Origin of the sequence: Mycolicibacterium cosmeticum (assembly GCF_000613185.1) — a bacterium.
Taxonomy (GTDB): domain Bacteria; phylum Actinomycetota; class Actinomycetes; order Mycobacteriales; family Mycobacteriaceae; genus Mycobacterium; species Mycobacterium cosmeticum.
Genome location: NZ_CCBB010000001.1, coordinates 2,451,377 through 2,680,585, shown reverse-complemented (window position 1 = coordinate 2,680,585; position 229,209 = coordinate 2,451,377). Strand labels below are relative to the sequence as shown.

The 229,209-nt window shown below is 68.9% G+C and carries 220 protein-coding genes, 7 tRNA genes, 1 other RNA gene and 2 pseudogenes (1 of these 230 running past the window's edge); 110 read left to right on the top strand and 120 right to left on the bottom strand.

All coding sequences use genetic code 11. The features are described from left to right. The first annotated feature begins 56 nt into the window (after positions 1-56). The 10 genes from pks13 (at position 57) to BN977_RS12910 (ending at position 14,713) form a co-directional block, all read left to right on the top strand. A complete protein-coding gene (gene pks13 / locus BN977_RS12950; RefSeq protein ID WP_036397832.1) occupies positions 57-5,429 on the top strand; it encodes a polyketide synthase Pks13 in 5,373 nt (1,790 codons plus the stop codon). Continuing rightward, positions 5,426-7,000, top strand: a complete 1,575-nt coding sequence (locus BN977_RS12945) for an acyl-CoA carboxylase subunit beta (protein ID WP_024452564.1) — start codon at positions 5,426-5,428, stop codon at positions 6,998-7,000. The genes pks13 and BN977_RS12945 overlap by 4 nt, the downstream gene beginning before the upstream one ends. Positions 7,001-7,003: 3 nt before the next feature. Next, positions 7,004-8,419: a phytoene desaturase family protein gene (locus tag BN977_RS12940; RefSeq protein ID WP_024452563.1), complete on the top strand. Its 1,416-nt coding sequence runs from the start codon at positions 7,004-7,006 to the stop codon at positions 8,417-8,419. Between the two features lie 99 nt (positions 8,420-8,518). After that, positions 8,519-9,883: a serine/threonine-protein kinase gene (locus BN977_RS12935; protein ID WP_036397831.1), complete on the top strand. Its 1,365-nt coding sequence runs from the start codon at positions 8,519-8,521 to the stop codon at positions 9,881-9,883. Further along, positions 9,883-10,320, top strand: a complete 438-nt coding sequence (locus tag BN977_RS12930; protein WP_036397830.1) for a hypothetical protein — start codon at positions 9,883-9,885, stop codon at positions 10,318-10,320. The genes BN977_RS12935 and BN977_RS12930 overlap by 1 nt, the downstream gene beginning before the upstream one ends. A 40-nt stretch (positions 10,321-10,360) precedes the next feature. Further along, on the top strand, positions 10,361-10,786 hold the full coding sequence (locus tag BN977_RS12925; RefSeq protein WP_024452560.1) for an RDD family protein: 426 nt from the start codon (positions 10,361-10,363) through the stop codon (positions 10,784-10,786). A gap of 44 nt (positions 10,787-10,830) precedes the next feature. Further along, a complete protein-coding gene (locus tag BN977_RS12920) occupies positions 10,831-11,832 on the top strand; it encodes a DUF4331 family protein (RefSeq protein WP_036397829.1) in 1,002 nt (333 codons plus the stop codon). Positions 11,833-11,917: 85 nt separating this feature from the next. Continuing rightward, positions 11,918-12,214 carry a WhiB family transcriptional regulator gene (locus BN977_RS31845; RefSeq protein WP_306372233.1) on the top strand — a complete coding sequence of 99 codons (297 nt, stop codon included), beginning with the start codon at positions 11,918-11,920 and terminating at the stop codon, positions 12,212-12,214. A gap of 38 nt (positions 12,215-12,252) precedes the next feature. Further along, positions 12,253-12,531 (top strand): DUF1490 family protein, encoded by a 279-nt coding sequence (locus BN977_RS12915; protein WP_024452558.1) that lies wholly within the window; start codon positions 12,253-12,255, stop codon positions 12,529-12,531. A 10-nt stretch (positions 12,532-12,541) separates the two neighbouring features. Then, entirely contained in the window at positions 12,542-14,713 is a 2,172-nt protein-coding gene (locus tag BN977_RS12910; protein WP_036397828.1) for a heavy metal translocating P-type ATPase, read from the top strand. On the opposite strand, the gene BN977_RS12905 is transcribed toward BN977_RS12910, so the two are convergent. Continuing rightward, positions 14,676-15,506 (bottom strand): MBL fold metallo-hydrolase, encoded by an 831-nt coding sequence (locus BN977_RS12905; RefSeq protein WP_051561532.1) that lies wholly within the window; start codon positions 15,504-15,506, stop codon positions 14,676-14,678. The genes BN977_RS12910 and BN977_RS12905 overlap by 38 nt on opposite strands. A 269-nt stretch (positions 15,507-15,775) precedes the next feature. Here BN977_RS12905 and BN977_RS12900 point away from each other — a divergent pair, with 269 nt between their 5' ends. Then, a complete protein-coding gene (locus BN977_RS12900; protein WP_036397827.1) occupies positions 15,776-16,969 on the top strand; it encodes an ankyrin repeat domain-containing protein in 1,194 nt (397 codons plus the stop codon). Positions 16,970-17,044: 75 nt separating this feature from the next. Here BN977_RS12900 and BN977_RS12895 read toward each other — a convergent pair whose 3' ends face one another. The 3 genes from BN977_RS12895 to BN977_RS12885 form a co-directional block, all read right to left on the bottom strand. Then, positions 17,045-20,230, bottom strand: coding sequence for an arabinosyltransferase domain-containing protein (locus BN977_RS12895; protein ID WP_407661195.1), 3,186 nt, complete (start codon positions 20,228-20,230; stop codon positions 17,045-17,047). A 17-nt stretch (positions 20,231-20,247) separates the two neighbouring features. Next, positions 20,248-23,490, bottom strand: coding sequence for an arabinosyltransferase domain-containing protein (locus tag BN977_RS12890; RefSeq protein ID WP_036397826.1), 3,243 nt, complete (start codon positions 23,488-23,490; stop codon positions 20,248-20,250). 74 nt (positions 23,491-23,564) lie between these two features. Next, positions 23,565-24,638, bottom strand: coding sequence for an alkane 1-monooxygenase (locus tag BN977_RS12885; protein WP_407661181.1), 1,074 nt, complete (start codon positions 24,636-24,638; stop codon positions 23,565-23,567). A gap of 331 nt (positions 24,639-24,969) precedes the next feature. Between BN977_RS12885 and BN977_RS12880 the strand changes: the two genes are divergently transcribed. Further along, a complete protein-coding gene (locus tag BN977_RS12880; protein WP_227456244.1) occupies positions 24,970-26,460 on the top strand; it encodes a GMC oxidoreductase in 1,491 nt (496 codons plus the stop codon). Here the strand turns inward: BN977_RS12880 and BN977_RS32865 are convergent. The 6 genes from BN977_RS32865 to BN977_RS12850 form a co-directional block, all read right to left on the bottom strand. Then, positions 26,457-28,124 carry a DUF7159 family protein gene (locus tag BN977_RS32865; protein ID WP_036397824.1) on the bottom strand — a complete coding sequence of 556 codons (1,668 nt, stop codon included), beginning with the start codon at positions 28,122-28,124 and terminating at the stop codon, positions 26,457-26,459. The two genes, BN977_RS12880 and BN977_RS32865, sit on opposite strands and share 4 nt — an antisense overlap. 173 nt (positions 28,125-28,297) lie before the next feature. Next, complete coding sequence (locus BN977_RS12870; RefSeq protein WP_272913604.1) at positions 28,298-31,480, bottom strand: arabinosyltransferase domain-containing protein; 3,183 nt, start codon at positions 31,478-31,480, stop codon at positions 28,298-28,300. A 100-nt stretch (positions 31,481-31,580) separates the two neighbouring features. Then, positions 31,581-33,443 (bottom strand): galactan 5-O-arabinofuranosyltransferase, encoded by a 1,863-nt coding sequence (locus BN977_RS12865; RefSeq protein WP_084172484.1) that lies wholly within the window; start codon positions 33,441-33,443, stop codon positions 31,581-31,583. A 58-nt stretch (positions 33,444-33,501) separates the two neighbouring features. Further along, positions 33,502-34,281: a decaprenylphospho-beta-D-erythro-pentofuranosid-2-ulose 2-reductase gene (locus BN977_RS12860; RefSeq protein WP_024454023.1), complete on the bottom strand. Its 780-nt coding sequence runs from the start codon at positions 34,279-34,281 to the stop codon at positions 33,502-33,504. Positions 34,282-34,300: 19 nt separating this feature from the next. Beyond that, the gene (locus BN977_RS12855; protein WP_024454024.1) at positions 34,301-35,701 is read right to left on the bottom strand and encodes a decaprenylphosphoryl-beta-D-ribose oxidase; all 1,401 of its coding nucleotides are present in this window, start codon (positions 35,699-35,701) and stop codon (positions 34,301-34,303) included. 40 nt (positions 35,702-35,741) lie between these two features. Further along, positions 35,742-36,143, bottom strand: coding sequence for a GtrA family protein (locus BN977_RS12850; RefSeq protein ID WP_024454025.1), 402 nt, complete (start codon positions 36,141-36,143; stop codon positions 35,742-35,744). Positions 36,144-36,186: 43 nt separating this feature from the next. Between BN977_RS12850 and BN977_RS12845 the strand changes: the two genes are divergently transcribed. Continuing rightward, positions 36,187-36,819 (top strand): HD domain-containing protein, encoded by a 633-nt coding sequence (locus tag BN977_RS12845; RefSeq protein ID WP_084172563.1) that lies wholly within the window; start codon positions 36,187-36,189, stop codon positions 36,817-36,819. On the opposite strand, the gene pdxR is transcribed toward BN977_RS12845, so the two are convergent. After that, positions 36,809-38,227, bottom strand: coding sequence for a MocR-like pyridoxine biosynthesis transcription factor PdxR (gene pdxR / locus BN977_RS12840; protein WP_036397820.1), 1,419 nt, complete (start codon positions 38,225-38,227; stop codon positions 36,809-36,811). The two genes, BN977_RS12845 and pdxR, sit on opposite strands and share 11 nt — an antisense overlap. 49 nt (positions 38,228-38,276) lie before the next feature. On the opposite strand from pdxR, the gene BN977_RS12835 reads away from it, so the two are divergent. Both BN977_RS12835 and BN977_RS12830 read left to right on the top strand, forming a co-directional pair. Continuing rightward, positions 38,277-38,747 carry a carboxymuconolactone decarboxylase family protein gene (locus BN977_RS12835; protein WP_024454028.1) on the top strand — a complete coding sequence of 157 codons (471 nt, stop codon included), beginning with the start codon at positions 38,277-38,279 and terminating at the stop codon, positions 38,745-38,747. Then, positions 38,699-39,382, top strand: coding sequence for a phosphotransferase (locus BN977_RS12830; RefSeq protein ID WP_046873290.1), 684 nt, complete (start codon positions 38,699-38,701; stop codon positions 39,380-39,382). The genes BN977_RS12835 and BN977_RS12830 overlap by 49 nt, the downstream gene beginning before the upstream one ends. Here the strand turns inward: BN977_RS12830 and BN977_RS12825 are convergent. From BN977_RS12825 to BN977_RS12795, 7 genes are all read right to left on the bottom strand, one after another. Then, positions 39,379-39,648 (bottom strand): TFIIB-type zinc ribbon-containing protein, encoded by a 270-nt coding sequence (locus BN977_RS12825; protein WP_227456322.1) that lies wholly within the window; start codon positions 39,646-39,648, stop codon positions 39,379-39,381. The genes BN977_RS12830 and BN977_RS12825 overlap by 4 nt on opposite strands. A 152-nt stretch (positions 39,649-39,800) precedes the next feature. Next, the gene (locus BN977_RS12820) at positions 39,801-40,406 is read right to left on the bottom strand and encodes a hypothetical protein (protein ID WP_036397819.1); all 606 of its coding nucleotides are present in this window, start codon (positions 40,404-40,406) and stop codon (positions 39,801-39,803) included. 95 nt (positions 40,407-40,501) lie between these two features. After that, a complete protein-coding gene (wzm, locus tag BN977_RS12815; RefSeq protein WP_036397818.1) occupies positions 40,502-41,332 on the bottom strand; it encodes a galactan export ABC transporter permease subunit Wzm/RfbD in 831 nt (276 codons plus the stop codon). Further along, complete coding sequence (gene glfT1, locus BN977_RS12810) at positions 41,329-42,273, bottom strand: galactofuranosyltransferase GlfT1 (RefSeq protein ID WP_036397817.1); 945 nt, start codon at positions 42,271-42,273, stop codon at positions 41,329-41,331. Before glfT1 ends, wzm begins: the two co-directional genes overlap by 4 nt. Continuing rightward, positions 42,254-43,054 (bottom strand): galactan export ABC transporter ATP-binding subunit Wzt/RfbE, encoded by an 801-nt coding sequence (gene wzt, locus BN977_RS12805; RefSeq protein WP_024454034.1) that lies wholly within the window; start codon positions 43,052-43,054, stop codon positions 42,254-42,256. The genes glfT1 and wzt overlap by 20 nt, the downstream gene beginning before the upstream one ends. Before the next feature lie 9 nt (positions 43,055-43,063). Continuing rightward, on the bottom strand, positions 43,064-43,558 hold the full coding sequence (locus BN977_RS12800) for a bacterial proteasome activator family protein (protein WP_024454035.1): 495 nt from the start codon (positions 43,556-43,558) through the stop codon (positions 43,064-43,066). 21 nt (positions 43,559-43,579) lie between these two features. Next, a complete protein-coding gene (locus tag BN977_RS12795) occupies positions 43,580-45,547 on the bottom strand; it encodes a DUF6541 family protein (protein ID WP_036397816.1) in 1,968 nt (655 codons plus the stop codon). Positions 45,548-45,658: 111 nt separating this feature from the next. Here BN977_RS12795 and BN977_RS12790 point away from each other — a divergent pair, with 111 nt between their 5' ends. Next, complete coding sequence (locus BN977_RS12790) at positions 45,659-46,855, top strand: cysteine desulfurase-like protein (RefSeq protein WP_036397815.1); 1,197 nt, start codon at positions 45,659-45,661, stop codon at positions 46,853-46,855. A gap of 3 nt (positions 46,856-46,858) precedes the next feature. On the opposite strand, the gene BN977_RS12785 is transcribed toward BN977_RS12790, so the two are convergent. Continuing rightward, the gene (locus BN977_RS12785) at positions 46,859-47,830 is read right to left on the bottom strand and encodes an NAD(P)H-quinone oxidoreductase (protein ID WP_036397814.1); all 972 of its coding nucleotides are present in this window, start codon (positions 47,828-47,830) and stop codon (positions 46,859-46,861) included. Positions 47,831-47,871: 41 nt separating this feature from the next. On the opposite strand from BN977_RS12785, the gene BN977_RS12780 reads away from it, so the two are divergent. Both BN977_RS12780 and BN977_RS12775 read left to right on the top strand, forming a co-directional pair. Continuing rightward, complete coding sequence (locus BN977_RS12780; RefSeq protein WP_036397813.1) at positions 47,872-48,384, top strand: MarR family winged helix-turn-helix transcriptional regulator; 513 nt, start codon at positions 47,872-47,874, stop codon at positions 48,382-48,384. Positions 48,385-48,403: 19 nt separating this feature from the next. Then, a tRNA-Ser gene (locus BN977_RS12775) sits at positions 48,404-48,493 on the top strand. A 12-nt stretch (positions 48,494-48,505) separates the two neighbouring features. Here the strand turns inward: BN977_RS12775 and BN977_RS12770 are convergent. Beyond that, positions 48,506-49,648 carry a hypothetical protein gene (locus tag BN977_RS12770; protein ID WP_131590097.1) on the bottom strand — a complete coding sequence of 381 codons (1,143 nt, stop codon included), beginning with the start codon at positions 49,646-49,648 and terminating at the stop codon, positions 48,506-48,508. A gap of 170 nt (positions 49,649-49,818) precedes the next feature. Next, positions 49,819-50,187: a VOC family protein gene (locus BN977_RS12765; protein ID WP_036397811.1), complete on the bottom strand. Its 369-nt coding sequence runs from the start codon at positions 50,185-50,187 to the stop codon at positions 49,819-49,821. A 59-nt stretch (positions 50,188-50,246) separates the two neighbouring features. Between BN977_RS12765 and BN977_RS12760 the strand changes: the two genes are divergently transcribed. Continuing rightward, positions 50,247-50,699 carry a MarR family winged helix-turn-helix transcriptional regulator gene (locus tag BN977_RS12760; protein WP_036397810.1) on the top strand — a complete coding sequence of 151 codons (453 nt, stop codon included), beginning with the start codon at positions 50,247-50,249 and terminating at the stop codon, positions 50,697-50,699. Positions 50,700-50,974: 275 nt separating this feature from the next. Continuing rightward, entirely contained in the window at positions 50,975-52,882 is a 1,908-nt protein-coding gene (locus tag BN977_RS12755; RefSeq protein WP_407661180.1) for a potassium transporter Kup, read from the top strand. Positions 52,883-52,889: 7 nt separating this feature from the next. On the opposite strand, the gene BN977_RS12750 is transcribed toward BN977_RS12755, so the two are convergent. The 5 genes from BN977_RS12750 to hisC all read right to left on the bottom strand — a co-directional run bounded on the left by BN977_RS12750 (position 52,890) and on the right by hisC (position 57,182). Then, a complete protein-coding gene (locus BN977_RS12750) occupies positions 52,890-54,275 on the bottom strand; it encodes a glycoside hydrolase family 183 protein (protein ID WP_036397809.1) in 1,386 nt (461 codons plus the stop codon). Positions 54,276-54,427: 152 nt separating this feature from the next. Continuing rightward, on the bottom strand, positions 54,428-55,237 hold the full coding sequence (locus BN977_RS12745) for a crotonase/enoyl-CoA hydratase family protein (protein ID WP_024454046.1): 810 nt from the start codon (positions 55,235-55,237) through the stop codon (positions 54,428-54,430). An 18-nt stretch (positions 55,238-55,255) separates the two neighbouring features. Continuing rightward, complete coding sequence (locus BN977_RS12740; protein ID WP_051561529.1) at positions 55,256-55,621, bottom strand: hypothetical protein; 366 nt, start codon at positions 55,619-55,621, stop codon at positions 55,256-55,258. A 38-nt stretch (positions 55,622-55,659) separates the two neighbouring features. Continuing rightward, positions 55,660-56,118 carry a DUF4334 domain-containing protein gene (locus BN977_RS12735; protein ID WP_036397807.1) on the bottom strand — a complete coding sequence of 153 codons (459 nt, stop codon included), beginning with the start codon at positions 56,116-56,118 and terminating at the stop codon, positions 55,660-55,662. Beyond that, positions 56,115-57,182: a histidinol-phosphate transaminase gene (gene hisC, locus BN977_RS12730; protein WP_036397806.1), complete on the bottom strand. Its 1,068-nt coding sequence runs from the start codon at positions 57,180-57,182 to the stop codon at positions 56,115-56,117. Before hisC ends, BN977_RS12735 begins: the two co-directional genes overlap by 4 nt. A 118-nt stretch (positions 57,183-57,300) precedes the next feature. Here hisC and BN977_RS12725 point away from each other — a divergent pair. From BN977_RS12725 to BN977_RS12715, 3 genes are all read left to right on the top strand, one after another. Continuing rightward, positions 57,301-57,389 (top strand) — tRNA-Ser (locus BN977_RS12725). A 35-nt stretch (positions 57,390-57,424) separates the two neighbouring features. Then, a tRNA-Arg gene (locus BN977_RS12720) sits at positions 57,425-57,497 on the top strand. Positions 57,498-57,534: 37 nt separating this feature from the next. Beyond that, positions 57,535-58,026, top strand: a complete 492-nt coding sequence (locus BN977_RS12715; protein WP_036399008.1) for a metallophosphoesterase family protein — start codon at positions 57,535-57,537, stop codon at positions 58,024-58,026. 3 nt (positions 58,027-58,029) lie between these two features. Here BN977_RS12715 and BN977_RS12710 read toward each other — a convergent pair whose 3' ends face one another. Then, positions 58,030-58,368, bottom strand: a complete 339-nt coding sequence (locus BN977_RS12710) for a winged helix-turn-helix transcriptional regulator (protein WP_036397805.1) — start codon at positions 58,366-58,368, stop codon at positions 58,030-58,032. A gap of 104 nt (positions 58,369-58,472) precedes the next feature. Between BN977_RS12710 and BN977_RS12705 the strand changes: the two genes are divergently transcribed. From BN977_RS12705 to BN977_RS12695, 3 genes are read left to right on the top strand one after another with little or no spacing between them, the layout of a single operon-like run. After that, complete coding sequence (locus BN977_RS12705) at positions 58,473-59,345, top strand: NAD(P)-dependent oxidoreductase (protein WP_084172483.1); 873 nt, start codon at positions 58,473-58,475, stop codon at positions 59,343-59,345. Further along, on the top strand, positions 59,342-60,184 hold the full coding sequence (locus BN977_RS12700; protein WP_036397804.1) for an NAD(P)-dependent oxidoreductase: 843 nt from the start codon (positions 59,342-59,344) through the stop codon (positions 60,182-60,184). Before BN977_RS12705 ends, BN977_RS12700 begins: the two co-directional genes overlap by 4 nt. 40 nt (positions 60,185-60,224) lie before the next feature. Then, complete coding sequence (locus BN977_RS12695; RefSeq protein ID WP_036399003.1) at positions 60,225-62,132, top strand: alkyl/aryl-sulfatase; 1,908 nt, start codon at positions 60,225-60,227, stop codon at positions 62,130-62,132. Here BN977_RS12695 and BN977_RS12690 read toward each other — a convergent pair whose 3' ends face one another. Beyond that, entirely contained in the window at positions 62,133-62,891 is a 759-nt protein-coding gene (locus BN977_RS12690) for an SDR family NAD(P)-dependent oxidoreductase (RefSeq protein ID WP_036397803.1), read from the bottom strand. Between the two features lie 38 nt (positions 62,892-62,929). Between BN977_RS12690 and BN977_RS12685 the strand changes: the two genes are divergently transcribed. Together BN977_RS12685 and BN977_RS12680 are read left to right on the top strand one after the other, a co-directional pair. Then, positions 62,930-63,538, top strand: coding sequence for a histidine phosphatase family protein (locus BN977_RS12685; protein ID WP_036397802.1), 609 nt, complete (start codon positions 62,930-62,932; stop codon positions 63,536-63,538). 9 nt (positions 63,539-63,547) lie between these two features. Then, positions 63,548-64,558 (top strand): phosphotransferase family protein, encoded by a 1,011-nt coding sequence (locus BN977_RS12680; RefSeq protein ID WP_036397801.1) that lies wholly within the window; start codon positions 63,548-63,550, stop codon positions 64,556-64,558. On the opposite strand, the gene BN977_RS12675 is transcribed toward BN977_RS12680, so the two are convergent. Beyond that, entirely contained in the window at positions 64,555-64,899 is a 345-nt protein-coding gene (locus BN977_RS12675; protein ID WP_024452267.1) for a LapA family protein, read from the bottom strand. The genes BN977_RS12680 and BN977_RS12675 overlap by 4 nt on opposite strands. A 133-nt stretch (positions 64,900-65,032) precedes the next feature. Here BN977_RS12675 and BN977_RS12670 point away from each other — a divergent pair, with 133 nt between their 5' ends. From BN977_RS12670 to BN977_RS12650, 5 genes are read left to right on the top strand one after another with little or no spacing between them, the layout of a single operon-like run. Then, positions 65,033-65,983: an ABC transporter substrate-binding protein gene (locus tag BN977_RS12670; RefSeq protein WP_036397800.1), complete on the top strand. Its 951-nt coding sequence runs from the start codon at positions 65,033-65,035 to the stop codon at positions 65,981-65,983. A gap of 7 nt (positions 65,984-65,990) precedes the next feature. After that, entirely contained in the window at positions 65,991-67,100 is a 1,110-nt protein-coding gene (locus tag BN977_RS12665; protein ID WP_036397799.1) for an ABC transporter ATP-binding protein, read from the top strand. Further along, the gene (locus BN977_RS12660) at positions 67,100-67,747 is read left to right on the top strand and encodes an ABC transporter permease (RefSeq protein ID WP_024452264.1); all 648 of its coding nucleotides are present in this window, start codon (positions 67,100-67,102) and stop codon (positions 67,745-67,747) included. The genes BN977_RS12665 and BN977_RS12660 overlap by 1 nt, the downstream gene beginning before the upstream one ends. After that, complete coding sequence (locus BN977_RS12655; RefSeq protein WP_036397798.1) at positions 67,744-68,529, top strand: ABC transporter permease; 786 nt, start codon at positions 67,744-67,746, stop codon at positions 68,527-68,529. Before BN977_RS12660 ends, BN977_RS12655 begins: the two co-directional genes overlap by 4 nt. After that, positions 68,526-69,137, top strand: coding sequence for a putative glycolipid-binding domain-containing protein (locus tag BN977_RS12650; protein WP_051561320.1), 612 nt, complete (start codon positions 68,526-68,528; stop codon positions 69,135-69,137). The genes BN977_RS12655 and BN977_RS12650 overlap by 4 nt, the downstream gene beginning before the upstream one ends. Here BN977_RS12650 and BN977_RS12645 read toward each other — a convergent pair. Continuing rightward, on the bottom strand, positions 69,100-70,044 hold the full coding sequence (locus BN977_RS12645; RefSeq protein ID WP_036399001.1) for a prephenate dehydrogenase: 945 nt from the start codon (positions 70,042-70,044) through the stop codon (positions 69,100-69,102). The genes BN977_RS12650 and BN977_RS12645 overlap by 38 nt on opposite strands. A 93-nt stretch (positions 70,045-70,137) precedes the next feature. Between BN977_RS12645 and BN977_RS12640 the strand changes: the two genes are divergently transcribed. From BN977_RS12640 to BN977_RS32360, 5 genes are all read left to right on the top strand, one after another. Further along, entirely contained in the window at positions 70,138-70,656 is a 519-nt protein-coding gene (locus tag BN977_RS12640; RefSeq protein ID WP_024452260.1) for a tRNA adenosine deaminase-associated protein, read from the top strand. Further along, positions 70,653-71,102 (top strand): nucleoside deaminase, encoded by a 450-nt coding sequence (locus BN977_RS12635; protein ID WP_024452259.1) that lies wholly within the window; start codon positions 70,653-70,655, stop codon positions 71,100-71,102. The genes BN977_RS12640 and BN977_RS12635 overlap by 4 nt, the downstream gene beginning before the upstream one ends. A 105-nt stretch (positions 71,103-71,207) precedes the next feature. Beyond that, positions 71,208-71,298: transfer RNA gene (locus BN977_RS12630), tRNA-Ser, on the top strand. A 265-nt stretch (positions 71,299-71,563) separates the two neighbouring features. Next, positions 71,564-72,271: a DUF433 domain-containing protein gene (locus BN977_RS12625; protein ID WP_024452258.1), complete on the top strand. Its 708-nt coding sequence runs from the start codon at positions 71,564-71,566 to the stop codon at positions 72,269-72,271. Positions 72,272-72,283: 12 nt separating this feature from the next. Next, on the top strand, positions 72,284-72,712 hold the full coding sequence (locus BN977_RS32360) for a PIN-like domain-containing protein (protein WP_024452257.1): 429 nt from the start codon (positions 72,284-72,286) through the stop codon (positions 72,710-72,712). 199 nt (positions 72,713-72,911) lie between these two features. Here BN977_RS32360 and BN977_RS12615 read toward each other — a convergent pair whose 3' ends face one another. The 3 genes from BN977_RS12615 to BN977_RS12605 all read right to left on the bottom strand — a co-directional run bounded on the left by BN977_RS12615 (position 72,912) and on the right by BN977_RS12605 (position 76,374). Beyond that, on the bottom strand, positions 72,912-73,499 hold the full coding sequence (locus BN977_RS12615; RefSeq protein ID WP_407661194.1) for an Rv1078 family RDD domain-containing protein: 588 nt from the start codon (positions 73,497-73,499) through the stop codon (positions 72,912-72,914). Between the two features lie 22 nt (positions 73,500-73,521). Next, positions 73,522-75,054: an alpha/beta hydrolase family protein gene (locus BN977_RS12610; protein ID WP_131590095.1), complete on the bottom strand. Its 1,533-nt coding sequence runs from the start codon at positions 75,052-75,054 to the stop codon at positions 73,522-73,524. 69 nt (positions 75,055-75,123) lie between these two features. After that, a complete protein-coding gene (locus BN977_RS12605; RefSeq protein ID WP_084172482.1) occupies positions 75,124-76,374 on the bottom strand; it encodes a PE-PPE domain-containing protein in 1,251 nt (416 codons plus the stop codon). 393 nt (positions 76,375-76,767) lie between these two features. Between BN977_RS12605 and BN977_RS12600 the strand changes: the two genes are divergently transcribed. Then, positions 76,768-77,127, top strand: a complete 360-nt coding sequence (locus tag BN977_RS12600) for a DUF732 domain-containing protein (RefSeq protein WP_024452253.1) — start codon at positions 76,768-76,770, stop codon at positions 77,125-77,127. Between the two features lie 66 nt (positions 77,128-77,193). Here BN977_RS12600 and BN977_RS12595 read toward each other — a convergent pair whose 3' ends face one another. Together BN977_RS12595 and BN977_RS12590 are read right to left on the bottom strand one after the other, a co-directional pair. Next, positions 77,194-77,700 (bottom strand): lipoprotein LpqH, encoded by a 507-nt coding sequence (locus BN977_RS12595; RefSeq protein WP_024452252.1) that lies wholly within the window; start codon positions 77,698-77,700, stop codon positions 77,194-77,196. 135 nt (positions 77,701-77,835) lie between these two features. Beyond that, positions 77,836-78,285 (bottom strand): lipoprotein LpqH, encoded by a 450-nt coding sequence (locus BN977_RS12590; RefSeq protein WP_036397794.1) that lies wholly within the window; start codon positions 78,283-78,285, stop codon positions 77,836-77,838. Positions 78,286-78,348: 63 nt separating this feature from the next. On the opposite strand from BN977_RS12590, the gene tgt reads away from it, so the two are divergent. Together tgt and BN977_RS12580 are read left to right on the top strand one after the other, a co-directional pair. Next, positions 78,349-79,599: a tRNA guanosine(34) transglycosylase Tgt gene (tgt, locus tag BN977_RS12585; protein ID WP_036397792.1), complete on the top strand. Its 1,251-nt coding sequence runs from the start codon at positions 78,349-78,351 to the stop codon at positions 79,597-79,599. Between the two features lie 19 nt (positions 79,600-79,618). Continuing rightward, complete coding sequence (locus tag BN977_RS12580; protein WP_036397790.1) at positions 79,619-80,857, top strand: cytochrome P450; 1,239 nt, start codon at positions 79,619-79,621, stop codon at positions 80,855-80,857. On the opposite strand, the gene BN977_RS12575 is transcribed toward BN977_RS12580, so the two are convergent. The 6 genes from BN977_RS12575 to BN977_RS12540 form a co-directional block, all read right to left on the bottom strand. Next, positions 80,854-81,090, bottom strand: coding sequence for a hypothetical protein (locus tag BN977_RS12575; protein ID WP_024452248.1), 237 nt, complete (start codon positions 81,088-81,090; stop codon positions 80,854-80,856). The two genes, BN977_RS12580 and BN977_RS12575, sit on opposite strands and share 4 nt — an antisense overlap. Before the next feature lie 189 nt (positions 81,091-81,279). Continuing rightward, positions 81,280-81,576 carry a WhiB family transcriptional regulator gene (locus tag BN977_RS12570; RefSeq protein WP_024452247.1) on the bottom strand — a complete coding sequence of 99 codons (297 nt, stop codon included), beginning with the start codon at positions 81,574-81,576 and terminating at the stop codon, positions 81,280-81,282. 158 nt (positions 81,577-81,734) lie between these two features. After that, a complete protein-coding gene (locus tag BN977_RS12565; RefSeq protein ID WP_024452246.1) occupies positions 81,735-82,490 on the bottom strand; it encodes an amino acid ABC transporter ATP-binding protein in 756 nt (251 codons plus the stop codon). 8 nt (positions 82,491-82,498) lie between these two features. Next, positions 82,499-84,712, bottom strand: coding sequence for an ABC transporter permease subunit (locus tag BN977_RS31835; RefSeq protein WP_234709545.1), 2,214 nt, complete (start codon positions 84,710-84,712; stop codon positions 82,499-82,501). 44 nt (positions 84,713-84,756) lie between these two features. Further along, positions 84,757-85,617 (bottom strand): tRNA glutamyl-Q(34) synthetase GluQRS, encoded by an 861-nt coding sequence (gene gluQRS / locus BN977_RS12545; RefSeq protein WP_036397789.1) that lies wholly within the window; start codon positions 85,615-85,617, stop codon positions 84,757-84,759. A gap of 24 nt (positions 85,618-85,641) precedes the next feature. Beyond that, the gene (locus BN977_RS12540) at positions 85,642-86,286 is read right to left on the bottom strand and encodes an MBL fold metallo-hydrolase (protein WP_024452244.1); all 645 of its coding nucleotides are present in this window, start codon (positions 86,284-86,286) and stop codon (positions 85,642-85,644) included. Between the two features lie 125 nt (positions 86,287-86,411). Between BN977_RS12540 and BN977_RS12535 the strand changes: the two genes are divergently transcribed. Next, entirely contained in the window at positions 86,412-87,488 is a 1,077-nt protein-coding gene (locus BN977_RS12535; protein ID WP_036397788.1) for an ATP-dependent DNA ligase, read from the top strand. Here the strand turns inward: BN977_RS12535 and BN977_RS12530 are convergent. Then, positions 87,485-88,144: a TetR/AcrR family transcriptional regulator gene (locus BN977_RS12530; RefSeq protein ID WP_051561315.1), complete on the bottom strand. Its 660-nt coding sequence runs from the start codon at positions 88,142-88,144 to the stop codon at positions 87,485-87,487. The genes BN977_RS12535 and BN977_RS12530 overlap by 4 nt on opposite strands. Before the next feature lie 135 nt (positions 88,145-88,279). On the opposite strand from BN977_RS12530, the gene BN977_RS12525 reads away from it, so the two are divergent. The 4 genes from BN977_RS12525 to ligD all read left to right on the top strand — a co-directional run bounded on the left by BN977_RS12525 (position 88,280) and on the right by ligD (position 93,789). Further along, positions 88,280-88,702 (top strand): MmpS family transport accessory protein, encoded by a 423-nt coding sequence (locus tag BN977_RS12525; RefSeq protein WP_024452241.1) that lies wholly within the window; start codon positions 88,280-88,282, stop codon positions 88,700-88,702. Next, a complete protein-coding gene (locus BN977_RS12520) occupies positions 88,699-91,599 on the top strand; it encodes an MMPL/RND family transporter (RefSeq protein ID WP_036397785.1) in 2,901 nt (966 codons plus the stop codon). Before BN977_RS12525 ends, BN977_RS12520 begins: the two co-directional genes overlap by 4 nt. A 79-nt stretch (positions 91,600-91,678) precedes the next feature. Continuing rightward, a complete protein-coding gene (locus BN977_RS12515) occupies positions 91,679-92,746 on the top strand; it encodes an ATP-dependent DNA ligase (protein ID WP_036397784.1) in 1,068 nt (355 codons plus the stop codon). Between the two features lie 2 nt (positions 92,747-92,748). Next, a complete protein-coding gene (gene ligD / locus BN977_RS12510; RefSeq protein ID WP_024452238.1) occupies positions 92,749-93,789 on the top strand; it encodes a non-homologous end-joining DNA ligase in 1,041 nt (346 codons plus the stop codon). Between the two features lie 6 nt (positions 93,790-93,795). Here ligD and BN977_RS12505 read toward each other — a convergent pair whose 3' ends face one another. The 4 genes from BN977_RS12505 to BN977_RS12490 all read right to left on the bottom strand — a co-directional run bounded on the left by BN977_RS12505 (position 93,796) and on the right by BN977_RS12490 (position 97,059). Beyond that, positions 93,796-94,068 carry a hypothetical protein gene (locus BN977_RS12505; protein ID WP_131590093.1) on the bottom strand — a complete coding sequence of 91 codons (273 nt, stop codon included), beginning with the start codon at positions 94,066-94,068 and terminating at the stop codon, positions 93,796-93,798. 973 nt (positions 94,069-95,041) lie between these two features. Beyond that, positions 95,042-96,067, bottom strand: a complete 1,026-nt coding sequence (locus tag BN977_RS12500; RefSeq protein WP_036397782.1) for a S1C family serine protease — start codon at positions 96,065-96,067, stop codon at positions 95,042-95,044. Positions 96,068-96,150: 83 nt separating this feature from the next. Beyond that, entirely contained in the window at positions 96,151-96,891 is a 741-nt protein-coding gene (locus BN977_RS12495) for a lipid uptake coordinator LucA (protein ID WP_036397781.1), read from the bottom strand. Between the two features lie 82 nt (positions 96,892-96,973). After that, positions 96,974-97,059: transfer RNA gene (locus tag BN977_RS12490), tRNA-Ser, on the bottom strand. Positions 97,060-97,162: 103 nt separating this feature from the next. Here BN977_RS12490 and ffs point away from each other — a divergent pair. The 3 genes from ffs to BN977_RS12480 all read left to right on the top strand — a co-directional run bounded on the left by ffs (position 97,163) and on the right by BN977_RS12480 (position 100,508). Next, positions 97,163-97,257, top strand: an RNA gene (gene ffs, locus BN977_RS31830) — signal recognition particle sRNA small type. A 35-nt stretch (positions 97,258-97,292) separates the two neighbouring features. After that, entirely contained in the window at positions 97,293-98,579 is a 1,287-nt protein-coding gene (locus BN977_RS12485) for an aspartate aminotransferase type Ic (protein ID WP_024452234.1), read from the top strand. A gap of 27 nt (positions 98,580-98,606) precedes the next feature. Continuing rightward, entirely contained in the window at positions 98,607-100,508 is a 1,902-nt protein-coding gene (locus BN977_RS12480; RefSeq protein WP_036397780.1) for a DNA polymerase III subunits gamma/tau, read from the top strand. A gap of 3 nt (positions 100,509-100,511) precedes the next feature. Here BN977_RS12480 and BN977_RS12475 read toward each other — a convergent pair whose 3' ends face one another. Next, a complete protein-coding gene (locus tag BN977_RS12475; protein ID WP_036397778.1) occupies positions 100,512-101,822 on the bottom strand; it encodes a class I SAM-dependent methyltransferase in 1,311 nt (436 codons plus the stop codon). Continuing rightward, the gene (locus tag BN977_RS12470) at positions 101,819-103,198 is read right to left on the bottom strand and encodes an FAD-binding oxidoreductase (RefSeq protein WP_036397777.1); all 1,380 of its coding nucleotides are present in this window, start codon (positions 103,196-103,198) and stop codon (positions 101,819-101,821) included. Before BN977_RS12470 ends, BN977_RS12475 begins: the two co-directional genes overlap by 4 nt. Positions 103,199-103,270: 72 nt before the next feature. Here BN977_RS12470 and BN977_RS12465 point away from each other — a divergent pair, with 72 nt between their 5' ends. Beyond that, positions 103,271-103,708, top strand: coding sequence for an SRPBCC family protein (locus tag BN977_RS12465; protein ID WP_036397776.1), 438 nt, complete (start codon positions 103,271-103,273; stop codon positions 103,706-103,708). Positions 103,709-103,711: 3 nt separating this feature from the next. On the opposite strand, the gene BN977_RS12460 is transcribed toward BN977_RS12465, so the two are convergent. Beyond that, complete coding sequence (locus BN977_RS12460; protein ID WP_407661193.1) at positions 103,712-104,443, bottom strand: Rv3717 family N-acetylmuramoyl-L-alanine amidase; 732 nt, start codon at positions 104,441-104,443, stop codon at positions 103,712-103,714. Positions 104,444-104,583: 140 nt separating this feature from the next. Here BN977_RS12460 and BN977_RS12455 point away from each other — a divergent pair, with 140 nt between their 5' ends. Next, entirely contained in the window at positions 104,584-104,916 is a 333-nt protein-coding gene (locus BN977_RS12455) for a YbaB/EbfC family nucleoid-associated protein (RefSeq protein ID WP_024452228.1), read from the top strand. A 10-nt stretch (positions 104,917-104,926) separates the two neighbouring features. Next, entirely contained in the window at positions 104,927-105,538 is a 612-nt protein-coding gene (recR, locus tag BN977_RS12450; protein WP_024452227.1) for a recombination mediator RecR, read from the top strand. Positions 105,539-105,545: 7 nt separating this feature from the next. Here recR and BN977_RS12445 read toward each other — a convergent pair whose 3' ends face one another. Genes BN977_RS12445 through BN977_RS12415 form a run of 7 tightly spaced genes read right to left on the bottom strand, consistent with a single transcriptional unit; the run spans position 105,546 to position 110,468 of the window. Further along, the gene (locus BN977_RS12445) at positions 105,546-105,854 is read right to left on the bottom strand and encodes a hypothetical protein (protein ID WP_051561314.1); all 309 of its coding nucleotides are present in this window, start codon (positions 105,852-105,854) and stop codon (positions 105,546-105,548) included. Between the two features lie 10 nt (positions 105,855-105,864). Further along, positions 105,865-106,908, bottom strand: coding sequence for an LLM class flavin-dependent oxidoreductase (locus tag BN977_RS12440; protein WP_036397774.1), 1,044 nt, complete (start codon positions 106,906-106,908; stop codon positions 105,865-105,867). Then, the gene (locus BN977_RS12435) at positions 106,905-107,108 is read right to left on the bottom strand and encodes a tautomerase family protein (RefSeq protein WP_036397773.1); all 204 of its coding nucleotides are present in this window, start codon (positions 107,106-107,108) and stop codon (positions 106,905-106,907) included. The genes BN977_RS12440 and BN977_RS12435 overlap by 4 nt, the downstream gene beginning before the upstream one ends. A 1-nt stretch (position 107,109) precedes the next feature. Continuing rightward, positions 107,110-108,591, bottom strand: coding sequence for an aldehyde dehydrogenase (locus BN977_RS12430; RefSeq protein ID WP_036397772.1), 1,482 nt, complete (start codon positions 108,589-108,591; stop codon positions 107,110-107,112). After that, a complete protein-coding gene (locus BN977_RS12425) occupies positions 108,584-109,321 on the bottom strand; it encodes an alpha/beta fold hydrolase (RefSeq protein WP_036397771.1) in 738 nt (245 codons plus the stop codon). Before BN977_RS12425 ends, BN977_RS12430 begins: the two co-directional genes overlap by 8 nt. After that, on the bottom strand, positions 109,318-109,869 hold the full coding sequence (locus BN977_RS12420; protein ID WP_036397769.1) for an amino acid synthesis family protein: 552 nt from the start codon (positions 109,867-109,869) through the stop codon (positions 109,318-109,320). The genes BN977_RS12425 and BN977_RS12420 overlap by 4 nt, the downstream gene beginning before the upstream one ends. Further along, complete coding sequence (locus tag BN977_RS12415) at positions 109,866-110,468, bottom strand: amino acid synthesis family protein (RefSeq protein ID WP_036397767.1); 603 nt, start codon at positions 110,466-110,468, stop codon at positions 109,866-109,868. Before BN977_RS12415 ends, BN977_RS12420 begins: the two co-directional genes overlap by 4 nt. A gap of 180 nt (positions 110,469-110,648) precedes the next feature. Between BN977_RS12415 and BN977_RS12410 the strand changes: the two genes are divergently transcribed. Genes BN977_RS12410 through BN977_RS12395 form a run of 4 tightly spaced genes read left to right on the top strand, consistent with a single transcriptional unit; the run spans position 110,649 to position 113,811 of the window. Next, on the top strand, positions 110,649-112,226 hold the full coding sequence (locus BN977_RS12410) for a BCCT family transporter (protein ID WP_036397766.1): 1,578 nt from the start codon (positions 110,649-110,651) through the stop codon (positions 112,224-112,226). 8 nt (positions 112,227-112,234) lie between these two features. Beyond that, positions 112,235-112,663: an ester cyclase gene (locus tag BN977_RS12405; protein WP_036397765.1), complete on the top strand. Its 429-nt coding sequence runs from the start codon at positions 112,235-112,237 to the stop codon at positions 112,661-112,663. After that, positions 112,660-113,145 carry a flavin reductase family protein gene (locus tag BN977_RS12400; protein WP_036397764.1) on the top strand — a complete coding sequence of 162 codons (486 nt, stop codon included), beginning with the start codon at positions 112,660-112,662 and terminating at the stop codon, positions 113,143-113,145. The genes BN977_RS12405 and BN977_RS12400 overlap by 4 nt, the downstream gene beginning before the upstream one ends. A 9-nt stretch (positions 113,146-113,154) precedes the next feature. Next, positions 113,155-113,811 carry a GntR family transcriptional regulator gene (locus BN977_RS12395; protein WP_234709544.1) on the top strand — a complete coding sequence of 219 codons (657 nt, stop codon included), beginning with the start codon at positions 113,155-113,157 and terminating at the stop codon, positions 113,809-113,811. Here the strand turns inward: BN977_RS12395 and BN977_RS12390 are convergent. Continuing rightward, entirely contained in the window at positions 113,808-114,692 is an 885-nt protein-coding gene (locus BN977_RS12390) for a helix-turn-helix transcriptional regulator (RefSeq protein ID WP_084172481.1), read from the bottom strand. The two genes, BN977_RS12395 and BN977_RS12390, sit on opposite strands and share 4 nt — an antisense overlap. 255 nt (positions 114,693-114,947) lie before the next feature. On the opposite strand from BN977_RS12390, the gene BN977_RS12385 reads away from it, so the two are divergent. Beyond that, positions 114,948-115,352, top strand: coding sequence for a nitroreductase/quinone reductase family protein (locus BN977_RS12385; protein WP_036398982.1), 405 nt, complete (start codon positions 114,948-114,950; stop codon positions 115,350-115,352). Between the two features lie 5 nt (positions 115,353-115,357). Here BN977_RS12385 and BN977_RS12380 read toward each other — a convergent pair whose 3' ends face one another. Continuing rightward, complete coding sequence (locus BN977_RS12380) at positions 115,358-116,074, bottom strand: type 1 glutamine amidotransferase (RefSeq protein WP_036397762.1); 717 nt, start codon at positions 116,072-116,074, stop codon at positions 115,358-115,360. Positions 116,075-116,123: 49 nt separating this feature from the next. Further along, positions 116,124-117,350, bottom strand: coding sequence for a Mur ligase family protein (locus BN977_RS12375; RefSeq protein ID WP_036397761.1), 1,227 nt, complete (start codon positions 117,348-117,350; stop codon positions 116,124-116,126). 74 nt (positions 117,351-117,424) lie between these two features. Here BN977_RS12375 and BN977_RS12370 point away from each other — a divergent pair, with 74 nt between their 5' ends. Continuing rightward, positions 117,425-118,414: a DEDDh family exonuclease gene (locus BN977_RS12370; RefSeq protein WP_036397760.1), complete on the top strand. Its 990-nt coding sequence runs from the start codon at positions 117,425-117,427 to the stop codon at positions 118,412-118,414. Here BN977_RS12370 and BN977_RS12365 read toward each other — a convergent pair. The 3 genes from BN977_RS12365 to BN977_RS12355 all read right to left on the bottom strand — a co-directional run bounded on the left by BN977_RS12365 (position 118,411) and on the right by BN977_RS12355 (position 122,948). Next, a complete protein-coding gene (locus BN977_RS12365) occupies positions 118,411-119,316 on the bottom strand; it encodes a class I SAM-dependent methyltransferase (RefSeq protein ID WP_234709543.1) in 906 nt (301 codons plus the stop codon). The genes BN977_RS12370 and BN977_RS12365 overlap by 4 nt on opposite strands. 25 nt (positions 119,317-119,341) lie before the next feature. Further along, positions 119,342-120,646, bottom strand: a complete 1,305-nt coding sequence (locus BN977_RS12360) for an AurF N-oxygenase family protein (protein WP_024452221.1) — start codon at positions 120,644-120,646, stop codon at positions 119,342-119,344. Between the two features lie 277 nt (positions 120,647-120,923). Next, positions 120,924-122,948, bottom strand: coding sequence for an amidase (locus tag BN977_RS12355; protein ID WP_036397759.1), 2,025 nt, complete (start codon positions 122,946-122,948; stop codon positions 120,924-120,926). A gap of 169 nt (positions 122,949-123,117) precedes the next feature. On the opposite strand from BN977_RS12355, the gene BN977_RS12350 reads away from it, so the two are divergent. Then, positions 123,118-123,738 carry a TetR/AcrR family transcriptional regulator C-terminal domain-containing protein gene (locus BN977_RS12350; RefSeq protein WP_036397758.1) on the top strand — a complete coding sequence of 207 codons (621 nt, stop codon included), beginning with the start codon at positions 123,118-123,120 and terminating at the stop codon, positions 123,736-123,738. Positions 123,739-123,751: 13 nt separating this feature from the next. On the opposite strand, the gene leuA is transcribed toward BN977_RS12350, so the two are convergent. Next, a complete protein-coding gene (gene leuA / locus BN977_RS12345) occupies positions 123,752-125,557 on the bottom strand; it encodes a 2-isopropylmalate synthase (protein WP_024452218.1) in 1,806 nt (601 codons plus the stop codon). Positions 125,558-125,760: 203 nt separating this feature from the next. On the opposite strand from leuA, the gene BN977_RS12340 reads away from it, so the two are divergent. Next, positions 125,761-126,681, top strand: coding sequence for a hypothetical protein (locus tag BN977_RS12340; protein WP_131590089.1), 921 nt, complete (start codon positions 125,761-125,763; stop codon positions 126,679-126,681). 121 nt (positions 126,682-126,802) lie between these two features. Continuing rightward, positions 126,803-126,946 carry a hypothetical protein gene (locus BN977_RS32860; RefSeq protein WP_165576314.1) on the top strand — a complete coding sequence of 48 codons (144 nt, stop codon included), beginning with the start codon at positions 126,803-126,805 and terminating at the stop codon, positions 126,944-126,946. 1 nt (position 126,947) lies between these two features. On the opposite strand, the gene BN977_RS12335 is transcribed toward BN977_RS32860, so the two are convergent. From BN977_RS12335 to BN977_RS12305, 7 genes are all read right to left on the bottom strand, one after another. Next, positions 126,948-127,592, bottom strand: coding sequence for a type II toxin-antitoxin system RelB family anti-toxin (locus BN977_RS12335; protein ID WP_024452216.1), 645 nt, complete (start codon positions 127,590-127,592; stop codon positions 126,948-126,950). Positions 127,593-127,610: 18 nt separating this feature from the next. Next, positions 127,611-128,798, bottom strand: a complete 1,188-nt coding sequence (locus tag BN977_RS12330) for an NAD(P)/FAD-dependent oxidoreductase (protein WP_036397756.1) — start codon at positions 128,796-128,798, stop codon at positions 127,611-127,613. Further along, the gene (locus tag BN977_RS12325; protein WP_024452214.1) at positions 128,788-130,086 is read right to left on the bottom strand and encodes an FMN-binding glutamate synthase family protein; all 1,299 of its coding nucleotides are present in this window, start codon (positions 130,084-130,086) and stop codon (positions 128,788-128,790) included. Before BN977_RS12325 ends, BN977_RS12330 begins: the two co-directional genes overlap by 11 nt. Then, complete coding sequence (locus tag BN977_RS12320) at positions 130,086-130,769, bottom strand: GltB/FmdC/FwdC-like GXGXG domain-containing protein (protein ID WP_024452213.1); 684 nt, start codon at positions 130,767-130,769, stop codon at positions 130,086-130,088. Before BN977_RS12320 ends, BN977_RS12325 begins: the two co-directional genes overlap by 1 nt. After that, positions 130,757-131,626: a class II glutamine amidotransferase domain-containing protein gene (locus BN977_RS12315; RefSeq protein ID WP_036397754.1), complete on the bottom strand. Its 870-nt coding sequence runs from the start codon at positions 131,624-131,626 to the stop codon at positions 130,757-130,759. Before BN977_RS12315 ends, BN977_RS12320 begins: the two co-directional genes overlap by 13 nt. An 11-nt stretch (positions 131,627-131,637) precedes the next feature. Continuing rightward, positions 131,638-132,942, bottom strand: coding sequence for a type III glutamate--ammonia ligase (gene glnT / locus BN977_RS12310; protein WP_024452211.1), 1,305 nt, complete (start codon positions 132,940-132,942; stop codon positions 131,638-131,640). A 138-nt stretch (positions 132,943-133,080) separates the two neighbouring features. Next, positions 133,081-134,340, bottom strand: a complete 1,260-nt coding sequence (locus BN977_RS12305; RefSeq protein ID WP_036398977.1) for an ammonium transporter — start codon at positions 134,338-134,340, stop codon at positions 133,081-133,083. Between the two features lie 335 nt (positions 134,341-134,675). Here BN977_RS12305 and BN977_RS12300 point away from each other — a divergent pair, with 335 nt between their 5' ends. Beyond that, the gene (locus BN977_RS12300) at positions 134,676-136,412 is read left to right on the top strand and encodes a purine-cytosine permease family protein (protein WP_051561310.1); all 1,737 of its coding nucleotides are present in this window, start codon (positions 134,676-134,678) and stop codon (positions 136,410-136,412) included. 58 nt (positions 136,413-136,470) lie between these two features. On the opposite strand, the gene BN977_RS12295 is transcribed toward BN977_RS12300, so the two are convergent. Continuing rightward, a complete protein-coding gene (locus tag BN977_RS12295; protein ID WP_036397753.1) occupies positions 136,471-137,535 on the bottom strand; it encodes a substrate-binding domain-containing protein in 1,065 nt (354 codons plus the stop codon). 161 nt (positions 137,536-137,696) lie between these two features. On the opposite strand from BN977_RS12295, the gene BN977_RS12290 reads away from it, so the two are divergent. Continuing rightward, a complete protein-coding gene (locus BN977_RS12290; RefSeq protein ID WP_036397751.1) occupies positions 137,697-138,155 on the top strand; it encodes a MarR family winged helix-turn-helix transcriptional regulator in 459 nt (152 codons plus the stop codon). A 36-nt stretch (positions 138,156-138,191) separates the two neighbouring features. Here BN977_RS12290 and fmdA read toward each other — a convergent pair whose 3' ends face one another. Beyond that, positions 138,192-139,445, bottom strand: a complete 1,254-nt coding sequence (gene fmdA, locus BN977_RS12285) for a formamidase (protein ID WP_036398973.1) — start codon at positions 139,443-139,445, stop codon at positions 138,192-138,194. Between the two features lie 134 nt (positions 139,446-139,579). Here fmdA and BN977_RS12280 point away from each other — a divergent pair, with 134 nt between their 5' ends. After that, on the top strand, positions 139,580-139,867 hold the full coding sequence (locus tag BN977_RS12280; RefSeq protein WP_036398972.1) for an FmdB family zinc ribbon protein: 288 nt from the start codon (positions 139,580-139,582) through the stop codon (positions 139,865-139,867). On the opposite strand, the gene BN977_RS12275 is transcribed toward BN977_RS12280, so the two are convergent. Continuing rightward, entirely contained in the window at positions 139,853-140,452 is a 600-nt protein-coding gene (locus BN977_RS12275; RefSeq protein ID WP_036397750.1) for a nitroreductase family protein, read from the bottom strand. The genes BN977_RS12280 and BN977_RS12275 overlap by 15 nt on opposite strands. Positions 140,453-140,546: 94 nt before the next feature. Here BN977_RS12275 and BN977_RS12270 point away from each other — a divergent pair, with 94 nt between their 5' ends. The 13 genes from BN977_RS12270 (at position 140,547) to BN977_RS12210 (ending at position 154,721) form a co-directional block, all read left to right on the top strand. Beyond that, entirely contained in the window at positions 140,547-141,812 is a 1,266-nt protein-coding gene (locus BN977_RS12270) for an aspartate kinase (RefSeq protein WP_024454649.1), read from the top strand. Between the two features lie 32 nt (positions 141,813-141,844). Beyond that, a complete protein-coding gene (locus BN977_RS12265) occupies positions 141,845-142,876 on the top strand; it encodes an aspartate-semialdehyde dehydrogenase (RefSeq protein ID WP_024454648.1) in 1,032 nt (343 codons plus the stop codon). Positions 142,877-142,916: 40 nt separating this feature from the next. After that, positions 142,917-143,996 carry a glycoside hydrolase family 183 protein gene (locus BN977_RS12260; protein ID WP_024454647.1) on the top strand — a complete coding sequence of 360 codons (1,080 nt, stop codon included), beginning with the start codon at positions 142,917-142,919 and terminating at the stop codon, positions 143,994-143,996. Positions 143,997-144,131: 135 nt separating this feature from the next. Then, a complete protein-coding gene (gene treS, locus BN977_RS12255) occupies positions 144,132-146,435 on the top strand; it encodes a maltose alpha-D-glucosyltransferase (protein WP_036397749.1) in 2,304 nt (767 codons plus the stop codon). Positions 146,436-146,488: 53 nt separating this feature from the next. Then, positions 146,489-146,890, top strand: coding sequence for a hypothetical protein (locus BN977_RS12250; RefSeq protein ID WP_036397748.1), 402 nt, complete (start codon positions 146,489-146,491; stop codon positions 146,888-146,890). 85 nt (positions 146,891-146,975) lie between these two features. Next, positions 146,976-147,500, top strand: coding sequence for a hypothetical protein (locus BN977_RS12245; protein ID WP_024454644.1), 525 nt, complete (start codon positions 146,976-146,978; stop codon positions 147,498-147,500). Between the two features lie 30 nt (positions 147,501-147,530). Then, positions 147,531-148,178: a sensor domain-containing protein gene (locus BN977_RS12240; protein ID WP_407661179.1), complete on the top strand. Its 648-nt coding sequence runs from the start codon at positions 147,531-147,533 to the stop codon at positions 148,176-148,178. Positions 148,179-148,285: 107 nt separating this feature from the next. After that, a complete protein-coding gene (egtA, locus tag BN977_RS12235) occupies positions 148,286-149,539 on the top strand; it encodes an ergothioneine biosynthesis glutamate--cysteine ligase EgtA (protein ID WP_084172560.1) in 1,254 nt (417 codons plus the stop codon). Next, positions 149,536-150,837, top strand: a complete 1,302-nt coding sequence (gene egtB / locus BN977_RS12230; protein WP_036397745.1) for an ergothioneine biosynthesis protein EgtB — start codon at positions 149,536-149,538, stop codon at positions 150,835-150,837. Before egtA ends, egtB begins: the two co-directional genes overlap by 4 nt. Beyond that, a complete protein-coding gene (gene egtC, locus BN977_RS12225; RefSeq protein WP_036397744.1) occupies positions 150,830-151,522 on the top strand; it encodes an ergothioneine biosynthesis protein EgtC in 693 nt (230 codons plus the stop codon). The genes egtB and egtC overlap by 8 nt, the downstream gene beginning before the upstream one ends. Beyond that, complete coding sequence (gene egtD, locus BN977_RS12220) at positions 151,519-152,469, top strand: L-histidine N(alpha)-methyltransferase (protein ID WP_036397743.1); 951 nt, start codon at positions 151,519-151,521, stop codon at positions 152,467-152,469. The genes egtC and egtD overlap by 4 nt, the downstream gene beginning before the upstream one ends. Next, positions 152,466-153,545 carry an ergothioneine biosynthesis PLP-dependent enzyme EgtE gene (egtE, locus tag BN977_RS12215; protein WP_036397742.1) on the top strand — a complete coding sequence of 360 codons (1,080 nt, stop codon included), beginning with the start codon at positions 152,466-152,468 and terminating at the stop codon, positions 153,543-153,545. Before egtD ends, egtE begins: the two co-directional genes overlap by 4 nt. Positions 153,546-153,554: 9 nt before the next feature. Next, positions 153,555-154,721, top strand: coding sequence for an acyl-CoA dehydrogenase family protein (locus BN977_RS12210; RefSeq protein ID WP_036397741.1), 1,167 nt, complete (start codon positions 153,555-153,557; stop codon positions 154,719-154,721). Positions 154,722-154,724: 3 nt separating this feature from the next. Here BN977_RS12210 and BN977_RS12205 read toward each other — a convergent pair whose 3' ends face one another. The 7 genes and pseudogenes from BN977_RS12205 to BN977_RS12175 all read right to left on the bottom strand — a co-directional run bounded on the left by BN977_RS12205 (position 154,725) and on the right by BN977_RS12175 (position 160,305). Further along, a complete protein-coding gene (locus BN977_RS12205; RefSeq protein WP_036398970.1) occupies positions 154,725-155,396 on the bottom strand; it encodes a class I SAM-dependent methyltransferase in 672 nt (223 codons plus the stop codon). 20 nt (positions 155,397-155,416) lie between these two features. Next, entirely contained in the window at positions 155,417-156,910 is a 1,494-nt protein-coding gene (locus BN977_RS12200; RefSeq protein WP_024454635.1) for a glutamate-cysteine ligase family protein, read from the bottom strand. A 9-nt stretch (positions 156,911-156,919) separates the two neighbouring features. Further along, positions 156,920-157,675, bottom strand: coding sequence for a class I SAM-dependent methyltransferase (locus tag BN977_RS12195; RefSeq protein ID WP_036397740.1), 756 nt, complete (start codon positions 157,673-157,675; stop codon positions 156,920-156,922). A gap of 5 nt (positions 157,676-157,680) precedes the next feature. Then, positions 157,681-158,358: a hypothetical protein gene (locus tag BN977_RS12190; protein WP_036397739.1), complete on the bottom strand. Its 678-nt coding sequence runs from the start codon at positions 158,356-158,358 to the stop codon at positions 157,681-157,683. A 96-nt stretch (positions 158,359-158,454) separates the two neighbouring features. Then, positions 158,455-159,162, bottom strand: coding sequence for a PadR family transcriptional regulator (locus tag BN977_RS12185; protein ID WP_036397737.1), 708 nt, complete (start codon positions 159,160-159,162; stop codon positions 158,455-158,457). Between the two features lie 86 nt (positions 159,163-159,248). Further along, positions 159,249-159,767: pseudogene (locus BN977_RS12180) on the bottom strand (MBL fold metallo-hydrolase); the annotation flags it as partial. Between the two features lie 10 nt (positions 159,768-159,777). Further along, a complete protein-coding gene (locus BN977_RS12175; RefSeq protein WP_036398967.1) occupies positions 159,778-160,305 on the bottom strand; it encodes a PadR family transcriptional regulator in 528 nt (175 codons plus the stop codon). Positions 160,306-160,363: 58 nt separating this feature from the next. Between BN977_RS12175 and BN977_RS12170 the strand changes: the two genes are divergently transcribed. From BN977_RS12170 to BN977_RS12160, 3 genes are read left to right on the top strand one after another with little or no spacing between them, the layout of a single operon-like run. Further along, positions 160,364-161,680 (top strand): carotenoid oxygenase family protein, encoded by a 1,317-nt coding sequence (locus tag BN977_RS12170; RefSeq protein WP_036397736.1) that lies wholly within the window; start codon positions 160,364-160,366, stop codon positions 161,678-161,680. Positions 161,681-161,722: 42 nt separating this feature from the next. Beyond that, on the top strand, positions 161,723-162,100 hold the full coding sequence (locus BN977_RS12165) for a hypothetical protein (protein WP_024454628.1): 378 nt from the start codon (positions 161,723-161,725) through the stop codon (positions 162,098-162,100). 13 nt (positions 162,101-162,113) lie between these two features. Then, on the top strand, positions 162,114-163,268 hold the full coding sequence (locus BN977_RS12160; RefSeq protein WP_036397735.1) for a cation:proton antiporter: 1,155 nt from the start codon (positions 162,114-162,116) through the stop codon (positions 163,266-163,268). Here the strand turns inward: BN977_RS12160 and BN977_RS12155 are convergent. Continuing rightward, positions 163,241-164,197: an AraC family transcriptional regulator gene (locus tag BN977_RS12155; RefSeq protein ID WP_051561308.1), complete on the bottom strand. Its 957-nt coding sequence runs from the start codon at positions 164,195-164,197 to the stop codon at positions 163,241-163,243. The genes BN977_RS12160 and BN977_RS12155 overlap by 28 nt on opposite strands. Positions 164,198-164,698: 501 nt before the next feature. On the opposite strand from BN977_RS12155, the gene BN977_RS31430 reads away from it, so the two are divergent. Continuing rightward, the gene (locus BN977_RS31430; RefSeq protein WP_131590087.1) at positions 164,699-166,129 is read left to right on the top strand and encodes a hypothetical protein; all 1,431 of its coding nucleotides are present in this window, start codon (positions 164,699-164,701) and stop codon (positions 166,127-166,129) included. Positions 166,130-166,248: 119 nt separating this feature from the next. Further along, positions 166,249-166,710 carry an anthrone oxygenase family protein gene (locus tag BN977_RS12145; protein ID WP_036397733.1) on the top strand — a complete coding sequence of 154 codons (462 nt, stop codon included), beginning with the start codon at positions 166,249-166,251 and terminating at the stop codon, positions 166,708-166,710. On the opposite strand, the gene lfrA is transcribed toward BN977_RS12145, so the two are convergent. From lfrA to BN977_RS12130, 3 genes are read right to left on the bottom strand one after another with little or no spacing between them, the layout of a single operon-like run. Continuing rightward, positions 166,682-168,205, bottom strand: a complete 1,524-nt coding sequence (lfrA, locus tag BN977_RS12140; RefSeq protein WP_036397732.1) for an efflux MFS transporter LfrA — start codon at positions 168,203-168,205, stop codon at positions 166,682-166,684. The two genes, BN977_RS12145 and lfrA, sit on opposite strands and share 29 nt — an antisense overlap. 9 nt (positions 168,206-168,214) lie before the next feature. Continuing rightward, entirely contained in the window at positions 168,215-168,802 is a 588-nt protein-coding gene (locus BN977_RS12135; RefSeq protein ID WP_024454622.1) for a TetR/AcrR family transcriptional regulator, read from the bottom strand. A gap of 53 nt (positions 168,803-168,855) precedes the next feature. Next, positions 168,856-169,710, bottom strand: coding sequence for an RDD family protein (locus BN977_RS12130; protein WP_036397731.1), 855 nt, complete (start codon positions 169,708-169,710; stop codon positions 168,856-168,858). Positions 169,711-169,800: 90 nt separating this feature from the next. On the opposite strand from BN977_RS12130, the gene BN977_RS12125 reads away from it, so the two are divergent. Beyond that, a complete protein-coding gene (locus BN977_RS12125; protein ID WP_024454620.1) occupies positions 169,801-170,793 on the top strand; it encodes a stage II sporulation protein M in 993 nt (330 codons plus the stop codon). Here BN977_RS12125 and BN977_RS12120 read toward each other — a convergent pair. From BN977_RS12120 to BN977_RS12100, 5 genes are read right to left on the bottom strand one after another with little or no spacing between them, the layout of a single operon-like run. Beyond that, positions 170,790-172,112: a DUF58 domain-containing protein gene (locus tag BN977_RS12120; RefSeq protein WP_036397730.1), complete on the bottom strand. Its 1,323-nt coding sequence runs from the start codon at positions 172,110-172,112 to the stop codon at positions 170,790-170,792. The genes BN977_RS12125 and BN977_RS12120 overlap by 4 nt on opposite strands. Further along, positions 172,112-173,074 carry an AAA family ATPase gene (locus BN977_RS12115; RefSeq protein ID WP_036397729.1) on the bottom strand — a complete coding sequence of 321 codons (963 nt, stop codon included), beginning with the start codon at positions 173,072-173,074 and terminating at the stop codon, positions 172,112-172,114. Before BN977_RS12115 ends, BN977_RS12120 begins: the two co-directional genes overlap by 1 nt. Further along, on the bottom strand, positions 173,071-174,210 hold the full coding sequence (locus BN977_RS12110; protein WP_051561304.1) for a DUF4350 domain-containing protein: 1,140 nt from the start codon (positions 174,208-174,210) through the stop codon (positions 173,071-173,073). Before BN977_RS12110 ends, BN977_RS12115 begins: the two co-directional genes overlap by 4 nt. Continuing rightward, the gene (locus BN977_RS12105; RefSeq protein ID WP_036397727.1) at positions 174,207-174,854 is read right to left on the bottom strand and encodes a DUF4129 domain-containing protein; all 648 of its coding nucleotides are present in this window, start codon (positions 174,852-174,854) and stop codon (positions 174,207-174,209) included. Before BN977_RS12105 ends, BN977_RS12110 begins: the two co-directional genes overlap by 4 nt. Position 174,855: 1 nt before the next feature. Beyond that, positions 174,856-175,986 carry a DUF7847 domain-containing protein gene (locus BN977_RS12100; RefSeq protein ID WP_036397726.1) on the bottom strand — a complete coding sequence of 377 codons (1,131 nt, stop codon included), beginning with the start codon at positions 175,984-175,986 and terminating at the stop codon, positions 174,856-174,858. Between the two features lie 68 nt (positions 175,987-176,054). On the opposite strand from BN977_RS12100, the gene BN977_RS12095 reads away from it, so the two are divergent. Next, entirely contained in the window at positions 176,055-176,519 is a 465-nt protein-coding gene (locus tag BN977_RS12095) for a GatB/YqeY domain-containing protein (RefSeq protein ID WP_036397725.1), read from the top strand. Here the strand turns inward: BN977_RS12095 and BN977_RS12090 are convergent. The 12 genes from BN977_RS12090 to ponA2 all read right to left on the bottom strand — a co-directional run bounded on the left by BN977_RS12090 (position 176,503) and on the right by ponA2 (position 187,701). Continuing rightward, complete coding sequence (locus BN977_RS12090) at positions 176,503-176,712, bottom strand: three-helix bundle dimerization domain-containing protein (RefSeq protein ID WP_051561302.1); 210 nt, start codon at positions 176,710-176,712, stop codon at positions 176,503-176,505. The genes BN977_RS12095 and BN977_RS12090 overlap by 17 nt on opposite strands. A gap of 110 nt (positions 176,713-176,822) precedes the next feature. Next, positions 176,823-178,304 (bottom strand): amino acid permease, encoded by a 1,482-nt coding sequence (locus tag BN977_RS12085; protein WP_024454612.1) that lies wholly within the window; start codon positions 178,302-178,304, stop codon positions 176,823-176,825. A gap of 122 nt (positions 178,305-178,426) precedes the next feature. Further along, positions 178,427-179,287, bottom strand: a complete 861-nt coding sequence (locus BN977_RS12080) for a serine/threonine-protein kinase (protein ID WP_024454611.1) — start codon at positions 179,285-179,287, stop codon at positions 178,427-178,429. An 18-nt stretch (positions 179,288-179,305) separates the two neighbouring features. Then, positions 179,306-179,461 carry a hypothetical protein gene (locus BN977_RS32855; protein ID WP_165576313.1) on the bottom strand — a complete coding sequence of 52 codons (156 nt, stop codon included), beginning with the start codon at positions 179,459-179,461 and terminating at the stop codon, positions 179,306-179,308. Positions 179,462-179,506: 45 nt separating this feature from the next. Next, complete coding sequence (locus BN977_RS12075) at positions 179,507-180,457, bottom strand: GGDEF domain-containing protein (protein WP_036397723.1); 951 nt, start codon at positions 180,455-180,457, stop codon at positions 179,507-179,509. Positions 180,458-180,636: 179 nt separating this feature from the next. After that, a tRNA-Pro gene (locus BN977_RS12070) sits at positions 180,637-180,710 on the bottom strand. A gap of 71 nt (positions 180,711-180,781) precedes the next feature. Beyond that, entirely contained in the window at positions 180,782-181,045 is a 264-nt protein-coding gene (locus BN977_RS12065; protein ID WP_201029569.1) for an SHOCT domain-containing protein, read from the bottom strand. Positions 181,046-181,124: 79 nt separating this feature from the next. Next, positions 181,125-181,787, bottom strand: coding sequence for a response regulator transcription factor (locus BN977_RS12060; RefSeq protein WP_036397720.1), 663 nt, complete (start codon positions 181,785-181,787; stop codon positions 181,125-181,127). After that, complete coding sequence (locus BN977_RS12055) at positions 181,784-182,896, bottom strand: sensor histidine kinase (protein WP_036397719.1); 1,113 nt, start codon at positions 182,894-182,896, stop codon at positions 181,784-181,786. The genes BN977_RS12060 and BN977_RS12055 overlap by 4 nt, the downstream gene beginning before the upstream one ends. 256 nt (positions 182,897-183,152) lie before the next feature. Further along, positions 183,153-184,256: an L-cysteine desulfhydrase Cds1 gene (gene cds1 / locus BN977_RS12050; RefSeq protein ID WP_036397717.1), complete on the bottom strand. Its 1,104-nt coding sequence runs from the start codon at positions 184,254-184,256 to the stop codon at positions 183,153-183,155. Further along, complete coding sequence (locus BN977_RS12045; RefSeq protein ID WP_036397716.1) at positions 184,253-185,200, bottom strand: metallophosphoesterase; 948 nt, start codon at positions 185,198-185,200, stop codon at positions 184,253-184,255. The genes cds1 and BN977_RS12045 overlap by 4 nt, the downstream gene beginning before the upstream one ends. Before the next feature lie 50 nt (positions 185,201-185,250). Continuing rightward, on the bottom strand, positions 185,251-187,701 hold the full coding sequence (gene ponA2, locus BN977_RS12040; RefSeq protein ID WP_024454604.1) for a transglycosylase/D,D-transpeptidase PonA2: 2,451 nt from the start codon (positions 187,699-187,701) through the stop codon (positions 185,251-185,253). 225 nt (positions 187,702-187,926) lie between these two features. On the opposite strand from ponA2, the gene BN977_RS12035 reads away from it, so the two are divergent. Beyond that, positions 187,927-188,283 (top strand): WhiB family transcriptional regulator, encoded by a 357-nt coding sequence (locus tag BN977_RS12035; RefSeq protein ID WP_024454603.1) that lies wholly within the window; start codon positions 187,927-187,929, stop codon positions 188,281-188,283. A 53-nt stretch (positions 188,284-188,336) separates the two neighbouring features. Here BN977_RS12035 and BN977_RS12030 read toward each other — a convergent pair whose 3' ends face one another. Then, on the bottom strand, positions 188,337-189,467 hold the full coding sequence (locus tag BN977_RS12030) for an ATPase BagB (protein ID WP_036397715.1): 1,131 nt from the start codon (positions 189,465-189,467) through the stop codon (positions 188,337-188,339). Positions 189,468-189,472: 5 nt separating this feature from the next. Beyond that, on the bottom strand, positions 189,473-190,483 hold the full coding sequence (locus BN977_RS12025) for an ATPase BagA (RefSeq protein ID WP_036397714.1): 1,011 nt from the start codon (positions 190,481-190,483) through the stop codon (positions 189,473-189,475). A gap of 48 nt (positions 190,484-190,531) precedes the next feature. Between BN977_RS12025 and BN977_RS32355 the strand changes: the two genes are divergently transcribed. Genes BN977_RS32355 through BN977_RS12015 form a run of 3 tightly spaced genes read left to right on the top strand, consistent with a single transcriptional unit; the run spans position 190,532 to position 191,974 of the window. Beyond that, entirely contained in the window at positions 190,532-190,693 is a 162-nt protein-coding gene (locus BN977_RS32355; protein WP_109790110.1) for a Sp36 family protein, read from the top strand. Continuing rightward, positions 190,690-191,148, top strand: coding sequence for a RidA family protein (locus BN977_RS12020; protein WP_036397713.1), 459 nt, complete (start codon positions 190,690-190,692; stop codon positions 191,146-191,148). The genes BN977_RS32355 and BN977_RS12020 overlap by 4 nt, the downstream gene beginning before the upstream one ends. Positions 191,149-191,185: 37 nt before the next feature. Then, on the top strand, positions 191,186-191,974 hold the full coding sequence (locus tag BN977_RS12015; protein WP_024454599.1) for an MBL fold metallo-hydrolase: 789 nt from the start codon (positions 191,186-191,188) through the stop codon (positions 191,972-191,974). A 51-nt stretch (positions 191,975-192,025) separates the two neighbouring features. Here the strand turns inward: BN977_RS12015 and crp are convergent, their stop codons facing one another. Next, positions 192,026-192,700 carry a cAMP-activated global transcriptional regulator CRP gene (gene crp / locus BN977_RS12010; protein WP_019510750.1) on the bottom strand — a complete coding sequence of 225 codons (675 nt, stop codon included), beginning with the start codon at positions 192,698-192,700 and terminating at the stop codon, positions 192,026-192,028. Positions 192,701-192,802: 102 nt separating this feature from the next. Then, entirely contained in the window at positions 192,803-193,045 is a 243-nt protein-coding gene (locus BN977_RS12005; RefSeq protein WP_024454598.1) for a hypothetical protein, read from the bottom strand. Between the two features lie 126 nt (positions 193,046-193,171). On the opposite strand from BN977_RS12005, the gene nth reads away from it, so the two are divergent. The 4 genes from nth to marP are packed head-to-tail and all read left to right on the top strand — an operon-like array spanning position 193,172 to position 196,549. Further along, positions 193,172-193,936, top strand: coding sequence for an endonuclease III (nth, locus tag BN977_RS12000; protein ID WP_084172558.1), 765 nt, complete (start codon positions 193,172-193,174; stop codon positions 193,934-193,936). Beyond that, a complete protein-coding gene (locus tag BN977_RS11995; protein WP_024454596.1) occupies positions 193,933-194,580 on the top strand; it encodes a TlpA disulfide reductase family protein in 648 nt (215 codons plus the stop codon). Before nth ends, BN977_RS11995 begins: the two co-directional genes overlap by 4 nt. Continuing rightward, positions 194,577-195,362 (top strand): NUDIX hydrolase, encoded by a 786-nt coding sequence (locus BN977_RS11990; protein WP_024454595.1) that lies wholly within the window; start codon positions 194,577-194,579, stop codon positions 195,360-195,362. The genes BN977_RS11995 and BN977_RS11990 overlap by 4 nt, the downstream gene beginning before the upstream one ends. After that, the gene (marP, locus tag BN977_RS11985; RefSeq protein WP_024454594.1) at positions 195,362-196,549 is read left to right on the top strand and encodes an acid resistance serine protease MarP; all 1,188 of its coding nucleotides are present in this window, start codon (positions 195,362-195,364) and stop codon (positions 196,547-196,549) included. The genes BN977_RS11990 and marP overlap by 1 nt, the downstream gene beginning before the upstream one ends. On the opposite strand, the gene BN977_RS11980 is transcribed toward marP, so the two are convergent. After that, positions 196,546-197,493 (bottom strand): alpha/beta fold hydrolase, encoded by a 948-nt coding sequence (locus tag BN977_RS11980; RefSeq protein ID WP_036397712.1) that lies wholly within the window; start codon positions 197,491-197,493, stop codon positions 196,546-196,548. The genes marP and BN977_RS11980 overlap by 4 nt on opposite strands. Then, entirely contained in the window at positions 197,494-197,994 is a 501-nt protein-coding gene (locus tag BN977_RS11975) for a phage holin family protein (protein ID WP_024454592.1), read from the bottom strand. A gap of 52 nt (positions 197,995-198,046) precedes the next feature. Between BN977_RS11975 and BN977_RS11970 the strand changes: the two genes are divergently transcribed. Continuing rightward, on the top strand, positions 198,047-198,787 hold the full coding sequence (locus BN977_RS11970; protein ID WP_046872627.1) for a S1 family peptidase: 741 nt from the start codon (positions 198,047-198,049) through the stop codon (positions 198,785-198,787). Between the two features lie 40 nt (positions 198,788-198,827). Here the strand turns inward: BN977_RS11970 and acs are convergent, their stop codons facing one another. Then, the gene (acs, locus tag BN977_RS11965; RefSeq protein ID WP_036397711.1) at positions 198,828-200,789 is read right to left on the bottom strand and encodes an acetate--CoA ligase; all 1,962 of its coding nucleotides are present in this window, start codon (positions 200,787-200,789) and stop codon (positions 198,828-198,830) included. A 124-nt stretch (positions 200,790-200,913) separates the two neighbouring features. On the opposite strand from acs, the gene BN977_RS11960 reads away from it, so the two are divergent. After that, entirely contained in the window at positions 200,914-201,657 is a 744-nt protein-coding gene (locus tag BN977_RS11960; protein WP_036397710.1) for a Fic family protein, read from the top strand. A gap of 429 nt (positions 201,658-202,086) precedes the next feature. Here BN977_RS11960 and BN977_RS11955 read toward each other — a convergent pair whose 3' ends face one another. After that, complete coding sequence (locus tag BN977_RS11955; RefSeq protein ID WP_024454588.1) at positions 202,087-202,953, bottom strand: HAD-IB family hydrolase; 867 nt, start codon at positions 202,951-202,953, stop codon at positions 202,087-202,089. A gap of 417 nt (positions 202,954-203,370) precedes the next feature. On the opposite strand from BN977_RS11955, the gene ssd reads away from it, so the two are divergent. From ssd to BN977_RS33560, 7 genes and pseudogenes are all read left to right on the top strand, one after another. Then, on the top strand, positions 203,371-204,453 hold the full coding sequence (gene ssd, locus BN977_RS11950) for a septum site-determining protein Ssd (RefSeq protein WP_051561516.1): 1,083 nt from the start codon (positions 203,371-203,373) through the stop codon (positions 204,451-204,453). After that, positions 204,450-205,610 carry a TadA family conjugal transfer-associated ATPase gene (locus tag BN977_RS11945; protein WP_036397708.1) on the top strand — a complete coding sequence of 387 codons (1,161 nt, stop codon included), beginning with the start codon at positions 204,450-204,452 and terminating at the stop codon, positions 205,608-205,610. Before ssd ends, BN977_RS11945 begins: the two co-directional genes overlap by 4 nt. Next, complete coding sequence (locus tag BN977_RS11940) at positions 205,607-206,383, top strand: type II secretion system F family protein (protein WP_036397707.1); 777 nt, start codon at positions 205,607-205,609, stop codon at positions 206,381-206,383. Before BN977_RS11945 ends, BN977_RS11940 begins: the two co-directional genes overlap by 4 nt. After that, the gene (locus BN977_RS11935; RefSeq protein WP_036397706.1) at positions 206,380-206,937 is read left to right on the top strand and encodes a type II secretion system F family protein; all 558 of its coding nucleotides are present in this window, start codon (positions 206,380-206,382) and stop codon (positions 206,935-206,937) included. The genes BN977_RS11940 and BN977_RS11935 overlap by 4 nt, the downstream gene beginning before the upstream one ends. 24 nt (positions 206,938-206,961) lie before the next feature. Continuing rightward, positions 206,962-207,165 carry a DUF4244 domain-containing protein gene (locus BN977_RS11930; RefSeq protein WP_036397705.1) on the top strand — a complete coding sequence of 68 codons (204 nt, stop codon included), beginning with the start codon at positions 206,962-206,964 and terminating at the stop codon, positions 207,163-207,165. A 23-nt stretch (positions 207,166-207,188) separates the two neighbouring features. After that, positions 207,189-207,485: a TadE family type IV pilus minor pilin gene (locus BN977_RS11925; protein WP_036397704.1), complete on the top strand. Its 297-nt coding sequence runs from the start codon at positions 207,189-207,191 to the stop codon at positions 207,483-207,485. Beyond that, positions 207,385-207,744: pseudogene (locus BN977_RS33560) on the top strand (Rv3654c family TadE-like protein); the annotation flags it as partial. The gene BN977_RS11925 and the pseudogene BN977_RS33560, both read left to right, overlap by 101 nt. A gap of 65 nt (positions 207,745-207,809) precedes the next feature. Here the strand turns inward: BN977_RS33560 and BN977_RS11920 are convergent. Together BN977_RS11920 and BN977_RS11915 are read right to left on the bottom strand one after the other, a co-directional pair. Then, positions 207,810-208,928 (bottom strand): PAS domain-containing protein, encoded by a 1,119-nt coding sequence (locus tag BN977_RS11920; protein ID WP_036397703.1) that lies wholly within the window; start codon positions 208,926-208,928, stop codon positions 207,810-207,812. 284 nt (positions 208,929-209,212) lie between these two features. Next, positions 209,213-211,567 carry a DNA 3'-5' helicase SftH gene (locus BN977_RS11915; RefSeq protein ID WP_407661178.1) on the bottom strand — a complete coding sequence of 785 codons (2,355 nt, stop codon included), beginning with the start codon at positions 211,565-211,567 and terminating at the stop codon, positions 209,213-209,215. Between the two features lie 317 nt (positions 211,568-211,884). Here BN977_RS11915 and BN977_RS11910 point away from each other — a divergent pair, with 317 nt between their 5' ends. The 3 genes from BN977_RS11910 (at position 211,885) to topA (ending at position 215,756) form a co-directional block, all read left to right on the top strand. Continuing rightward, complete coding sequence (locus tag BN977_RS11910) at positions 211,885-212,088, top strand: cold-shock protein (RefSeq protein ID WP_006243848.1); 204 nt, start codon at positions 211,885-211,887, stop codon at positions 212,086-212,088. A 111-nt stretch (positions 212,089-212,199) separates the two neighbouring features. Then, on the top strand, positions 212,200-212,778 hold the full coding sequence (locus BN977_RS11905) for a hypothetical protein (RefSeq protein WP_024455845.1): 579 nt from the start codon (positions 212,200-212,202) through the stop codon (positions 212,776-212,778). 152 nt (positions 212,779-212,930) lie between these two features. Beyond that, entirely contained in the window at positions 212,931-215,756 is a 2,826-nt protein-coding gene (gene topA / locus BN977_RS11900) for a type I DNA topoisomerase (RefSeq protein ID WP_036397702.1), read from the top strand. Between the two features lie 26 nt (positions 215,757-215,782). Here the strand turns inward: topA and BN977_RS11895 are convergent, their stop codons facing one another. Next, positions 215,783-217,390, bottom strand: a complete 1,608-nt coding sequence (locus BN977_RS11895) for an adenylate/guanylate cyclase domain-containing protein (protein ID WP_036397701.1) — start codon at positions 217,388-217,390, stop codon at positions 215,783-215,785. 81 nt (positions 217,391-217,471) lie between these two features. Between BN977_RS11895 and BN977_RS11890 the strand changes: the two genes are divergently transcribed. Together BN977_RS11890 and BN977_RS11885 are read left to right on the top strand one after the other, a co-directional pair. Then, positions 217,472-218,683 carry a DNA polymerase III subunit delta' gene (locus BN977_RS11890; RefSeq protein ID WP_036397700.1) on the top strand — a complete coding sequence of 404 codons (1,212 nt, stop codon included), beginning with the start codon at positions 217,472-217,474 and terminating at the stop codon, positions 218,681-218,683. A gap of 69 nt (positions 218,684-218,752) precedes the next feature. After that, positions 218,753-218,828 (top strand) — tRNA-Thr (locus tag BN977_RS11885). Positions 218,829-218,954: 126 nt separating this feature from the next. Here BN977_RS11885 and BN977_RS31815 read toward each other — a convergent pair. Both BN977_RS31815 and BN977_RS11875 read right to left on the bottom strand, forming a co-directional pair. Beyond that, positions 218,955-219,533, bottom strand: a complete 579-nt coding sequence (locus tag BN977_RS31815; RefSeq protein WP_234709542.1) for a hypothetical protein — start codon at positions 219,531-219,533, stop codon at positions 218,955-218,957. A 111-nt stretch (positions 219,534-219,644) separates the two neighbouring features. Further along, entirely contained in the window at positions 219,645-220,508 is an 864-nt protein-coding gene (locus tag BN977_RS11875) for a lysophospholipid acyltransferase family protein (RefSeq protein WP_036398955.1), read from the bottom strand. A 48-nt stretch (positions 220,509-220,556) separates the two neighbouring features. Between BN977_RS11875 and BN977_RS11870 the strand changes: the two genes are divergently transcribed. Continuing rightward, complete coding sequence (locus BN977_RS11870) at positions 220,557-221,129, top strand: TetR/AcrR family transcriptional regulator (RefSeq protein WP_036397698.1); 573 nt, start codon at positions 220,557-220,559, stop codon at positions 221,127-221,129. Here BN977_RS11870 and BN977_RS11865 read toward each other — a convergent pair. Both BN977_RS11865 and BN977_RS11860 read right to left on the bottom strand, forming a co-directional pair. Next, on the bottom strand, positions 221,126-221,497 hold the full coding sequence (locus BN977_RS11865) for a hypothetical protein (protein WP_024455851.1): 372 nt from the start codon (positions 221,495-221,497) through the stop codon (positions 221,126-221,128). The genes BN977_RS11870 and BN977_RS11865 overlap by 4 nt on opposite strands. A gap of 72 nt (positions 221,498-221,569) precedes the next feature. After that, on the bottom strand, positions 221,570-223,405 hold the full coding sequence (locus tag BN977_RS11860; RefSeq protein ID WP_227456837.1) for a hypothetical protein: 1,836 nt from the start codon (positions 223,403-223,405) through the stop codon (positions 221,570-221,572). Between the two features lie 47 nt (positions 223,406-223,452). Between BN977_RS11860 and BN977_RS11855 the strand changes: the two genes are divergently transcribed. From BN977_RS11855 to BN977_RS11845, 3 genes are read left to right on the top strand one after another with little or no spacing between them, the layout of a single operon-like run. Next, positions 223,453-224,385: a GDP-mannose 4,6-dehydratase gene (locus tag BN977_RS11855; protein ID WP_036397697.1), complete on the top strand. Its 933-nt coding sequence runs from the start codon at positions 223,453-223,455 to the stop codon at positions 224,383-224,385. Between the two features lie 49 nt (positions 224,386-224,434). Continuing rightward, positions 224,435-226,219 carry an N-acyl-D-amino-acid deacylase family protein gene (locus BN977_RS11850; RefSeq protein ID WP_036397696.1) on the top strand — a complete coding sequence of 595 codons (1,785 nt, stop codon included), beginning with the start codon at positions 224,435-224,437 and terminating at the stop codon, positions 226,217-226,219. A 1-nt stretch (position 226,220) separates the two neighbouring features. Further along, positions 226,221-226,805: a TetR/AcrR family transcriptional regulator gene (locus tag BN977_RS11845; RefSeq protein WP_036397695.1), complete on the top strand. Its 585-nt coding sequence runs from the start codon at positions 226,221-226,223 to the stop codon at positions 226,803-226,805. On the opposite strand, the gene BN977_RS11840 is transcribed toward BN977_RS11845, so the two are convergent. The 4 genes in view from BN977_RS11840 to BN977_RS11825 are tightly spaced (at most 12 nt apart) and all read right to left on the bottom strand, a layout consistent with a single transcriptional unit that may run on beyond the window. Beyond that, complete coding sequence (locus tag BN977_RS11840) at positions 226,799-227,140, bottom strand: DUF2304 domain-containing protein (RefSeq protein ID WP_024450541.1); 342 nt, start codon at positions 227,138-227,140, stop codon at positions 226,799-226,801. The genes BN977_RS11845 and BN977_RS11840 overlap by 7 nt on opposite strands. Beyond that, complete coding sequence (locus BN977_RS11835) at positions 227,137-227,844, bottom strand: polyprenyl-phospho-N-acetylgalactosaminyl synthase PpgS (RefSeq protein ID WP_024450540.1); 708 nt, start codon at positions 227,842-227,844, stop codon at positions 227,137-227,139. Before BN977_RS11835 ends, BN977_RS11840 begins: the two co-directional genes overlap by 4 nt. Before the next feature lie 12 nt (positions 227,845-227,856). Continuing rightward, positions 227,857-229,086, bottom strand: coding sequence for a polysaccharide biosynthesis protein (locus BN977_RS11830; protein WP_036397693.1), 1,230 nt, complete (start codon positions 229,084-229,086; stop codon positions 227,857-227,859). Positions 229,087-229,093: 7 nt separating this feature from the next. After that, positions 229,094-229,209 carry the 3' end of a M1 family metallopeptidase gene (locus BN977_RS11825; RefSeq protein WP_036397691.1) on the bottom strand. The gene runs 1,240 nt beyond the window's last position, so 116 of the gene's 1,356 nt are visible here — the last part of the coding sequence; its start codon lies beyond the right edge, outside the window — the gene reads right to left on this strand; its stop codon occupies positions 229,094-229,096.

The following is a 229,209-nucleotide window of genomic DNA, read 5'->3' as shown; positions in this document are numbered from 1 at the left end:
CACCCGCACACAACCGGCCCGTCATCCAGGCCGCACGGCGGCGAAAGTGAATGAGAATGACTGAAAACAGCGAGAATTCGCAGAACTCTGAAACTGGCCCGGTGCGCCCTGACCTGACGGTCAACGAGATGCGCGACTGGCTGCGCAACTGGATCGCCAACGCCACCGGCCAGCCGGCCGACAGCATCAACGACGCGGCGCCCATGGTCGAGCTCGGCCTGTCCTCCCGCGACGCGGTGGCGATGGCCAGCGATATCGAGGACTTCACCGGGGTCACCGTGACGGCCACCATGGCCTTCCGGCATCCCACCATCGAGGCGCTGGCCCAGGTGATCGTCGAGGGCGAACCCGAGCCTGCCAGCGGCGAGGACGAGGACTGGTCACGCCCGGAGGGCGTGGAGGACATCGCCATCGTCGGTGTCGCGACCCGCTTCCCCGGCGACATGAACACCCCCGCCGAGATGTGGACGGCGCTGCTGGAAGGCCGCGACGCCATCACCGACCTGCCCGAGGGCCGCTGGGAGGAGTTCCTGGGTGAGCCGCGGATCGCCGAGCGGGTGGCCAAGGCCCGCACCCGCGGCGGCTACCTCTCCGATATCAAGGGGTTCGACGCCGAGTTCTTCGCGCTGTCGAAGATGGAGGCCGACAACATCGATCCGCAGCAGCGGATGGCCCTCGAGCTGACCTGGGAGGCGCTCGAGCACGCCCGGATCCCGGCGTCGAGCCTGCGCGGCGGCAACGTCGCGGTGTACATCGGCAGCTCCAACAACGACTATTCCTACCTGTCGCTGGCCGATCCGACGGTCACCCACCCGTACGCCATCACCGGCAACCAGACCGCGATCATCGCCAACCGGGTGTCCTACTTCTACGATTTCCGCGGCCCGTCGGTGTCGGTGGACACCGCGTGCTCCAGCTCGCTGGTCGCCGCGCACCAGGGTGTGCAGGCGCTGCGCTCGGGTGAGGCCGACGTCGCCGTCGTCGGTGGCGTGAACGCACTGATCACCCCGCTGGTGACCATCGGCTTCGACGAGGTCGGCGGCGTGCTGGCCCCGGACGGCCGGATCAAGTCGTTCTCCTCGGACGCCGACGGGTACGCCCGCTCCGAGGGTGGCGGCATGCTGGTGCTCAAGCGGGTGTCCGACGCCCGCCGCGACGGCGACCAGATCCTGGCGGTCATCGCGGGCAGCGCGGTCAACCACGACGGCCGGTCCAACGGCATGCTGGCGCCGAATCCCGACGCGCAGGAAGCGGTGCTGCGCAAGGCCTACAAGGACGCCGGTATCGACCCGCGCGTCGTCGACTATGTCGAGGCGCACGGCACCGGAACGATCCTCGGCGACCCGATCGAGGCCGACGCGCTGGGCCGGGTCATCGGCCGGGGCCGCGCCGCGGACAAGCCCGCGCTACTGGGTGCGGTGAAATCCAATGTGGGACACCTGGAGTCGGCCGCCGGTGCGGCCAGCCTGGCCAAGATGACGCTGGCGCTGCAGCACGACAAGCTGCCGCCGTCCATCAACTACGCGGGCCCCAACCCCTACATCGACTTCGACAAGGAACACCTCAAGGTCAACGACACCGTCTCGGACTGGCCGCGTTACAGCGGGCACGCCATCGCCGGTGTGTCGGGCTTCGGCTTCGGCGGCGCCAACGCGCACCTGGTGCTGCGCGAGGTGCTGCCCTCGGATCTGGTCGAACCGGAGCCGGAACCCGAGGCGGTGCAGGAGAAGTCGTCCGACGATGCCGCGGCCGAGTTCGTCGGCGGCATCCAGATGAACGAGTACGGCGAGTTCGAGCAGGAGTACCCGAGCTACGAGGAAGGCTCCTTCGAGCTGCCGGGTCTGACGGAGGCGGCCCAGCGTCTGATCGAGGCAGGCCGTCAGGAGCTGGAGAGCAAAGAGCCGCCGAATCCGATTGTGCCGCTGGTTATCTCGGGCTTCCTGACGTCCCGCAAGAAGGCCGCCGCGGCCGAACTGGCCGACTGGATCGACAGTGAGGACGGCCGCGCCGCGTCGCTGGAGTCGATCGGCCGGTCGCTGTCGCGGCGCAACCACGGCCGGTCCCGCGCGGTGGTGCTGGCGCACGACCACGACGAGGCCGTCAAGGGCCTGCGGGCGATCGCCGAGGGCAAGCAGAGCCCGCTGGTGCTCTCCGCCGACGGACCCGTCACCAACGGCCCGGTCTGGGTGCTGGCCGGTTTCGGCGCGCAGCACCGCAAGATGGGCAAGGACCTCTACCTGCGCAACGAGGTCTTCGCGGAGTGGATCAACAAGGTCGACGCGCACATCCAGGACGAGCGCGGCTACTCCGTGGTGGAGTTGATCCTCGACGACGCCATCGACTACACCAACGAGACCTGCGAGTACCCCATCGAGGTCGTCCAGACGGTGATCTTCGCCATCCAGATCGCCCTGGGTGAGCTGCTCAAGCATCACGGCGCCCATCCCGGTGCGGTGGTGGGACAGTCGCTCGGCGAGGCGGCCGCGGCGTACTTCTCCGGCGGCCTGTCGCTGGCCGACGCGACCCGCACCATCTGCTCGCGCGCCCACCTCATGGGTGAGGGCGAGGCGATGCTGTTCGGTGAGTACATCCGCCTGATGGCGCTGGTCGAGTACTCCGCCGACGAGATCAAGACCGTCTTCTCGGACTTCCCCGGTCTGGAGGTCTGCGTATACGCCGCCCCCACCCAGACCGTCATCGGAGGCCCGCCCGAGCAGATCGACGCGATCGTCGCCCGTGCCGAGTCCGAGGGCAAGTTCGCCCGCAAGCTGCAGACCAAGGGCGCCAGCCATACCCAGCAGATGGACCCGCTGCTGGGTGAGCTCTCCGCCGAGATCCAGGGCATCCAGCCGCACCCGTTGCAGACGGCGTACTTCTCGACGGTGCACGAGGGCAAGCTGATCCGCGCGGGCGCCGAGCCGATCCACGATGTGGAGTACTGGAAGAAGGGCCTGCGGCACAGCGTCTACTTCACCCACGGCATCCGCAACGCCGTCGACAACGGGCACACCACCTTCCTGGAGCTGGCCCCGAACCCGGTGGCGCTCATGCAGGTCGGCCTGACCACCGCCAGCGCGGGCTTGCACGACGCGCAGCTCATCGCGACGCTGGCGCGCAAGCAGGACGAGGTCGACTCGATGACCACGGCCATGGCCCACCTGTTCGTGCACGGCCACGACCTGGACCCGCGCACGCTGTTCGGGCCCGGCGAGTTCGCCGCCATCCCGCCCACCCGGTTCAAGCGCAAGGCGCACTGGCTGGACGCCCGGTTCTCCGGTGACAACTCGGTGTTGATGCCGGGCACCCACGTGGCGACCCCGGACGGCAGGCACGTGTGGGAGTACGCCCCCAACGGGGAGACCGATCTGGCCGCGCTGGTGAAAGCCGCTGCGACCCAGGTGCTTCCGGATGCCGTGTTGACGGCGTTCGAGCAGCGCGCCGTCCCCGGCGCCGACGCGCGGCTGGTCACCACGCTGTCCCGCCATCCCGGTGGCGCCACCGTGCAGGTGCACGCGCGCATCGGCGAGTCCTTCACCCTGGTGTACGACGCCGTGGTGACCCGCAACGGCAGTGCCGCGACACTGCCGGTGGCCACCGGTGCGGCCGTGGCCATCGCCGGGGACGCGGTGGTCGGGCAGCTACCGGCGGAAGGCGCCGCGGCGTCCGATGATGGCGCTGATGTGGCCATCCTCCAGGACAACCTGACCGCCGGCGCCGGCCTGGCCGCGCAGTTCGCCAAGTGGTCACCGGATTCCGGTGAGACGGTGGCCGACCGGCTCGGCGCCATCGTCGGCGGCGCCATGGGGTATGAGCCCGAGGACCTGCCGTGGGAGGTGCCGCTGATCGAGCTCGGCCTGGATTCACTGATGGCCGTGCGGATCAAGAACCGCGTCGAGTACGACTTCGACCTGCCGCCCATCCAGCTGACCGCGGTGCGCGACGCCAACCTGTACAACGTCGAGGAACTGATCAAGTACGCGATCGAGCACCGCGACGAGGTCGACCAGATCGCCGAATCCCAGAAGGGGCAGACCGCCGAGGAGATCGCGGCCGCGCAGGCCGAACTGCTGGGTGGCGCCTCCACGGTGGCCGAGCTGGAGGCCAAGCTGGCCGAGGCCGGGCATCCGTTGGCGCAGAAGGAGACCGAGGACTCGGCGGCCGCCGACATTCCGGCCCCGCCGACGGATCCGAGTGGCCCCGCTGCGAATGCCGCTGCGGCTGCGGCCATCCCGGCCCCACCGACAAACCCGTCCGGTCCCAGCAAGGCGACCGCCGCGGCGGCCGCGGCCAAGGTGCTGACCCAGGAGGCCGTCACCGAGGCGCTCGGCGCCGACGTGCCGCCGCGGGACGCGGCCGAGCGGGTCACCTTCGCCACCTGGGCGATCGTCACCGGCAAGTCGCCGGGCGGCATCTTCAACGAGCTGCCCGCCCTGGAGGCGTCGGCCGCCGAGAAGATGGCCCAGCGCCTGTCCGAACGCGCCGAGGGCACCATCACCGTCGAGGACGTGGTGGGCGCCAAGACCATCGAAGAACTCGCGACGGTGGTGCGCAACCAGCTCGAGGACGGCATGGTCGACGGTTTCGTGCGCACCCTGCGGGCGCCGAAAGAGGGTTCAGCCGCTGTGCCCTTGTTTGTCTTCCATCCCGCCGGGGGGTCGACGGTGGTCTACGAGCCACTGATCAAGCGGCTGCCCGCCGACACCCCGGTGTACGGCATCGAACGGGTCGAGGGATCCATCGAGGAACGGGCCGCCGAGTACGTGCCCAAACTGCTGGAGCTGCACAAGGGTCCGTTCCTGCTCGCCGGCTGGTCGCTCGGCGGGGCGCTGGCCTACGCCTGTGCGATCGGCCTCAAGCAGCACGGCGCCGATGTGCGGTTCGTCGGCCTGATCGACTGTGTGCGCCCCGGTGTACCGATCGACCAGTCGCAGGCGGGGATGCGGGCCCGCTGGGACCGCTACGCCCGGTTCGCCGAGCGCACCTTCAACGTCGAGATTCCCGAGATCCCCTACGAGGAACTGGAGAAGCTCGACGACGAGGGCCAGGTGAAGTTCGTGCTGGACATCGTGGCGCAGAGCGGGGTGCAGATCCCGGGCGGCATCGTCGAGCATCAGCGCACGTCGTACCTGGACAACCGGGCACTGGACACCATCGAACTGCGGCCCTACGACGGTCACGTCACGCTGTACATGGCCGACCGCTACCACGATGACGCGATCGTGTTCGAGCCCGCCTACGCCACCCGCCAGCCCGACGGCGGCTGGGGCGAAGCCGTCAAGGACCTGGAGGTGGTGCACATCGGTGGCGAGCACATCCAGGCCATCGACGAGCCCTATATCGCCAAGGTCGGTGCGCACATGAGCGAGGCCATCAACCGTATCGAGAACGAAGCGACGGATAGCCCGGCAGAGAAGGACGCGAACAAGTGACGGAAACCCCGACGGCACAGCCCGCGGCCACCACGGCCGAGAAACTGGCCGAGCTGCGCGAGAAGTTGGCGCTGGCCCAGGATCCCGGTGACGAGAAGGCCAAGGCCCGCCGCGACAAGAAGGGCATCCCGTCGGCGCGGGCGCGTATCCACGCCCTGCTGGATCCGGGCAGCTTCCTGGAGATCGGCGCGCTGGCCCGCACCCCGGGTGACCCGAACGCGTTCTACGGCGACGGCGTGGTCACCGGGCACGGCACCATCGACGGCCGCCCGGTCGGGGTGTTCAGCCACGACCAGACGGTGTTCCAGGGGTCGGTCGGGGAGATGTTCGGCCGCAAGGTGGCCAAGCTGATGGAGTGGGTCGCCATGGTCGGCTGCCCGATCATCGGCATCAACGACTCGGCCGGTGCCCGCATCCAGGACACCGCGACCTCACTGGCCTGGTACGCCGAACTCGGCCGGCGCCACGAGATGCTGCGCGGCCTGGTCCCGGAGATCTCCCTGATCTTCGGCAAATGCGCCGGCGGCGCGGTGTATTCGCCGATCCAGACCGACCTGATCGTCGCGGTGCGCGACCAGGGCTACATGTTCATCACCGGCCCGGACGTCATCAAGGATGTCACCGGTGAGGACGTCACCTTCGACGAGCTGGGCGGCGCCGACGTGCAGGCCGAGCGCGGCAACATCCACAAGGTGGTCGAGTCCGAGGCGGCGGCCTACCAGTACGTCCGCGACTACCTGAGCTTCCTGCCGCCCAACCACTTCGACGATGCGCCGATCGTCAACCCGGGCCTGGAACCCGAAATCACCGCGTCCGACCTGGAGCTCGACACGATCGTGCCGGACTCGGACAACCAGGCCTACGACATGCACGAGGTCCTGCTGCGCATCTTCGACGACGGTGACGTCTTCGAGATCGCCGACCAGCGCAGCCCGTCCATGATCACCGCCTTCGCTCGGGTGGACGGCCGTCCGGTCGGCGTCATCGCCAACCAGCCGATGCACATGTCCGGTGCGGTGGGCAACGAGGCGTCGGACAAGGCCGCCGGTTTCATCCGGTTCTGCGACTCGTTCAACCTGCCGCTGGTCTTCGTCGTCGACACCCCCGGTGCCATGCCGGGCGTCGAAGAGGAGAAGGGCGGCATCATCAAGCGCGGTGGCCGGTTCTTCAACGCCATCGTGGAGGCCGACGTGCCGAAGGTGACCATCATCGTGCGCAAGGCGTACGGCGGTGGTTACGCGGTGATGGGCTCCAAGCAGCTGTCCGCCGACCTGAACTACGCCTGGCCCACCGCGCGGATCGCGGTGATCGGCGCCGAGGGTGCGGCGCAGCTGCTGGTCAAGCGCTTCCCGGATCCCACCGCGCCGGAGGTGCAGAAGATCCGCGCCGACTTCATCGAGGGGTACAACCTCAACCTGGCCACCCCGTGGATCGCCGCCGAGCGCGGCTACATCGACGGCGTCATCGAGCCGCACCAGACCCGGCTGCTGCTGCGCAAGTCCCTGCATCTGTTGCGGGACAAGCAGAATCTGAAGAAGGTGCAGCGCAAGCACGGCCTGACGCCGCTGTAACCGATGACGACGGGGGTGGTGGTGGGCGGCGGCCCCAACGGGCTGGCCGCCGCTGTCACCCTGGCCCGGGCCGGCGTCCAGGTCACCGTGCTGGAGGCGGCCGATCGGGTCGGTGGCGGCGTCCGGTCCGGGGAAGCGATCATCCCCGGCTTGGTGCACGATCACTGCGCGGCCATCCACCCGATGGCCGTCGGCTCACCCTTCCTTGCCGGACTGGACCTCGCGCGGCACGGATTGCGTTGGCGCTGGCCCGAAATCGACTGCGCACACCCGCTCGATGACGGCGGCGCCGGACTGCTGTACCGCAGCGTCGAGGCCACCGCGGCGGCTCTGGGCGCCGACGGTGCGCGGTGGCGGGCCCTGTTCGCCGGCCCGGTCAGCCGGTACGACCTGCTGGAGCGCGACATCCTGGGGCCGCTGCTGCACGTGCCGAAACACCCACTGGCCCTTGCCCGGTTCGGCCTGCCGACGCTGCTGCCGGTCACGGTGCTGACCCGGGCGTTCCGGACGCCGGCCGCCGCGGCCCTGTTCGGCGGCGTCGCCGCGCACACCTTCCGCCCACTGCAGCTGCCGATGACCTCGGCGATCGGCCTGGGCATCGTGACCACCGGGCACCGGCACGGCTGGGCCGTCGCCGAAGGCGGCTCGCAGGCGATCGCCGATGCGTTGGCCGCGACACTGGCCGACCTCGGCGGCACCGTGCAGACCGGGGTGCGGATCGATGCCGCCGCCCAGCTGCCGCGTGCCGACGTGACGGTTTTCGACCTGGCACCCACCGCGGTGGCCGGCATCCTCGGTGACCGGCTGCCCCTGCGGGTCGGCCGGGCGCTGCGGCGGTTCCGTTACGGCCCAGGGGCTTTCAAGGTGGACTTCGCCGTCGAGGGTGGGGTGCCCTGGACGAACCCGGGGGCGCGCCGCGCCGGCACCGTGCACCTGGGCGGGGAGCTGGCCGAGATCGCCGCCACCGAACGCGATATCCAGGCCGGCCGCATGCCGGCCCGCCCGTTCATCATCGTCGGCCAGCAGTACCTGGCCGATCCGGGCCGCTCGGTCGGCGACATCCACCCGGTCTACGCGTATGCGCACGTGCCGCACGGGTACGGCGGGGACGCCACCGAGGCGATCATCGGGCAGTTCGAACGCTTCGCACCCGGTTTCCGCGACCGGGTGGTGGGCATGGCGGTCCGGTCGACCACCGAGATGTCGGTGTACAACCCCAACTACGTCGGCGGTGACATCAACACCGGCGCCAAGGACATCCGCCAGCTGGTCTTCGGGCCGCGGCCCACGCTGCACCCCTACCGGCTCGGCATCCCCGGCATGTACCTGTGCTCGGCGGCCACCCCGCCCGGCCCCGGTGCCCACGGCATGTGCGGCGCCCATGCCGCCGCCGACGCGCTGGCGTATCTGCGGCGCTGACAGTGTGAGCGAGGGGCCCCGCGACCGCGCTGACCAGGTGCGCACCGGTACCTGCGAAGATGCGGCACACCAGCTCTGATCAGCCATTACACTTCGGCCATGCCGCTCGAGGAAGGCCAGGTGATCGCCGGGTACACCGTCGTACGGTCACTGGGCGCCGGCGGCATGGGGGAGGTGTACCTCGCCCAGCATCCGCGGCTGCCCCGCCGGGACGCGCTCAAGGTGCTCGGCGCCACCGTGTGCGCGGACTCCGAATACCGGCAGCGCTTCGAACGGGAGGCCGATATCGCGGCCACGCTGTGGCACCCGCACATCGTCGAGGTGCACGACCGTGGTGACGTCGACGGGCAGCTGTGGATCGCCATGGACTACGTCGAGGGCACCGATGCCGGGGCACTGCTCGCCGAGCGCTACCCGGACGGGATGCCCGCCGACGACGTGGTGCGCATCGTCACCGCGGTCGCCGAGGCGCTGGATTACGCCCACCAGAAGGGCCTGCTGCACCGCGACGTGAAGCCGGCCAACATCCTGATCTCCAATCCGGGTACACCCGACGAACGAATCCTGTTGGCGGACTTCGGTATCGCCCGCCGGGCCGGTGAGAGCAGCAATCTGACCGGCACCAACATGACCGTCGGCACGGTGGCGTACGCGGCGCCCGAACAGCTGACCGGCGCCGAGATCGACGGCCGCGCCGATCAGTACGCACTGGCGGCCACCGCCTACCAACTGCTCACCGGGGCACCGCCGTTCCAGCACTCCAACCCGGCGGTGGTGATCAGTGCGCACCTGACCGCGAACCCGCCACCCATCGGTGACCGCCGGCCCGAATTATCCAGTCTCGGTCCGGTTTTCGACAGGGCGCTGGCGAAGAACCCGGTGCAGCGGTACGGCCGGTGCATGGACTTCGTCCGCGCCCTGGAACACCGCATCGGGACGCCGGGATCCGACGCCACCATGCTCGCCGTGCCGGCGTCGGGGCCGCGGCACGCCAAGGCGCACGCCGTCCCCGCCAGATCGCGGTCCAAACTGCTCATCCCCGCCGTGGTGGTGCTGGTGGCGATCGTGGCCGCCGCGGTCGCGTTCGCCTTCGGCGCGTTCAGCGGGTCCGGCAGCGCGCCGGCGACCCAGCAGGCCAAACCCACCCCGACCCCGGCGCCACCCCCGCAGGCCCCACCGATCCCAGTCGTGGTGATCGGCGCCGACTGCGCGACCCTGGGCGCGGCCGGCGTCGCCGAGTCCGGGGCACCGGCCTACTGCGCCCAGCTGCCGGATTCGAGCACCACCATCTGGTCGCTGAGCCAGCAGGTGACGCAGCCGTCCGCGCCCGCCGCCACGCCCAGCGAGGGCGAGCAGACCTATGCCCCCGAAACCGAGGGACCGGTGCGGGTATGCGTGGACCAGACCCATCAGACGCGGCTGAAATGCCTCGAGGACATCATGCGCGGCAACGGCAGAGCCTGATGTCCGATGAGCCGCCGCCGGCGGTGAAGCTCGCCGCCGGCATGGCTGCCACCGCCGTGGGCGGGGCGGCCGCGGTGTATCGGGGCGCCGAGCGGCTGCCGGTGATCGGCCATCTGCTGCATGAGACCCGCACCGGCCTGGCCGCCCGCGGCGAGCGGGCCATCGAACCGGTGACGGCGGTGATCGTCGCGGTCGCGGTGCAGCTGGTGGAGCGGGTGCTCGACGAACTCGACCTCAACGAACTGGTGCGGCGCAGGGTGGATCTGGTGGCACTGGCCGACGAGGTGGTCGAGGGAATCGACCTGCAGGCCATCATCCGGCAGTCCACCGAGTCCGTCACCGCCGAGGTCATGACCGACGTGCGCAGCCAGGGCGAACGAGCCGACGATCTGGTGGCCGGTTTCGTCGACCGACTGTTGGGCCGCGACCGTGTCTGATGCCCGCACCGCGGGCGTGTCTGATAGCCGCACCGCGGGCGTGCCTGAGACCCGTACCGCCGGTGTCGTCAGCCGCGGTATCGCCGCCGTGATCGACCTGGTGGTCGTCGGGGTCGTGATGGCGGCGATCTATCTCGGTCTGCTGCTGACCCGGTTGATGTTCCATCCCGCCGCGTTCCGGGTGCCCACCGTCGGTGCGGTGTTCTCCACCGCGGTGCTGTTCGTCGTCGCCGTCGGTTACCTGACCGCGTGCTGGGCGGTCTCGGGCTGCACGGTGGGGTCGGTGACCATGGGGCTACGGGTAACTGGGCGCAGCGGGAACCGGCTGACACCCGCGGTCGCGCTGTTACGCGCCGTTGCCTGTGTGTTGCTGCCCGTCGGGTTGCTGTGGGTGGCCGTGGACCGGCGGCGAAGGTCCTTGCAGGACATCGTGTTCGGCAGCCGGGTCAGTTATGTGCGGCCCTGACCCAAAGTCCTGCGGGCAGCGCCGATCCGGAGTTGGATGGCGGTATGTCGAACCACTTCACCGGTCTGTCCCTCGGCCCACCGCTCGGTGACCAACGCCTGGATCTGTGCGATCTGTACGCGTTTCAGTCACCGGCCAACCCCGCCAACACCGTGCTGATCCTCAACGCCAACCCGAACGCCGACGCCTTGCATCCCGGCGCCATCTACCGGCTCGCCATCGACAACGACGGCGACCTGCGCAACGACATCGCGTTCAGTTACGTCTTCTCCGAGCCCGTGCAGGACCGCCAGACCGTCGACGTCTACCTCGCGGTCGGTGCGGAGGCCCGATCACCGGAAGCGGTGGGGGAGCGGATCTTCGACGCCGTACCGGTGTCCTTCGACAAGGCGCCCGTCATCGCCCGCGAGGGTGAGTACCTGTTTTTCGCGGGGGCGCGCAGCGATGCGTTCTTCTTCGACTTCGACGGGATCAAGAACCTGTTCGACATCACCGGCGGACGGAATTTCACCGCACCGCATCTCGGCGGCGAATCACCGTGGACCGGTGTGGATTCCAATATCGAGGCCAATGTGTGCTCGATGGTGCTGGAGTTGCCGACGGTGAAACTCGGTGCGGCACCGGACATCAGGATCTGGGGCCGGTGCAGCGTGCGCCGCGACGGTGAGCTGGTGCACGTGGACCGGGCCGGACACCCCTCGGTGAGCAGCTTCTTCAACACCGATGAGACCAAGGAGGAGTACAACGCCAGCGAACCCGTCCATGACCGCACCCGCTGGCTGGGTCAGTTCGTCCACCTGCTCGGCCACACCGGCGGCTACTCGCACGACGAGGCGGTCGCCGCGATCGACGCCGAAGGCATCTTGCCCGACATGCTGACCTACAACCCGGCCGAGCCCGCCAAGTACCCGAACGGCCGGGTGTTCACCGACGATGTCATCGACTACCGGCTGGCCTCGCTGACCAAGGGCGAGTGCCCGCCGAGCGGCCTGCACCCGCACACCGACACCCTGGACGTCTTCCCGTATCTGGGGCCGCCGCACTAGGGACCGCGTCGACAAACCGCTGTCGAGTGGGTAGCGTAGCGCGCGCTAATGAAAACCATTGTCGAAATCGACGGGCGGTGGGGTGATGCGTGAGCCGCACATCCGGTGCCGCGGCGACAGCCGCGCGCGCGGCTTGATGCATGCACAATGGCGTCTGCGGGCGCGTTGCCGGGGGATGTCGGCCGACATCTTCTTTCCGCCGGATCACGAGAGCCGGGTGCGTCGAGCCGAGCGTGAAGAGGCCGCCAAGCGCATCTGCCGGGCATGTGCGGTGCAAGCGAAGTGCTTTGACCATGCCGTCAAAAATGTTGAACCACACGGTATCTGGGGTGGTACCACACCCGGTGAGCGACGGCGGCTGGAACGGCAAGCTGGCGAGTAGTCTGAAACGAATTTGCCGGACGGGAAGGGGATGGCCTGATGGTGTGGCACGGATTGGTGGCAAAGGCCGCGTCCACGGTGGTCACGGGTGCGGTGGGAGTGGCCGCGTACGAGGCGTTACGGAAGACCGCGGCCAAGCTGCCCGCACGGGAAGCGACTGTGACGGTGACCGCCTGGGGTCTGCGTGGGGTGCGCAAGGCCGAAGAGAGCGCCGAGCGCGCCCGCCTGGCCGTCGGGGACGTGGTCGCCGAGGCGCGCGAACGCATCGGTGAGGAGGCGCCTCCACCCGCGGCGGCCGGCCACGATCACGAGCACTGAGGGTCCCGTCATGCCCACCGTCATATCGGATGCGGCAGGCCGGATTCGGTTGCAAGCCGACGGCTTCCGCAACGAGACGCCGCGGGCGGTGCTGATCGAGGACACCGTGCTGCGCGTGCCGGGGGTGCGTGCGGTGCACGCCTATCCGCGGACCGGTGCGGTGGTCATCTGGTATTCGCCGGCCCGTGCCGATGTCGGCACGCTGCTGGCGGCGGTCACCGAGGCGCTGGCCATGCCGAAGTCCGAGCTGTCGACCCGAGCTCCGCATTCCGCCGATGTGCGCAGCGGCGACATCATGCGGATGGGCCTGGGTGGGGCGGCCCTCGGGGTGTTGGGGATCCGGCGATATGTGCTGGCGCGGCCACCGATCCTCGGTCCGACCACCAGGCTGTTCGCCACCGCGGTCACCATCTTCACCGGCTATCCATTTCTGCGCGGGGCGCTGCGTGCCCTGCGGCGCGGCCGCTCCATGGGCACCGACGTGCTGGTGTCGGCGGCCACCGTCGCGAGCTTGGTGCTGCGAGAGAACGTGGTGGCGCTGACGGTGCTGTGGTTGCTGAATATCGGTGAGTACCTTCAGGATCTGACCCTGCGCCGGACCCGGCGCGCGATCGCCGATCTGCTCACCGGAAACCAGGACACCGCGTGGATCCGGCTGACCGACGGCACCGAGGTGCAGGTCGCCATCGACACCCTCGCCGTCGGTGACGAGGTCGTCGTGCACGAGCGGGTCGCGGTGCCGGTCGACGGTGACATCGTCGACGGCGACGCGGTGATCGACCAGTCGGCGATCACCGGCGAGACGCTACCGGTCGCCAAACGCACCGGCGAACCGGTGCACGCCGGATCCGTCGTGATGCAGGGGCGGATCGTGGTGCGTGCCGCCGCGGTGGGATCGCAGACCGCGATCGGCCGGATCATCACGCGGGTCGAGGAGGCGCAGCACGACCGGGCGCCCATCCAGACCGTCGGGGAGAACTTTTCCAGACGGTTCGTCCCGGCCTCGTTTCTGTTGGCCGGCGTGACCCTGTTGCTCAGCCGTGATGTCCGCCGAGCCATGACCATGCTGCTGGTGGCGTGCCCCTGCGCCGTGGGACTGGCCACCCCGACGGCCATCAGCGCCGCCATCGGCAATGGTGCCCGGCGCGGCATCCTGGTCAAGGGCGGCTCGCATCTGGAGCAGGCCGGCCAGGTCGACGCGGTGGTGTTCGACAAGACCGGAACCTTGACCGTGGGCCGGCCCGTGGTCACCAATATCATTGCCTTCAAAAAGGATTGGCAGCCCGACGAGGTACTCGCCTACGCGGCCAGTTCGGAGATCCACGCCAGGCATCCGCTCGCTCAGGCGGTCATCCGCTCGACCGAGGAACGCCACATCGTCATCCCACCGCACGAGGAATGTGAGGTGTTGGTCGGCCTGGGCATGCGGACCCGCGCCGACGGGCGGACCTTGCTACTGGGCAGCCCGGCGCTGCTCCGGCAGGAGAAGGTGCGGGTCACCAAGAAGGCGACCGAATGGGTGACGCGGCTGCAGCGGCAGGCCGAGACGCCGCTGCTGCTGGCCGTGGACGGTGCGCTGGTCGGATTGATCAGCCTGCGCGACGAGGTGCGTCCCGAGGCGCTCGAGGTGCTGGCGGCGCTGCGCGCCGCGGGTGTTCGCCGGATCGTGATGCTCACCGGTGATCATCCGGAGACGGCGCGGGCCGTCGCCGAGGAGCTCGGCATCACCGAGTGGCGGGCCGAGGTGCTGCCCGAGGACAAGCTGGAGGTGGTGCGCGAATTGCGTGCGACGGGCCATGTGGTGGCCATGGTCGGCGACGGCGTCAACGACGCGCCCGCGCTGGCGGCCGCCGATATCGGCGTGGCGATGGGTCTCGGGGGCACGGACGTCGCCGTCGAAACCGCGGACGTCGCCCTGGCCAGCGATGACCTGCGCCGGCTACTGGACGTGCGCTCGCTGGGTGCCGCCGCGGTGACCGTGATCAGGCAGAACTACGCGATGTCCATCGCCGTCAACGCGATCGGCCTGGCCATCGGTGCGGGCGGCGCCTTGTCGCCCGTGCTGGCCGCGGTGCTGCACAACGCGTCCTCGGTCGCCGTGGTGGCGAACAGTTCCCGGCTGATCCGGGCCGAACTGAGCCCGGTCAGATCGGCTCCAGGTCCAGCCAGTCGTCGACCATGAACGCGTCCCCGCGGGCGACGATGGTCGCGCCGCCATGCCCGGGATAGTGCGCGGGCACCACGGCGGCCCGCCGGCGGGCCGCCTCGGTGAAGATCCGTCTGCGGGTGGCCGCGGCCGCCGGACCGTCCACGTCGAATGCGCAGGCGTCGTCGGGCCGGGGAATCTGGATGGGGCAGTGGGTGAGGTCTCCGACGAACACTGCCGGCGTGCCCGCGTCCAGCCAGACCACGGAGGAGCCCGGGGTGTGTCCCGGCGCCGGCCGTAGCCACACCGATTCGCTCAATTGATGATCGCCGCCGAACATTTCGACCTGCCCGGCGGCATACACCGGCGCGATGCTGTCGTCGAACACCAACGCGGTGGCCTCGTCGTAGCCGGTGCCGCCCGGCTCGAAGAACCGGAAATCGGCCTCCGGGAACAGGTATCGGGCATTGGGAAAGAACGGTACCCAGGCGTCGTCTACGCGCCAGGTGTTCCAGCCGACATGATCGCTGTGCAGATGCGTGTTGACCACGACGTCCACACTCTCCGGTGGGACACCCGCGCGGCCGAGGGCGGCCGCGAAATCGGTGTTCAGCTGATCCAGCACCGGGATGGTACGGCGCCTGCCGTTACCCACGCCGGTGTCCACCACGATCCGCAACCCGTCGACGTCGATCACCCAGGACTGCACGGACACCCGCCACTTCTGCGTGTCGGGCCGGTAGAACGTCGGCACCAGTAGCTCGGCGTTGTCGGTCCATGCCTGCGCCGGCGTCTGGCCGAACACCGCGGCCGACGGTTCGAACATCATCTCCACCACACGGGTCAGCACGGCGGTCCCAAGGCGGACATGCCCGCCAGTGGTGCCGGCAGTCGAATCACCGCCGGCGGTGCCGGCAATCGAATCACGGTCGGCCATGCCTTGACGGTACGGCGCAGTCGGGTAGGTTGCGGTGCAGGCGCGCAGGACCGCCCGACGTCCGCTCGAAGGGGCTCAGCCCCCCTGCAGCAGTACCACACCAGGACCGACCTCTTCTCGGCCCGACCTCGCGGACGCCGGGCACCCGAGAGGAGGCCGTCATGGCCAGCACACTTCCCGCCAATCCGTCCCTCGTTCGGCTCCGCGCCGACGCCCGCGCCCTGCAACGGGCCGTGCGCGCCGGGACCGCGGACGCCCGCGCGACGGTGCGCAGCCACCATCCACGACCCGAAATAGCGCTTGCCCGAGCGGCTTTCGCGCTACACGACGCGCAGCTGACGGTCGCGCGACAGTACGGCTTCACCGGCTGGCCGGCGCTGGTGGGCTACATGCGCACGGCCGCCGGACTCAGCGTCGACCCCGACGGTGTGGACGAGGATGCCCTGGCGCCGCAGGACCGGTTCTGCGCCCTGGCGGTGCTGCGGTACGACGCCGCCGACGCCCCACCGCGCCGGCAGGCCGCCGCGGACCTGCTGGCCGCGCAGCCGGATCTGGTGGGCAGACACATCTGGGCGGCCGCCGCGGCCGCCGACCCGGACGCCCTGCGCCATCACCTGCGCACCGAATCGGCGACCGCCCGCGGCGGGCCGTATCGGTGGTCGCCGCTGCTGTACCTGGCCTACAGCCGTGTGCCCGGTGACGCTCCGGCCGCGGCCCGCGTCCTGCTCGACGCCGGTGCCGACCCCGACGACGGCTACCTGTGGTGCGGCATGTCGACCCCGTTCACCGTGCTGACCGGGGTGTTCGGCGAGGGTGAGCAGGGGCCGCGCCGGCAGCCACGGCACCCCGACGCCGACGAACTGGCCGCCCTGCTGCTGCAGCGCGGGGCGCATCCGGCCGATCAGCAGACGCTGTACAACCGGATGTTCGGCGCCGACGACTCGCACCTGCGGCTGCTGTTCGCCCACGGGCTGGCCGGAGCCGGTCCCAGTCCGTGGGAGCGCCGCCTCGGTGAGGCGATGGAGAGCCGCGATCAGATGTGGCGGCGGCAGGTGCAGTGGGCCGCCGAACACGGCTTCGCCGAGCGGTTGGCGCTGCTGGCCCGGCACGGCATCGACACCTCCGGCGCGCAGTTGCGGCCGGTGACGTTCCCCGCCGACCCCAACCAGCGCGACGCCGAAGGTGCCACCCCGCTGCACCACGCGGCGTGGGCGGGCGACGTGGATCTGATCGAGCGGCTGCTCGCGGCCGGGGCGGACCCGGGCGTCACCGATCTGCGCTTCGACGCCACCCCGCAGGGTTGGGCCGAGCACGCCTACCAGACCGAGGCCGCGGAGCTGTTGCGCCCCACCTGAACTCCGCGAGCGGCCCCAAACTGCCACACTTTGACGGCGTGTCGCGTGCAAACACGGCCGCTCGCGGAACGAAGGCTACGGCTTGATCCGGATCCGGCCGGGGGAGTACAGGCCCGAGTGCGTCGCGGTGCCCAATTCGATATCGGCGGGTGGCGCATCGACGATGGTCTCGAATCGGCGCAGCGAACCCCAGTCCCGGCCCCAGTCCTTGTTCAGGTAGGTCGCCATCAGATGGGCCCGCAGCAGCAGGTCACTGATGCCGAGCAGGCCGCCGTTGATGCCGTCCTGCCAGGTGTCGGTGTCCTTCATCTTCGCGTTGTAGTCCGGCGTGATCCGGTACTTCGGCACGTCGGTGACGCCATTGGCGTGCAGCATCGGCTGCTGGCAGGGGAACGCCAGGCCGACGGCCCAGTCCATCAGCACCGGTTGTTGCGACCCGACGTACTCCTGGATCGTCTTCAGCTGCGGCACCCGCGGCGGGGTGATCGCGACCCAGTCACCCTGCGACAGCGACTTGTCCTCGGCGACAACACGAACGAACGTGGCATCGCCGGGGATCTGGCGCCGGTCGTAGCGCAGGTTGCGCCAGGACGGCAGCGGGCCGATGTCATAGGGCACCACCCGCCCGGCGGCCACCGGCGTGCCGTCGGGTCCGGGCTTGCCGTACTCGAGTTCCACCGGCTGCCCCTGGGTGAGGCCGTTGAAGATGCTGTTGCCGGTGATGGTGCCCGCCGCGGTGACGACCACCAGCGGGTGCGCGGCGTCCGGCGGCGGTAGCTGGTACCACGCCGAGGCCAGTCGGGCCTCCTGCTGGGCCGCGCCGCTGGCGAAGCTGCCGGCCAGCGGCACCCGGGTCGGGTCCAGGCCGTACGGCAGCGGCACGGTCGAACCGTTGATACCGGGGGTGGTCAGCTTCACCGGGGCGTCCCAGTCGTAGTCGGTGCCCGGCATCGGCAGGGTCAGCCGAATCGCTTCGGCGACAATGTGATCCGGCACCCCGTTGGGGGTGAAGCCCACCGGCTTGACGCCGCCCAACGGGCCGAGGGGACCGTAGTCACCGGGCAGCGCGGTCAGGAAGCCCTGGTTGGGGTCGGGTTCGACCAGCACGTCGTCGGCCAGGCCGCAGCCGCCGGCGAACGCCTTGATATTCGATTCCCCGTTGCTGTAGGTCCCGTGCTGGCGCACCACGCCGAACAGCATGGACGCCACGAACACCGTCACCATGAAGCCCGCCGCCACCGGCACCGGCGCGGCCGTCAGCCGCCGGATCACCGTGCTCTCGCCACCGTTGCGCGGCGCGAAGTGCAGCCAGTACGCCCACACCGCGGTGATGGCGAACAACGCGAAGAAGATGGCGCTGACCGTGATCCCGCCGATCGCGGGTTTGTCGTTGTTGAATGGCACCCCGTAGCTGGACACGTACCACCAGCCGTTGGTGGTGGCGAAACACAGCGCCATCACGAAGAACACGGCCGAGGTGAACGCCATCCGGTTGCGGGCCGAGCGCAGCACCACCGGCGACGCCAGCACCGTCACCACGGCGGCCATCGCCGCACCCACGGCGGCGAACAGCCCGAAGTGGTGCACCCACTTGGTGGGGGTGAACATCAGGCAGAACATCGTCGCGAAGATGATGCCCATCAACCGCCATACCGGTCCGCGGGCCACACCCGGAATGCGCTTGCGGCGCAACATGATGAACATCGAGGCGAACAGGCTGAGGGCGGTGATCATGAAGCCGAACCGGCGCGACAGCGAGCCGTCCACGGTCGGCAGGATCAGGTAGTAGTAGCGCAGGTTCTCGGTGTACCACTCCTGGCTGGGCCCGATCGCGGTGCGAATCCTGGTGGCCTCCAACACCGTTGCCAGGGTCTGGTCGGCGAACACCACCGTCAGGATCACGGTGCCGGCCGCCAGCAGCGGCAGGATCAGCGGCCACAACCCGACCCGACGCCGGCGCTGCACCAGGATGCGCAGGATCGGCCGGCCACCGGCCAGCAACGCCGCCACCGCGATCAGCCCGGTGGGCTGGATACCCAGGGTGAACGCGGCGGAGATGATCGCCATGGCGGCCGGGGTGAGCCGGCCCGACGTGATGGCCCGTTCGATCAGCACGTAGGTGATCAGCGCGCCGGTGGCGATCTGCCCCTCGGGGCGCAGACCGTTGTTGAACGGCATCCACGCCGCCATCAGCACGAACCCCGCCGCCCACAGCGCGGGCCGGCTCGCGATGACGGCGGGCCCCAGCCGGGGCAGCACCTCCCGGGACAGCAGCAGCCAGCACACCAGCGCGCACACCAGATCCGGCAGCCGCATCCAGATGCTGGCGTCGCTGACATGGGTCATCAGGGCCAGCAGGTTGTAGAACCAGCCGAACGGGTCCTCCGGGCTGCCGAACCAGCGGAAGTAGTTCGACATGTAGCCGGCGTGGTCGGCGACCCGGGCCATCTGGAGGATGTAGCCGTCGTCGGAGGAGTTGGCACCGACCACATGCCACAGCAGGAACCCGCCGACCACCACACCGTCGACCGGGGTGACGGTACGCCAGCGGGTCGGGATCAGCCGCTGCATCCGCCGGCCGTCCAACTGGTCGAGGCGCCACAACGCGAACAGCGCAACGACGGTGGCCACGATGCCCAGCAGGATGGCAGCCAGTTTGAGCGCGGTGGGTTTGGTGGTGAACCGGGTGTCGATTGTCGCCGACAGCGACAACCCTTGCGGCGCAGGTCCGGTCAGCTCGGTGAACACCCCGACGATGGCCGGGCGCAGGTTGGGGTCGGGAAAGCCGGTGCGCTGGTCACCGCCCGGCAGCCCGACGAAGGTGGCGAACGTGCCCTGCTCCGACGAGGTGACCTCGATGCGCTGGCAGGCAGCGGCTTTCGCGCGCGGCACGCTGGCGATCACCACGTTGCGGTCGGTGATGTCCACCCGCGAGGACGTGACGTTGACGAACAGCGCGTTGAGTGCGGCCTGCTTGCCGTTCTTCGGTGCGGTGCCCAGCACCAGCACGCCGCCCGGCGGTGCGGACCTGATCACCTCACACGGCACCGTCACCGTCATGTCCACCGGGGTCTGGGTGATCAGCGGTGCGGTGACACTGCTCAGTTGCCCCGTGGTACCCGACGTCGCGCTTGCCGCCGGCCAGTTCAGCGTCGCCGTGGTCTGCACCACCGGCAGCAGTGGCGTGGCCACCGCGCACACGAAGCCGATGAGACCGGCGATGATCGCGATCCACCGGATGGTCTTCACGTTGTCTTTCATGTCGCTCATGGCCCCGTTCACGGCAGCGCCCTGATCGGTCCGGGCCTACTCCAACCGAACACCCGCTGGGTGCCCTGCTGGATGTCGGCCACCGGAGCCTGGGCCGGCGGCACGACCGGGTCGTACCGCTCCAGCGAGCCCCAGTCCCGATACCAGTCGTCGCGCAGATACGTCGGGATGGTCGACGTACGCAGCAGCGCCTGGATGAACAGGAAGGGGCCACCCTTCTGGGCGGACTGCCACATATTCGACGACACCACCACTTGTTTGACGTTGGGCAGGATGCGGTACTGCGGCAGCTCCGCCACCCCGAGGTGCTCGGCGAACGGCCGCTGGCAGGGGAAGTTCGCGGCGGTGGCGATGTCGAGCATCACCGGGGTCTGCGAGCCGAGGAACTGCTGCGCGGTCTGCAGTTGCGGCACCCGCGGCGGCGTGAAACCGAACCACTGGTCGTCGGACAGGTTCGGGTCGTCGGCCACCAGCCGGGCGACGTTGGCCTCCGGCGGCGCCCACGCCAGCGGGAAACGCAGGTTGCGCCAAGCGTATTGGGCGAACACGTCGATCGGCTGCACCGAATCGAGGGCCTGATAACTGCCGTCGGGCCGGTGCACACCCCACTGCAGTTTCAGCGACTGGCCGTAGTGGAAGTCGCCTTCCTCGTCGTAGTACCAGATCGCCCCCGCCGCCGCGACGGTCACCAGCGGCCGGTCCGGGGTGCGCGGCGGCAGCTGGTACCAGGCCGAGGTGGCCTTGGCGGCGGTGGAGTTCTCCTTGTAGCTGCCCATCACCGGGGTGCGCGCCGGGTCCAATCCGAACGGCAGGAACACATTCGAGCCGTTCACTCCGGTGGGCCCGTAACCACCGCCGGTACCCGCGGCGTACGCGATGCCGACGTTGGGTTTGTTGGGCGAGCCGTCGGAGTTCACCGTGCCCGGGTTGGCCACCACCGGCTTCGGGGGTTCCAGGGTGTCGCTGATGCCGTTGGGGGTGAAGCCGACCGGGTTCTCCCCGCCAAGCGGACCGTACTGGCCGTACGTCTGGCCCGGAACCGGTTGCAGCATACCGGCATTCGGGTCGGCCTCGACCAGGACGTCGTCGGCCATCGCGCAGCTGGTGCCCGACAGCCCGGAGGTCAGCGCCGACAGGTTGGCCTTGGCGGTGGTGTAGGCGGGGTAACGCTGAACGAAACCCTTTGCCATCGAACCGACTTCGAGCACCACCATGATGATCGCCACCACCAGCAACGGGGTCGAGGCGAGCACCCGGTTACGGCGGGTGTCGGCCACCTCGGTGTGCCCGGCGTAGTCGATGCGGAAGTGCAGCCAGCCGGCCAGCACACCGGTGATGATGGCCAGTACCAGGAACATGGTGGTGACGGGCTGACCGGCCAGCACCGGCTGCCGGTCGAACCACGGCACCCCGTAGTTGCCGACGTAGAACCAGCCGTTGAGCCCCGAGGTCGCCCACGCCAGCACGAATAGCAGTGCGGTCACGTACAGCGCGAGGTTGCGCCGGCTGTGCAAGCCCACCCGCGCGAACGTGAACGCCGTCACCGCGCCGAACAGCCCGGCGATGCCGGCGAACGCGCCGAACTGCACGGCCCATTTGGTCGGCGTGAAGTGCAGCAGCAGCAGGCCGACCGCGCAGATGCCGATCAGCCGCCAGGTCGGGCCGCCGGCCAGGCCGGGGATCCGGCGCTTGCGCAGCAGCACGGCGATCATGCCGAACAGGCACAGCAGCATGGTCAGCACCGCGAAGCGCCGGGTCAGGGAGCTGTCCACGCTGTCCTCGACGGTGAGGAAGTAGTAGCGCAGGAATTCCTGGTACCAGGAGATGGTCGGTCCGACGGTGTACTTGATGCGCACCGCCTCGGCGACGGTGGCCAGCGTCTGGCGCCGGAACACGACGATCGCGATGAGCGACGCCGCCGCGGCGAACGCCGCCAGGGCGGGCAGCACCGCACGACGGTCGCGGATCACCAGCACCACGGCGCGGGCGCCGACCAGCAGCGGGGCCAGTGCCAGCAGCCCCTGCGGTGCCAGCGTCACGGTGAACACCGCGACGACGATGGCCAGGGCGGTGGGCCACAGCCGCCGGGCCGCGATGGTGTACTCCACCAGCGCCCACACCGCCAGCACACCGAAGGCGATCAGGGGTTCGGGGCGCAACCCGTTGTTGAACGGGTACCAGGCGGCCAGGAACACCGCGGCCGCCGTCCACACGGCGATCCGGTTGGTGGCCAGCGTGCGCCCGAGCCGGGGGATCAGCCAGCGCGACACCAGGATCCAGGTGCCGATACCGGCCAGCAGGGCCGGCAGCCGCATCCACACCCCGGCGGTGCTGACGGTGGCCAGGTGTTTGAGCACCAGCTGGTACCAGTCGAACGGAGCTTCCGAGGTGCCGAAGTAGCGGTAGTAGTTGGCCACGTACCCGGCCTCGCCGGACACCCGCGCCATGGTCAGGTTGTAGCCGTCGTCGGAGGAAATCGCGCCGATGACATGCCACACCAGCAGCCCACCGATCACCGCCGCGTCGGCAAGCCAGACCGCCCAGCCGACCTTCCAGAACCGTGCCCAGGCGTGCCGCACCCGGTGCCCGGCCGTGCGGTCAAGCAGGGCCAGCGCCACGATCGAGATCAGCACGCTGAGCAGGCCGATATCCATCACGATCGCCTTGAGCGCCGTCGGCTTGGAGATGAACCGGGTGTCGATGTCCACCCGCGCGCTCAGACCGGGCTGGGGAGCGACCTTGAGGTCGGTGAAGATGCCGGCCACCTGAGGCTTCTTCTCGACGGCCGCGGTGCCGGTGGCACCGGGGATCCCCGCGAAGTCGGCGCCGACGCCACCGGAGTTGGCCCAGACGTGCAACGTGCTGCAGGCCCCGGAGCTGACGGCGGCGCGCGGCGCCACGGCGGTGACGGTGTCACGGAACGCGACGAAGACGGTGTCGGAGGTGGCGCGCACGAACAGCCCGTTGCGGGTCGCGTCGATGCCGCCGGGCGGGATGGTGGAGAACACCAGTCCGCCGGAGGCCGGCAGCGAGGCCATCGCCTGGCACGGGATGGAGACGTCGAGGGCCAGCGGCGCGCCGGAGACCAGTGGGGCGGTCACGTCGCCGACGAACCCGTCGGCGCTCGGGGCCTGCGGCCACGTGATGGTGGCCGTGGTCTGGTTGACGGGAAGCAGCGGGGTCAGCGCACACAACAGCAGGCCGACGATGCCCGCGATGATGGCGACGAGTCGGGCAGTCCTGGCGGGCACGAGGCTCAAGAGTATGCGACGTAGCTATGGGCCCGGCCGGGCGACCCGCGGCGGTGCCCGACTTTTCGGATGCGTTACGCGGCCGGTGTCCGGGCCGGGTGCAGGGCGGCCCGGCTGATGTCGCCGTCGTAGTGGTCGAGCACCCGGGGATCCATCACCCGCCGCCAGATCGGGGTGCACCAGGCCAGCACCAGCATCGTGCCGTACCCGAACGGCAGCTGCGGCGCCTCGTCGGCGTGGCGCAGCGTCTGGTATCGCCGCTGCGGGTTGGTGTGGTGATCGGAGTGCCGCTGCAGATGGAACAGGAACACATTGGCGATGAGTGTGTTGCTGTTCCACGAGTGCTGCGGCCCGACCCGCTCGTAGCGGCCGGTGGCCAACCTTTGCCGGCGCAGCCCGTAGTGCTCCAGATAGTTCACCGACTCCAGCAAGCACACCCCGATGACGGCCTGACCGATCAGCCAGGGTGCGACGACGGCGCCGAACCACACGTTGAGCCCGATGAACATCACGGCGCTCAACAACCAGGCGTTGAGCACCTCGTTACGCAGCGTCCACGGCGACCTGCCGGCCCGGGCCAGCCGGTTGCGTTCCAGGCTCCAGGCCGACCGCAGGCCGCCCAGCACCGAGCGCGGGATGAAGTGGTAGACCGTCTCGCCGAGCCGCGCGCTGGCCGGATCCTCGGCGGTCGCCACCCGCACGTGGTGGCCGCGGTTGTGCTCGACGTAGAAGTGGCCGTAGCCGGTCTGTGCCAGGGCGAGCTTGCTGAGCCGGCGTTCGGCGGTGGCGCGCCGGTGACCGAGCTCATGTGCGGCGTTGATTGAGATTCCGCCCACAATTCCGACGGTGAGCATCAGTCCGGCCTTGTCCAGCCAGCTCATGGTGACCCAGCCGCCGCCGCTCCACAGCCAGCACGCGAACACCAGCGACAGGTACTGGTTCGGCAGGTAGAGGTAGGTGACCCAACGGTAGAAGGCGTCGTCTTCCAGCCAGTCCAGGGTGCGCTCGGATTCGTCGGATTCGGCGCTTCCGACCAGGTGATCCAGTACAGGGACGATCATGAAGGCCATGACCGGCCCCACCCACCAGAACACTTCCTGGCCGGTCAGCTGGACGAGTAGCCACGCCAACGGCACAAGGCCAGGCACAATGGCACCGAGCAGCCAGAGGTATCGCTTCGCGTCACGCCACCTCGGCGTGCGGAGGCCCTCTCGATCTGCCACGTTGTGTCCTTGCCGTTGTATCGAGCGATTAGCTGTGGTGACTATTTAACCTGGAATCCTGCGTTACGCAAAGGCGGGCGGCGGTTCGGGGTTTATTTGCTGAGAGGTGTTTGTGACACTACCGCAAGTTAAGTTGACAAGACGTAAATTCCTGGGCGCTACCACGGGAATCGTCCTCGGCGGTGCCGGTGCGGGGGCATATCTCCTTTCCAGATCGGAACATCGTCCGGATTCGCGCAAGTATTACCGCGCGATCGTGATCGGCAGCGGCTACGGCGGCGGGGTCAGTGCGCTGAGGCTGGCTCAGGCCGGGGTGCAGACCCTGGTGCTGGAGCGCGGCCGGCTGTGGGACACCGCCGACGCGGACGGCAAACGGTTCACCAAGATGCTGCCCGCGGACACCCGAGCGGGCTGGTTCGCCGACGTCCCGCCCAGCATCGTGACGTCGTACCGGGGTGTGTCCATCTCCGCGGTCGCCGCCCACAATCCGTCCGCCCAGCCCAAGCAGGCCGGCATCTGCGAGAAGGTCACCCATGGTGCCCATCACGTGTTCCGCGGGACGGGGGTCGGCGGCGGCTCGATGGTCAATGCCGCGATCGCGGCCATCCCGACGCCGGACCAGGTGCGGGCGGCCTTTCCCGATATCGACCCGGCGGAATTCCTGGGCACCTATGTCGAGCGCGCGAAGGCCGCGCTGCGGATCAACTACCGCAACATGGACTGGTTCGAGCAGACGCCCTACTTCCAGTACGCGCGCGTCGGCCGTCAGTACGCCGACGCCGCTGGATACCAGGTCGACTACAACGGCAGCGCCTATTCGTTCGACTACATGGTGCGCGAGGCCAATGGTGAGGTGCCGCTGTCGGCGCTGGACTGGGAGTGCCAGTTCGGCAACAACTACGGCCGCGACGGCAGCGTGGACCAGACCTACATCGCGGCGGCGGTGCAGACCGGCAAGGTGACGTTGCAGACCCTGACCGAGGTCACCGGTATCCGTCGCGAGAAATCCGGTGAGTACGTGGTGTCAACCCGGCGCATCGACCGGTGGGGAGCCGAGCAGTCCCGCGACGAATTCGGTTGTGAGCAGCTGTATCTGGCCGCCGGTGTGCTGGGCACCAACGAGCTGTTGTTGCGCGCCCGCGAGACCGGCACGCTGCCTGACCTGTCCGACGAGATCGGCCGCGGCTACGGCAACAACGGCGATGTGATGGTGGCGCACAACACCGGCGCGGCCGACCCGGTGGGCACCAAGCAGTCCCTGCTGGGCATGATCAACCTGGACGGCCGCAACGACCCCGACAATCCGGTGTACGCCAGCATGTTCTCGCTACCTTTGCCGGTCGAGACCAACGCCCTCGGCTACTACGTCATGGTCAAGACCGGTGACCGCTCCGAGATCACCTACGACAAGGCGTCCGACTCCATCCGCATCGACTGGCCGCAGAGTCACACCGATCATCTGATCGAGCGGGCCAAGGTCGTCTTCGACAAGGTCACCCAGGCCAACGGCGTCGACTACCGCGACGACCTGTTCGATGGAAACGTCTTCGCCTCCAACACCGTTCACCCGCTGGGCGGATGTGTCCGGGGCAAGGCCACCGATGCCTTCGGCCGGGTGAACGGCTACGACAACCTCTACGTCAACGACGCGTCACTGGTCCCCGGCTATATCGGCTGCAATCCGTTCATGTCGATCACCGCGCTGGCCGAGCGCAATATCGAAGCCATCCTGGCCGGCCGGCACTAAGGTGCCGGCGGTAGCGGGGCCTCCGCGGGCAGCGGCGGCGGGTCCGCCGGTGCTGCGCTCGCCCCGGGTGCTTCTCCCGTCGCTGCGCTCGCCCCGGGTGCCTCTCCCGTCGCTACGCTCGCCCCGGGTGCTTCTCCCGTCGCTACGCTCGCCCCGGAGGGCTGGTAATACGGCGTGGCCGGCGTCGGCACGTTCGGACCGAAGTGCGCGTCCTCATTCTGGCGGTCCGGGCGGATGCCGTCGATGATGTCGCGCAGCGGCGGCAATGTGATGGGGCCGTTGGTCACCGGCGGCACGGCGGGTAGGTCCACGGGCTGATTCGCCCGGTCGATCGCCGGCGGAACGACGTTCTGCGCCACCTGCAGCGCGGTGTTGTTCAGCGCCGGGTCGGTCACCGGTGGCATGTTGCCGTGCAGGCCCTGATTCAGGGCCGCCAGTTGCGGTCCGGCCACGGCGGCCAGCAGCTGCAACGGGTTGGGTGGGACGGCGGGCGCCGGGGGCGGGGTGGCGGTGACCGCGGCCGGGATGACCACCGGGGCCGGCGCGACGGGCGCCGGCGCGGGTGCGGCCGGCGGAGCTGCCGGGGGCGCCGCGGGCGGTGCCGGCTCGATGGCCGCTGCCGGCGGTGCCGGTTCGATGGCCGCCGCGGGCGGTGCCGGTTCGATGGCCGCCGCCGGAGTGACCTCTGCCGGGCGGGATTTGGCCTGCGCGGTCTGTTCACCGGTGTCGCGGATCTGGCTGCCGACGTACATGGACAGCGCGGCGACGAAGGCCAGCACGCCGCCGCCGACGACGGCCTGCAGCGTCCGGACCTGCCGCGTGCTGTCCGGGACGGCCGGGGCGGGCGGCTCCGGAACGTCGGTGAGCCCCGGGATGGCCATCAGTTTGGCGGTGCGCGGCACGAACACCGCGGGTGGGACCGCGCCGCCCCCGGACGCGATCGCGGCCCGCGCACCGACCACGTGCAGTCGCCGGTACGTGCCGGCATTGGTGAGCGCGGCGCCGTGGGCAAAGGCCAGCGTCGCGTTCTGCGGGATGATCACCTGCGTCGATAGGATCGAATTGAGTTCTCCGGCAAGCAATCCCGTGAGCCCTGACGCAGATCCGGCGGCGAACACCGCCACCCGGTCGGCTTCTGCGACGCATTCCGCGCAGGCACCGCGCACCGAGAGGGCCAACTGCCGGTGATCGGCCGCGTCCACCACCCGGCTGCGCATCCGCCGCACCCCGGCGGCGGTGGCGTGCATGACGGCGATATACGCCACCGGCGCCTGGCTGCCTTCGATCAGGCAGGCGGCCGCGCAGGTCTCACCGGCCGCCTCGGCCATCTGCTCGACGAACGTCTCGGCCGCGTCGCAGCCTGTCACGGCAACGACATTCGGCATCCCGACCTCGCCGAGCGCCTCCACCAGCAACCCGGCGTCCTCGGCCGCGTCGTCGGTCCAGGTGACCGCGATGCGCGCCACCGTGTGCCCGTTGGCGGCGGCCACGCCGTACGTCCCCAGCACCGCGTTGACGACATGCTCTGTGACAGTGGCACTTTCGACACCGCCGGTGCGGTCGATGTCGAAAGTGTCCTGATCGATCAGATCACCGTCGGATCCGTCGACCAGCACCAACCGAACGCTGTCGACCGTCAGCGCTATCCCGAGCACGACGTCCATTACCACGCAATCCCTGTCTTGTCTGTTCTCGATCGTGGTGCGTGACATCGTTGTCAGCAAACAATCACGACTCACCAGTTGTGCAGTCCTGGCTCCACGATAGCGGGCGCGCCGAAGTGCGGCCGTTTCCTTAATCCCCGCTTAGAGCGAGATCAGAACACTGTCAAGGATTTTCAGGAAGGTCGAAGCGGTGCCGGGCTCCACCATCCGCTGCGGGTCGCGGTGCCCAGATCGATGCGTGCCGGGACGGCGTTGGGATAGAACTGGGTGAGTTGCTGCAGTGATCCCCAGTCGCGGAACCAATCGTCCTTCAGATACGTCGGCACCGGCGTGGCACGCAGCAGCAACTCGGTGATCCCCAGCGGGCCGCCGCCCAGGTAGTCCATCACCGGTGAGTTTGCCTCGGCGCCGAACCGGTCCGGCAGGATCCGCCACTTGGGTACCTCGGTGACACCGTTCTGGTGGCCGAACGGACGCTGGCACGGGAACGCCAGGCCCACCAGCCAGTCCAGCAGCACCGGATCCGTCGACCCGACGACGTCCTGCAGTGTGCGCAGGTGCGGGATCCGTGGCGGGGTGACCGCGATCCAGTGCTGGGGCGCCAGGTCGTCGTCGGTGGCCACCAGCCGGACCTGGGTGGCATCCTCGGGGATCGCCGACATGGGCGCGCGCAGATTGCGCCATGCGGGCGCGGCCCCGACATCGGCGAAGCCCAGGCCCCCGCCGGGGGTGTTCTTGGCGGCCTGCTCGTCGGTGGCCCACTGCACCACCACCTCACCGGGATCGAACCGGCCGGCGGCGGCGACCACCAGCAGCGGGCCGCGTTCGCCGCGCGGTGGCAGGCGATACCACGCCGAGCGCAGCGCGGCGGGCTGCTGGGCACCGGGCCGCCAGCTGCCCATCACCGGGGTGCGGGCCGGGTTCAGGTTGTACGGCAGCCGCGCCTTGGAACCGTTGACGCCGGCCACGGCGGTGGTGCCGCCCTCGGTGCCGGGTTCGCTCGCGGTGACCGGGCCCGAGTCGGTATCGGCGAAGTTGGTGCCGCCCGGTTGCTCCATCACCGGGTCGGCCGACACGTCCGCCGGAATCCCGTTCGGCCCGAAGTTCGCAGCGGTGGTACCCCCGAGCGCCTCGCCGATCGGCTTGTCGACCGGCAGCAGCATGCCGAGGTTGGGGTCCTGTTCCACCATCACGTCGTCGGCCAGGCCGCAGGTCTTGCCGGTCAGCGCGTCCAGGTTGGACCGGCCGACCGACCACGCCGGGTACTGCTCGGTGACCCCGAGGGTCAGTGACAGCACCTCGAAGATCACCACCACCCAGGCCGCCACCGCCAACGGGGCGTGGGTGAACCGGGACCACGGCCGGGGTCGGTCCTGGCCGGAGAAGTGCAGCCACGCGGCCACCAACAAGGCGAGCACGGAAAGCCCGAGCAGCATGGTGGTGAACCCGAAATGCCACTCGGGGAACTGATTCGACCACGGCACACCGAAATTCGAGACGTACCACCACCCGTTCACGGTGGCGAACGACAGCGCCATCATGAACAGCACCGCCGCGGTGAAGATGGTGCGGTTGCGTTTGGAGTGCATGGCCGCCGCGGTCACCGCGACCGCGGCCAACGCGCCGAGCGAACCGGCCAGCCCGGCGAACACGCCGAAGTGGTGCGTCCACTTGGTGGGGGTGAACATCATCGCCAAGAACGAGATGATGGTGATGCCGATGATCCGCCGCGCCGGACCCGCCGCGGTGCCGGGGATACGGCCCTTGCGCAGCGACACCGCCACCGAAATGGCAAGCGCCAGAAGCAGGGTGAGCACGGCAAAACGGCGGGCCACGGAGCCGTCCGGGCTGGTGGTGAACAACCGCTCGTAGCGGATGTGCTCGTCGAACCAACTCAGGCTCGGCCCGATCAGCGATTTGAAGCTGCTGGCCTCGATCTCACCGACCAGCGTCTGATCGCGGAAGATCAGGATGATCGTCACCGTCGCGGCCGCCGCGATCGGCGCCAGCAGAGCAAGGCGCCCGAAGCGTGAGGTGTGCGCGGCCACGATCGTGCGCAGCGGTCCGACGGCCACCAGCAGGGCACCGACCGCGGCGATCCCGGTGGGGCCGGAGAACAGGGTCAGCGCGCCGATGATGGTGGCGATGGCGACCGGCAGCAGTCGGCTGGTGGCCACCCCGCGTTCCACCGAGCACCATGTCAACAGGATGCCCAGGGCGATGATCGGCTCCGGGCGCAGCCCGTTGTTCAGCGGCAGCCAGAACGCCAGGAACATCGCCGCCGCCGTCCACGCCGCCGCGCGGCTGCGTTTCACGGCCCGGCCCAAGCGGGGGATCACCTCCCGGCTGATCACCCACCAGCAGGCCAGCGCCATCACCAGGGTGGGCAGCCGAACCCAGACGCTGGCGGTGGACACGTGTGTCCACAGCGCGAGCAGGTCGTAGTACCAGCCGAACGGGGCCTCGGGTGTACCGAACCAGCGGTAGTAGTTGGCCATGTACCCGGCGTGTTCGGACACCCGGGCCATGGTGAGGATGTAGCCGTCGTCGGAGGTGTTGGCGCCGACGAAATGCCACCACACCAGGATCGCGGTGACGACGCCGTCCAGCGGGGTGACCGACCACCAGCGCGGTGGCAGGACGCGGCGGGTCCGCATGCCGTCGGCCACGTCGAGGCGGTGCAGGGCGAGCAGCGAGATGGCGGTGGCGGCCACCCCGAGGATCATCGCCAGCATCTTGATCCAGGTGGGCGAGCTGCTGTAGCGCGAGTCGATGGTGGCCGAGAAGGTCAGGCCGGGCGGGGCGGGGCCGGCCAGGTCGGTGTAGACGCCGACGATCTGGGGGCGGAAGTCATAGCCACCGCGTTCGCCGCGCAGCGGCCGGTCCGGGTCGACCTCGCCGTTCTGGTCGGGGCTGGCATACAGGCCGACGAACTCGCCGGTGACCTTGTCGGCATGGGCGGTGAAGGTGAGCTTCTGGCAGGCCGGGCTGAGCACCTGGCTCAGCGGCGCGCTGACCACCGGGGTGTTGCGCACGATCACCAGCAGGTCGTCGCCCACCCGCTCGATGAGCAGCCCGCGGTCCACGGCCTTCGGTGCCTGCTTGGGCACGGTGGACAGCAGGACGTTGCGTGGCCCCGAGAGGCCCGCGGCGGCGCTGCACGGGATCGAGATGTTCAGGTCGGTGGCGACGTAGCCGATCAGCGGGGCGTCGACACTGGTGAGTGTCCCGTTCTGGGGCCAGTTGAGCTGCGCGGTGGTCTGGGTGACGGGCAGCAGCGGGGTTGCCACGGCGAGCACGGTGCCCAGCAGGCCCGCGACGATGGCAATCAGCCGCGCAGTGCGGTGGTTGGTCACGCGGCGGCCTCGCAGGTTCGGCAGCCGCGTGTCATCTGTCGGTTCGCTCCGCAGGCGTCGCTCACGGCTTGTGATGCTAACGGCAGGTGCACGGCGTCGATCACCGCCGGATCGCCAGCGTGAACGGACCGGCCGTCGAGACGTCCCAGCGCGGGTCGTCGAAGATGGCCGCGTTGAGTTCCACCTGGTAGCGCTTGACGTTGGGCTGGTTGGGATAGACGTCGGCCGCCAGGCGCAACGTGTAACTGTCCGGCCCGCCCCGGCGCATCAGGAACACCGTGGGCGGGGCCCACGGCAGCGTGTCCAGCGCCCCGATGAGCTGGTCGGGTTCGGTGAACAGCGCCCAGCTCTCGATGGCCGCGGAGCGCTCCTTGAACTGGGCCAGCGGATTGGCGTAGTGCGAGGTGAGGCCCTGGAAGCCGTAGTACGGGTAATAGGACAGGAAGCTGTAGTCGGCGGTCATCACGACGGTGTCGTGCCGGGGCCGGCCGGTCACCTGCCGGATGCGGGCGTCGATCTCCCGGTAGTACTGCTCGGACCCGGGCGGGCGGCGGTCGGCGCGCAGCCCGTAGCCGTCGGTGTCGGTGTAGGCGACGGTGATGTCCGAGCGCAGCACGTCGGGCACGTCCTGGCTGAAGGTGACGGCGCCGATGGCCCCGATGGTGGCGGCGACGGCGACCAGATGCCGGCCCGGGTGCTGGTAGCGCGCCGCGACGGCCTGCGTCACCGCGATGAAGCCGAAGGCGCCGGCGGCGGCGAGCAGCACGGTCAGGGTCGGCTGCAGCCGGAACGACAGCAGCGTGGTGCCCATCAGGGTGGTGAGCATGGACAGCAGCGACCACAGGTAGACGGCCACCACGCCGACCGTCAGCGCGCCGGCGCGGGTGGACGACCGCGCGTACATCACCAGCCACACGGTGCCGAGCAGGCAGAGCGCCCCCAGCAGGGTGGTCTGGAACATCGGGAAGGTGAGCACCGCCGCGTCGTCGGGCAGATAGTGCTGGGCGGTACCGGTGTCGGCGGGGGTGCCCGTGGCGGCGGCCAGCAGCCACGGCCCCCAGCCGATCAGTGCGATGGCCCCCGAGAGGACTCCGACGACCACCAGCCGCAGCAGCGGGTCCAGGCTGCGCCGGGACACCGTCAACACCAGCGCCATCAGGGCGATGGTGAAGGCCGCGTAAGCCAGCAGCAGCGTGTAGGTCAGTGCAGCGGCACCCAGGAAGATCGCGACCCCGAGCACCGCGCCCCAGCCGCCGTTTCTGGCCTTCCCGCCCAGTCCCGACCAGGCCAGCACGAACACCGGCGGCAGCAGCACCGTGATGACGGCCGCGTACGGCTCGGTGGAGGTGTAGGCCAGGGTGACGACGGCGGTCGCGGTGGTGACCACGAGGGCGGCCTCGAACCGGATCATCGCCTTCCACAGCACGAAGGCGACGGCGCAGGCGGCGGTGATCGAGACGATGGCCCACGGCTTGTACATCTCCCAGGCCGGGGTGCCGGTCAGGGCGGCCAGCCGGCCGCCGATCCAGAACCAGCCGGGCGGGTAGTACGGCGGCAGGCCCTGGTAGGTCATGTCGTGAAGGGCCGGGCTGTCGGCCAGCCGGGTCAGGTATTCGGTGCGGAACTGCTGGTCGACCGAGATGCCGAAGAGGTACAGCTTGGTGGCGCCGAGCGGCATCGCCAGGGTGACCACCGACAGGGCCGACAGCATGGCCACCGCCGTGACCCTGGCCAGCACCCGCCGGCCGCGCCGCCACAGCCACCCGGCGGCGAAGATCCCGGCCAGGGCGGCGACCTGGCCGACGGTGGTCAACGCGTGCAACTGGTTCGACGAGTTGTACGCCGGCCATTCGACGCGGTCGATCGCGATCAGCGCCACGGCGGACACGGTGGCCGACAGGATGACCGCGACCACCATTTGGCTCAGGACCCGAGCCGGGGAGGCCGGCAGAGTGTGCCTCATTTCCCGGGTCGCTCCGCTCTCCCCCGCACTCGGGTGGTGCCCCCAGCCCCGGGCAACATCAGATGGGTAGCTTGCGGAAGACCGGGCGCGGGATGTGCCGCAGCACCGACATCAGCACCCGCACCTGCCCGGGCGCCCAGACCAGGTCCTTGCCCTTGGCGGCCGCGGTCACCGCCAGGTCGGCCACCTGTTCCTTGTCCACCGTGAACGGGGCTTCCTTGGCGCCGGTGGCCTTCCAGTGCTCGAGTGTGGTGGTGGTGCGTACCTGACCGGGCCGGATCACCAGCACGTGAACCCCGAACTCGCGCAACGCCTCTCCCAGCCCAAGGTAGAAACCGTCCAGGCCGGCCTTGGTGGAGCCGTACACGAAATTGGAGCGGCGGACCCGCTCGCCGGCCACCGAGGACATCGCGATGATCTGTCCGAAACCCTGGGCGCGCATCTTCTCGCCGACCAGTACGCCCACCGATACCGCGGCGACGTAGTTGATCTGGGCGGTGGCCACCGCCTTGGCCTGGTTCTGCCACAACTCCTCGGCGTCCCCGAGCACGCCGAAGGCGACCACCGCGACGTCGACGTCGCCGTCGGCCCAGGCGGCTTCGATCACCTTCGGGTGTGAGGCGGTGTCCAGGGCGTCGAAATCCAGGTACTGCACCGACTTCGCGCCGGCGGACTCGAGCTGGGCGATGGCGGCTTCGCGCTTGGGTGCGTTGGGCAGGTCGGCCAGGATGACCCGTGCCTTCGCGTTGCGCAGGTACCGCTCGGCGATGGCCAGCGCGATCTCGGATGTTCCGCCCAGCAGCAGGATGGTCTGTGGGTTGCCGGTGGCGTCGATCATGGTTACGCGGGGTGCCTTTCTACAGCAGTTCTAGACGGCGGGCCATATCGGAGGCGAACACACCGTTCGGATCGGCCTTGCGGCGCACGGCAATCCATTCGTCGATGCGCGGGTACATCTTGTGGAACTTCTCGGCGCTGACCCGGGAGTCCTTCGCGGTGTACACGCGGCCACCGAATTCCATTGCGCGGTCGTCCAGTTCGTTGAGGAATTCGTTGACGCCGGGTTTCATCGGGAAATCCATGGCGACGTTCCAGCCGGCCATCGGGAAGCTCAGCGGCGCCTTGTTACCGGGGCCGAACAGTTTGAAGACGTTGAGTGCCGAGTAGTGCCCGCTGGTCTGGATCCACCGGATGATGTCCTTGAACTCGTCGAGCGCATCGGGCGGTACCAGGAACTGGTGTTGCGCGAAACCTGCTGGGCCGTAAGCGTTGTTCCAGCCGCTGACCAGGTCGAGCATGTGGTAGAACTGCGACAGGTTCAAGATCTTGCCCTGATAGGTGCCGCCGAGCCGGTAGTACACCTCGCCGATCGCGGTGAACGACAGCTTGTTCATGGCGCTGATGGGGAAGATGTCGGGCACCGTGAGAAGCTGCGGCGCATCGAATTTCAGCGGATTCTTGGCCAGTTTCTTGGGCAGTTGATCGAGCCTGGCCAGGCTGCCGCGGCTGACGGCGGCGCGCCCCAGTTTCGGCGGCGGGCTGATCAGGTCGAACCAGGCGCTGGAGTAGGTGTACTTGTCCTCGCTGCCGTCCAGATGCACGGCGATGGTCTCGTCCAGGTCGGCCGTCGCGACACCATCGGCGATGAAGTACGCGGTTTCGGTCCGGGTCATGGCGATGCGGGCCCGGATCACGATGCCGGTCAAGCCGTTTCCGCCGATGGTGGCCCAGAACAACTCACTCGTGGACCCCTCGGGGGTCAGCGTGCGCACCTCACCGTCGGCCATCAGCAAGTCCAGCGACAGCACGTGATTGCCGAAGCTGCCCGCGCTGTGGTGGTTCTTGCCGTGGATGTCGGAGCCGATGGCGCCGCCGACCGTCACCTGCCGGGTGCCGGGCAGTACCGGAACCCACAACCCGAACGGCAGCGCGGCCTTCATCAGCTGGTCCAGGCTCACCCCGGCGTCCACGTCGGCGATCGCCGTCTCGGACGACAGCGAATGGATCCGGTTCAGGCGCGTCATGTCGACGACGATGCCGCCCCCGTTGCAGGCATGGTCACCGTAGGAGCGGCCGAGTCCGCGGGCCACGATGCCGCGCCGCAGATGGGACGGACTGGCGGCGTCGGCGTCGGCCACCTGCCGAACGGCCGCCGCGATCACCTCGACGTCGGGGGTGGACAGCACCTGCGCGACGCTGGGCGCGGTCCGGCCGAACCCGGTCAGGGATCGGGGCGTAAGGGGAAGGTCGGTAGACATATCAGTGCCAGACGATACCGGTCCGGCTACCGGGGCGGATTCAGCGCAACCTGAATATCACCGCGCGTTGCACCACGAAGTTGATGACGGTGGCGGTGCCCTGGGCGATCACGAAGGCCACCGGCACCTGCCAGGGCTGGCCGGCGAATTTGAGATAGAACACATAGTTGATGCCGACCTGTACCGCGTAGGTCAGCGCGTACAGCGCGACGACCGCGATGAAGCGGGCCGTGCTGGGCGGTGCCTGGAAGGTCCACCGCCGGTTGATCAGGTAGGCGGTGGTGGTGCCCGCGATGAAGCTCAGCGTCTTGGCCACGTTGACCTGCAGCCCCACCGTCAGCAACAGCACGTACAGCCCGAAGTCCACACAGGCGGACAGGCCGCCGGTGACCAGGAAACGCCACGCCTGGGTGCGCAGGCTCAGAGGTGCTGACTCAGTCATCGCCGCGAAGCTTAACCGCGCGCGCTGCTGCAACAATGTGCGCGTGACCGATCTGCTCGAGGCGTGGCGGCGGTTGCTGACGCGCCACAGCGCGGCGCCGGCCGTCGACGCCACGGGTGCCGCGCTGTTGGCCAGGTGGACCGAACCGCATCGCCGCTACCACGACCTTTCGCACCTGCGCGGGGTGCTGCAGGCGGTGGATCAGTTGGCCGAGGATGCTGATGCCGCCGACGACGTCGACGCGGTCCGGCTGGCCGCCTGGTATCACGACGCCGTGTACGCGGGCCGGCCCGACGACGAGGAGAACAGCGCCCTGCTGGCCGAGTCGGATCTCACCGCGCTCGGGGTGGCCCCGGCATTGGTGGCCGAGGTGGCCCGGTTGGTCCGGCTGACGGTCGAGCACGACCCGGCCGACGACGACCGCAACGGGCAGGTGCTCTCCGACGCCGACCTGGCCGTCCTCGGGCTGCCGCCACAGGAGTACCGGACCAACACCGCCAAGGTGCGGGCCGAGTACGGGCACGTTGCCGATGCGGATTTCCGGGCCGGGCGGGCGCGGGTCATCAGGGCGCTGCTGGCCGGTCCGTCGCTGTATCGCACCGAGCGGGGCAGGCGGCTGTGGGAGGCCGCCGCGCGGGCCAATCTGTCCGCCGAACTGCGCTCGCTCACCGATTGATCCCGGCCAGCACTTCGCACAACGCGTCCACCGCGGGGCCGAACGCATGCTCGGCCGGCGTGCCGAAGCTCACCACCACCCCGTCGCGGACCGGTGTGCCGGGGCCGGCGTCCGGATGCCGCAGCATGGCCAGGCCGGACAACGCGATCCCGGCGTCCCCCGCCCGGCGCACCACCTCGGCCTCGGTGCCCTCGGGCAGGGTGAGCAGCAGATGCAGCCCGGCCGACAGTCCACTGACCCCCACGCCCAGAGGTTCCAGCGCCGCGACCAGGCGGTCGCGCCGGCGTCGGTAGGCCAGCCGCATGCGCCGGATGTGCTTGTCGTAGCTGCCATGTGCGATGAAGTCGGCCATGGTCAGGGCGGCCAGCCCGCTGACGTAGAACTGGTCACCTCCCATCGCCGCGAGCACCGGGTCGAGCAGGTCGCCGGGCACCACCATCCAGCCCAGCCGCAGCACCGGTGACATGCTCTTGCTGGCCGAGCCGCAGTACACCACCCGGTCCGGATCCAGGCCCTGCACCGCCCCGATGGGCTGGCGGTCGTAGCGGAACTCGCCGTCGTAGTCGTCCTCGATGAGGTATGCCCCGGTGCGGTGCGCCCACTCGCACGCGGCGGTGCGCCGGGCCGGGTGCAGCGGCACCCCGTGCGGAAAGTGGTGTGCCGGGGTCAGCAACGCGGCACGGACACCGTCGGGCAAATCTTCGACGACGGCGCCTCGGTCGTCGACATCGATGGGTATGGTCGAGACGCCTTGGGCGGCAAGGGCGTTGCGGAACAGGAATAGGCCGTAGGCCTCCACCGCGAACGGTCCGCCCAGCGCCCGGCCGAGGATCTCGACGGCGTGCCGGGTGCCCGCGCAGATGACGATCTCGTCGGGGGTGGCGCGGACCCCGCGCACCCGGGCCAGATATTCGGCCAGCGCCGTGCGCAATTCGATGCGACCGCGCGGGTCACCCATGCGCAGAGCGTCATTCGGTGCGGTGGCCAGCATGCGGCGGGTGGCGGCCAGCCAGGCCGTGCGGGGGAAGGCCGCGACGTCGGGGGAGCCCGGCATCAGGTTGTGGCGTGGGGCGCCCGGGGTGCCGCGTGGCCGGGCGGGCAGCGGGGTGGCGCCGGTGTTCACCACCCAGGTGCCGGCGCCCTGGCGCGACGCCAACCAGCCTTCGGCAACCAGTTCGGCGTAGGCGTCGGCGACGGTGTTGCGGGACAGCCCGAGATCGGTCGCCAGGCTGCGGGACGGCGGGAGCATGGTGCCGGCCGTCAGCCGCCCGGATCGCACGGCCTGGCGCAGGGCGTTGAGCAGCAGTTCTCGGGCACCGCGGGCGCCGGGGGTGATGACCTCGCGCAGGTCGAGATGCAGGTCCCGCGCGCCAGAATTGGCCGGCCCAGAATTGGCCCACGAAGTCACCATCGAATTGAACCATGTAGATGGGTCTTTGGTGGCTAGCGTTGCAGGCATGACACAGACACTCGAACACCCCACCGCCCTGGACCGCGTGCAGATCTACAAGGTCTCGCCCGAGTTGTACGACGCCATGATGAAGCTGTCCGGCGCCGCGGCCCAGGACGTCGACCCGACCATCGGCGAGCTCATCAAGATCCGGGCCAGCCAGATCAACCACTGCGCGTTCTGCCTCGACATGCACGTCGCGGACGCCCGCAAGCACGGCGAGACCGAGCAGCGCCTGGCCCTCGTGGCGGCCTGGGAGGAGGCCGGCAACCTGTTCACCGAACGCGAGCGTGCCGCCCTGGAGCTGACCGAGGCCATCACCGAACTGCACCACGGCCACGTCTCCGACGAGGTGTACGCGAAGGCCGCCGCCGTGTTCAGCGAGAAGGAGCTGGCGCAGGTGATCGCGATGGCTGTCACCATCAACGCGTGGAACCGGTTCAACGTCGCGACCCGGATGAAGGCGCCGCGCCGCTGAGTGGCCGCGCCGTCGTCACCGTCGACGGTGACATCGTGACGAAGCTGCATGCGCCGGGCACCGACCCGCAGGCGTTGCGTCAACGCCTGCGGGTCGCCGCGCGTTGCCCCGAGCTGCTGACACCGCTGAGCGTCGACCCCGAGCCACGCGGCGACCGCTGGGTCACCCGGTGGCCGCGCGTCGAGGTGGTGGCCCAACGGCCGGTGGACCTGCCCTGGTACCAGGCGGGGCGGCTACTGGCCCGGCTGCACCACGAGCCACTGGGTGAGTTGCCGGCCCTGGCCGCCCCGCCCGCTGCCCGGCAGGCCCGACCGACATTGGTACACGGTGACTTTCACCTCGGCCAGCTCGGCCACACCGCCGGCCAATGGGTGCTGATCGACATCGATGACCTCGCCGTCGGCGACCCGGCGTGGGATTTGGCGCGGCCGGCCGGATTCTGGGCGGCCGGCATGATCCCGGACGCCGACTGGTACCGCTTCGTCGACGGTTACCGCGCCGGGGCGGGCCCGGCGATCCCACCCGGTGACCCGTGGCCGGTGCTGGAACCGTTCGCGCGCGCCGCGGTCCTGGCGGCGGCCGCCCGGCATCCCGAGGATCCGCTGCTGGCCGCGGCCTGCGCCCGGATGGACTAACTGGAGAAGAACAGCCGCCCGAAACCCTGCTTGCGGTAGTGCTTGTTGCCCCGGTGCCCCCACTGCGGGCCGTACCCGTAGCCCTGTTGCTGCGGCGGGGGCGGCGGCGCGGCGACGAACCGGTTCTCCATCTGGGTCAGCGCCTCCAGTTCGCCGAAGTCCAGGAAGATGCCACGACAGGTGTCGCACTGTTCCAGGTGCACGCCGTTGCGTTCGTAGGTCTTCATCACCCCGGCGCATTTCGGGCACAGCAGGGTGTTGCCCACGTGGGGCGCTCCGGGAGACGTCGGCGGCTCATATGGCGGAATGCTCATGAGTCGTCAACGCACGAACAGGCTGGGAAGTGCCTGTGAACGTGATCTCGTGTGCGATGAATCGGCGATCCGTCGAGCACGAGTTCACGCTCGCCGCGCCTGGGTCAGGCGATCGCGTCCCGGATGCCCTGGCGGGCGGCCGACACCCGCGCCTGCACGGCGTCGCGCGCGGCGACGGCGGTGGCGTTGAGCTCGCTCCACTCCTGGTCGAGGGCATCGCGGACGTCACCGCCCCGGCTGGCGACGGTCGCGACGCTGAAGACGCCGTCCACGGCCGAGGCGGCCAGCGACCCCTGGGCCCGCACCAGCGAGCCCGCCACCTCGGCCGCACCGGTGAGGACGGCGTTGGGCAGCGTGGCCTGCTGGCCGACGTAATCGCCGACGGCGTGCCGCAGCCGCGCCCCGGCATCGCCGACGGCCACCTGCACGGCGTCGCCCGTCTCACCGAACGCGGTCGGCAGGGTGGCGCCGTCGCGGATCGCGGCGATCACCTTCGCGGGTGCTTCCACCAGGGCCGCGGCGGTGTCGGTGGCGACGGTGACGAGTTCGCCGGACAGGCTGTGCCCGGCCGCGAGCTGGCGGCCCAGCACCTCCCGAATCGCCAGCACCGGGCGTTGCGTGTCGGCCTCGCCGTCCATCGGCATGAGTTCGGCCTCGATGACGTTCTCCGGGGCGGGGGTGGCGGTTTCGCCGTTGATGACATCGGTCATGGCTGCTCCTGGGAATCTGGGACGTCAGATGTGCGCTGAGCGCCATTCAACGCGCCGGACCCGAATCTGCGATGGCGTCGAGGTGAACGGCCGAACTACACCCAGTACGGCACCCGGGCGCGGTACTGACGCATGGCCAGCGCCGCCATCAGCCAGCCCAGCACGGTGAACACCAGCACCACGATCCAGTGCCGCAGCTCCTGATCCGCGCCCAGCAGCGGCGCCCGGACGATGTCGACGTAGTGCAGCAGCGGGTTGAACTCGATGATCTTGGCCCACCCGCCGGCCCCCTGGTCGCGCAGCGTCTGGTCGTTCCAGATGATCGGCGTCATGTAGAACAGCAGCTGCACCAGGCTGAACAACAGCGGGCTGATATCGCGGTATCGGGTCGCCAGGATGCCGAAACACAGTGCGACCCAGACACAATTGGCCACGATCAGGGCCAGGGCGGGGATGAACATCAGGTCGGTCCACTTCCACGGCTGCGGGAAGATGATCGCGATGATGACGAAGATGATGATGTTGTGCGCGAACAGCAGGACCTGGCGCCACACCAGCCGGTAGACGTGCACGCTCAGCGGCGTGGGGAGCTGTTTGATCAAGCCCTCGTTGGCGATGAACACCTCGGCGCCTTCGATGATGGCCGCGTTGATCATGTTCCAGATGATCAGCCCGAGGGTGACGTAGGGCAGGTGCTCGGCCAGCTTGAGGTGGAACAACTGCGAGTACAGCCCGCCGAGTGCCACGGCCATGGTGCCGGTGGCGATGGTGATCCAGAACGGGCCCAGCACGCTGCGCCGGTACCGCTGCTTGATGTCCTGCCACCCCAGGTGCAGCCACAGCTCCCGCTTGCCGAAACCGGAAACCAGGTCACCCCAGGCGCGGGTGAAGGTCTTCGATTGTGCTGCCGCGTCGGTGAACGTCACTGAATTATCCTCCCGTCGCTTCGCTCGCCCTGGCCCTTGTACCTCTCGAATTTCTCCTGCCGCCCCAGCTTCCGCAGCCGCAACCACTCTCGCAGCCCCGCCGGGTCGCGGCGGGTGATCAGGAAGTACCAGCCGAATCGCAGCCACTCCTGCGGGATCAGGCGGCGTTGACCGCGCTGGGCTTGCACATAGCCCCGGTTGCGGTAGGTGTAGTAGCGCTTGACGTCGTTGTCCGGGTACTGGGTGTGCATCCGCCCACCGAGGATCGGTTTGAACTCGTCGGACCCGTAGGGGTGCAGGTACACCGCCTCAAGGCAGGTGCCGAAGGCCACCCCCGACAACACCAGCCGGCGGTGCAGGTCCACCTCGTCGCCACGGATGAACAGCCGAAGGTCCGGAACGCCAACGGCTTCCACGGCCGCCGCGGAGAACAACGCCCCGTTGAACAACGAGGCGATGCCCGGGAGCAGGTCGCTGCTGCCCTCACGCAGCTCGGCGGCCCACCGGCGCCACACCAGCCCGCGACGCAGCGGGAACGCCAACCGGTCCGGCTGGTCCATATCGCACACCACCGGCGACACCTCGGCCAGGGAATGCGCTGCAGCGCAACGCAACAACGTGCCGAGGACGGTGGCGTCGGCGGGTCGGCCGTCGTCGTCGGCCAGCCAGATCCAGTCCGCGCCGAGCGTCAGCGCATGCAACATCCCGAGCGCGAAACCGCCTGCGCCACCGAGGTTTCGGCGCGAACCGAGATAGGTGGACGGCACCGGCTGGCCCTCGACCAGGGTGCGTACCCGATCGTCGGCGTCGTTGTCGATCACGATCAGGTGGTCGGGGGCGCGCTCTTGGCCGCACACCGCTGCCAGCGAGGCGGCCAGCGTGTCGACGCGGCGGTGGGTGACGACGACAGCCACGACGGTGTCACTGGTCGGTGCGGGCATTTTCCTCGAGCACCTCGCGCACATGCCGGGCGGCGTCGGGACCCTCGTAGGCGCCGACCACCTCCTCGATGCCGCCGGTCATCTTGATGGTGCCGTGGTCCACCCACATCGCGGTGTTGCACAGCTGGGCCAGGAACTCGTTGGAATGGCTTGCGAACACCAGGATTCCGGAGCGGGCCACCAAATCCTGCAGCCGCCTGCGGGCCTTGTGCATGAACTCCGCGTCGACGGCGCCGATGCCCTCGTCCAGCAGCAGGATCTCGGGGTCGATGCTGGTGACCACGCCCATGGCCAGCCGCACCCGCATACCGGTGGAGTAGGTGCGCAGCGGCATCGACAGGTAGTCGCCCAACTCGGTGAATTCGGCGATCTCGTCGACCTTGGCCAGCATCTGCTTGCGCGTCTGCCCGAGGAACAACCCACGGATGATGATGTTCTCGAATCCGGAGATCTCCGGGTCCATCCCGACGCCCAGATCGAACACCGGGGCCACCCGTCCGCGCACCGTCGCCGAACCGCGGGTCGGTTCGTAGATGCCCGACAGCAGCCGCAGCAGCGTCGATTTGCCGGCCCCGTTGTGCCCGACCAGGCCCACCCGGTCGCCCATCTCCAGCGACATGGTGATGTCCCGTAGCGCCTCGATCACCACCACGTTGGACTCGTTGCGCCCGATCGCGCCGCCGGCCTTGCCGAGAAACGCTTTCTTCAGCGAGCGCGACTTGGCGTCGAAGATCGGGAACTCCACCCACGCATTGCGGGTCTCGATGTGCGGTCTACTCATGCAAATCGGCTACAGGTACTGCCCGGTGCCGGGGTGGCCGGGGCCACGCTGCTGGACCATGCCCGGCGGCAGTTGGCGCATCTGCTCCAGCTGGGCACGCGCGGCCATCTGCTGGGCGAACAGCGCGGTCTGGATGCCGTGGAACAGGCCCTCCAGCCAACCGACCAGCTGGGCCTGCGCGATGCGCAGCTCGGCATCCGAGGGCACCGCGTCATCGGTGAACGGCAGCGTGAGCCGCTCCAGCTCTTCGCGGAGTTCCGGGGCGAGGCCGTCCTCGAGTTCGCTGATGCTGCTGCGGTGTATCTGCAGTAGCTTGCTGCGGCTCGCGTCGTCCAGCGGTGCGGCGCGCACCTCTTCGAGCAGCTGCTTGATCATGGTGCCGATCCGCATGACCTTGGCCGGCTGCTCGATCAGGTCGGTCAGCGACTTGTCGTCGTCGCCGCTGGATCCGCCCGGTTCGCCCGCCAGGATCTCGATGTTCTCGTCGTCGGGATTGATCGTCATGGCCTTCCTAGTACCCCGTCCTCAGCCGTTCGTCGGTGTCGAAGCAGCGTCGCCGCGCCATTCGTAGATGCGCGTCTCTCCGTTGTCGTAGATCTTGGCCCACGACTTCGACTTGTCCAGTGACACTAGTCCGTCGGGCATCACGAACCCGCGCACCACCGGGGTGCTGGTCAGCACGTAGCGGATGTTGAGCGCTCGCACGGCCTCGGCCACCCGGGGATCGTGGTCGGCGTCGTCGGCGTAGGCCCAGAAGATGAACCGGTGGTAGCCGGGCCCCTGCTGCTGCGGATAGTCGTAATGCGTCCACAACGGATGCAGGCCGGCCACCGCGTACATCCACGCGGTGCCGTCGGTGTTGGCGTCGCCGATCATGGTGTCGCGGGCGCCGGGCAGGGTGGCCAGGTAGGCGAACGCCTCCAGGTCCTTGTTGTCGATCATCACCTGGTCGTACTTCTCGCCGATCAGGTAGCGGTGCCGCGGGAAGTAATGCCAGGCGCTGACCACGGCGACGGCCGCCAGCACCGCGGCGGTCGCGCCGTACCACAGGCGTGGCGTGCCACGGTTGGCCAGCCGGCGCAACCGACCGAAGGCCAGCGCCACCACGGTGTACAGCCCGATCCCGCCGGCGGCGGTCAGCAGCATGGTCACCACCGCCGACAGCCGGCGCGGATCGCTGTAGAACAGGTCGCTGAACCGGCCGGTGAGCGTGCCGATGATGCCGCCGAAGGGCGCCGACGAATGCACGATCGACACCACCAGCAGGAGCCAGATCGCCAGCGGCCACCAGACCCGGCGGTACAGCAGCACCACCGCACCGGCGGCGGCCACCACGATCAGGAACCACTGGATCGGGAAGTCGTTGAGATGGCGGGTGTGCTGGACCATCGCGTCGATCAGCCCGCGCTTCTTGCCCTCATGGGTGACGAAGGCGTGCCCGACGATGATCTCGGCCTGCTGCAACACCCCGACGAACTGGGGCAGCAGCAGCACCAGGGTCGGCACCCCGACGGTCAGCAGGGTGATGAAGTCCGCCACCCGGCCGCGGACCGGCCGCCAGAGCCCGTCGAACAGCCACCACGCCGCGACGAACAACACCGTCACCACGCCTCCGGTGATGTGCACGGAGAACACCCCGACCACGGCGACCACCGCCAACGGGATCCGGTCCCGGTGGCGCAGCGCCGAGATGGTCAGCGCCGCGGCGGGCACCGCCACCCCGTAGGCCGCCAGATTGGGCATCGACGCGGTGTCGAACTCGACGTAGGGCACCGCGGTGAAGCTCGCCGCCAGCGCGGCCGCGGCGGCCGCGCAGCCCGCGGTACGCCATTGCGTGGTCGACCGGCGCAGCATCAGCCAGGTCAGCACGGCGGCGCTGACGGGGAACAGCCAGATGGCCGCCACGAGTGAGTTGACGGTGTACGCCGTGGTTGCCGCGGACCCGCTGACCTGGCTGAACACCGCCGCCAGGGCGTGGAAGGTGGACGGGTAGTACAGGGCGTCGTGGGTCTCGACATTGCGCAGTTCGCCCATGTGGGTGGGCGACGCCTGACCGGTGTCGAGGATCCAGCGGATGGTGTTGGCGTGCCACACGGAGTCCCAGTTGCTGGGAATCGACTGCCAATTCGGTAAGCCCTTGACCGCGGCCAGCAAGATCAGGGCGGCCCCCAGGAGCACGCCGGCGGCCACCACCAGCGCGGGCCCGCGACCGGCGGCCAGGGACTCGGCCTCCGCGTCGCCGAACCGGGCGAGCAGTTTTCGCAAACCGAACGTGACGGCGGTCACAACGATCAGGGTCGCCAGGGCGGTCCAGCCGTTCCACGGGATGCCGACGGCGCCCAACGGCACGATTGCCAGTGCCACAACGCCGTACGTGACCGCCGGGCTCACCGCGACCGCGGTCGGCCAGGTCAGGCCCGCCGTCCGCGCGACGATTGCTCCCGGGCACACCAGCAACAGCAGGGCAATTAGCACCCCGAACGACAAGCCCACTGCACTAGTATGGCTGCCGAAGTGATCCGGGCCGGGACCGTGTGGCGCGGCCGGGCACTTACCTGAACTGTGTCCGTCTGGCTCGATCGCAGACGTTCTAAGGTGGCTTGCATGGCTTATGACGTCGCCCGGGTGCGCGGATTGCACCCGTCACTTGGCGACGGCTGGGTGCACTTCGACGCCCCGCACGGGATGCTGTTGCCTGACTCCGTGTCGACCACGGTGTCGACGGCGTTCCGCGGGTCCATGCCCTCGGCATCGGGACCGCACCCTTCCGCCCGGCGCAGCGCCGCGGTGCTCGCGGCGGCCCGGCAGGCCATCGCCGATCTGGTGGGGGCCCGTCCGGAGGGCGTCGTGCTGGGCGCCGACCGCGCCGTGCTGCTCACCTCGCTGTCGGATGCCGCCTCGTCCCGGGTGGGTCTCGGTTATGAGGTGGTGCTGACCCGCCTCGACGACGAGGCGAACATCCTGCCGTGGCTGCGGGCGGCGAATCGGTACGGCGCCAAGGTGAAATGGGCCGAGGTCGACGTCGAGACCGGTGAGTTGCCGGGCTGGCAGTGGGAGAACCTGATCACCAAGCCGACTCGGCTGGTCGCCATCACGTCGGCGTCGTCGACGCTGGGCACGCTCACCGATCTGGAACCGGTGACCAAGCTGGTGCACGCCAACAGCGGGCTGGTCATCGTGGATCACTCGGCGGCCGCGCCGTACCGGCTGATCGACATCGACGACATCGACGCCGACGTCGTCGCGCTCAATGCGGTGGCGTGGGGTGGGCCGCCGATCGGTGCGCTGGTGTTCCGCGATCCGGCGGTCATCGACATGTTCGGCTCGGTCTCGCTGGATCCGCACGCGACGGGCCCGGCGCGCCTGGAGATGGGCGCCCACCAGTACGGGCTGCTCGCGGGCGTGGTGGCCAGCATCGAATACCTGGCTTCCCTGGACGAGTCGGCGCAGGGCACGCGGCGCGAAAGACTGGGCGTGTCAATGGATTCCGCGGCCGCCTACATGGACCGGCTGTTCGCCTACCTATTGGCGTCGCTGCGATCACTGCCGCTGGTGATGGTGCTGGGCAGCCCGGTCGAGCGCATCCCGGTGCTGAGCTTCGCGGTGCAGGGTGTGCCCGCCGCGCGGGTGCTGCAGCGGCTGGCCGACAACGGCATCCTGGCCAGCACCGACCCCACCTCGCGGGTGCTCGACCTGATCGGTGTCAGCGATATCGGCGGTGCCGTGACCGTCGGACTGGCGCCCTACACGACGACGGCCGAGGTCGATCAGTTGGTGCGCGCGCTTGCCTCGCTCGGCTGACGGCTAACTCACCCGCAGCAGCACCTTGCCGTGCACGTCGCCGGCGGCCAGCAGCGCGTGCGCCCGCGCCGCCTCCTCCAGCGGCAGCTCGGCGCCGACGATCGGCTTGACCTTGCCCGCCGCGATCAGCGGCCACACGTTGGCCACCACTTCCGCGACGATGGCGCCCTTGCCGTCGGGCCCGTCGACCGGGCGCGATCGCAGTGCCGTCGCGATGACACCGGCCCGCTTGCCCAGCAACTTGGCGATGTTGAGTTCGGCCGTGATCCCGCCCTGCATACCGATGATGACGAGCCGGCCTCCGTCGGCGAGGGCGTCGATGTTCCGGTCCAGGTACTTCGCGCCCATGATGTCGAGGATCACCTCGGCGCCACCGGCGGCGCGCACCCGCTCGACGAAATCCTCTTCCCGGTAGTTGATGGTGATATCGGCACCCAGGTCGGCACACACCGCGAGCTTCTCGGCGGAGCCGGCGGTGACGGCGACGTGGCTGTCCAGCGCGCGGGCTACCTGGATGGCGTGAGTGCCGATACCGCTGGCGCCACCGTGCACCAACAGCAGCCGGCCGGGATCCAGGTGCGCGGTCATCATCAGGTTGGACCAGACCGTGCACGCCACTTCCGGGAGGGCGGCCGCCTCGTGCAAGCCGACCCCGTCGGGAACGGGCATCACCTGTTCGGCGGGAACCGCCACATACTCGGCGTAGCCACCACCGGCCAGCAAAGCGCATACCGGTTGCCCCACGGACCAACCGGTGACCTCGCTGCCCACCTCGGCGATGGTGCCCGACACCTCGAGCCCGAGAATGTCGCTCGCACCCGGCGGCGGCGGGTAGTTGCCGGCGGCCTGCAGCAGATCGGCTCGGTTGACGGCGGCGGCCGCCACGCGGATCACAACTTGACGGGTGTGAGCTGCGACGTCGGGAACTACTTGAATTGTCATACGTTCGGTTGACTCTGCAAGAATGGCGCGCATTCGGTGAACGCTACCCGGTGGTAGCGCCTTACGATGGCGCGATGGAAGGCACTATCGCCGGGCGAACCGCCAGCACGATGCCCGGTCTCGATATCGCCGAGCAGAGGTCCTGGCAAAATTTCCTGGACGCCGCGCTACGGCTTTATGCAACGCTGAACCGCTCACTGGTGGAAGCGCATCGGCTGACGCTCAATGATGTGCGTCTCCTCGACATCCTGGACCGTTCGATGACGGGGTCGGCCCGGATGGGCGACCTCGCGGACAACCTGATGTCGCTGCCCAGCCGGGTGACCCGGCAGATCCACCGCTTGGAGAAGCTCAACCTGGTCAAGCGGGTGGCCAGCCCGGAGGACGGCCGCGGTGTGCTGGCCACCATCACCGAGGACGGGCGCGCACTGCTCAAGGAGGCGCTCGAAACCTACGGGGACGGCGTGCGCACGCATTATCTGGGCCGGCTGTCGCGGCCGCAGATGGCGGCGGTGGGGGAGAACTGCCGCCGGATCAGCGCGGGACTGATGGCCGATGCCCCGCCCGCCAGACTCGGCCGGGTGTAGACCGCTTACGCTTATCGGCGGTGGCGTGGCAGAGCGGCCTAATGCACTCGCCTTGAAAGCGAGAGACGGCTAACACCGTCCGGGGGTTCAAATCCCTCCGCCACCGCCATAGGGTCGACCGTCACCGCGTGTCGCCGGCGGCCGAGTCCCCGTCGGTACCGGCTGTTTTGGCGCCCGCGGCGCTTCCCGAGTCTGCCGGCTGCCCCGCGGGTGATGCCGGGGACACGGCCGCCGTCTTCGTGCGTGGGAACGGATTAGGCAGCGAGATCCGGCCGAGCCTAAACCGGTGACCGCGATCGGTGGTCGTCTTCACCGTCGGCGACTGAGTGGTGGCGTCGGATTTGGCCTCAGATGCGGCTTCGGGTTTGGCCTCGGGCTTGCCATCGGATTCGGATTTCTCGGCGGCCTTCTCGCTCGGCGGTGCCGCTTTGGGTGACTGGTCGACCTCGGTTCCCGAGGTGTTGCCGGCGTGCTCTTCGGCCTGCGGTTCCGTGTCGGCGCCGACCGCCCGCTTGGTGACCTTCTGGCCGGTGGTGGCGGTACCGGCGGGCGCAGGCGCCGCGGCGGTGAGCGCGGCGGGCTTGTCCACGGGGGCCGATGTCACGTCGGGCAGGACGCCGGTTCCGCCGCTGAGGAGGTCCTTCTCCGCGGCGATCGTGTTCGTGATCGCCACTCGCAGGTTGTTGGCCGCCCAGGTCAACGCCTGCGGGATGGTGAATTGCCCGAGTTCGAAGGTGCCGCCTCCGATGAGACCCGTGAGCGTGGTCTGCACCGTGACCGCGATCGGCACCAGCAGGTAACGGGAGAGCAGTTCGGGTTGGTTGGCCAGACGCGGATCCAGGCCTTTATCGGTCAGGTCTCGTGTCCAGCTTTGGGCAAGGCTGTTGAAAACCAGGCCGGGGATGGCGATCGGCAACGTCAACCACAATCCCGGCTGTGTGGTGGGCGTGGTGAACGGATACCAGGGGCTGTACGCCGGTGGCGGCGGTACCGCCGCCGCGGTCGCGTTGGCCGGCACGGCTTTTCGCGCCACGCTGACCGGATCGGTGCTGGTGGGGATGGCGCCGGTCGCCACCGCCTCGTCGATCACCGACTCCACCAGGCCGGCGAGCTGCACCTGCAGCGTCTGCGGTGCGCATGTCGGCAACGCCGCCCCATGCGCCACATGGCCGGACTGCGGCATCACGGGAAGGGCAACCGCTGCGGCCACCACGGCCGTCGCTGCGAACGATATCGGTGCCACGCTACGGCCGGCAGTGCGCACGGTTCCCCCTCTTCTTGATCGTCTGAAGCGAGCAGGTGACACCGGCTCATGACTTCAAACGGGCTGATAGCACCAGCTAACTTAGCTGCTCCACGACATCGACGCAAAGCGTTCGCGCCGAACCTGTTTTGTGCAACTGATGTCGGCCCAGCGAACGCGAGGGGCGTGGGTCAGGCCCGGTCGTGCAGCGTGACGTGGTAGCCGTCCGGATCGGCGAAGGTGAACGTCCGGCCGAACGGCCCGTCGATAGGCGCGGTCACGATGGTGTGCCCGTCGGCGGCCAGCGCGTCGTGGATTTCCTGGACGTCGGTGGCGTGCAGCCAGATCGCCGCACCGACGCCCGGTCGCGGGGCCGAGTCGAGATCCGTACCCGGGATGACATGGCGGAGCGCGAATGCGATGGGTTTGGTCTCGAAGACGACGGCGTGTGGTGGTCCGGCGGGAGAGCGGACCAGGCCGAGGTAGCGCTCGTAGAACGACTGCGACGCAGGCAGGTCGCGGGCTTGCAGCGAGATGAAGTCGGGGCCGGTTGCTGGCATGGTGCTCCTCCAATCATGTCAGTTATCTGACACAAACCACCGTATGTCAGAATACTGACATGACGCAAGACCGGGTGGACCTCGAGACGTCGCTGGGCTACCTGCTGAAGGAGGCCTCGAGCGTGCTGCGTGCCGCCATGGAGGAGGTGCTGCGACCGCTCGGCATGAGCATCACGCACTACTCCTGCCTCGAGCTGCTGGCGCAACGCCCCGGCCTGTCCAACTCCGAGCTCGCACGCGGCGCATTCGTCACCCGGCAGTCGATGAACGTGTTGCTCCAGACCCTGGAACGCGACGGTTACGTGACCAGGCCGGCACAGCCGCCCGTCGGCAAGGCGCTGCCCACCCGGCTCACGCCACGCGGCCGACGCAGCCTGGAGAAGGCGAGCGCGGCCGTCCGGTCCGTCGAGGTCAGGATGCTCGCCGGCCTGACCGACACCGAGCAGGCGAGCGCCTCCCGGGCCCTGCGAAGCATGATCCACTCCCTGCGGGACGGCGCCGACGACGCATAGGCCGGCCGGCGAAGGTCAGCGCGACCGTCTCGGGCGCGCCGTCGAACCCGGGCCGCAATTGGGGCATTCGATCACGAACGACCAGCGCGAATTCAGGATCAGCGGCGTCCACGACGCTTCCTCGGGATCACCGTCCGGCGGTGCAGTCCGCAAGCACCGCGCGCAGTGGGTGTCGATCGAAGAACGTGGCACACAGCAAGTTTAGAACCCGCTCCGCGGTGACGAGCGTCCCGGACCAAGTCCGGGGCGACTCCCTGCAAGGCACAATACGTTCCGTGCACAGTCATGCGCAGTCCCTGCGGCCGCCGCTGGTCATCGCCGCGCTCGGCGTCGTCTTCGGCGATATCGGCACCAGCCCCATCTACACCCTCCAGACCGTGTTCAACCCCGGCGATCCCCATCCGGTGCCGATCAGTGCCACGCACGTCTACGGCGTGGTGTCGCTGATCTTCTGGTCGGTGATGCTCATCGTCACCCTCACCTACGTCACGCTGGTGATGCGCGCCGACAACGACGGCGAGGGCGGGGTCATGGCGCTGATCACGCTGGTGCGCCGGTGTTGCCCGGCCGGCCACGAACGGACGGCCGCGCTGCTGTCGGGCCTCGGATTGTTCGGCGCGGCACTATTTTTCGGCGACAGCATGATCACCCCGGCGATTTCGGTGCTGTCCTCGATCGAGGGCCTGAAGGTGGTCGAGCCGGGACTGGACCGCTGGGTCATCCCGCTGACGGTGATCATCATCGTGGTGCTGTTCTCGGTGCAGCGGCGCGGCACCGCCACCATCGGCCGGTTCTTCGGCCCGGTGATGATCGCCTGGTTCGTCGCGATCGGCGCCTGCGGGGTCGCCGGGATCGTCGCGCACCCCGACATCCTGCGCGCACTCTCGCCGACCTATGCGCTCGGATTCATGGCGGGTCATCTGCACATCGCGTTCTTCGCACTGGCCGCGGTGGTGCTGGCCGTCACCGGCGCCGAGGCGCTGTATGCCGATATGGGCCATTTCGGCAGACCCGCCATCGTCACCGCGTGGCTGGGGCTGGTGCTGCCGGCCTGCGTGCTCAGCTATCTGGGGCAGGGCGCGCTGCTGCTGGGCGACGAAAATGCCGTCAGCGCACCGTTTTTCCTGCTCACCCCTGAGTGGGCGCGCATTCCGATGGTAGTGCTCGCCACCGCGGCGACGGTCATCGCGTCCCAGGCGGTCATCACCGGCGCGTTCTCGGTGGCCGCCCAGGCCGCGCAGCTCGGCTACCTGCCCCGGCTGCGGATCGCCCACACCTCGGAGTCGTCCATCGGTCAGATCTACGTGCCGTGGATCAACGGCGTGCTGATGGTGGCGGTGTTGACGCTGGTGTTCGCCTTCCGCAGCTCCGCCGCCCTGGCCTACGCGTTCGGGATGGCGGTCACCGGCACCATCACCATCACCACCCTGCTGTTCCTCTATCAGGCCCGGGCCCGCTGGCGCACCCCGCTGTGGCTGCTGATCGGCGGTGGCGGCGCGCTGCTGGTGGTGGATCTGATGTTCTTCGCCGCCAACCTCACCAAACTGGTGCACGGGGCGTGGCTGCCGCTGCTCATCGCCATCACCGCGTTCACCGTGATGCTCACCTGGCAGCGCGGACGCGAGGTGGTGACCGTGGCGCGGGAGAAGGCCGAAGGCCCGCTGCAGGCTTTCGTCGACAAGCTGGCGGCCGACCGCGGCACGCCGATCCGGATTCCGGGCACCGCGGTGTTCCTCAACCGGGGCGGTGAGACGGCGCCCCTGGCCATGCGCTCCAACGTGGAACACAACCGGGTGCTGCACGAGCAGGCCATCATCATGTCGCTGGACGTGCAGCCGGTGCCGCGCGTCGCGGACCAGGACCGGATCACCATCGACAATCTCGGCTACACCGACGACGGCATCATCTTCGTCAGCGCCAAATACGGTTACATGGAGCGGCCGGATGTCCCTGCGGCCCTGCGTCTTCTGGGCCCGCTACCGTTCGCCGACCGGCCGCTGTCGGCGGACGACGCGACCTACTACCTGTCCAAACTCGAGCTGACCCCCGGCCCCGCCGACACGATGGCCCCGTGGCGGAAAAGGCTTTTCATCGCCACGTCACACATCACCGCGGATGCCGCGGGCCATTTCGGGCTGCCGCTGGACCGTACCGTCATCATCGGGTCACGCATCGAGGTGTGATCGCCGGTTACGGCAACACCGTGCGCATCAGCATCACGTTGTAGTCCGACCACAGGGAAAGGTTGTAGTACAACACCTTTCCCGTCGACCACGGGTGCAGGAACGGAGCATAGATACCGCCGGGGAACTCCGAGTGCGACACCAGCATGGCCTCCGGCCCCCACGGACCCTGCGGGGCCGGCGCGGTGCGCATCACCACATCGTTGAGCCCGTTGCAGTAGAGCACCACGTACTGCTTCAGGTAGGTGTTGTACTGCGCCGACATCTCCCCGAGCGGTCCGGGGATGACGGCGGTGGCCGCCCCGGGATTGCCCGGCACCCAGGCGTTGTTGTCGGAATTCCAGTACTCGTACTTGCTCAGGTCGGGCAGGAAGGCCGGCAGCACCCGTGCGACATACGCCGAGCCGCCGCGTCCCGGCGGGGTGCCGAACGAATACAGGTAGTTGTCACCGGGGCCCGGTTTCATGAAGGCGCCCATCTGGAAATTCTCGTTCCCCGGTGTGTATCCGACGCGGTCGATGCTGTCCGGGGACGGCGTGCGGACGGTGTTCGGGTAGACACCCCAGTGCTCGCCGTTGTCCGGCGAGACGGCCAGGGCCGAGAAGTTGGTCGACCACCGGCCGTCGGCATCCCAGTTCTTGATGGACATGAAGTTCACGTACTGGTTGCCGCCCACCGAGATCCCGGCGGTCGGGATGATGCCCTTCTCGACGGGGGCCCAGCCGATGCTGTTGATGATCTGCTTGGCCAGGCCGGGCCGCCAGGACGGCGCGCTGGAGGCCGCGACGGAGTTGGTCAGCGCGGTGTCCTGACTGCGCATCAACACGTTGTAGCGCCACTGCTTCTGCGGGGTGCTGCAATACCCGTAGGTGTCACCAAAGGCCATCAACACCTGGTGATTGCCGGGATTGCCGTTGTCCCACATGATTCCGAGATCGGTGCCGGTGACGGAGTACTTGGCGATGGTGTTGTTCGAACTCTCCGGACCGGTGACCCAGCCGATCAGTGCGGTGCCCGGAGCCGGCATCGGGGCCGACGCGGGCGCCGGGGGCGGGGCCGGCGCCGCCGTCTTGGTCGGTTTCGGGGTGGGCGCCACCGCTGCCTGCTGCTGAACCTGCTGCGGGGTCAGCGCGCTGATGATCGACCGGGTCAACTGCCCGAGCCGGGGCAGGGGCGCGTTGTCGTTGGCGCCGGATGGTTTGTGCCCCAAAGGCGGGCCACCGTTGACGGGAGCTTCGGGGATGGCGCCGGTGCCCGCGGGCGGTTGCGCGGCCGCCGCGGCACCGGTGCAGGGTTCGGCCAGCGCCGTCGGTGAGCCGCCGATCGCCGCGCACAGTCCGGCGGCGGTCACCACGACCACCGGCAGCGGGGCAATTCGACGACGCCGCGACATGTCACACCTTTCAGGGGCGGACGCCGGATCGACGCCTGCACTTGTACAGCTGTGACGCTAGTGTCCGGTGAGGCCGATGTGGCTAGCGGTGCATCGATGGATATCCATCCGTGACCGTGTCGCGACTCACGCCGGTGTAATTTGTGGAACGCTTATTCGCCGGTGAACTGAGGCGGCCGCTTCTGGAACATCGCGGTCACCGCCTCGGCCAGATCCTTCGACGGCAGGAACGCCGAATTCCAGGCCGCCACATAGCGAAGACTCTCCGACACCCGGGCGATGCGCTGCTGATCGAGCACGTCCTTCACCCCGGCCACGGTCAGCGGAGGGTTGGCCGCGATCTCGGCTGCGGTGGCGTGCGCGGCAGCCAACGCGGCCTCGGCGTCGGGGTAGACGTCGTTGACCAGACCGATCTTCTCGGCACGGGCGGCATCGATGTCCTTGCCGGTCAACACCAACTCGCGCAGGTGGCCGTCGGACAGGATGAGCGGCAGCCGGGCCAGCGACCCCACGTCGGCGACGATGGCCAATTTGGTCTCCCGCACCGAGAACTTGGCGTCCGCGCTGGCGTACCGAATATCGGCGGCGCTGATCAGGTCGACGCCGCCGCCGATGCACCAGCCGTGGATCGAGGCGACGGTCGGGGTGCGGGCGTCGGCGACGGCGGAGATGGCCGCCTGCATCCGCTGCAGCTTGGTGTGGAACTCGGCCCGGGCCTTCGCGCCGGCGTCCAGACCCGGCAGCGTGGCGCCCATCGCGGGCAGATCCAGCCCATAGCTGAAGTTCTTCCCCGAGCCGGTCAGCACGATCGCACGGACCTCGGGGTCGGCGTCCAGCGTGCCGAACACGTCAGGCATCTCGTCCCAGAACGCCGGGCCCATGGCATTACCCTTGCCCGGCCCGATCAGCGTGACCCGTGCGACGTGGTCGGCGATGTCGACGGTGACGGATTCGTAAGCCATGTGTTGAAGGCTAACGCGCTACGGAACCGGACCCCCGAGCAGCACCTCGCTGACCGTGCTGTCGCCCAGGAACTGGCACACCGCGTCGGCCAGGGTCTTGGCGACGTCGATGTTGTCCGGGGTCAGGATCGACTGCTCCTGCTCCAGGATCGCGTTGACGACGGCCTTCTGGGTGGCCTCGTCGAGCTGGGTGTAGTCCGAGCAGCTCATCGTCAGCGCATCCGGCGGCGCGGGCACATCGGGCACCGTCGACCCCCGCGGGGTACGACTCGGGGTGGTCGGCGTGGCCGGCGCCGTCGGTCGGGTGGTCAGCGCGGGACCCGGTTCGGTGGTCATCGCCACCGAACCTTCGGTGGTGCGGGCACAGCCGGCCAGCAGCACCATCGTCACCAGAGAAGCTGCCGCCAGTGCCCGCCGCACGGTTACACGCGTTCCAGATAGAAGTAGAGATATTTCCCGTCCACCACAGCACCTTTGCCGTTCATGATGCCCAGCACCGCGTTGTCGTCGATCACCTTGAAATGGTCGTGCACGGGCTTGCCGTCGTACACCATGGTGGCCGTCGACTCGCCGCGGAACTCCTCCAGCCACAGACTGGCCTCGCCGTTCATCGCCTCGGTGTTGGAGAACTTGTTGCCGTCGGCATCCAGGCACACCAATGGCTGGGCATCGGCGGCAGAGTTGAACGTCTTGCCGAACCAGTTGAGCCGCTTCATGAATCCGTTGGCCTTGTGGCCGGTCTGGAATTCGCCGCCCTTCCACTCGCCCAGCATGAAGTCGATACCGGCCGGCGGCAGCGTCGCCCAGAACTCGTCGAGCTCGGCGTCGGCGATCTGGCCGTCACGCCGCTTGAAGTCCTCGAAGACGGTGCGGGCACTCACTTCTGTCCTCCTGACGCGGCGATCCACTTGCGGGCGAAGGCCAGGAACGCATCGTTCTCGTGCGGAGCGGCGACGGTCACCCGCACCCCGTCCTGCCCGTACGGCCGCACCACGATGCGGCTTTCGGCGGCGGCGTTGACAAATTCCTCGGTGCGGCCGGGCAGCGGCAACCAGACGAAATTGGCCTGGGATTGCGGCAACTCGTACCCGGCGTCGCGCAATGCGGTGCTGACCCGGCTGCGTTCGGCGACCACCTTGTCGGTGCGGGCCAGCAACTCGTCGGCGGCATCCAGGCTGGCGATGGCGGCGGCCTGCGACACCGTCGTCGCGGTGAACGGCACGTAGACCTTGCCGAGCGCGGTGACGATCTCCGGGTCGGCGACGGCGTACCCGACGCGCAGGCCGGCGAGCCCGTATGCCTTGGAGAAAGTGCGCAGCACAACGACGTTCGGGTGGTTGCGTACCAGTGCCAGGCTGTCGGGCAGCAGTCCGTCGCGGATGTACTCGACGTACGCCTCGTCGATGACCACCAGGATGTCCGACGGCACCGCCGCGACGAACGCCTCCAGTTCGGCCGGCTCCACCACGGTGGAGGTCGGGTTGTTCGGATTGCACACGAAGATCAGCCGGGTGCGGTCGGTGATCGCGGCCAGCATGGCGTCCAGGTCGTGGGTGTGGTCGGTCAGGGGCACCGGCACCGGGGTCGCGCCCGCCGTGCGCACCTGCAGCGGGTAGATCTCGAAACTGCGCCAGCCGAACATCACCTCGTCGCCCACCGACGCGGTGATCTGGATGAGCTGCTGGCACAGGCTGACGGAGCCACAGCCCACCGAGATGTGCTCGGGGGCGAAGTCGACGTGCTTGGCCAGCCGCTCGCGCAGGTCCTGGTAGCCGTTGTCCGGATACCGGTTGATGGTGTCCATGGCGGCGGCGACGGCCTCGCGCACGCTGGGCAGCGGGCCGTCCACGGTCTCGTTGCTGGCGATCTTGATGGCGCCGGGCACCGTACGGCCGGGGGTGTAAGCCGGGAGGTCGGCCATCTCGGGGCGCAGGCGGGCGGTCACCCGGCCATTCTAGGGGTGCCGTGGTGGCCGTCCGAGGTCGCGCTTTGCCTTCCGCCGTCCGGCCTGTGTAATCTGTGCGCTCGGCGGTTCCGGGGGTCCGGTACCCTCAGATCGTTCAGGAGGCGTGCCAGAGCGGCCGAATGGGACTCACTGCTAATGAGTTGTCCCCCTTACAGGGGACCGGAGGTTCAAATCCTCTCGCCTCCGCCGGATAGTTGAATAGCAGTACCAGGCACGACCAAGCGCCCGTAGCTCAACGGATAGAGCATCTGACTACGGATCAGAAGGTTAGGGGTTCGAATCCCTTCGGGCGCACTCATCTCGCATTCCGGCACCGCGTTACGGTGGTGCCGTGCGCCTGCTCCTCATCGCGGACACCCACGTCCCCAAACGGGCGCGGGATCTGCCCGCCGCGGTCTGGGCGGCCGTCGACACCGCCGATGTGGTGATCCACGCCGGTGACTGGGTGTCCCCGGACCTGCTCGATCAACTGGAGGCGCGCTCGCGCCGGCTGCTGGCGTGCTGGGGCAACAACGACGGTGACGAACTGCGGGCCCGGCTGCCCGAACGCGCCGACGCGACACTGCACGGGCTGCGCTTCACCGTCGTGCACGAAACCGGGGCGGCGGCCGGCCGGGACGAGCGGATGGCGCGGCTCTACCCGGAGACCGACGTGCTGGTGTTCGGGCACAGTCACATCCCGTGGGACGCCACCGCGTCCACCGGCCTGCGGCTGCTGAATCCGGGTTCGCCGACCGACCGGCGGCGCCAGCCGCACTGCACCTACATGACCGCGACGCTGACCGCCGGCGCGCTCGCCGACGTCACGCTGCACCGGTTGTGAGCCTCAGCCCGCCTCGGCCGCGCAGATCAGGTCGATGTGCTTGGTGGCCCAATCGCTGAGCGGTTCGAGCGAGTCGAGCAGCTCCGCGCCGGCCGGGGTCATCGAGTACTCCACCCGCGGCGGCACCTCGTGGTAGCTCTCCCGGTGCACCACCCCGTGCCGCTGCAACTCCTTGAGATGCTGAGTCAGCATCTTCTGCGACACCCCCGGCAGGCTGCGGTGCAGGGCGTTGAACCGTTTCGGACCGGCCTGCAACTCCCACAGGATCAGCGGCTTCCACTTCCCGTCCACCACCGCGAACGCCGCGTCCAGGCCGCAGGTGAACTTGCCCAGCTGAGTCATCGATCATCCCCTCGCAGGTCAAAGCCAATGGTTACGTTTCGGTAAGTACCGCACTTTATAGTGGGTACTTGTCGGATCTTCCGCATGACACCAACGATGGTCGCATGACCAACACCTCGCAACGGATCAGTTTCCTCGGGCTCGGTGAGATGGGTACGGCACTGGCCACGGCGGCCGTCCGAGCCGGGCACGCGACCACGGTGTGGAACCGCACCGCGGCCAAGGCGCAGGCCGTGCCGGACGCCCGGGTGGCCCCGACGGTCGGCGCGGCGCTGGATGCCGACCTGGTGGTGGTGTGCCTGTTCGACCACCGCTCGGTGCACGAGGTCCTGGACCCGGTGGCCGCGCACCTGACCGGCGTCCGCATCGTCAACCTCACCACCACCTCACCGGCCGGCGCGCGCGAACTGGCGGACTGGGCCCGCGCCGCCGGCGCGCAATACCTGGACGGTGGCATCATGGCGACCCCCGGCATGATCGGTGCGCCTGGCGCTCGGATCTTCTACAGCGGCGACCGCGCAGTGCTCGACGACTTCCGATCCGTCCTCGAATTGTGGGGCACAGCAGAGTATTTCGGCGCCGACGCGGGCATGGCTGCGCTGTACGACCTGGCCCTGCTGTCGGCCATGTACGTGATGTTCGCCGGGTTCTTCCACGGTGCGGCCATGGTCGGGGCGGCGGGCGTGCCGGCCGGTGACTTCGCGGCGATGGCCGTGCCGTGGTTGCAGGCGATGACCGCCGAGCTCCCGGGCTACGCCAAGGTCATCGACGGCGCCGACTACACGGTGCCGGGCCAGCAGAGCCTGCTGTTCTCCGATATCAGCGACATCGTGTCGGCCAGCCGCGAACAGGGCGTCAGCACCGAGGTGGTCGACGTCGTGCAACGGCTCATCCACCGGCAGATCGACGCCGGCCACGGGCACGAAGGGTTCGCCCGCATCATCGAGGGCCTGCGCAGCCAGGAGCGTGCGGCATGAACGTCGCCGTGCTCGGACTGGGACCCATGGGCCAGGCGCTGGCCGGCGCGCTGCTCGACGCGAAATACCGCACCACGGTGTGGAACCGGACCGCCGCCAAGGCCGGCCCGCTACAGGCCCGCGGCGCCGTGGCCGCCGGCACGCCCGCCGCGGCCGTCGGTGCGGCGGACCTGATCCTGGTCAACGTCGTCGACCACGACGCGGTGGACGCGGTGCTCACCGCGGCCGGCGACGCCGTCGCGGGGAAAACGGTGGTGGGGCTCAGCTCGGATACGCCCGAGCGCGCCCGCCGCACCGCAGAGTTGGTGGCCGGCCTCGGCGGCGGGTATCTCGACGGGGCCATCATGACGCCCACCGCGACCATCGGAACCCCGGCCGCCAGCATCCTCTTCGCCGGCCCGCGGGACCGTTATGACGCCGGCGTGCAGGTGTTCGACGCCTTGGGCACCCCCACCTGGCTGGGCCCCGAGTACGACCGCGCTGCCGCGTTCGACATGGCGTTGCTGGACCTGTTCTGGACCTCGGTGGCCGGGTTCCTGCATGCCGTCGGCATCGCCAAGGCGCACGGCATCGGCCCCACCGCACTGTTGCCGCACGCCACCGGCATCGTCGACATCCTGACCCCGATCTTCACCGAGATCGCCGAACGCGCCGACACCGGTCACCACGATGACCCCAGCGCATCGGTGTCATCGGTGGCCGCGTCGCTGCACCATCTGATCGCCACCGCACGCTCGGCCGGGATGGACGACGCGGCGCTGCAGGCGTTTGCGGGCGTCGTCGAGAAGGCCATCGCCGACGGGAACGGCGCCAAGGAGATCAGCGTGCTGACACCGTAATCCGGCGCGCGGAAACGCCTTACGTGGCATGGTCGTGCCCATGGAGCAGAAGCCGCCCACCGCCACCATCGCCGCCGCCAACCGCGGCCACCGCACCGGCCTGCCGTTCGACGACACCCGCGACTTCGCCGACGCCGACCGCGGGTTCATCGGGGCACTGGACCCGTGCGTGGTGACCGGTTCCGGTGGAAAAGTGGTATGGGACAACGACTCCTATGCCTTCCTGGCGGGCGAGGCGCCGGATTCGGTGCACCCGAGCCTGTGGCGGCAGTCCCAGCTGTGCACCAAGCAGGGGCTGTATGAGGTCACCAAGGCCAGTGGAGCGACGGCCAACGACGCACCAGGGATCTACCAGGTACGCGGGCTGGACCTGTCGAATATCAGCTTCGTCGAGGGTGACACCGGCATCATCGTGATCGACCCGCTGGTCAGCACCGAGACCGCGGCCGCCGCGCTGGCGCTGTATCGCGAGCACCGCGGGGATCGGCCCGTCAAAGCCGTGATCTACACCCACAGCCACGTCGACCATTTCGGTGGCGTGCTGGGCGTGACCTCGCAGGACGAGGTGGACGCCGGCACGGTGGCCATCATCGCGCCGGAGGGGTTCACCGACCACGCGGTGCAGGAGAACGTCTATGCCGGCACCGCGATGACCCGCCGCGCCGCCTACATGTACGGCGCGGTGCTGGCGCGCGGGCCGCAGGGCCAGGTCGGCTGCGGGCTCGGCCAGGCCCCGTCGCTGGGGGAGGTGGCGCTGATCGTCCCCACCATCGACGTCCATGACACCGGCGAGAAGCACACCATCGACGGGGTCGAGATCGAATTCCAGATGGCGCCCGGCACCGAGGCGCCGGCCGAGATGCACTTCTACTTCCCGCAGTTCAAGGCGCTGTGCATGGCCGAGAACGCCACCCACAACCTGCACAATCTGCTGACCCTGCGCGGTGCGCTGGTGCGGGACCCGCACGGCTGGGCCGGTTACCTCACCGAGGCCATCGACACTTTCGCCGACCGCACCGATGTGGTGTTCGCCTCGCACCACTGGCCCACCTGGGGCCGGGACAACATCGTCGAATACCTCTCGGTGCAGCGCGACCTGTACGCCTACCTGCACGACCAGACCTTGCGCCAGCTCAACCAGGGGTTCACCGGTGCCGAGATCGCCGAGAACTTCGCGCTGCCACCGGCGTTGGAGCAGGCCTGGCACACCCACGGCTACTACGGCTCGGTCAGCCACAACGTCAAGGCCGTATACCAGCGCTACATGGGCTGGTTCGACGGCAACCCCGGCCGGCTCTGGCCGCACCCGCCGGAGGCCATCGGGCCCCGGTATGTGCAGGCCATCGGTGGGCTGGACCGCGTCGTCGAGCTGGCGCAGCAAGCCTTCGACGACGGCGACTTCCGCTGGGCGGCAACACTGTTGGACCACGCCATCTTCACCGACGAGAACCACTCCGGCGCCCGCGACCTGTACGCCGACACCCTGGAACAACTGGCGTACGGCGCCGAGAACGCGGTCTGGCGCAACTTCTTCCTGTCCGGGGCGACCGAGCTGCGCGACGGCAACTTCGGCACCCCCACCCAGACCACGTCACCGACGGTGCTCGCCCAGCTGACCCCCGAGCAGATGTTCGACACCTTCGCCATCAACGTCAACGGTCCGCGAGCCTGGGAGCTGGACCTGACCATCGACGTGACGTTCGTCGACCTGGCGGCCGACTACCGGCTGACGCTGCGCAACGGGGTGCTGGTGCACCGCAAGGCCCCGGCAGATCCGGCCACCGCGACGGCCACCGTCACGTTCGCCACCAAGGGCCGGCTGTTGACGTTCGCCGCCGGCGACCGCGACTCACCGGGGGTGGAGTTCACCGGCGATCCAAACGCCTTGGCGCAGCTGCTGGGCGCCCTGGACCGGCCCGACCCGGGCTTCGCCATCATCACGCCGTAGTCAGGGCAACCCGCCGTCGGCGCGCAGGATCGACCCGGTGGTGAAGCTGGCCGCGTCCGACATGAGAAACAGTGCCGCGCCGACGATCTCGGCCGGATCACCGGCGCGCCGCAACGCCAGATGCGCGAAAGCCGCCGGATCCCCGAGTGACCATGCCTTGCTGATATCGGTGAGGAACGGGCCGGCCATCAGGGTGTTCACCCGCACCGCCGGGCCGAACGCCTTGGCGAACCCCTCGGTCAGCACGTTCAGCGCCGCCTTGGCCGCGGCATAGGGCAGCATCGACGCGTCCGGCCGCAGCGATCCCGACGAGCTCACGTTGATGATCGACCCGCCGCCGGCGGCCGCCATCCGCTCGCCGATCAGCGCGGTCAACCGGAACGGCCCCTTGAAGTTCAGGTTCACCACCGAGTCGAACAGCTTCTCGCTCACCGAGCCCAGCGAGTCGTACAGCGGCGACATGCCGGCATTGTTGACCAGCACGTCCACCTTGCCGAACCGGTCATAGGCGGCATCGGCCAACGGCTCCAACTCATCCCACCGCCCGACATGCACCCGGTGGGCCAGCGCGGCCCGGCCGGTCTCGGCGGTGATCTGCGCGGCGGTCGCTTCGCACGACTCCAGGTTGCGGCTGGCGATCACCACATCGGCCCCGCAGCGGGCGGCCGCGAACGCCATCTCCCGGCCCAGTCCGCGGCTGCCGCCGGTGATCAACACGACGCGGTCGGTGAGGTCGAACAGCTCGTCGGCATAACCCATCTCCGGACCTCCTCGGTATGCGGCCATATGGTGTCACGATGCAACTGCTTCTGGTCCGACATGCGCTCCCCCTGCGCAGCGAGCCCGGCCAGGGCTCCGATCCCGAGTTGTCCGAGCAGGGCATCGCGCAGGCGGCGCGGCTGCCCGACGCGCTGTCCCGGTTCCCGGTCGGCCGGCTGGTCAGCAGCCCGCAGCGGCGTGCCGTGCAGACCGCGGGCCCGCTCGCCGACAAGCTGGGGTTGACCGTCGACATCGACGAACGGCTCGCCGAATACGACCGCGACATGTCGCACTACGTGCCCATCGAACAGATCGCGCAGGAAAACCCCGAGGAACTGGCCCGGCTGGCAGCCGGGCATCTGCCCACCGGTGTCGACGAGAAGGCGTTCCTGGACCGGGTGGTCGCCGCCGTCGACGACCTCATCGCCGCGGCCGGCCACGACGACACCCTGGTGCTGTTCAGCCACGGCGGCGTCATCAACGTCCTGCTGCATCACATCCTGGGTACCGAGCGGCTGCTGTCGTTCCACGTCGACTACGCCTCGGTGACCCGGTTGCTGGCCTCCCGCAGCGGCAAGCTGTCCGTTGCCGCGGTCAACGGCACCGAACACGTATGGGATCTGCTGCCGCGAAATGTGCGGTGGTAAACAGTTCCGGTGACCTCTCTGGATGGACTCGACCTCGACGCCCTGGACCGCCACCTGCGCGCCGAAGGGATTCCCCGCTCCGGTGAGCTGCGTGCCGAACTGATCTCCGGTGGCCGGTCCAACCTGACCTTCCGGGTGTTCGACGACGCGTCGGCCTGGGTGTTGCGCCGGCCGCCGCTGCACGGGCTGACCCCGTCGGCGCACGATATGGCCCGCGAGTACAAGGTGGTGGCCGCGCTGGCAGGCACCCCGGTGCCGGTGGCCCGCGCGGTGACGATGCGCAACGACGACTCCGTGCTGGGTGCGCCGTTCCAGATGGTCGAGAACGTCGACGGCCAGGTGGTGCGCAGCGCCGACGAACTGCAGGCCCTGGGCGACGCGACGGTCATCGAGGGCTGCGTCGACGCGCTGATCCAGGTGCTGGCCGACCTGCATGCTGTCGATCCGCAGGCTGTCGGGTTGGGTGACTTCGGGAAGGCGCAGGGCTACCTGGAGCGGCAGGTGCGGCGCTGGGGGTCGCAGTGGGATCTGGTGCGGCTGCCCGACGACCCCCGCGACGACGACGTGAAGCGGCTGCATTCCGCTCTGGCACAAGGGATTCCGGTGAGTTCGCGGGCCTCGATCGTGCACGGCGACTACCGCATCGACAACACCATCCTCGACAACTCGGACCCGACCGTGGTGCGTGCGGTGCTGGACTGGGAACTGTCCACCCTCGGTGACCCGCTGTCGGATGCGGCCCTGATGTGCGTGTACCGCAACCCGAACTTCGACGATGTACTCGGCATGCGGGCGGCCTGGACGTCACCGCTGCTGCCGTCGGCCGACGGTCTGGCCCAGCGGTACGCGGTGGCCAGCGGGCAGGAACTGAGCCACTGGGATTTCTACATGGCCCTGGCCTATTTCAAGCTGGCCATCATCGCGGCCGGCATCGACTTCCGCGCCAGGGAGGGCGGCGAACAGTCCGTCGTGGGTGCGACCGTGGCGCCGTTGATCGCCGAGGGCCTGCGGCTGGTCTAGAGTCGCCGAGCGGCTTTGAGGTTCTTGCGGGCCGCGATGCGCAGCTGCACGATCCGGGCGGCGCCGACGAGCACCGCCAGCAATCCGCCGCACACCGCGGCCAGCAGCAGCGCCACCCCGAGCGGCAGCGACCAGTTCCAGCCCAGGAAGTGGAAGGTGCCGGAATCGGTGTTCTGCGCGATGAAGATCAGCAGCACGATCAGGATGAGGAAGCCCACGATCAGCGATGACCACAGTGCGGCCGCCCTGGTGAACTTGACCGCGTCCTCCGGTGGGGCCGCCGGGGACGGGTCGGCCGGCGGTTCCGGGACCGGGTCCGGCGCGATCGGATCGTTGCTCATGCCCCCATCCTTGCCCCTTCGGCGCCCGAAGCAAACTACTTCACGCTGAATCAAAGCCCGGCATGTCGCGCCGTGGCCCGTTACTGTCGGGGGAATTGCCACGTATCACAGTCGGCATGGCCGAGGGGATGGTATGCGCTGCAGACGGGGAACATCGGCGGTCGGGCTCGTCCTCGCGACGTTGCTCGCCGTGCTGAGCGCGGGCTGCGGTAGCGCCGACCCGCTCGGCGGTGGCACGGTCTCCGGTGATCTGAAAGCGATCACCGTCGGCTCGGCCGACTTCACCGAGTCGAAGATCATCGCCGAGATCTACGCCCAGGCGCTGGAGGCCAACGGTTTCACCATCAAGCGGCAATTCGGTATCGGCAGCCGCGAAACCTATATCCCCGCCGTGCAGGACCATTCCATCGACCTCATTCCGGAATACACCGGAAACCTGCTGCAGTACTTCGATGCCGCCAGCACGGCCACCACCTCGGACGCGGTGCTGCTGGCCTTGCTCAAGGCGCTGCCGGGGGACCTGTCGATCACCTACCCGTCCCCGGCCGAGGACAAGGACACCCTCGCCGTCTCGGCGGCCACCGCGCAGCGCTGGAAACTGAAGTCCATCGCCGACCTCGCCGCCCACTCGGCGGAGGTGAAAGTCGGCGGCCCGTCGGAGTTTCAGACCCGGCGCACCGGACTGGTGGGCCTCAAGGACCAGTACGGGCTGACCATTGCCCCGGCCAACTTCGTGGCGATCAGCGACGGCGGCGGGCCGGCCACCGTGCAGGCCCTCACCAGCGGCGCCATCACCGCAGCCAACGTCTTCAGCACCTCACCGGCCATCGTGCGGGACAAGCTGGTGGTGCTGGAGGATCCCAAGAGCGTCTTCCTCGCCGCCAACGTGGTGCCCCTGGTGGCCTCGCAGAAACTGTCCACCGATCTGAAATCCGTGCTCGATGCGGTCAGCGCGAAACTGTCCACCGCGGCGCTCATCGACCTCAACACCTCGGTCGAGGGCAACAAGGGTGTCGACCCCGACGAGGCGGCCGGAAAGTGGATCGCGGACAACGGTTTCGACAAACCCCTTCCCGGTAAGTGAGTTTGCGATGATCACCTTCACCAACGTCACCAAGACCTATCCGGATGGCACCGTCGCGGTCGACGATCTCACCCTCGACATCCCGGAGGGCACCCTGGCGGCGTTCGTCGGGCCGTCGGGCTGCGGCAAGACCACCTCGATGCGGATGATCAACCGGATGATCGAGCCGACCTCGGGCACGCTCACCGTCGACGGCAACGACGTGACCCAGGTGGACCCGGTCAAGCTGCGCCTGGGCATCGGTTACGTCATCCAGAGCGCCGGGCTGATGCCGCATCAGCGGGTCGTCGACAACGTCGCCACCGTACCGGTGCTCAAAGGCGAAACACGCCGCGCCGCACGCAAAGCCGCCCTCGGTGTGTTGGAGCGGGTGGGCCTGGACCCCAAATTGGCCAACCGCTATCCGGCGCAACTGTCCGGCGGCCAGCAGCAGCGCGTCGGGGTGGCCAGGGCGCTGGCGGCCGACCCGCCCATCCTGCTGATGGACGAACCGTTCAGCGCCGTCGACCCGGTGGTGCGCGAGGAACTGCAAACCGAGATCCTGCGGCTGCAAAGCGAATTGCGCAAGACCATCGTGTTCGTCACGCACGATATCGACGAGGCGGTCAAACTCGGCGACAAGGTGGCGGTGTTCGGCCGCGGTGGGGTGCTGCAGCAGTACGCCGAGCCGGCGTTCGTGTTGTCCAATCCGGCCAACGAACTGGTGTCCGGTTTCGTCGGGGCCGACCGCGGCTACCGCGGGCTGCAGTTCTTCGAGGGCAACGGACTGCCGCTGCACGACATCCCGCAGGTGGCCGAGTCCGAGATCGACGCCCAGCAGCTCGATCCCGGGGAATGGTTGCTGGTGATCCGGGCCGACGGCAAGCCGTTCGCGTGGATCAACGCCGAGGGCGTCGACGTCCACCGCAAGGGAAGTGCGTTGTACGACAGCACGATCGGTGGAGGCTCGTTCTTCCCGCCGGACGGCTCGCTGCGCCAGGCGCTGGACGCCGCGCTGTCCTCACCGTCGGGGCTGGGGGTGGCCGTCGACGACGACGGCCGGCTGTTGGGCGGTATCCGGGCCGACGACGTGCTGGCGGCCCTGCAACGACAACGCCGGGTGCCGAAGGTCGGGTAGTGACGTATCTGCTGACCCATCTGGACAAGGCGTGGGCGCTGACGCTGATCCACCTGCGCCTGTCGCTGGTGCCGATCGTGCTCGGACTGCTCATCGCGATACCACTGGGCGCCGCCGTGCAGCGCACCACCGTACCGCGCCGCACCATCACGGTGATCGCCAGCATCGTCTTCACCATCCCGTCGCTGGCGCTGTTCGTGGCGCTGCCGCTGATCATCCCGACCCGCATCCTCGACGAGGCCAACGTCATCGTCGCCCTCACGCTCTACACCACCGCGCTGCTGGTGCGCGCCGTGCCCGAGGCGCTGGACGCGGTCCCCGCCGACGTGCTCGACGCCGCCACCGCCGTCGGCTACCGGCCCTTCACCCGCATCGTGAAAGTTGAACTGCCCCTGGCCGTTCCGGTTCTCATCGCCAGCCTGCGGGTGGTCGCGGTGACCAATATCTCGATGGTGTCGGTGGGGTCGGTGATCGGTATCGGCGGCCTGGGCACCTGGTTCACCGAGGGTTATCAGGCCAACAAGAGCGGCCAGATCATCGCAGGCATCATCGCCATCTTCGTGCTGGCCGTGGTGATCGACGCGCTGATCCTGTTGGCGGGCAAGATCATCACTCCCTGGACCCGGGCCACGGCGGGGGCGCGATGAACTTCCTGCAGCAGGCCCTGTCCTACATCTTCACCGCGGAGCACTGGTCCGGCCCGGCCGGGCTGGGCATCCGGATCGTCGAACACCTGCAGTACACCGCGATCGCGGTGCTGTTCTCGGCGCTGGTCGCGATCCCGGTCGGGCTGCTCATCGGGCACACCGGCCGCGGCACCTTCCTGGTGGTCAGCGGCGTCAACGCGCTGCGTGCCCTGCCCACGCTGGGGGTCCTGCTGCTCGGGGTGCTGCTGTGGGGTCTGGGACTGATACCGCCCACCGTTGCGCTGATGCTGTTGGGCATCCCGCCGTTGCTGGCCGGGACGTATGCCGGCATCGCCAACGTCGACGCCGCCGTCGTCGACGCCGCGCGGTCCATGGGGATGACCGAACGCCAGGTGCTGTCCCGGGTCGAGGTGCCCAACGCGCTGCCGCTCATCCTGGGTGGGCTGCGCACCGCCACCCTGCAGATCGTGGCCACCGCCACCGTCGCCGCCTATGCCAGCCTGGGCGGGCTGGGCCGCTACCTGATCGACGGCATCAAGATCAGGCAATTCCACATTGCGCTGGTGGGTGCCCTGATGGTGACCGCGCTGGCGCTGATCCTGGACGCCGCGCTGGCCTTCGCGGTGTGGTTGTCCCAGCCGGGGGTCGGCCGGTGGCGGCGGCTACCCCAGCCGCTGATCGACGACGAGGTCGCGCTCGAATCACGATCGGGGCCCGTGCGGGGTCGGAGTTCGGAACGCGGCTACGAAGCCAGGGGCGCGTCGCCTACGGTAGAGAGGTGACTGACGCAGCCCCTCAATCAGGCACTGAGTCCGACGGCGCATGGCCGGCGATTCTCACCTGGCGCGCCCACGAGTTGCCCCGCATGGAGTCGGTGCGGGTCCAGCTGTCCGGCAACCGGATCAAGGCCTACGGCCGCATCGTGGCCGCCGCCACCGAGTCACATCCCGCCTTCAGCGCCTCCTACGATCTGGTCACCGACGAGGCCGGTGCCACCAAACGGCTGTCGCTGACCATGACGCTCGCCGAGCGGGAACGCCAGCTGTCCATCGCCCGCGACGAAGAGAACATGTGGCTGGTGCAGGACCACCAGAACCAGACCAGGCGGGCCGCCTACGAGGGCGCGCTCGACGTCGACGTGGTGTTCAGCCCGTTCTTCAACGCGCTGCCCATCCGGCGTACCGGCCTGCACCAGCGGGCCGACACGCTGAGCCTGCCGGTGGTCTACGTGCGGCTGCCCGAACTCACCGTCGAGCTGGAGACCATCAGCTACAGCAGCACCGGCGAGGGCGCCGGCATCAGCCTGAAATCGCCGATCGCCGAGACCACCATCACCGTCGACTCCGACGGTTTCATCCTCGACTATCCAGGACTGGCAGAGCGGATCTGATCACCCCGCCGGCCCGGCCGGCGGCGGCCAGTTCGTCGCGCCAGTTCTCCGCGCCGATCGTCACGTGCAGGATGTCGGGCCGGCTGAAGCTGTCGTAGCGGACGCGGGCGGCATGGCCGGCGTCCACCAGGTCGGCCACCGAGGTCTGCGCGGCCAGGTGCTCCCTGGCCTGGGTGAGCAGCTCCAGGGTGCGGTCCAGCTGGGCCAGCAGCTCCTCGGAGTTGGCCTCACACATGGCGCGCACCAGGTCGGGGGCGGTCGCCGCGACGCGGGTGCCGTCCCGGAACGAACCGGCGGCCAGCGCGAACGCCAGTGGCACATCGCCGGCGGTGACGGCCAGCGCCTCGGCCAGCAGATGTGGCAGGTGCGAGATCGCGGCCGCGGCGGCGTCGTGCTCATCGGAGCGGGCCGGGACCACGAACGCGCGGCAGTCCAGCGCCAGGTTCATCACCGCCGCCCACACCTGCGGATCGACATGGTCATCGACGCTGACCACCCACGGGGTGCCGGCGAACAGCTTCTTGTTACCGGCGGCCCAGCCGGAGTGCGCGGTGCCCGTCATCGGGTGCCCGCCCACGAACCGGGACAGCAGCCCGTGCTCGCGCACCTCACGCAGGACCGCGCCCTTCACGCTGATCACGTCGGTCAGCGCGCAGTCCGGGGCGATGCGGCCGATGTGGTCGAGCATCCCCGACAGGGCGGGCATCGGGACGGCCAGCACGATCAGCGCATCGGTCTCGGCGGCGCGCGCCAGCGCCTGGTCCAGTGCCGCGGTGGCGTCGAAACCGTCGAGGCGGGCGGCCGCGACGCCGTCGACGGATCGGTTGTAGCCGAAGACCTGGCGGCCAGCCTCCGCGGCGGCGCGCATCAGGGAGCCGCCGATCAGTCCCAGCCCCAGCACGCACACCGGTGTGTCGGTCACCGTTCAAGGTTGGCATACGGTCCGCGCAGCCGGTCGATAGGTGGTCAAAGCCCCTGGTCTGCGACTAGCGTTAGCACCATGGGAGCACAGCGTGCGCCGGCGCAGGAAGCTGCCGACCAGCCGGAGGGTTTCGGTGTCGCGGTCGTCCGCGAGGACGGGAAGTGGCGCTGCTCGCAGATGCGCCGAGGAGCGCTGACCAGCCTGACCGCCGCCGAGACCGAGTTGCGTGAGTTGCGCAGCGCCGGTGCCGTTTTCGGGCTGATCGACGTCGACGACGAGTTCTTCCTGATCGTGCGGCCCGCCCCGGCCGGCACCCGGCTGTTGCTGTCGGATGCCACCGCGGCGCTGGACTACGACATCGCCGCCGAGGCCTTGGACAAGCTGGACGCCGACCTCGACGACGAGGACCTCGAGGAGGCGGATCCGTTCGAGGAGGGCGACCTCGGGGTGCTCTCGGACATCGGGCTGCCCGAGGGCGTACTCGGGGTGATCGTCTCCGATATCGACATGGAGATCGAGGAGCAGATCGCCGCGATCGCGCAGCGGATGGGCTTCGAGTCGGAGCTGTCCGCGGTGCTCGACAAGATCGGTCGGTGACCGAGGAACAGCTGATCCGGCAGGCGCTGGACGCCGCCCGGCTGGCCGGTCCGCGGGACGTACCGATCGGCGCGGTGGTGTTCGGGCCCGACGGCACCGAGTTGGCCCGCGCCGCCAACGCACGCGAGGAACTCGGCGATCCGACCGCGCACGCCGAGATCCTGGCGATGCGCGCGGCCGCGACCCGGCTGGGGGATGGCTGGCGGCTGGAGGGCTGCACGCTGGCGGTGACGGTCGAACCCTGCACCATGTGCGCCGGCGCCATCGTGATGGCGCGGGTGGGCCTGCTGGTATTCGGGGCGTGGGAACCCAAGACCGGGGCGGTCGGATCGTTGTGGGACGTGGTGCGCGATCGGCGGCTGACCTACCGGCCGCAGGTGCGCGGCGGGGTGCTGGCCGCCGAGTGCGCGGCGCCGCTGGAGGAGTTTTTCGCCCGCCAGCGCTGACGCGCCGCTTTCTTCGGCAGGGTCGTGATCCGCCGCCGGGCACGGCCCTGGCGCGGAAAACGGCGCGATTAGGGCCATCCGCACTCGCCCGGTAAGCTGCCTCCCGGTGGCGTGTCCGAGCGGCCTAAGGAGCACGCCTCGAAAGCGTGTGACGGGTAACCCCCGTCCGAGGGTTCAAATCCCTCCGCCACCGCCAACACCGCCCGCCTGCTCGCGCAGGTAAGGGCGGTTTTTGCCACTTGATGGAGTGCTGCCTGCGCACGGTTTGCGACTTCTGCCCACATGTCGTCGCAGTTCGGACATACCTTGCGGCTCATGGCTTGTCTCGATGGCTGAGACTGTCGGCGTGCAGGCGGTGTCCGTGGACGGGCAGCCCTGAATGGCGGTCGTCGGGCATCCCAGCGACGTGCCGGCGCTCGCCTCCGTCCATTATTGTCGGTCTCGGCTGATACCTCTGTGTCATGCTTGCGCGCATGTCGGTTACCTCGATGCTCGACCGAGAGGTCTACCTGTATGCCGAGGTAGACAGGCTGATCGGCCTCTCGGTAGGCACCGCCCGCCGCTGGATCAACGGCTATGAGCGCAGTGGGACGGCGTACCCGCCGATCCTCCGCGTCGCGCCCCGTGACACCGAGTGGGCGACATGGGGCGAGTTCGTGGAGGCGCGCATCCTTGCCGAGTACCGCGACGAGAACATCCCGACTGCCCGACTGCGTGGTGCCATCGGCGGCTTACGTCGCCTGTACGGGATCGACTACCCGCTAGCGCATCTACGTCCGTACCTCGCAGTACACGACCGCGACCTGACGATCAGCGGTGATGATGTCGGTCTGTCCGAAGATGAGCAGATGGTGGTTCGCACCGGCCAGCAGCTTCTCGGGGGTGCTAGCTGGAACCTGATTGTGCAAGCGTCACTCGCTCAAGACGAGCGCGGAGAGAAGATCGTTACTGAGTTGCGGCCAGACCTCGAGTTTCCCGACATCGTGATCAGCCCTGACCGCTACAGCGGCCAGCCGACCTTTGTCGGGCGTCGGGTATCAGTGGCCACCATCGCAGGGATGGCTAGTGCGGGTGAGCGTCACGAGGACTTGGCCGCGGACTACGGGCTGAGCCTGGAGCAGGTGCAGGCAGCGGTCGATTACGCGGCCAAGTACAAGCTGGCCGCGTAGACCGGCGACGGCATGGACGTGGAGCAGGTGACCTACGTCGTGGACGAGAACCTGCTGCGCTTAGGTAATGGACTTGTCGCAGTGCGGCGTGACACGGCACGGTTTAGTCGCCCACCTGTGCATGAGCTCCTGTACGCCGGGATTCTCGACCGGGACTGGATACCCGTCGTCGGCGAGCGGGGTTGGACGGTGATCACCAACGATCGGCGTCTGCGCACACGGCCGACCGAGGCCAACCTGGCTATCACGCACAAGCTGAAGGTCGTGCATCTGCACGGGGAGGTCGGTAACCGGCCTGCGTGGGAACAGCTCGTCAGGCTGACCACTCGATGGGAAGCCGTCGAACGTCAGACCGCAATCGACGGACCGTGGTGGCTGTCCCTGCGCCGTGACCGCGCCGTGGTTATGCGATACGAACCGGGCGCACCCGAACGGGTATGAACGAAGCGTCGAAGCCACACGCTGCGCGACATGCCGCGTGCCCACGATCTGCCCACAGATACAGGTAAGTGTGATGATGGCGTGCAGGTAGAGCCGGTTCGGAGCCTTCTGACCAGGTGATCAAGGATGGATCAAATCCCTCCGCCACCGCCATAGCAGAAACCCCCGCCGAACCGAGTCCGGCGGGGGTTTCTCGTATTCAGGACACCGGCACGCAGACGGTCTTGATGACCTTGTCGGCAATGGTCTGGCGCTTGGCGTCGATCAGCGGCAGTAGGAAGCCGAGGTAGCAGATGAGGCCGTCGAGGACGTGCGCCAGCTGGCGGACCACGGACATGCCGAACCCGATGGGCTGGCCGGTCGCTTCGCTGACCACCTTGAACTTCATGACCGATTTGCCGATGCTGGAGCCCGTGGTGCCCTGCTTGTAGCCGTAGTTCCACAGCAGGTAGGCCAACCCGACCGCCGCCGAGAGCAGGAACGCCGCCACACCGATCGTGGAGTTGCCGGTCGCGCAGAACTGGCCCAGGTTGTACTCCGAGGTGTCGCTGACGCAGGCGGTTTCCTGGGTCAGCGCCTCGACGGCGTAGCCGATCCCCAGGATGATCCCGTACGGGATGTAGTCGATCAGGAACGCCAGCACGCGCGTCAGCCATGGTGTGTACGCGGCGGCATTCGCGGTCGCTGCCCCCTGCGGCAGTGGTTGTTCGGTCATCGGTGGATACCTTCCTCGTGAAGCGGTGTGCGATGCGATCACGAGGAAGTTAGGGATCCGCGGTTGGAAGATCCTTGGAAGACTCCGAAGCCGCTCAGGCCGCCGTGGTCCCGGCGGTGGGCGCGATGGCCGCCGGCGCCGTGCCGATCACCCGACCGTGCGCCGTGCCCTTCGGGGTGGGGATGTCGATGGTGCTGCCGGGCACCAACTCGTCGCCGTCGGCCGTGTCGCCGGCGAACCAGTCCGTGAACCACGCCACCGCGAGATCGGTGACCGCGGGCGGATTCTGGGCCTGCGGCACGCCGGCCAGCAGCTGCGCGACGAACTGGATCAGCGAGTTGCCGCCCTGCATCGAGTCCATGTGCACGCCACCGGCGAGCACCACCCCGTTGAACCGGCCGGGTCGCGCCGCCGACAGCGTCTGGTTGACCGTGCTGATGAAGTTGAACGCGTTGGGCGGGGCCCCGATCGCGCGGACCGGGATGTACTGCCCGCCGCGGCCTTGATAGGCGTCCAGTTCGGTCAGCGCGTCCTTGAGGGTGTTGCCGGTGGGTACCGCGTCGAGCAGGATGACACCCACCAGGTCGGCGGCGTCGTCGCTCGCGGCAAGCGATCCCGCCGCCCCGGAGACCAAGCCGCCACCGGCGGAATGACCTGCCAGCGCGAACTTCTGGGGCAGCGCCGCCGTCGCCGGGTCCAGGCCGTACCGGGTGGCGTACCCGGCGGCCAGCGCGCTCTCGGTCAGGGCCGCCCGGTCGCCGCGGAACAGGTCGGCGATATTGGTCGCCATCCCGGATCCGCCCAGCCACCGGTCGTCGGCGGCGAAGAAGTTCGACGGCAGGGTCGGGGTCACGACGACGCTGTTGGTGCGTTCGGCCAGGTTTGCCGCGGTGAAGCTGTACATCGGTCCCAGCGCGAAGAACCCGTGCTGCAACAGGATCATCTTCTCTGGCGGTGCCCCGGTGCCCGAGGGTTTGGGGTAGTACCAATTGGCTTGTACGCGTTGACCGTTGCCGAGCAGGATCGTCGACGAGCCGACGGTCACCGTGGTCTTGGCGGGCAGCACCGGCGGCCCGGTGACGAACTTCTCCAGCGCCTGCAGCGCGTTGATGGCGGCGGAACCGATATTGGTGATCAGGTTGGTGACGGCCCTGGCCACCACCTTGATCGGATTGGGCGGCGCGGCGGCGGCTTTGGGTGTGATCGGGTCCTGGGCCAACCGCAACGTCGTGGGCTTGACCGTGATGGCCGGGGCGGCCGGCTCGGAATCCGGCACGCTCTTCGGCTCGGTCTTGGCTGAAGCGGACTCGGAGCCGGACTCGGGGCCGTCGGTGCCGGATCCGGTCTTGGGGCGGGCCTCGGGCGCGGCGGCCACACCGGTGCCCGGTTTCTTCTTCTTTTTCTTCTTGGGTGGGGCAGACTCGACCGGTTTGGTGTCCGACGGCTCCGTCTCGGTGGCGCCGGTGGTCGATCCCGACGATGACGGTTCCGCCGCGGCGGCGGACGACGTCGAGTCGGTGGGCGGCGAGCCGGCGTCCGCCGCGGCGAGACCGGCCCCGCTCAGCAGCGCGGCCGATAGACCCGCGGTGAGCAGACCGGCACTCACCCACGTCGACAAACGCTGCACAGCGGACCCCTTCTCACACGAACCCGTCCCGATCTTGACAGGTGTCAGCAGTTGTGGGGCCGGAATGGGTCAGGCCGCGGCTGCTGCCGGCTCGGTGTTATCCGGCTCGTCCGGTTCGGGCTGCTCGGCGTCGGCCGGTGCGGTGCCCGTCGGTTCCGGGGGGCCATCGACGCTCGGCGGGGTTTTCACCGGGTCGGTGTCGGCCGGCTTCGTCCCGGCGAACGTCGTCGGCGACACCTTGTTGCCGTCGGTCATGTCGGTGGGGCCACGGGCCGCCCCCGCGGTGGCCGTCGTCGTGGTCGTGACCGGCGCGGGCTTCTTGGGATTGCGGCCCAGCAGGTTGTCCAGTCCTTCGCGCAACGCCCTGGGCGTGGCGGCGAGCGCCTCGGCGACCTTGTGCGGCGGTGTCACCATCGAGAAGGGCTGGTGGACTTCGGGGTTGAGGTTCTGGCGATCGGTGTAGGCCATGTCGACCATCACCTTCAGTACCGGTTCGACCGCGCCGAGCAGGCGTTCGGCCGGTTCGGTGAGGCGCAGCGCGGCGGCCGCCTGGCGCACCGGGGCGAGCAGCGGCAGATGCGCGCTCGGGATCAGGACGTAGGTGTCGGTACCGCCCGCCGGGTTCTTGACCACCTTGACGTAATTGTCCGGGCTGCCGATGTCGTCGCTGTCGTAATACGCGTCGGGGTGCGCGTAGGCGACCGCCGCCAGGGAATTGAGCAGCGCGAGCGGATTGAAATAGGCCGGGAAGTCGGCGTACGTGTCGTACTCGTTGGTCACGTAGGTGGTGTCGTACGCCGAGGGCTGCGCCGGGCCCATCCCCGGGATCATGAGCGGGATCCCGACACCGGGGAACCGGGCGAAAATCCCCCCGTTCGGGATGAACGGCGCGGCGATCTCGAGGAAGCTGAGGTCCTGGGGTTTGGGCGCGCCGGCGCCGCCGCGCAGGTTGCGTTTCTCCTGCTCGGCCAGCAGGGAACCTTCGGAGTAGGACACGACGATGACCTTGCCCGGCGTGGTCGTCACCAGTTGGTGCAGCGCTGGCATGCCGGTGCGGACGCTGCCGATCATGTCCAGCGAAGCCGGGTAGGACAGCGGAACGTATGCGTAACCGTCGGGGATGACCTCGCCGCGCAGTTTGTGTGGAATGTTCGCCGCGTCTGGGTCGTCGCGGCCGCCGATCCCGATGACGGTGTTCAGCAGCCTGGGCAGGAGACCGTGCAGCGGCGGTTCGGGGACCTGAGAGAGGGCCAGGGCAATCGCCATTCCCAGCGCTGCGAACAGTGCGGGCAGTTTTCGGGTCGAAGTATGGGTCGCCATGATTCCCCCTCGGTGCACTGCCGTAGGGCACCTGAACCGCAGGTTACTCCGTGGTGAAGTTGCTGTGTGGGCTTTGACACATCCGCGTCACGTTGCGGTGTGCGCGTCGTCGGGATACGTTCACCGCCTATTCGGCATGTTCGTGAGATTGGTCAAAGGTCCGGCGCGGCAGAAGAATTGGCGGCCGACCTGTGTCACAGTGGAGTCATCATGACGAACCCCAGCAAGAGGCCGGCGATGTGGCGTGACCCGTTGTCGTTGTCCTTCGAGGTGCACCGGCGGGTGTTGCTGGCGCGTTTGCGGCGGCATCAGCGCCGGCACCCCGCGCCGGCGCCGGTCTCTGGGCGTCCCTGATCGGGTTCCGCGCCGGTGCCGAGGCGCTAGAGTTCTGCCATGCGCGCATTACGAGCAGCGGTGCTGGCCGGTGCGGTCGCCGCCGGACTGGTCGGGGCCGCAACCCTGCCCGCTCCCGACGCGCACGCGGACGTCGTCGCGTACCTGGTGAATGTCACGGTGCGGCCCGGCTACAACTTCCCCAACGCCGACGCCGCCGTCGGCTACGGGAACAGCATCTGTGACCGGGTGGCCGCGCTGATGCCGTACGGCCAGCTGGTCGAGCAGGTGAAGGCGGACTTCAACACCTCGGACTACTACCAGGGCGCCTATCTGATCAACCAGGCGGTCAACGAATTGTGCCCGGCGCAGATCTGGCAGTTGCGCCAGTCGGCCGGCGGCTACACCGTCCCGGCCTGAGTACCGACGACAACGGCGGCGCCCCGGGTAGGGACGCCGCCGTCGGTGTCGGCCGGGGAGATCCGGTCAGGGGCAGGTGACCTCGATCGTGAACGGCTTGTTCACCGGGGTCATGGGGTTGGCCATGTCGATACCGGTCGCGGTGCCGCTGATCTTGTAGGTCTTGCCGTCCTTCTCGGCCTTGGCCTCGCCCTGGCCGGCGCCGGCCTGGTAGCCGAGGGTGACGCCGTTGACGTTGCCGAGACCGACGGAGGTGACGGTCGGGGAATCGCCCTCGCTGAGGACGGCGGCGATACCGGTGGCGGCCTCGCCGATCGCGATGTTGACGTTGCCGCCCATGGTGGCGCACACGACCTGGCCGTTCACGGCCTGGTCCGCGCCGTCGATGGTCACCTTGGTACCACCGGTGCCCGCTGCCGCCGTCGGCGACGCCGATGCGCTGGCGGCCGCCGAGGTGGTGGTCTTCTCCTCGCTCGACGAGCTGGAGGACTTCTTGTCATCCGAGGAACAGCCGGCCAGCCCGGCGATGACTACCGCCGCACCGCCCAGGGCGACCACGAGTTCACGCTTCACCACTGATCTCCTTACGTTGAGCGATCCGTTTCAAGATCGCCTGATGATCCCAGAGCAGTATGGTGCTCAGCGGACACACAGACACCGTTATGCGCTAAATACTTGACTACGGGTCATCGGCGGGTAATCCCCAGTTCAGCAGGCAACCTTCACAGTGAACCGGCTCTGGGTGCTGAAGCTGGCGTTGTCGGTCCGGAAGCCGCGGGCGGTGCCGGAGATGTCGTAGGTGCGTCCGGTCATGCTGACCGTGGCGGCGGGTTCGCCGAGGCCGGCGTTGTAGCTGCCGGTGAATCCGCCCACGTCGCGGAAGCTGACCGATTCCGCGGTGAGCTCGTCCTCGTTGGACACCATCGCGCTGATCCCGGAGGTGTCGTCACCGGTGCTGATGGTGGTGAGGAAACCGGCGGGGGAGCAGCGGACCGCATGGGTGGTCCCGGCGTCGCGGCCGTCGATGGTGAACTGGGCCGTTCCCGGGCTGAGCGCACCCGGCGGGGTGGTCGCCTGCGGCGGGGACGACGAGCATGCGGCGGCGCCCGCCGTGACGCCGGCCAGTATCGCAGTGCCGATCACCGATCGCGTCCTCATGGAGTGAAATCTACGACCGACACGGGCCGAACGCGTGGAGTTCGCTGTTGATTGAATGTCCGGGTGAGCGAGCAGTATTTCGAGGTGCGGGCGCAGCTGCCCGGGCGCAAGGGCCGGGCCGGCGTGATCCACACTCCCCACGGTGACATCCAGACGCCGGCGTTCATCGCCGTCGGCACCCAGGCCACCGTCAAGGCCGTGCTGCCCGAGACGATGAAAGAGATTGGCGCGCAAGCAGTTCTGGCCAACGCGTATCACCTCTATCTGCAGCCCGGGCCCGATGTCGTGGACGAGGCCGGTGGGTTGGGTGCGTTCATGAACTGGCCGGGCCCCACCTTCACCGACAGTGGTGGCTTCCAGGTGCTCTCGTTGGGCGTCGGGTTCAAGAAGGTGCTCGCCATGGACGCGACGCGGCTGCAGAACGACGACATCATCGCCGAGGGCAAGGAGCGGCTGGCGCACGTCGACGAGGACGGCGTCACCTTCCGGTCGCATATCGACGGGTCGTCGCACCGCTTCACCCCCGAGGTGTCGATCGGGATCCAGCATCAGCTCGGGGCCGACATCATCTTCGCGTTCGACGAGCTGACCACCCTGGTGAACACCCGCGGTTATCAGGAGCAGTCGGTGCGCCGCACGCATGACTGGGCGGTGCGCTGCCTGATCGAACATCACAAGCTCACCGCGGCCCGGCCGGACAAGCCGCGCCAGGCGCTGTTCGGGGTGGTGCAGGGCGCGCAATACGAGGACCTGCGCCGGCAGGCGACGCGCGGGCTGGTCGGGATCGGAGAGGGTCCGGGGCCCGCAGAGGGCCTGAGCTTCGACGGGTACGGCATCGGTGGCGCGCTGGAGAAGCAGAACCTGGCCACCATCGTCGGCTGGGTCACCAGCGAACTACCCGACGACAAACCCCGGCACCTGCTGGGCATCAGTGAGCCCGACGACCTGTTCGCCGCCGTCGCCGCGGGCGCGGACACCTTCGACTGCGTGTCGCCGTCCCGGGTGGCCCGCAACGCCGCCGTGTATTCGGCACGCGGGCGGTACAACATCACCGGCGCGCGTTACCGCAGGGACTTCACCCCGATCGACGCCGAATGCGACTGCTACACCTGCGCGCATTACACCCGCGCCTACATCCATCACCTGTTCAAGGCCAAGGAGATGCTGGCGGCCACGTTGTGCACCATCCACAACGAGCGCTTCACCATCCGGCTGGTCGACCAGATCCGCGCCGCCATCGTCGCCGGGGAGTTCGACGAGCTGCGTGAGCACGTCCTGGGGCGGTACTACGGGACGGACCAGCGGTCTTCTTAGACGCGTGCACAATAAGTGCATGACGACGGGCGCGAGAACCGCGGAAGCGCAGACGCTGCTGGTCCAGATGCTGGACCCGGCGATCCGGGCCGACCCCTACCCGCTGTTCGCGCGCATCCGAGAGCTCGGGCCGATGGCGCTGCCGGAGATGAACATGGTGGTGTTCTCCGGCTTCGCGCATTGCGACGAGGTACTGCGGCACCCGGCGTCGTGCAGCGACGGGATGAAATCCGCGGTGGTGCAACGCCAGATCGCCGAGGGCGTCACGCCGCAGCGCACCGCCACGCCGGGATTTCTGTTCCTGGATCCACCAGACCACACCCGGCTGCGCAAGCTCGCGCAACAAGCCTTCTCGCCCAAGGCGGTCCGGGCCCTGGAGCCCGAGATCGGCGCATTGGTCGGCGAACTGCTCGACAAGGTGCCCACCTCCGGTGAACTGGACGTGGTGACCGATCTGGCCTACCCGCTGCCGGTCGCGGTGATATGCCGGCTGCTGGGCGTTCCCCTGGACGACGAACCGCAGTTCAGCCGGGCGGCCGCGCTGTTGGCGCAGGGCCTGGATCCGATCATGACGCTGACCGGCCAGGCCTCCGAGGACGCCGACGAACGACTGCAGGCCGGCGAGTGGATGCGCGAGTACCTCGTCGATCTCATCGAGCGCCGCCGGGCGACACCGCGCGAGGACATGATCTCGGCGCTCATCGCTGCCGAGGAAGACGGCGATCAGCTCACCGCCGACGAGATCGTCGCGACCTGCAACCTGCTGCTCATCGCCGGGCACGAGACGACGGTCAACCTGATCGGCAATGCGGTGCTGGCGATGCTGCGTGAACCGGAGCACTGGCGCGCGCTGGCGGCCGACCCGGAACGGGCCAACGCGATCGTCGAGGAGACGTTGCGGTACGACCCGCCGGTGCAGCTGGTGATGCGGATCGCCGGCGCGGACATGACGATCGGCGACCGGGACTCGGTGGTGGTTCGCCAAGGCGACAGCATGCTGTTGCTGCTGGCCGCGGCCCAGCGCGACCCGGACGCCTTCGGCCGGCCGGACGCCTTCGATCCGGATCGGGAAGACCTGCGGCACTTGGCTTTCGGCAAAGGTCCGCATTTCTGCCTGGGTGCGCCGCTGGCCCGGCTGGAGGCGCGTATCGCGCTGGCGGAGCTGGCTCGGCGGTGGCCGGACGCTCACCTGCGCGGCGCGCCGGTGTACAAGCCGAACGTGACCCTGCGCGGGCTGGCGTCGCTGCCGCTGGGCTAGGGGTGGTGCACCATGCCCACCCAACCGTTGAACTGGGGAGCCTGCGGAGCCTTGACCGTCGGGGTGGCACTGACCAGGATGTGGCCGGCGGTCTGACAGATGGTGGCGCCGGTGCCCAGGGGTTCACAGGGCGGCCCCGACGGTGCGGCCGCGGCCGGCGCGGCGATGGCGATGGCGGCGGCCAGGGTTCCGGCGGCCAATCCGGTGGTGACGAGGAGCGAGACGGTGCGCATGTAACTGTCCTTTCGGGAGGGATGAATTCAGCCTGGCTGTTTCGTCCTCCCGGGACAGCGGTGCTGGCCCGACATCTCTGCGGGGGTTATCCCCAGCGCGGCGCCTCGGGCCCCGCCGTCGACAGAGTGGGTCGGCATCGCCGACCGCGTCGATGGTGTTGTCGCAGTGGCACTTTGGCCACCCAGCGGTTACCGGCGGGTGATGCCGTCCTGCAGGTACCGTTTCCGGTCGTCCTCGGACAACCCGCCCCAGGTGCCGAACGCCTCCTGGAACGAGATCGAGTACTCGCCGCATTCGCGCGCCACCGGGCAGGCCGCGCAGACCGCCCTGGCTCGCTGTTGCCGGTTCTTGCGGGCCCAACCTCGCTCCCCGTCGGGATGGAAGAACAGGCTGGGGTCCTCATAGCGGCACCGGGCATGCAATTGCCATTCCCGGTCCTGACGTCGCCGTACCGCTGGCGTCTCAGGTGCTGTGACTGCGCCCATCGTTGCGATTCCTAGCTGTTGCCGTGCGTACCGAAAAGTGACCGCGGTCACCGTCCGGGCATGACGGTAACGGCACCTCTCGACTATGTCCAGACAAACAAACATAGGGGTATGTCAGCGATTGGTGACATACCGTTTGGTTTGTCGCCACCTCGGCGTCACAGCGGGTTCAGGATGCGGTCGAGGAACTGTTTGGTGCGGTCCTCGCGCGGGTTTCCGATCACCTCGGCCGGCGGTCCCTGCTCCAGGATGACACCCTGGTCGGTGAACAGCACCTGGTCGGAAACCTGCTTGGCGAACTGGATTTCGTGGGTGACGATCACCAGTGTCCAGCCCTCGACGGCCAGATCCTTGATCACCGAGAGCACCTCGCCGACCAGTTCGGGATCCAGCGCGGAGGTCGGTTCGTCGAACAGCACCACCTTGGGCTTGAGCGCGAGCGCCCTGGCGATCCCCACCCGCTGTTGTTGGCCACCGGACAGCTGGAACGGGTACTGGTCGCGCTTGTCGGCCAACCCGACCTTGTCGAGCAACTCCAGCGCTTCGGCCTCGGCCTCGTCCTTCGGCCGCTTCTGCACGATCACCGGACCCTCGGTGACGTTCTGCAGCACCGTCTTGTGCGGGAACAGATTGTGGCCCTGGAACACGAAACCGCTCTGCGCCCGGTATCGACGCAGCTGATCCTTGGTGACCGGTCCGGCGAAATCGATCTGCTCGCCGCCGACCTGGATGACCCCGGCGTCGGGAAGGTCGAGGGCGGCCAGCGCCCGCAGCAGTGTGGTCTTACCCGACCCGGACGGCCCGATGATGGTGGTGGCGGTCCCGCGTGCCACCTTGAACGAGACGCCTTTGAGAACCTTGTTGTCGCCGAAGGCCTTTTCGACGCCATCGGCTTGGACCCGGTAGTCGGTCACGTCCTCGGTCATCGCGCCACATACCTTTCCAGTCGGCGTTCCAGGCGGCTCTGGCCGAACGACAACACCAGGCAGATCACCCAGTAGTACACGGCGGCCGCGGTGTAGGTCGAGAAGAAGTCGAAGGTGGGCGCGCCGATCTCCTGAGCCTTGCGGAACAGCTCGGTCACCAGGATCACCGAGGCCAGCGAGGTGTCCTTGACCAGGGAGATCAACGTATTGGACAGCGGTGGCACGGCGACCCGGGCGGCCTGCGGCAGGATGATCCGGCGCAGGGATCCGGCATAGCTCAGCCCGATGGTTTCGGCCGCCTCCCATTGACCCTTGGGGATGCTCAGGATCGCCGAGCGGATGATCTCGGCGGCATACCCGCCCACGTTCAGGCTGAAGGCGATGACGGCGGCGGTGAACGCCGGCAGCGTCACCCCGAACTTCGGCAGGCCGTAGAAGACGATCACCAACTGCACCAGCAGCGGAGTTCCGCGGATGATCGAGATGTAGAACCGGGCGATATTGCTCAGCACCACATTCGAGGACATCCGGGCCAGCGCCACCGCCAGCGCGATGACCAGCCCGACCGCGAAGCTGATGATCGTGAGCGGGATGGTCGCGGTGATCGCGGCCTTGGCCAGCGGCCACAGGTTGTCCAGCACCAGCTGCAGTCCGGACCGAACGGCAGGCGCCGGCGCGCCCTGGCCGCCCTGTTTAGCCTGCTGGCCGGCGGCACCGGTGGCGTCGGCCTTGAGGTAGCGCTGCGAGATCTCGGCCAGCGTGCCGTCGGCGCGCAGTTCGTCGAGTGCGCCGTTGAGCTCGGGCAGGTAGCCGCTGTCCTTGCGGGCGGCCAGGCCCTGCTCGCTCTTCTCGCCGGTCTGGGCCGCGATCTTCACCGACTTGTCGCCGGTCTCGGCCAGGTAGGCGTACACGGCGATGCTGTCGTTCACCGTCGCGTCGATGCGGCCCTGGTTGAGCAGGGTGATGGCCTGCGCGAAGCCCTCCACGGCCTCCACGTTGGCGCCGGCGTCCCGGGCCACCTTGGCCCAGTTGCTGGTGCTCGACTGCGCGGTGGTCTTACCCTTGAGGTCGGCAAGCGAGCTGATGGAGGTGTCGTCGGCGCGGGTGACGATCACCCCTTCGCCCACCGAATATGGTTGGGAAAGGTCGTATTTGGCTTGGCGTTCCGGGTTGATGGTGACCTCGTTGGCCACCACGTCGAATCGCTTGGCCTCCAGCCCGGCGAAGATGGAATCCCACGGCGTCTCGACGAATTCGACCTTGACGCCCAGCTTCTCACCGATCGCCTTGGCCACGTCCACGTCGTATCCGGTCAGCTGACCGGTCGCCTGGTCGTGATAACTGAACGGTGAGTAGGTGCCCTCCGTGCCGACCCGCAGCACGCCGGACGATCTGATCGGGGTGTCCGGTGGGGCGCCGGTGGCGTCGGTCTTCAGATACTTCTGCGAGATCTTGGCCAGCGTGCCGTCGGCGCGCAACTCGTTGAGCGCGCCGTTGAGTTCGGGCATGTAGCCGCTGTCCTTGCGGGCTGCGAAACCCTGTTCGCTCTTCTCCCCGACGGTGCCGGCGATCTTCACCGACTTGTCCCCGGTCTGCGCCAGGTACGCGTACACGGCGATGCTGTCGTTGATCACCACGTCGACGCGGCCCTGGTTGAGCAGCGTGATGGCCTGGGCGAAGCCCTCGACCGACTCGACCCGTGCACCGGCCTTGCGCGCCACCTCCGACCAGTTGCTGGTGGCGCTCTCGCCCGCGGTCTTGCCCTTGACATCGGCAAGCGATCTGATCGAGGTGTCACCGGCGCGGGTGACGATCACCCCTTCGCCAACCGAATATGGCTGGGAAAGGTCGTATTTGGCTTGGCGTTCCGGGTTGATGGTGACCTCGTTGGCCACCACGTCGAACCGCTGCGCCTCCAGCCCGGCGAAGATCGAATCCCACGGCGTCTCGACGAATTCGACCTTTACGCCCAGCTTCTCGCCGACCGCCTTGGCCACGTCCACGTCATAACCGGTCAGTTCCCCGGTCTTGGGGTCGTGGTAGCTGAACGGCGCATACGTTCCCTCGGTGCCGATGCGCAGCACGCCGGCGGACTTGATCGGGTCGGTGCCGGCCTTCTCGGTGCCGCATGCGGCCAGCAGCATGCCGAGCAGGGCGATCACCAACAGCGCCGCGCGCAACCTGGCAGGTCGTCGAAGAGGGGAGCTCACCGGCGCAACCTAGCAACCCGCTGCGAATAACCCAACGGTTTGGATCAACCCGGCTGGTAAATCCAGGGTCCGGTGGGCAGCGCGGCGGGGTCGAAACCGGTCAGCATCTCGGCCGGTGTGGCGCCCGAAAGACCCAGCGACGCAGCGATCTGGCCGAGTGCCCGCGGTACCCCGATCTCGGCCAGGGTGACTGCCCCGTCGCGCTTGGCCAGCCGCTTGCCTTCGGCATTGAGCACCAGCGGCACGTGCGCATACACCGGAATCGGGTGGCCGAGCAACTGGGCCAGATAGGCCTGCCGCGGTGACGAGGACAACAGGTCGTCGCCACGCACCACCTGGTCGACACCCTGGGCGGCATCGTCGACCACCACGGCCAGGTTGTAGGCGACGACCCCGTCGCCGCGCCGCAACACGAAATCGTCCACCACACCGCTGTATTGGCCATGGAGCAGATCGGTGACCGTGTACTCGGTGACGTCACTGCGCAACCGCAGCGCCGGTGGCCGGTCTGCCCGGGCGCGGTGCCGGGGCATATCCCGGCAGGTGCCCGGATATGCGCCCTCGGGAGCGTGCGGTGCGCGCGGCGCCGAAAGGATGTCCTTTCTGCTGCAATAGCATTCGTACACCAGGCCGCGCTCGGTCAGCCCCGCGATCACCGCCGCGTAGCGATCCCGGTGGCTGCGCTGGTATTCCGGCGGCGCGTCCCAGGTCAGGCCGATCGCTGCCAGGTCGGCGATCTGACGCGCTGCCACGTCGGCGAAGGTGCGATCGTCGAGGTCTTCCACGCGCACCAGGAATCTGCGCGCGGTGGATCTGGCGAACAGCCAGGCCAGCAGCGCCGTGCGGAGATTGCCGATGTGCAGGTCGGCCGACGGGCTGGGCGCGAACCGGCCGGCTGCTGTCATGCTCGCCAGGTTAGCCCGGCGCGGTCACGCCACCAGCGCGAGTCGCTCCCTGGCCTGCTCGACGCACTCGGCCCAGCGTTGCGCGCCGGGCGCATGCACACCGGACTTACCGGGAAAGGCGCTGGTGATCACGAGATCCGGATGCAGGCCCGCCAGCACCTGCAGGCTCTGCGCCAGGGGCGCTGCCTCGCTGAACGACGGGATATAACCGGCAACCCAGGTTCCGTCGGCATCCAGCACGATGGTGTCGCCGGTGAACAGGTAGGTCTGCCCGTTGACCCCGGGCACCAGATAGCAGGTGCTGCCCGGCGAGTGGCCGGGTGTGGGGATCACCTCGATACCGTTGCGGTCGACGTGCCTGCTGCCGAGCGGGACGTCGACGTGGGCGTGCATCCCGATCTCGAGCAACTCGGTCGCCGGGGCGTGCAGGCTGGCGCCGAACCGTTCGCGGATGGACCGCAGCATCGGGCCCGCCTCGTCGCGGTGCGACAGGTATTGGTGGGCGACGCCCCCGAGGGCTTCGAAGTCGGCGAAGTCACGGTCGGTCTGGGTGCTGTAGAACAGGACGTTGCCGGATTCGCCGCCCGTCCACAGGTACGCGTGGGTGGTGAGTCCGGGAAACGGCCGATCGACGCTGGTTTCCCACAGGTCGGCGCGGATCTGTCGCATGGGTGCCTCCTCGCTGCAATGGCTACAGCCTTCAACATCAACCGCGGTTGAGGTCAAGCGAATATTTCGGCGGCGCCGCGCTGGTGGCATCACCACATCCCACGGTTGCGCGGCTAGAAAGAGATATGCGCACGCCACCGCCGGTCGTACCGCCGATCAAGCCGATGCTCGCCAAGGCCGTCGCAGCGATCCCGCCGGATGCGATCTACGAGCCGAAGTGGGACGGCTTCCGGTCGATCTGCTTCCGCGACGGGGATGACATCGTGTTGGGTAGCCGCAACGAGCGACCCTTGACCCGGTATTTTCCCGAACTCGTCGAGGCCGCCAGGGCCGAGCTTCCCGAGCGCTGCGTCGTCGACGGCGAGATCGTGGTGACCACCGCATCCGGGCTCGATTTCGAAGCGCTGCAACAACGTATCCACCCGGCCGACAGCCGCGTGCGGATGCTCGCGGTGAAGACCAGGGCCTCGTTCGTCGCCTTCGACCTGCTGGCCGTCGGTGCCGAGAACCTGATGGAGCAGCCGTTCGACCTCCGGCGGGCCCGGCTTGCCGAAGAGCTGCACCGGGCGGGTGCGCGGTTCCATCTCACGCCCGCGACCACCGACCTGGACACGGCGCGACGCTGGTTCGCCGAGTTCGAGGGCGCCGGCTTGGACGGGATCATCGCCAAGCCCGCCGCCCTGCGCTATCTGCCGGACAAACGGGTCATGTTCAAGATCAAACATCAACGCACCGCCGATTGTGTGGTGGCCGGGTACCGGCCGCACAAATCGGGTCCCGACGCCGTGGGGTCCTTGCTGTTGGGGCTGTACAAGAATGACCGCAGCCTGGCCTCGGTGGGTGTGATCGGTGCCTTCCCGATGGCCACCCGGCGAGCATTGATCGCCGAATTGCAGCCGCTGGTCACCGATTTCGAGCACCACCCGTGGAACTGGGCGGCACAGGTGGCGGCGGATCCCGAGTTGGCGGGCCGCTACGGCGGCGGCTCGCGCTGGAATGCGGGTAAGGATCTGTCGTTCGTCCCGTTACGCCCGGAGCGGGTGGTTGAGGTGCGCTACGACTACATGGAAGGTGAAAGGTTCCGCCACACTGCGCAATTCAACCGCTGGCGGCCCGACCGAGACCCGGGCTCGTGCACCTTCACCCAGCTGGAACAACCGGCACACGTCGACCTGCAGCGCATCATCCCCGGCCTGGTTTAGGCGTCGCCTGCCCGTCCCGAGCCCTGCATTGCCGCATCGGTCTGATCCTCGTCCAGCGCGTCGACCTGCAGGGAACGGCAGTCATCCCGGCTGCGCATACCCTCCAGCAGCAGCGCCACGTAGCGGCGCCACAGGTCCGGCTGCACATGCCCGGCCCATTCGCTGACGGTGCCGGCCAGCAGGCCCATCACCGGCATGTCGGTGTGCTCGATATCCGGGCGCAGGTGTCCGTCGTCGCGAGCCCGCTCGACCAACGTCGAGATGAACGGTGCGAGGCGGTCTCGTGCGCAGTCGACGCCGTACCCGCCATGGGCCCTGCTGTACACCATTTCTCGGAGACCACGATCCGTCGCGGTCAGTTCGCACATGTGCTGCACGAACCAGACGAAGCCATCCCACGAATCTTCATGCCGCAGCGCCTGTTCGGCGAGCGCCACGATCTCTTCGATAGCGTCTTCGAAGATCGCGTCGATGAGATCCTCTTTGGTGGCGAAGCGGCGGTACACCGTTCCCACGCCGACATTGGCGTAATGGGCCACGTCGTTGAGCGTGGCCTCCATGCCTTTGACCGCGAACAGCTCGCGGGCAGCCGCGAGCACGCGCTGCCGATTGCGTTCGGCGTCCTTGCGCAGCCCGCGGCATGGCTTGTCAATCACAGGCCCCACATTAGTGACGTGCCTTACGTATGCCAATAAGTGGATTGACTCTATCCACTTATCCTTTTAGATTGCCTAGCTAGGTCACTCGCCGTCGCCTGACCTGCGGCTGTCACATTCCGGAAAGGCTTGACCTTGATTGCGGTACTCAAACGCGTCTGGCTGCCCGTCCTGATCGTGGCGGCGGTGGCGATCGGTGGGGTGAGCGTTTCGTATCTGCGGTCGGTGTTCGGTTCCGACGGCGCGGTGGTGACGCCGGTCGGCTCGGATACCGCGGACAAGTTCAACCCGAAGGTCGTCGTGTACGAGGTCTTCGGCACCGGAACCACCGCAACCATCAACTACATGGACCTCCAGGGTCTCCCGCAGCGCACGCAAGCCGCACTGCCCTGGACCCTGCGGCTGGAGACGACCATCCCGTCCGTGCAGCCCAACCTCCTCGCCCAAGGTGACGGCCAGTCGATCGGCTGCCGCGTCACCGTCGACGACGAGGTCAAAGATGAGAGGACGGCGACCGGCGTGAACGCCGCGACGTATTGCCTGGTGAAGGCCGCATGACCACGTTTACCGACGACACCCCGACCGAGGCGCTGCCGCCCGCCGGCCACGCCGCCCGGCCCTGGCTGCCGCGCTTCATCCGCATGTTCTCCATCCCGATCGTGCTGGGCTGGCTGGTCATCGTCGGGTTGCTCAATACCGTTGTGCCGCAGCTCGAAGAAGTCGGCAAGATGCGCGCGGTGTCGATGAGCCCGAACGACGCACCGGCGCTGATCGCCACCAAGCGGGTCGGCCATGTGTTCGACGAGTACAACACCAGCAGCTCGGTGATGATCGTGCTCGAAGGCCAGGACAAACTCGGCGCGGACGCGCACGCGTTCTACGACGAGATGGTCCGGACCCTGCGCGCGGACACCAAACACATTCAGCACGTTCAGGATTTCTGGGGTGACACCCTCACCGCGGCCGGCGCGCAGAGCATCGACGGCAAGGCCAGCTACGTCCAGGTGTACATCGCCGGTGACCAGGGTGAGGCGCTGGCCAACGAGTCCGTCGAAGCCGTCCGGCACATCGTCGACACCACGAAGGCGCCGCCGGGTGTCAAGGCCTACGTGACCGGACCCGCCGCGACGACGACCGACCAGAACGCGGTCGGTGACGCCAGCATGGAAATGATCGAAATGCTGACGTTCGCGGTCATCACCGTGATGCTGCTGATCGTCTACCGGTCGATCATCACCGTGGTGATCACCCTGTTCATGGTGGTGGTCGGGCTGTCGGCGGCTCGCGGCATCATCGCATTCCTGGGCTACCACAACGTTTTCGGGCTCACCACGTTCGCCACCAACATGGTGGTGACCCTGGCGATCGCCGCGGCCACCGACTACGCGATCTTCCTGATCGGCCGATATCAGGAAGCGCGAAGGTCCGGCGAGGACAAAGAATCGGCCTACTACACCATGTTCCACGGCACGGCCCACGTCGTGCTCGCGTCGGGCCTGACCATCGCCGGGGCCACCTTGTGCCTGCACTTCACCCGGCTGCCGTACTTCCAGACCATGGGCATCCCGTTGTCCATCGGCATGACCATCGTGGTCGCCGCGGCGCTCACCATGGGACCGGCGCTCATCTCGATCGTCACCCGCTTCGGCAAGATCCTCGATCCCAAGCGGATGGACCGGGCCCGGGGCTGGCGCCGCATCGGCTCGGCCATCGTGCGGTGGCCCGGCGCGGTGCTGGTGATGGCCGTGGCGCTGGCGCTCGTCGGTCTGCTGACGCTGCCCGGCTACCACACCACCTACAACGACCGGATCTTCCTGCCCGCCGACATTCCGTCGAATGTCGGTATGGCAGCGGCCAATCGGCACTTCTCCGAAGCCAAGATGAACCCGGAACTGGTGATGGTGGAGGCCGACCACGACCTGCGCAACCCGGCCGACTTCCTGATCATCGACAAGATCGCCAAGGCGATGGTGCGGGTGCACGGTATCGCCCAGGTGCAGACCATCACCCGACCGGACGGCAAGCCGATCGAACATGCCTCGCTGGCCTACTCGATGAGCCAGAGCGGCACCGGCACGCTGATGAACAACGACTATCAGCAGACCGTGCTGGACAACACGCTCAAGCAGGCCAACGAACTGCAGACGACCATCGACTCGCAGGAGAAGCTGTACAACATCACCCTGCAACTGGCCGATGTCACCCGCAGGATGGCCGACAAGATGGCCAACACCTCGACCGACATCAACGAGGTCCGGGATCACCTGGCCGACTTCGACGATTTCTTCCGGCCGATCCGCAATTACCTCTACTGGGAACCGCATTGCTACGACATCCCGATGTGCTGGTCGGTGCGGTCGATCTTCGACGCGCTGGACGGCATCAACAAGATGTCTGACGACTTCCAGGACATCGTCCCGGATCTGAACCGGATGGCCGAGCTCACGCCGCAGATGGCCGCGGTGATGCCCGCGATGATCCAGACGATGAAGAACCAGAAGCAGTACCTGCTCAACCAGTACCAGGCGCAGAAGGCCCAGCAGGATCAGAACATCGCCAACCAGAACAACCAGACGGCGATGGGGCAGGCGTTCGACGCGGCGCGCAACGACGACAACTTCTACCTGCCGCCGGAGGCGTTCCAGACCGCGGACTTCAAGCGGGGCATCAAGCTGTTCATGTCTCCGGACGGACATGCGGTGCGGTTCACCGTCTTTCATCAGGGTGACCCGCTGAGCGAGGAAGGCACCTCGCATATCGAACCGCTGAAGATCGCGGCGGCCGATGCCATCAAGGGCACGCCGCTGGAGGGCTCGACGGTGTACGTCGGCGGCACCGCGGCGATGTACAAGGACATGCAGACCGGGGCTGACTACGACCTGCTCATCGCGGCCGTGGCCTCGCTGATCCTGATCTTCCTGATCATGGTGGTGCTCACCAGGGCGGTGGCCGCCGCGACCGTCATCGTCGGCACCGTGGTGCTGAGTCTCGGTGCGTCCTTTGGCCTTTCGGTGCTCATCTGGCAGCATCTGGTCGGTATCCCGCTGCACTGGATGGTGCTGCCGATGTCGGTCATCGTGCTGCTCGCCGTGGGCGCGGACTACAACCTGCTGCTGGTGTCGCGGATGAAGGAAGAGATCCACGCCGGTCTGCACACCGGCATCATCCGCTCGATGGCGGGAACCGGATCGGTGGTCACCGCCGCCGGGCTGGTGTTCGCCTTCACCATGATCTCGATGGCGGTCAGCGATCTGATCGTCATCGGCCAGGTCGGCACCACCATCGGTCTGGGGCTGCTGTTCGACACGCTCGTGGTGCGCTCGCTGATGACCCCGTCGTTGGCCACCCTGCTCGGACGGTGGTTCTGGTGGCCGCAGCGCGTTCGGCCGCGGCCGGTGCCGCAGCCCTGGCCGACACCGCGGGAATCCGCACCCGAGGCGGCCGCCCACGGGTAGCCGGCGGCGCGCCCGGTCGCGATGACGTCGCCGATGACATCGACGATGACATTGCCCACCGGCGCCGGTCTACGTGAGTATGGAACATGTGGACCTGCCCGTGCTGCCGCCGGTCGAGCCGATGCTGGCCAAGGCTGTCGGCACGGTGCCCGATGACCCAGGGGTGTGGTCCTACGAGCCGAAGTGGGACGGCTTCCGGGCCCTGGCCTTTCGCGACGGCGACGACGTGGTGCTGCAGTCGCGTAACGGCAAGGAACTGGGCCGGTACTTCCCGGAGCTGATCGAGGCGCTGCGTGACGAGCTCGTCGATCGGTGCGTGGTGGACGGGGAAGTGGTGGTACCTCGCACGATCGCAAGCCGGGTACGGCTGGACTGGGAGTCGCTGAGCCAGCGGATCCACCCCGCCGCCAGCCGGATCAAGCTGCTGGCCGAACAGACCCCCGCCCACTTCATCGGATTCGATGCGCTGGCGCTGGGTGACCGGTCGTTGCTCACCGAGCCGTTCCGGGTTCGGCGCGCGGCGCTGATCGACGCGGTCGCCGAGGAGACCTGGTGCCATGTCACCCGCACCACCGAAGACCCCGCGCTGGGCGCCGAATGGCTGGACACGTTCGAGGGAGCCGGGCTGGACGGCGTCATCGCCAAGCGGCTGGACGGGCCCTATCTACCGGGTAAGCGCGAGATGGTGAAGGTCAAGCATCACCGCGACGCCGACTGCGTGGCGATCGGCTACCGGATCCACAAGAGCGGTGAAGGCCTCGGATCGATCTTGCTGGGCCTCTACCGCGACGACGGCGAATTGCAGATGGTCGGCGGTGCCGCCTCGTTCACGGCGAAGGACCGGCTCAAACTGCTGGCCGACCTGGAGCCGCTGCGCGAAGGGCACGAGGTTCGCGAGGGCGATCCGAGCCGGTGGAACTCGGCGGCCGACAAGCGCTGGATCCCCGTGCGACCGGAGCGGGTGTGCGAGGTGGCCTACGACCAGATGGAGGGTTACACCGCCGGCAGCGACGAGACGGCATTGCGCTTCCGGCACGCGGTGAAATTCCTGCGCTGGCGACCCGACCGGGACCCCGCCAGTTGCACCTTCGCCCAACTGGACGTGCCCTTGCGATACGACCTGTCCGACGTCCTGAGGGGGAACTGACCATGGCCACGCCCGCCGAAGAACTCGACATCGACGGTGTCGCGGTCCGGCTGACCAACCCGGACAAGGTGTACTTCCCCGGGCCGGGGTACACCAAGCGCAACGTCGTCGACTACTACCGGTCCGTCGCCGACCGGATGGTCGCCCTGCTCAAGGACCGGCCCACCCATCTGCAGCGTTTCCCGGACGGTATCGAGGGCGAGGAGATCTACCAGAAGCGGGTGCCGCAGAAACACCCCGACTACCTGCAGACCTGCACGGTGACGTTCCCGTCCGGCCGGACCGCGGACGCGCTGAAGGTCACGCATCCGTCGGCCATCATCTGGGCCGCGCAGATGGGCACCATCACGCTGCACCCGTGGCAGGTGCGCTGCCCGGACACCGAACACCCCGACGAATTGCGGGTGGACCTGGACCCGCAACCCGGCACCGACTTCGCCGACGCCCGGCGGATCGCCGTCGAGGTGCTCAAACCCCTCCTCGACGAGCTGGGTTACACGGGATATCCCAAGACCTCCGGCGGCCGTGGCGTGCACGTGTTCATCCGGATCAAGCCCGAGTGGGATTTCATCGCGGTCCGCCGGGCCGGTATCGCCCTGGCCCGCGAGGTCGAACGCCGGGCCCCGGACGCCGTCACCACCTCGTGGTGGAAGGAGGCACGCGGCGCCCGGCTGTTCATCGATTACAACCAGAACGCCAGGGACCGCACGTTCGCCTCGGCGTACTCGGTGCGCAGGACGCCGATCGCGACGGTGTCGATGCCGCTGACCTGGGACGGGCTGGCCGATGCGGATCCCGACGACTACACGATCGCCACGGCGCCGGACCTGGTGGCCGAGCGGGACGACCCGTGGGCCGGTATCGACGAGACCGCGCACTCGCTGGAGCCGCTACTGCAGATGGTGGCGGCCGACGACGAACGCGGACTGGGGGACCTTCCCTATCCGCCGAGCTATCCGAAAATGCCCGGCGAACCGCCGCGGGTGCAGCCCAGCAAGAAGGTCGCCGCCCACTGGGACGCCGAGGGCAACCCGATCACCTGAGGCCGCTCAGCGCAGCGGGACGACTCCGGCGCTGACGAGAACCGGTTGGCTGCTCTCCAGCGACTCCAGATGCGAGGCCGCGCTGGACGCCGCCGCCACCGAGCTGAACTCGACGGCACCCAGTAGCAGCAGGGGCCACAGCGCCCCGGCGGCAGCGCTGAGCGCGAACTGGTACGGCACCGGCTCGTGCTCGGTGCCCATGCGCCTGCTGGCCACATAGATGACCACTGCACTGAGCGCCCAACCGACGAGATAGGCCGCTATGACGGTTTGGACCACGTTGTCTCCCCCTTGCCAGGCGAGCCCGCTGTTGCCCTGTGCACAGCAGCCCGCCGCGGGTCGTTAAGCCAAATGTAACGCCGGGACGCGGACCGGGAAAGTCCCGTGCGACGCCCGTGCGACGGAAAACCAGCAGGTCAACGGCATTCAGCCAATCTCCAGCAACGCACAGGGCGGTTGCCCGCGCCACGGCCGACGCCGATATCGGCGACCGGTGCAACGTCTGGGTGACGACGGCGAGTCGTCCGACGGCGACCGCCGGCCGGGGATGGCCGGCCGCCGCGACCCGTGCGTGTGCCGGGGCGTCGGGCGCACCGACGGGCGGAGTACACGCCCGGCGGCGCCGGGTGGAGAGGCCCACCAACGCCGGCGCGATCGTGGCGTCCGCCCGACGGTGTGCACGGCCGACCGCCGCCGGCCGCCGGGTGCGGCGGAAACCGGTTGGCGCACGGCCTTCCCGGCCGGCTCCCCGGCCGACCGCCGATACGGTGAAACAGGCTGAGCCAAGGTCATTTTCAAGATCAGGTGCGAAGCGGCCGATACTTGTCGACGGACCGGCCGGTGGCCGGATTCGGCCCCGGGAGGCGTCGGGGTCGGCCCGCGCGGGCGTGCTACCCCGGCACTGGTGTGGCGGCGTGGACGCGGTAAGCCGGGGGACGCCTCGGTGCGCGAGCGAGCGAGGCGACCGGCTCGTGCGGGCGGCGCGCGCCTTCTCGGGGCCGGGGCGCGGGGTGGACGGACTGACAGTGCCATATGAATTCGACGCCGAGCGCTAACAATGGCAATTTTGACGAATACGTCACATTTTGTCGCCGATGCTTGCGCGAGCAACGCCGGGCCCACTCATATGACGCCGACGAAAATTTTGAAAAGTTTTTTGGTGACGCGGCGTGGCTATGCCATCTCGCGCCATCTCGCGCCATCTCGCGGCCATCTCGTGCCGTGTCCCGGCATTCCGGGCGGGCCGGGACGGTCAATCGCCGGCGTTGAGCGTGGCCTTGCCGATCCGGTGCTGACCGGCCCGGTCGATCCACGTCAGGGCGATGACATCGCCGGGATAGTGCCGATCGAGCACCGCGGTCAGCTCCGTGGCGGAGTCCAGCGGGGTCCCGTCGAGGGTCAGCAGCACATCACCGTCGGCCAGTCCGGCCAGGTCGGCCGGCCCGCCGCGCAACACCTCGTGCACGATCACCCCGGGAAACGCCTCATGCTGCTCGGCCGTGCTGACACCGACGCCCAGCAGCGTCGGCGGGCCGATGTGCACGGTCTCCGACGGGGTGCCTGCGCGAATCTGGTTGGCGATGGGCAGCGCGTCGTTGATCGGGATCGCGAAGCCCTCCCCGCCCGGACCCATCCGGAAGTTGACCGAGGCGGCGGTGGTGATGCCGACCACCTGGCCGGCGCCGTTGACCACCGGTCCGCCCGAGTCCCCGGCCCGCACGGGCGCGGCGATCTCGAACAACCCGGTCATCTGATTCGAGGATCCGGTGAGCTCGTCCTCGGCGCTGATGGTGCGGCCGAAGCCGCTGATGGTCCCGGTCTCCTGGGTCAGCGGGGCGCCGGAACCGCGGGCGTTGCCGAGAGCGACGACGGGATCCCCGACGGCCAGCTGCGCGGAATCGCCCAGCGGGGTGACGGGCAGTCCACCGGCGCCGCGCAACTGCAGCACCGCGATATCCCTGCCGCGGTCGAAGCCGACGATATCGGCGGCGAACGACCGGCCGCCCACCATCGCGTTGATGGTGTCGGCGCCCTGGATCACGTGGTAGTTCGTCAGCACCTGGCCGTTCGGGTCGAGCACGATGCCGGTGCCGGTACCCATCACGTGCTGGTAGTCCACGGTGGTGTCGATGCGCACCACGGATGGCTCGACCGCGGCGATGGCTCCGGTCAGATCGGCGGGTGCCGCCGTGGCGGGAGCGGCTGGGGCGGCCAGCAGCACGGCGGCCAGCATGGCGATCAGGGCCACAAGCCACCTTCGAAAGTGGAACGTGCCCATTCGCCGCCTTCCGGAGCGCCAGAGGTGTTCCCTCAATATTGACGGTGCGACCGGAAACTGTCGACGTGTCGACACGCTGACGGTCAGTCTTCGACGGCTACCCCGCCGCGCGTGCGACCGCGCCGTGCTTTCCCGGCGGGCCGGCGGTTACGCAGTTTGCTCCCACCGGCCTCGGTTTCGGTATCGGTATCGTCAGCGGCCGCGTTACCGGCGACGGAATCCGTATCGCTCGCGGCGGCCTCGTCGGCTGCGGAATCTTCGACGGATTCGTCGTCCGCCGGCGCGCTGTCGGCCTCGGATGTGTCCGAAATCTCGTCGTCAACCTCGTCGCCTGCGCTCTTACCGCGGCCGCGGCGCCCCGTCTTCTCCGCCTTGGTCTTGAGTGGTTTCGGCGGCGGTGGGGGCAGCTCGGCCACGAAGGCGAGATAGAACGTGAATGCGCCGAGCAGCGCGATGGCGGCGGCGGCACCGTAGATGCCGAACAGCCACTGGCCGGCGGTATCCAGGCTCAGCCAGATCTCACTGATGCCGGCGCCCGCGATCAGCAGGCCGGCCAGCACGTGCGCCACCATCGACCACACCCGCAACGACAGCGCCAGGGTGGGCGTGCCGAGCTCCGGCTTGCGGGTGCGCGACCAGGTGAAGAAGACCGGTAGCGCCGTCAGCGCCACGACCGCACCGCACACGATGCGCAGCGCCGTGCCCAGGGTGTGGGGCCACTGCCCGGTCAGCTCGAACCAGCGCGGCAGGACGAAGAAGAAATACAAGGCGACCGCAAGCACCAGAGACGCTGCATGCCACAGCACCGCGATACCGCGCCGCATCGTCCTCCTCGGGTCGGTGGGCCGGGGCGCGCCGGCGGCGATCGTCTGACGACGACGGCCGGTCGCGCCCCGGACCCGACGGCGGAGGATAGGGGATTTGAACCCCTGAGGGCTGTTAACCCAACCCGCGTTCCAGGCGAGCGCCATAGGCCACTAGGCGAATCCTCCGTCGGCCATGTTAGCCGACCATCCGGGGCCGCCCGACCAGCCGCCCGTTTCGCCGACCCCCGGTCGCCCCGCTGCCGCCCGCGCCGAAGGACTACACTCACTGTCCGGACCCCGCGCGGCGTCCATCCTGTGAACTCCCCCAGGGCCGGAAGGCAGCAAGGGTCAATGGGCTCTGGCGGGTGCGCGGGGTCCCCTCATGTGTTTGGTTCACGGCTTCTCTTGAAAGGCGCGCCGTGTCGTTTGAGTCTCTCGGCCGTGACGAATTGGTCGCCCAGCATGACCTGCAGCAGCAGAACTACGCCACGCTGCGGGCCAAAGGGCTGGCCCTCGACCTCACCCGCGGCAAGCCGTCCCCGGAGCAGCTGGATCTGTCCAATGCGCTGCTGAGCCTGCCGGGTGAGACATACCGGGACGCGGACGGCACCGACACCCGCAACTACGGCGGTCTGCACGGGCTGCCCGAGCTGCGGGCCATCTTCGGCGAGCTGCTCGGCGTCCCGGTGCCCAACCTGATCGCCGGCAACAACGCCAGCCTGGAGTTCATGCACGACGCGGTGGTGTTCTCGCTGCTGCACGGCGGGGTCGACTCCCCGCGGCCCTGGGCCGAGGAACGGGCGGGTGCCGGCATCAAGTTCCTGTGCCCCAGCCCGGGGTACGACCGCCATTTCGCCATCACCGAGAGCTACGGCATCGACATGGTGCCCGTGCCGATGCGCGAGGACGGCCCCGACGTCGACCTAATCGAGGAACTGGTCGCCGGGGACGCGACGATCAAGGGCATGTGGTGTGTGCCGGTGTACTCCAACCCGACCGGGGCCACCTATTCCTGGGAGAACGTCCGCAGGCTGGTCCAGATGCGCACGGCCGCACCGGATTTCCGGCTGTTCTGGGACAACGCCTACGCCGTGCACACCATCACCCACGATTTCGTCAAGCAGGTCGACGTGCTCGGGTTGGCCGAGGCCGCGGGTAACCCGAACCGCCCGCTGATCTTCGCCTCGACGTCCAAGATCACCTTCGCCGGTGCCGGGGTCAGTTTCTTCGGTGGCTCACTGGGCAATATCGCCTGGTACCTGCAGCATGCCGCGAAGAAGTCGATCGGGCCGGACAAGGTCAACCAACTGCGTCACCTGAAGTTCTTCGGTGACGCCGACGGGGTGCGTCTGCACATGCAGCGGCATCAGGCGTTGCTGGCGCCCAAGTTCGCGTTGGTCGCCCAGATCCTGGAGGACCGGCTCGGGGAGTCGAAGATCGCCTCCTGGACCGACCCCAAGGGCGGCTACTTCGTCAGCCTCGACGTGCTGCCGGGCACCGCCAAGCGCACCATCGCGCTGGCCAAGGACGCCGGGATCGCCGTGACCGCGGCGGGCGCGGCGTTCCCGTACGGAAAAGACCCCGAGGACAAGAACATTCGGATCGCGCCCAGCTTCCCGTCGGAACCCGATCTGCGCGAGGCCATCGACGGCCTGTCGACCTGTGCGCTGCTCGCGGCCACCGAGTCGCTGCTGGCTCGTGATTAGTCGCACCCGCTCGGTAACCTGCTGATCGTGGCGCTCTACCGTAAGTACCGACCCGCAAGCTTCGCCGAGGTCGTCGGCCAGGAGCATGTCACCGCGCCCCTGTCGACGGCACTGTCGGCGGGGCGCATCAACCACGCCTACCTGTTCTCCGGGCCGCGCGGCTGCGGCAAGACATCGTCGGCGCGCATCCTGGCCCGCTCGCTGAACTGCGAGCAGGGCCCCACCCCGACACCGTGCGGCGTGTGCGATTCGTGCGTGGCGCTGGCCCCCAACGGGCCGGGCAACGTCGACGTCGTCGAGTTGGACGCGGCCAGCCACGGCGGTGTCGACGACACCCGAGAGCTGCGTGACCGCGCGTTCTACGCGCCGGCCCAGTCGCGCTACCGCATCTTCATCGTCGACGAAGCGCACATGGTGACCACCGCCGGGTTCAACGCGCTGCTGAAGATCGTCGAGGAGCCACCGGACCACCTGATCTTCGTGTTCGCGACCACCGAACCGGACAAGGTGTTGCCGACCATCCGGTCCCGCACCCACCACTACCCGTTCCGGCTGCTGGCCCCCAAGACCATGCGCGGCCTGCTGGAACGGATCTGCACCCAGGAGGGTGTCGAGGTCGACGATGCCGTCTACCCGCTGGTCATCCGCGCCGGTGGTGGCTCGCCCCGCGACAGCCTGTCGGTGCTGGACCAGCTGGTGGCCGGCGCCGAGGGCAACCGGGTGGTCTACCAGCGGGCGCTGGCGCTGCTGGGTGCCACCGACGTCGCGCTGATCGACGACGCGGTCGACGCCCTCACCGCCGGTGACGCCGCCGCCCTGTTCGGTGCGGTGGAATCGGTGATCGACGCCGGGCACGACCCGCGCCGCTTCGCCACCGATCTGCTGGAGCGGTTCCGCGATCTCATCGTGCTGAAGGCGGTGCCCGACGCCGCCGACCGCGGGGTGGTCGACGCGCCGGCCGATGTGCTGGAACGGATGCGGGAGCAGGCCGCCCGGCTCGGTTCGGCCACGTTGGCCCGCTACGCGGAGGTGGTGCACGCCGGCCTCGGTGAGATGCGCGGTGCCACCGCGCCGCGGCTGCTGCTGGAGGTGCTCTGCGCCCGGCTGCTGCTGCCGTCGGCCAGCGATACCGAATCGGCTCTGCTGCAACGCATCGAGCGCATCGAGACCCGGTTGGACGTCTCGGTCCCGAACAGCGAGCTGACGCCGCCCGCGCCGCCACCGGTGACCCGGCAGTTCGTCCGGCCCAGCCGTGCCGAGCCGGCACCGGCGCCCGAGCCCGCCTCGGCAACTCCGCCCCCGCCCGCGCCCGCAGCGCAGCCTGCCCCCGAGCCCGTTGCCCCGCCGGAGCCCACACCGGAGCCGGTCGTCGCGGCCCGGCCCGAACCCGAGCCCGTGCGTGCGGCGGCGCCACCGCCGCCCCCGCCACCTGCACCGGTGACCCCGGAGCCGGTGCCCACACCGCCCGTCGCGCCCGCTGCGGCCGCGGTCGGTGAGCCCGATGCGGCCGCCGTCCGCAGCATGTGGAACACCGTGCGGGAGAAGGTGAACGGCCGCAGCAAGGCGCTCAACGCCATGCTGGCCGACGCCATCGTGCGGACCGTCGAGGGCGGCACCCTGGTGCTCAGCCACCCTGCGCCGACCCTGGTGAAACGCCTCGGCGAGACGAAGAACGCCGACATCATCCGGGAGTCGCTCAAGGACGCGCTGGGCGTGGACTGGCAGATCCGGTGTGTGCCCGACACCGGCGAGGCGGTGGCGGTGGGCGCAGGCCCGGCCGCGGCGCAGCCCGATCCCGCCGCCGAAGAGGAACGCATGCTCGCCGAGGCCAGCAGCGACACCTCCGAAGTGGTGCGCCGCGACCCCGAGGAAGTGGCGATCGAGTTGCTGCAGTCCGAGCTCGGCGCGCGCCGGATCGACAAGAACTAGCGGTTACGGAGCCCACCACGGCCGCAGCGGCAGTCCGCCGTCGCCGCCGCGCTCGTCGAGCTTGACCGCCAGAACCTGGTGCAGCTGAACGACGTTGGATTCGAAGCCCCACCGCGATCCGGCCATGTACAGGCCCCACACCTTGGCGGTCGCCAGCCCCACCTCGGCCACCGCCTCGTCCCAGTGCTCGACGAGGTTGCGGCACCAGTCGCGCAGTGTCATCGCGTAGTGCTGACGCAGGTTCTCCTCGTGCAGCACCTCCAGGCCCACGTCCTGGATCTCGGTGATGATGCGCCCGGAGCCGGTGAGTTCCCCGTCGGGGAAGACGTAGCGGTCGATGAAACCCCCGGCAGCCGCCCCCGTCCGGTTGTCCGGCCGGGTGATGCAATGGTTGAGCAGCAGCGCCCCCGGTCGCATCTTGGACTGCAGGAACCGGAAATACGACTGGTAGTTGGCCACCCCGATGTGTTCGGTCAATCCGATCGAGGACACCGCGTCGAAGTTGGCCTCGCGCACATCGCGGTAGTCGCCGTGCCGGACCTCCGCGAACTCCGACAGGCCCTGCTCCCGGATGGCACGCTGGGCCCAGCTGGCCTGCTCCGCCGACAACGTCACCCCCAGGGCCTTGACCCCGCGCGCGGCGGCGTAGCGGACCATGCCGCCCCAGCCGCAACCGACGTCGAGCAACCGGTCACCCGGCTGCAGGCGCAGCTTGTCGAACACCAACCGGTACTTGTTGTCCTGGGCCTGCTCCAGGGTGGCGTCCGCATCCGGGTAGCACGCACAGGTGTAGGTCATCGACGGGCCGAGCACCCACTCGTAGAAGGTGTTCGACACGTCGTAGTGGTGGTGGATGGCCTCCGCGTCACGGGTTTTGCTGTGCCGCAAACCCTCTGCCAGCCGTCGCCATCGCGGCAGCGCCTCCTGCGGCGGCGGCGCGATCGGCAGCAGATGCTCCACGCCGATGGACGCGATGATGTTGGCCAGCACCCGGGCCGGGGGCCGCTTGAAATCCATCTTGTCCGACAGGGCCCGGATCACGTCGTACGGGTCACCCGGGTGCACGCCCTTGGGTTCCAGGTCGCCGGAGACGTAGGCCCGCACCAGCCCGAGCTCGCCGGGAGAAGTGGCCAGGTAGGTGGTTCCCCGCGGGGTCTTGAGGTCCAGGCCGACGGGCGCGTCCGCGGGCCCCGCGGTGCTGCCGTCATAGGCGGTGAACTTGAGGGGAAGGTCACCCCCGGCGAAGATCTCCAGGATCTCGGCGAGCGTCAGCTTGCCGGTGGGCGCCGTCGTGCGGTCCTTGAATGTGGTCATCGTCTTTGCACCGCCTTCGCATACAGATCGAGCAGCCGGGAATCGGGATCGTAATTCTTCTTCACGGTCCGGTACGCCTCGCCGCCGTAGAGTTCGTCGAACTCCTCGGCGGTGTAGAACGAGTCCGAGTACAACGATTTGTGCCCGTCGAGTTCACTGACCTTGCGTTCGATCAGCTTATTGGTATGGCCTTCCTCGGGACCCACCGGGACCGACGACCAGAAACCGACGTTGACGTAGGTGTGGTGCGGCCGGATCGGGTACAGCGGCCATTCGGTGTCGCCACGTAACCGCAGCGGGCACAACCAGATCGGTTCGATCGGAACGTTGGTCAGGAACCAATGCAGATACTCGGCGCACCGTTCGATGGGTACCTCGATGTCCTGCACCACCCGCTCGCGCGGCGGCCTGCCGTTCCGTTTCTCGATGCGGTCGGCGATGTCGAACCGCTGGTCGTAGCCCACCAGCTTCCAATAGAAGCTGCTGCGCCGGTATCGGCGCGGCCACAGCCGGCGCATGACCGGATGCTGCGCCCCGAAAGCCCTTGAACACCAGAACCAGTCGGTGTCCCAGCGCCACAGGTAGTCGTGGATGGTCAGCCGGTCGTGCTTCTCGCCGTCGGCGTGCTGGATGGAGCGGTAATAGATCTGCTGACCGGTGTAGTCGCTGACCGGGCCGGGGGTGGCCGTCTGCACTCCCAGGCACAGGTAGCTCTCGTACGCGCTGAAGACGACGCCGTCCAGATAGTCGACCGGCACGCCGTCGTGGCCGCCGGTTTCGATGATCCGGTCCATCGCGGCGACCAGCTCCTCGATCGTGTGGAAGCGCAGGTGACGCAGGCTCACGAACGGTTTGACCGATTCCAGCTCGATCTTCAGCCGCACCGAGTAGCCAAGCGTGCCATACGAATTGGGGAAGGCGTGGAACAGGTCGGGATGGTCGGTTCGGCTCGCCGTGACGATATCTCCGGCGCCGGTGAGGATGTCGAGCTCGAGCACCGACTCATGCGGCAGACCGTTGCGGAACGACGTCGACTCGATGCCCAGGCCCGTGACGGCCCCGCCGAGGGTGATGGTCTTGAGCTGGGGCACCACCAGGGGCGCCAACCCGTAGGGCAACGTCGCCGCCACCAGATCCTCGTACGTGCACATTCCGGCCACGTCGGCGGTACGGGCGTCGGGGTCGACACCGATCACACCGGTCAGTCCGGAGGTGTCCAAACCCTTGGCGGCGCTCTTCGCGCGAGCACGGAAAAGGTTGGACGTGGGCTTGTTCAGGCGCACGGTGGCGGTCGCGGGGATGGCGCGGTAACTGTCCAGCAGCCGCTGCACCCCTGCGGTATGGGCCCCCTGTGCGTCGGTCGCGGCAACAGACACACATATACGCTAGTCCTCGGTCGCCCACGATGCGACCGCACGTGCTGGTGAGACGACAGGAGTTTTGCGGTAATGGGACAGGTCAGCGCATCCAACACCGTCTTGATCAACGCGGCTCCCGACGCCGTACTCGCGGCGGTCGCCGATTACCAGATGGTGCGGCCGAAGATCCTGTCCTCGCATTACAGCAACTACCAAGTGCTCGAAGGCGGGCAGGGCGCGGGCACCGTGGTGTCCTGGAAACTGCAGGCCACCGAGTCGCGAGTGCGCGATGTCAAGGCCACCGTGGACGTGGCCGGCAAGACCGTCATCGAGAAGGACGCCAACTCCACGCTGGTGAGCAACTGGACGGTGGCGCCGGCGGGCACCGGGTCCACCGTGACCCTCAAGACCTCCTGGCAGGGTGCGGGCGGTGTCAAAGGCTTCTTCGAGAAGACCTTCGCGCCCCTGGGCCTGCGCAAGATCCAGGATGCGGTGTTGGCCAACCTGAAGAAGGAACTCGAGGGCTAGCAGCTACCGTGCCCCGGCCGCCAGGTAGGTGACGATGCCGCGGACGATGGCGTCGGCGTACTTCTGGCGGCCGGTGTCGGACTCCATCAGCGCCGAATCGGCCGGGTTCTTCATGTTGCCGCACTCGACCAGGATCGACGGGTACTGCGCCAGGTTCAGCCCGGCGATATCGGCGCGGGCGTCCAGCCCGCCGGACCCGATGTAGTTCGCCGGCGGGATGCCGGAGCCTTGCATCTGGTCGCGCATCACCTGGGCGAACTGGACAGCGGGCCCGGCCTGGGCGGTGTTCAGCGGCGGCGACGAGTACAGCACGTGGAACCCACGGCCGTTGGCGGGTCCGCCGTCGGCGTGGATGCTCACGATGGCGTTGGGCCGGATGGCGTTGGCCATGGCGGCGCGCTCGTCGACGCACGGGCCCAGGGCGTCGTCGTTACCCCGCGACATCGCCGTGCGCACCCCGAGCTGGGTGAGAGCGGCCCGCACCCGCAGCGTGGTGTCCCAGTTGAAGGTGTGTTCCGGATAGCCCGAGTTGGTGCTGGTGCCGCTGGCCTGGCAGTCCTTCGTGCCGCCCCGGCCGGTGGGCACCTGGCGGCTGATGGACGCGTCGTTGGCGCCGTTGTGGCCGGGGTCTAGGAACACGATCATGCCGGCGATGTTGGCCGGGGCGGCAGCGGCGGGCGGCACGGTCGAGGACGTCACGGTGGCGGTGCCGGCGACGAGCAGGGCCGTGGCCAAGACACGCAAACTGTTGGGGACGTGCACGGCGCCACCGTAGCGGCGACGGCGACTAGTCTTGAAGGACAAACCGCCGTCGGCTCACGAGTGAAACCAAGTCGAGACCGGTACGCAACCAAGCCAAGACGCAAGGGGACGACATGCAACCCGGCAGCCCGCCCGATATGTCCGCGCTGCTCGCGCAGGCCCAGCAGGTGCAGCAGCAACTGATGGAGGCGCAGGAGGCGCTGGCCAACGCGGAGGTGCACGGCCAGGGCGGCGGCGGCCTGGTTCAGGTCACGATGAAGGGCAGCGGTGAGGTGGTGGCGGTGGCCATCGATCCCAAGGTGATCGACCCGCAGGATCCGGAGACCCTGCAGGACCTCATCGTCGGTGCCCTGGCCGATGCCGCCAAGCAGGTGACCATCCTGGCGCAGTCGCGGCTGGGCCCGCTGGCCGGCGGGCTGGGTGGCCTCGGGTTGCCCGGACTGTAGAGGCACCTGAGTGTTCGAGGGCCCCGTCCAGGATCTGATCGACGAGCTCGGCAAGCTGCCCGGTATCGGGCCGAAAAGCGCGCAGCGCATCGCTTTTCACCTGTTGTCGGTCGAACCTCCGGATATCGACCGGCTGACCGCGGTGCTGGGCCGGATCCGCGACGGTGTCACGTTCTGCGCGGTGTGCGGCAACGTCTCCGACGAGCAGCGCTGCCGGATCTGCAACGACCCGCGCCGTGATGCCTCGCTGGTGTGTGTGGTCGAGGAGCCCAAGGACATCCAGGCGGTGGAACGCACCCGTGAGTTCCGCGGCCGCTACCACGTGCTGGGCGGTGCGCTGGACCCGCTGTCCGGGGTCGGCCCGGACCAGCTGCGGATCCGCGAACTGCTCAATCGGATCGGCGAGCGGGTCGATGGTGTCGACGTCGCCGAGGTGATCATCGCCACCGACCCGAACACCGAAGGCGAGGCGACCGCCACGTATCTGATGCGCATGTTGCGCGACATCCCCGGCCTGACGGTGACCCGGATCGCCTCCGGCCTGCCGATGGGTGGGGACCTCGAGTTCGCCGACGAGCTGACCCTGGGCCGGGCCCTGGCCGGCCGGCGCGCCATGGTCTAGCCAGGGCTCACCCGGCCAGCAGTTCCTCCAGCATCAGGTCCGCCACCGGGCTGTCCGCGAGCGGCTTGAGCACGACATAGTCGGCGACACCGAGGCGCTGCACATCGGCGATCAACCCGGCCAGGCCGCGTGGTGTGCCGACGTAGCGCAGCGCGCCGCTGGCGGGCACCCGCTCCAGTGCCCGGAACGCCGCGCGGCTGTCGCGGTCGATCAGCACCTCGATGTCGAGCAGCACCGGCTTTCCCGCGGCGCGGACCTTGGCCGCGCGGCGTTGGGCGTCCTGCAGATCTGCGGCGGCGATACGCACACCGTCCATGGCCGGCTCCTTACTGGAAAGCGGGGACGACTTCCTTGATGAACAGTTCCAGGGATATGCGCTTCTCGTCGTGGCTCATGCTGTTGTCGATCCAGAAGCTGTACTCGTCGACGCCGAGATCCCGGTAGGTGTGTAACCGCTCGATGACCTCGTCGGGGGTGCCGATCATGGCGGTTCGGTGCAGCGATTCCAGTTCGAACTCCGGGCGCCCGGCGAATTTCGATTCCGGGCTGGGGTCCAGGAAGCCGTTGACCGGTGTGGTCGAGTTCCCGAACCAGGCATCGAAGGTGCGGTAGAACCGCGAGATGGCCGCGGCCGCCGGACGCCAGCCGTCGGGATCTGCCGGCGAGTGAATATGGGTGTGGCGCAACACCATCAGCTGCGGGCGCGGCACCTCGGGATGGTTGGCGACGGCGGTCTCGAACTTGTCCCGCAGCGCCACCACCTCCTCGTCGCCCTTCATCAGGGGTGTGACCATCACATTGCAGCCATGGGCCACCGCGAAGTCGTGGGAGTCGGGGTCGCGGGCGGCGATCCACATCGGCGGGGTCGGCTTCTGCACCGGCTTGGGTACGCTGGTCGACGTCGGGAACTGCCAGATCTGCCCGTCGTGCGCGTAGTCGCCCTGCCACAGGTTGCGGACCGCGGGCACCAGTTCGCGGAGGTATTTGCCGCCGTCGGAGGCTGCCAGTCCGGGCATCATCCGGTCGAACTCGATCTGGTAGGCGCCGCGGGCCAGTCCGACCTCCATGCGACCGTTGCTGATCACGTCGAGCAGGGCGCATTCACCCGCCACCCGGATCGGGTTCCAGAACGGCGCGATGATGGTTCCCGCCCCGAGCCGAATGGTGCTGGTCTGGCCGGCCAGGTACGCCAGCAGCGGCATCGGGCTCGGCGAGATGGTGTACTCCATGGCGTGGTGTTCGCCGATCCACACCGTCGAAAAACCGCCGGCCTCGGCCAATAATGTCAGCTCGGTCAGGTTCTCGAAAAGTTCACGATGGCTGACCGATTCGTCCCAACGCTCCATGTGCACGAACAGCGAGAATCTCATGACGGCTCCTTCGATCTCATTTCGGCGATGGTCAGATCGCCTGTGGCCCAATGGGTCCGGGGAACCTCCCGGACGATGACGCGGATGTGCTCGGGGCGGGTGTCCACGGTGCGCAACACCGCCTCGTGCACCTCGTGCATCATGGCGCGGATCTGCGCGGCCGACCGGCCCTCGGCGATGGTGACCTCGACGAGTGGCATGTCAGCTCCGCATCACGAACGGGTCGGGCACCGGGCCCTCGTCGGTGTTGATCCACACGCTCTTGAGCCGGGTGTACTCCTTGATGGTCTCGGTGCCGTGCTCGACGCCGACACCGCTGCTCTTGAAGCCTTGCCTGGGGGACATGGGTGACATGGCCCGGTAGGTGTTCACCCAGATGGTGCCGGCGTCCAGCCGTGCCGCCATCCGGTGTGCGCGGGCCAGATTCGAGGTCCAGATCCCGGCGGCCAGACCGTAGTCGGTGTCATTGGCGAGCGCGATCACCTCGTCTTCGGTGTCGAAGGGCATGACCGCCGCGACCGGCCCGAAGATCTCCTCGCGGACCACCCGCATCTCGTTGGTCACGTCGACCAGAACCGTTGGTTCGTAGAAGAATCCGCCGAGGCCGCCATCGGTGGCCCGACCGCCGGTGAGCACCCGGGCGCCCTCGCTGCGGCCAAGGTCGACGTAAGAGGCGACCTTGTCGCGTTGATCCTCGAATGCCAGCGGGCCGAGTTCGGTGTCGTCGTCGAGCGGGTTGCCCATCCGGATGCTGCGGGCGCGCTCGGCGACGCGGTCGAGCAGTTCGTCGTAGATCGCGCGGTGGGCGAACACTCGGCTGCCCGCGATGCACGTCTGCCCGGCCGCGGCGAAGATGCCCGCCACCACACCGGTGGCGGCGTTGGCGATGTCGGCGTCGTCGAAGACGATGTTCGGGGACTTGCCGCCCAGCTCCAGCGTCGAACCGATGAACCGGCCGGCCGCCGCCGAGGCGATGCGTGAACCGGTGGCGGTGCTGCCGGTGAACGAGATCTTCGCCAGCCCGCGATGATCCACCAGCGGCTGGCCGGCTTCGGCGCCGAAGCCGGTGACGACGTTGACCGCACCCGGCGGGAAGCCGGCCTCGATCGCGAGTTCGGCGAGTTTCAGCACCGTCGCCGACGTGTACTCCGACGGTTTGATCACCACGGTGTTGCCGACGCACAACGCGGGTGCCAGCTTGCTGGTGGTCAGCGTCAACGGAGAATTCCACGGGGTGATCGCGCCGACCACCCCCAGCGGCTCGCGCATGGTGTAGTTGAGCACCTGACGATTCGAGGTGGGGATCACCTCACCGTGGATCTTGTCGGCCAAACCCGCGTAGTAGTAGTAATACTCGGGCAGCGTGGCCAGCTGGCCCCGCATCTCCCGCAGCAACTTGCCGTTGTCCAACGACTCCGAGCGGGCCAGTTCCTCGGCGTGTGCACCGATGAGGTCACCGAGCCGGCGCAGCAGGTGACCGCGTTTGGTCTGGGACAGATCACGCCACCGGGGGTCGTGGAATGCCTCGGTCGCCGCGGCCACGGCCGTGTCGATATCGGCGGCGTTGCCGCGTGCGGCCCGGTACAGCACCTCCCGGGTGGCCGGGTTGGTGCTCTCGAAGTACTCGCCGGAGTTCGGTGGGGTCGGTGCGCCGCCGATGAAGTGCTGCAGTGTTTCAGACACGGGTGTGACCTCCGAGGACGCGGGTGTGGAAGGACGTGAGGCAGGCGGCCAGTTCGGCCGGCTTCTGGACGGGGAGCATGTGTCGCGCGCCGGGGATGACGACGGCCTCACAACCCGGAATGGAGTCGGCCAGTCGCCGCGTCATCTCCGGGGTGGAGCCGGGGTCGTCGGATCCGGTGACGGCCAACGCGGGCACCCCGATGCGGCCCAACTGCGGGCCGATCTCGGCGTCCGCGGTGGCGAACACCCGGTAGCAGTGCAGGAAGCTGTCGCGATCGTTGGCCGCCAGCATTGCGGCGGTGGCGGCCACCTGCTCGGGGCCGACGTCGGTGCCGTCGTACCAACGGTGCAGCGATGCAGCCGAACTGGCCGCCATATCGGCGGCCGCGGCGTCCAGCCGGGCCAGCACGGCGGCCCGTTCCTGCGGGGTGCGCCGGCACACCGAGGCCACCGACGCCAGCGAGGCCACCAGTTCGGGCCGGTGCACCGCAAGGTGTTGGGCCACCAGCGCGCCGAGCGAGAACCCGACGAGGTGTGCACCGGGCGGAATGTCGGCGGCGACCCCGTCGGCCAGGTCGGCCAGGGTCACCCCGGCCGGGGCCGGTGGCCGCGCGCCGTGGCCGGGCAGGTCCGGTGTGATGACGGTGAACCGGTCGTCCAGCAGCGCGGTGACCGGCTCCCACACGGTGTGGTCGAGCCCCACCCCGTGCAGCAGGACGACGGCGGTCACTGCTCGGAGCTCAACGGGGCCAGCCGCTGCTGCGGGCGGCCCTGCGCGGACGCGGCCAGCGCGATGACGATCTCGTCGGCGTGTGGGGCGTCGGCGACACGGACCTCGACGGTCTGGTGGTGGGAGCGGATGGTGGCGTCGGTGATGTGTTTGAGCGGGATGTCGAAGAGCACACCGGCCGGCCCGCGCTTCTCCACCGCGGGCAACAACGTGGTGGCGTTGGCCGCCTTGCGGAAGTGGTCGCCGAACTTCAGCGTGTGGATCAACCCGGAGCCGTGTTCGATCTCGCCGTCGAGCCCGACGATCGCCGCCTTGCCGTAGGCCTCGGCGGGGGCGTCGAGGGCTTCGAGCACCAGGGGAGCGAGTAGCGCGCCGAGATCGGACGCTGTCGCGTCGATGCCCGGGTTCAGGTTCTCCACGAATCCCTGCCCAGCCCACGGATTTTCGATCACCGCGGCGACGACGGCGACACGAGCCGGCGGATTGACCTCCCGGCCGCCCTCGGTGCGGATCTCTTCGACGACGGTGACGATCTTGCGCAGCTTCATGACAGGACACTCTCCAGACTCTTGACGGTGACGGCGGGGTCGGTGGTGCGGTCCCCGATGCGGGGATGCGGGCGGGGGCCGGTGGATCCGGCGGCGACGATGACCAGTTCGTCGGCGCGCGGACCGTCCGAGATCCGGGTGCTCACCGTCTGGTAGTGGCTGCGGGTCGCGGCCTGCGTCTTGTGCCACAGCGGGATCACCAGCGGCTCACCGGCTTCCGCGCGGGCGTCGGCGAAGCAGATGATCGACTCGCCGCCGAGGAATTCGCGCATCAGGTTGCCGAAGTAGGGGGTATGGATGAGTGCGCCGCCGTGTTCGATCTCGCCGGCGGTACCGACGAGGGCCGCCTTGCCGAACGCCTCGACCGCTTCGGCCCCGCCGAGGGCCTGGGTCAGCCGGTCGGTGAGCAGTCGCGCGAGCAGGGGAGCGATCTGCGTGACCTCGGCGGACAGGTCACGTCCGGGGCCGGTACCCACCCACGGGTTGGCGATGACGGCCGCGACGCTGGCCTGTACGGCGGGGTGTGCCGGGTGCGCCCCGGCCTCGGTGACGACCGTCTCGCGGTACGAGACCACCTTGCGCAGGCCAATCTGTTGCATGCCACAGACGATAGTTGGCCGAGTTGTCGACGGTCAAGGATGGACAGCCAAGGGAGGACGAATCTGCAGATAAGTGCAAGATATGCACCGCCCGAGGTGTAGCGGCGACAGTTCGCGTTGACAGTGACTGTGACTCCACTTACATTCTGTTGCATACAAGTCGCCCGGCAGGAGTTTCCCATGACAGCTGACCTCGGCACCGAGCCGATCACGGAAGTACCGGCACCACCCCGGACGGGCCGGCTCGGATCGGTCTTCTGGACCTCCGTCGGCATCTCCGCCGTCTTCGTGGCGTGGGCCGTGGTGCTCACCGACAACCTCAACAAGGTCACCACCGCCTCCCTGAACTGGGTGACCGGCAGCTTCGGCTGGCTCTACCTGGTGGTGACGCTCGGCCTGCTGGTGTTCCTCGTCTTCCTCGCGTTCAGCCCGTACGGCGACGTCCGGCTCGGCAAGGACAGTGACCGCCCGGAGTTCAGCACCCTCACCTGGCTGGCGATGATCCTGAGCGCGGTCATGGGCATCGGATTGGTGTCCTACGGTGTCGCCGAACCGATCTCGCATCTGGCCGCGCCCCCGCACGGTCTGGCCGAACCCGGCAGCCCACAGGCCGCGGTGCGCGCCATGCAATACTCCTACTTCGACTGGGGTCTGCACGCCTGGGCCATCTTCGCGGTGTTCGGTCTGGCCATCGCCTACTCCACCTATCGGATGGGTCGGCGCACCCTGGTCAGCCAACTTTTCGTGCCGCTGATCGGCGATCGCGCGAACGGGCCGATCGGCAAGGTGATCGACGTGCTGGCGGTGTTCGCGACTCTGTTCGGCACCACAACCTCGCTCGGACTGGGCGCGCTCCAGGTCAACAACGGTCTGTTCACCCTGTTCGGCATCCCGGTCAACAACGTCGCCCAGGTGGTCATCATCGCCGCCGTGACGGCCGTGTTCACCATGTCCGCGGTGACCGGCGTCAGCAAGGGCATCAAGTTCCTCAGCCAGGGCAGCACGGTGATGGCGGTTGCGCTGTTCGTGTTCATGCTCGTCGTCGGACCGACCGTCTTCATCGCCAACCTCTACATCGAGTCACTGGGCACCTGGGCCACCGACTTCTTCCGGATGAGCCTGCAGGGCACCGCCTTCGGTGATCTGGAATGGATGCAGTGGTGGACCTATTTCATGCTGGCATGGTGGGTGTCGTGGGGCGCCTTCGTCGGGGTGTTCCTGGCCCGGATTTCCAAGGGCCGCACCGTCCGTGGGTTCATCGTCGGTGTGCTGGTGGTACCGAGCGTGGTGTTCTTCACCTGGTTCACCGTGTTCGGCGGAACCGCCATCCACATCGACATGTTCGAGGGCGGGGATATCGCCAAACAGACAGCCGCAGACATCAACAGCGCGTTCTTCGCGACCTTGGCCCACTTCCCGCTCGCCTCGGTGACCTCGGTGGTGGCCATCCTGCTGGTGCTGATCTTCTTCATCTCCGGCGCGGACGCCAACACCTATGTGCTGGGCATGATGACCAGTGACGGCACGCTGACGCCACGGCGCGGCGTCCTGATCCTGTGGGGTGTGCTGACCGGGATCACGGCCGTGGTGCTGATGTTCGCCGGCGGCCTCAACGCCTTGCAGAACACCGTGATCGTCGCCTCGCTGCCGTTCCTGATCATCATCGCGTGCCTGGCGGTGTCGTTCTGGAAGGACCTCATCGCCGACCGCAAGCACACCGCGCCCGAGACGCCCATCGCTGATCTCATCGACGACTAGGAGACTCCATGCCCGACAACGCATCCCGCCGCAACCGCATCCGGGCCGCCTGGGCGGCCGCGTGGGACCGCGGCGAGGTGGACGCCATCGACGAGCTGTTGGCCGACCGGTACCGGCGCATCGGTGCCAACGGCACCGGCCTCGGCCGGGAGGAGTTCAAGGCGTCGATCACCGCGACGCGCACCGCGTTCCCCGACCTGCTCACCACCATCGACGACATCGTCGTCGAGGGCGACCGGGCGGCCGTGCGCTGGCACAGCACCGGCAGCCATGAGCACTCCTTCCTCGGGGTGCCCGCCACCAAGCGCACAGTGCAGGTCAGCGGTGCCACCTTCGCCCGGTTCGACGGCGAGCACATCGTGGAAGAGCACGTCACCTGGGATCCGCGGACCCTGCTGACCGCGCTCGGCATCATCGCGGTGGGACAAGACCGGTGACCGATGCCGATCTGATGAAACAGGTGAACCGTCGGTTCGTCACCGGGGTGACCGCCGTGACCGCCCGCGACGGTGAGCTGCCGCGCGGGCTCGCGGTCAACGCGTTCGCCAGTATCTCGCTGGACCCACCCACGGTCATGGTCGCCGTGCAACACACGTCGTCGACGCATGAATGCCTGTTCCGCGCAGAACATCTGGCCATCAACATCCTGTCCACCGACCAGCTCGACGTCGTCACCCGGTTCGCCACCAAATCGGATGACAAATTCGCGGGTCTGGAGTGGCGGCCCGGACCGCACGGCAGCCCGCTGTTGGGCCGCAGTGCCGCCGCGATGGAGGTGCGCATCCTCGAACGACTGCAGGCCAGCACGCACACCGTGTTCATGTGCCGGGTGGTCCACGCCGAGGTGACCGACCTGCACCCGATGGTGTACAGCGCCGGTAAGTTCTTCGACGGCGGCAACCTGGCCGCACTGTCCTAGGGAGTGGCGGTGAGCTCGAACGGTTCGATCCAAGGTCGGTTGATCGAGGAGATCCGGCGCCGGATCATCGCCGGCGAGATCGCACCCGGTGTCAACATCTCCGAACTGGCCATCGCCGAGGAGTTCGGCGTCTCCCGAACCCCGGTACGCGAGACCTTCAAACAGCTGCAGACCGAAGGACTCATCGAGATCCGGCCCCGGGTCGGCACATTCGTCACCACCCCGTCGCGCCGGGAGATCACCGAACTGTTCGAGATGAAGGAACTCCTGGAGGGTGCGGCGGCCAGGCTGCTGGCCCAGCGCGGCCGCGTGCCGGAGGTGGACAAGCTGGAGGACAACCTCCGCCGGGCCGATGACGCCGTCGCGCATGATGACCGCGCACGGTATGCCGAACTCGTCGAGGAATTCCACGACCTGCTGATCATCGGTGCCGACAACCGCAAACTCGAAGCGCACTACCGCATGCTGATGAACCAGCTCGCCTACGCGCGCCTGGTGCACACCTCCCTGAGCCAGCCGGGCCGGCCCCTGCAGTCCGACCGGGAACACCATGTGGTGCTGGATCTCATCCTGGCCAAGGACGGTGACAGCGCCGAACGGGTGATGCGTGAGCATGTGCGGGCCAGCCGGCAGGCGCTGCTGGCCGGTCTCGGCGACTCGATCTAGCCGACCGCTCGACCGTCATCTCCGGCCGGACAGGGGCCGTGACCCCGCGCCTGCCCCCGGCCGGGACGGTTCGAGCCGAGAAGGCCGATCGCCCGGGCCGACGGTGATCCGGGTTCGGGCGTGTAGGTGACGAGGGTCTGATTCGGTGACGCCGGGGTGCTCCAGGCGATGAAGGCGAGGTCGATGTCGCCGATATCGGGATGCCGCAGCTGCGTCACGCCGGTCGACTTGGCGTAGACATGGTGGTTGCTCCAGTACCGACGAAACGCCGGGCTGTGCGTGGACAACTCGTCGACCAGCGCGGTCAGTCCGGCATCGTCCGGGTTCCGGCCTGCCGCCATCCGCAGCATGCCGACGGTATCGCGTGCCGACGCCTCCCAGTTGCGGTGCCGGGCGGCTAGTTCGGCGTCACGGAACAGCAGCCAAGCGGTGTTCCGCTCGCGGATCGGTCGAGCCGCGAAATCGGTGAACACGATACCGGCGAGAGCGTTCCATCCGATGACATCGGTGTTGGCGGTCATGACCAGGGCGGGCACCGTCAGGGTGTCGAGGAACATCCGCGTCAGGGCGCTGAGTTGTTCGCGAGTTGCGCGGGGCCGATCGTGACGCGGGCGGGCAAGGTCGCGAAGATGTTCACGCTGGGGCTCGTCGAGTAACAGCGCCCTCGCGATGGCCTCGAGCACCGTCTCCGATGGCCTGCCGGCGCGGCCCTGTTCCAGCCGTATGTAGTAGTCGGTGGACAGGCCGACCAATGCGGCGACCTCTTCCCTGCGTAACCCGGGAACACGCCGGCGCGCACCGTTGTGCGGCAACCCGACCGCTGTCGGCGACACCGCCGCCCGACGGGCCTGCAAGAACGCGCCCAGTTCGACATTGCGCATGCCCCATCATCACGCCGCGGGGCGCGGGTGACCATAGGTCTGGTTGTACCCCGGTTCGGGACACCCCTGGCACCGCCGGGTCTGGAACTGCCCAGCGGTCGCGCTGACGATGGTGTGATGACCAACGACCACGCGATACCCGGCGGCTCGGCGTCCTCTGCAGCCGCCACCCCAGCAACGGCGCACCACAGTTCCGTCCCTGATTCCAGGCTGCTGCGCATCCCCACCTACGCCGAGGCGCGGGCGAATCCGGAGATCCTGCGACGTTTCAACGCGGCGGTCCTGGAGGAATTCGAGTCGAATGGAGGAAAGGTCGGTGGCCCCTTTGCGGATTCGCATGTCCTGCTCTTGACGATGACGGGCGCCAAGTCAGGCCGGCGGCGCCGAACGCCCTTGGAGTACTTCACTGTCGATGGCCGGATGTACATCGTCGGCACCAGAGGTGGGGCGCCGCAGCACCCGGCATGGGTTCACAATCTTCGGGTGAACTCCGCCGCACGCGTCGAGGTCGGCACGCAGGCATACGACGTCGTCGCCGACGAGATCACCGGCGATGAGCGCGAGGCGATCTGGGCGAAGATGATCGAACTCTGCCCCCGCATCGGCACGTACCCCAAACCCGAACGGGTCATCCCGGTGTTCGAACTGCGAAAGGTGTGACTCCGTCAGTGATTCGCGGCTCGCCGGGGTGCACCCAGGCGTTCGGTGCGCAACCGCGTCACCTCCGGCAGGTCCAGCGGCGGCAGGTCACCGACGACCCGGCTGAGCAGGTGATCGGCCAGCTGCGGATTGCGGGCCAGGCACGGCCCGTGCAGATAGGTCGCGACGATGCTGCCCTGCACCGCACCGTCGAAACCGTCGCCCAGCCGGTTGCCCGCACCCTTGGTGACCCGGGCCAACGGCCGCGCCGCTGAGCCCAGAACCGTTCCACCACGATGGTTTTCGAAACCGGTGAGGGGGTCGGTGAGGCCGTCGACCAACGGTTCGGAGGTCACCTCACCGATGGTGCGGGCTTGCTGCGGAGAGGTGGTGACATCCAGCAGGCCCACCCCGTCGACCCGCTCGCCGGCCGAAGTCTCATACCAGTGGCCCAGCACCTGGATCGCGGCGCAGATGGCCAACACCGGGGCGCCGCGGGATACCGCGCGCTGCAGGCCCGGATGGCGGATCAGGTGTTTGGTGGCCAGCCGCTGCGCGTAATCTTCGGCGCCGCCGAGGGTGTAGAGATCCAACGACTCCGGCACCCGATCGTCGAGCGTGATCTCCACGATCTCGGCGTCGATCCCACGTAACCGCAACCGCTGCCGCAGTACCACCGCGTTGCCGCCGTCGCCGTAGGTGCCCATCACGTCGGGCAGCACCAACCCGATCCGGACAGTCACGGCATTGCTCCTCGCGTGCGCGTCATCGCCTTTGCTCCTCGCGTGCGCGTCACGACAACCGCCGGTTCAGTTGCAGGAATGCGGTGTAGTTGGCGATCACCTCGACGTGCCCCGGAGGACACGATGCGATGGCGGCCACGGTGTCGTGCACCAGGGTGTGCTCCACACCGGCGTAGCCCAGCCGCACCGCCAGATCCGTGCCGCGTTCCCCGGCGGCCACCACCTGCGTCGACTCGAAATGCTCGAACCGGACGTCCCACAGCCACGACAGGTCCTCGCCGTCGGGCACCTGCCCGTTGACCGAGATCACCACGCCCGCAGCGTCTTTGTCGATCATCGACAGCGCTTCCTGCCAGCCCGCCGGATTCTTGGCCAGCAGCAGCCGGGCGGTGTGATCACCCACCCGTACCGTGCGATACCGCCCGGCGACCTCGTCGACGGTGCACACCGCCGCCACCGCCCGGACCGGGTCGGCGCCTAGGGCCACCGCCGCGGCGACGGCCTGGGTGGCGTTGCCGCGATTCACCGCGCCGGGCAACGCCAGCTGCATCGGATGCGAAAAACCGTCCGGCCCGTAGATGTTCGTCTCGTCGAACCACCACTGCGGGCTGGGCCGTTTGAAGGCCGGGGTGCCCGTCGAATACCAATCGACGCCGTCGCGCACGATCACCTCACCGGATCGCGGGCAGCTCACCGAGTCCTGCGCCCACCCGCCGCCGGCGGCCACCCACACCACGTTCGGGCTGTCGTAGGCGGCCGAGGTCATCAGCACGTCATCGCAATTGGCGACGATCACCGCGCCGGGATGACGGGCCAGCCCGGCGCGCAGCGTGCGCTCGATGTGGTTGATCTCGCCGACCCGGTCGAGCTGGTCACGGGACAGGTTCAACAGCACGACCACCGCGGCGTCGATCGCGTCCAGCACGTGTGGGACGTGCATCTCGTCGACCTCCAGCGCGGCCAATTCGGCGTCCCTGGCGCCGGCCAGCGCGGCCACCAGGCCGGCGTCCATGTTGGCGCCCTCGGAATTGCTCGAGACCGGTCCCAGCGTGGCCAGTGCCGCCGCCGTCATCCGGGTGGTGGTGGATTTGCCGTTGGTGCCGGTGACCACCACCGAACGGCGGCCGGCCCCGAGCTGGCTCAGGATCGAGCGGTCCAGCGTCATCGCCACCAGGCCGCCGATCATCGCACCGGCCCCGCGGCCGGTGACCCGCGACGCCCAACGCGCCGCCGCGCCGGCGCGCAGCGCCAGCTTTCCCCGAGTGGTGACGGCCATCCGCTGAATTTTAGGGGCCCGACACGCACGGCTGCGATCGGCGTGTTGTCGGACCACCGTGTCATCCTCGAACCATGAGCCAGACCTGGGGACGACCGGCGGTCGAACCGGGCACCGGCTGGGCGGTCGTCGACGTGGAGACCACGGGTTTCCGTCCCGGCCAGGCCCGGGTGGTCAGTGTGGCCGCGCTCGCAGTGGGGGATGACGGCAATGTCGAACACAGTGTCGCCAGCCTGCTCAATCCCGGGGTGGATCCCGGCCCCACCCACGTGCACGGCCTGACCACCGAGATGTTGGACGGCCAGCCGACCTTCGCCGATATCGCGCCCCGGCTGATGGAGGTGCTGGACGGACGCACGCTGGTGGCCCACAACGTGGCCTTCGACTACGCCTTCCTGGCCGCCGAAGCCGAACTGGTCGGCGCGCAGCTGCCGGTCGAGTCGGTGATGTGCACCGTGGAGCTGGCCCGCCGGCTGGCGTTGGGTACCGAGAACCTGCGGCTGGAGACCCTGGCCGCGCACTGGGGCGTCACCCAGATGCGTCCCCACGACGCGCTGGACGACGCTCTGGTCCTGGCGCAGATCCTCAAACCCGCGCTGGTGGCCGCCCGGGAGCGTAAGGCCTGGCTGCCGATCCGGCCGGTGACCCGCCGGACGTGGCCCAACGGCCAGGTCACCCACGACGAATTGCGGCCGCTGAAGACGCTGGCCGCCCGGTTGCCGTGCCCGTACCAGAATCCCGGCCCGTTCGTGGCGGGGCGGCCGCTGGTGCAGGGCATGCGGGTGGCGCTGTCGGCCGAGATGAGCCGGACCCATGAAGAGGTGATCGAGCGCATCCTCGACGCCGGGCTGGCCTACACCGAGAATGTGGACCAGCACACCTCCGTGGTGGTGTGCAACGAGGCGGCGCCCGAGCAGGGCAAGGGCTACCAAGCGGTCGACCTGGGCATCCCGCTGCTCTCCGATGCCGAGTTCCTGCGCCTGATCGACCACGCCGTCGGGGGCCGGGATGTCGAGGAGTTCGTCGACACCACCGGCGACGGCGACCAGTACGCCCTGTTCTAAACCTCCGGTTTGACGAACGTGTAGACCTGGTATTGCAGCAGGCTGAGCTTGGACAGCCATTTCATCCAGCGGGTGCCGACGAAGAGGGTGTCCTGGGCGTCCGCCGACGCCTGTTCGCGGAAGAACCGCAGCAGGAACGGGTAGGTCGGCATGGTGTTCTTCCGGATGTTGCGATTGGCCACCAGCGCAAGTCCCGCGTGTTTGCCCATCGACTTGTATCCGCGCAAGGGAACGTCACCGAGCGTTCCGTAGGACCTGGCGATGCGGGGCCGGATCGCCATCCAGATGGGCGTCTTGCCGAAGAACATCATGGTGGGGACGAAGTCGGACACCGCCAGGCAGCCGCCCGGCTTGAGCACCCGCGCGGCCTCGTCGAGGAACTTCTGCCGCGACGGGAAGTGGAAGATGCACTCCACCGCCAGGATGCGGTCGAACGAGTTGTCCTCGAACGGCAGCTCGCACGCGTCGGCTTCGACCCAGCGCAGGGTGTTGCCGTGTGCGGGGGTGATCTGTGCGTCGGCGGCGGCGAGTTGGCGTGGGTCGATGTTCAAACCGGTGAGCTCCATACCGGAGTAGCTGCCGTTGATCTGCTGGATCGTCCCGCCGAATCCGCACCCCACGTCGAGCAGCTGCTGTCCGTCGGTGAGCCGTCCCGCCTCGAACAGCACGTCGTTCATGGCTTCCATGGCGGCGGTGTAGTCCGCCCGGGTACCGGTGGCGGTCTTGGGGTCGTCCCAGTATCCCCAGTGCACCTGGTTCTCCCAGAGCTGGCCCGTTTCACCGCCGCCCTGGCGTTCATCCATGAGCAGGTCGAAATAGGGCAGCGTGAGTTTGGAAAGGCGTTGGGCTGACAGGGTTTCCATTTCGTGGGCCTCCGGTTCGGTGGTGGTCGAGAGATTCATCGTTGTCTTTCCCGTTGATTCGTGGTCACGGAGTGGGCATCCACTCCGCCACAGCCAGGATGGTGAACACCACCAAGGCGAGTCCGATCAATCCGCCGGCGGGAATCATGGCGACGCACACCGTCACCCAGACCAGAAGCCGCGGCCACTCGAACGGCTGATTGCCCACCACACCGCCACGACGATGGCGCAGTGCGTGGTAGGTCGCCCAGATCCCGGCACCGGCCGCCGCGACGCCGATGATGCGCATGCCGTCCGGTGTCACCGACAACGCCACACCCGCCATCGCCGCGGCGGCGGCCATCCGTGCCCAGACCACGCCACGAAGCTCGTTCACCAAGCCGATCGCGGGGCTGCGATCCGGCTCGCCGCGGTAGCGCGGCAGCCGGCCGTCGATGCCCAGCAGGCGCCAGATCCAGCGCGACCACGCCGTCCGCAGGCCGAGCTCGTCGGCCAGCCGGCGAACGTCGGCGGCCGATTCGGCCATCAGCCGTCGGGAGTAGGTGCTTCGCCAATAGGCCGCCTTGAACACCCGTCGCGGGACGTCGAACTGCCGTACGAAGGCGCGTGGCGGCGTGAGCATTTCACCGATCAGCCAGCGCAGGAAGAACGGAAAGGTGATGGCGTACAACGCTCGCCGGATCCGTCCGGCACCCTGTATTCGCTGCGCCAAGTGGATATCGGCGAAGGTGATATGGCGGGCCTCCTCGGCGAGATGGATGGAGGTGACCCGGTTGAGCAGGGGCGGCACCTGCGCTGCGCCGCGATGCTGCAGCGTCTGCTGAAAGTGCAGTGGTTGTTCGCCGCACAACACCCCGATGAAGAGGAACACGTTGGCGTAGCCACCGATGAAGGCGATGATCGGTCCGAAGATCCGGGAAGCGCGACGCATGCCCGGCACGTCTTCGCGGGTGCGGTTGACGAACTCCTGGAACATCTGGATGTGATGACATTCGTCGGACAATTCGTGCAGCAGGTAGCGGAACACCTGGGCACCGTTGGGCAGTGTGCCCGCGTAGTGCACGACACCGCGGATCAGCATCATCTCGAACTGCAACGTGACCTTGAGGATGTTCGCCGTCATCCAGCGGCCCATGTCGATGCGTCGCTGCGGTGACTGCCGGCCGTACCATTCCGTCGCCGCCAGCGGAGCCGCTTCCGGATCGAGTTGCCAGCGAGAGTCGTTCGCATCCAAGGCGTTTTCGGGCGCGTCCCAGTCGATGTCGACATAAGGATCGAAGCTCAGCCGGGACATCGCCTCGGTGAGCGAGGTCACCCGGTCGGTGTAGGCCGGCGCCGACGGATCGTCGGTATGGCTGAGAGCCGTCATGTGCCGGTGCGGGTCTCGATGCACTGTGCCGGTGGACAACCCGATTGCATACCGATCTCCATCCAGCCGTCGTTACTGGAATTGGTAGCACCCTGGTGATTACGGCGTCTGCATGTGCGCCAAGTCGTTACACTTTGCGCGCTGACCTGTTACGCGCGCACATTCGTCGGCGAAAGCCCTTGCCGTGCAGCCGCATCCCTGGCGGCGCACCATGGGCAGTGGCCGTGACCGAATCCGACCCCAACATCTGGTGTCCGATCTCGGTATCGAGCTCAGCTCACAGTGGTGCGTCCGCGGTGGTGGCCACCGCGCCGGCGACGTCGCCGTCCGAACTGCGTGCCACGGCCACGATCAGGGGCCCGTACGGCGCTCGCCATTCGCTGTGCGGGGTGTCGTGGGTGTCTGCGGCAAGTGTGACGCCACCCGTCGCCGCATTCGCGGTCACCGTCAGGGGCACCCGGGCCCCGTCGACGAAGACCGAGACATCCTCTGCTGCACCGTTGGTCACCTCGACGCGGAAGCTGAGCGCGATGGCGCCGTTTTCGCGGCGGGCGTGCACATCGGTTATGGCGACGGCCAGTTCGCCGACACCCGCGGGACGCGGGTGCTCGAACACCTGCTCGTCGGGAAGCCGGGGAGTGCGCGCCGGGGAGACCCGACGGGCCCGCAACGCCTCGAGCGAGCGGGCAAGCCGCAACAGTGTGGTGTCGGAATAAGCGGCCCCGGCCACGGTGAGCCCGACCGGCATCCCGGTGTCGTCCATCGTGCCCATCGGAATGGTCACCGTCGGGATGCCGAGGTGGCGGGGCACTAGGTTGCCGTTGGACACCCAGACCCCGTTACGCCAGGCGATGTCGGCCGAATCCGTTTTGACGTCGGCATCGGCGGGTCCGACATCGGCCGCCGCCGGGAAGATGACGGCGTCGATCTGGTTGTGCGCCAGCCACTCCTCGAAGTCGACTTTCCGCGTGTGCTCCAACCCGCGCATCCCCGCCTCGATCGACGGGATCCGGTTCCAGGGCGTGACACCCTCGCGCGCCCGGTCGACGTAATCGGCGAGGTCGTAGGCGACATCGAACGGGAAGATGCCGTACCGGTCGGGCAACGCACCGGTCGGGTGCGGGAAGATGCGCCCGCCCTCGACCTCCGCGAGGCCGGACAGCCCGGGCTGCCCGATGGCGCGCAGGAACGCGTCGAACGCCCAGATCGACAGCTCCCCGAGTTCGCGGTTCAGGAATTCGGCGGGGACGAAACCGCGGTCGATCATGGAGCGGGCTTCCGGGTGCAGCCCTTCGTAGTTCTCGACGACCGGGAAATCGGTCTCGACGACGTCCACCCCGGCGGCCACCAGATCGTCGTGCATGTTCTTCCACAGGGCCAGCACGGAGTCGCGCGTGCGGATCGGGTACGCGCTGTCCGGATCGCCGTTGACATACAGGCGGGGCACCGCGAACCGCAAGCCGCGCAGCGGAAGTGGCGGCAGGTCGACGTAGGACTCGGGGCGCACCCGCGAGGCCGCGGGCAGCTCGATCCAGTCCTGCAGGCGCCACAGGTCGCCGTCGGCGACCGGGTCGTCACCGACGACGGTGTCGAGCAGGCGCAGCAGGTCGTCGACCGAACGGGCATGGGGTACCACGACATCCATGGTGGGTACCAGGGGCCAGTTGCCGCGCACCGAGATCACTCCCCGCGACGGGGTGTAGGCCACCAGGGAGTTGTTGGACGCGGGGGCGCGACCGGAGGACCACGTCTCTTCTGCGAGGCCGAAGGCGGCGAAGCTCGCCGCCGTGGCGGTGCCCGATCCGTTCGACGAGCCGGAGCCGAATGCCGCGGTGAGATAGTTTTCGTTGTAAGGGCTTTCGGCGCGGCCGTAGAGTCCGCGCTGCATGCCGCCGGCCGCCATAGGCGGCATGTTGGTCAGCCCCAGGCAGATCGCCCCGGCGTTGCGCAGCCGGCTGACGGCGAACGCGTCATCATGTGCCACGAGGTCGGCGAAGGCCGGGGAACCGGCCGTCACCGGCAGGCCGCGCACCATGTAACTGGCCTTCGCCGTGTACGGGATGCCGTCCAAGGGGCCGTGGGACTGCCCGCGGGCTCGGCGCAGATCCGATGCGCGGGCCTCGTCGAAGGCCGCCGGATTGAGCACGGGCACGGCGTTCAACGTGATCCCGGAGCGGTCGTAGTGGCCGATCCGGTTCAGATAGCGCGCCACCAGCTCGACACTCGTGACCGTGCCCTCCTCGAGAGCGCGGTGCAGCGTGGCGAGATCGGCCTCGACAACAGAGAAGGAGGGGGTAGTCATGACGCGCCTCGGTTTCATTCACTGGGGGAGCGGACATGACCGGTGCGCCGCTCCGTCCGACACCGCGCTAAAACATACACCGTCTGTTTAAGATGTGCACGCGGTCCGACTCGGCGAGGACGCCGGAATACCGGTTGTACGCTGAGTCGCATTCGAGAGGAGAACGGTCATCGCTCGACCATCCCGGCCCATCCTCAGCCGTGACCTGATCGCCCGCACCGCGCTGGGCCTGGTGGATCGGTACGGCGCCGAAGGTGCCAGCATGCGGCGGGTGGCCCAGAAGCTGAACGTCAACCCGGCCTCGCTCTACAACCACGTGCCGGACCGGGCGGCGATGGTCGAGGACGTCCGAGCCCTGGTGTCGGCGAAGATCGATTCCGCGCCACTGCGCGAACTGCCGTGGGAGGACGGCCTGATCGCATGGGCCAGGTCGTACCGACTGGCCTTCGCCAACCATCCCCGGGCGGTGCCACTGCTCATGACCACGCGGGCGTCCGCGCCGGTGTTGCTCGCGGGATACGAGGACTTCGTCGTCGCCGCCGAAGCCGCCGGATGGCCGAGAGCGGAGGTGCTGCCTCTGCTCACGGCCTTCGAGTCGTTCATCCTCGGCAGCGTCCTGGACATGTCCGGGCCGAGCGTCGTGTTCGATCCGACGGGACAGGAGGAGCGTTTCCCGCGCTTCACCGCCGCCTACGCGACACTGCAGGACGAGGACTCGACGGACCCCATCGCCACCCGGGCCTTCGAGCGGGGGCTGGCGATGCTCGTCGCCTCGGCCCGGCCCACCTGAAAGCGGCGCCCGACTACGCCCGGGCCGCCCGGTTCACCGCCGACACCACCGCGCGCAGTGATGCCGTGGTGATCGAGGTCGCGATCCCCACGCCCCACACCGTCGTGCCGCCGATCGAGGCCTCCACATAGGCGGCGGCCTGCGCCTCCTCGCCTGCGGACATGGCGTGCTCGGAGTAGTCCAGCACGTTGACCTGGTACCCGATGGCCCCCAGCGCGTCGCAGAAGGCGGCCAGCGGTCCGTTGCCGGCGCCGACGATCTCCCGTTCCACCCCGTCGACCTTGACCACCGCGGTGATCTTGTCGGTGCCACCGTCCACCTCGGCGGCCTCCACCTTCTGCCGGATCCGTTCCAGCGGGGTGATCGGCGCCAGGTACTCGTCGGCGAAGACATCCCAGATGGCCTTCGGCGACACCTCGCCGCCCTCACCGTCGGTGATCTCTTGGATGGCCTTGGAGAACTCGATCTGCAACCGTCGCGGCAGCACCAGTCCGTGGTCGGCCTTCATGATGTAGGCCACCCCGCCCTTGCCGGACTGCGAGTTCACCCGGATGACGGCCTCGTAGGTGCGGCCGACGTCCTTCGGGTCGATCGGCAGGTACGGCACCTGCCACAAAATGTCGTCCACGTCGGCGTCCTGCTCGTCGGCCGACACCTTCATCGCGTCCAGGCCCTTGTTGATGGCGTCCTGGTGGCTGCCCGAGAACGCGGTGTACACCAGGTCACCTCCGTAGGGATGCCGCTCGTGCACCGGCAGCTGGTTGCAGTACTCCACGGTGCGGCGGATCTCGTCGATGTTGGAGAAGTCGATCTGCGGGTCCACCCCGCGGGAGAACAGGTTCAGGCCCAGCGTCACCAGGCAGACATTGCCGGTGCGTTCGCCGTTGCCGAACAGGCAGCCCTCGATCCGGTCCGCTCCGGCCTGATAGCCCAATTCGGCTGCGGCGACACCGGTTCCGCGATCGTTGTGCGGGTGCAGGCTCAAGATGATGGAGTCCCGCGGCGACAGATGCCGGCTCATCCACTCGATCGAGTCCGCGTACACGTTGGGCGTGGCCATCTCGACGGTGGCGGGCAGGTTGACGATCAGCGGCCAGTCCGGCGTGGGCGCGACGATCTCGGCCACCGCGTTGCACACCTCGACGGCGTACTCCAGCTCGGTGCCGGTGTAGGACTCCGGCGAGTACTCGAAACGCCACTTCGTCTCGGGATACTTCTTGGCCTCTTCGACGCACATCCGGGCACCATCGGTGGCGATCTTCTTGACCGCCGCCCGGTCGGCGCGGAACACCACCCGCCGCTGCAGGATCGACGTCGAGTTGTAGAAGTGCACGATGGCCTGCGGGGCGCCCGCACAGGCCTCGAACGTCTTCTCGATCAGTTCGGGCCGGCACTGCGTCAGCACCTGGATGGTGACGTCGTCCGGGATGGCGCCCTGCTCGATGATCTCGCGGACGAAGTCGTAGTCGGTCTGGCTGGCCGACGGGAAGCCGACCTCGATCTCCTTGTAACCCATCCGTACCAGCAGGTCGAACATCCGCCGCTTGCGGGCCGGGCTCATCGGGTCGATCAGTGCCTGGTTGCCGTCGCGCAGGTCCACCGCACACCAGCCGGGGGCGTGGGTGACCACCTTGTCCGGCCAGGTGCGGTCGAACGGCGCAGCCGGTTCCCCTCCCGGAACTTCGGCGGCGAAGGATCGGTACCTGCTGACGGGCATCGAGGAGGCGCGCTGGGTGTTCCAGGCGGGCTGGCCGTCGCGGCGGGGGCCGGCGGGGGTGGTGATGGTGCGGGCGGACGTGTAGGCGTCTGGGCTGTTCATGGTGGTTTGCTCCGGAGTCTCTGGGAATCGATCCCGTGGATTTCAGACCGGCGCATCGCGAAACCCCCGCGACGGGTTGCCGGTCTGGTCAGACCCCGTCGCGGCGTCCGAGAAGGAGCACCCGCTGCACGTGAGCTACTGTACTCCGCATACTTGTGGCGCCAAAACTCCGCTCCCCGCGGTCAGTGCTGGTCCTGTTCATCGTGACGGCACTCGGCCTCGCCGGATGTGCCCGGGTCGTCGACCCGGTGCCGCTGGCCGTCGGCCCCGATCCCGGTTTCTTCTTCGCCGGTTCGGTGCCCACCTACGGACACCCGGTGAGCCCCGCCGAGCACAACCGGTTGGCGTATCTGCGGGCGCTGCGCCGGGTCGACCCGTGTGACCTGCTGACCCGCGAGTCACTGGGCAAGATCGGTGAAATCGGCGCCGTCGGAACCATGTTCGCGTTCGACGAGTGCGATGTCGACATCAAGATGGCGGGCGCCACCGCCCGGCGCTACCTCAGTGTCTCGGTGGAACTGGGCACCCTCGACCACGCCGCCTGCCAGTACGTGGCGCCGCTGCTGCTGTCCCGGCTGCCCGGCGCCCCACCGTTGCCCGGACCCGTGCAGCCGGTGTTCCGGATCACCCCCATCACCGACCAGCCCTGCGACTTCGCCGACGCCGTGGGCCGCTCGACGGGTCCGCTGCCGGCGGCGGATCGGCCCCCGATCCGGGACGCCGTCGGCGTCTACCCGGTCCGGCTGGCCGAACGTGACCCCTGCGAGATCGTGCCGGTGCTCGGCACGGCGCGGTGGGATATCGGCGCCTCGCGGCCCCACGTGTGCGCGCTGACCCTCGCCGACGGCACCGCCATCCGGGTCACCCTGCAACCCCAGTTGTTCGAACCGGAGACCGACAACAGGCTGCGGCAGAGCCGCGACGGCGTGGTCGCTTTCGTCGACACCCAGCTGTGCGCGGCGACCGTCTTCCTCGGTCCCCAGATGCGCCGCAAGCTGCTCGGTGGCGACTACCTCCAGCCCGGTGACGTGGTGATCCGGCCGGCGGTGACGGTCGAGAGCACCCCGGCGCGGTGCGGCACCGTCACCGGTGTCGCGGCGACGGCGGCCAAGCTGTTCGGTTGATCGTCCGCTGATCGGGGGACACCGGATTCATCCGGCCCATCCTCCGGTCGCCCGACACCTCACAACGCGATATCGGGGCACCGTCTGTGTGAACACCACACGCAGGCAAAGGAACTCGACCATGACCACCTTCGTCAAGGCGCTCACCGCGTCGATCCTGTCCGCCGGCGTTCTCGGCGCCGCCGCCCTGGGACTGCTCGGCGCCGGCGGCGGGATCGCGGGGCTGCAGACCTCCACCACGCACGCCGCCTACCCGAATCGCTGATTCACACCTGAACATCCGGGAAGGCGATCACCGACAGGAACCGGATCGGCAGCTCCACCAGATCGACCGGTCCGTGCGCGCCTTCCCCGTCCATCTGCAGGGAGTCACCCGGGTGCAGCCGATACACCGAGCGGCTGTGGCTGTAGTCCATGACGCCCTCCAGCATGAAGATGAACTCGGTACCCGGATGCTGGAACAGCGGATAGGTCCGGCTCTTCTCGGTGAGCGTCACGTGCAGGCACTCCAGCCGCTTGTGCTCTCCGCGCAACGAGCTGAGCAGCTGGTACTCGTGCCCCTCCTTGGTGCCGTTGCGCACGATCCGCGCTCCCGTTCCCGACTTCACGAACGCGGCCGGGCGTTCCACGTCGGCACCGCGGAACAGGCTGGTCACCGGGACGTCCAGGCCCTTGGCCAGCAGCGCCAGGGTGGACAGGCTGCAGGAGGTCTGGGCGTTCTCGATCTTGGACAGCATCGCCTTGGAGATGCCCACCCGGGTGGCCATCTCCGCCACGGTCAGCCCCTGGGCGAGCCGCAACTGCCGTACGTTGCGGCCGATCGCCGCCTCGAACTCCAGTTCGTCGGACGGCACCTGGGGGTCCCGGTCGCGGGCGGTGCCGGAGTTCCGAAGCAGCGGGACGTCGCTCATGTGTCGACTCGCTCCCCTCTAGCGCATCTCGCCCGCGCCGACGTACGGGTACGGGCTCCTGAGAAGATCTTGCTCGGCGAACCGGGCCAACCGGAAATCTGATTCCGGGATGCGCGGGTCGGAGCTGCGCCCGTCCATCACCAGATCGGCGATCAACCGGCCGACCGCGGGGGCGATCTTGAACCCGTGCCCGCTGAACCCGGCCGCCACGATGAGCCCGTCGATACCGGTCGTCGAGATCACCGGATTCCAGTCCGGGGTGACGTCGTAGCAACCGGCGTAACTGCCGGTGATCGCGGCGTCGGTGAAGCCCGGGAACCGGGTGCCGACCTTGTCGACGGTCACGTCGATGAACGCATCGGTGGCCCGGTTCAGGTAGTCGTCGGGGTCCGCGGTCTCGCCGTGGGCCAGATCGCTGTTCCCGAACAGGATTTCGCCGCCGAGTTCGGGCCGCACGTACTGCAGCGAGACCAGATCGGAGAACACCGGCACCTTCCCGATGTCCAGGCCGGGGGCGATGGTGACGATCTGCTCGCGCACCACCTCGATCGGCACGTCCAGCCCGTACCGCGCCAGGAACGGGCGGGTCCACACCCCGGTGGCGACGACGACGGTGCCGGCCGCCACCTCGGTGCCGTCGGCCAGCCGCACCCCGGTGACCCGCCCGCGGTCCAGGAGCAGGTCGGTGACGGTGCTGCCCTGTCGCACCCGGACGCCGGCGGCCCGCGCCGCCACCGAGAACGCCTGTGCCGTCTGGTACGCGTCGCCGTAACCGCCGCGGGCCTCCCAACCGAACGCGGCGAACGGCTCCAGGTCGGCCCATGGCCACAGCGCGGCGACGTCGGAGCGGTCGATCTCCTCGGTCTGCACCCCGACGGCGCGTTGGGCGGCCAGGCTTTTGCGCAGGTTCTCGACATTCGGTTCGCCGACGCCGACGACGTAGCCGGTCTGCCGGAATCCGATATCGGTCCCGAAGATCTCCTGCGCCTTCTCGAACACCTCCAGCCCGACCGCGGCCATCGCCGCCAGCGAACTGACCCCGTAGTGGCAGCGCACGATACCGCTGGACTTACCCGTCATCCCGGATCCGACCGTATTGCGCTCGAGGACCAGAATGTCGCCGGCAGCCCGTTCACTCAATGCCCAGGCCGCCGCCGCGCCCTCCAGCCCGCCGCCGACGATGACGACATCCGCGCTAACGCTCATGGCCGGGAATCCAGTTCGTGCCGGCCAGCGGGACCCGCGCCATGGCGGCCGCTTCGATGGTGATCGCGACCAGATCCTCGGGCTCCAGGTGGGTGACGTGCGCCTTGCCGCACGCCCGGGCGATGGTCTGGGCCTCCATGGTCAGCACCCGCAGATAGTTGGCCAGCCGTCGGCCGCCCTCCACCGGGTCGAAACGGGCGGCCAGCTCCGGGTCCTGCGTGGTGATCCCGGCGGGATCACGACCGTCCTGGAAATCGTCGTAGAAACCGGCTGCGCTGCCCAGCTTTTCGTATTCGGCCGCGTAGCGCGGGTGGTTGTCCCCGAGCGCGATCAACGCCGCGGTGCCGATGGCCACCGCGTCCGCGCCCAGGGCCAGGGCCTTGGCCACATCGGCGCCGGACCGGATCCCACCGGACACGATCAACTGAACTCTTCTGTGCACGCCCAGCTCCTGCAGCGCCTGCACGGCCTGGGGGATCGCGGCCAGCGTCGGAATGCCGACGTGCTCGATGAACACCTCCTGGGTGGCCGCGGTGCCGCCCTGCATGCCGTCGACCACCACCACGTCGGCGCCGGCGTGCACGGCCAGCTTGACGTCGTAATAGGTGCGGGTAGCACCGACCTTCACGTAGATCGGCTTCTCCCAGTCGGTGATCTCCCGCAGTTCGTTGATCTTGATGGTGAGATCGTCCGGCCCCGTCCAATCCGGGTGCCGGCACGCCGAGCGCTGGTCGATACCCTCGGGCAGGGTGCGCATCCCGGCCACCCGCGGGGAGATCTTCTGCCCCAGCAGCATGCCGCCGCCGCCCGGTTTGGCGCCTTGGCCCAGCACCACCTCGATGGCGTCGGCCTTGCGCAGGTCGTCGGGATTCATCCCGTACCGCGACGGAAGATACTGGTACACCAGGTGTTTGCTCTGCCCGCGCTCTTCGGGGGTCATGCCGCCGTCACCGGTGGTGGTCGACGTGCCTGCTTCACTGGCGCCGCGGCCCAGCGCCTCCTTGGCCGGGCCGGACAGCGCGCCGAAACTCATGCCGGCGATGGTGACCGGGATGTCCAGGTGCAGAGGGTGTTTGGCGTACCGCCCACCGAGCACCACGTCGGTGCCGCAGCGTTCGCGGTAGCCTTCCAGCGGATAGCGGGACATCGACGCGCCGAGGAACAGCAGGTCGTCGAAATGCGGCAGCGGGCGTTTGGCGCCCCACCCGCGGATGTCGTAGATGCCGGTCTCGGCGGCGCGCTGGATATCGGCGATCGTGTTTCGGTCGAAGGTGGCGGATTCACGCATCAGTAGGCACTCGCATTGTCGACGTGGAAGTGGTAGAGGGTGCGCGCCGATCCGTACCGGGTGTACTCGGCGGTGTCATCGGCATAGCCCGCCGCGGCGAGCAGCTCGGCCAGCTCGGCGTGGTGTTCGGGCCGCATCGGTTTGGCCACGCAGTCGGCGCCGAGGGAGGCGACCTCGCCGCGCACGTACAGCCGCGCCTCGTAGATCGAATCACCAAGGGCTTCACCGGCGTTGCCGCGCACCACCAGGCGCCCGGCCTGGGCCATGAACGCGCTCATATGGCCGATGTTGCCGCCGACCACGATGTCGACGCCCTTCATCGAGATACCGCAGCGGGCCGCGGCATCGCCCTCGATGACCAGCAGGCCGCCGTGGGCGGTGGCCCCGGCCGACTGTGAGGCGTTACCGGCGACGCGGACCGTGCCGCTCATCATGTTCTCCGCCACGCCGGTGCCGGCGTTGCCATCGATGGTGACGGACGCGCGCTGGTTCATGCCCGCGGCGTAGTACCCGACGTGCCCCTCGACGGTCACCGTGATCGGTGCGTCGAGCCCGACGGCGACGTTGTGGGCACCGTCGGGATGGGTGATGACGAAATCACCTGTCACACCCGGCTTGTGCAGGGCGGCGTTGACCTCCCGCAGGCTGGTGCTGGCCAGGTCGTACTTCACTAGCGTGTCCATGCGTACACCACCTCCGGCTCGGGTTCCCAGATCTTGGCGGCCTCCACACCCGGCAGGCCCGCCAGCGCGCGGTACTCGCTGGCCATCGCCACCCAGTTCGGTGTCTCGGCGATCACCGCCGGTTTGCACGCGATGGCATCGCGTACCACCGCGAAGGAATCGCGGTTGGACACCAGCAGCGTGTAGAAACCGTCGAACGTGGCGCACAACTCCTTGAGCGCGCTCTCCACGTCGCGGCCCGCCGCCAGCTGTTCGGCGACGAATCGCGCGCCCACCTCGGTGTCGTTCTCGCTGTCGAATTCGACTCCGGCCCTGCGGAGTTCACGGCGAATGGTGGCGTGGTTGGCGAACGAGCCGTTGTGCACCAGGCATTGCTGCGGCCCCACGGTGTAGGGATGGCAGCCCGACGGGGTGACCGCGGATTCGGTGGCCATCCGGGTGTGCCCGACGCCCTGCCAGCCCTGGGCCTTGGCCAGACCCCAGCCGTCGGTCAGCGCGCGTGGATCACCGACGCCCTTGAGCACCGCCAGGTCGGCGCCGAACCCGGCCACCAGGGCGTCCGGGTAGGAGGCGCGCACGCGGTGCAGCAGCACCTCGGATGGTTCCTCGGCCGTCAGGATGTAGGTCGAATCAACCGCGATCACCGCCACATCCGGGCCGAGGTCGGGTGCTGCACCGATATCGGTCACCGAGACGCAGCCCTTGCCGGGCGGCGACCACACCGGGTCGCCGTACACCGCCACCCCGGCCGAATCCGAGCCGCGGTCCGACATCTCACACAGCATCCCGGTGAGCAGTTCGCCCAGCCGGGGGTAGAGCTCCGGTGTGCGCAGGTGTAACCCCACGATCCCGCACATGATGGTCCTTTCTAGAAAGCCGTCAGGTATTGGTCGATTTCCCACGGCGCGACGGTGCCGTGGTAGGCGAAGAACTCGTCGCGTTTGATCCCGGCGAAGTACGAGGCGACGCCCGTACCCGCGGTGTCGAGGACTCCGGCGATCACCGGGTCGGTCTCCAGCTCGTCGATGGCGTGCAACAACGTGGGCGGCAGCGTCGAGGGCCCCTGGGCGCCGACGTCGCCGGGGTCCAGGCTGCGCTTGATGCCGTCGATGCCGGCGCCGAGGGCGGCCGCGATCGCCAGGTACGGGTTGGCCGCACCGTCGCCGCCGCGCAGTTCGACGCGCTGATTGTCCGGCACCCGGATGTAGTGGGTGCGGTCGTTTCCGCCGTAACTCGGTTTGCGTGGCGCCCAGGATGCGCCCGAGGCGGTGCTGGTGGCGCCGGTTCGCTTGTAGGAGTTGACGGTCGGCGCGACGACGGCCTGCAACGCACAGGCGTGATCCAGGATGCCGCCGATGAATCCGTATGCCGTCTCGGACAATCCGAGACCCCGGGCATCCTGCTCGGCCGGGAACACCGGGGTGCCGGCGCTGGTCAGCGACAGGTGCAGGTGCAGCCCGTTGCCGGTGCGATCGGCGAACGGTTTGGGCATGAAGGTGGCGACCATGCCGCGCTCGGCGGCGATCATCGACAGCAGGTAGCGCAGCGTGATCACGCGGTCGGCCGTGGTGAGGGCGTCGGCGAACTGGAAGTTCTGCTCGAACTGTCCGTTGCCGTCCTCGTGGTCGTTGGCGTAGTTGGACCACCCCAGGGTGTTCATCGCCGTGGAGATCGCGGTGAGGTGGTCATACATCCGGGTGACACCCCGTGCGTCGTAACAGGGTTGGGCTGCGGTGTCGGCGGTGTCGGCGGTGACCAGGGTGCCGTCGGCCTCGCGGCGCAGCAGGAAGTACTCGACCTCCGCACCCACCCAGGGCTCGAAGCCGGCGTCGGCGACCTGCTGGATGAGCCCCTTGAGGATGACGCGCGGTGCGTATGGCCACGGCTCGCCCTGTACGTGCGGGTCGCAGTGCACCAGGGCCAGCCCCTCCTTGATGAACGGGATCGGGGTGAACGACGCCGGGTCGGGCAGCGCCATCAGGTCGGGATCCTTGGGCTGTTGCCCCATGGCGCCGACGGCATAGCCGGCGAAGCCCACCCCCTCGGTGGCCAGCTGCTCGACGGCTTCGACGGGAACCAGTTTGGCGCAAGGCTTTCCGCGCAGGTCGACGAACAGGGCGAGGATGAAGGTGGTACCGGACTGCTGGGCTTGGGTGGCTAGATCGGGCGGCATGACTGTCTCCTAATGGGAACCAGAGTATCTTACGGTGAAACTTCGATGGGCCAAAGAAATCCCGGTGACCAGCCGGCGCAGGGGCGCTGCGCCGGCTGGAGCCGGGTCCTGATTGCTCCTCGCGTCCGCGGGTGTGGGTCAGGCGGACGCGAGCTCGTAGGCCGCGTCCCGGTGGACGTGGGTGTCGATGCCCTTCTCCTCTTCCTCGGGCGAGATGCGGATGCCGATCGTCTTCTTGATCGCGAAGGCGATGACATAGGCGATGACGAAGGAGTAGGCCATGACGGCCGCGGCGGCGATCGCCTGCTTGGCCAGCTGACCGAGCCCGCCGCCGTAGAACAGGCCGTTGGTGGCATTCGGCATGGAGTCACTGGCGAGGAAGCCGATCATCAGGGTGCCGATGACGCCGCCGACCAGGTGCACGCCCACCACGTCCAGCGAGTCGTCGTAGCCGAACTTCTCCTTGAGACCGACCGCGAAGGGGCAGATTGCCCCGGCCACCAGGCCCAGGATGATCGCGCCCACCGGGGTGACCGCGCCGCACGCCGGGGTGATGGCGACCAGGCCGGTGATGGCACCGGCCGCCGCGCCGACGCCGGTGACGTGGCCGTCCTTGAACTTCTCCACGGCCAGCCAGGCCAGCGTGGCCGCGCAGGTGGCGACGAAGGTGGTGACCATGACGATGGCGGCCGAGTTGCCGGCGGCCAGCGCCGAACCGCCGTTGAACGCATACCAGCCGGCCCACAGCAGCCCCGCGCCCAGCAGGGTCAGCGGGACGTTGTGCGGTTTGCGCAGCTGGCCCCAGTTGGCGGCCTTGCCGAGCACGATCGCGACGGCCAGCGCGGCCGCGCCGGCGTTGATGTGCACGGCGGTACCACCGGCGAAGTCGATGGCCTTGAGGCTGTTGGCGATCCAGCCGCCGACCGAGTCCTTGGTGACGACGCCGTCGAAGGCGAACACCCAGTGTGCGACCGGGAAGTACACCAGCACCGCCCACAGGGTGGCGAACAGCATCCAGGCGCCGAATTTCATCCGGTCGGCCGCGGCGCCGGAGATCAGTGCGACGGTGATGGCCGCGAAGAGCGCCTGGAACAGCGCGAACAGGCTCACCGGCAAACCGTTGATGGTGGTCTGCGACTGCAGCAGGTCCTTCATGCCGGCGAACTCGGTGAGGCTGCCGACCAGTCCGGCATCGCCGATGGAGGTGCCGAAGGTCATCGAGAAGCCGAAGAGCACCCAGAGCACGCCGACGATGGCGACCGCACCGAAGGTCATCATCATCATGTTGGTCGAACTCTTCACGGAGACCATGCCCCCGTAGAACAGTGCGAGGCCGGGGATCATCATCGTGAGGCCGATGATGCAACAGAGCATGAATGCGGTGGTTCCGGTATCCATATACATCTCCTGAGGGGGCGCGGCCGCCAGGCCGATCACTGGCAGTAGACGATGTTTCTGTTACGTAGACAGGATTGCCGTGTTGCCGCTGGGTAAATCACCGCTGCCGGTTGCTGACCGCCCGGCGCCCATGCCAGGAAGTAAACGCCTCGTGTCCGGCGCGTAACTTTCCATTTGGAGTACTGCCATTTGGAAGTAACGATGCTAGTTTCCCTGCGGCGGAGCAGATTCCGCCGCAGTACCTTCGCATTACCCCATCGCGTCGCCAGCGCCGTCCGAACGCGACATCCCTTATCAGTCGGCCGCTCCCGCACGGGACGCGGTGAGGAGACAACATGACGTCATCTGAGCAACCGGTGGGCGAGGTGCAGGTACATCCCACCGCCGCGCCGCCCGGCAGCGGGCCGTGGGCCCGCTTCGTCAACTGGGCCGGCCAGGACACCATCGAAGACTTTTCCCTGCGCTATGCGCCCAAATCGTTCCGCAAGTGGAGCCCGATGGCCTGCGCGGTGGCCGCCCTCGGCGGTATCGCCTACCTGGCCGACTATTCGATCGGCGCCTCCATCGCGGTCACCCACGGTTCGGCCAGCGCGGTGGTGGCGATCCTGGTCGCCGCCGTCACCATCTTCCTCACCGGCATCCCGATCGCCTATTACGCCGCGAAGTACAACATCGACATGGACCTGCTCACCCGGGGCGCGGGGTTCGGGTATTTCGGGTCGACCCTGACCAGCCTGATCTACGCCAGTTTCTGTTTCATCTTCTTCGCCCTCGAAGGGGCGATCATGGCGCAGGCGATGAAACTGGCGTTCCATCTGCCGCTGGCCCTGGGTTACATCATCGGCTCGTTGATCATCATCCCGTTGGTGCTCTACGGGATGACCGCCCTGGCCAAGTTCCAGGTGTGGACCCAGCCGCTGTGGCTGGTGCTGTTCGTCGCGCCGATCGCCTTCATCGCTACGGCCGATCCGGCCGGCTTCCACGGCTTCCTGTCCTGGGCGGGCGACGGCGGCAGTGAGCGGGTCACCGCGATCGGGGTGGGCGCCGGTGCCGGTGTGGCGCTGTCGCTGATCGCCCAGATCGGTGAGCAGGTCGACTATCTGCGCTTCATGCCGGAGAAATCCGAAACGCCCGCGTTGCGCTGGTGGGCGGCGGTGCTCGCCGCCGGTCCGGGCTGGGTGATCCTCGGCGCGGCCAAGCAGATCTGCGGTGCGTTCCTCGCCTTCTACGTCGCAGGCAAGGTCGGTTTCACCGCCGCCACCGAACCCATCGAACAGTTCCTCGGTGGCTTCGGGTCGGTGATCCACAACGACACCGTGGCGTTGGGGCTCGCGACGCTGATGGTGCTGCTGTCCCAGGTCAAGATCAACGTGACCAATGCGTACTCGGGTTCGCTGTCGTGGTCGAACTTCTTCAGCCGGGTGCTGCACGTGCACCCGGGCCGCGTCGTCTACCTCGCGCTGCACATCGCCATCGCGCTGTCGCTGATGCTGGGCAACATGTTCGCCGTGCTCAACACCATTCTGGGCTTCTACTCGAACGTGGCGATCGCCTGGGTGGGCGCGATCGTGGCCGACCTGGTGATCAACAAGCCGCTGCTGAAGCTCAGCCCGCCCTACGTGGAGTTCAAGCGCGCGTACTTGTACAGCATCAACCCGGTGGGCTTCGTGTCGATGATGGTGGGCTCGTTCTTCTCGATCCTGGCCTTCTTCAACGCCTTCGGGCCACTGCTGGCGGCCTGGTCGCCGTACCTGGCCCTGAGCCTGGCCTTCGTGCTGTCCCCGGTGATCTGCATCGCCACCAAGGGCAAGTACTACCTGGCCCGGCCCAACCCGCTGCGCGAGGAGATCGAGAAGGAACCGCTGTGGGCCGGACAAACCCTGCTCGACATCGTCGACAACAAGCGTTACGAGCTGCCGGACATGGTGCACGACTGCCCGTTCCACCACGGCCCGGTGTCATCGCTGACCTGCACCCTGACCAAGGACTGCCACGACATGTGCAAGAACGGCGAGCACTCCGAGTCGGTGGCCTCGGATGCCCTGCGCGCCGAACTGAGTCAGCGGGCCTGAGCCGGCGCACCGCAACCGAACCCCGCCGCACCGGGACCACCGGTGCGGCGGGACTCGGTCAGGCGCTCAACTGATCGATGACCCGGAACTCCACATCGGTTGTGTCCGCGAGAAATACGGGCTGATGGGTGTGCGCACCGCGCATCGCCACCTCGCCCCGCGGCCCCTGATAGGACACCGTGGAGCGGACCCGGTCGATCGCCCGCACCTGCAGGCTGCCCGCGGCGCCCGCGAGGGCGGCCAGCAGGAGCAGGCCTTCGTAGCAGGATTCGCCGATATTGTTCAGCGTGGGTGCGGTCGCGCCGAACAACTGCTCGTAGCGTGAGCCGAAACCCATGTTCTCCGGCGTCACCAGACTCTCGAAATAGCCACACGCCGTGTAGAGGCCGTGCGTGCTGCCGGTGCCGCTGGCGCAGAGCACATCCTCGCCGATCATCAGCGACAGCCGGATCTGCTTCTCGTGCAGCCCGGCCCTGGCGAAAGCGCGGTTGAAGGCGGCGTTGTCGGTCCCGACCATGAGTACCAACACCCCGTCCGCCCTCGAGGATCTGACGAGGTCCAGCGACGCGCGGAAATCCCGCCCGCCCAACGGGATGAACGTCTCGCCGGCGAAGTCGAATCCGTTGGCGCGCATGTAATCCTTGGTGACGGCGGCGGTCTGGCGTGGCCAGATGTAGTCGTTGCCGACGATGCACCAGCGCCTGATCCCCTCGTTGGCACGCAGCCACTGCAGCGCGGGGAAGAGCTGTTGCTGGGGTGTCTCGCCCACCATGTAGACACCCGTGGTGTTCTCGCCGCCCTCGTAGAACGTGGTGTAGACGTACGGGACACGGCCCGCGGTGTGCGGGGTGATCACCTGGCGGGCGTTGGACAGGTGCCAGCCCACCACGGCGTCGATGGAATGCGTGTCGACCAGCCGCCGCATCTGCGCCGATATCGCCGACAGTGGTGCGCCCGCGTCGACCGGGTGCAGCCGCACCGGGCGGTCCAGGATGCCGCCCGCGGCGTTGATATCGGCCACCGCCAATTCGGCGCTGACCTCGCAGGAGGGTCCGAACATGCCGGCGGGTCCGCTCAGGGGCACCACCAATGCGATATCGACCGCATCGCGGCTGTGTTCCATATCGTCAAACACCTCACCCAGGCCTGCCGTGGGGACGACGACGCCGGATCCCCCTAACGTGAGTGCACCGCAGCAGCGGTGGTTGACAACATACTCCGCGGCGCGTGAAATTTCTTTCCAGCTGAAACTTCCCGTCGGCGCCGGGTAAGCTGCTGGGCAACATGGACACCACCCCGGACACCCCAGCCGCCGTCGAAGAACTCGCACGGATCGCAAAAACCGTTGTGCAGGAACTGGATCGGGCGGTCGCAGCCCAACTGGACGGGATGACGGTGGCCCAGTGGCACGTGCTGAGCGCGCTCGAGGGCGGCCAGGGCAAGGCGATGTCCGCGCTGGGGGTGGCCACCCTGCTGCCCGGTCCCAGTCTCACCCGGCTGATCGACGGCATGGTCGAGGACAACCTGGTGCTGCGCAAGGTCGATGTGACCGATCGGCGCAGGGTGCTGGTGTTCCAGACCCGCCGCGGTGCGGCGGCCTACCAGCGGGCCAGGGCCCGGTTGGCCAAGTCCGAGGACCTGACGGCACTGGTGACCCGCAATGCCGGGGTGGTGCAGAGTCTGGGGGAGATGCTGGCCCACTTGCGGGGCGAGGAGCTGGCGCCCACGTCGGCACCGGCCTGAGGAGGGGGCCGGGCTGACGGCCCCCTCCCGGCCCGGTCAGAAGCTGGCGTGCGGTGCGCCCATTCCGGGATCGATCTGGTAGGGGCCCGCCGCGGACGGCGCGACCGGGAAGTCGAAGATGGCCGTCGGAATGTACACGGTGGCACAGGAATTCGGGATGTCGACGACGCCGGAGAGGCGGCCCTCGATGGGTGCGGAGCCGAGCAGGAGGTAGGCCTGCTCGGGGCTGTAGCCGAACTTGGTCAGATAGTCGATGGCGTGCAGACAGGCGCGCTGGTACGCCAGGTCGGAGTCCAGATACTTCTGCTCGCCGTCCAGGGTGACCGACGTGCCCGAGAAGGCGATCCACTCCGAATACTGCGGATCGGTGTTACCGGGCATGAAGATGGCGTTCTCGTGCACACCGTAGGTGTCCATGCCGCCCTTGATCAGGTCGACGTGCAGATCCAGGAAGCCGCCCATCTCGATGGCACCGCAGAAGGTGATCTCGCCGTCGCCCTGGGAGAAGTGCAGGTCGCCGAACGACAGGTTGGCGCCGGGGACGAACACCGGATAGAAGACCCTGCTGCCCTTGGTCAGGTTCTTGATGTCCTGGTTGCCGCCGTTCTCCCGCGGCGGGGCGGTGCGGGCGGCCTCCGCGGCGGCGCGGGTGAACGCGTCACCGGTCAGACTCCCGAGAATGGCGTCCTGCGGCTCCGGCGGCAGCGCCAGCGGCGGCACCCGGTCGGGGTCGGTCGCGATCAGCGCGCCCTCGCGGGCATTCCACTTGGCCAGCAAGGCGGCCGAGGGTGCGGTGCCCATCAGACCGGGATGCACGATGCCGGTGTACTTGACCCCGGGTACGTGGCGAGAGGTGGCGCTCTGCCCCGAGAAATCCCAGATAGCCTTGTAGGCGTCCGGGAACTGATCGGTGAGGAAGCCGCCGCCGTTCTGCTTGGCGAAGATGCCGGTGTAGCCCCAACCCTGGCCCGCCAGTGGGCCCGAATCCTCTTGCGGGATCGGCCCGACGTCCAAGATGTCGACGATCAGCAGATCACCGGGCTCGGCCCCCTCGACGGCGAACGGCCCCGACAGGCAGTGCACACCCTTCAGTGGCGCGTTGAGGATGTCCTCGGCCGAGTCGTCGTTGACGATCGCGCCGTCGAACCATTCCCGGCAGTGCGCCCGAAAACTGGTGCCGGGCTTGACCGTTACTGCGGCCGGGATGTCCGGATGCCAGCGGTTGTGGCCGACGATCTGTTGCTCGGTGAACTTCTTCGTCGAATCCAGCGGGAACAGTAGTTCGGGCACGGCGACCTCCGGGATGCGCTGTCGAGTGATCACATAATTCCAAATAGAACTATTCAGAGCAGGGTACATAGGGTGGGCGGATCGCGCGCGTTAACAACGTATGACGCTGCCGGCGAACGGTTATCGTGTACCGCATGCCGACCTACCAGTTCCGCTGCCCCGGCGGATGCCCGGACTTCAGCGCCAGGTATTCGATGGCCGAGGTACCCCGCGAGGACGCCTGTCCGCAATGCTGCGCCACGTCCCGGCGGCTGATCGGGGCACCGGCGCTGGGTATCGGCTCGACCGCGGCGATGAAGCTGCACGACCGGACCCGCGCCAGCGCGGACACCCCACAGGTCGTCAGCGCGTTACCGCGTGGCGCGCGCCGGGCCACTCCCGTGACCACCAACCCGCTGCACCGGCGGCTACCGCGGCCCTGACGGCCAGTTGAGCACCAGTCGGTCCAAGCCCAGCCGTTCCCGCGGGCGGTGGTCGCGCTCCACGATCGCCTCGTCGGCGCGCGTGTAGTCACCGAGTGTGCCGACGGCCACCACCGCGAACGGGCGCAGCCCGGGCGTGAGTTCTGCCGCGGCGACGGTGTCGAACCCCGCCATCGGGTGCACGACGAGGCCGCGGCTGACCGCCTCGATGGACAGCGACGCGATCGCTGCCCCCACATCCACGGCGGCATAGCGCGCGGTGCGCTCGTCCTCGCCCTCGTCCGCGCACACCAGGATCAGCGCGCTCGCCGCCGTGGCGTAGCTGTTACCCCGCTTGAGCAGGCCCGCCACGGTGGTGAACATCTCATCCCCGCGGAATCCGTCTTGCTCCTCGCGTCCGCGGAATCCGACGACATACCGGACCGGCTCGCGCTGCCCCCACGTGGCCGCCCAGCGGGCGGCCTCCAGCAGCGCCGTCAGATCGTCGGGGCTGAGCACGGCATTCGCGTCGAAGGCACGCGGACTCCAGCGGGCGGCGATGGGCGGATGGATCGGCACACTGGTGCGCGCCAGCCGGTCGCTCATGGTTAGCCAGGCTACCGGCAGGTGGAGCGGTAAAAACCGGTACCGCGACCCCTTATCCTTGTGTGGACATTCCGGCGGTTGAGAGGTTCTTACAGTGGCGCTCGTCGTGCAGAAATACGGCGGATCATCGGTGGCGGACGCCGATCGGATTCGGCGCGTCGCCGAGCGCATCGTGGAAACCAAGAAGGCCGGCCATGACGTGGTCGTCGTCGTCTCCGCGATGGGCGACACCACGGACGACCTGCTGGACCTGGCCCGCCAGGTATCCCCGGCGCCCCCGCCCCGCGAGATGGACATGCTGCTCACAGCCGGTGAACGGATCTCCAACGCGCTGGTCGCGATGGCCATCGAGTCCCTCGGTGCGCAGGCCCGCTCCTTCACCGGCTCGCAGGCCGGCGTCGTCACCACCGGCACGCACGGCAACGCCAAGATCATCGACGTCACCCCCACCCGGCTGCGGGAGGCGCTGGACGAGGGACAGATCGTCCTGGTCGCCGGCTTCCAGGGCGTCAGCCAGGACAGCAAGGACGTCACCACCCTGGGCCGGGGCGGCTCGGACACCACCGCCGTCGCGCTGGCCGCCGCGCTGCACGCCGATGTCTGCGAGATCTACACCGACGTCGACGGCATCTTCACCGCCGACCCGCGCATCGTGCCGAACGCCAAGCATCTCGACGCCGTCTCCTTCGAGGAGATGCTGGAGATGGCCGCGTGCGGCGCCAAGGTGCTGATGCTGCGCTGCGTCGAATACGCCCGCCGATACAACGTGCCGATTCACGTCCGTTCGTCGTACTCGGACAAGCCAGGAACCATCGTCAAAGGATCGATCGAGGACATCCCCATGGAAGACGCCATCCTGACCGGAGTCGCACACGACCGCAGCGAGGCCAAGGTCACCGTCGTCGGGCTGCCCGACGTTCCCGGATACGCGGCCAAGGTGTTCCGCGCGGTCGCGGACGCCGACGTGAACATCGACATGGTGCTGCAGAACATCAGCAAGGTCGAGGACGGCAAGACCGACATCACCTTCACCTGTTCGCGGGAGAACGGCCCGGGTGCGGTCGAGAAGCTCACCGCGCTGAAGGACGAGATCGGGTTCTCCCAGGTGCTCTACGACGACCACATCGGCAAGGTGTCGCTGATCGGCGCCGGCATGCGCAGCCACCCGGGTGTGACCGCGACCTTCTGCGAGGCCCTGGCCGAGGCCGGCATCAACATCGACCTGATCTCCACCTCCGAGATCCGCATCTCGGTGCTGATCAAGGACACCGAACTGGACAAGGCAGTCGCCACGCTGCACGAGGCCTTCGGCCTCGGCGGCGACGAGGAAGCGGTCGTGTACGCGGGATCGGGGATCTAGCCATGGGGCGAGCGAAGCGACGGGGGATGTAGATGGTGAATATCGGTGTGGTGGGCGCGACCGGTCAGGTCGGCCAGGTGATGCGGGCGCTGCTGGAGGAACGGGACTTCCCGGCCACCTCGGTGCGGTTCTTCGCCTCGCCGCGGTCGGAGGGCAAGAAGCTCACCTTCCGTGGCCAGGAGATCGAGGTCGAGAACGCCGAGACCGCCGACCCGGCCGGCCTGGACATCGCGCTGTTCTCCGCGGGCGCGACGATGTCGCGGGTGCAGGCGCCGCGGTTCGCCGCCGCCGGGGCCGTCGTCGTGGACAACTCGTCGGCCTGGCGTAAGGATCCCGACGTTCCGCTGGTCGTCAGCGAGGTCAACTTCGCGAGAGACGCTGCCCGCAGACCGAAGGGAATCATCGCCAACCCGAACTGCACCACCATGGCCGCCATGCCGGTGCTCAAGCCGCTGCACGACGAGGCGGGCCTGACCCGGCTGATCGTGTCCAGCTACCAGGCCGTCTCGGGTACCGGACTGGCCGGGGTGGAAGAACTGGCCACCCAGGCCCGCGCGGTGATCGACGGTGCCGAGGGGCTGGTGCACGACGGCCGCGCCGTCGACTTCCCGGCACCGGTGAAATACGTTGCGCCCATTGCCTTCAACGTGGTTCCGTTGGCCGGATCACTGGTTGACGACGGTACCGGCGAGACCGACGAGGACCAGAAACTGCGCAACGAGAGCCGCAAGATCTTGGGCATCCCGGAGCTGCTGGTGTCCGGCACCTGCGTGCGGGTGCCGGTGTTCACCGGCCACTCGCTGTCCATCAATGCCGAATTCGCCGAACCGCTTTCGGTGCGGCGCGCCCAGGAACTGCTCGCCGACGCGCCGGGCGTGAAGCTGGTGGACGTGCCCACCCCGCTGGCCGCCGCCGGCATCGACGAATCGCTGGTCGGCCGGATCCGCCAAGACCCCGGTGTGCCGGACGGCCGCGGGCTGGCGCTGTTCGTCTCCGGTGACAACCTGCGCAAGGGCGCCGCATTGAACACCATCCAGATCGCCGAACTGCTCGCGCAAGCCTGATTTGCGCCGAAACGCACATTTGGGCGCAAAACTACGAGTGGTGTGCGCCATTGCGTCGATCTCGGCGATGCTGTCCGCCGTCCCCGCGCAGGCCGACCTCGGTCTGGCGCCCGGGCAGGTGCTGCGCCTCGGCCCGGTAGCCGGAACCGGCACGGCCACCGGCGATTACGGTGTCGGCGCGACCGACCTGTGTGAGTTCATGGAATTCCCCAGCCGGACGCTGCAGGTGTGCGGTGACAGCTTCGCCGGTCAGGGGGTCGGGTTCGGCACCTGGTATTCACCGGTGGCGCTGCACATCGACCCGGACTCGATCGGCACGGAGCTGCGGGTCACCGGCGTCACCGGCACGACGGCACCGTTGCTGGCCGACCCGAAGTCCCCCGGCAGCTCGCAGCTGCCCGCAGGCATCGTATCCATCAACCGCGAGAACTACCTGCTGGTGACCACCACCCGCAACCTCAGGCCGGAATCGTCGCGCCTGGTCAAAGCGGATGCGGCGCAGCCGAACTGGCCCACGGTGCCGGGCTCGCAGCGGGCGGCGTCCTACGCCGGTGGGGCCCAGTCGCAGATCAGCGGCTATTACGATCCCATCCCGACCCATGATTCGCAGCGCGGATGGGTGTACATCGTGGCCGACAACTTCGACCGCACCAGCCCGGTTCACCTCTACCGGGTGCCGCCCCAGGACTTCACCGACCGCAGCCGCTGGCAGGGCTGGTCGGCCACCCAGGGCTGGGGCCGCACCCCGACGCCGCTGTGGGCGGACCCGGCCGGTGAACTCAGCGTGCGCCAGATCGAAGGCAAGACGGTGCTGTCCTACTTCAACGCGGGGACCGGCAACATGGAGGTCCGCGTCGCCGACGACCCGACCGGGCTGGCAACGGCCCCCGTCACCACGGTGGTGGTCGCCGCACCGTGGCCGCAGGCTCCCGAGGAGCTGCCCGATCCGGACGACAACAGCCTGGCCCAGCCCTACGGTGGCTACATCTCGCCGGCCTCCACCCTCGACGACGTGCGGGTGCTGGTCAGCCAGTGGCACACCGCACCCGCCGACAGCGCTCCCTACCGGGTGATCCAGTTCGCGGTGAACCCGTGGAAACCTTGGGACACAAGGGGTTAGCGCGCCGGCCCGGCATCCGCGGCCGGTCGCGTAGCATCGGAACGGTGCTCGCCCCGCACACCGGGAGGTTTCGGCGGAGCGGCATCCGGAAATACTGCCCAATGGCGTCGTCATGCCAGGCCAGGGAGGAGACAGATGTCGTCGCAGGCAGCTGAGCCACCGGAACCGGCCGCGGCATCCACCGGGTCCCCCGAAGATCAGCCCAACGAGCCCGCCGAGATCACGTTCGACGAGTACCTGCATCCGGCGCGGCCCCGGACACTGCGCTCCCGGCCACGGGTGCGCACGCCGTTCGTGCGGCGGTCGTTGGCGCAGGACGGTCCGCCGACGGGGGAGAATCCGGCGTACGTGTCCTGGCTGCTGTCGCAGTCGATGCTGGCCGACGCGAACGAGATCAGCCAGCAGTTCTCCGGGCAGGGGTCGATGTGGCAGAACCCGTTCGCCCGGCCGAACCCGCGCTCGGCCGTCGACACCGCCTCGGTGTGGTTCACCGCGTATCCGCTGTCGTTGATCACCCGGCCGGACGAATCCTTCCTCAAGGCGATGGCCGACAAGGAGATGTGGAAAGCCTTCGCGCAGATCGGGATTCAGGCGATCCACACCGGCCCGGTGAAGCGCGCCGGCGGCATCTCGGGCTGGCAGCTGACCCCCAGCGTGGACGGCCACTTCGACCGGATCAGCACGCAGATCGACCCGGCCTTCGGTACCGAGGACGAGTTCCGCGAGATGTGCGGCACGGCCAACTGGTACGGCGGCACCATCATCGACGACATCGTGCCGGGGCACACCGGCAAGGGCGCGGACTTCCGGCTCGCCGAGATGAAGTACGCCGACTATCCGGGGATCTACCACATGGTGGAGATCGACCCCCGGGATTGGGAACATCTGCCGACGGTTCCGGCCGGTGCCGATTCGGTGAATGTCGATGCGGCAACTGAGGATTGGCTGGACAAGGCCGGATACATCATCGGCCGGCTGCAGCGGGTGATCTTCTACGCCGAGGGCATCAAGGAAACCAACTGGAGCGTCACCCGCCCCATCGTCGGTGTCGACGGCGTGGAGCGGCGCTGGGTGTATCTGCACTACTTCAAGGATGGCCAGCCGTCGATCAACTGGCTGGACCCCAGCTTCGCCGGGATGCGGCTGGTGATCGGTGACGCGCTGCATTCACTGACCGACCTGGGCACCGGCGGGCTGCGCCTGGACGCGAACGGTTTCCTGGGCGCCGAGAAGTCCGCCGAGGACGACGTCGGCTGGTCCGAGGGGCACCCCCTGTCGCAGGCGGCGAATCAGTTCATCGGCAGCATGGTCCGCAAGCTCGGCGGATTCACCTTCCAGGAGCTGAATCTCACCATCGACGACATCCGGGACAACAGCATCGCGGGCCCGGATCTGTCCTACGACTTCATCAACCGGCCGGCCTACCACCACGCCCTGGCCACCGCCGACACCGAGTTCCTGCGGCTGACGCTGCGGACCACGCTGGAGACGGAGGTAGATCCCGCCTCGCTGGTGCATGCGCTGCAGAACCACGACGAGCTGACCTACGAACTGGTGCATTGGTCCGCGGGCCACCGCGACGACGTCTACACCTACAAGGGTCAAGAGGTCACCGGTGAGGAGCTCGGGCACACCATCCGCACCGACCTGACCGAGGCGCTGACCGGCCCGCGCGCACCCTATAACCTGGTGTTCACCACCAACGGCATCGCGTGCACGACGGCGACCGTCATCGCCGCGACGCTGGGGATCACGGACCTCGACCAGATCACCGACGCCGGCAGCGACGGCGCCACACTGGACCGGATCCGTCGGGCGCACCTGCTGTTGGTGATGTTCAACGCGCTGCAACCGGGCGTCTTCGCGCTGTCCGGCTGGGACCTGTGCGGCATGCTGACCCTGCCGCCGGAGCAGGTCGGTGAACTGCTGCGCGGCGGTGACACCCGCTGGATCCATCGCGCCGCGCACGACCTGATGGGCGTCAACCCCGGCGCCACGCATTCCCCGGCCGGCATGCCCCGCGGCACCAGTGTGTACGGATCGATCCCGGAGCAACTCACCGACGAGACCAGCTTCGTGCGTCAGCTGCAGGCGATTCTGAAGGTGCGCACCCACTTCGGCATCGCCACCAGCCGGCAGATCGACATCCCCGAGGTCTCGCACCGCGGCATGTTAGTCATGGTTCACCAACTCGACGACCCGAATCAGCTACAGCTCACGGTCCTCAACTTCGCCAACGAGGACATCGCGGGCACCGTGCGTTCCGAGCATCTGCCGCCCAGTGCGGTGGTGACGGACATGTTCGGCGGCAAGGTCATCGGCAACGTCGACGACTTGCACAGCTTCGCCGTCGAGATGCCGGCCCACCACGGCATGTCGCTGCTCGTGGAAGCCAAACCCGACCCCGACGACGTCGCCGGCACCGCAGCTCACAGCTGATTCATATTGCCGGGCTAACCGCTACATGGCCGGCCCTCGGCATCATGAGAAGCATGAGTGACGAAGTCGAAACCCCCACCACCCCCGTGCCGCCGGTAGCCCCCGCACCGCCTCCGCCGCCAGTGGTCGTGGAGCGCAAACGCCCCAACAAGGTGTTCCAGGCCGCGGCCTGGGTCGGCATCGCGGCCGGGGTGACCTTCATCGTCGCGGTGGTGTTCTTCTCCGGGTTCTATCTGGGGAAGAACTCCGACGGTGGTCATCGCGGCGGCCCGCATCGCGAGGCGGGCATGTTCCACCGCGAAGGGCCGCCGATGGGGCCGCCGCACATCTTCTTCGGGCCCGCCGGCCCGGGTGGGCTCCCCGGTGGTGGCCCCGGCGGTCCCGGCGCCCCGGGCGGCCAGGGCCCGGGTGGCCCTGGCGCTCCCGGTGGCCCGACCTTCGTGCCTCGACCCTGAGACTCTAAGAGGACGGTCACGGGGGTCTGAGGAATTGCCGTGACCGCTTGGCAGTGGCGGGCCACTCATGAGAGTGTCCCTAACCATGACACGCCGGCCATCACCTACCGCGCTGATGGTCGGCGTTGTGGTATTGGCAGCGATCCTGTCCTCCTGCGGATTCCGGAGCGCACCCGCCGATGTCGCGACGTCGACCGTCTTCGGGGTGGGGGACTGTGTGCAGATTCCGTCGGCGACGCCGGAGCGCCCGGCGCGCGCCGGTAAGTCCTCCTGCAGCGCCGACCCGAGTTACACGGTGGGTGCCACCACGGACGCCAACGGAAACTGCCCGAGCAACGAATATCAGCACCTGTCAACGCAGTTGGCCGAGCCGGGAACCGCCCGGCTGTGCCTGGTGCCCAATCTCGTCGCCGAGCACTGCTACACGATGGAGATGCCGATCGGGGTGGTGCAGAAGGCCGATTGCGCCGACCGCGGCTCGGCCATGATCGTCCAGATCACCCAGCGGTTGGACGTCCACGACCAGTCCGCGTGCCCCGCCGTCGCCGGCTCGTACGCCTGGCCGTATCCCGCGCCGGCCCGTACCTACTGCACTCAGACCCTTTTCTAGGACCCCCGCCGCCCTGGCATGATCGACGCCATGCGCCTGACAGCAGCCGCGGCCGGTCTCGCCCTGGCGGTCCTGCCGGCCGTCCCGGCCGGTCCCGCAGCGGCCAAACCGTCCGATCCCGGCGTGGTCAACTACGCGGTGCTGCCCAAGGGGTCGGTGGCCAATATCGTGGGCGCGCCCATGGGGTGGGGCGCCGAGTTCACCGACCCGATCCAGGCCTTCTCCGTCGACAACCCGGTGTGCAACAACTGGGCCGACATCGGCCTCCCCGAGGTGTACGACGACCCCGACATCGCCTCGTTCAACAGCGCGCTGGCGCAGACCTCGGCCACCGACACCACTCACCTGGTCAAGCAGGCCGTCGGGGTGTTCGCCACCGGCGACGCGGCCGCCCGGGCCTTCCACCGGATCACCGACCGCACCACCGGGTGCTCCGGCCAGACCACCGCGATGCATCTGAACGACTTCGGCACCGAGGTGTGGACGTTCACCGGCGGCCCGCCCGCGCCCGCCGACGCCGTCTGGTTCAAGCAGGAGGCGGGTACCGACCGACGCTGCTTCGTGCAAACGCGGCTGCGCGAAAATGTTTTGCTGCAAGCCAAGGTCTGCCAACCCGGAAACGGTGGACCCGCGGTCAACGTGCTCGCCGGCGCCATGCAGAACTCACTGGGTCAGTAGCTGCGGGGTAAAAGGCGTGGGAATATGTCGGACCCGTCTGCAAGATTGTTAGGTAGATCGAGAGAACGGTCCGCTAGCGTCCAGCCCACCTGGGAGGAATGGCACGCATGACCACCGCCGCGTGGGATGTCGACTGCGCTTCCGGAGTCATGGCTGCCCGCATCGCCGCGGACTGCCTGCGCGACGGTCCGATCGGAGCCGTCGGTCTCGAATTGGAAGCCCACTGTTACGACGTCGAGGATCCGGCGCGCAGGCCGGGCTGGGATGAGCTCGCCGAGGCCATCGCCACCGTCCCACCGCTGCCCGGGGGCAGCGTCATCACCGTCGAGCCGGGCGGCGCCGTCGAACTGTCCGGTCCGCCGGCCGCCGACGTGTCCGCCGCGATCGCGGCGCTGGCCGCCGACCGAGAGGTCCTGCGCGCGGCGTTGGCCGGCCGTGGGCTGGGGCTGGTGCTGCTGGGCACCGATCCGATGCGCCCCGCCCAGCGCATCCATCCCGGCCCCCGGTACCGCGCGATGGAACAGTTCTTCGCCCGGTCGGGCACCGCGGGCGCGGCGATGATGACCTCGACGGCGTCGGTTCAGGTGAACGTCGAGGCGGGCCCGCGCGAGGGCTGGGCGGACCGGGTGCGGCTGGCACACGCGTTGGGCCCGGTGATGATCGCGGTGGCGGCCAACTCGCCGCTGCTGGGGGGCCAGTTCACCGGCTGGCGCAGCACCCGGCAGCGGGTGTGGGGGCAGATCGACGCCGCCCGCTGCGGTCCGGTGCTCGGCCGCGACGGCGACGATCCCGGTGCGGACTGGGCGCGCTACGCGTTGCGGGCCCCGGTGATGTTGGTGCGCGGCACCGACCCCGACACCCAGGCCGAGGCGGCGACCGACTGGGTCACCTTCGCCGACTGGGCCGACGGTCGGGCCGCCCTAGGCGGCCGGCTGCCCACCGCCGATGATCTGGACTACCACCTGACCACGCTGTTCCCGCCCGTGCGGCCGCGGCGCTGGCTGGAGATCCGGTATCTGGACAGCGTGCCCGACGACGTGTGGCCCGCGGTGGTGTTCACCCTGACCACCCTGATGGACAACCCGGTGGCCGCGGCGACCGCGGCGGAAGCCACCGCACCGGTGGCCACCGAATGGGATCTGGCGGCCCGGGTGGGGCTGGCCGACCCGCGGCTGAAGGCGGCGGCGCAGCGCTGTGTGGCGGCCGCCGCCGAGCATGCCCCCGCCCAGCTGGCCGAGCCGATGGAGCGGTTGCTGCGCAATGTCTCGGCGGGCCGCTGCCCGGCCGACGATTTCTCCGCTTCCGTGCTCGCGGACGGGATCCCGTCCGCGCTCCGTCAGCTGGCGAAAGGCGAGTCGTGACGTCACCGGAGGTACTGGCCGCCGAACTCACCCAGGCCAGGCGGCGCACCCTGGCCCTGGTCGACTTCGACGATGCCGAACTGCACCGCCAATACGATCCGCTGATGAGCCCGCTGGTGTGGGATCTCGCCCACATCGGGCAGCAGGAGGAACTCTGGCTGCTGCGCGATGGCAACCCGGACCGGCCCGGCATGCTGGCACCGGAGATCGAGCAGCTCTACGACGCGTTCGTGCATTCCCGGGCCAGCCGGGTCCGGCTGCCGCTGCTGCCGCCGACCGATGCGCGGGTCTACTGCCGCACGGTGCGTGACCGGGCCCTCGATGCGCTGGCCGCGGCGCGCACCGACGACGACCTCTTCCGGTTCGGCCTGGTCATCTCCCACGAGAATCAGCACGACGAGACGATGTTGCAGGCGTTGAACCTGCGCACCGGCCCGCCCATCCTCGGTACCGGTGCGCCGCTGCCCGCCGGCCGCCCCGGTCTGGCCGGCACCTCGGTGCCGGTGCCCGCCGGGCCGTTCACGTTGGGCGTCAACGCATCCGACGAGCCCTATGCGCTGGACAACGAACGGCCCGCACACACCGTGGAGGTCGCGGCGTTCCGGATCGGTCGGGTCCCCGTCACCAACGCCGAGTGGCGTGCCTTCATCGACGACGGCGGGTACCGGCAGCCGCGCTGGTGGTCGGCGCGCGGCTGGGAGCACCGCCAACAGGCCGGCCTGGTGGCGCCGCAGTTCTGGAACGACCTCGCGCGCGACGGGGTCGGCACCCGGACCCGGTTCGGGCATGTCGAGGAGATCCCGCCCGACGAGCCCGTCCAGCACGTGACGTTCTTCGAGGCCGAGGCGTACGCCGCGTGGGCCGGGGCGCGGCTACCCACCGAGATCGAGTGGGAGAAGGCTTGCGCATGGGATCCCGGTATCGGTGCGCGACGCCGATACCCTTGGGGCGCAGCCCAACCCACCGCAGACCTGGTGAACCTGGGTGCGGACGCGATGCGGCCGGCGCCGGTGGGCGCCTATCCGGGCGGCGCCTCGGCGTACGGGGCCGAACAGATGCTGGGCGACGTGTGGGAATGGACCACCTCGCCGTTGCGGCCGTGGCCGGGATTCACCCCCATGATCTACGACCGGTACAGCGAACCGTTCTTCGAGGGCTCCGGGGCCGGCGACTACCGGGTGCTGCGCGGCGGTTCGTGGGCGGTGGCGGCCGGCATCCTGCGGCCCAGTTTCCGCAACTGGGACCACCCGATCCGGCGGCAGATCTTCGCCGGTGTCCGGTTGGCCTGGGATGTGTAGGCATCTCGGCTGGCTGGGTGCGCCGGTAGCGGTGTCCTCGCTGGTGCTGGATCCACCGGAAAGCCTTCTCGTGCAGTCCTATTCGCCCCGGCGGCAGAAACACGGCCTGCTCAACGCCGACGGTTGGGGTGTCGGCTTCACGTCGCCGGCCGGTGTGCACCGCTGGCGCAGCGACAAGCCGCTGTGGGGTGATGCCTCCTTCGCCTCGGTCGCCCCGGCATTGCACAGCGGCTGCGTGGTGGCCGCCGTCCGGTCGGCCACCATCGGGATGCCCATCGAACCGTCGGCCTCGGCACCGTTCAGCGACGGCACCTGGTTGCTGTCGCACAACGGTGTCGTCGACCGTGCGGTACTCCCGACGGCCCGCGACGCCGAATCCACCGTCGACAGCGCCGTGCTGGCCGCGCACATCTTCCGTCGCGGGTTGGACGCGCTCGGTGACACCATCGCGGAGGTGGGTGCCGCCGATCCCGGTGCGCGGCTGAACATCCTGGCCGCCGACGGCACCCGACTGCTGGCCACCACGTGGGGCGACACCCTGTCCGTCCTGGTGCGGCCCGACGGCGTGGTGCTGGCCAGCGAACCCTACGACGACGACCCGGCCTGGCGTGACATCCCGGACCGGCACCTGGTCACCGTGCGCGGCGGCGAACTGACCCTCACCCCTCTGGAAGGATCCGCATGACCACCGGCTTGAACACCGACCTGGCCAACACACTGCGTCGTGATGTCGCCGACGGCCTCCGGCAGACCCCGAAGACCCTGCCGCCCAAGTGGTTCTATGACACCGTCGGCAGCGAGCTGTTCGACCGGATCACCCGGCTGCCGGAGTACTACCCCACCCGCACCGAGGCATCGATCCTGCGGGAGCACGCCGCCGAGATCGCCGCCGCGTCGGGCGCGGACACCTTGGTCGAATTGGGCAGTGGCACCTCGGAGAAGACCCGGCTGCTGCTGTCGGCCTGGCGCACCCGCGGCCTGCTGCGCCGGTTCATCCCGTTCGACGTGGATCCCGGCGTGCTGCGCGACGCGGCCGGCGCGCTGCGCGCCGAATACCCCGGCATCGAGATCGACACCGTGTGTGGTGATTTCGACCGGGATCTCGGCGCCATCCCCCAGGTGGGCCGGCGCCTGGTGATCTTCCTGGGGTCTACCATCGGCAATTTCACCGCCGAGCCGAGGGCGAAATTCCTGACCTCGCTGGCCAATTCGTTGCGACCCGGTGATGCGCTGCTGCTCGGTACCGATCTGGTGAAGGACACCGACCGGCTGGTGCGGGCCTACGACGACAGTGCCGGGGTGACCGCGGCTTTCAACCGCAACGTGCTGGCCGTGGTGAACCGGGAGTTGGATGCCGACTTCGACCTGGACGCCTTTGCGCATGTCGCCAAGTGGAACCAGGAGCACGAGCGGATCGAGATGTGGCTGAGATCCGTTCGCGCGCAACGTGTCAACGTTCACGCCCTGGGCCTGACCGTGGATTTCGCCGCGGGCGAGGAAATGCTGACCGAAGTGTCCTGCAAGTTCCGCCCGGACGGCGTGGCCGCCGAACTGGAGGCGGCCGGCCTGCGCCGCACGCACTGGTGGACCGACCCGGCCGGTGACTTCGGCCTGGCCCTCGCGGTGAAATGACCCTCGCCGAGCATTGGCGGGCCGCCCGGCCCACCGTCGCCGGGCTGCACTTCGACAACGCCGCCTGCTCCCGGCAGAGCCACGCCGTCATCGACGCCACCGCCACCCACGCCCGCCACGAAGCCGAGGTCGGCGGTTACGTCGCCGCCGAGGCAGCGACGCCGACCCTGGACGCCGGCCGCGAAGCGGTACGGGCGCTGTCCGGTATCCCCGGCGCGGAGGTGGTCTACACCACGGGCTCCAATCACGCGCTGGATTTGCTGCTCAGCAGCTGGGCCGGTCCGCGCACCGTGGCCTGCCCGCCGGGGGAGTACGGACCCAACCTGGCGATCATGGCGGCCAACGGCTTTCAGGTGCGCCCCCTGCCGGTCGACGCGCTGGGCCGGTTGCTGGTCGACGAGGCGAAAGCCGTCCTGGCCGCCGAGCCGCCCGCGCTGGTGCACCTGACCGTGCTCGGTAGTCACCGCGGCGTCGCCCAGCCGCCGGCCGATCTCGCCGTGGTATGCCGAGAGCTCGGGCTGCCGCTGGTGATCGACGCGGCACAGGCGCTCGGACACCTGGACTGCGCGGTGGGGCCCGACGCGCTGTACTCCTCGTCGCGTAAATGGCTGGCCGGCCCGCGCGGCGTCGGCGTGCTGGCGCTGCGGCCGGAATTCGCGGGCGGCCTCACGCCGCGGCTGCCACCCTTGGAAAGCGGTGAGGCCAACATCGCGGCCCGCGTCGGTTACGCGCTCGCGGTGGGGGAGCATCTGGCCGCCGGGCCGGCCGCCGTGCGGGCCCACCTTGCCGAGGTGGGCCGCTGGACCCGTACCGCGCTGACCGGCCTTCCGGGTTGGCGCGTCGTCGAACCCGTCGACGAGCCCACGGCGCTGACCACGCTGGAACCCACCGGCGGCGCCGACCCGGCGACGGTCCGGTCCCGGCTGATCGACGAGCACCGCATTGTCACCACCGCCTGTGAACTGGTCCGCGCACCATACGAACTCACGCGCCCGGTGCTGCGGGTGTCCCCGCACGTCGACGTCACCGAGGCGGAGTTGGAACGGTTCGGCGAAGCCCTCCTGGCCTGTGGCTAGTGTGGGCGGGTGACCGCGCTCACCGACGAGGAAACCTATCTGATCCAGACGGTGCGGGCGTTCGTCGATCGTGACGTCAAACCGACCGTGCGGGAGGTGGAGCACGCCAACTCCTATCCCGAGCGCTGGATCGAGCAGATGAAGCAGATCGGGATCTACGGGCTGGCGGTGCCCGAGGCTTATGGCGGCAGCCCGGTGTCGATGCCCTGTTATGCCCGCGTCACCCAGGAACTGGCGCGCGGCTGGATGAGCCTGGCCGGGGCGATGGGCGGGCACACCGTGGTGGCCAAGCTGCTGACGCTGTTCGGCACCGAGGAACAGAGGCAGCGCTACCTGCCGGCGATGGCGACCGGGCAGATCCGGGCCACCATGGCGCTCACCGAGCCCGGCGGCGGGTCGGATCTGCAGGCGATGACCACGGTGGCCAAGCCCGACGGCGACGATCTGGTGATCACCGGCGCCAAGACCTGGATCTCCAATGCCCGGCGCTCGGATCTGATCGCCCTGTTGTGCAAGACCGACCCGCAGGCCCAGCCCCGCCATGCGGGCATCTCGATCGTGCTGGCCACGCACGGGCCGGGGCTGACGGTGTCGCGGGATCTGCCCAAGCTCGGTTACAAGGGGGTGGAGTCCTGCGAGCTGGCCTTCGACGACTACCGCATCCCGGCGGAGGCGATTTTGGGTGGCGAACCGGGTCACGGGTTCGCCCAGATGATGAAGGGTTTGGAGACCGGCCGCATCCAGGTCGCGGTCCGTGCGCTCGGGGTGGGCAGCGCCGCGTTGGAGGATGCGCTGGCCTACGCCCAGCAGCGGCAGAGTTTCGGTAAGCCGATCTGGCAGCATCAGTCGATCGGCAACTATCTGGCCGAGATGGCCACCAAGCTGACCGCCGCGCGTCAGCTCACCTGGTATGCCGCCGAACGCTACGACAGTGCCGCCGACAACGAGGGCGAGCGCGCCGATATGGAGGCCGGGATGGCCAAACTGTTCGCTTCCGAGGTCGCCATGGAGATCGCACTCAACGCGGTACGCATCCACGGCGGGTACGGCTACTCCACCGAATACGACGTCGAACGCTACTTCCGCGACGCGCCCCTGATGATCGTCGGCGAGGGCACCAACGAGATCCAACGCAACGTCATCGCGGCCCAGTTGATAGCGCGCGGCGGCCTGTAACCGCTACTTGTGCGCGGTCAGCAGGAAGGCCGGCAACTTGACCCGGCCCTTCTCGTCGAGCGCGTGCGGCGGCAGCTCGGCGGCCGCGTTCGGGATGGCGTTGACGTTGGCGTGGATGAACGCGGGGCGAATCTCGTCAACCGTCCAGTACTTCGACACCGCGGCGCGCAGTTCGTCCTGCTCGACCTCGTGCGGCTTCTGCTCCACCTCGGCGGGGAACGCGCCCTTGGCGAACACCAGCACGAAGTACGACGCGCCCGGCGCGGCCGCCCGGTGGACCGACTGCAGGTAGCCGTCCCGTGCCTCGACCGGGATCGAGTGGAACAGCGTGGAGTCGATGACGGTGTTGAACCGGCCGTCGTAACCCGTGAACGACGTGATATCCGCCTGGGCGAAAGCCGCGGTGCTCAGATTGCGTTCCTGGGCGGCCCGATTCGCCGCCGCGATGGCGGTCGGCGAAATGTCCAGCCCGACCACGGTGTAGCCCTGCGCCGCCAGGGTCAGCGACAACTCGGCGTGTCCACAGCCCGCGTCCAGCACGTCACTGCGGATCTTGCCGGTGGGGAAAAGCGCCGCCAACTCCGGCTGCGGCTCACCGATGTTCCACGGCGGCGGACCCTCGAAGGTGCCGTCCTGCCGGTATACGCCGTCCCAGTCCAAAACCTCAGATGCCATGACCTCCAACGTACGCCCGGTCAGGGCGCGGGTGTCTCCCACGTGTGCACCGGGGCGTTGCTGTGCATGGCCTCACAGTACAGCCGCAACATCTCCGCCAGCGCCTGCGGGCGCGCCGCCCCGCGCTCCTGCAGGGCGTGCACGGTGGCCGTCTGCCAGGCGGCTCCGTTGCGCCCGGTTTTCGCCCGGCCCTCGATGACCCCCAGATACCGGTCCCGGACCTCGGTGGCCACGCTCCACCGCCGCAATCCCTCATCGGCCAGCGGGAGCAGTTCGCGTAGCACCAGCTCGTCGGGGGTCACCTCGCCCAGGCCCGGCCAGTACAACCTGGCCTCCATGCCGTGGCGGGCCGCCGCGGTGAAATTATGATGCGCCGCAGCGAAACTCATCTTCGTCCAGACCGGGCGGTCCTCCTCCGACAGGGTGCGCAGCAGGCCGTAGTAGAAGGCAGAGTTGGCCAGCATGTCCACCACCGTCGGGCCCGCCGGCAGCACCCGGTTCTCCACCCGCAGGTGAGGGCGCCGCGCAGCACCTTCCCCGACGAGGTCATAGACCGGGCGGTTCCACCGGTAGATGGTGCCGTTGTGCAGGCGCAGTTCGGACAGCTGCGGGGAGCGGCCGGCCGCCAGCTCGGCGACCGGATCCTCGTCGGACAGCTCGGGCAGCAGGGCGGGGAAGTACCGGACGTTCTCCTCGAACAGATCGAAAATCGAAGTGATCCAACGCTCGCCGAACCACACCCGCGGCCGCACCCCCTGGGTCTTCAGCTCGTCGGACCGGGTGTCGGTGGCCTGGGTGAACAGTTCTATCCGCGTCTCGGCCCACAGTTCGTGGCCGAAGAAATACGGTGAGTTGGCGCCCAGGGCCAACTGCGGGCCGGCCAGCACCTGCGCGGCATTCCAGTTCCTGGCGAAGTCGGCCGGGGACACCTGCAGATGCAATTGCACACTGGTACAAGCCGATTCGGGCGCGATATCGGCCGACTGCACCGCCAGTCGTTCCGGCCCGGCGATATCGATGTCGATGTCCTCGCCACGCGCGGTGAAGATCGAATCGTTGAGGGCCTGGTACCGCGTGGACGGACTCATCCAGTCGGTGTCGAGGTGCTCGGGCATCAGCGTCGGCAGGATGCCGATCATCACGATATGCGCGTCGTGATCTGCGGCCCTGGCCTCGGCCGCGTTCAGGCTGGCGCGCACCTCGTCTTCCAGATCCAGCGCCGCCCGGCCCGGCAGCGGGCGTGGCGGAACGTTGAATTCGATGTTGTAGGCGCCCAATTCGGTCTGATATGCCGGGTCGGCGATGGATTCGAGCACCTCGGCGTTGCGCAGCGCGGGCTGGTAGGCATGGTCGACCAGGTTGCACTCGATCTCCATCCCGGTCAGCGGCCGGTCGAATTCGAAACTGGACTGGGACAGCATCGTCTCGAACACGTCCAGGCACAGCTGCACCTTGCGCCGGTACTCCCGGCGCTGGGCCCGGCTGAAGTCGCTCTGTGTGACGTCCTCACCCATGGCGTGAGCCTAGCGGCGGGTGGCCACCGTGACCTGTGGACTCATCAGACCGGTGCGGACCTCGACGTCCACCCCTGCGTGGGCGGCCAGCGCCCGCATGGCCGACGGGCTGTAACAGCGCAGCGAGCTGATCACCCCGTCGTGTACGAACGGGACGAACGGGGCCAGCGGCAGCATCGTCGCCAACCGCAACAGATGCAGCGGCGACGGCGGCCGCGGCAGGTCGATGACGACCAGTTTGTCAGCGACCCGGGTGCCCTCGGCGAGCACCTTCGACGCCAGCGCCGGCGGGAGATGGTGGAACGACAACGCGAACACCGCGAGGGCGAACTCGCCGTCGCGCGCGTCGATCGCGGTGGCGTCCACGGTGCGCACCTCGGCGCGCGGGTGGGCGCCCAGCGGGCCGGTGGAGATCGCGGCGACGGATTCGGCGTCGATATCGCTGACGGTCACCCGTGCGGTGGGATGCCAGTCCAGCACGGTGGCCGAGAGCGCGCCATGGCCGGCGCCGAGCTCCAGGATCAACGGATCGGGCACGTCGGCGATCTCGTCGAGGACGAGGCGGGCGTGCTGGTCGTGATGACCGAAAACCCGTCCGGTCCAGTCCAATGCGGCGATCACGCTGCGTTTGACGGCTGGGGGTACATCCTGGCGATCGAGGTACTCCAGCCGGTCGGTCTGCAGCAGCCGGTCCACGCACGACGCGTCGGGACCGCCGCGCGGCATGCGATCGATGGCGGTGGCGTCGGTGTTGGTGTGGGGCATCCGGATCAGACGTTCTGGCACTTGCGCAGCAGGACCCGCAGCACGTCGTAGAAGCGGGCGCCGAGCAGGGCGTGCGTTCCGGTGTCGCCGATCTGCACCGTCGCGGTGATCTGTTCGGCCAGGTCGGCCAGATCCTTGGCGCGCGGGGCAACATCGTCCGCGGTCACCCGGTTGGCCTGGTCGCGCAGCTCGCGGGACCAATTCTGGAAGTCGCCCGTGGTCGGGCCTTGGTTGGCGAACGAGGGCAGGACGAATGCGGACTGCGCCATGCTGGTGGTGATCAGGTCCCGGGCCTGCCGGCAGCCCTTCCCGGAGATGTAGGTGTAGGTCACCGAGGAGGCGATGACGACGACGGCCAGGGCGACCGCCGTCATCGCGATGTTCACATTGCGTTGTGGTGCGTCGAAGACGATCCGCCGCCAGAGCAGGTGGGTGCCCACGGCGACGGCCGAGGCGGCCAGTGCCATCAAGGTGGCCGCCAGCGGGCGGCCGAACCCGGACGCCGAGTTGATCGCCGCGGACGTCGCGATGGCCGTCAGCACCACCAGCATGTACAGCCACATGCCGCGACGGCGTTCGGTGGCGTCGGCGTCCCGGAAGCTCACCCCGAGTACCCCGCCGAGTCCGGTGAGGATGGCGACGATCACCGGGATCGCGTAGCCGCTGAGTTCGTCGGTGGTCACCCCGCGATGCTATCGAGCGGGTTCGGCGCCGACGATCACCCGATCGCCGCGGTGGGTCTGCATACCCCGCGCGCCATGCAGACCCACCGGCCGGCGTCACTCCTCGCCGAGGATCTGGTAGACCTCGCGACGGGCGTTGTTGACGATGTCGAGGATGCGTTGCTGCTGCTCATCGCCGGCGGTGTGCACAGACTGGGCGACCGCGCCGAACAGCTGACCGAGCGCGGCGCGCAGGTTGACGGCGTTGGGATCGGCATCTTCGGCGATGGCGTCCCAGGGTGCGGTCTCGATCCTCTCCGCGGTGGCACGACCCTCGTCGGTCAACTCGAAAGTCTTCTTGCTGCCTTCGCTTTCGGCGGGAACGATGAGACCCTCGTCGACCAGCAGTTGCAGGGTGGGGTAGACCGAGCCGGGGCTCGGCCGCCACAGATCGTTGCTGCGGGTGGCGATCTCCTGCGTCATCTCGTAGCCGTGCATGGGCCGCTCGGTGAGCAGTTTCAGGATCGCGGCACGCACGTCTCCGCGCCGACCACGGCCGCCGCCGCGACCACCGCGACCGTGCGGCCCGCCGGGGCCGAAGCCCCCGCCGAAGCCGCGACCGAATCCGGGCCCGAAGCCCGGACCGAAACCGGGGCCGAAGGGGCCCTGGCCGGCGCCGTGTTCGCGCAGGTGTTCGCGGAACTCGCGACGGGCCTGGCGACGCTGTTCGTGCAGGGCGCGCCGGTCAGCGGGGCCGAAGCCGCCGGGGCCGAACGCCGGACCGAAACCGAACGGTTGATGGGGTGGGGTGAAAGGGGTGTTCATGGTGTTGTCCTTCGTGGCAAGGAGACACCGGATGTGTCTCCGATACGTTGACGATATATCGGAAACTATCGCGATGCAACACCCAATCAGCTGGCGACGAACCGGCGCGGCCCTCCCGTGGTCACGATGCGGCCGAAACGCATGCCCGGCAGGTGGGGCGCCACCACCAGGTCGGCGGTGTCGGCGATCTCGTCGGCGATGCGGTTGCGTGCGGCCCGCGCGGCGGCGGGATCGGTATCCCAGATGACCTCCCAGTCCCGCTCGGTGAACTGCACCACCGAGTGCACGACGTCGCCGAGCAGCAGCGCCCGCTCGCCGCGCGACGACACCACGAAGATGGTGGTGCCCGGGGTGTGCCCCGGCGTGAAGATGGCATCCACCCCTGGGGCGATCGGCACGTCACCGTGAAACGGCGCCAGCCGCGGGGTGATCGGCGTGAGGGTGGCCAGGGTGTGTTCGTCGCGCCCATGGGTGACGAAATGGTCCCAATCCGCTTGGTGTACACGGTAGGCCGCGTTCGGGAAGACGACCTCGCCGCGGTGACTGGCCCAGCCGATGTGGTCGAAGTGCAGGTGGGTGAACACCACATCGGTGACGTCGGCGGGCGCGACGCCGCTATTTCGTTGTGCGCACCGAGATTTCTTCGATCAGCCACTGCGCCCACTGGGCCTGCATGGTGTGGTACCGCAGCCCGTGCTCCAGTGCGGCCAGGCCGTAGAAGGACTCGTCGGAGTCGTCCCAGTGCACGCTGTCACGCAACGCCTCCAGGCGGGCGATCTCGGCGCGGGAGTGCTCGGCCAGCGCCTGTACGTGCCCTGTCGCGCTCTCGGTCGGTAACTCGCCCAGCAGGAAGATGCGCAGTTGTTCGGGGCTGCGGTAGGGCGGGTCGTCCTGGGGATTGCCGAGCCAGCGCAGCAACTTGGCGCGTCCCGTATCGGTGGCGCGGTAGACCTTGCGCCCCCGTGGGCCGGTGTCGGCCACTTCGATCAGGCCGGCGGCGGCCAGTTTGTTGAGCTCACCGTAGAGCTGGCTCTGGGTGGCCGGCCACACATTGGCCATGGACTTCTCGAACCGCTTGAGCAGGTCGTATCCACTGCCCGGATGCTGGACGAGCAGGCCAAGTGCGGCGATGCGCAGACTCATGGCCATCATCCTACATTCCACTATTGACATGTCAGTAGTGGAATGTCATCGTGGCGGTATGACTGAGACCTCTGCCCTGCCGCTCGGGCAACCGGACTTCTTCCGGGTCGGCAACTACGCGCCCGTCACCGACGAATTGACCGAATACGACCTACCGGTCGAGGGGGTGATCCCGCCCGAACTGGACGGTTGGTACTTGCGCAACGGTCCCAACCCGCGCCAGGCGGCCGCGCACTGGTTCACCGGTGACGGCATGATCCACGGCGTCCGGATCGAAGGGGGACGGGCCAAGTGGTACCGCAACCGTTGGGTGCGCACCGACAGTTTCCGCCACGACTTCCCGCTCTACAACGCCGACGGCAGCCGCAATCTACGTGCGGCGGTATCCAACACCCACGTCGTCAACCACGCCGGAAAGACCCTGGCACTGGTGGAATCGTCGCTGCCCTACGAGATCACCCGGGAGCTGGCCACCGTCGGCGCCTACGACTTCGGCGGCAAGCTCACCGATTCGATGACGGCCCACCCCAAGATCTGTCCCACCACGGGTGAGTTGCACTTCTTCGGTTACGGCAGCATCTTCGAGCCCTACGTCACCTATCACCGGGCGGATGCCAACGGCGAGCTGACCGTCAACCGGCCGGTCGATGTGAAGGCGCACACCATGATGCACGACTTCGCGATGACCTCCGGCCACGTCGTGTTCATGGATCTACCCGTCGTCTTCGACCTCGACGTCGCGATGACGGGCGAAGGCGGCATGCCCTACCGCTGGAGCGACAGCTACGGCGCGCGGTTCGGGGTGTTGTCCCGGCAGGACCCGTACGGGGTCATCCGCTGGTTCGACGTCGACCCCTGCTACGTCTTCCACGTCGTCAATGCGTTCGAAACCGGGGATCGTATCGTCGTACATGCGGTCCGCTATCCCGAAATGTGGCGCCACGACGCCGGTTTCGACGTCGCCGGCGTGCTGTGGGAATGGCAGATCGACTTGGCTGCCGGGACCGTGTCCGAACGCCAACTCGACGACGCCGGCGTGGAGTTCCCCCGCATCGACGACCGGCTGGCGGGTCTGCAGGCCCGGTATTCGGTCGCGGTGGCCGGCAACAGCTGGCTGCGTTACGACCTGGCGGCGGGCACCACGGTCCGCCACGACCTGGGTACCGGAGGGCCGGCGGAAGCGGTCTTCGTGCCCGGACCCGGTGCGGCCGACGAGAACAACGGCTGGTACCTCGGGTACGTCTACGACCCGCAGCGCGACGGCAGCAGCCTGGTGATCGTGGCTGCCTCCGACTTCGGCGGCGAGCCGGTGGCCACGATCGGGCTGCCCCAGCGGGTCCCATATGGGTTCCACGGCAACTGGATCGGCGCCTGATTTCCCAGCCGATTTCCAGCGCCGCCGGACTAGGGTGTCCGGATGGGTGTGAAGTGGCTGGACGAGCCCGAAGACCATGACTACGACGCGGCGGCGGACTATCTGAGCATGCTGGCCGAACCGGCCGTCGTGGCGGCCACCGTCACCGCGCTCAAGGCGGCGAAACCCGTGCAGCGCAAGGCCAAAGACATCCTGCGGGCGGCGCGGCTGGCATTGTTGCCGGAGAACAACGCCCACGTCCGAGCCGACCTGGCCAAGATCAGCGACGGTAAACGGCTCTCACCGATCCTGTTGGTACGTGGCCGGTATGACGGGAACGTGCCGATGCAGGTGGCCGACGGGTATCACCGGGTCTGCGCGAGTTACCTCACCGATGAGAACACGCCGATTCCGTGCCGTCTGGTGTCGTGGCAGGCGTGATCGGGAAGGCGATGTGACCGCCTTCGGCTTCGACACGCTCGCGCTGCTCGCCGTCATCGGGCTGGCCGGCCCGGCGCTGGCCGCCATCCCCGGGCTCCGGGTACCGGTGGTGGTCGGCGAGCTGACGGCCGGGATCATCATCGGCCGCACCGGATTCGGGATCGTCGACGACACCGATCCGACCTTCCGGCTGCTGGCCAACATCGGCTTCGCACTCGTGATGTTCGTCGTGGGCACCCACGTCCCGGTGCGCGACACGACGCTGCGCGGCGCACTCGGAACGGCCGCGCTGCGCGCGGTGGTGGTTGGCGCGGTGGCGGCGGTGTTCGGGGCGGCGATCGCCTCCTTCTTCGGCACCGGGCACGCGCTGCTGTACGCGGTGCTGATGGCCTCGTCGTCGGCGGCGTTGGCCCTGCCGGTCATCGACTCGCTCGGGTTGACCGGGCCGCCGGTGCTGTCGGTGACGGCCCAGATCGCGATCGCCGACGCCGCCTCGATCGTGCTGCTGCCCTTGGTGATCGATCCGGCCCGGGCGCCCCGCGCAGCGCTCGGCGGCCTGGCGATCGGGGCGGCAGCCGTGGTGGCGTTCGTCGTGCTGCGGCATTTCGAGCGCACCGGTCGCCGCAAGCGGATCCACCACTACTCCGAAGACCATCGGTTGGCGCTGGAGTTACGGTTCAGCTTGATCCTGTTGTTCAGCCTCGCGGCACTGGCGATCGCCACCCACATCTCCATCATGTTGGCGGGTTTCGCACTCGGACTGGTGATTTCGGCGATCGGGGAGCCACGCCGGCTGGCTCGCCAGCTGTTCGGGATCACCGAAGGGTTCTTCGCGCCGCTGTTCTTCGTGTGGCTCGGTGCCTCGTTGCAGGTACGCGAACTCGGCGACCACCCGCAATTCATCGCGCTCGGGGTGGCATTGGGAGTGGGCGCGATAGCCGCGCACACCGTGGGCCGGCTGTTCGGCCAACCGTTGCCGCTGGCAGTGCTGGCCGCCGCGCAACTCGGCGTGCCGGTCGCGGCCGCCACGCTGGGCACCGAACAACATCTGCTCGCACCGGGTGAGCCGTCGGCGCTCATCCTGGGTGCGCTGATCGCGGTTGCGGCGACATCGGCGGCGGGTGCGGTCGCCAAACGAGGTCAGGCCGGGGCCGCGCCGGCCACCTGATCAGCGGCGAGCCGAGCCCGGTACGCCGCCGGGCTCATCCCGTATGCCCGTTTGAACGCCGTGCTCAACGCGAATGCCGTGCCGTACCCCACCCGGTCCGCGACCGCGGCAACGGTGTGGTCACCGGACCGCAGCAGATCGGCGGCCAGCGCCAGGCGCCAGCCGGTGAGAAAGGCGATCGGCGGTTCACCGACCAGATCGGTGAATCGGCGGGCCAGCACGGCACGTGAGGTGCCGACCGTGGCGGCCAGATTCGCCACCGTCCAGGGATGCCGCGGATTGTGGTGGATCAGCCGCAGTGCGGGGCCGACGATGGCGTCATCGCCGGCTCGCCACCACGGCGGCGCAACGCCTTCACCGTCGAACCAGGTGCGCAAGGTGTCGATCAGCAGCAGATCGAGTAACCGGTCGAGATACGCCTCCTGCCCCACCCGGTCCCGGCCGGCTTCGGCGGTGAGCAGATCGATCAACGGGACCGGTCGCTCCTGCCCGATCACCAGCACCGCGGGCAGGGCCCGGAGCAGCCGGGCGCTCACCTCGCTGCGGCCCTCGTAGGCACCGATCACCACTCGATCGGCGCCCGCGACACTGTTGCCCCAGGTGCGCACGCCCACGCTCAACGCGAAGCGCATGTCGTCGCCGCGCAGCGTGGTGCAGCGCTGGCCGGGGTGGATGACCAACTGCGGTGTCACGTCGGGCGAGGATGCGAAAACGTACTCGCATGCACCGCTGGCCAATGCGACATCGCCTGCTGCCAAGCGGAATTCGTCACCGACATCGGTGGCGATCACCGCGCTGCCCGCTGTCTGGCAGATCAGCGTCAGGGCCCGGTCCTGGATGCGCATCGACCACGGCGGATCCAGCGACAGTCGCAGCACGAACGCCCCGCGGGCCCGGACCCCGTCGAGCAGTCCGGCGAGTGCATCCATACCGCCGGACCCTACTGCCCGACCCGCCGACCCGTCGCTCATCTCACGATGTGGACGCCTTGGAGGCGTAGCGGCAGTGGGATCACCGTCGGTTCGGCTATCGCGGCCGTTGGGCGACATTTTGTTGCTGATTGTCGACGTGGTGGACATCTGCGGAGCACATGCCGAGATGTGCCACGAGCCATGCTGATCGTCGTTTGTGACCCGTATCACGCAGCTCATGCGCCTTCGGTCCGACGTGCTCGGTGGTTGCCGGCAAGCCGTGTGAACGGCTAACTACTTTTCTGCCGACGAGGTTAGCCAGCATCGTTGCCATCGCAACGAGCGCGCCTCACCAGCAAAACAAGGAATCCGCAGCGTGTCAGGAGCTGAATTTTGTCAGCGTATGAAACTTTGCTCAAACCCATTGTCACCAACTTACTGACCAGTAGGTTCTGATGGCCTGGGGGGAATAAGAGATCCGATGAAGGGATGACACCAGGAATGTCAATGCAGTCGGCCATGCGCCCATACGTCACCGCGGGCGTCGCGCTCGTCGGTGCGAGCGTCATCGCGGTGACACCGATCGCTGCGCACCCCAACCTGCCGCAGATGCACATGCCGCAGGTGCAACTGACCGCATCGTCGTCGATCGACAACCCGATCAACGTCTTCAAGCCGGTGGTCGACGACGCCGGGGCCTGGGTGAACGAAACCCTGCACACCGTGCTGGCGAACCCGCTGCCGATCCTGCGCCAGATCGTCGACAACCAGCTGTACACCGCGAGGCAGGTGCTCGACGCGGCCAAGGCCGCCGGTTCGGCGCTCGGTCAGCTCGGTGCGGGGCTGCCCGCCACGCTGAAGGCGGTCGGAGCCAAGCTGGCCACGGGCGACGTGAACGGCGCCATCGATGCCCTCATCTCGTCGGGTCTGCAGCCGATCCTGAACTTGATCAGCAACCCGTGGACCGCCCTTCAGCCGGCGCTGGAGCGACCGTTCAAGGTGGCGCAAGCCCTGATTCCGGCCCTGTACGACTCCGGGCTCAGCCTGTTGGTCGGAGTGGTCGTCTCCACCGTGGGTATCGGGTTCGATACCGGCACAACGCCTTTCCTGAAGCAGATCGTCACCAGCACACAGGCGGTGCTCGATTCCCTGAAGACGCTGAACCCGGTGAACGTCATCAACGCGGTGCAGCACGGCATCGCCGATGTGCTGCAGAACGCGGTGGCCCAGGCGAAGGCGTTCACCGAGCAGACCTTCCCGTACATCGGTGCGCAGATCCTCAAGGCGCTGCAGGCCGGCCTGCCGACCACCGCTCCCACCGCCACCGCGGCCGTGGCAGCCGCGGTGCCCACCGCCGCGGCCACGGTGACCCTGGCCGTGGATGCCACGGGTGCGGCACCGGCAGCGACCACCGCCAAGGACGCGGCCGGCGCCGCCACCGGCACCGAGGCACCGGCCGAGGCAACCGGCGGCACCACCGAGTCCCCGGCCACCCCGACGACCACGGAAGCCGAGGTCAAGAGCCCCGCCGAAACCGAGACCAGCACGAAGGAGGCCGAGTCGAGCACCGACGCCAAGGACACCGAAGGCGCCGCGTCGGCGACCAAGGATGCCACCGACACGGGCACCAAGGATGCGACCGGCACCAAGGATGCGACGGGAACCAAGGACGCGACCGGCACCAAGGACGCGACGGGAACCAAGGACGCGACCGACACGAAGGCTGCCACGGGTACCAAGGGCACCCAGGGCTCGGGCGGATCGGTGACCCGGGACAGCATCAAGGCCGAGCCGGGTTCGGGCGTGAAGGCCGGCGGAACCCATGCCTCGACCGGCGGATCGTCCTCGAGCGCGGCCGAATCGGCGGCCGGCACGGACTCGGCCAAGGCCGGTGCCGCCGCGGGTTCGGCGTCGAAGGCCGGTAGCGACGCCGGTTCCGGCAGCGAGTAACACCCACCACGGCAATGGCCTCCCCTGCACGGGGAGGCCATTGTCGTGTGAGACGCCTGCGTATGAAATCGAGACCATCAGCCATAGATCGTCTGCGCCGAGCGCAGTTGACTGAGGTCATGACCAATGCACCGATCACCCTGCTCACCGCCGGCACCACCATCGGCAGCGCCGCTGTCGGCGGCATCTTCTACGCGTTCTCCAGCTTCGTGATGCCGGGGCTGGACCGTACCGGCCCGGCCGGTGCCACCACCGCCATGCGCGGCATCAATGCCGAAGCCCAGGCCAATGCGCCGTTCCTGGTTCTGTTCTTCGGTACCACCGTGCTCGCGCTGGTGCTCGGGACCGTCGCGGTCGTGCAATTCGGCCGCCAGGGCAGCGGCTACCTGCTGGCCGGCGCGGTGCTGGCGGTGCTGCCCGCGGTCATCACCATCGCGTTCAATGTGCCGCTCAACGATCGGCTCGAGGCCGGCCTGGATTGGCAGGCCTACCTGGGTCCGTGGTCCGCGTGGAACCATGCCCGCACCATCACCGCGCTGCTGGGTGCCGCGCTCATGGTGACCGGCGGAACAACACGCTGACGATGACGGCCGCGGTCAGCGTGAGCGCGATCGCGATCGCCGCGGTCGGCGCGACACCGGAATCGAACGCGGCGTGCGCCGACTCCAGCAGACGTTCTGCCAATGGCATCGGCAGGTCGGCGGCCACCGAGGTCGCACCACCGATGCTCTCGCCGGCCGCGCCCGCCTGCTCGGGTGTCAGCCCGCTCGGCACCACCACGTTGGCGCGGTAGCAGGCGGTGAAGATGGTGCCCAGCGTCGCGGCACCGACCACGGCGCCGAGTTCGTAGGCCGTCTCCGAAACCGCCGATGCCGCACCGGCTTTGGCGGCCGGTACCGATGCCACGATGGTGTCGTTGGACACCGTCTGCGAGATTCCGACCCCGAATTCCAGCACCACGAAGGATGCGATCACCGCCGCGACGGTGAGGTCGTGCCGGAACAGCAGAATCAACGTGAAGCCGAGCGCCACGAAGATCAGGCCGACGATCATCAGCGTCTGGGGTGCGAATCGCCGGGCGGCCCGCACCACACCCATGCCCGCGATCATCGACACGACCGCCCCCGGCAGGGTCACCAGGCCGGCGGCCAGTGGGCTCAGTCCCAGTACCAACTGCAGGTGCTGGGAGGTGAAGAACATGAACCCGATGAGCCCGACGATGGACAGGAAGTTGGCCAGCACCGACGAGGTGAACGGCCCGTACCGGAACAGCGCCATGTCCAGCATCGGTGTGGCACTGCGGTTCTGCCGCCGCACGAACAGCACGCCGGCGGCGATGCCGAGGGCGAACGCGCCCGCCACGGTGGCCGACAGGCCGTCGTGGGCGGCGGTCTTGATCGCCCAGACGAACGGCAGCATGGCGACGAACGAGAGCGTGACGCTGACCAGGTCCAGCGGGCCCGGATGCGGGTCCCGCGATTCGGGGACCAGCTTGGGGGCCAGCACCAGCAGCGGCGCCAGGATGGGCACCGCCACCAGAAATACTGCACCCCAATGGAAGTGCTGCAACAGTGCACCGCCGACGATGGGGCCCAGCGTGGTTCCCGCGGTGAAACACGAGGCCCAGATGGCGATCGCCAGCCGGCGCGCCGAAGCCTCGGTGAAGATGTTGCGGATCAGGGACAACGTCGAGGGCATCAGCATGGCGCCGAACACGCCGAGCACGGCGCGGGCCAGCACCAGTAGCTCGGCGCTGGGGGCGAAGGCGGCGGCCGCCGAGACCACCGTGAAGCCGCTGGCACCGATCAGCAGCAGCCGGCGCCGGCCCACCCGGTCGCCGAGGCTGCCCATCGCCACCAGAAGTGCGGCCAGCACAAGGGAATACACGTCGACGATCCACAGCTGCGTGGACGCGGCCGGGCGGAAATCCTCGGCGATCATGGGCAGCGCGAACGCCAGCACGGTGTTGTCGATGGCGATCAGCAGGACGGGCAGGGCCAGCACGGCCAGGGCGATCCAGGCGCGCTTGGGAGTGGTGGGTGTCTTCGATGCCGTGACATCGAGGCCGGTGGACATGGAACTTCCTTAACGAGAGGTGATGGTGCCGTTGGTGAGGCTGGACATGATGGCGTCGACGACCTGGTGCCGGGGGATGCCGTCCTGCCTGATGGCGTCGTAGCCGGTCAGGAGCAGCGCCCAGAACACCCGCCGGGCCCAGCCGGGCGGATACACCGGACCGTCGGCCGTCGCGCGGGCCAGTACCTCGGCAATGGCCTCGTCTCCGGTATCGAGGTGGGCGGCCAATTCGGGATCGGCCAACAGGGTCGGGTCGGTGTAGATGTAGAGCACGATCGGGCCCAGGTCGAGCTGACTTTCCACCACCCGGCGCAGGGCCGCATCGACGGGGCCGCAGGCGGGATCGGCGGCGGCGATCGCGGCGGTGCTGACCTCGTGCACATGCAGGGCCACCGCCCGCATCAGGTCACTGCGCTCCGAGAAATACCGGTGCAAGGTGCTGCGCCCGACGCCCGCGGCGGCGGCGATATCGGCCATGGTCGCGGCCGGATTGCCCGCGATGACCGTTACCGCCGCGTCGATGATCGCGCGGCGGGTCCGGCCGCGTGGACCGCTGACGGGTCCCGCGCCGGCGTCGGCCCAGGCAGGCATACTCATGCGTCAAAATATACCAGAAATGACCCAAAATGGGACATGCGTGTCCCACTTTGTCACTGCGGCGGGGCGAACCCGCTGTTCGTCGGCGGTGGGGCCGCGCTGGGCGGCAGCGGCGGTGGTGGCGGTGCCGGCGGTGCCGGCGCGGATTCCGGCCGCGCCACCCGCAGCCGCTCCAGCTCGCGGCGGTGCCGCTCGGCCAGTACCGCCGCCAACACCGGCTCGGGAGGAGTGCCCGGCGGCGGTGGCGGTGCGATCCGGGCCAGCACCTCGCCGGCGATCCGGTGGGCCATCTGCTCACGCATCCGCGGGTCCAGCTGTGCCGTGCGGGACAGGAACTGGCGCGCCATCTCAGCCTGTGCCGAGCCCAGGCCCGACAACTGGATCGTGCTCGCCCACCCGGCCAGCGCCGGCGGCATCGGGGGCGGAGGATCGAGCCGCGGCGTGCGCTCGCTGATCACCATGGTGCCGGCGAACACGTCACCGATGCGCTTGCCGCGCGGTGACACCATGCTGCACAGCACGGCCGGCGCCCCGGTGAACATCCAGATCTCGATGACACCGGCCAGCGCGCGGAAGATGGCTTGGCGCAGGCGTTCCGGGCCACCGTCATCGGAAACCACGCGCAGCCCGAGCGCCATCTTGCCCAGAGATCGGCCGCGGGTCGCGGTCTCGAAGATCACCGGATAGCCGAGCAGGGTCAGCACCGTGAAGATGATCAGTACCGCAGCCGACAATGCGGAATCGAAGTCCGCCAGCGTCAAAGCCCACAACGTGACGCCCAAGACGTAGCCGATCAGCATCACCGTGAGATCGATCAACGCCGCGGCCGCACGCACCGGCAACTGGGCGATCGACACCTCGAGCACCACCGCATCGCCCGTCACCAAGGGTTCCGGCTGGGACACCATGCCCTCGAACGCTACTAGGCCCGAATTGTCGCGCTTCTCAACGCGGCTCGGTTCTCACCGCTCGATCGGCGCGCGACTATGCTGACCAGCGTGGATGTCGACGCGTTCGTGCTGGCCCACCGCGCGACCTGGGACCGGCTGGAACAGCTGGTCAAGCGCCGCCGCGCGCTGACCGGTGACGAGGTCGACGAGCTGGTCGACCTGTACCAGCGGGTCTCCACCCACCTGTCGAAAGTGCGCAGCGCATCGGCCGATCCGGTGCTGGTCGGTCGGCTGTCGGGTTTGGTGGCCAGGGCGCGCTCGGTGGTCACCGGAGCGCACGCGCCGTTGTGGAGCGAGCTGATCCGTTTTGTCACGGTGTCGTTCCCGGTCGTGGCCTACCGGTCCTGGCGGTGGTGGCTGGGCACGGCGGTGGCCTTCTTCGCGGTCGCGGTGGTGATCGGGGTGTGGGTGGCCGGCAGCGCCGACGTGCGTGCCTCGATCGGGACGCCGGCCGAACTGGACCGGCTGATCAACCACGACTTCGCCGCCTACTACAGCGAGAACCCGGCCGGATCGTTCGGCCTGCGGGTGTGGGTGAACAACTCCTGGGTGGCGGCGCAGTGCATCGGCTTCGCGATTCTGCTCGGTATCCCGATTCCGTACGTGCTGTTCCAGAACGCACTGAACGTGGGCGTGTCCGGCGGGCTGATGTACGGCGCCGGCAAATCGGATGTGTTGCTGGGCTTGCTGATTCCGCATGGCCTGCTGGAACTCACGGCGGTGTTCCTGGCCGCGGCGGTGGGAATGCGGCTGGGCTGGACGGTGATCGCGCCGGGCGAGCGGCCCCGCGGGCAGGTGTTGGCCGAGCAGGGTCGCGCCGTGGTGGCGGTCGCCGTCGGGTTGGTGGTCGTGCTGCTGGTCTCGGGCTTGATCGAGGCGCTGGTGACGCCCTCGCCGCTGCCGACATTCCTGCGGATCGGCATCGGAGTGGCCGCCGAGGCGCTGTTCCTGGCTTATGTCATCCACTTCGGCCGCAAGGCGGTGCGGGCCGGGGAGTCCGGCGACGTGGCGGACGCACCGGACGTGCTGCCGACCCGCTAGAGCCTGCCGGTGGCCTTCATCGCCAGGTAGCGGTCGGCCAGCGCGGGGGCCAGCTCCTCGGGTGGCGCGTCGACGACGTCGACGCCGTGCCGCCGCAGCCGGGCCGCGATCTCGTGGCGGTCATTGCGGGACCGTTCGGCCGCCGCGGCGTCATAGACCTGTGCGGCGTCGGCCCGACCGGCCGCCAATTCGTCCACCCGGGGGTCGGCCACCGCCGCGAGCAACACCTGGTGCCGGGCGGCCAGTTGCGGCAGCACCGCCATCAGGCCCTCATCCAGGGCCGAGGCGTTGAGGTCGGTGAGCAGCACCACCAGGGCGCGTCGGCGGACCCGGCGTTGCACCGCGGAAACGGTTGCCGCGGCGTCGGATTCGACCAGCGCCGGCTGCAAGGGCGCCATCGCCTGGACCAACTGGGCCAGCACCTCGGTGCGCGCGGCGTTGAACACCGTGGCTCGCGGAACGCGGTCGTGCGCCAGGAAGTCCACGTGGTCACCGGCCCGTGCGGCCAGCGCGGCCAGCAGCAGCGCGGCGTCCATGGACCAGTCCAGCCGCGGCCAGCTGCTGGGGTCCTGGGACGTCGGGTCCACCCCGATGCGTCCGGCCGAGGTGCGGCCGGTGTCGAGCACGATCACCACCCGGCGGTCGCGCTCGGGACGCCACGTCCGGACCACCACGTCGGCGCGCCGCGCGGTGGCTCGCCAGTCGATCGAACGCACGTCGTCACCGACGACATATTCACGCAGCGAATCGAATTCGGTGCCCTGACCGCGGATCAGCACCGGAACCATGCCGTCGAGTTCGCGCAGTTTGGCCAGCCTGGACGGCAGGTGCTTGCGGGACAGGAACGGCGGCAGGATGCGCACCGTGCCGTCCACGTGATGCGACCGCTGCCGCCCGGCCAGGCCGAGCGGGCCGATGGAACGAATCGTCACATGCGCCGGGCGCTGGTCGCCGCGCCGCACCGGTGCCAGCGTGGTGACGATCCGGAGGCGTTGTCCCGCTGCGATGTCCACCGCGCTGTCGCGCGGCGTCGCGCAGGCGCTGGGCGGCCAGGCATCCCGGACCCGGCCGCGCAACCGCCGTGACCCGTCGTTGTGCAACATCAGCTCGGTGCGCACCGGTTGGCCCAGCCGTGCGGTGGTATCGCCGGACCGGTGTGCCTGCACCGCCCGCGGATCCGCGGCCAGCGCCACGTCGACGCCCACCGCCGCGGCCAGCAGCAGGGCGAGCAGGACCACCGTCACGGCGGGCCACGGTGACAGCAGCACCGGCAGCGTGCCGATCACCGCGATCATGCCGGTGCGGCCGGTCAACACCACTAGCGCGGCACCGGGACGGAGGTCAGGATGCCGTCCAGCACACCGTCGGGGCTGGCCCCTTCCAGCTCGGCCTCCGGCCGCAGGGCGATGCGGTGTCGCAGGGTGGGCCGGGCCATCGCCTTCACGTCGTCGGGGGTCACATAGTTGCGGCCCGACAACCAGGCCCACGACCGGGCGGTCGCCAGCAACGCGGTGGCCCCGCGCGGGGACACCCCCAGCTGCAGCGACGGTGACTGCCGGGTGGCGCCGACGATATCGACGATGTAGCCCAGCACCTCCGCAGAGACCAGCACCTGGCGCACCCCGTCGCGGCCGGCGGCCAGTTCGGCCGGGCCCGCCACCGGGCGCACCGACGACAGGTCACGCGGGTCGAAGCCGCGCGCGTGCCGGTCCAGGATGGCGATCTCCTGATCGCGCGGCGGTAGCGGCACATTCAGCTTGAGCAGGAAGCGGTCCAGCTGCGCCTCCGGCAGCTGGTACGTGCCCTCGTACTCGATGGGGTTCTGGGTGGCCGCGACGATGAACGGGTCCGGCAGTGGGCGGGGTTCGCCGTCGACACTGACCTGCCGCTCCTCCATTGCCTCCAGCAGCGCGGCCTGGGTCTTGGGTGGGGTGCGGTTGATCTCGTCGGCCAGCAGCAGGTGGGTGAACACCGGGCCGGCCCGGAATTCGAACTCGGCGGTGCGGGCGTCGTACACCAGCGAGCCGGTGACGTCGCCGGGCATCAGGTCCGGGGTGAACTGCACCCGTTTGAAGTCCAGCTGCAGGGCCGCCGCCAGGGTGCGCACCAGCAGCGTCTTGGCCACGCCGGGCACCCCCTCCAGCAGCACGTGCCCCCGGCACAGCAAGGCGATGACCAGGCCGCTCACCACCGCTTCCTGGCCGACGACGGCCTTGCCGATCTCGTTGCGCAGGGCGAGCAACGCGTCGCGGGCGGCGTCCTGGGGGGAGGGCTGACTCACGACTGGGTGACCTGCCTTTCGATGTCGTCGAGCTGGTGGGCGAGTTGGTGGAGTTCGGCGTCGGTTCCGGGTGGGGGCCCGAACAGGATGTGGCTCACCGTGTTCGGAGGCTGTCCGCAACGCTGGGCGACGGCCTGGCTGACGGCGGCCTCGCCGGCGGCGGCGCCGAGACCCAATCGCGGCAGCAGCCGGCCCAGGGCGGCGGTGCGCAACGCGGCGGCGGCATGCGCCCTGGCCCGGCGGGACCGGTACAGCCGGGCCCGGCCCTCCACGGTTTCCGACGCCCGCACCACCACCGGTAGGTCCTCGGCCACCAACCGCCCCAGCCGGCGTCCCCGCCACCACGCGAAAAGCGCGACGGACAGACCCAGTTGCAGCACCGCCCAGTACACCCGGTCTGGGATCAGGTCGGTGATCGTCTTCGCGCCCTCGGTGCCGCCCTCGGTGCGCTGTGGCGCGTACCAGATCACCCGGTCGCGGGCGCCGGCCAGGTTCATCGCCAACGCGGCGTTGCCCTTGCCGAGCAGGCCACCGTTGGTCATGAAATCGCTGCTGCCGACCACGGTGACGGTGCGGCCCGCCTCGGTGTAGCGCACCAGCGCACCGCGGTAGCACCGGCTGACGGTGCGCGTCCCCGCCGCCGCAAAGGTATCGCTGAGGCCCAGATCGGCGTCACCGGTACGGACGGCTTCCGGCAGATCACAATCGGGGGCGCCGCCGAACGCGGTGGCGCCGTCGCGGCGGACCCCGGGTGCGAGCCGTTCCCGGGTGGCCGACGTGGGAGCCACCACCAACCGGTCGCCGGGCAGGCCGGCCAGGGTCGCCAGAGTGTCGTCGTCATAGAGGAAGAAGGTCTGCGCCACGACGATCAACGTGTCGGGGCGGGCGGCCCGGACCACCGCCTCGAGATCGTCGGCGACCACGACGTCGACACCGTGCTCACCGAGGAGGGTGACCAGGGCGTGGGCGCCGTCGGGTGAGGTGGAACCGGCCTCCATCAGCCCGCCGGGCCGCGGCGCGGTGAGAACCGTGGTCAGCACGGCGACGGCGATGACGGCGGCCACCGCGAGCGTGGCCCAGCGCGCGGTCCGCCATCGACTCACCCCGGGCGCCGCCGGTGAACTGGTTGTCGTCATCGCACCGGAACCCAGGCGTCGGGTACGGCGCTCGGGGCGCCCGGCGGCGCGGCCGCGGCATGGTCCAGGTGGTCGTCCAGGCCGGCGATCACCCGGTAACCGGCCTCGGTGGCCGGGCGGGCGCCGTAGGCCACGTCGTTGAAAATCTCGGCAGCACGGCTCAATTCGTCGCGCAGGCCGCCCACGGCGGCGGCCGCATCGCGGGCGAGTTCGGTGGCGGTGCGCCCGGGCACCGGGTCGAGCACCCCCGTCTCCTCCAGCTTGCGTGCGACCGCACGGAGCCGGTGCCGGATGGCGGCCGCCCAATCCCCTTGCGCGGCACACTGTTGCGCCAGGGCGCGGTGTTCGGCGGAGCCGAGCTGGTGGCCGTCGAACAGGGCGACATCACCGCCGCGGCGGGTGCGCATGGCGCGCATCGCCACCCGGATCGCCACCACGGCCGCGATGACGACCAGCAGCGACAGCAGCCCGACGGTGATCCACCCGCCGGGCACCGACGAACCCGCACTGAACACCCGGTAGAGCAGGTCCTCGAGCCAGGCCCACAGCTGGTCGGTCAGCGACGGCTTCGGGTAGATCGGCTTGCCCAGTTCACGTTGCGCCGCCTCATGGGCGGCGTCGCTGTCGATGTCGAGTCCGGACACGTCAGGGCCGGCGGGTCAGCCACAGGTGGTCGGTACTGTCCGCGGGGGCGACCGGACCGGCGCCGGCGCCCGTCTGCAACACCAGATCGAAGGCCTCCGCGCGGATCCGGCGATCGGTGTACTGCAACACGACCACCCCCGCGGTGAACGGCGAGGTGAGGATCTGCCCGATCGCGGCTCCCACGGAGATCAGCACCAGGCCGACCACCGCCGCGGCGGTGGTCTCCGAGGCGAGCAGCAGAATCTGGCCGCCGAAGCTGAACGGCACCGCCACCGCGCCGGCGATCATGCCCGCCACCATGGTGGCCAGCAGGCGGATGCCGAACACCCGCCAGAAATCGTTGCGGATCAACGCGAACGACCGCTGAACCGCGGCGAGGATGGGTAGCCGCTCCAGCACGATGAGCGGCGGGACGAAGCTCAGCATGGTGCCCAGGTACACCATCAGGATGACCAGACCGAGCAGGAGCGGAATGCCGACCAGGAACCCCGCGGCGGCGTCGCCCACCACGACCGCCACGACGGTCAGCCCGACGGCGACGCCGACGAGCAGGATCGCCCCCACCGCCTCGAGCGCGGTGAATCCGAGCAGTGCCCAGATTCGGCCGCGCAGCCGCTGCCAGGCCGCGCCGATGGTGATTCCCGATCCGAAGACGGCGCGCCCCACGATGACGGTCAGCAGTCCGGCCAGCACGATGCCCGACACCCAGGTGGCGACGGCACCGGCGATGGTGCCCAGGGTGGGGCCGATCAGTGCCACCGCCGGCGCGTCCTCGCCGGTGTAGGCGGAGTCCAGCGCACCGCTGCTGGCCAGCGGGGTGATCTGCAACAGCAGCGCGAACAACTGCGCGATGACCACCACGATGGTGGTCAGTCCCAGGGTGGCCTTGGGGTTGGCCCGGATGTAGGCGAAGGCGCCGTTGAAGATGTCGGACAGGTTCAGCGGACGCAGCGCGATGATGCCGGGCTTGACCTCCGGGGGCGGGCCCGGATACCCGCCGTAATAGCCGTGACCCGGTGGGGGATAGCCGGGGTAGCCCGGATGGCCGGGATAGCCACCGTATCCGGGCGGCGGGTAGGCCGGGCGGGGTCCGCCGCCATACCCACCGGGATCGCTGTACATGGCCACCATCCTGTAGTCGACTCGGGTAATTGACAACGTATCCGGATGTCGACCCCGGCAGGCGTAGCGTCGCAGCCATGGCGGAACTGAAAGACCGGCTGCGTGCGGATCTCACCGCGGCGATGAAAGCACAGGACAAATTGCGGACGGCGACGCTGCGGATGCTGATCGCCTCGATCGGGGCCGAGGAGGTGTCCGGCAAGCAGGCGCGCGAACTGTCCGATGACGAGGTGCTCAAGGTGCTTGCGCGGGAAGCCAAGAAGCGGGCCGAGGCCGCGGAGATCTACACGCAGAACGGCCGCGGCGAATTGGCCGCCAACGAGCATGCCGAGGCCCGGGTGATCGACGAATACCTGCCGACGCCCCTGACCGAGGCCGAAGTCGCCGACGTGGTCGACACCGCGATCGCGCAGATCGCCGAGGAGATCGGCGAGCGGCCGGGGATGCGGCAGATGGGTCAGGTGATGAAGGCCGCCACGGCGATCGCCGCGGGCAAGGCTGACGGATCGCGGCTGTCGGCGGCCGTCAGGGCGCGGCTGTAGGCCGACTCGTCAGGTTGGCCACGGCACGGCGCTCGACCAGCAGGGCGATGTAGTCGCGTACGGTGCTGGTGACGAAATGCCGGTGGGCGTCGGCGACCGCGGCGGTGACGTGCTCGGCGGGCAGACCGGAGTATTTCTCCAGCAGCCGCGTCGTCACGTCGTTCACCTGATCTTCTTCCGTGCGTTTACCCACGCTAAACATTTTGGGGTAGCGCCGCCGCGCCGGTCAACCTGGAGATCGCCGCACTCCCGGTGACGCTCGACACCCGTCAGGGCGCCGTTCTCGGCGCGGCGGGCTGGGCCTCAATCCCGGTGTTCGCCGGGCCCTTCGGGAATCGGCGGCTGCGGGATCACCGGGTAGTCGCCGGTGTAGCCCATGCGCTGGGCCGCCAGCGCCGTCACCTTGCCACGCACCGCGTACCAGCCGCCGATCAGCATCGGGACCAGGACGATGATCGCGATCAGATTCCAGATGTTCTCATAACACATCAGAACGGTGACCGCGGCCAGGAAGACCAGTGTCAGGTAGCCGGTGTACGGCGTGCCCGGCAACCGAAACGTGGGCCGCTGCAGGATGCCCTTGCGCTCCCAGCGGTACAGCTGGAGCTGACAGGCCACAATCATGGCCCACGTCGAGATGATGCCGAGGGCCGACAGGTCCAGCGCGATGTTGAAGGCGTCCTCGGGCACGAACAGGTTGAGCACGACGCCGAGCAGAGTCAGGGCGCCGGTCAGGGCGATCCCGCCGAACGGGACGCCGTTGCGGTTCATCTTCGCCGTGAAGGCCGGACCGCTGCCGTTCATCGCCATCGAGCGCAGGATGCGCCCGGTGGAATACAGCCCGGCGTTGAGACTGGACATCGCGGCGGTCAGCACCACCAGGTTCATGATGCCGCCGGCCGCCGGGACCCCGATCTTGGAGAAGAACGTCACGAACGGGCTCTCGCCCTTGTGGAATTCGGTGTAGGGCAACAATAGGGCGAGCAACACCAGCGAGCCGACGTAGAACAACGCGATGCGCACGATCACCGAGTTGATCGCCCGCGGCATCACCTTGGGCGGGTCCGCGGTCTCGCCCGCCGCGATGCCGACGAGTTCGACTGCGGCATAAGCGAAGATCACACCCGAGGTGACCACCACCAGTGGGAAGATGCCGACCGGCAGCAGGCCGCCGTTATCGGCGATCACGCCGAAACCGGTGGATTGGCCGTTGATCTGGAACCGCCCGGCCAGGAAGACGATGCCGACGACCAGGAAGGTCACCAACGCGGCGACCTTGATGATCGACGCCCAGAACTCCATCTCGCCGAACAGTTTCACCGAGATGATGTTCATGGTCAGGACGATGCCCAGGGCGATGAGGGCGATCAGCCATTGCGGGATCGCTTCGAACATCCCCCAGTAGTGCACATACAGCGCCACCGCCGTGACGTCCACGATCGCGGTGGCCGCCCAGTTGAAGAAGTACAGCCAGCCCGTCACGTAAGCGGTTTTCTCACCGAAGAATTCGCGCGCATAGGAGACGAACGAGCCCGACGACGGCCGATGCAACACCAGCTCGCCGAGGGCGCGCAGGATGAAGAACACGAAGATGCCGCAGACCGCGTACACGAGGAACAAACCGGGACCGGCGCTGTGCAGCCGGCTGCCCGCACCCATGAAAAGGCCGGTGCCGATCGCCCCGCCGATGGCGATCATCTGGATCTGGCGGGGTTTGAGGGCCTTGTGATAACCCTCGTCCTCGTGGTTCAGGGCCGAATTGTCGTACGTCGATTCTGTGGTCATCCCGCTCCCCGTCGGTGACTGCGTGGTCGCTCGACCGTAAGCCGGGCCGGCGAGGCGCGAAAGTCGAGCGATGTAAACATTGCGCTACACGGCGCCGTCGTCCCCGGTGACCGGTGCGGTACCTAGCGGCCGCCTGGCACCGGGACGTCGCGCAACGTGCGGGCGACGATGTCGACGAAGCCGGTGCAGGACTCATAGCGGGCCGCCGGGTTCTTCGCGAGCGCCTTGGCGAACACGGCGTTGAGTGAACCCGGCAACCACGGCCGGCGAGCGGTGAGCGCCGGGACCGGGTCGCGCAGGTGCGCATAGGTGATGGCGAACGCCGTGCCGCGGGGGAAAGGGGGCGCGCCGGTGAGCCACTCGAAAACGGTGCACGCCAACGCATAGAGGTCGGTCGCGGCACTGAGCTGCTGGCCCTGCAGTAGTTCCGGTGCGGCGTAGGCGATGGAGCCCCGCACCCGGCCGTTGCTGGCCAGTGGCCGCACGTCGTCGGCGAGTTGCGCGATGCCGAAATCGGTCAGATAACTCTGCCGGTGGTCGGCGGACAGCAAGATGTTGGCAGGCTTGACGTCTCGATGGATCACCTCCATCGCGTGGGCATAGTCGAGGGCGCCGGCCACCTGGCCGGCCACCGTGGCGACGGCCGCGACATCCGGTTCACGGCCCGGCGCCGGGACCAACACCGAGGCCGGCGGGCCGTCGACGTACTGCATGGCCATCCACAACTGCGGTTGCGCCGATGCGGTTTCGCCGTGTTCGTAGGTGGCCACGATGTGTGGGTGACGCAACGTCGAGGCGATGGTGAACTCGCGGGCCAGCCGCTCCCGCGCGAGGTCGCGGTTGGTGGCGTCGGTGTGGATGACCTTGAGCGCCAAGGGCTCGGCCTCACCCGTCCGGTGGACGCGGTAGACGTCGGCCGCTCCGCCACCGCCCAGGCACGCCTCGACGACGAAGCCGGAGATGATGTCACCGGCCTCGAACACCCTGTCAGATTAAGCGCTTCAGGTCTCGTCGGCGATCTGGCGACGGCTCTGGAAGCGGGCCGGCGCGTCCGGGTCCCCGTCCTGGTGATCCAGCTGCTCCTGCAGTTCGCGTTGCTCGGCGGTGGCCTGGGTGGCGTCCTCGGGTGTCGGCGGGGGCGTCTTGTGCTGTTCCATGCGGTTCAGGGTGGCCACAAACGGTGCCCGGCAAACCGGCAGTGATTACCGGCGTAACCGCTTACGCCGGTACAGGTCGTCATCGGCCCCGGTGAACAGCTCGCGGATGTCCTCGCGGTGCGGGTCACCGGCGGCGACGCCGAAGGACACCGCCACCTGATGCCCGGCGGCGAGTTCACCGGCCAGTGCCCGCGCCGCCTCGAGGTCGTACCCCGCGACGATCGCGACGAACTCGTCGCCGCCGATCCGGCCGAGGACACTGCGTTCGGGCAACCGGCCGGCCAGCCGCCCGGCCACCTGCACCAGCAGGTCGTCACCGGCCGGATGGCCGTGCACGTCGTTGACCGTCTTGAAGTCGTCCACGTCGAACACCATGACGGCCAACGGCTTTCGGGTACGACGGGCGTGCTCGGTGAGCCGCCGGGCGTACTCGTCGACACCCGTGCGATTCCACACCGAGGTCAGCGGATCCCGGAAGGCCGCCTCGATCAGCGTCGAGGTGATGATCCCGAAGACCTCTTGCGCGCCCAGGATGCTGACGGCGTAGATGACCAGCCACAGCCCCGGCACCGGGACCGGGGCGAACAGCAGACCGCCGATGGCGGCCGCGATCAGCACCGTGGTGGCGATCCGCGCGGGCACCGCGGGATACCAGGTGCGGATGAAGATCGCGACGAACATCAGCGGCACCACCGACCACACCTGCGCCTCGAGCGCCTGATGGAACAGGATGGACAGGATCGGTGCGGCGGCCAGGCAGATCATGGTCGCCGCCTGCCTGCGGGGACCCGGGCGCGGCCGGGCGATCAGCAGCAGACCCAGGGCCGCGGCGGCACAGGCCAGCAGTTCGCCCCGGCCGTCGGTGCGGGGGACGTCGATCACGTACGAGCTGATCGCCGCCAGACCGTAGAGCAGCAACAGGGCCGCGAACGAGGACAGCAGCATCCGCCGTTTCAGCTCGCTGCCCTGGCCGACCAGCGATCCGGCCCTCCACATCGCGACCTCCGCCTGCCCGCCATTCGATGACGAGAACCTACCCGCAATGCCAGAAGCCCTGACCGGCCAGGCCGATCAGGGCTTCTGCTTCCACACTGTCGGGGTATCCGACGCTGCGCGCCGTCAACCCCTTCCCTCGCCTCGGACGAGCGAGCAAGCTCGCTCGTCTCTCGACTCAGTCGGGGTGGCGGGATTTGAACCCACGACCTCTTCGTCCCGAACGAAGCACGCTACCAAGCTGCGCCACACCCCGCGTGAAGCCACGACAGCGTATCGCACCGGGGTACCGCGAAGCCAAACGCCTGCTCAGATGGGCCCTCGCGGCTACCTTCGGGTCGCGCGCAGCACCGCCAACCGCTCGCGGTACTCCGCCTCGCCGACCTCACCGCGGGCGTACACGTCGCGCAGGGTGTTCTCGCCCTTGCGGCCCTGCAGCCGCCGTGCGATCAGCCAGATCGCCGTCACCACCAGGGCCAGCACGATCAGCCGGGCCAGCAGGAACCACGGGTGGAAGGCCACGGCGCCGAACCGGCGCCCGTCGTCGGCGACGAAGGTCATGGTCTGTGGCAGGTATTCATAGAGGTTCATGGCGTCCAGCCTGCTCGCCGGGGCCGCCGCAGGCATCGGCCGCGAGGCGTCGAAACCGCTACGCCGCGTGCCGTAGCGCTCAGCCCTGCCACCCGGGCCGGACCAGTCCACTCTCGTAGGCCAGCACCACCAGTTGGGTGCGGTCCCTGGCGCCCAGTTTGGTCAGGATCCGGCTGACGTGGGTCCGCGCGGTGGCCGGGCTCATGAACAACCGGGTACCGATCTCGGCGTTGGTCAGCCCCTCGGCGACCAGGGCCATCACCTCCCGTTCCCGTGCGGTGAGGTCGGGCAGGGACACCGCGGCCGGCGGTTTGGCGCGGGACGCGAACTCGGCCATCAGCCGCCGCGTCACCGACGGCGACAGCAGCGCGTCACCCTCGGTGACCACCCGCACGGCCCGCACCAGCTCGCTGGGCTCGCTGTGCTTGACCAGGAAACCGCTGGCGCCGGCCCGCATCGCCTCGAACACGTACTCGTCCAGCTCGAAGGTGGTCAGCACCACCACCCGCACCCCGGTCAGGGCGGGGTCGGCGGTGATCGCCCGGGTGGCGCGCAGCCCGTCGGTGTCCGGCATCCGGATGTCCATCAACACCACATCGGGCTGCAGACGGCGGGTCAGCTCCACCGCCGACGTCCCGGTCGCGGCCTCCCCGGCCACCTCGATGTCGGGTTGGGCGTCCAGCAGCGCGACGAACCCGGCCCGCACCAGCACCTGGTCGTCGGCCACCAGCACCCGGATCACGGCGTACCGCCCACCGGCAGCACGGCCCGGACCCGGAATCCGCCGGCGGGCAGCCGCTGCGCCGACAGCGACCCGCCCAGCGCCTGCGCCCGCTCCCGCATCCCGGCGATCCCGCTGCCACCGGTGCCGCTGCCGTGCGCCGGACGGCCGTCGTCGTCGACGGTCACCTCGAGCGCGTCGTCGCCGTAACCGATGGTGACGGTCGCCGTGTGAGCGGTGGAGTGGCGCACCACATTGGTCAGCGACTCCTGCACGATGCGGGCGGCGGCGCTGTCGATCACCGCCGGCACGGCGCGCGGCCGCCCCCGCACGGTGGTGGTGACCGTCAGCCCGGTGGCTCGGGTGAAGCCCACCAGCGCGTCCAGATCGGCGATGCCCGGGGTCGGTGCGGTGGGCTCGCCGGATTCGGTCCGCAGGGCGGCCACCAGCGCGTGCACATCCGAAATCGCTTGTCTGCTGGCGTCTTTGATGGCGGACAAGGCCGGGCCGGCCCGCTCGGGCTGGGTGTCGAGCAGCTCGAGCGCCACCGCCGACTGCACGTTGATCATCGACAGGCTGTGCGCCAGCACGTCATGCAGCTCGCGCGCGATGGTCAACCGCGCCTGGGAGGCGGCGTCACGCTCCATGGCCGCGCGCCGCTGACGACCGGCCTCCAGGCTGACCCGGCGCTGCCGGATACCTTCGGCGATGGCCAGCAGCACCAACATCCAGGCCCCCAGCGCCCCGGCCGCTTCGACGGGCGGGGACCGCCACCACACGAACAGCGCCCAGCCGATGAACGGCAGCGGATAGGTGTGCCAGCGCGCCCCCGTCGACGCGGCGGTGAGGAACGCGATGACCAGGGCCAGTAGCACCGGTCCCGGCCGGTGCGTCGCGTGCAGGTAGGCGACCGTCACGGCAAGGACTCCGGCCAGCACCGGCAGCGGATACCGGCGCCGGGCCAGCAGCAGCACCGGGCCGGCCAGCAGCAGCACCACCGCGTACGGCGGCAACGGCACCGCGGCCAGCCCGGGGAACCGCCGACGGGTGCCGAACGTGCCGGCCAGCTGGATCAGTGCGGTGCCGAGCGCCGGCAGCCACACGCTGGGAGTGCGGAGTTCGGCGCCCATATCCGCACGGTAGCCAACCCCCGGCGGGCGCGGCGTCCGTGTCGCGACGTATATCACTGCCAAGATTAGGAAAGAATTAGAGCATCGCCTGCGTTGAAGGTTCTGAAGGCCGCAACGGCCTGATCGATTCCGCATCGATTCGACGGAGTGAGGCAGAAATGACCGGACTGGGCGCCATGATCTACATCGGGTTCTTCGCCTTCGCCGCGTTGTGGCTGTTCATGACGGGCCGCGCCGATGGTCAGGGCGCCGAGAGTCAGGGCCAGGTCCCCGACCGTTCGAACTCGATGAGCGCCGATGCCGGGCCGGACGGATCCAGCCCCTGGCTGCTCACCCACTCGTCGTCGAAGTAGGTGTCGGCGTAGCGGTCGCCGCTGTCGGCGAGCAACGTCACCACCGATCCGCTGCGTCCCCGGGCGATCATCTCGGCCAGCAACCCGAACGCCCCCCACACATTGGTGCCCGTCGACGGCCCCACCCGCCGGCCCAGCACCCGGCTGACGTGCCGCGCCGCCGCCACCGAGGCGGCGTCGGGTACCGCCACCATCCGATCCACCACGCCCGGCAGGAACGAGGGCTCCACCCGCGGCCTGCCGATGCCTTCGATCCGGGAGGACGCGCCGGTCTCGATATCGGCGCGGCCCTGCGTGTAGGCGGGATAGAACGCCGAATGCTCCGGGTCCACCACGCACAACCGGGTGGGGTAGCGGCGGTAGCGCAGGTACCGGCCGATGGTCGCGCTGGTCCCGCCGGTGCCGGCGCCGACCACCACCCACTCGGGCACCGGGTGGGCCTCGTCCCGCATCTGGTCGAAGATCGACTCGGCGATGTTGTTGTTGCCGCGCCAGTCGGTGGCCCGCTCGGCGTTGGTGAACTGATCCAGGTAGTGCCCGCCCGTCTGCACCGCCAGCCGCTCGGCCTCGGCGTACACCTCGGCCGACTTCGCCACGAAATGGCAACGGCCGCCCTGTGATTCGATCAGCTTGATCTTGCTGGCGCTGGTCGAGGACGGCATCACCGCGATGAACGGCAACCCCAGCAGCGCGGCGAAGTAGGCCTCGGAGACCGCCGTCGAACCGGATGAGGCCTCGATGACGGTGGTGTGCTCACCGATCCAGCCGTTGCACAACGCATACAGGAACAGGGAGCGCGCCAACCGGTGTTTGAGGCTGCCGGTGATGTGCGTGGACTCGTCCTTGAGGTACAGCTGCACGTCCACCCCGCCGGCCCACGCGTCGGGTAGGGGATACCGCAGCAGGTGGGTGTCGGCACTGCGGCGGGCGTCGGCCTCGATCAGCCGGACGGCGTTGTCCACCCACGCCCGCGGTTGGTTCCGGTCGCTGAACGCCCCGGGGTTCACCGTGCCGTGACGGTCGGGTGCGCCTGCCCCGCCCTGGTGCCCACCGCCGGGCCGCCGGTCGGCGCGGCGACCAGGGTCAGCAGGGTGGCCTCCGGCCGGCAGCAGAACCGCACCGGCGCATACGGGGAGGTGCCGATGCCCGCCGACACGTGCAGCTTCATCTCGGCACCCCAGTGCGAGGGACCCTTCACCCGGGAGCGGTCCAGCTCGCAGTTGGTGACGACGGCGCCGTAGAACGGCAGGCACAGTTGCCCGCCGTGGGTGTGCCCGGCCATCACCAGTTGATAGCCATCGGCGGCGAACCGGTCCAGCACCCGGGGTTCGGGCGAGTGGGTGACGCCGAGGCGCAGATTCGCCGCCGGGCTGGCCTGCCCGGCGATGGTGTCGTAGCGGTCGCGACGCAGGTGCGGATCATCCACCCCGGCGGCGGCGATGCGCAGCCCGGCCACGTCGAATTCGCGGCGGGTGTGGGTCAGGTCCAGCCAACCGCGCTCGGTGAACGCCGCACGCAGGTCCTGCCAGGGCAGCGGGGCGCCGTGGATGCGCTTGTGCTTCTTGAACAGATAGTTCGCCGGGTTCTTCGGGCGCGGGGCGAAATAGTCGTTGCTGCCGAACACGAACACCCCCGGCACCGACAGCAGATCCCCGAGCGCCTGCACGACGGCCGGCACCGACCGCGGATGCGACAGGTTGTCGCCGGTGTTGACCACGAAATCCGGTTCCAGCGCCGCCAACTCGCGCAGCCAGGCCTGCTTGCGGCGCTGCCGGGGCAGCATGTGCAGATCACTGAGGTGCAGCACACGCAGCGGTGTGGAACCCGGCGAGAGCACCGGCATGGTGAACTCCCGCAGCGCGAAGGCGTTGCGCTCGATCAGCGACGCATAACCGAGGCCGGCGGCCAGGGTCCCTGCGGCGACGGCGGCGGTGTTCTTCACGTACGGCATGTCAAAAGACTACTGCCACCGGCGCACCAGGGCCTGGCTATCACCTGTGATCACGGCGGGGGCGGTGGTGGCGGCGGCCCCAGCACCGGCACCGTGATGGGCGGCAGGCCGGGGATCTCGATGACCGTCGAGCCCACCTGTGGTGGCGGCGCGTTCGGGTCGAGGCCCGGGATGCCGATCGGCGGGGGCGGCGGTGGCGGCGGGATGCCGTTGCTGATCTGGATGGTGATGATCGACCCGGGGATGGTCTGCCCGGACGGCGACGTGCCCACCACGGTGCCGGCCGTCGACACGCTGTTCACCGGGGTGGCCTGGTCGGCGACCTGGAATCCGGCGTCCTTGAGTCGCTGCCGGGCGGCGTCCTGCGACATGCCGGCGACGCTGGGCACCTTCGAGCCGGGGCCGCCCTCGACATAGCGCGGATCGGTCGGCGGCAGTTGCACCGTGTCCGGGGTGATCGGCTTCATGGCGGTGAACCAGGTCCTGGCCGGTTCGTTGCCGCCGAACAGGTCACCGGATCCGCACTGCCGCAACGGGAACGAGCACAGGTCGCCGGGAGTGCTGGAGTCGTCGTAGATGTAGTTGGCGGCGGCGAAAGCGCTGGTGAACCCGAGGAATCCCGACGAGCGGTGCGCCTCGGTGGTGCCCGTCTTGCCCGACATCGGCAGGTTCCAGCCCACGGCACCGGCCGAACCGGCGGCCGTGCCGTTGCCCTGGTCGTCGTGGCTCATGGCGTTGGCCAGGGTGTTGGCCAGCCCCTCCGGCACCACCTGCTCGCACGTCTCGGTGGTGACGGCCACCTCCTGGCCGTGCCGGTCGAAGACCTTGTCGACCGGGTTGGGCGGGCACCAGGTGCCCGACGAAGCCAGCGTCGCCGCCACGTTGGACAGCTCGAGCGCGTTCACCTCGACCGGGCCCAACGTGAACGACCCGAGGTTCTGCCGTTTGATGAAATCGGCCAGGCTCTCGTTGCTCTCCGGGTCGTAGTCGCGCGCGGTGCCGGGCAGTGCATAGGACCGCAGGCCCAGCTTGACCGCCATGTCCACCGTCCGCTGCACCCCGACCTGGCTGATCAGCTTGGCGAACGCGGTGTTCGGCGAGGTGGCCAGCGCGTCGGTGACGCTCATCTGACCGCGGTAGTTACCGGCGTTCTGCACGCACCAGGTGGCCGCGGGGCAGCCCTTGGCGCCGCCGCTGCCCAGGCCCTTGGCCTCGAACCGGGCCGGGGCGTCCAGGGTGGCGTTGATGCCCATGCCCATGTCGAGGGCGGCGGCGGTGGTGAACACCTTGAAGATGGACCCGGCGCCGTCGCCGACGAGCGAGAACGGCTGCGGCTGCATGGTTTCGCCGGCGTCGGTGTTCAGGCCGTAGGTGCGGTTGCTGGCCATCGCCACCACCGGATGGGCGGTCTTACCCGGCTTGATCACGCTCATCACGCTGGCGACACCGTCCAGGTCGGGGGCGGCGATGCTGTTGACGGCCGATTTGACGTTGGCCTGGACATCGGGATCCAGCGTGGTGCGGATCAGGTAGCCGCCCTTGGCCACCTGCTCCTTGCTGATCCCGGCCCGGGCCAGGTAGTCCAGCACGTAGTCGCAGAAGAAGGCCCGATCCCCGGCGGCGATACACCCGCGCGGCAGTTCGTTGGGCTGCGGCAGGATGCCCAGCGGCTGCTGCTTGGCCGCCCGCAACGCGTCGGCTTCCTGCGGGATGTTCTCGATCATGGTGTCCAGCACCAGGTTCCGACGGGCCAGCGCGCCGTCGGGGTTGGTGTACGGGTTGAGCGCGCTGGTCGACTGCACCATGCCGGCCAGCAGGGCGGCCTGCTGCCAATTCAGCTCCGAGGCGTTGACGCCGAAGTACGTCTGCGCCGCGTCCTGGATCCCGAACGCGCCGTTGCCGAACGACACCAGATTGAGGTACCGGGTCAGGATCTCCGGCTTGGTGAACGTCTTGTCCAGGGTCAGCGCCATCCGGATCTCGCGCAGTTTACGCGCCGGCGTGGTCTCGATCGCGGCGCGCTTCTCGGCGTCGGTCTGCGCGATCACCAGCAATTGGTAGTTCTTCACATACTGCTGTTCCAACGTGGATCCACCGCGGGTGTCCAGATCGCCGGAGGCATATCCGGCCAGGCCGGTCAGCGTGCCCTTCCAGTCCACCCCGTTGTGTTCGGCGAACCGCTTGTCCTCGATGGACACGATGGCCAGCTTCATGGTGTTGGCGATTTGCTCGCTGGGCACCTCGAACCGGCGCTGGGAGTACAGCCAGGCGATCGGGTTGCCACGGGCATCGGTCATCGTCGAGACCGCGGGCACCTCGCCCTCCACGAGCTGCGCCGACCCGTTGGCGACGACGTCGGAGGCGCGGTTGGACATCAGCCCGAGACCACCCACCACGGGAAACATCAATCCGGCCGCGATCACGCTGGCCAGCAGGCAGCACCATGCGAGCTTGATGAGCGTCACCGCAACGGGTGGGCGCACGGTGTGCTGCTCGGGCATGGGTAACAGACTAACCAGACCTTCCTGGAAGGGCCTCCGAGCGGTGCGTTTGTACGACGGACGGCCCGGCGGCACGCCCGTCCCAAAAAATCGTGATCTGACTGTTGCGTAAAACCCCTCTGACCACCTAGCTTGGACACACAGTGCGATTCAGGTAACACTATTGGACGCAATGTGGCGTAGATCGCACTCGTGGTCTCGCCGGTCGGAGCGAAAGGGTTGCTGATGTCAGTTTCGTCGACTGCAGTACGCAAATCGTGCACGGGCCAGCAACCCGGCAGTGCCACACACAGCGCCGAGGCCGAAGCCCGCATCGCGTGGGTGTCCCAGGCTCGCTGCCGGCAGGCCGACCCGGACGAACTGTTCGTCCGCGGCGCCGCCCAGCGCAAGGCCGCGGTGATCTGCCGGCACTGCCCGGTGATCGCCGAATGCGGGGCCGATGCGCTGGACAACCGGGTCGAGTTCGGCGTGTGGGGCGGGATGACCGAGCGTCAGCGCCGTGCCCTGCTCAAGCAGCACCCCGAGGTGGTGTCCTGGGCCGACTTTTTCGCCGCCCAGCGCAAGCACCGCAGCGCCGTCTGACCCTTTTCACCGGATTGCCGTTTACCCCGCGAATCGCGGGGTAAACGCCGCTTCTAAGCGGATTCGGCGACACCTGTCAGCTGATCGCCGATCGCGCGCAGCGCCTCCAGGTCGGACACGTCGAACGGCAACGACGGCACCCCGACGATCGCGACATGCGGATTGGCGCCGGTGAACCGGCCCAGCAGCCGCACCTCCCGCTTCGCGGTGGCCGCACGCGCCGCGTGAATCCTCAGCACCGCCGCGGCCAGTCCGCCCGGCGCCTGTGCATCCAACTGATCGGCGGCCAACTCGGCCTTCTCGCCGGGCAGGCTGCTCAGCGTCGGATGGGTCCGGTTCAGGATCATGCCGGCCAGTGGCATGTGCTCCTGGGACAGCCGGTCGATGAAGAACGACGCTTCGCGCAGCGCGTCCGGTTCGGCGGCCGACACCACCACGAACTGGGTGCCCCTGCGCTTCAGCAGCTCGTAGGTGCGGTCCGCCTTCTCCCGGAAACCGCCGAAGGTGGCGTCCAGCGATTGCACGAATCCCGCTGCGTCCGAGAGCATTTGGGAACCCAAGACGGTGGACATGCCCTTCATCGCCAGTCCCACCGCGCCCGTCACGATGCGGCCGATGCCGCGGCCCGGTGCCAGCAGCAGCCGCCACAGCCGGCTGTCCATGAAGCTGCCGAGCCGCTTCGGGGCGTCCAGGAAGTCCAAGGCGTTGCGCGACGGCGGCGTGTCGACCACCACCAGATCCCACTTGTCCTCGGCCAGCAGCTGGCCGAGCTTCTCCATCGCCATGTACTCCTGTGTGCCGGCCAGCGAGGTGGCCACGGTTTGGTAGAACTGGTTCTCCAAAATGGCGTCCGCGCGGTCGGTCCCGGAGTACTGCACCACCATCTCGTCGAAGGTGCGCCGCATGTCCAGCATCATGGCGTGCAGTTCACCGGGCACCTCGGGTGCCAGCGGCACCCGCTGCGGGGTGTTCCCGAGGCTTTCGATGCCCAGGGCCTGCGCCAGCCGCTTGGCCGGGTCGATGGTCAGCACCACCACGGTGCGGCCGTACTCGGCGGCGCGCAGCGCCATCGCCGCGGCCGTCGTGGTCTTACCGACACCGCCTGCGCCGCAACACACCACGACACGGTTGGACGTGTCGGTCAGGATGGCGCCCAGGTCGAGCGTGGGGGGTGTGGTGCTCATGGTTGCTACCTCACTCCCTGCTGGGCGAGCGCCTCGGCCAGCTCGTACAGGCTGCCGAGGTCCACACCGTCGGAGATGGTCGGCAGGTCCAGGCGCGCGACGTCGAGCTGCTGCAGCTGCTCGGCACTCTCGGCGCGGGCGGTGATCAACGTGGCGTGCTGGATCGATTCGGTGAGCAGGCCGGCGAAATCGCTGTCGGACAACGTGATTCCCACCTTCTCCAACCCGGACCGGACGGCGTCGGCGTCGATGTCGCCCTCGGCGGCCTTCCCGAGCGCGTCGGCGGGCAGATAGGTCGGGATGTTGCGGTTGACGATGACGCTGCCGATCGGCAGCTCCAGTTCGCGCAACTCCTCGATGGCCTCCAGGGTCTCCTGGACCGGCAAGGCCTCCAACAGCGTCACCAGATGCACCGCGGTCAGGGGCGAGTGCAGGATCTTGACCACGCCCTCGGCCTGGGAGTGCACCGGGCCGCCCTTGGCCAGCTCGGACACCGCCTTGGTGACGTCGAGGAAGCGCGAGATCCGGCCCGTGGGCGGCGCGTCGACGACGATCGCGTCGTAGGCATCCGGCTTTCTCTTCTCGTTGCGGACGACGATCTCCTTGATCTTCCCGGTGAGCAGCACATCGCGTAGGCCCGGGGCGATCGTGGTGGCGAATTCGACGGCGCCGATCCGGCGCATCGCCCGGCCGGCGATGCCCAGGTTGTAGAACATGTCGAGGTATTCGAGGAACGCGGCCTCGGTGTCGATGGCCAGGGCGTTGACCTGACCGCCGCCGTCGGCGGTGGCGACCTTCACCTCCTGGTAGGGCAGCGGCGGCACGTCGAAGAGCTGGGCGATGCCCTGGCGTCCCTCCACTTCCACCAGCAGGACCTTGCGTCCCCCCGAGGCCAGCGCCAAAGCCAGCGCCGCCGCGATGGTCGATTTGCCGGTACCGCCCTTGCCCGACACGAAATGCAGGCGGGCCTCGGTCAGGCGGGCTGGCCAGCCGACCGGGTTGGGTGCAGGGTCCACCCCTGCATGCTAACTGTGAGCCGATCCGCTCCGGATAAGCTCTGCAGCATGAGCGAACCGACCCGGTGGGAATACGCCACCGTCCCGTTGCTGACCCATGCCACCAAGCAGATCCTGGACCAGTGGGGTACCGACGGCTGGGAGCTGGTGTCGGTGCTGCCCGGGCCGACCGGTGAGCAGCACGTGGCGTACCTCAAGCGGCCGAAGTGACCACCTGGTCCGCCCGGCTGGCCGAACTCGGCATCGAACTGCCGGCCGTCGTCGCTCCGCTGGCCGCCTATGTGCCCGCGACGCGCACCGGCAACCTGGTCTACACCGCGGGGCAGCTGCCCATCGCCGACGGTGAGCTGTTGGCCACCGGCAAGGTGGGCGCCGAGGTCACCCCGGAGCGAGCCAACGAGCTGGCCCGGGTGTGCGGTCTGAACGCGCTGGCCGCGGTGCACTCGCTGGTCGGTATCGACGCGGTGGTCAAGGTGGTCAAGGTCGTCGGATTCGTCTCGTCCGCACCGGGTTTCGCCGGACAACCGGGCGTGGTCAACGGCGCGTCCGAGCTTTTCGGTGAGGTGTTCGGCGACGCCGGCGCCCATGCCCGCTCGGCCGTCGGGGTGTCGGAGCTGCCGCGCAATGCGCCGGTCGAGGTCGAGATTATCGTCGAGGTCGCGTAAGCGACCGAGCATCAACTGAGAGGTCGCGTAGCGCGTCATGACCCATCCCGCGTACGGAGTGCTGCGGCCGGTGACCGAAACGGCCTCGGTGCTGCTGTGCGACAACCCCGGGATCATGACGTTGGACGGCACCAACACCTGGGTGCTGCGCGGGCCGGGCAGCGACGAGATGGTGATCGTCGACCCCGGTCCCGACGACGCCGAGCACATCGGCCGGCTGGCCGACCTGGGCAAGATCCCGCTGGTGCTGATCAGCCACAAACACGAGGACCACACCGGCGGTATCGACGCGATCGTGGAGCGCACCGGCGCCGTGGTGCGCGCCGTGGGCAGCGGATTCCTGCGCGGGCTGGGCGGCCCGTTGACCGACGGCGAGGTGATCGACGCCGCGGGCCTGCGCATCACGGTCATGGCCACGCCCGGACACACCAGCGACTCGCTGTCATTTCTCGTCGACGATGCCGGCGACGGGGGAGGCGCCGTGCTGACCGCCGACACCGTGCTGGGCCGCGGCACCACGGTGATCGACAGCGAGGACGGCAGCCTCGGGGCCTACCTCGATTCCCTGCGCCGGCTGCAGGGACTGGGCCGCCGGCGGGTGCTGCCCGGCCACGGCCCCGAACTCGACGACCTGGCAGCGGTGACTGCGGCGTACCTGGCGCACCGCGAAGACCGGTTGAACCAGGTCCGCGAGGCGCTGCGGGTGCTGGGTGAGGACGCGACCGCGCGCCAGATCGTGGAACACGTCTACACCGACGTCGACACGAAGCTGTGGGACGCGGCGGAGAAGTCGACCCAGGCCCAGCTGGATTACCTCAGAGCGTGATTTGTGGAGTCTCACCCGTAATGATTACGGGTGGCCCTCCACAAATCGCAGTTACCGCGCTCGCCTCGCCAGCCGCTCGCTGTCGCTGATCAGCACGCTCTTGCCCTCCAGCCGGATCCAGCCGCGGTGGGCGAAATCGGCCAGCGCCTTGTTGACGGTCTCCCGGGAGGCGCCGACCAGCTGGGCGATCTCCTCCTGGGTCAGGTCGTGGGTGACGCGCAGCGCGCCGCCTTCCTGCGTGCCGAACCGCTGCGCGAGCTGCAACAGCTGCTTGGCCACCCGGCCGGGCACGTCGGTGAAGATCAGGTCGGCCAGGTTGTTGTTGGTGCGGCGCAGGCGGCGGGCCAACACGCGCAGCAGCTGCTCGGCGATCTCGGGCCGGTCGGCGATCCAGGCGCGCAACGCCTCGCGGTCCATCGACACCGCGCGCACCTCGGTGATGGTGGTGGCGCTGGACGTCCGCGGACCCGGGTCGAAGATCGAGAGCTCACCGAACATGTCCGACGGACCCATGATGGTCAGCAGATTCTCGCGACCGTCGGGTGACCGACGACCGATCTTCACCTTGCCGGACGTGATGATGTACAGCCGGTCGCCGGGCTCACCCTCGGCGAACACGGTGTGTCCGCGCGGGAAGTCGACGGGCTGCAGCTGTTTGGTCAGTGCCGCGACCGCAGTGGGTTCGACTCCTTGGAAGATTCCGGCCCTGGCCAGGATCTCGTCCACGTTGCCCCTCTTAAGCTAATTCGGTGATATGACGCGCGCCGGCCAACGCAGGCTGGTGAGCGCATTCAGTCTAGTTGTTGGCCACTCCGCGACGTGCCAACGCTACACACGATTGGCCTGGCGAGTCGCCGGAAACTGCGGATTCAGTCCGGTCGGAGGGTATATCCGGGTCGGCAGGCCGGTGTGCTCCGCCGGTGCGGGGCGGGGTGCGGGAACCCGGTCCAGCAAATTGCCCTTGGTTCGTGGCCCGGGATTGTCCTCGCGCAGCCCGGCTTCCAAGCGGTCCAGACCGAAGGTCGCCAACATCAGCAACCCCGGAACGAACGCCACCAGCAACCACGACACGAGTGATGAGTAAACACGGCCAAGGTCTCAGCCAGATCACGGTTTGTCACCGGTCAGCACCGCAGTGCGGGTCGTTGTCCCCGTCGGATCGCCCGAGCGCCAGTGCACGTCAGTACGCTGATCCGGGTGAGCGTTCGCACCGCCCGGAGCAAATCGGCAGCCAAGTGGGATACAGAGACCCATCTCGGCCTGGTCCGCCGGGCCCGCCGGATGAACCGCACGCTGGCCACGGCCTTCCCGCACGTCTACTGCGAACTGGATTTCACCACGCCACTGGAGCTCATCGTGGCGACCATCCTCTCGGCGCAGTGCACCGACAAACGCGTCAACCTCACCACCCCGGCGCTGTTCCAGAAGTACCGCACCGCGCTGGACTATGCCCAGGCCGACCGCACCGAACTCGAGGAGCTGATCCGGCCCACCGGCTTCTACCGCAACAAGGCCAACTCGCTGATCAACCTCGGTCAGGAATTGGAGGCCCGCTTCGACGGTGAGGTGCCCGGCAACCTCGACGATCTGGTGACGCTGCCCGGCGTCGGCCGCAAGACCGCCAACGTGGTGCTGGGCAACGCTTTCGACATCCCCGGCATCACGGTCGACACCCATTTCGGCCGGCTGGTGCGCCGCTGGCGCTGGACGGCCGAGCAGGACCCGGTGAAGGTCGAGCACATCGTGGGTGAGCTCATCGAGCGCAAGGAGTGGACGCTGCTGAGCCACCGGGTGATCTTCCACGGTCGCCGGGTCTGCCATGCCCGCCGGCCCGCCTGCGGGGTGTGCGTGCTGGCCAAGGATTGCCCGTCGTTCGGCGAAGGCCCCACCGATCCCGTGACGGCGGCGGCTCTGGTCAAAGGCCCGGAGACCGAACACCTGCTGGCCCTCGCCGGCCTGTGAGCAGATCCGCCCGGTGGACCGCGGTGGTGCTGATCATCTTCGTGGCGCTCGCCGTCGGGTTGTGGCGCGAGATCGGCACCGAGCAGACCGCACCCACGGCGCCCGAAACGCCCACCGCGCGTGATCATCGCGATGCCGACACCCCGGAGGCGCTGCGGGAACCGCGGGCCAAGGCCGACCTGCCGCCATGCCCTGCCGATACCGGGCAGCCCGGGCCGCCCGCCCTGCGCGGCATCACCCTGGACTGCGCGGGCGACGGCACGCCCGTCGACCTCGCCCCCGCGCTGGCGGGCCGCCCGGTGGTGTTGAACCTGTGGGCGTACTGGTGCGGGCCGTGCGCCGACGAACTGCCGGCCATGGCCGAATACCAGCGCCGGATGGGATCTTCGGTGACCGTCGTGACGGTGCACCAGGACGAGAACGAGACGGCCGGCCTGCTGCGGCTGGCCGAACTCGGTGTGCGCCTGCCGATGTTGCAGGACGGCAGGCGCCGCGTCGCTGCCGCCCTCAAGGTGCCCAACGTGATGCCCGCGACGGTGGTGCTGCGTGCGGACGGTAGCGTGGCCGAAATCCTGCCCCGGCCGTTCACCGACGCCGACGACATCGCCGCGGCGGTGAATCCATCGATAGGAGTGCCGGGATGAGCACGCTCGATGCCGGCCAGAACACCGGCGTACAGCCGGGATCGGCCCCACCGTGGCTGCGCCGGCTGGTCGACGACGTCCACCAGGTGCCCGATGCCTACCGGCGCCGCGTGCCCGCCGATGTGCTCGCCGCCATCGCCGAGGCCAACACCACCGCCACCCGGTCCGGGACCAAACGCGATGCCGCGGTCCTGGTGTTGTTCTCCGGGCCGCCGGACGCGCCCGCCGGGGCCCTCCCACCCGAGGCCGACCTGCTGGTCACGGTCCGCGCCGCCACGCTGCGCAACCATTCGGGTCAGGCCGCATTCCCCGGCGGCGCGGCCGATCCCGAGGACGGCGGCCCGGTGGGCACCGCGCTGCGGGAGGCCACCGAGGAAACCGGGCTGGACGTCACCAGGCTGACCCCGCTGGCCACGCTGGACCGGATGTTCATCCCGCCGTCGGGTTTTCACGTCGTGCCGGTGCTGGCCTACTCGCCGGACCCCGGCCCGGTCGCGGTGGTCGACCCGGCCGAGACGGCGATCGTGGCGCGCGTCCCGATCCGCGCCTTCGTCAACCCGGAGAACCGGCTGATGGTGTACCGGCAGCAGAACACCCGGCGCTTCGCCGGTCCCGCGTTCCTGCTGAACCAGATGCTGGTGTGGGGCTTCACCGGTCAGGTCATCTCGGCGATCCTGGACGTCGCGGGCTGGGCCCAGCCGTGGGACGCCGACGACGTGCGTGAACTCGACGAGGCAATGGCGCTGGTTGGGCGGGCCAGCCAGTACGGTGTAGAGCAATAATGACCTCGTCTCAGTGGCTTGACCTCGTCATCCTCGCCTTCGCCTGCGTCGCCGCGCTGTCCGGACTGCGTTCCGGTGCCCTCGGCTCGGTGCTGTCGCTGGTGGGCGTGGCGCTCGGTGCCGTCGCCGGCGTGCTGCTGGCGCCGCACATCGTCAGCCATATCGACGGTCCCCGCACCCGGCTGTTCGCGACGCTGTTCCTCATCCTGGCGTTGGTGGTGATCGGCGAGATCGCCGGCGTGGTGCTCGGCCGGGCGGTGCGCGGCGCTATCCGCAACCGGCTGTTGCGTGGCCTGGACTCGCTGGTGGGCGCGGCCCTGCAACTGGTCGCGGTGCTGCTGGCGGCGTGGCTGCTGGCCGCGCCCCTGACGTCGTCGAGCCAGCCCGGTCTGAGTGCCGCGGTCCGCGGATCGCGGGTGCTCACCGAGGTGAACGGGCTCGCGCCGGAGTGGATGCGCAAGGTGCCCACCCGGCTTGCCAACCTGCTGGACACCTCCGGGCTGCCCGATCTGCTGCCGCCGTTCGGGCGCACCCCCATCGTCGCGGTCGACGCACCGGACGACGCGCTGATCAACTCGCCGACCGTTGCGGCGGCCAGGGGGAGCGTGGTCAAGATCCGCGGTGTCGCGCCCAGTTGCCAAAAGGTGCTCGAGGGAAGCGGTTTCGTCATCGCCCCGAACCGGGTGATGTCCAACGCGCACGTGGTGGCCGGCGCCGAGACCGTCACGGTCGAGGTGGACGGCAAGACCTACGACGCCACCGTCGTGTCGTACGACCCGAACGAGGACATCTCCATCCTCGCGGTGCCCGACCTGCCCGCGCCGCCGCTGCTCTTCCACGATGCCGAGGCCAAGCCGGCCACCGACGCCGTGGTGATGGGGTATCCGGGCGGCGGAGAGTTCACCGCCACGCCGGCGCGCATCCGCGAGACCATCGAACTCAACGGCCCCGACATCTACCACACCACCACGGTGAACCGAACCGTCTACACCATCAGAGGCACTGTCAAACAAGGTAATTCGGGTGGGCCGATGATCGACACCGACGGCAAGGTGCTCGGTGTGGTGTTCGGCGCGGCGGTGGACGACGCCGATACCGGATTCGTGCTCACCGCCGAGGAAGTGCTGCAGCAGCGCCTCAAGGTGGGCAACACCGCACCGGTGCCCACCGGCAGGTGCATCTCCTAACGCGGGTAGACCTGCGCCAGGAACCTGCTCAGGTGTGCGTTGACGGTGTCCGGGCATTCCTCGTGCGCGAAATGCCCGGCGCCCTCGATCGAGGCGAAGTGGCCGTGCGGGGCGTACGGCCGGGTCCGGTGCACCGGGTCGGCCAGTACGTACGGGTCGGCGTCACCGCGCATGTGCAGGACGGGGATTGCCAGCGGCTGTTTCATCGACCGCATGAACCGGCGGCCCTCGCCGCGCAGCTGGCTGCGCACCGCCCAGCGCTGATACTCCAGTGCGCAATGGGTGGCGCCGGGGATCCGGGCGGCCGTGCGCAGATGCGCGATGGTGTCGGTGAAGTCTTGGGATTCTTGCCATTTCGTGCTCGTCCTGCCGCGGACCAGTCGCTCCAGCTCGGCCGCGTCGCCCCGGGTGAGCGCCCGTTCGGGCCAGAACGGCAGCTGGTAGCGCAGCATCGACGGCAGCAGCGCCCGGCCCTGATCGCGCCGGGTCAACGCGGACGCCCGCAAGGCCACCGGATGCGGCGAGCTGACCAGGGCGATGGCTTTCACCACCCGCGGGTGCAGCACCGAGGTTGCCCAGCACACCAACCCGCCGTCGGCGTGCCCTACCAGGGTCGCGGTGCGGTGCCCGAGCGCGCGCACCAGGCCGGCCGTGTCGCCGGCCAGGGTCCAGCCGTCATATCCGCGCGGTGGCTTGTCACTGCCGCCGTAGCCGCGCAGATCGACCGCAACCACCCTGGCGTGACCGCGCAACCCCCGTAGCTGATGACGCCACGACCACCAGAACGAGCCGAACCCGTGCAACAGGATGACCAGCGGCCGGTCCGGATGGTCATCCGGTTCGGCGTGTGCCTCCACCACGTGGAAGCGGATACCGTTCGCGTGGATCTGCAGATGACGCCACGGGCCGTCGATGTAGACCACCGACGGATCGGGCGGGTGCATCTACCAGCCCGAGGGGTCGGTCGGCGCCGGGCGGGCCGGCTCGGCCGGCTTGTCATGTCCCGGGGTCAGCGCGGCCGGGATCTCCTTGACGGTCTCGATGGTCTGCCGGGGCCCGCGGATCCGGCGCACCTTGAGGTAACCGAACAGGGCCAGCGCCCCCGTGGTGATCACCATGAGCGCGAAGACGATCAGGAACGCCACCCAGCGCCACAGCCACTCGTCGAGCAACTCGGCGAGGAAGAAGAAGAAAAAGAACGTCGAATAGAACAGCACCACCAAGGCGGCGATGAAGAAGATGCTGCCGGTGAGGCCCTTCTTCACGTCGCGGGTGATCTCGGCCTTGGCCAGTTCGACCTCGGCCCGCACCAGGGTGGACACCTGCGCGGTCGCGTCCTTGACCAGGTCGCCGATCGACGGATCGGCCTTCGGGGCATGCGGGTCAACGAGCGGAATGGATGCCACCGTGGTCGGCACGCCGTTCTTGCTTTGCCCTGTCGTCATGGGGCTATGGTGCCATGTCGCGTGACGTCCCTCGATCCAGCCCGACGATAGAATGGCCCCGGCTGCTTCAGGGCCCGAGCGAATTGGGGATGCATTGAGACACCGCCGGCACAAGACGGCTTACGCGCTTGCCGGGGCGGCCACCGCTTTCGCCGCGACCGTTCTCACACCTCTCGCGCACGCCGACGCCCCGGTCGATCTGGGTGGCGGATCCGGCATCGTCATCAATGGCGACACCTTCTGCACCTTGACCGCGATCGGCAACGACGCGACCGGCAAACTCATCGGGTTCACGTCGGCGCACTGCGGCGGGCCGGGCGCACAGGTCGGGTCCGAGGCCGTGCCGCAGGCCGGGGTGCTGGGCACCATGGTCGCCGGCAACGACGGCCTGGACTACGCCGTCATCCAGTTCGACCCCGCCAAGGTGCACCCCGTCGACACCGTCAACGGTTTCCGCATCGACGGTCTGGGGCCGGACCCGGCGTTCGGCGACGTCGCGTGCAAGCTGGGCCGCACCACCGGGTATTCGTGCGGGGTGACCTGGGGGCCGGGCAAGGATCCGGGCACCATCCTGAACCAGGTGTGCGGCCAGCCCGGCGATTCCGGTGCACCCGTCACCGTCAACAACCGGCTGGTGGGCATGATCCACGGCGCCTTCACCGAGGACCTGCCGACCTGCATCGTGAAGTACGTGCCGCTGCACACCCCGGCCGTCACCGTGTCGATGAACGCGGTGCTCGGTGATATCGCGGCGAAGAGCCGCCCGGGGACGGGATTCGTTCCCGTCCCCTGAGGCCATCTCCCGTCGCTTCGCTCGCCTTGGGCCGGCTTGCTTACTTGCTGGCGCGGATCGCCTCGAACACGCTGGGGTCCACCAGGGTCGAGGTGTCGCCGAGCTCGCGGCCCTCGGCCACATCGCGCAGCAGCCGGCGCATGATCTTGCCGCTGCGGGTCTTGGGCAGCTCGGGCACGACGTGGATCTCACGCGGTTTGGCGATCGGCGAGATCTCGGTGGCCACCTGGGCACGCAGTTCCTCGACCATGTTCTCGGTGCCGCCGTGCGCGGAGGCCTTGAGGATGACGAACGCGCAGATCGCCTGGCCGGTGGTGTCGTCGCTGGCACCTACGACGGCGGCCTCGGCCACCCCGGAGTGCCCGACGAGCGCGGATTCCACCTCGGCGGTGGAGATCCGGTGCCCGGAGATGTTCATCACGTCGTCGATGCGGCCCAGCACCCAGATGTTGCCGTCGCTGTCGTAGCGGGCGCCGTCACCGGCGAAGTACCAGCCCTGCTCGGCGAACCGGGACCAGTAGGTGTCCTTGAAACGCTCTGGGTCACCCCAGATCCCGCGCAGCATCGACGGCCACGGCTGATCGAGCACCAGGTAGCCGGTGACGTGCTCGGCTTCGTCGGCGCCGGGCACCAGTTCGTTGCCCTCGTCGTCGACGATCTTGGCCGAGATGCCCGGCAGTGGGGTCATCGCCGAGCCGGGTTTGGTGGCCGTGACACCGGGCAACGGGGAGATCATGATCGCCCCGGTCTCGGTCTGCCACCAGGTGTCCACGATCGGGGTCTTGTTGGCGCCGATGTACTCGCGGTACCAGCGCCAGGCTTCCGGGTTGATCGGTTCGCCGACCGAGCCGAGCAGCCGAAGGCTGGACAGGTTGTGCGCGGCCGGGATCTGGTGGCCCAGCTTCATGAAGGTGCGGATCAGGGTGGGCGCGGTGTAATAGATTGTCACGCCGTACTTTTCGATGACCTCGAAATGCCGGTGCTCGGTCGGCGAGGTGGGGGTGCCCTCGTAGACCACCTGGGTGACACCGTTGGCCAGCGGCCCGTACACGATGTAGGTGTGTCCGGTGACCCAGCCGATATCGGCGGTGCACCAATACACATCGGTATCGGCCTTGATGTCGAACACGACTGAGTGGGTGTAGGCGGCCTGGGTGAGGTAGCCACCGGAGGTGTGCACGATGCCCTTGGGCTTACCGGTGGTGCCCGAGGTGTACAGCAGAAACAGCGGCTGCTCGGAGTCGAAGGCCTCAGGGGTGTGCTCGGTCGAGGCGGCATCCACGATGTCGTGCCACCACAGGTCGCGGCCATCGGTCCAATTGACGTCGATCCCGGTGCGGCGCACCACCAGTACGTGCTCGACCGACGGCTGATCCGAGACGGCGTCGTCGACGGCGTCCTTGAGCGAGGCCGCCTTGCCGCGGCGGTACTGCCCGTCGGTGGTGATCACCAGCTTGGCCGCCGCGTCCTCGACGCGCGCCTTGAGTGCGGAGGCGGAGAAGCCGGCGAACACCACCGAGTGCATGACCCCGAGCCGGGCGCACGCCAGCATCGCCACGATGGCCTCGGGCACCATCGGCATGTAGATCGCCACCCGGTCGCCGGCTACCAGGCCCAGCCCCGTCAGCGCATTGGCCGCCTTGCAGACCTCGTCCTTGAGCTGCGCGTAGGTGATGTCGCGGGCATCCCCGACCGGTTCGCCCTCCCAGTGGATGGCCACCCGGTCCCCGTTGCCGGCCTCGACGTGACGGTCCACGCAGTTGTACGCCACGTTGAGTTTGCCGCCGACGAACCACTTCGCGAACGGCGCCTCCGACCAGTCCAGCACCTCGGTGAACGGCGTCTGCCAGGACAACCGGTCGGCCTGGGCCGTCCAGAAGGCGAGCCGGTCGGCGGCCGCGTCGTCGTACAGCTGGCCGGTGGCGTTGGCATTCGCCGCGAAGTCAGCGGGCGGCGGGTAGGCGGACGGGGCGTCGGCATGCGTCAGCGGCGTAGTACTCATGGGTGTGAGCGTAGTCACCGAACGTTGCAGGAGTGTTGGAGCGTCACAACCTGCTGCGGGCGGCAGGACCGCTGCGATGAACGGTCGGAGAATCGGTGGTCAGCGGTCCGCTAGCGTAACCCCGATGACCGATCCACTTGCACCGTTGGCCGAACTGGAGGGCGTGGCGGCCGCCGGCGAGGAGGCGCGTGAGGCGCTGGGCCGGGCGCACCGGCACCGCACCAACCTGCGCGGCTGGCCGGCGACGGCGGCCGAAGCCTCGCTGCGCGCGGCCCGGGCCTCCTCGGTGCTCGACGGCGGCGCGTTGGGCCTGTCCGATTCCGGGCAACCGGATCCGGTGCTGGCCGGTGCGCTGCGGGTGGCCGAGGCGCTGGAGGGCGGGGCCACCGCGCTGGTGGGCGTGTGGAAGCGGGCCCCGCTGCAGGCGCTGGCCCGGCTGCACGCGCTGGCCGCCGCCGACCTGGTCGACGACGACGAGCGGCTGGGCCGGCCCCGCCCCGATCCCGAGGTGGGTCCGCGGCTGGAACTGCTGGCCGACCTGGTGACCGGCGGGACGAAGGTGCCGGCCTTCGTGCTGGCGGCGGTGGCGCACGGGGAACTGCTGACCCTGGCCCCGTTCGGGGTCGCCGACGGTGTGGTGGCCCGCGCGGTGTCGCGGTTGATCACGATGTCCAGCGGGCTGGATCCGCACGGCCTCGGGGTGCCGGAGATATTCTGGATGAAGCAGTCCGGTAACTATCGGGCGGCCGCGCGCGGGTTCGCTTCGGGCACACCGAACGGCCTGGGAGCGTGGTTGGTGCTGAGCAACCAGGCCCTGCATTCCGGTGCGCGAGAAGCACTTTCGATCGCCGAGGCGGCGAAGAAGTAGGCCGGGCAACATAAAAACGGGCGGCGCTCCGGTATCAGACCTGCATCTGATTCGGCTCGCCGCCCGCTAGCACGGACTCCGGTTACCAAGCGTGCTCTGTGGGTTGCGTGGGTGGCCTCGGCGTTCTTGCGGTGCGCTGTGTCTGCGATCCCACCCAAAGGACCGTCGATGTCATCCGCTATCGCAATTCCGCAGGCCCGCAACACTTTTACCTCTATCGCGGTATGTGCTCCGCGTGGGTGCCGGGATCCGTGCTGGGGAGCTCGGCTCGGGAGACTACGCCTTCTCTTCCGGCGTGGCCTTGGCCTTACCGCGCTTCCGTGACTCCATTTGTACTACGTGACCGCAGTCACATCAAGGGTCAATTGATGCCGATTCCAGATCGTTACGGCGGCCCCGACACTACGACCGAGTGTCGTATCGGTCTGATCAGCGGTCGCCAAACATGAACCGGCGCAACAGTGAATATGTCAGTGCCCCGCCCGCCAGCGCGCTCAACCCGACCGCGAACGTGGTCGCGACGGCCGCTCCCGACGGCGCGGGGATCCGGTCCCGCAGGGAAACCGGCCGGCTGAACGTCAGCACCGGCCAGTCCCGCGCCCCGGCTTCCTTGCGCAGCGCGCGGTCGGGATTGACCACCGACGGATGCCCGACGGCCTCCAGCATCGGCAGATCGGTGATCGAATCCGAGTACGCGTAACAGTGCTCCAGCGCGTAGCCCTCGCGCGCGGCAAGCTCGCGGATGGCCTCCACCTTGCCCTCGCCGTAGCAGTAGAACGCGACCTCGCCGGTGTACTTGCCGTCCTCGACGACCATCCGGGTGGCCATGGCGTGCGTCGCGCCCAGCGCCCGGGCGATCGGCGCGACGATCTCCTCGCCGGACGCCGACACCACGACGACGTCGCGTCCGCACAGCTTGTGGTCGGCGATCAGGTTGGCGGCTTCGGCGAACACCAACGGATCGACGATGTCGTGCAGGGTCTCGCCCACCACCGATCGCACCTGCTCGACATCCCAGCCGGTGCACATATCGGTCAGGTAGGTCCGCATCCGGTCCATCTGCTCGTGGTCGGCGCCCGACATCAGGAACAGGAACTGTGCGTACGACGATTTCAGCACCGCGCGCCGGTTCAACAGCCCCTGTTCGAAGAATGGTTTGCTGAACGCCAGAGTGCTGGACTTGGCGATCACCGTCTTGTCGAGATCGAAGAACGCCGCCGTGCGGATCGGTTGCCCCGATTCGGCGCGGCCATCAGCGGCGGCGGGCGCATCGTCGGCCCGGTCGGAAACCGTCACGGGCCCAGCATATGCCCGGCCCGCGGGAACCCATTCCCATAGCTGGGAAAGTGGCAGCTCACGCCAGGTGTTGCCGACTGCTGGATTTTCCGTTCTCAAGTGCGTTCACAGGCAAGTTCAACTTGCGCCACACGACTGACCCGTGTGTATAGTGAGCATTACCCGGCTTATGCTGGGTGTGGATCAGCCCGACCCCCCGGGGCTGATACACGACGACCTCCGCCTCCTCCCCCCCCTGGCGGGGGTCGTCCCTTTTCTCGGGGTGTCTCGCCGCCGCATCGACGGTCAATCTCCCCCGCGTTGCGGAATGCCGTTCTCGGTCAGCCGCTGTCGGCGGTTTATGCACAGTTCGGGTTTCATCCACAGATTCTTCTCGAGGCCTGGCGCACATTCGCCGGTTGTTCGCACAGTGAACAGGTGACCCCAGCACCGACCACACCGGTTCCGACCACCTCGGTCCTGGCGCTGCTGGGCGACGTGGCGGCCCGCGACGACGTCGACCGGGTGGCGGCAGCCGCCGGGGTCCGGGTGGTGCACGCGACCGAACCGTCCAGCAGCGCGGTGTGGACGGGCGCGCCGGTGGTGCTGGTGGATCGCCTGGCGGCCGATCGCTGTGTGGCCCGCGGGTTGCCGCGGCGCGACCGGGTGCTGTTGTTGTCCCAAGCCGATTGCCGTGCGGACTGGGAATCGGCGGTGGCGGTCGGCGCCGAGCGGGTGCTGCAGCTGCCCGGCCAGGACGGGGTGCTGATGGCTGCGCTGACGGCGGCTCCCGAAGCGCCCGGGACGGGTGTGCGCCGCGGTCCCGTATTGGCGGTGCTCGGGGGTAGCGGCGGCGCGGGCGCCTCGGTGTTCGCCGCCGCGGTGGCCCAGGCGGCCGTCGATTCGCTGCTCGTCGACGCCGACCCGTGGGGTGCCGGGTTGGACCTGGTGCTGGGCAGCGAGCACGAAACAGGTTTGCGCTGGCCTGATCTCGCGCTCAATGACGGCCGGCTCGAATACGCCGCACTGCGCGACGCGTTGCCGGCACGCCGCGGGGTGACGGTGCTGTCCGGTGCGCGTACCGGTACCCCGGTCGCGCCCGCCCCGCTGGCCTCGGTCATCGACGCGGGCCGGCGAGCCGGGGTGACGGTGGTCTGCGACGTCGCGCGCCGGCCGGGAACCGCCACCGAGACGGCCCTGCGGGCGGCCGACCTCGTGGCACTCGTCACCCCCGCGGATGTGCGGGCCACCGCGGCCTCCGGGGTGATCGCGGGGTGGGCCGGCACCGTCAACCCCAATATCGGTGTGGTGGTCCGTGGACCGGCGCCGGGCGGCCTGCGGGCCACCGACGTGGCGCGCACCATCGGCGTGCCGCTCCTGGCCTCGATGCGGCCGCAACCCGGGTTGGCCACCACGATGGAGCACGGCGGTCTCCGGATCCGCGCCCGATCACCGCTCGCGGCAGCGGCCGGCCGGGTGCTGACCGTGCTGCGGCAGCAACCGGTGGCGGTGCCGCGATGACGGCCTCGTTGATCGACCGGGTCCGGGAGCGGCTCGCGGTCGAGGCGGCGCCGTTGCGCCCGGCGATCGTGGCCGCCGCGATCCGCGCGGAATCCGGTGGCCTGCTCGGTGACACCGATGTCCTCGCCACCATGCGGGTGTTGCAGACCGAGCTCACCGGCGCCGGGCCGCTGGACCCCCTGCTGCGCCTGCCCGGCACCACCGATGTCCTGGTGACCGCACCCGACGCGGTGTGGGTAGATCGTGGAGAAGGATTGGCGCGCACCGAGATCCGCTTCGCCGACGAAGGCGCGGTGCGCCGCCTCGCGCAGCGGCTGGCCCTCGCCGCGGGCCGCCGCCTCGACGAGAACCAACCGTGGGTGGACGGCCAGCTGACCTGCCTGGGCGAGGATCCGGTACGCCTGCACGCGGTGCTACCGCCGATCGCGGCGGCCGGCACCTGCCTGTCCCTGCGCGTCTTGCGACCCGCCGACCAGGACCTGGGTGCCCTGATCGCCGCGGGCGCCATCGCCGAACCGGCGGCGCGGCTGCTCGACGCGATCCTGCGGGCCCGGCTGGCGTTCCTCGTCTCCGGCGGTACCGGCGCCGGGAAGACCACCCTGCTGGCGGCGCTGCTGGGCGCGATCGACCCGGCCGAGCGGATCGTGTGCGTGGAAGATGCCGCCGAACTGGCACCCCGGCATCCGCATGTGGTCAAGCTGGTGGCGCGCGGGGCCAATGTCGAAGGCGTCGGCGAGGTCGCGGTGCGTGACCTCGTGCGGCAGGCGCTGCGGATGCGGCCGGACCGCATCGTCGTGGGCGAGGTGCGCGGGGCCGAGGTGGTCGACCTGCTCGCGGCGCTCAACACCGGTCACGACGGGGGAGCGGGGACCGTACATGCCAATCGCCCCGCCGAGGTGCCCGCCCGGCTCGAGGCGCTGGCCGGCTCCGGCGGGCTGGATCGTGCGGGGCTGCACAGCCAACTGGCGGCGGCGGTCCAGGTGGTGCTGCATGTGCAGCGGACCGGCACCGGCCGTCGGCGGTTGCTCGAGATCGCGGTGCTGGACCGCGCCGCCGACGGCTGGGTGAGCGCCGACACCGCATGGCATGCCGACGACGGATTCGGGCCCGGCGCGTCGGCCCTGATGCGTCTGCTCCACGACAGGTCCCCCCGATGAGCACCGCCATGCTGCTGCTGGCCGCAGCCTTGACCGTCGCCCCGCCGGCCGCTCGCCTGCGGCTGGGCCTGCCGGACTGGCATCGTCCGCGGATATCACCGTGGTGGGGCGCGGCACCGGTCGCGATCGCGGCCGTCATGCTGCTCCCGGCGGGCACCGCGGTCGCCGCCGGTGTGCTTGTCTGCACGGTGCTGGCGCGGCGCCACCGGGGCAGACGCCGGGCCCGTGCACGGTCCGAGGCGGCGGCCCTGCGGGACGCCCTCGATGTGCTGGTCGGCGAATTGCGGGTGGGCGCGCATCCCGTCACGGCCTTCGATGTGGCGGCGGCCGAAGTCGACGGGCCGGTGGCCGCGGCGCTGCACGGCGTGGCGGCCCGAGGACGGCTCGGCGCCGATGTCGCCGCCGGGCTGCGGGCGGCCGGCCGCGGCGCCGCCGTGCCCGCCCACTGGGAGCGACTCGCGGTCTGCTGGCAGCTGGCCCACGTCCATGGTCTCGCCATCGCCACGTTGATGCGGGCGGCGCACCGGGACATCGTCGAGCGGGAGCGGTTCGCGGTCAAGGTCGAGGCCGGAATGGCCGGTGCCCGCACCACCGCCACGATCCTGGCCGGTATGCCGGTGCTCGGCATCGCGCTCGGTCAGCTCATCGGTGCCGACTCGCTGCGCTTTCTGTTGTCGGGTGGCGCCGGCGGCTGGCTGCTGGCGGTCGGGGTGACACTGTGCTGCCTCGGGTTGTGGTGGTCGGACCGGATCTCCTCGGGAGTGTTGCGATGACCTGGTCTGCCCTGCTGCTCGCGGCCGCGGTGCTGATCGGCACCGGTCCCGGCCGGGTCGACCGCACCCCGCGCCCGCCGAAACCGCTGCGGCCGAAGGCTGATCCGCTGGCGGCCGCGTCCTGCTTCGACGTGCTCGCCGCGTGCCTGAGTGCGGGCATGGCGACGCCGGCGGCCGCCGCGGCGGCCGCGCAACTCGCTCCCGCCGGCCTGGCTCAGCGGCTCATCCGTGCCGGCAATCTGCTGGCCCTGGGCGCGGACGCCGGCACCGCGTGGGACCACGAGCCGTCACCGGCCGATCCGCACGGCGCCGCGCTGGCGCGGATGGCCAGGCGCTCCGCCGAATCCGGCGCGGCCCTGGCGCAAGGCGCGGCCGAACTCGCCGACGAGGTGCGCAGTGCGGCGGGCGCGGCGGCCGAAGCCGCCGCCGGACGTGCCTCGGTGCTCATCGCCGGGCCGTTGGGTGTGTGTTTTCTGCCCGCGTTCATCTGCCTCGGCGTGGTTCCGGTGGTCGTCGGGCTGGCCGGCCATGTCCTGGGCACGGGGTTCCCGTGAGCACATCCAACGAAGGGAGAAGCAATGGTACGGAGCATGTTTCGGTCGTTCCAGGCCAAACTGGTGGTGCTCGCCACCGACGAGTCCGGCATGTCCACGGTGGAGTACGCGATCGGGACCATCGCCGCCGCCGCCTTCGGCGCGATCCTGTACTCGGTGGTCACCGGGGACTCCATCGTCACCGCACTGTCCAACATCATCGCCCGCGCGCTCAACACCAAGGTCTGAGCGGCGATGCCGGCGCGGTCACCGTGGAGGCGGCGTTCGCGGTCGCCACACTGGTGGCGGTCCTGGTGTTCTGCGCCGCCGGGCTCACCGCGCTCGGCATGCAGGTGCGCTGTGTCGATGCGGCGCGGGAGGCCGCCCGGCTGGCCGCCCGCGGCGCCGACGGTACCGCGGCCGCCGAACGGGTCGGGCCGCCGGGCGCGGTGCTCGCGCTGCGCCGGGATGGCGGTTTCGTCATCGCCCGGGTCAGCGCGAAAGCGCCGTTGCTACCGGGGATCACGCTGGTCGCCGAAGCCGTCGCGGCGGCCGAGCCCGGCTCGTGACGACCGTGGATCGGCCACGCTGATCGCGGTGGCCATGGTGGGCGTGCTGATCACGGTCACCGCTGGGCTGGCGGTGCTCGGCGCGGCGGTCATCGCCCGGCACCGGGCGCAGGCGGCGGCCGATCTGGCTGCCCATGCCGCCGCTGTCGGGCTACCTGCGGGGCGCCGATTCGCTTGTGCGCAAGCCACGTCGGTGGCGACGGCGATGGGTACGGTGGTGGCCGGCTGCGTCATCGACGGGCTGGACGCGGTGGTGACGGTGGACGCCGACACCGGGGTGCGACGGTGGCGGGCCAGGGCGCAGGCCCGGGCCGGACCGGCCGATCACTCGGCGTCATCCTCCGGTTTGCCCAGCCGCAGCAGCGATTTCAGGGTGGGGCGGGCGCTCGCCTCGTCCGACCCGTCGCTGGCGCAGTCGGCCACCACGGCGCCCTGCTTGGCCGCCGCGAGCTCCTCGTCGGTGGGCAGCCGCAACGACAGCAATGCGGCGACGGTGTTCTCGTCCAGCTCGACCCGGGTGGCCGTCACGTGGATCGGGGTGTAGCCGCCGTCGTGCGCCCGCAATCCCAGCACCCGGTTGGTCGGTCCGACGGCGAATTCCTGTGCCATGGAAAGGATGTGGTGCTCGTCGGCCGGATCCAGCATGGGGATCTCGCGGTCACCGGCCCGCCAGTCGTAGAACGGGCACGGGTCGTCGAGCCACTTCAGCAGACGCCAGCTGTTGATGTCGACCAGCGCGCGGTGCACGCCGGGGATGGCCATCCCGTGCAGGATGCGCTGCGCCAGATCGTCGGGTCGCGACGACGGCTCGGCCCGCTCGGCGCGCCAGTTCATCGACCGGCAGATCAGCCGCTCGGTGCCGTCGTCCTGGGCTTCCAGCACGGCGCGGGCCACGAACCCGACGGCGATCGGCCGGCCACGAAAGTCGGTGACGTTCCAGGTACTGCACAGCACATTGCCGGGCTTGCCCCGGATCGCCATGGACAGCACCTTGGACTCGTCGGGGTGCAGGGTTCGCGCGGGCAGGTCCTCGGCGAACGCGCGCCCGTGGGTGGCTTCCCGGGCCGCGTCACGGCCACTGTTGGCCAGCGCTTCCGGGGTGTCGGTGGCCACGCCCGACTCCAGATCCCATTTCAGCGGGCCGATCACCGGGCGTTGCGGCGCTTCGATATCCGGTGGCCCGATCCACAGCTGCACGCCGTGGATCACCCCGTCGGACATCCGAACCACGTCGGTGCGGATCACGCGGTCGTGTTTGGAGGTGATGCTGGTCAACGGCTGGCCGCCACGCACGGTTTCGCCGATCGCCGACTGGATCGCCATCAGATGCGGATTTCGTCGTAGAAAGGTGGTGATCGGAACGAGATTCTTGGTCCGCGATCCCTGGGCGACCACGGCCGGCTCGTCCCCGAGCGTTTCCACGAGCAGCCAGTCGTGGTCCATGAGAGCAGTTTAGCGGGCGGCCCTGGGCGCACCCGATGTTTGCGACAGCTGCGGAATCCGCCGAAATTCGCTGATCGGCCCGCCCGCCAGGTGGCTCCCGCATGGTCGCTGCCCATCGGCCAGGTTGCGTCTGCCCAGGTCGCGGGGTACTTTACGTCGGCGCCCGGTTTGATCCGGGGTTGAGAACGGATCGCGTTGTCCGACCGTTTGTCGCAATGTCGCGGTGCTCGGCGTGCTGTAACGGCGCGACGGCGGGGCAGCGGCGGTTGTCGAGGGGTGAATCGTCACTGCTCGTGGCGCGCCAGTACGCCGAGCACCATGCGCAGCACCCTGATCGCCCCGGCCTTGTCCAACGGGTCATTTCCGTTGCCGCACTTGGGGGATTGCACACACGAGGGGCAACCCGACGGGCATTCGCACGCCTCGATGGCGGCCGCGGTGGCGCCCCACCAGGTGCTGAACCGGCGGAATCCACGGTCGGCGAAGCCGGCCCCGCCCGGATAGCCGTCGTAGACGAAAATCGTGGGTAGCCCGGTCAGGTCTCCCGGGCCGGGGCCCACCGCCGTCGACACCCCGCCGATATCGCCCCGGTCGCAACTGGCCACCAGCGGCAACAGGCCGATCGCCGCGTGCTCTGCGGCATGCAACGATCCCGGCACTCGCAACGTCTCGATACCGTTGTCCGCCAACAGCTCCGGTGTCATCGTGCACATCACCGCCACGGTGTCCAGGGTCCGCGACGGCATGTCCAGGTCGATGAAGTCGATCACCTCACCGTCCACCCGGCGGCGCAGATAACCGGTCACCGTGTTCGTCACCGACACCGGAACCAGGCCGATGGTGATGTCGCCGAACGTTTTTCGCTCGCCGGGGCCGGAGACGCTGATATCGGTGACCTCGCGGGCAGAGGTGGTGTAACCGGGGTCCTCGGCGTGCACGAAGGCGATACCGTCCTCGAAGTCCAGTGAATCCACCAGGTAGGTCTCGCCCTGGTGCAGATACACCGCGCCGGGGTGCACCGTCGCCGGGGCCTGGCCGGTGCCCGTGGTGCCCAGCATGCGCCCGGTGCCGTCCTCCAGGATCGCTATCTGCCCGCCGGAGGAGCCCCGGATGTCGACGGCATGATGCGGGTCCACGCCGGGGGTGGGGAAGTAGCCGCCCGGTCTGTGCCGCAACAATCCGTCGTCGACCAGTTCGCCGGCGACTGCCTCGGCGCCCCAGGTGCGCACCTCGGCGTCGGTCAGCGGTAGTTCGGTGGCCGCGCACAGCAGTTGTGGACCCAGCACGTGCGGGTTGGCCGGGTCGATCACCACTCGCTCGATCGGCTTGTCCAGCAGGGCCGCCGGATGGTGCACCAGGTAGGTGTCCAGCGGATCGTCGCGGGCGATCAGCACGATCAGGGCGCTCTGCCCGCGCCGCCCGGACCGGCCGGCCTGCTGCCAGAACGAGGCGACGGTGCCCGGGAAGCCGGCCAGCAGCACGGCATCCAGCCCGGCGATGTCGACGCCGAGTTCCAGTGCATTCGTCGTGGCCAGCCCGCGCAGGTCACCCTCGGCCAAGGCGCGTTCCAGTTCGCGGCGGTCCTCGGCCAGATACCCGGCCCGATACGAGGCCACCTGGTGCGCGATCTGCGGAGCGATCTCCTCCAGCCGGGCCCGGGCGCCCAGGGCGGTCAACTCGGCACCGCGCCGGGACCGCACGAACGTCAGGGTGCGGGCACCCTCGGCCATCAGGTCGGCCATCACCCGGGCCGCCTCGGCGCCGGCGGACCTGCGGACCGGGGCGCCGTTCTCGCCGGTGAGGTCGTCCAGCAGCGCCGGCTCCCACAACGCGACGGTGCGCCCGCCCTGCGGCGAACCGTCGTCGGTCACCGCGGCGACGGTCTGGCCGATCAGCTCGGCGGCGGTCTCGGCGGGCGAAGCCGTTGTGGCGCTGGCGAAGACGACGGTCGGGTTCCCCGAATACCGCTCGCACAACCGCAACAGGCGACGCAGCACCATCGCCACGTTCGATCCGAAGATGCCCCGGTAGTAATGGCACTCGTCGACCACGATGTATCTGAGATTGCGCAGGAACACCGCCCATCGGGCATGGTTGCGCAGCATCGACAGGTGGATCATGTCCGGATTGGAGAAGATCCACCGGGACCGTTCCCGCGCGAAGCGCCGCATCTCGGTGGTCGCGTCGCCGTCGTAGGCGCTGGGGGCGACGTCGCGCAGCGGGCCGATCTCGGCGGTGAGCGCCTGGGCGGTGCGCAGTTGATCGTGGCCCAGCGCCTTGGTCGGGGACAGATACAGCGCCCTGGCCCGCGGGTCGGCCGACATCGCGGTGAGGATGGGCAGCTGATAGGCCAGCGACTTGCCCGACGCCGTCCCGGTGGAGAGCACCACGTGGCGGCCATGGTGGGCCAGCTCCGCAGCGGCCAGTTGATGCGACCACAGCCCGGTGACGCCGCGATCGGCGTATGCCGCGACCACCTCGGCGGGCGCCCAATCCGGCCACGGACGGGTCTGCGCGCGGCGCGCCGGCAGGTCGGTGACGTGGCGCAACGGGCGTTCGCCGGCCGCCGTGCCGTCGACCGCCCTGGCCAGCAGTTCGCGCCCGAATTGCGACCCGGATCCGGTCACCGAACCGCCCACCTGCTTCCCTTCTCAAACTCCCGGGGGACGCCCGCGGATTCTCCGAGTGTTTCCCCGATTGTGTCCCCAGGTGAATTGTTAACTACTGACGCGTGCCGAGACTGTCGCAGACGGCTCGAACATGATTGACTTATCGCGGTCGCAGCTTCTGTGTTCGTGTACTAGCACTCGCAGGATCGTCGTTGCGATCGCGGTTCCTGCGAGGGTTGTAGGTCGGGGCTAGTTCCGACGACTCCACGAAGGATTGGCGGTCGGAACGGGCCCGGTACACCGGAAGTCGGTGAACCGCACCCGGTAAGAGAAGGAATGTACGGAAAATGCCACAGGGAACTGTGAAGTGGTTCAACGCGGAGAAGGGCTTCGGTTTCATCGCCCCCGAGGACGGCTCCGCTGACGTGTTTGTCCACTACACGGAGATCCAGGGGTCGGGCTTCCGCACCCTGGAGGAGAACCAGAAGGTTGAGTTCGAGGTCGGCCAGAGCCCCAAGGGTCCCCAGGCCACCGGCGTCCGCGCCGTCTGAGCCAGTCGATCTGAGGAAACACCCCCGGCCACGCCGGGGGCGTTTTCGTTTACGGCGCTCACCGTCGCGTCGCGGCCCGTCGCTCAACTCGCCCCGGATAGTGTCGTGCGTGTGAGCCAGCTGTCGTTTTTCTCGGCTGAGTCGATACCTCCCCAGGTAGCCGACCTCACGGGGATTCTGGCGGCGTCGGGCCAGGTGGTGATCTCCGGCGAGGAGGCACGACTGTCGGTGGTCGTCGACCGGCTCTGGCGGGCCGAAGGCCTGGCCGAGATGATCACCGAGGCCGGGTTGACGCCCGAGATCGCCAGGACCGACGAGAACACCCCGCTGGTGCGCACCGGGATGGACAACCGATTGATCGGGATCGCCAGGGCGTGGACCCGGGGTGCGGTCAAGACGGTGCCGCCGGACTGGTTGCCCGGTCCGCGCGAGTTGCGGGCCTGGACGCTGGCCGAGGGCACCCCGGAGGCCGACCGGTACCTGCTGGGCCTGGACCCGCACGCGCCGGACACCCACGCCGCCCTGGCGGCGGCGCTCATGCGGGTGGGAATTGCACCCACCCTGATCGGTACCCGCGGCTCGCGCCCGGCGCTGCGAATCAGTGGCCGTCGGCGACTGTTACGCCTGGTAGAGACCGTCGGGGAACCGCCGGGGGACACCGACGCGTTCGCCCAGTGGCCGCGCATATGAGCGCCTCGTGCGGGCGAGCCGGTTTGCGTTGGTAAGCGCGGGGTGCGAAATTGTCAGTTGCTAACGCGCTGGACAAGCGACGGCACGCGGTAGATATAGATATAGAAGTGCCGCGCTAGATATAGAAGTGCAGAAGTGGAGTGTAGGAGCAGGTGGCTGACGACGACCGGAGCCGGGGAGGCGCCGGTACCGTTCGGCGGCTCGTCATAGTCGAGTCGCCGACCAAGGCGCGCAAAATCGCCGGCTACCTGGGCTCCAACTACGTCGTGGAGTCCTCCCGCGGCCACATCCGCGACCTGCCGCGCAACGCCGCCGACGTCCCGGCCAAGTACAAATCCGAACCGTGGGCCCGGCTCGGGGTCAACGTCGATGACAACTTCGAGCCGCTCTACATCATCAGCCCCGACAAGAAGGCCACCGTCGCCGAGCTGAAGGACCTACTCAAGGGCGTCGACGAGCTCTACCTCGCCACCGACGGTGACCGCGAGGGCGAGGCCATCGCGTGGCATCTGCTGGAGACGCTGAAACCGCGCATCCCGGTCAAGCGGATGGTGTTCCACGAGATCACCGAACCGGCCATCCGCGCCGCCGCCGAGAACCCCCGCGACCTGGACATCGACCTGGTCGACGCCCAGGAGACCCGCCGCATCCTGGACCGCCTCTACGGCTACGAGGTGTCCCCGGTGCTGTGGAAGAAGGTCGCGCCCAAGCTGTCGGCGGGCCGGGTGCAGTCGGTGGCGACCCGCATCATCGTGCAGCGCGAGCGCGAACGCATGGCGTTCCGCAGCGCGGGTTACTGGGATGTCACCGCCGAGCTGGATGCCAGCGTGTCGGATCCGCAGGCGTCGCCGCCGCGGTTCACCGCCAAGCTGAACACCGTCGACGGCCGGCGCGTGGCCACCGGCCGGGATTTCGATTCGCTCGGCGCGGTCCGCAAGCCCGACGAGGTACTGGTGCTCGACGAGGCAGCCGCGGGTGCGCTGGCCACCGGGCTGCGCGGCGCGCAGCTCACCGTCTCCTCGGTGGAGCAGAAGCCGTACACCCGCAAGCCCTACGCACCGTTCATGACCTCCACGCTGCAGCAGGAGGCCGGCCGCAAGCTGCGGTTCTCCTCCGAGCGCACCATGAGCATCGCGCAGCGGCTGTACGAAAACGGCTACATCACCTACATGCGTACCGACTCGACCACGCTGTCGGAGTCGGCCATCAACGCGGCACGCAACCAGGCCCGTCAGCTCTACGGCGACGAGTACGTGCATCCCTCACCGCGGCAGTACACCCGCAAGGTCAAGAACGCGCAGGAGGCGCACGAGGCCATCCGGCCGGCCGGTGACGTGTTCCAGACCCCGGGCCAGCTGCACAGCGCCCTGGACACCGACGAGTTCCGGCTCTACGAGCTGATCTGGCAGCGCACCGTGGCGTCGCAGATGGCCGATGCCCGCGGTACCACGCTGAGCCTGCGGATCTCCGGGCGGGCGAGCAGTGGCGAGCAGGTCGTGTTCAACGCCTCCGGCCGCACCATCACCTTCGCCGGCTTCCTGAAGGCCTACGTCGAGAGCCTCGACGAGCAGGCCGGCGGCGAGGCCGACGACGCCGAGAGCCGGCTGCCCAACCTGACACAGGGCCAGCGCGTGGACGCCGCCGAGTTGACCGCCGACGGGCACACCACCTCACCGCCGGCCCGCTACACCGAGGCCTCGCTGATCAAGGCGCTGGAAGACCTCGGTATCGGCCGGCCGTCGACGTACTCGTCGATCATCAAGACCATCCAGGACCGCGGCTACGTGCACAAGAAGGGCAGCGCCCTGGTGCCGTCCTGGGTGGCCTTCGCCGTGATCGGCCTGCTGGAGCAACATTTCGGCCGGCTGGTCGATTACGACTTCACCGCGGCCATGGAGGACGAGCTCGACGAGATCGCCTCCGGCAACGAGCGGCGCACCAACTGGCTGTCCAACTTCTACTTCGGCGGTGAGCACGGGGTGGACGGGTCGATCGCCCGCGCCGGCGGTCTCAAGCAACTGGTGGGCGGCAACCTGGAGGGCATCGACGCCCGAGAGGTCAACTCCATCAAGCTCTTCGACGATGACCAAGGCCGCGCCATCAACGTCCGGGTCGGCCGCAACGGGCCGTATCTGGAGCGGATGATCGAGGATCCGGACAATCCCGGGGAGCTCAAGCCGCAGCGCGCCAACCTCAAGGACGAGCTGACACCGGACGAGCTGACCCTGGAGCTTGCCGAAAAGCTCTTCGCCACACCGCAAGAGGGCCGCTCACTGGGTATCGATCCGGAGACCGGGCACGAAATACTGGCCAAGGACGGGCGTTTCGGGCCGTACGTCACGGAGGTGCTGCCCGAACCCCCCGAGGATCCGGATGCCGGCGTGGGCGCCAAGAAGGGCAAGAAGCCGACCGGCCCCAAGCCGCGCACCGGCTCGCTGCTGCGCTCGATGGACCTGGAGACGGTCACCCTGGAGGACGCGCTCAAGCTGTTGTCGCTGCCGCGTGTCGTGGGCGTCGACCCGGCCAACGGTGAGGAGATCACCGCGCAGAACGGCCGCTACGGCCCATACCTCAAGCGCGGCACCGACTCTCGTTCGCTGGCCACCGAAGAGCAGATGTTCACCGTCACCCTGGACGAGGCGCTGAAGATTTACGCCGAGCCCAAGCGGCGCGGCCGCCAGGGCGCGGCCACCCCACCGCTGCGCGAGTTGGGGGTGGATCCGGTGTCGGAGAAGCCGATGGTGATCAAGGACGGCCGGTTCGGCCCGTACGTCACCGACGGTGAGACCAACGCCAGCCTGCGCAAGGGTGATGACGTGCTGTCGATCACCGACGCGCGGGCCTCCGAGCTGCTCGCCGACCGCCGGGCCCGCGGCCCGGTGAAGAAGGCCGCCAAGAAAGCCCCGGCGAAGAAGGCCGTCGCGAAGAAAACCGCGGCGAAGAAGGCCCCGGCGAAGAAGGCCGCCAAGAAAGCCTGAGCGCCGGCGTTTTTCGGGCTGACAGCTCAGCCCTGCGACTCCGATGATTTATCGGTGACCAGGTCGCGGCGTTCGGGCATGACCAGCTTGACCGGTCGCGCCAGCTGGGTGGGGGCCACCCGGCCGCGCAGCGAGACGATCTCGCCGACATCCCAGCACAGGGCCTCGGCGTCCAGCGCGCCGCTGACCGCGATGGCCGAGGCCAGCACATGGCCGGCCTCCAATTTGGCCAGCTCGGTCAGCCGGGCGGCCTCGTTGACCGGGTCGCCGATCACGGTGTACTCGAAGCGGGCCTGCGCGCCGATATGCCCGGCGATGGCCCGCCCGGCCGACACCCCGATGCCGAATTCGGTCTGCCCCAGCACCGTCACCAGTTCGTCGTGCAGTTCGCGGGAGGCGGCCAGCGCCGCGCCAGAGGCGTCGGGGTGCTCGATGGGGGCGCCGAAGATGGCCAGCGCCGCGTCACCCTGGAACTTGTTGACGAAGCCGCCGTGCTTGTTGACGGTGTCGACGATGACCCGGAAGAACTCGTTGAGCAGGTTCACCACCTCGGCGGCGGGCACCGTCGAGGCCAGCTGGGTCGAGCCCACCAGGTCGACGAACAGCACCGCCACGTCGCGCTCCTGGCCGCCGAGCTCGGTGCCGCGTTCCAGCGCCCGCCGCGCGACGTCCTCACCCACGTAGCGGCCGAACAGGTCACGCAGCCGTTGCCGCTCGGCCAGGTCGCGGACCATGTCGTTGAACCCGGCCTGCAGCAGGCCCAGCTCGCTGGCGTCGTAGATCTGCATGTGCGCGTTGTAGTTTCCGCGCTGCACCTCACCCAGGGCCCAGCGCAGCTGGCGCAGCGGGTCGGCGATGGACATCGCCACCAGCACCGTGCCCGCCAGCCCGATCACCAGCGCGGCGATGGCCAGCAGCAGCAGCGGGGTGTTCAACCGATCGGCGGGTGCGGTGAGGATGGCGAACTTGCTGGCCACCAGGGCCAGCACGATGGCCAGCAGCGGCACCCCGGTGGACAGCACCCACGTCAGCACCTGGCGCAGGATGACGCCGGGGGCGCGGAAGTTCTCCGGGACGCCGCCACGCAGCGCGGCCACGGCGACGGGGCGCAGCACCCGCTCGGATTGCAGGTAGCCGATGATGGCGGTGGCGGTGGCGCCCAGGGCGGTGGCGACCGCGACGACGGGCGCGGATTTACTGGCCACCGGCCAGCTGGCGATGATGAACACGATCGACCCGAGCATCCAGTTGGAGACGCTGATCAGGGTTCGGTAGAACGGCATCTTCAGCGCGCGCACCCGGGCCAGGCCGGTGATGGTGGGGTCGCCGTCGGCCAGCAGGGTGTCACGGCGTTGCCAGCGGATGACGGGCAGCAGCAGCCGCAGGCTCAGGTAGGCACCCACCGTGAACGCGACGAACAGGTAGCCGAGGAAGACCGCCAGGTTGAACGCCGGCAGGTCCTGCAGCTGGATGCGGTCCTCGGCCGGCAGCCCGAACCGGAGGAAGCCCAGCACGAACAGGGCGCCGATGATGTCGGACTGCACCATGCCGAGGGTGAACACCGGCCACGGCGTGCGCGCCACCCAGCGGACGAATGCGCCGATTCGCCCGATGGGGTTGGTAGCCGTGCTCACCCGTTTACCGTATCGGTCGGGTGTGACCTCACGCGCCGCAGTTCTTATGTCGTGTCTGACCGCACCACTAGTCTTGCTGCGGTGGGAAGCGGTGTATTCGAGCGGCTGGTGGGCCAACACGCCGTGGCGGCCGAGTTGGTGGCCGCGGCGCGGGCGGCCCGCGGTGATTCGTCTCACAGTGGACTCACAGCCGGCGGGATGACCCATGCGTGGCTGATCACGGGTCCGCCGGGGTCCGGGCGGTCGATCGCCGCGGTGTGCTTCGCGGCCGCGTTGCAGTGCCAGTCCGAGGGGGATCCCGGGTGCGGCGAGTGCCGGGCCTGCACCACGACGATGGCCGGCACCCACGCCGATGTGCGGCGCATCATTCCGGAGGGCCTGTCGATCGGCGTCTCGGAGATGCGCGAGATCGTGCAGATCGCGTCGCGGCGCCCGGGCACCGGCCGCTGGCAGATCGTGGTGGTCGAGGATGCCGACCGGCTCACCGAGGGAGCGGCCAACGCATTGCTCAAGGTGGTCGAGGAACCGCCGCCGTCGACGGTGTTCCTGTTGTGCGCGCCATCGGTGGACCCGGAGGACATCGCAGTGACGCTGCGGTCGCGGTGCCGGCACGTCGCCCTGGTGACACCCCGGGCCGAGGCCATCGCGCAGGTGCTGGTGGACAACGACGGCCTGTCCGAGGAGGTCGCCGCGTGGGCGGCCTCGATCAGCGGTGGGCACGTGGGCCGGGCCCGCCGGCTGGCGACCGACCCGGATGCCCGGCAGCGCCGGGAGCGGGCGCTGGGGCTGGCCCGCGACGCCGCGACCCCGGCCCGGGCCTACGCCGCCGCCGAGGACCTGGTGGCCACCGCCGAGGCCGAGGCCAAGGCGCTGACGGCCGGGCGCAATGAGACCGAAGCCGAGGAACTGCGGACCGCACTGGGTGCGGGCGGCACCGGCAAGGGCGCCGCCGGGGCGATCCGCGGCGCCGCCGGGGCGATCAAAGACCTTGAGAAACGGCAGAAGTCGCGGCAGACCCGGGCGTCCCGAGATGCCCTGGACCGGGCCTTGATGGATCTGGCGACGTACTTCCGCGACGCCCTGGTGGTGTCCGCCGGTGCGGGCGGGGTGGTGGCCAACCATCCCGACATGCAGGACAAGGTGGCCGCCCTGGCCGCGCACGCCCCGCCCGACAAACTGCTGCGGTGCATCGAGGCGGTGCTGGAGTGCCGGGAGGCGCTGGAGACCAACGTGAAACCCAAATTCGCCGTCGACGCCATGGTCGCGACGGTGGGGCAGGCGCTGAAGAGCTGAGTCGGGGCCGCCTTTTGGGCGGTGGGCAGGACCTGCCGTAGACTCACCTGCGCCTGCGTGTCAGGTAACGCCGCCTTAGCTCAGTCGGTAGAGCATCTCACTCGTAATGAGAAGGTCGGGGGTTCGATTCCCCCAGGCGGCTCCATCTCCCACACCCCGCCAGACTGCGGTTGTTGCGGCGAAACTCCACTGATATCCGCAACAACCGCAATCTCGCGTACGGCCGGCACCGGTCCTCATGGGCCCCTCGTCCCACAAGGACGCCGCGAGGTCAATGAACCGGTGCGAGACGCTCTGCTCGAAGGTTCAGTGAGTCGTACGTCTGCTCGGCTCGATCCAGAATGCGGTCCACCGCGGTACTGGCAGCTGCACTGATCTTCGGGTCGCGAACCGTCTCGGCGATTGCTGAGAAGGACAGAGCCGCAGCCGCCAAGGCAGGCACCAACTCCACACCTTCGTTGGGGCGAGGCGGACGGGGCGGATCGAACCACCAAGAGCGGGGAATGAGATCCCTGATGGGGACCGTGCCGGTGCCGTCGCCATCATCGACGTGCACCAGATCATCGACTGCGCGTTCGATGACGGCTGCACCGTCGCCGCCCTGCGCGCTGACCGTTGCCGCGGCATCGGCGACACGGCGCATGACGTCTCGAACCGCGTTCTGCGCTTGCAGCTGGAAATCCCCATACGTCCATGGATCAGGAATCGGTCCGAACATCGGTTGCCATGGTTGAGGGGTAGGTGCCTCCGCGGCGCGCCCGATTGGCGGCACGTGTGGGTGCAGCCATTCCCAGAATTGCGGATGCAGGGTGGCGAGCAGGCGAAGCAGTTGCGAGCGCGACATTGTCATGTCGAGGACCTCCCCAGTAGGACGTTGTCCTCAGGACGTTAAGTGCTGAGAGATTCCGTGCATCGAGTAGCCGACTACTCGATCTGACGGCGTGGGTCGCGGGTGTGCCGCTCAGACCGGCTGCGCGGCGCTGCTCCACGCCAACGGGTTCAGCTCGCGGTAGGGATCCTCGGCGCGGACGGCCTGCAGCTCTTGCAGCGTGCGTTCCAGCGTCTTCTTGGTCTCGTCGCGCACCGTCGCCACCCACGTCTGCTCGTCGATGCCGGCGGACTTGGTGGTGTCGATGGGGGCGGCGAAGCCCAGATACATCCGCTGCGGACGGGGGATCAGCGTGGGGCCGACGCCCCGCAGCAGCGGCATGGCCATCTCCGGCTTGCCGCCGAACCTCTCGGCCAACCCCTGGCTGAACCGGCCCCACCGGCCGTCGCGCCGGGTCAGGCTGGTGTACACGTCGTCGCCGCCGAGCAGGGCCGCCGGCACGATCGGGTAGTCGTGCTCCACCGCGACCCGCGCGAACCCGGCGCGGCCCTCCCAACGCAGCGTGTTCTGCTCACCCTTGAACTTCGCGATCTCGCGGCCGCCGCCGGGAAACACCAGGATGGGCTGATCGTGGCGCATCAGCTGCCGCGCCGATTCCGGTGAGCCGACGGTGGCGCCGAAGGCCGCCATCACCTCGCCGGCCGGGAACGGCATCTTGCCGAAACCGCGGTCGGTCAGCGGACGGACCAGCATGCCGAGTTCGCGGCGGACCACGAACGGGATCAGGAAGGCCTCGACGCCGGCCTGGGAATGGTTGCCCACCAACAGGAATCGGCCGTCGCGCGGAAGATTGTGCAGACCGTCGAGGTAGGGCCGGTACAGGTCGACCAGCGGGGCCGCCGCGTCGACCACGGTCTCGGCGGCGCGCCGCAGGGCGCGGATGTGGGTGGGCGGGTCGAGGAGGGCATCCACATTGGTCATGATGTGCGCGGACATGGCCACCACCGTACCGAACGAACTGGTTCGTATGGCTATGATCCAGCTGTGAGATCCACGACCGAGCTGCGCGACGAGATCCTGACCGCGGCACGCGCCGAATTCGCCCGATACGGGCTGGCCGGCGCCCGCATCGATCGCATCGCGAAAGCCGCCAAGGCCAGCAAGGAGCGCCTCTACGCCCATTTCGGCGACAAGGAGACGTTGTTCCGCGAGGTGGCGCTGGCCGACGCCGCGGAGTTCTTCCAATCCGTCACCATGGCACCCGAGGACGTCGCCGAGTACGCCGCGGGCGTGTACGACCTGGCCTCCCGGCACCCCGAGCACCTGCGCATGCTCACCTGGGCCCGGCTGGAGGGCTTCGCCCTGCCCGAACCCGACAGCGACGGCCATCCGATCCCGGCGACGGTGCTCGCGGCCGTCGGAGCCGCCCAGGCCGACGGCCGGGTGGACCCGTCCTGGAAACCCGAGGACCTGATCGTGCTGTTGTTCGGGGTGGGGCTGGCCTGGGCGCATCTGCCCGACGCCGTCGCAGGCGCCGCGGACGAAACGACCATCGCGCACCGCCGGACCGTCGTCATCGAGGCCGCCCGGCGGATCATCACCGCCCCGGGCGGCTAACCGGCCTCAGCCCGCAACGCCTCCCGACGCACCGCCAGGCGCTGGAACAGATCGTCGAGGTCGATGTCGTTGGCCTGACGCGGCCGGCGCCGGTAGTGCCGGGAGTCGTCGTAACTGTCCGGGCAGCCGAACCTGTGCAGGCTCAGACACTGTGCCGGCCAGCGGGATTCGAGCACGTTGTCCAGATCGACCACCTGACGCGAGCGGCGCTGGATGGCGAACCGGTTGCCCGGCGCGCTGTCGTCGATCGGCTGCATCTTCACGTCGAACAGCTGCCAGCCCCCGTGCACCGTCTGCAGCCATACCGTCTCGGTATCGCAGTGCGGGCACGGCGCGACGACCGACGGTCGGGAATCTGGCCAACTCATGGGCACGAGCGTAGGCAATGCCACCGACAAGTCCCGGTGTCACACGCCGTGGATCACCGCCGGGCGCCCACTTCACTTGGGCGCCACGAATCCGACCGGACCCGACGCGATACACACCGACAGCGCCGCGGTGTTGGCACGGACCCGGATGGCCGCACCCGCCCCGGACAACCGCACGAACACCCGGTTGAGCCCGGGCCGCACCGGCACCTTCGCCGGCACGCCCTCGGGCAGTGTCATCGTCAGCGAGCCGTCGTTGTTGGCCAGGTAGTTGATCTCGGCGGTCCAGTCGGCGGGAAGCAGCGGCCCGTCGAGCGGCATGGTGACCTCGGTATCGGGCTGCACCAGGTAACCGCAATGCGGTGCCGGCCCCTCGACGATGGTCCGCACCCAGGTGACCTGGGCGTCCAGCAGCCGTCCCGCGCTGTCGAACATCCGCAGTTCCGTTGTGGCGGAAGCAAACTCCGGCCGAGGGTGGGCGAGCGCGAACATGTGGCTGGCCAGGTTCTCCGGGGCGGCCACCCGCTGCAGGATCAGCGGGTCCACCTCCTGATCCAGCAGGGGCGTGTCGACCGCGGCCAAGCCGGCTCGGGCGTTGGCCAGGTACACGGGCACCGGGCTGTCCCGCCACACCCGCAGGAACGTCACCGTCGAATACAGGCTGCTCGCCACGAACGCCACCGCCACCGCCGTCACGGCCACCGAACGCGAAACCGACGCGTCCAGGCGCGGTGACGGCCGGTTCGGCGCGCAGAACGCGACGGCGGTCAGCAGCGCGAGCACCACCACCAGGTCGGGTAGATAGCGCAAGGTCTGGGCCAACTCCAGCGCGGTGAACCGGGAGGACCGCATCAGATAGATGGGTACCTGGCAGGCCACGGCATAGCCGACCGCGGCCGCCCACACCCAACCGATTCGGCGTTTGCGCGCCCACGACACCGCCAGCACCGCCGCCAGCACCACCCAGCCCAGCACCATGGCGCCGACCGGGGGAGTGGCCCACGGCGACGCCGGCGCCCAGCGCTGCCACTCCCACGGGCCGCCGGCCAGGCTCGGCACGATGGCATGAGTCACCGAGCGGCGCAACAGGTCCCACGTCATCACCGGATCGAGCGTCCAGCGCTTCTGGTCGACGACGAGCAGGTACACCCCGATCCACGCCACGGTGATCGCGAGCAGCGACACCCACAAGGCCCGGCCGCGCACCCACACCGCGCGCACCGAGTCGCCGTGGACGTACGCGAGAAGTGCGGCCACCGTGAACGCGACGAACGGGATCACCGCCGACTTCTCGAAGAACAGCAGCGCTCCGAGATACGCCGGCACCGCCGACCAGAGGTGGCGTCGCTCGCCGGTGCGCACCAGCAGGATCGCCGACCCGCACACCCAGGCCAGCGCGGCCTGCAGTGGCAGTGAATTCAGCCCGGCCGCCCACCACGCGAAGGCCGGCACCGTCAACGGGGTGAACAGCGCGAAAGTCAAGGGCACCAACAACACCGGGCGCCACCCGAGGATCACCTGCAGCGCCCGCAGCACGGCCAGCGATGCCAGCAGCTGCAACACCAGCAGGCTCACGGCCGGCCAGACCCAGGAGAACGGGGCCAACCGGGTGATGACCCCGGCCACCAGGAACGCCCCCGGCATCACGTGCCCGTCGTGGTCGTCGAACAGATAACCCGGCGACAGCAGGCCCTGCGTGCCGGCCCGGCCGATCAGGATCAGGTCATCCCAGTAGAAGTACCCGCCGAAGGCCACCACTGCGCGGATCGCCAGCTGCGCCACGATCAGCGCGATCGCGGCGCGGAGCCATTTCCCGTCGCTTCGCTCGCCCAGGAGCCATTTCCCGTCGCTTCGCTCGCCCAGGAGCCATTTCCCGTCGCTTCGCTCGCCCAGGCCGATCCACTTCATCGTCGCCGACTGTACGGACGCACATATCTGCTCGTTAGAGTGAGCCCGTGCGCACACTCGTCACCGGGGCAGCCGGATTCATCGGATCAACCCTCGTCGATCGTTTGCTCGCCGACGGGCACACCGTGGTGGGGATCGACGATCTCAGCACCGGTCGGCGGCCCAATCTGACCTCGGCGGAAGCCCATCCGGACTGCACCTTCATCGAGGCCGATATCGTCGACGCCGACCTCGGCGCCATTGTTGCCGACGCCAAGCCGGAGGTCATCTACCACCTGGCCGCGCAGATCTCGGTGCGCCACTCCGTCGACAACCCCCAGTTCGATGCGACCGTCAACGTGGTGGGCACCATCCGGCTGGCCGAGGCCGCTCGCACGCACGGTGTCCGCAAGATCGTGCACACCAGCTCCGGCGGTTCGGTCTACGGCACCCCGCCGGTGTACCCCACCGGTGAGGACGTACCCACCGACCCGGCGTCGCCGTACGCCGCGAGCAAGGTGGCCGGCGAGGTGTACCTGAACACCTTCCGCAACCTGTACGGGCTGGACTGCTCGCACATCGCGCCCGGCAATGTGTACGGCCCGCGCCAGGATCCGCACGGCGAGGCCGGCGTGGTGGCGATCTTCGCCAAGGCGCTGCTGGCCGGACAGGCCACCAAGATCTTCGGGGACGGCACCGACAGCCGCGACTACGTCTACGTCGACGATGTGGTGGATGCGTTCGTCAAGGCGTCCGGTGAAGCGGGCAGCGGGCAGCGGTTCAACATCGGCACCGGTGTCAGCACCAGCGTCCGTGACCTGCACAGCGCGATCGCCAAGGCCGCCGGGACCGCCGACGATCCGGAGTTCCTTCCGCCGCGGCTGGGGGATCTGCGCAAGTCGCAGCTGGACATCAGCCGCGCGGCGCAGGTGCTGGGCTGGCGTCCGCAGGTCGGCATCGACGAGGGCATCGAGCGGACGGTCGACTACTTCCGGAACTGATTCCGCCAAAAAGATTGTGAGCGCTCGCTATCTAACCTAGGCTCGCGTGATGTCCTACGACGTGATCATCCGCGACGGCCTGTGGTTCGACGGAACGGGCCGCGTCCCGTTGGTCCGCACCCTCGGGATCCGCGACGGTGTCGTCGCCGACGTGTCGTCCGGGCCGCTCGACGAGACCGGCTGCCCCGACGTGATCGACGCGGCGGGCAAGTGGGTGGTGCCCGGCTTCATCGACGTGCACACCCACTACGACGCCGAGGTGCTGCTCGACCCCGGCCTTCGTGAGTCCGTGCGCCACGGCGTCACCACCGTGCTGCTGGGCATGTGCTCGCTGTCGACGGTGTACGCCGACGCCGAGGACGCCGCCGACCTGTTCAGCCGCGTCGAGGCCGTCCCGCGCCAGTACGTGCTCGGCGCCCTGCAGGGCCACAAGACGTGGTCCACCCCCGCCGAATACGTGGACGCCATCGACGCGCTGCCGCTCGGCCCGAATGTCGCTTCGCTGCTGGGGCATTCGGACCTGAGGGCCTCGGTGCTCGGCCTGGACCGCGCCACCACGCGCGATGTCGTGCCCACCGACGCCGAACTGGAGACCATGGCCGCCCGGCTGGACGCGGCGCTGGCGGCCGGGATGCTGGGCCTGTCCGGGATGGACGCGGCCATCGACAAGCTCGACGGCGACCGGTTCCGGTCCCGTGCGCTGCCGTCCACCTTCGCCACCTGGCGGGAACGCCGGCGGTTGATCAAGGTGCTGCGCCAGCGCGGGCGCATCCTGCAGAGCGCGCCGAACGTCGCGAAAATACAAGAGGCGCTGAACTTCTTCCTGGAGAGCAGCACACAGTTCGGGCGGCGCCGCGGTGTGAAGATGAGCCTGCTGGTCTCCGCCGATGCCAAGTCGTCGCCCGGTGCGGTGCACGTGCTGGGGCCGGGCACCCGGCTGCTGAACCGGCTGCTGGCCGCCAAGGTCCGCTTCCAGCATCTGCCCGTCCCCTTCGAACTGTATTCCGACGGTATCGATCTGCCGGTGTTCGAGGAGTTCGGCGCCGGCACCGCGGCCCTGCACCTGCGCGACCAACTGGAACGCAACAAGCTGCTCGCCGATCCGGAGTACCGCAGGCGCTTCCACCGTTCGTTCGACCGGCGCAAGCTCGGACCCGCGCTGTGGCACCGCGATTTCCACGACGCCACCATCGTGGAATGCCCCGATGCGACACTGGTCGGCAAGAGTTTCGGGCAGGTGGCCGACGAGCGCGGCATCCACCCGCTGGACGCCTTCCTGGACGTGCTCGTCGAGAACGGCGAACGCAACGTGCGGTGGACCACCATCGTGGCCAACCACCGGCCCAGGCAACTGGACAAGCTCGCCAAGGAACCGTCGGTGCACATGGGGTTCTCCGACGCCGGTGCGCACCTGCGCAACATGGCCTTCTACAACTACGCGCTGCGGCTGCTCAAGCGAGTACGCGATGCCGACCGCGCCGGCCGGCCGTTCCTGACCACCGAGCACGCCGTGCACCGGCTCACCGCCGAGGTGGCCGACTGGTTCGGCCTGGACGCGGGCACCCTGCGCCGCGGCGACCGGGCCGACTTCGTGGTGATCGACCCTGCCGCCCTTGATGATTCGGTGAACGAGTATCACGAGGAGACGGTGCCGTTCTACGGCGGGCTGAGCCGCATGGTCAACCGCAACGACGCCACCGTCGTCGCCACCGGCGTCAACGGGCAGGTGGTGTTCCGCGCCGGTGAGTTCCGCGACGGCTACGGAACGACCGCCAAATTCGGTCGGTACCTGCGTGCCGGCACCCGGGCCGCCCCGTCCCCTGTGACCCTCTGAGATGGCCCGCACCCAGCAGCAGCGACGCGAGCAGACCGTCGCCCGATTGCTCGACGCCAGCATCGAGACGATCATCGAGATCGGTTACGCCAGAGCGTCGGCCGCGGTCATCTGCAAACGGGCCGGGCTGTCGGTGGGGGCGCTGTTCCGGCACTACCCGACCATCGGGGACTTCATGGCCGCCACCGCCTACGAGGTGCTGCGCCGCCAGCTGGAACTGTTCAGCAAGCGGGTCGCCGAGATCCCCACCGGGGAACCGCCGCTGCCCGCCGTGCTGACCGTGCTGCGCGACGTCACCGGCAACGACACCAACGCCGTGCTCTACGAATTGATGATCGCGGCCCGCACCGACGACAAGCTGCGTGCCACCCTGGCCGACGTCCTCACCGAATACCGCGCCAAGATCGTCGAGGCGGCAAGCTCGGCACCCGCCGCCGAACAGTTCCCGGCCGAGGGCCGCGCTGTCGTCACCGCGCTGCTCACCAACACCTTCGACGGTGCGGCCATGCTGCGCCCGGTGCTGCCCGACCCGGAGCTGGAGGCCCGCAAGATCGCCCTGCTGACCAAGCTGCTGGGCGGCTACTGATCTTCGGGGGCGCGGGCTCCCTCCAACGCCACGGCCCGCGCCAGCCGAGCGTACCGCAGCTCCAGGTCCTTGAACCGCATGTAGGTGCTCATGGTGGTGAACAGGAACGCGATGATCAGGGCGTACTCCAGCAGGTCGGCGCCGCGTTTCACGCCGAGCCAGTTGGCCACCACGGTGGTGTCGTCGGGCCGCACGATCGCGTAGATGGCGGCGATGACGAACAGCAGATAGCCCAGCTTCACCCACGCCTTGGCCTGGGCGCTGCGCCGGGACCGCAGCAGGTACACCAGCAGGGTGATGATCGAGGCGATCAGCAGCACCTGGATCCAGTTCATCGCGGCATCCTTCCGCGCAGCAAGCCGTCGAACAAGATGTTGACCCCGTTGAGCAGCGGCTGGCCCTTGGACTTCGAATAGTCGGTGTAGAGGATCTCGACCGGTTCTTCGGCCACCCGCCAACGGTTTTCGACCGCCAGCGCGATGAACTCACCGGCATGCGACATCCCGTTCATGGTGATGTTGAGTTCGTCGGCGACCTTCTTGTTGAACACCCGCAGCCCGTTGTGCGCGTCGGTCAGGCCCAGGCTGCGGCTGTGCGGGCTGACGACGGCCGCCACCCGCAGGATGATCCGTTTCAGCGGCGGGGTGTGGGTGACCGTACCGCCGAACCGGGTGCCGATCACCAGGTCGACCTCGTCGGGCCGGCCGGGCGCCAGCCGGTCGATCATCCGGATCACGTCCTTGACCCGGTGCTGCCCGTCGGCGTCGAACGTGACGAACACCGCCGCGCCGGGCCGTGACCGGGCGTACTCCACGCCGGTCTGGATGGCCGCGCCCTGGCCGAGGTTGACCGGATGGCGCACCAGGTGCGCGCCGGCGGCGTGCGCGGCCTCGGCGGTACCGTCCCGGCTGCCGTCGTCGACACACACCACGTTGGGAAAGGTGGTGCGCAGATCGGCGACGACGTCGGCGATGACGCTCGCTTCGTTGAAGGCGGGGACGATGATCCAAACGTCCTGGTACGGGGTATCGATGCGCACCAGACTACAAGCTCAGGATGCCGATGCCCGCGCCAGCGCGGTCAGGTGCACGGCGATTCCCACCACCGGGCCGCACAACAGCGCCACCACCGTCCGGGTCTCCAGCTCGACCGGCAGCAGCAACAGCAGGGCGGCGGCCACCGTGGCGCCGACCCAACCGGCCGCATAGGCGCGCTGCAGGGCGGCGGCCACGGTGGCCGCGCCGGTCAGCGTCAACAACGCGATGGCCACCGCGCCGGCGGTCAGCCAGGCCAACAGCGGCCCGCCGGCCACGTAGTCGGGGCCGAACGCGGTGCGCAGCAGCCACGGCCCGGCCAGCCCGGCCGCGACCACGCCGAGCAGCCCGATTCCGGCCACCGCCACCGCCGGGGTGATCAGGGCACGCATCCGCTCGTGCGGTTTGTCGACGAAGTAGGCGATCAGGTTGCCCTGCAACGCGGTGAGCGGAACCAGCAGCGGTGCCCTGGTCAGGGTGACGGCCAGGATCACCACCCCGCCGGTGGCGCCCAGATGCGGGGTGGTGGCCTTCAGCAGCACCGGAAACCCCATGATCAGGATTGCGCTGGCGCCCGCGGCCGCGATCGAATGGGTGGCGCCGGCCAGGAAGGTGCGCACCCCGCCCGGTGTCGCGAGTCCCGCCGCGGCCCGGCTCGCCGGTGAGGCCGACAGCAGGATCAGCCACGCCACCGAGCCGGCGACCGTCGCCCACAGATAGCCGGTCAGCCCCCACCCGGCCAGGAAGCTCGCCACCGCGACCACCACCCGGATGCCGGCGTCGGTCACCATCAGGGCGCCGTACTGGCTCCAGCGGTCCACCCCGGCCAGCATGCCCAGCAGCGTGGCGTGCAGACAGAAGCCGGCCAGCCCGACACTCAGCAGCACCACCGACAGCAGCCTGGACTGCACGAACACATGCGCCGACCACAACGGTGCGCTCACCGCGATGACGACGGCTGCCGCCACACCCACCCCGGCCGCCACCCGCATCGGGTGGGTGCGCGGACCGGTGTGCACGGCGGTGTGCCGGGCCGCCCGAACCTCCCTGGTGGCCTCCTGCAGCAGGCCGAAGGCGGCGCCGGTCACCAGACCGAACGCCCCCCAGAACACCCCGAACAGGGAGAACCCGGCCGGTTCCAGACTGCGGGCCGCCAGATACAGCACGGCGTAGCCGCACAGCGCGGACAGCACCGTGGCCGCCCCCACCCTGGCGACGCTGTTCCGCGTGACCGGCCCCTCCGTCATCCGACCGTCACAGGTCCGGCACGGCCGTCGAATACAGCCAGGCATCCCACAGTGGGCGCAGGGACACGGTGGCGTGGTTGGCGGCCAGCCCGGTGAAGTCGTCGGTGACCGCGGTGCTGTGCC

Coding starts and splice junctions, on each gene's coding strand:
- pks13 (WP_036397832.1), top strand. CDS start 57: ATGACTGAAAACAGCGAGAATTCGCAGAACTCTGAAACTGGCCCGGTG.
- BN977_RS12940 (WP_024452563.1), top strand. CDS start 7,004: ATGACGACGGGGGTGGTGGTGGGCGGCGGCCCCAACGGGCTGGCCGCC.
- BN977_RS12935 (WP_036397831.1), top strand. CDS start 8,519: ATGCCGCTCGAGGAAGGCCAGGTGATCGCCGGGTACACCGTCGTACGG.
- BN977_RS12930 (WP_036397830.1), top strand. CDS start 9,883: ATGTCCGATGAGCCGCCGCCGGCGGTGAAGCTCGCCGCCGGCATGGCT.
- BN977_RS12920 (WP_036397829.1), top strand. CDS start 10,831: ATGTCGAACCACTTCACCGGTCTGTCCCTCGGCCCACCGCTCGGTGAC.
- BN977_RS31845 (WP_306372233.1), top strand. CDS start 11,918: ATGCGTGAGCCGCACATCCGGTGCCGCGGCGACAGCCGCGCGCGCGGC.
- BN977_RS12915 (WP_024452558.1), top strand. CDS start 12,253: ATGGTGTGGCACGGATTGGTGGCAAAGGCCGCGTCCACGGTGGTCACG.
- BN977_RS12910 (WP_036397828.1), top strand. CDS start 12,542: ATGCCCACCGTCATATCGGATGCGGCAGGCCGGATTCGGTTGCAAGCC.
- BN977_RS12905 (WP_051561532.1), bottom strand. CDS start 15,506: ATGATGTTCGAACCGTCGGCCGCGGTGTTCGGCCAGACGCCGGCGCAG.
- BN977_RS12900 (WP_036397827.1), top strand. CDS start 15,776: ATGGCCAGCACACTTCCCGCCAATCCGTCCCTCGTTCGGCTCCGCGCC.
- BN977_RS12895 (WP_407661195.1), bottom strand. CDS start 20,230: ATGAAAGACAACGTGAAGACCATCCGGTGGATCGCGATCATCGCCGGT.
- BN977_RS32865 (WP_036397824.1), bottom strand. CDS start 28,124: ATGGACGTCGTGCTCGGGATAGCGCTGACGGTCGACAGCGTTCGGTTG.
- BN977_RS12865 (WP_084172484.1), bottom strand. CDS start 33,443: ATGAGGCACACTCTGCCGGCCTCCCCGGCTCGGGTCCTGAGCCAAATG.
- BN977_RS12860 (WP_024454023.1), bottom strand. CDS start 34,281: ATGATCGACGCCACCGGCAACCCACAGACCATCCTGCTGCTGGGCGGA.
- BN977_RS12855 (WP_024454024.1), bottom strand. CDS start 35,701: ATGTCTACCGACCTTCCCCTTACGCCCCGATCCCTGACCGGGTTCGGC.
- BN977_RS12850 (WP_024454025.1), bottom strand. CDS start 36,143: ATGACTGAGTCAGCACCTCTGAGCCTGCGCACCCAGGCGTGGCGTTTC.
- BN977_RS12835 (WP_024454028.1), top strand. CDS start 38,277: ATGACACAGACACTCGAACACCCCACCGCCCTGGACCGCGTGCAGATC.
- BN977_RS12820 (WP_036397819.1), bottom strand. CDS start 40,406: ATGACCGATGTCATCAACGGCGAAACCGCCACCCCCGCCCCGGAGAAC.
- glfT1 (WP_036397817.1), bottom strand. CDS start 42,273: ATGCCCGCACCGACCAGTGACACCGTCGTGGCTGTCGTCGTCACCCAC.
- wzt (WP_024454034.1), bottom strand. CDS start 43,054: ATGAGTAGACCGCACATCGAGACCCGCAATGCGTGGGTGGAGTTCCCG.
- BN977_RS12800 (WP_024454035.1), bottom strand. CDS start 43,558: ATGACGATCAATCCCGACGACGAGAACATCGAGATCCTGGCGGGCGAA.
- BN977_RS12790 (WP_036397815.1), top strand. CDS start 45,659: ATGGCTTATGACGTCGCCCGGGTGCGCGGATTGCACCCGTCACTTGGC.
- BN977_RS12785 (WP_036397814.1), bottom strand. CDS start 47,830: ATGCGCGCCATTCTTGCAGAGTCAACCGAACGTATGACAATTCAAGTA.
- BN977_RS12780 (WP_036397813.1), top strand. CDS start 47,872: ATGGAAGGCACTATCGCCGGGCGAACCGCCAGCACGATGCCCGGTCTC.
- BN977_RS12765 (WP_036397811.1), bottom strand. CDS start 50,187: ATGCCAGCAACCGGCCCCGACTTCATCTCGCTGCAAGCCCGCGACCTG.
- BN977_RS12760 (WP_036397810.1), top strand. CDS start 50,247: ATGACGCAAGACCGGGTGGACCTCGAGACGTCGCTGGGCTACCTGCTG.
- BN977_RS12750 (WP_036397809.1), bottom strand. CDS start 54,275: ATGTCGCGGCGTCGTCGAATTGCCCCGCTGCCGGTGGTCGTGGTGACC.
- BN977_RS12745 (WP_024454046.1), bottom strand. CDS start 55,237: ATGGCTTACGAATCCGTCACCGTCGACATCGCCGACCACGTCGCACGG.
- BN977_RS12740 (WP_051561529.1), bottom strand. CDS start 55,621: ATGGTGCTGCTGGCCGGCTGTGCCCGCACCACCGAAGGTTCGGTGGCG.
- BN977_RS12710 (WP_036397805.1), bottom strand. CDS start 58,368: ATGACTCAGCTGGGCAAGTTCACCTGCGGCCTGGACGCGGCGTTCGCG.
- BN977_RS12705 (WP_084172483.1), top strand. CDS start 58,473: ATGACCAACACCTCGCAACGGATCAGTTTCCTCGGGCTCGGTGAGATG.
- BN977_RS12700 (WP_036397804.1), top strand. CDS start 59,342: ATGAACGTCGCCGTGCTCGGACTGGGACCCATGGGCCAGGCGCTGGCC.
- BN977_RS12695 (WP_036399003.1), top strand. CDS start 60,225: ATGGAGCAGAAGCCGCCCACCGCCACCATCGCCGCCGCCAACCGCGGC.
- BN977_RS12690 (WP_036397803.1), bottom strand. CDS start 62,891: ATGGGTTATGCCGACGAGCTGTTCGACCTCACCGACCGCGTCGTGTTG.
- BN977_RS12685 (WP_036397802.1), top strand. CDS start 62,930: ATGCAACTGCTTCTGGTCCGACATGCGCTCCCCCTGCGCAGCGAGCCC.
- BN977_RS12675 (WP_024452267.1), bottom strand. CDS start 64,899: ATGAGCAACGATCCGATCGCGCCGGACCCGGTCCCGGAACCGCCGGCC.
- BN977_RS12670 (WP_036397800.1), top strand. CDS start 65,033: ATGCGCTGCAGACGGGGAACATCGGCGGTCGGGCTCGTCCTCGCGACG.
- BN977_RS12665 (WP_036397799.1), top strand. CDS start 65,991: ATGATCACCTTCACCAACGTCACCAAGACCTATCCGGATGGCACCGTC.
- BN977_RS12655 (WP_036397798.1), top strand. CDS start 67,744: ATGAACTTCCTGCAGCAGGCCCTGTCCTACATCTTCACCGCGGAGCAC.
- BN977_RS12640 (WP_024452260.1), top strand. CDS start 70,138: ATGGGAGCACAGCGTGCGCCGGCGCAGGAAGCTGCCGACCAGCCGGAG.
- BN977_RS12625 (WP_024452258.1), top strand. CDS start 71,564: ATGCTTGCGCGCATGTCGGTTACCTCGATGCTCGACCGAGAGGTCTAC.
- BN977_RS32360 (WP_024452257.1), top strand. CDS start 72,284: ATGGACGTGGAGCAGGTGACCTACGTCGTGGACGAGAACCTGCTGCGC.
- BN977_RS12605 (WP_084172482.1), bottom strand. CDS start 76,374: ATGGCGACCCATACTTCGACCCGAAAACTGCCCGCACTGTTCGCAGCG.
- BN977_RS12600 (WP_024452253.1), top strand. CDS start 76,768: ATGCGCGCATTACGAGCAGCGGTGCTGGCCGGTGCGGTCGCCGCCGGA.
- BN977_RS12590 (WP_036397794.1), bottom strand. CDS start 78,285: ATGAGGACGCGATCGGTGATCGGCACTGCGATACTGGCCGGCGTCACG.
- BN977_RS12580 (WP_036397790.1), top strand. CDS start 79,619: ATGACGACGGGCGCGAGAACCGCGGAAGCGCAGACGCTGCTGGTCCAG.
- BN977_RS12575 (WP_024452248.1), bottom strand. CDS start 81,090: ATGCGCACCGTCTCGCTCCTCGTCACCACCGGATTGGCCGCCGGAACC.
- BN977_RS12570 (WP_024452247.1), bottom strand. CDS start 81,576: ATGGGCGCAGTCACAGCACCTGAGACGCCAGCGGTACGGCGACGTCAG.
- gluQRS (WP_036397789.1), bottom strand. CDS start 85,617: ATGACAGCAGCCGGCCGGTTCGCGCCCAGCCCGTCGGCCGACCTGCAC.
- BN977_RS12540 (WP_024452244.1), bottom strand. CDS start 86,286: ATGCGACAGATCCGCGCCGACCTGTGGGAAACCAGCGTCGATCGGCCG.
- BN977_RS12535 (WP_036397788.1), top strand. CDS start 86,412: ATGCGCACGCCACCGCCGGTCGTACCGCCGATCAAGCCGATGCTCGCC.
- BN977_RS12520 (WP_036397785.1), top strand. CDS start 88,699: ATGACCACGTTTACCGACGACACCCCGACCGAGGCGCTGCCGCCCGCC.
- BN977_RS12515 (WP_036397784.1), top strand. CDS start 91,679: ATGGAACATGTGGACCTGCCCGTGCTGCCGCCGGTCGAGCCGATGCTG.
- ligD (WP_024452238.1), top strand. CDS start 92,749: ATGGCCACGCCCGCCGAAGAACTCGACATCGACGGTGTCGCGGTCCGG.
- BN977_RS12500 (WP_036397782.1), bottom strand. CDS start 96,067: ATGGGCACGTTCCACTTTCGAAGGTGGCTTGTGGCCCTGATCGCCATG.
- BN977_RS12495 (WP_036397781.1), bottom strand. CDS start 96,891: ATGCGGCGCGGTATCGCGGTGCTGTGGCATGCAGCGTCTCTGGTGCTT.
- BN977_RS12475 (WP_036397778.1), bottom strand. CDS start 101,822: ATGACCACATTCAAGGACCGCACGACGGCGCCCACCGGCAAGCTGACG.
- BN977_RS12465 (WP_036397776.1), top strand. CDS start 103,271: ATGGGACAGGTCAGCGCATCCAACACCGTCTTGATCAACGCGGCTCCC.
- BN977_RS12455 (WP_024452228.1), top strand. CDS start 104,584: ATGCAACCCGGCAGCCCGCCCGATATGTCCGCGCTGCTCGCGCAGGCC.
- BN977_RS12445 (WP_051561314.1), bottom strand. CDS start 105,854: ATGGACGGTGTGCGTATCGCCGCCGCAGATCTGCAGGACGCCCAACGC.
- BN977_RS12440 (WP_036397774.1), bottom strand. CDS start 106,908: ATGAGATTCTCGCTGTTCGTGCACATGGAGCGTTGGGACGAATCGGTC.
- BN977_RS12435 (WP_036397773.1), bottom strand. CDS start 107,108: ATGCCACTCGTCGAGGTCACCATCGCCGAGGGCCGGTCGGCCGCGCAG.
- BN977_RS12420 (WP_036397769.1), bottom strand. CDS start 109,869: ATGAAGCTGCGCAAGATCGTCACCGTCGTCGAAGAGATCCGCACCGAG.
- BN977_RS12415 (WP_036397767.1), bottom strand. CDS start 110,468: ATGCAACAGATTGGCCTGCGCAAGGTGGTCTCGTACCGCGAGACGGTC.
- BN977_RS12410 (WP_036397766.1), top strand. CDS start 110,649: ATGACAGCTGACCTCGGCACCGAGCCGATCACGGAAGTACCGGCACCA.
- BN977_RS12405 (WP_036397765.1), top strand. CDS start 112,235: ATGCCCGACAACGCATCCCGCCGCAACCGCATCCGGGCCGCCTGGGCG.
- BN977_RS12390 (WP_084172481.1), bottom strand. CDS start 114,692: ATGCGCAATGTCGAACTGGGCGCGTTCTTGCAGGCCCGTCGGGCGGCG.
- BN977_RS12375 (WP_036397761.1), bottom strand. CDS start 117,350: ATGGCCGTCACCACTCGGGGAAAGCTGGCGCTGCGCGCCGGCGCGGCG.
- BN977_RS12370 (WP_036397760.1), top strand. CDS start 117,425: ATGAGCCAGACCTGGGGACGACCGGCGGTCGAACCGGGCACCGGCTGG.
- BN977_RS12365 (WP_234709543.1), bottom strand. CDS start 119,316: ATGAATCTCTCGACCACCACCGAACCGGAGGCCCACGAAATGGAAACC.
- BN977_RS12360 (WP_024452221.1), bottom strand. CDS start 120,646: ATGACGGCTCTCAGCCATACCGACGATCCGTCGGCGCCGGCCTACACC.
- BN977_RS12355 (WP_036397759.1), bottom strand. CDS start 122,948: ATGACTACCCCCTCCTTCTCTGTTGTCGAGGCCGATCTCGCCACGCTG.
- leuA (WP_024452218.1), bottom strand. CDS start 125,557: ATGAACAGCCCAGACGCCTACACGTCCGCCCGCACCATCACCACCCCC.
- BN977_RS32860 (WP_165576314.1), top strand. CDS start 126,803: ATGACCACCTTCGTCAAGGCGCTCACCGCGTCGATCCTGTCCGCCGGC.
- BN977_RS12335 (WP_024452216.1), bottom strand. CDS start 127,592: ATGAGCGACGTCCCGCTGCTTCGGAACTCCGGCACCGCCCGCGACCGG.
- BN977_RS12330 (WP_036397756.1), bottom strand. CDS start 128,798: ATGAGCGTTAGCGCGGATGTCGTCATCGTCGGCGGCGGGCTGGAGGGC.
- BN977_RS12325 (WP_024452214.1), bottom strand. CDS start 130,086: ATGCGTGAATCCGCCACCTTCGACCGAAACACGATCGCCGATATCCAG.
- BN977_RS12320 (WP_024452213.1), bottom strand. CDS start 130,769: ATGGACACGCTAGTGAAGTACGACCTGGCCAGCACCAGCCTGCGGGAG.
- BN977_RS12315 (WP_036397754.1), bottom strand. CDS start 131,626: ATGTGCGGGATCGTGGGGTTACACCTGCGCACACCGGAGCTCTACCCC.
- glnT (WP_024452211.1), bottom strand. CDS start 132,942: ATGCCGCCCGATCTAGCCACCCAAGCCCAGCAGTCCGGTACCACCTTC.
- BN977_RS12305 (WP_036398977.1), bottom strand. CDS start 134,340: ATGGATACCGGAACCACCGCATTCATGCTCTGTTGCATCATCGGCCTC.
- BN977_RS12300 (WP_051561310.1), top strand. CDS start 134,676: ATGACGTCATCTGAGCAACCGGTGGGCGAGGTGCAGGTACATCCCACC.
- BN977_RS12295 (WP_036397753.1), bottom strand. CDS start 137,535: ATGGAACACAGCCGCGATGCGGTCGATATCGCATTGGTGGTGCCCCTG.
- BN977_RS12290 (WP_036397751.1), top strand. CDS start 137,697: ATGGACACCACCCCGGACACCCCAGCCGCCGTCGAAGAACTCGCACGG.
- BN977_RS12280 (WP_036398972.1), top strand. CDS start 139,580: ATGCCGACCTACCAGTTCCGCTGCCCCGGCGGATGCCCGGACTTCAGC.
- BN977_RS12275 (WP_036397750.1), bottom strand. CDS start 140,452: ATGAGCGACCGGCTGGCGCGCACCAGTGTGCCGATCCATCCGCCCATC.
- BN977_RS12265 (WP_024454648.1), top strand. CDS start 141,845: ATGGTGAATATCGGTGTGGTGGGCGCGACCGGTCAGGTCGGCCAGGTG.
- treS (WP_036397749.1), top strand. CDS start 144,132: ATGTCGTCGCAGGCAGCTGAGCCACCGGAACCGGCCGCGGCATCCACC.
- BN977_RS12250 (WP_036397748.1), top strand. CDS start 146,489: ATGAGTGACGAAGTCGAAACCCCCACCACCCCCGTGCCGCCGGTAGCC.
- BN977_RS12245 (WP_024454644.1), top strand. CDS start 146,976: ATGACACGCCGGCCATCACCTACCGCGCTGATGGTCGGCGTTGTGGTA.
- BN977_RS12240 (WP_407661179.1), top strand. CDS start 147,531: ATGCGCCTGACAGCAGCCGCGGCCGGTCTCGCCCTGGCGGTCCTGCCG.
- egtA (WP_084172560.1), top strand. CDS start 148,286: ATGACCACCGCCGCGTGGGATGTCGACTGCGCTTCCGGAGTCATGGCT.
- egtC (WP_036397744.1), top strand. CDS start 150,830: ATGTGTAGGCATCTCGGCTGGCTGGGTGCGCCGGTAGCGGTGTCCTCG.
- egtD (WP_036397743.1), top strand. CDS start 151,519: ATGACCACCGGCTTGAACACCGACCTGGCCAACACACTGCGTCGTGAT.
- egtE (WP_036397742.1), top strand. CDS start 152,466: ATGACCCTCGCCGAGCATTGGCGGGCCGCCCGGCCCACCGTCGCCGGG.
- BN977_RS12205 (WP_036398970.1), bottom strand. CDS start 155,396: ATGGCATCTGAGGTTTTGGACTGGGACGGCGTATACCGGCAGGACGGC.
- BN977_RS12200 (WP_024454635.1), bottom strand. CDS start 156,910: ATGGGTGAGGACGTCACACAGAGCGACTTCAGCCGGGCCCAGCGCCGG.
- BN977_RS12195 (WP_036397740.1), bottom strand. CDS start 157,675: ATGCCCCACACCAACACCGACGCCACCGCCATCGATCGCATGCCGCGC.
- BN977_RS12185 (WP_036397737.1), bottom strand. CDS start 159,162: ATGAACACCCCTTTCACCCCACCCCATCAACCGTTCGGTTTCGGTCCG.
- BN977_RS12175 (WP_036398967.1), bottom strand. CDS start 160,305: ATGAGTCTGCGCATCGCCGCACTTGGCCTGCTCGTCCAGCATCCGGGC.
- BN977_RS12170 (WP_036397736.1), top strand. CDS start 160,364: ATGACTGAGACCTCTGCCCTGCCGCTCGGGCAACCGGACTTCTTCCGG.
- BN977_RS12165 (WP_024454628.1), top strand. CDS start 161,723: ATGGGTGTGAAGTGGCTGGACGAGCCCGAAGACCATGACTACGACGCG.
- BN977_RS12155 (WP_051561308.1), bottom strand. CDS start 164,197: ATGGATGCACTCGCCGGACTGCTCGACGGGGTCCGGGCCCGCGGGGCG.
- BN977_RS31430 (WP_131590087.1), top strand. CDS start 164,699: ATGCGCCCATACGTCACCGCGGGCGTCGCGCTCGTCGGTGCGAGCGTC.
- BN977_RS12145 (WP_036397733.1), top strand. CDS start 166,249: ATGACCAATGCACCGATCACCCTGCTCACCGCCGGCACCACCATCGGC.
- lfrA (WP_036397732.1), bottom strand. CDS start 168,205: ATGTCCACCGGCCTCGATGTCACGGCATCGAAGACACCCACCACTCCC.
- BN977_RS12135 (WP_024454622.1), bottom strand. CDS start 168,802: ATGAGTATGCCTGCCTGGGCCGACGCCGGCGCGGGACCCGTCAGCGGT.
- BN977_RS12130 (WP_036397731.1), bottom strand. CDS start 169,710: ATGGTGTCCCAGCCGGAACCCTTGGTGACGGGCGATGCGGTGGTGCTC.
- BN977_RS12110 (WP_051561304.1), bottom strand. CDS start 174,210: ATGACGACAACCAGTTCACCGGCGGCGCCCGGGGTGAGTCGATGGCGG.
- BN977_RS12100 (WP_036397726.1), bottom strand. CDS start 175,986: ATGGTGGCCATGTACAGCGATCCCGGTGGGTATGGCGGCGGACCCCGC.
- BN977_RS12095 (WP_036397725.1), top strand. CDS start 176,055: ATGGCGGAACTGAAAGACCGGCTGCGTGCGGATCTCACCGCGGCGATG.
- BN977_RS12085 (WP_024454612.1), bottom strand. CDS start 178,304: ATGACCACAGAATCGACGTACGACAATTCGGCCCTGAACCACGAGGAC.
- BN977_RS32855 (WP_165576313.1), bottom strand. CDS start 179,461: ATGGAACAGCACAAGACGCCCCCGCCGACACCCGAGGACGCCACCCAG.
- BN977_RS12075 (WP_036397723.1), bottom strand. CDS start 180,457: ATGTGGAGGGCCGGATCGCTGGTCGGCCAGGGCAGCGAGCTGAAACGG.
- BN977_RS12065 (WP_201029569.1), bottom strand. CDS start 181,045: ATGAACCTCTATGAATACCTGCCACAGACCATGACCTTCGTCGCCGAC.
- BN977_RS12055 (WP_036397719.1), bottom strand. CDS start 182,896: ATGGGCGCCGAACTCCGCACTCCCAGCGTGTGGCTGCCGGCGCTCGGC.
- BN977_RS12045 (WP_036397716.1), bottom strand. CDS start 185,200: ATGCCGTACGTGAAGAACACCGCCGCCGTCGCCGCAGGGACCCTGGCC.
- ponA2 (WP_024454604.1), bottom strand. CDS start 187,701: ATGCCCGAGCAGCACACCGTGCGCCCACCCGTTGCGGTGACGCTCATC.
- BN977_RS12035 (WP_024454603.1), top strand. CDS start 187,927: ATGTCAGTTTCGTCGACTGCAGTACGCAAATCGTGCACGGGCCAGCAA.
- BN977_RS12030 (WP_036397715.1), bottom strand. CDS start 189,467: ATGAGCACCACACCCCCCACGCTCGACCTGGGCGCCATCCTGACCGAC.
- BN977_RS32355 (WP_109790110.1), top strand. CDS start 190,532: ATGAGCGAACCGACCCGGTGGGAATACGCCACCGTCCCGTTGCTGACC.
- BN977_RS12015 (WP_024454599.1), top strand. CDS start 191,186: ATGACCCATCCCGCGTACGGAGTGCTGCGGCCGGTGACCGAAACGGCC.
- BN977_RS11990 (WP_024454595.1), top strand. CDS start 194,577: ATGAGCACGCTCGATGCCGGCCAGAACACCGGCGTACAGCCGGGATCG.
- marP (WP_024454594.1), top strand. CDS start 195,362: ATGACCTCGTCTCAGTGGCTTGACCTCGTCATCCTCGCCTTCGCCTGC.
- BN977_RS11980 (WP_036397712.1), bottom strand. CDS start 197,493: ATGCACCCGCCCGATCCGTCGGTGGTCTACATCGACGGCCCGTGGCGT.
- BN977_RS11975 (WP_024454592.1), bottom strand. CDS start 197,994: ATGACGACAGGGCAAAGCAAGAACGGCGTGCCGACCACGGTGGCATCC.
- BN977_RS11970 (WP_046872627.1), top strand. CDS start 198,047: ATGGCCCCGGCTGCTTCAGGGCCCGAGCGAATTGGGGATGCATTGAGA.
- acs (WP_036397711.1), bottom strand. CDS start 200,789: ATGAGTACTACGCCGCTGACGCATGCCGACGCCCCGTCCGCCTACCCG.
- BN977_RS11960 (WP_036397710.1), top strand. CDS start 200,914: ATGACCGATCCACTTGCACCGTTGGCCGAACTGGAGGGCGTGGCGGCC.
- BN977_RS11945 (WP_036397708.1), top strand. CDS start 204,450: ATGACGGCCTCGTTGATCGACCGGGTCCGGGAGCGGCTCGCGGTCGAG.
- BN977_RS11940 (WP_036397707.1), top strand. CDS start 205,607: ATGAGCACCGCCATGCTGCTGCTGGCCGCAGCCTTGACCGTCGCCCCG.
- BN977_RS11935 (WP_036397706.1), top strand. CDS start 206,380: ATGACCTGGTCTGCCCTGCTGCTCGCGGCCGCGGTGCTGATCGGCACC.
- BN977_RS11930 (WP_036397705.1), top strand. CDS start 206,962: ATGGTACGGAGCATGTTTCGGTCGTTCCAGGCCAAACTGGTGGTGCTC.
- BN977_RS11920 (WP_036397703.1), bottom strand. CDS start 208,928: ATGGACCACGACTGGCTGCTCGTGGAAACGCTCGGGGACGAGCCGGCC.
- BN977_RS11910 (WP_006243848.1), top strand. CDS start 211,885: ATGCCACAGGGAACTGTGAAGTGGTTCAACGCGGAGAAGGGCTTCGGT.
- BN977_RS31815 (WP_234709542.1), bottom strand. CDS start 219,533: ATGACAATGTCGCGCTCGCAACTGCTTCGCCTGCTCGCCACCCTGCAT.
- BN977_RS11875 (WP_036398955.1), bottom strand. CDS start 220,508: ATGTCCGCGCACATCATGACCAATGTGGATGCCCTCCTCGACCCGCCC.
- BN977_RS11865 (WP_024455851.1), bottom strand. CDS start 221,497: ATGAGTTGGCCAGATTCCCGACCGTCGGTCGTCGCGCCGTGCCCGCAC.
- BN977_RS11860 (WP_227456837.1), bottom strand. CDS start 223,405: ATGAAGTGGATCGGCCTGGGCGAGCGAAGCGACGGGAAATGGCTCCTG.
- BN977_RS11850 (WP_036397696.1), top strand. CDS start 224,435: ATGTCCTACGACGTGATCATCCGCGACGGCCTGTGGTTCGACGGAACG.
- BN977_RS11845 (WP_036397695.1), top strand. CDS start 226,221: ATGGCCCGCACCCAGCAGCAGCGACGCGAGCAGACCGTCGCCCGATTG.
- BN977_RS11840 (WP_024450541.1), bottom strand. CDS start 227,140: ATGAACTGGATCCAGGTGCTGCTGATCGCCTCGATCATCACCCTGCTG.
- BN977_RS11830 (WP_036397693.1), bottom strand. CDS start 229,086: ATGACGGAGGGGCCGGTCACGCGGAACAGCGTCGCCAGGGTGGGGGCG.